General features: G+C 62.9%; 157 protein-coding genes, 2 pseudogenes and 1 riboswitch. Of the genes and pseudogenes, 74 read left to right on the top strand and 85 right to left on the bottom strand.

Annotation, left to right across the window (positions count from 1 at the left end; all coding sequences use genetic code 11):
- The first annotated feature begins 1,045 nt into the window (after positions 1 to 1,045).
- A complete protein-coding gene (locus J1M87_RS03620) occupies positions 1,046 to 1,498 on the top strand; it encodes a hypothetical protein (RefSeq protein ID WP_206487895.1) in 453 nt (150 codons plus the stop codon).
- Positions 1,499 to 1,723: 225 nt separating this feature from the next.
- A complete protein-coding gene (locus J1M87_RS03615) occupies positions 1,724 to 2,638 on the top strand; it encodes a hypothetical protein (RefSeq protein ID WP_206487893.1) in 915 nt (304 codons plus the stop codon).
- 718 nt (positions 2,639 to 3,356) lie between these two features.
- Here the strand turns inward: J1M87_RS03615 and J1M87_RS03610 are convergent.
- From J1M87_RS03610 to J1M87_RS29230, 9 genes are all read right to left on the bottom strand, one after another.
- A complete protein-coding gene (locus tag J1M87_RS03610) occupies positions 3,357 to 9,170 on the bottom strand; it encodes a S1 RNA-binding domain-containing protein (RefSeq protein ID WP_206487892.1) in 5,814 nt (1,937 codons plus the stop codon).
- Positions 9,171 to 9,211: 41 nt separating this feature from the next.
- Positions 9,212 to 10,390: a hypothetical protein gene (locus J1M87_RS03605; RefSeq protein ID WP_206487890.1), complete on the bottom strand. Its 1,179-nt coding sequence runs from the start codon at positions 10,388 to 10,390 to the stop codon at positions 9,212 to 9,214.
- A complete protein-coding gene (locus tag J1M87_RS03600; protein ID WP_206487888.1) occupies positions 10,387 to 11,856 on the bottom strand; it encodes a hypothetical protein in 1,470 nt (489 codons plus the stop codon). The genes J1M87_RS03605 and J1M87_RS03600 overlap by 4 nt, the downstream gene beginning before the upstream one ends.
- A 6-nt stretch (positions 11,857 to 11,862) precedes the next feature.
- Positions 11,863 to 12,135 carry a hypothetical protein gene (locus J1M87_RS03595; RefSeq protein WP_206487886.1) on the bottom strand — a complete coding sequence of 91 codons (273 nt, stop codon included), beginning with the start codon at positions 12,133 to 12,135 and terminating at the stop codon, positions 11,863 to 11,865.
- Positions 12,136 to 12,480: 345 nt separating this feature from the next.
- A complete protein-coding gene (locus J1M87_RS29385; RefSeq protein ID WP_206487884.1) occupies positions 12,481 to 13,080 on the bottom strand; it encodes a deaminase in 600 nt (199 codons plus the stop codon).
- Positions 13,081 to 13,105: 25 nt separating this feature from the next.
- Entirely contained in the window at positions 13,106 to 14,206 is a 1,101-nt protein-coding gene (locus tag J1M87_RS03585; RefSeq protein ID WP_206487882.1) for an LLM class flavin-dependent oxidoreductase, read from the bottom strand.
- Complete coding sequence (locus J1M87_RS03580; protein WP_206487880.1) at positions 14,203 to 15,360, bottom strand: hypothetical protein; 1,158 nt, start codon at positions 15,358 to 15,360, stop codon at positions 14,203 to 14,205. Before J1M87_RS03580 ends, J1M87_RS03585 begins: the two co-directional genes overlap by 4 nt.
- A complete protein-coding gene (locus J1M87_RS03575) occupies positions 15,357 to 16,391 on the bottom strand; it encodes a DegT/DnrJ/EryC1/StrS aminotransferase family protein (RefSeq protein WP_206487879.1) in 1,035 nt (344 codons plus the stop codon). Before J1M87_RS03575 ends, J1M87_RS03580 begins: the two co-directional genes overlap by 4 nt.
- Positions 16,392 to 16,420: 29 nt before the next feature.
- Entirely contained in the window at positions 16,421 to 17,419 is a 999-nt protein-coding gene (locus J1M87_RS29230; RefSeq protein WP_206487877.1) for a zinc-binding alcohol dehydrogenase, read from the bottom strand.
- Positions 17,420 to 17,752: 333 nt separating this feature from the next.
- On the opposite strand from J1M87_RS29230, the gene J1M87_RS28485 reads away from it, so the two are divergent.
- The 4 genes from J1M87_RS28485 to J1M87_RS03555 all read left to right on the top strand — a co-directional run bounded on the left by J1M87_RS28485 (position 17,753) and on the right by J1M87_RS03555 (position 20,986).
- Positions 17,753 to 17,887 (top strand): type I restriction-modification system subunit M N-terminal domain-containing protein, encoded by a 135-nt coding sequence (locus J1M87_RS28485; protein WP_241256307.1) that lies wholly within the window; start codon positions 17,753 to 17,755, stop codon positions 17,885 to 17,887.
- Positions 17,884 to 18,723, top strand: a complete 840-nt coding sequence (locus tag J1M87_RS03565; protein WP_206487875.1) for a hypothetical protein — start codon at positions 17,884 to 17,886, stop codon at positions 18,721 to 18,723. Before J1M87_RS28485 ends, J1M87_RS03565 begins: the two co-directional genes overlap by 4 nt.
- Before the next feature lie 535 nt (positions 18,724 to 19,258).
- Positions 19,259 to 20,514, top strand: a protein-coding gene (locus J1M87_RS03560) for an IS3 family transposase (RefSeq protein ID WP_206487873.1) whose coding sequence is annotated in 2 segments (ribosomal slippage) — positions 19,259 to 19,532 and positions 19,532 to 20,514 — 1,257 coding nt in all. Because the reading frame shifts where the segments join, the coding sequence is not laid out codon by codon here.
- A 61-nt stretch (positions 20,515 to 20,575) separates the two neighbouring features.
- Positions 20,576 to 20,986 (top strand): hypothetical protein, encoded by a 411-nt coding sequence (locus J1M87_RS03555; RefSeq protein ID WP_206487871.1) that lies wholly within the window; start codon positions 20,576 to 20,578, stop codon positions 20,984 to 20,986.
- Between the two features lie 18 nt (positions 20,987 to 21,004).
- Here the strand turns inward: J1M87_RS03555 and J1M87_RS03550 are convergent, their stop codons facing one another.
- The 9 genes from J1M87_RS03550 to J1M87_RS03510 form a co-directional block, all read right to left on the bottom strand.
- Positions 21,005 to 21,961 carry a hypothetical protein gene (locus tag J1M87_RS03550; protein WP_206487869.1) on the bottom strand — a complete coding sequence of 319 codons (957 nt, stop codon included), beginning with the start codon at positions 21,959 to 21,961 and terminating at the stop codon, positions 21,005 to 21,007.
- A gap of 2,044 nt (positions 21,962 to 24,005) precedes the next feature.
- Positions 24,006 to 24,380, bottom strand: a complete 375-nt coding sequence (locus tag J1M87_RS03545) for a hypothetical protein (RefSeq protein ID WP_206488750.1) — start codon at positions 24,378 to 24,380, stop codon at positions 24,006 to 24,008.
- A 31-nt stretch (positions 24,381 to 24,411) separates the two neighbouring features.
- On the bottom strand, positions 24,412 to 25,023 hold the full coding sequence (locus J1M87_RS03540; RefSeq protein ID WP_241256306.1) for an LppA family lipoprotein: 612 nt from the start codon (positions 25,021 to 25,023) through the stop codon (positions 24,412 to 24,414).
- Entirely contained in the window at positions 25,020 to 26,738 is a 1,719-nt protein-coding gene (locus J1M87_RS03535) for an alpha/beta hydrolase (protein WP_206487867.1), read from the bottom strand. Before J1M87_RS03535 ends, J1M87_RS03540 begins: the two co-directional genes overlap by 4 nt.
- Positions 26,735 to 27,031 (bottom strand): hypothetical protein, encoded by a 297-nt coding sequence (locus tag J1M87_RS03530; RefSeq protein ID WP_206487865.1) that lies wholly within the window; start codon positions 27,029 to 27,031, stop codon positions 26,735 to 26,737. Before J1M87_RS03530 ends, J1M87_RS03535 begins: the two co-directional genes overlap by 4 nt.
- Before the next feature lie 369 nt (positions 27,032 to 27,400).
- Positions 27,401 to 27,685 carry a muconolactone Delta-isomerase gene (gene catC, locus J1M87_RS03525; RefSeq protein ID WP_206487863.1) on the bottom strand — a complete coding sequence of 95 codons (285 nt, stop codon included), beginning with the start codon at positions 27,683 to 27,685 and terminating at the stop codon, positions 27,401 to 27,403.
- 5 nt (positions 27,686 to 27,690) lie between these two features.
- Complete coding sequence (catA, locus tag J1M87_RS03520) at positions 27,691 to 28,557, bottom strand: catechol 1,2-dioxygenase (RefSeq protein WP_206487861.1); 867 nt, start codon at positions 28,555 to 28,557, stop codon at positions 27,691 to 27,693.
- 43 nt (positions 28,558 to 28,600) lie between these two features.
- Positions 28,601 to 29,704 carry a mandelate racemase/muconate lactonizing enzyme family protein gene (locus J1M87_RS03515; RefSeq protein WP_206487858.1) on the bottom strand — a complete coding sequence of 368 codons (1,104 nt, stop codon included), beginning with the start codon at positions 29,702 to 29,704 and terminating at the stop codon, positions 28,601 to 28,603.
- Positions 29,701 to 30,630 carry a LysR family transcriptional regulator gene (locus tag J1M87_RS03510; RefSeq protein WP_206487856.1) on the bottom strand — a complete coding sequence of 310 codons (930 nt, stop codon included), beginning with the start codon at positions 30,628 to 30,630 and terminating at the stop codon, positions 29,701 to 29,703. The genes J1M87_RS03515 and J1M87_RS03510 overlap by 4 nt, the downstream gene beginning before the upstream one ends.
- A 308-nt stretch (positions 30,631 to 30,938) precedes the next feature.
- Between J1M87_RS03510 and J1M87_RS03505 the strand changes: the two genes are divergently transcribed.
- From J1M87_RS03505 to J1M87_RS03490, 4 genes are all read left to right on the top strand, one after another.
- Positions 30,939 to 31,493, top strand: a complete 555-nt coding sequence (locus J1M87_RS03505; RefSeq protein ID WP_206487854.1) for a nuclear transport factor 2 family protein — start codon at positions 30,939 to 30,941, stop codon at positions 31,491 to 31,493.
- A 171-nt stretch (positions 31,494 to 31,664) separates the two neighbouring features.
- The gene (locus J1M87_RS03500) at positions 31,665 to 33,032 is read left to right on the top strand and encodes an MFS transporter (RefSeq protein ID WP_206487852.1); all 1,368 of its coding nucleotides are present in this window, start codon (positions 31,665 to 31,667) and stop codon (positions 33,030 to 33,032) included.
- Positions 33,033 to 33,078: 46 nt separating this feature from the next.
- Positions 33,079 to 34,779, top strand: a complete 1,701-nt coding sequence (locus tag J1M87_RS03495; protein WP_206487850.1) for an amidohydrolase — start codon at positions 33,079 to 33,081, stop codon at positions 34,777 to 34,779.
- Positions 34,780 to 34,845: 66 nt separating this feature from the next.
- The gene (locus tag J1M87_RS03490) at positions 34,846 to 35,433 is read left to right on the top strand and encodes a TetR/AcrR family transcriptional regulator (RefSeq protein WP_206487848.1); all 588 of its coding nucleotides are present in this window, start codon (positions 34,846 to 34,848) and stop codon (positions 35,431 to 35,433) included.
- A 69-nt stretch (positions 35,434 to 35,502) separates the two neighbouring features.
- Here the strand turns inward: J1M87_RS03490 and J1M87_RS03485 are convergent, their stop codons facing one another.
- From J1M87_RS03485 to J1M87_RS03435, 11 genes are all read right to left on the bottom strand, one after another.
- Positions 35,503 to 36,900: an NAD(P)/FAD-dependent oxidoreductase gene (locus tag J1M87_RS03485; RefSeq protein WP_206487845.1), complete on the bottom strand. Its 1,398-nt coding sequence runs from the start codon at positions 36,898 to 36,900 to the stop codon at positions 35,503 to 35,505.
- Positions 36,901 to 36,982: 82 nt separating this feature from the next.
- Positions 36,983 to 37,990: an LLM class flavin-dependent oxidoreductase gene (locus J1M87_RS03480; RefSeq protein ID WP_206487843.1), complete on the bottom strand. Its 1,008-nt coding sequence runs from the start codon at positions 37,988 to 37,990 to the stop codon at positions 36,983 to 36,985.
- Entirely contained in the window at positions 37,987 to 39,006 is a 1,020-nt protein-coding gene (locus J1M87_RS03475) for an LLM class flavin-dependent oxidoreductase (protein ID WP_206487841.1), read from the bottom strand. Before J1M87_RS03475 ends, J1M87_RS03480 begins: the two co-directional genes overlap by 4 nt.
- On the bottom strand, positions 39,006 to 39,326 hold the full coding sequence (locus J1M87_RS03470) for a TIGR04076 family protein (protein WP_206487839.1): 321 nt from the start codon (positions 39,324 to 39,326) through the stop codon (positions 39,006 to 39,008). Before J1M87_RS03470 ends, J1M87_RS03475 begins: the two co-directional genes overlap by 1 nt.
- A gap of 13 nt (positions 39,327 to 39,339) precedes the next feature.
- The gene (locus J1M87_RS03465) at positions 39,340 to 40,821 is read right to left on the bottom strand and encodes an APC family permease (RefSeq protein ID WP_206487837.1); all 1,482 of its coding nucleotides are present in this window, start codon (positions 40,819 to 40,821) and stop codon (positions 39,340 to 39,342) included.
- 247 nt (positions 40,822 to 41,068) lie between these two features.
- Positions 41,069 to 42,025 carry a PDR/VanB family oxidoreductase gene (locus tag J1M87_RS03460; RefSeq protein WP_206487835.1) on the bottom strand — a complete coding sequence of 319 codons (957 nt, stop codon included), beginning with the start codon at positions 42,023 to 42,025 and terminating at the stop codon, positions 41,069 to 41,071.
- Positions 42,026 to 42,033: 8 nt separating this feature from the next.
- Entirely contained in the window at positions 42,034 to 42,774 is a 741-nt protein-coding gene (locus J1M87_RS03455) for an SDR family NAD(P)-dependent oxidoreductase (protein WP_206487833.1), read from the bottom strand.
- Positions 42,771 to 43,283, bottom strand: coding sequence for an aromatic-ring-hydroxylating dioxygenase subunit beta (locus tag J1M87_RS03450; protein ID WP_206487831.1), 513 nt, complete (start codon positions 43,281 to 43,283; stop codon positions 42,771 to 42,773). Before J1M87_RS03450 ends, J1M87_RS03455 begins: the two co-directional genes overlap by 4 nt.
- The gene (locus J1M87_RS03445; RefSeq protein ID WP_206487829.1) at positions 43,276 to 44,574 is read right to left on the bottom strand and encodes a Rieske 2Fe-2S domain-containing protein; all 1,299 of its coding nucleotides are present in this window, start codon (positions 44,572 to 44,574) and stop codon (positions 43,276 to 43,278) included. Before J1M87_RS03445 ends, J1M87_RS03450 begins: the two co-directional genes overlap by 8 nt.
- A 102-nt stretch (positions 44,575 to 44,676) precedes the next feature.
- On the bottom strand, positions 44,677 to 45,042 hold the full coding sequence (locus J1M87_RS03440) for a hypothetical protein (RefSeq protein WP_206487827.1): 366 nt from the start codon (positions 45,040 to 45,042) through the stop codon (positions 44,677 to 44,679).
- Positions 45,043 to 45,059: 17 nt separating this feature from the next.
- A complete protein-coding gene (locus J1M87_RS03435) occupies positions 45,060 to 46,214 on the bottom strand; it encodes a flavin-dependent monooxygenase (protein WP_206487825.1) in 1,155 nt (384 codons plus the stop codon).
- Between the two features lie 537 nt (positions 46,215 to 46,751).
- On the opposite strand from J1M87_RS03435, the gene J1M87_RS03430 reads away from it, so the two are divergent.
- The 6 genes from J1M87_RS03430 (at position 46,752) to J1M87_RS03405 (ending at position 53,179) form a co-directional block, all read left to right on the top strand.
- Complete coding sequence (locus J1M87_RS03430; protein WP_241256377.1) at positions 46,752 to 47,921, top strand: sensor histidine kinase; 1,170 nt, start codon at positions 46,752 to 46,754, stop codon at positions 47,919 to 47,921.
- 122 nt (positions 47,922 to 48,043) lie between these two features.
- Positions 48,044 to 48,313, top strand: coding sequence for a hypothetical protein (locus tag J1M87_RS03425; RefSeq protein WP_206487821.1), 270 nt, complete (start codon positions 48,044 to 48,046; stop codon positions 48,311 to 48,313).
- A 44-nt stretch (positions 48,314 to 48,357) separates the two neighbouring features.
- Entirely contained in the window at positions 48,358 to 49,596 is a 1,239-nt protein-coding gene (locus J1M87_RS03420) for an amidase (RefSeq protein ID WP_307830720.1), read from the top strand.
- Positions 49,597 to 49,665: 69 nt separating this feature from the next.
- Positions 49,666 to 51,129 carry an aldehyde dehydrogenase family protein gene (locus tag J1M87_RS03415; RefSeq protein WP_206487817.1) on the top strand — a complete coding sequence of 488 codons (1,464 nt, stop codon included), beginning with the start codon at positions 49,666 to 49,668 and terminating at the stop codon, positions 51,127 to 51,129.
- 80 nt (positions 51,130 to 51,209) lie between these two features.
- Positions 51,210 to 51,830 carry a response regulator transcription factor gene (locus J1M87_RS03410; RefSeq protein ID WP_206487815.1) on the top strand — a complete coding sequence of 207 codons (621 nt, stop codon included), beginning with the start codon at positions 51,210 to 51,212 and terminating at the stop codon, positions 51,828 to 51,830.
- Positions 51,831 to 51,955: 125 nt separating this feature from the next.
- Complete coding sequence (locus J1M87_RS03405; RefSeq protein WP_206487813.1) at positions 51,956 to 53,179, top strand: flavin reductase family protein; 1,224 nt, start codon at positions 51,956 to 51,958, stop codon at positions 53,177 to 53,179.
- Positions 53,180 to 53,498: 319 nt separating this feature from the next.
- On the opposite strand, the gene J1M87_RS03400 is transcribed toward J1M87_RS03405, so the two are convergent.
- The 3 genes from J1M87_RS03400 to J1M87_RS03390 form a co-directional block, all read right to left on the bottom strand.
- The gene (locus J1M87_RS03400) at positions 53,499 to 54,923 is read right to left on the bottom strand and encodes an APC family permease (protein ID WP_206487811.1); all 1,425 of its coding nucleotides are present in this window, start codon (positions 54,921 to 54,923) and stop codon (positions 53,499 to 53,501) included.
- Between the two features lie 225 nt (positions 54,924 to 55,148).
- Positions 55,149 to 55,916 carry a potassium channel family protein gene (locus J1M87_RS03395; protein ID WP_206487809.1) on the bottom strand — a complete coding sequence of 256 codons (768 nt, stop codon included), beginning with the start codon at positions 55,914 to 55,916 and terminating at the stop codon, positions 55,149 to 55,151.
- Between the two features lie 47 nt (positions 55,917 to 55,963).
- The gene (locus tag J1M87_RS03390) at positions 55,964 to 56,944 is read right to left on the bottom strand and encodes an amidohydrolase family protein (protein ID WP_241256304.1); all 981 of its coding nucleotides are present in this window, start codon (positions 56,942 to 56,944) and stop codon (positions 55,964 to 55,966) included.
- Positions 56,945 to 57,038: 94 nt separating this feature from the next.
- On the opposite strand from J1M87_RS03390, the pseudogene J1M87_RS03385 reads away from it, so the two are divergent.
- The 4 genes and pseudogenes from J1M87_RS03385 to J1M87_RS03370 form a co-directional block, all read left to right on the top strand.
- Positions 57,039 to 57,425: pseudogene (locus J1M87_RS03385) on the top strand (amino acid ABC transporter ATP-binding protein); the annotation flags it as partial.
- A 156-nt stretch (positions 57,426 to 57,581) separates the two neighbouring features.
- The gene (locus J1M87_RS03380) at positions 57,582 to 59,576 is read left to right on the top strand and encodes a TerD family protein (RefSeq protein WP_206487808.1); all 1,995 of its coding nucleotides are present in this window, start codon (positions 57,582 to 57,584) and stop codon (positions 59,574 to 59,576) included.
- Between the two features lie 113 nt (positions 59,577 to 59,689).
- Positions 59,690 to 60,328 carry a DUF4232 domain-containing protein gene (locus tag J1M87_RS03375; protein ID WP_206487806.1) on the top strand — a complete coding sequence of 213 codons (639 nt, stop codon included), beginning with the start codon at positions 59,690 to 59,692 and terminating at the stop codon, positions 60,326 to 60,328.
- A gap of 53 nt (positions 60,329 to 60,381) precedes the next feature.
- Positions 60,382 to 60,846 (top strand): SRPBCC family protein, encoded by a 465-nt coding sequence (locus tag J1M87_RS03370; protein WP_206487804.1) that lies wholly within the window; start codon positions 60,382 to 60,384, stop codon positions 60,844 to 60,846.
- A 31-nt stretch (positions 60,847 to 60,877) separates the two neighbouring features.
- On the opposite strand, the gene J1M87_RS03365 is transcribed toward J1M87_RS03370, so the two are convergent.
- The 9 genes from J1M87_RS03365 to J1M87_RS03325 form a co-directional block, all read right to left on the bottom strand.
- Positions 60,878 to 61,099, bottom strand: coding sequence for a hypothetical protein (locus tag J1M87_RS03365; RefSeq protein ID WP_206487802.1), 222 nt, complete (start codon positions 61,097 to 61,099; stop codon positions 60,878 to 60,880).
- 350 nt (positions 61,100 to 61,449) lie between these two features.
- Complete coding sequence (locus J1M87_RS03360) at positions 61,450 to 63,294, bottom strand: DEAD/DEAH box helicase (RefSeq protein ID WP_206487800.1); 1,845 nt, start codon at positions 63,292 to 63,294, stop codon at positions 61,450 to 61,452.
- Between the two features lie 155 nt (positions 63,295 to 63,449).
- Entirely contained in the window at positions 63,450 to 64,268 is an 819-nt protein-coding gene (locus tag J1M87_RS03355; protein WP_206487798.1) for an Fpg/Nei family DNA glycosylase, read from the bottom strand.
- A 196-nt stretch (positions 64,269 to 64,464) separates the two neighbouring features.
- Positions 64,465 to 64,734: a hypothetical protein gene (locus J1M87_RS03350; protein WP_206487796.1), complete on the bottom strand. Its 270-nt coding sequence runs from the start codon at positions 64,732 to 64,734 to the stop codon at positions 64,465 to 64,467.
- A gap of 241 nt (positions 64,735 to 64,975) precedes the next feature.
- Complete coding sequence (locus tag J1M87_RS03345) at positions 64,976 to 67,039, bottom strand: AMP-binding protein (RefSeq protein ID WP_206487794.1); 2,064 nt, start codon at positions 67,037 to 67,039, stop codon at positions 64,976 to 64,978.
- A gap of 191 nt (positions 67,040 to 67,230) precedes the next feature.
- Complete coding sequence (locus tag J1M87_RS03340; RefSeq protein WP_206487792.1) at positions 67,231 to 68,853, bottom strand: DASS family sodium-coupled anion symporter; 1,623 nt, start codon at positions 68,851 to 68,853, stop codon at positions 67,231 to 67,233.
- Positions 68,854 to 69,021: 168 nt separating this feature from the next.
- Complete coding sequence (locus J1M87_RS03335) at positions 69,022 to 70,464, bottom strand: sodium:alanine symporter family protein (protein WP_206487790.1); 1,443 nt, start codon at positions 70,462 to 70,464, stop codon at positions 69,022 to 69,024.
- Positions 70,465 to 70,574: 110 nt separating this feature from the next.
- On the bottom strand, positions 70,575 to 71,909 hold the full coding sequence (locus J1M87_RS03330; protein WP_206487788.1) for an NAD(P)/FAD-dependent oxidoreductase: 1,335 nt from the start codon (positions 71,907 to 71,909) through the stop codon (positions 70,575 to 70,577).
- 26 nt (positions 71,910 to 71,935) lie between these two features.
- Positions 71,936 to 73,372 (bottom strand): serine/threonine-protein kinase, encoded by a 1,437-nt coding sequence (locus J1M87_RS03325; protein WP_241256303.1) that lies wholly within the window; start codon positions 73,370 to 73,372, stop codon positions 71,936 to 71,938.
- A gap of 149 nt (positions 73,373 to 73,521) precedes the next feature.
- Between J1M87_RS03325 and J1M87_RS03320 the strand changes: the two genes are divergently transcribed.
- The 4 genes from J1M87_RS03320 to J1M87_RS03305 all read left to right on the top strand — a co-directional run bounded on the left by J1M87_RS03320 (position 73,522) and on the right by J1M87_RS03305 (position 78,353).
- A complete protein-coding gene (locus J1M87_RS03320; RefSeq protein WP_241256302.1) occupies positions 73,522 to 74,739 on the top strand; it encodes an EAL domain-containing protein in 1,218 nt (405 codons plus the stop codon).
- Positions 74,740 to 74,830: 91 nt separating this feature from the next.
- On the top strand, positions 74,831 to 76,375 hold the full coding sequence (locus tag J1M87_RS03315; RefSeq protein ID WP_241256301.1) for a sodium:alanine symporter family protein: 1,545 nt from the start codon (positions 74,831 to 74,833) through the stop codon (positions 76,373 to 76,375).
- Positions 76,376 to 76,426: 51 nt separating this feature from the next.
- Complete coding sequence (locus J1M87_RS03310; RefSeq protein ID WP_206487784.1) at positions 76,427 to 77,053, top strand: GyrI-like domain-containing protein; 627 nt, start codon at positions 76,427 to 76,429, stop codon at positions 77,051 to 77,053.
- A gap of 28 nt (positions 77,054 to 77,081) precedes the next feature.
- Entirely contained in the window at positions 77,082 to 78,353 is a 1,272-nt protein-coding gene (locus J1M87_RS03305) for an MFS transporter (RefSeq protein ID WP_206487782.1), read from the top strand.
- 18 nt (positions 78,354 to 78,371) lie between these two features.
- Here the strand turns inward: J1M87_RS03305 and J1M87_RS03300 are convergent, their stop codons facing one another.
- From J1M87_RS03300 to J1M87_RS03280, 5 genes are all read right to left on the bottom strand, one after another.
- Positions 78,372 to 78,791, bottom strand: a complete 420-nt coding sequence (locus J1M87_RS03300) for a VOC family protein (RefSeq protein WP_206487780.1) — start codon at positions 78,789 to 78,791, stop codon at positions 78,372 to 78,374.
- A 90-nt stretch (positions 78,792 to 78,881) separates the two neighbouring features.
- Positions 78,882 to 79,178, bottom strand: coding sequence for a transcriptional regulator (locus J1M87_RS03295; RefSeq protein ID WP_206487778.1), 297 nt, complete (start codon positions 79,176 to 79,178; stop codon positions 78,882 to 78,884).
- The gene (locus J1M87_RS03290) at positions 79,175 to 79,594 is read right to left on the bottom strand and encodes a hypothetical protein (RefSeq protein ID WP_206487776.1); all 420 of its coding nucleotides are present in this window, start codon (positions 79,592 to 79,594) and stop codon (positions 79,175 to 79,177) included. The genes J1M87_RS03295 and J1M87_RS03290 overlap by 4 nt, the downstream gene beginning before the upstream one ends.
- A gap of 48 nt (positions 79,595 to 79,642) precedes the next feature.
- Positions 79,643 to 79,942: a hypothetical protein gene (locus J1M87_RS03285; RefSeq protein ID WP_206487774.1), complete on the bottom strand. Its 300-nt coding sequence runs from the start codon at positions 79,940 to 79,942 to the stop codon at positions 79,643 to 79,645.
- Between the two features lie 19 nt (positions 79,943 to 79,961).
- Entirely contained in the window at positions 79,962 to 81,122 is a 1,161-nt protein-coding gene (locus J1M87_RS03280) for an FAD-binding oxidoreductase (RefSeq protein WP_206487772.1), read from the bottom strand.
- 80 nt (positions 81,123 to 81,202) lie between these two features.
- Here J1M87_RS03280 and J1M87_RS03275 point away from each other — a divergent pair, with 80 nt between their 5' ends.
- The gene (locus J1M87_RS03275) at positions 81,203 to 81,766 is read left to right on the top strand and encodes a dihydrofolate reductase family protein (RefSeq protein ID WP_206487770.1); all 564 of its coding nucleotides are present in this window, start codon (positions 81,203 to 81,205) and stop codon (positions 81,764 to 81,766) included.
- A gap of 22 nt (positions 81,767 to 81,788) precedes the next feature.
- Here J1M87_RS03275 and J1M87_RS03270 read toward each other — a convergent pair whose 3' ends face one another.
- The gene (locus J1M87_RS03270; protein ID WP_206487768.1) at positions 81,789 to 82,085 is read right to left on the bottom strand and encodes a DUF503 domain-containing protein; all 297 of its coding nucleotides are present in this window, start codon (positions 82,083 to 82,085) and stop codon (positions 81,789 to 81,791) included.
- A gap of 103 nt (positions 82,086 to 82,188) precedes the next feature.
- On the opposite strand from J1M87_RS03270, the gene J1M87_RS03265 reads away from it, so the two are divergent.
- From J1M87_RS03265 to J1M87_RS03250, 4 genes are read left to right on the top strand one after another with little or no spacing between them, the layout of a single operon-like run.
- Positions 82,189 to 82,863 (top strand): GntR family transcriptional regulator, encoded by a 675-nt coding sequence (locus J1M87_RS03265; protein ID WP_206487766.1) that lies wholly within the window; start codon positions 82,189 to 82,191, stop codon positions 82,861 to 82,863.
- Between the two features lie 57 nt (positions 82,864 to 82,920).
- Positions 82,921 to 84,753 carry an allophanate hydrolase gene (atzF, locus tag J1M87_RS03260; RefSeq protein WP_206487764.1) on the top strand — a complete coding sequence of 611 codons (1,833 nt, stop codon included), beginning with the start codon at positions 82,921 to 82,923 and terminating at the stop codon, positions 84,751 to 84,753.
- Complete coding sequence (locus J1M87_RS03255; protein ID WP_206487762.1) at positions 84,750 to 85,463, top strand: cysteine hydrolase family protein; 714 nt, start codon at positions 84,750 to 84,752, stop codon at positions 85,461 to 85,463. Before atzF ends, J1M87_RS03255 begins: the two co-directional genes overlap by 4 nt.
- Before the next feature lie 9 nt (positions 85,464 to 85,472).
- Positions 85,473 to 87,056: a regulator gene (locus J1M87_RS03250; RefSeq protein ID WP_206487760.1), complete on the top strand. Its 1,584-nt coding sequence runs from the start codon at positions 85,473 to 85,475 to the stop codon at positions 87,054 to 87,056.
- Between the two features lie 58 nt (positions 87,057 to 87,114).
- On the opposite strand, the pseudogene car reads toward J1M87_RS03250, so the two are convergent.
- Positions 87,115 to 90,642: pseudogene (car, locus tag J1M87_RS03245) on the bottom strand (carboxylic acid reductase).
- A 276-nt stretch (positions 90,643 to 90,918) separates the two neighbouring features.
- Here car and J1M87_RS03240 point away from each other — a divergent pair.
- The gene (locus J1M87_RS03240; protein WP_206487758.1) at positions 90,919 to 92,715 is read left to right on the top strand and encodes an acyl-CoA dehydrogenase; all 1,797 of its coding nucleotides are present in this window, start codon (positions 90,919 to 90,921) and stop codon (positions 92,713 to 92,715) included.
- A 27-nt stretch (positions 92,716 to 92,742) separates the two neighbouring features.
- Positions 92,743 to 93,504 carry an SDR family NAD(P)-dependent oxidoreductase gene (locus J1M87_RS03235; RefSeq protein ID WP_206487756.1) on the top strand — a complete coding sequence of 254 codons (762 nt, stop codon included), beginning with the start codon at positions 92,743 to 92,745 and terminating at the stop codon, positions 93,502 to 93,504.
- A 6-nt stretch (positions 93,505 to 93,510) separates the two neighbouring features.
- Here the strand turns inward: J1M87_RS03235 and J1M87_RS03230 are convergent, their stop codons facing one another.
- Positions 93,511 to 94,773: a cupin domain-containing protein gene (locus J1M87_RS03230; protein ID WP_206487754.1), complete on the bottom strand. Its 1,263-nt coding sequence runs from the start codon at positions 94,771 to 94,773 to the stop codon at positions 93,511 to 93,513.
- Positions 94,770 to 95,027, bottom strand: a complete 258-nt coding sequence (locus tag J1M87_RS03225; protein WP_206487752.1) for a BatC protein — start codon at positions 95,025 to 95,027, stop codon at positions 94,770 to 94,772. The genes J1M87_RS03230 and J1M87_RS03225 overlap by 4 nt, the downstream gene beginning before the upstream one ends.
- Positions 95,028 to 95,209: 182 nt before the next feature.
- Between J1M87_RS03225 and idi the strand changes: the two genes are divergently transcribed.
- From idi to gcvP, 12 genes are all read left to right on the top strand, one after another.
- Positions 95,210 to 95,818 (top strand): isopentenyl-diphosphate Delta-isomerase, encoded by a 609-nt coding sequence (idi, locus tag J1M87_RS03220; RefSeq protein WP_206487750.1) that lies wholly within the window; start codon positions 95,210 to 95,212, stop codon positions 95,816 to 95,818.
- A 27-nt stretch (positions 95,819 to 95,845) separates the two neighbouring features.
- Entirely contained in the window at positions 95,846 to 96,481 is a 636-nt protein-coding gene (locus J1M87_RS03215; protein ID WP_206487749.1) for a CoA pyrophosphatase, read from the top strand.
- 70 nt (positions 96,482 to 96,551) lie between these two features.
- Positions 96,552 to 97,154 (top strand): CDP-alcohol phosphatidyltransferase family protein, encoded by a 603-nt coding sequence (locus J1M87_RS03210; RefSeq protein WP_206487747.1) that lies wholly within the window; start codon positions 96,552 to 96,554, stop codon positions 97,152 to 97,154.
- A gap of 56 nt (positions 97,155 to 97,210) precedes the next feature.
- The gene (locus J1M87_RS03205; protein WP_241256300.1) at positions 97,211 to 98,014 is read left to right on the top strand and encodes a DUF881 domain-containing protein; all 804 of its coding nucleotides are present in this window, start codon (positions 97,211 to 97,213) and stop codon (positions 98,012 to 98,014) included.
- Positions 98,011 to 98,439: a small basic family protein gene (locus tag J1M87_RS03200; protein ID WP_206487743.1), complete on the top strand. Its 429-nt coding sequence runs from the start codon at positions 98,011 to 98,013 to the stop codon at positions 98,437 to 98,439. Before J1M87_RS03205 ends, J1M87_RS03200 begins: the two co-directional genes overlap by 4 nt.
- 3 nt (positions 98,440 to 98,442) lie before the next feature.
- On the top strand, positions 98,443 to 99,195 hold the full coding sequence (locus J1M87_RS03195; protein ID WP_206487741.1) for a DUF881 domain-containing protein: 753 nt from the start codon (positions 98,443 to 98,445) through the stop codon (positions 99,193 to 99,195).
- A 40-nt stretch (positions 99,196 to 99,235) separates the two neighbouring features.
- A complete protein-coding gene (gcvH, locus tag J1M87_RS03190; RefSeq protein WP_206487739.1) occupies positions 99,236 to 99,640 on the top strand; it encodes a glycine cleavage system protein GcvH in 405 nt (134 codons plus the stop codon).
- A 207-nt stretch (positions 99,641 to 99,847) separates the two neighbouring features.
- Complete coding sequence (locus J1M87_RS03185; RefSeq protein ID WP_206487737.1) at positions 99,848 to 100,345, top strand: FHA domain-containing protein; 498 nt, start codon at positions 99,848 to 99,850, stop codon at positions 100,343 to 100,345.
- Positions 100,342 to 101,079, top strand: a complete 738-nt coding sequence (locus J1M87_RS03180; protein WP_206487735.1) for a MerR family transcriptional regulator — start codon at positions 100,342 to 100,344, stop codon at positions 101,077 to 101,079. Before J1M87_RS03185 ends, J1M87_RS03180 begins: the two co-directional genes overlap by 4 nt.
- Before the next feature lie 97 nt (positions 101,080 to 101,176).
- Positions 101,177 to 101,650 (top strand): bifunctional nuclease family protein, encoded by a 474-nt coding sequence (locus J1M87_RS03175; RefSeq protein ID WP_008716091.1) that lies wholly within the window; start codon positions 101,177 to 101,179, stop codon positions 101,648 to 101,650.
- A 273-nt stretch (positions 101,651 to 101,923) separates the two neighbouring features.
- Entirely contained in the window at positions 101,924 to 102,604 is a 681-nt protein-coding gene (locus J1M87_RS03170) for a MerR family transcriptional regulator (protein ID WP_206487733.1), read from the top strand.
- Positions 102,605 to 102,616: 12 nt separating this feature from the next.
- Positions 102,617 to 102,714, top strand: a riboswitch (glycine riboswitch).
- A 194-nt stretch (positions 102,715 to 102,908) separates the two neighbouring features.
- Positions 102,909 to 105,761: an aminomethyl-transferring glycine dehydrogenase gene (gene gcvP, locus J1M87_RS03165; RefSeq protein WP_206487731.1), complete on the top strand. Its 2,853-nt coding sequence runs from the start codon at positions 102,909 to 102,911 to the stop codon at positions 105,759 to 105,761.
- Positions 105,762 to 105,824: 63 nt separating this feature from the next.
- Here gcvP and J1M87_RS03160 read toward each other — a convergent pair whose 3' ends face one another.
- The 6 genes from J1M87_RS03160 to J1M87_RS03135 form a co-directional block, all read right to left on the bottom strand.
- Positions 105,825 to 106,964: a metallophosphoesterase gene (locus J1M87_RS03160; RefSeq protein ID WP_206487729.1), complete on the bottom strand. Its 1,140-nt coding sequence runs from the start codon at positions 106,962 to 106,964 to the stop codon at positions 105,825 to 105,827.
- A gap of 3 nt (positions 106,965 to 106,967) precedes the next feature.
- The gene (locus J1M87_RS03155; protein ID WP_206487727.1) at positions 106,968 to 108,686 is read right to left on the bottom strand and encodes a substrate-binding and VWA domain-containing protein; all 1,719 of its coding nucleotides are present in this window, start codon (positions 108,684 to 108,686) and stop codon (positions 106,968 to 106,970) included.
- Between the two features lie 16 nt (positions 108,687 to 108,702).
- A complete protein-coding gene (locus tag J1M87_RS03150; RefSeq protein WP_206487725.1) occupies positions 108,703 to 110,877 on the bottom strand; it encodes a malate synthase G in 2,175 nt (724 codons plus the stop codon).
- 64 nt (positions 110,878 to 110,941) lie between these two features.
- Entirely contained in the window at positions 110,942 to 111,856 is a 915-nt protein-coding gene (locus J1M87_RS03145; protein ID WP_206487723.1) for a 3-methyladenine DNA glycosylase, read from the bottom strand.
- Positions 111,857 to 112,999, bottom strand: coding sequence for a hemolysin family protein (locus J1M87_RS03140; protein WP_206487721.1), 1,143 nt, complete (start codon positions 112,997 to 112,999; stop codon positions 111,857 to 111,859). It abuts the gene before it with no gap.
- The gene (locus J1M87_RS03135; protein ID WP_206487719.1) at positions 112,992 to 114,371 is read right to left on the bottom strand and encodes a hemolysin family protein; all 1,380 of its coding nucleotides are present in this window, start codon (positions 114,369 to 114,371) and stop codon (positions 112,992 to 112,994) included. Before J1M87_RS03135 ends, J1M87_RS03140 begins: the two co-directional genes overlap by 8 nt.
- Here J1M87_RS03135 and J1M87_RS03130 point away from each other — a divergent pair.
- Positions 114,364 to 114,570 carry a hypothetical protein gene (locus J1M87_RS03130; RefSeq protein ID WP_206487717.1) on the top strand — a complete coding sequence of 69 codons (207 nt, stop codon included), beginning with the start codon at positions 114,364 to 114,366 and terminating at the stop codon, positions 114,568 to 114,570. The two genes, J1M87_RS03135 and J1M87_RS03130, sit on opposite strands and share 8 nt — an antisense overlap.
- A 137-nt stretch (positions 114,571 to 114,707) precedes the next feature.
- On the opposite strand, the gene J1M87_RS03125 is transcribed toward J1M87_RS03130, so the two are convergent.
- The 3 genes from J1M87_RS03125 to J1M87_RS03115 are packed head-to-tail and all read right to left on the bottom strand — an operon-like array spanning position 114,708 to position 118,371.
- Positions 114,708 to 116,144 (bottom strand): GuaB1 family IMP dehydrogenase-related protein, encoded by a 1,437-nt coding sequence (locus J1M87_RS03125; RefSeq protein WP_206487715.1) that lies wholly within the window; start codon positions 116,142 to 116,144, stop codon positions 114,708 to 114,710.
- Positions 116,145 to 116,155: 11 nt separating this feature from the next.
- The gene (locus tag J1M87_RS03120; RefSeq protein ID WP_206487713.1) at positions 116,156 to 117,055 is read right to left on the bottom strand and encodes a DMT family transporter; all 900 of its coding nucleotides are present in this window, start codon (positions 117,053 to 117,055) and stop codon (positions 116,156 to 116,158) included.
- Positions 117,052 to 118,371, bottom strand: coding sequence for a DEAD/DEAH box helicase (locus J1M87_RS03115; RefSeq protein ID WP_241256298.1), 1,320 nt, complete (start codon positions 118,369 to 118,371; stop codon positions 117,052 to 117,054). Before J1M87_RS03115 ends, J1M87_RS03120 begins: the two co-directional genes overlap by 4 nt.
- Before the next feature lie 153 nt (positions 118,372 to 118,524).
- Between J1M87_RS03115 and J1M87_RS03110 the strand changes: the two genes are divergently transcribed.
- Positions 118,525 to 118,986: a DUF4262 domain-containing protein gene (locus J1M87_RS03110; RefSeq protein WP_241256297.1), complete on the top strand. Its 462-nt coding sequence runs from the start codon at positions 118,525 to 118,527 to the stop codon at positions 118,984 to 118,986.
- A 70-nt stretch (positions 118,987 to 119,056) separates the two neighbouring features.
- Here J1M87_RS03110 and gndA read toward each other — a convergent pair whose 3' ends face one another.
- The 4 genes from gndA to J1M87_RS03090 form a co-directional block, all read right to left on the bottom strand.
- The gene (gndA, locus tag J1M87_RS03105) at positions 119,057 to 120,508 is read right to left on the bottom strand and encodes an NADP-dependent phosphogluconate dehydrogenase (RefSeq protein WP_206487709.1); all 1,452 of its coding nucleotides are present in this window, start codon (positions 120,506 to 120,508) and stop codon (positions 119,057 to 119,059) included.
- Positions 120,509 to 120,693: 185 nt separating this feature from the next.
- Complete coding sequence (locus J1M87_RS03100) at positions 120,694 to 122,391, bottom strand: DEAD/DEAH box helicase (RefSeq protein ID WP_374222346.1); 1,698 nt, start codon at positions 122,389 to 122,391, stop codon at positions 120,694 to 120,696.
- A 274-nt stretch (positions 122,392 to 122,665) separates the two neighbouring features.
- Positions 122,666 to 123,622, bottom strand: coding sequence for a M56 family metallopeptidase (locus tag J1M87_RS03095; RefSeq protein WP_206487707.1), 957 nt, complete (start codon positions 123,620 to 123,622; stop codon positions 122,666 to 122,668).
- 11 nt (positions 123,623 to 123,633) lie between these two features.
- Positions 123,634 to 124,062: a BlaI/MecI/CopY family transcriptional regulator gene (locus J1M87_RS03090; RefSeq protein WP_206487705.1), complete on the bottom strand. Its 429-nt coding sequence runs from the start codon at positions 124,060 to 124,062 to the stop codon at positions 123,634 to 123,636.
- Positions 124,063 to 124,262: 200 nt separating this feature from the next.
- Between J1M87_RS03090 and J1M87_RS03085 the strand changes: the two genes are divergently transcribed.
- Positions 124,263 to 125,564 (top strand): esterase family protein, encoded by a 1,302-nt coding sequence (locus tag J1M87_RS03085; protein WP_206487703.1) that lies wholly within the window; start codon positions 124,263 to 124,265, stop codon positions 125,562 to 125,564.
- A gap of 119 nt (positions 125,565 to 125,683) precedes the next feature.
- Positions 125,684 to 128,206, top strand: coding sequence for a bifunctional lysylphosphatidylglycerol flippase/synthetase MprF (locus tag J1M87_RS03080; RefSeq protein ID WP_241256367.1), 2,523 nt, complete (start codon positions 125,684 to 125,686; stop codon positions 128,204 to 128,206).
- 9 nt (positions 128,207 to 128,215) lie between these two features.
- Here J1M87_RS03080 and J1M87_RS03075 read toward each other — a convergent pair whose 3' ends face one another.
- From J1M87_RS03075 to J1M87_RS03065, 3 genes are read right to left on the bottom strand one after another with little or no spacing between them, the layout of a single operon-like run.
- Positions 128,216 to 129,085, bottom strand: coding sequence for an ABC transporter ATP-binding protein (locus J1M87_RS03075; protein ID WP_206487699.1), 870 nt, complete (start codon positions 129,083 to 129,085; stop codon positions 128,216 to 128,218).
- Positions 129,082 to 130,179, bottom strand: coding sequence for a FecCD family ABC transporter permease (locus J1M87_RS03070; protein WP_374222345.1), 1,098 nt, complete (start codon positions 130,177 to 130,179; stop codon positions 129,082 to 129,084). The genes J1M87_RS03075 and J1M87_RS03070 overlap by 4 nt, the downstream gene beginning before the upstream one ends.
- The gene (locus J1M87_RS03065; protein ID WP_307830719.1) at positions 130,176 to 131,651 is read right to left on the bottom strand and encodes an iron chelate uptake ABC transporter family permease subunit; all 1,476 of its coding nucleotides are present in this window, start codon (positions 131,649 to 131,651) and stop codon (positions 130,176 to 130,178) included. Before J1M87_RS03065 ends, J1M87_RS03070 begins: the two co-directional genes overlap by 4 nt.
- A 274-nt stretch (positions 131,652 to 131,925) precedes the next feature.
- Here J1M87_RS03065 and J1M87_RS03060 point away from each other — a divergent pair, with 274 nt between their 5' ends.
- The 8 genes from J1M87_RS03060 (at position 131,926) to J1M87_RS03025 (ending at position 139,121) form a co-directional block, all read left to right on the top strand.
- A complete protein-coding gene (locus J1M87_RS03060; RefSeq protein WP_241256366.1) occupies positions 131,926 to 132,624 on the top strand; it encodes a hypothetical protein in 699 nt (232 codons plus the stop codon).
- A gap of 191 nt (positions 132,625 to 132,815) precedes the next feature.
- A complete protein-coding gene (locus J1M87_RS03055; RefSeq protein ID WP_206487695.1) occupies positions 132,816 to 133,277 on the top strand; it encodes a PaaI family thioesterase in 462 nt (153 codons plus the stop codon).
- Between the two features lie 5 nt (positions 133,278 to 133,282).
- Positions 133,283 to 134,563, top strand: coding sequence for an aldolase/citrate lyase family protein (locus J1M87_RS03050; RefSeq protein WP_206487693.1), 1,281 nt, complete (start codon positions 133,283 to 133,285; stop codon positions 134,561 to 134,563).
- A gap of 85 nt (positions 134,564 to 134,648) precedes the next feature.
- Positions 134,649 to 135,281, top strand: coding sequence for an urease subunit gamma (locus J1M87_RS03045; protein WP_206487691.1), 633 nt, complete (start codon positions 134,649 to 134,651; stop codon positions 135,279 to 135,281).
- Positions 135,281 to 137,002, top strand: a complete 1,722-nt coding sequence (locus J1M87_RS03040; protein ID WP_206487689.1) for an urease subunit alpha — start codon at positions 135,281 to 135,283, stop codon at positions 137,000 to 137,002. Before J1M87_RS03045 ends, J1M87_RS03040 begins: the two co-directional genes overlap by 1 nt.
- Entirely contained in the window at positions 137,002 to 137,688 is a 687-nt protein-coding gene (locus J1M87_RS03035; RefSeq protein WP_206487688.1) for an urease accessory protein UreF, read from the top strand. The genes J1M87_RS03040 and J1M87_RS03035 overlap by 1 nt, the downstream gene beginning before the upstream one ends.
- Positions 137,689 to 137,741: 53 nt before the next feature.
- Positions 137,742 to 138,446 carry an urease accessory protein UreG gene (ureG, locus tag J1M87_RS03030; RefSeq protein WP_206487686.1) on the top strand — a complete coding sequence of 235 codons (705 nt, stop codon included), beginning with the start codon at positions 137,742 to 137,744 and terminating at the stop codon, positions 138,444 to 138,446.
- Positions 138,447 to 138,452: 6 nt separating this feature from the next.
- Positions 138,453 to 139,121 (top strand): urease accessory protein UreD, encoded by a 669-nt coding sequence (locus tag J1M87_RS03025; RefSeq protein ID WP_206487684.1) that lies wholly within the window; start codon positions 138,453 to 138,455, stop codon positions 139,119 to 139,121.
- 88 nt (positions 139,122 to 139,209) lie between these two features.
- Here the strand turns inward: J1M87_RS03025 and J1M87_RS03020 are convergent, their stop codons facing one another.
- The 6 genes from J1M87_RS03020 to dapA all read right to left on the bottom strand — a co-directional run bounded on the left by J1M87_RS03020 (position 139,210) and on the right by dapA (position 146,228).
- Positions 139,210 to 140,613 carry an NAD(P)/FAD-dependent oxidoreductase gene (locus tag J1M87_RS03020; RefSeq protein ID WP_206487682.1) on the bottom strand — a complete coding sequence of 468 codons (1,404 nt, stop codon included), beginning with the start codon at positions 140,611 to 140,613 and terminating at the stop codon, positions 139,210 to 139,212.
- 107 nt (positions 140,614 to 140,720) lie between these two features.
- Positions 140,721 to 141,521 (bottom strand): HugZ family protein, encoded by an 801-nt coding sequence (locus tag J1M87_RS03015; protein WP_206487680.1) that lies wholly within the window; start codon positions 141,519 to 141,521, stop codon positions 140,721 to 140,723.
- A 23-nt stretch (positions 141,522 to 141,544) separates the two neighbouring features.
- The gene (locus J1M87_RS03010) at positions 141,545 to 142,222 is read right to left on the bottom strand and encodes a GAP family protein (protein ID WP_206487678.1); all 678 of its coding nucleotides are present in this window, start codon (positions 142,220 to 142,222) and stop codon (positions 141,545 to 141,547) included.
- Between the two features lie 7 nt (positions 142,223 to 142,229).
- The gene (locus tag J1M87_RS03005; RefSeq protein WP_206487676.1) at positions 142,230 to 142,796 is read right to left on the bottom strand and encodes an isochorismatase family protein; all 567 of its coding nucleotides are present in this window, start codon (positions 142,794 to 142,796) and stop codon (positions 142,230 to 142,232) included.
- Positions 142,797 to 142,828: 32 nt separating this feature from the next.
- Positions 142,829 to 145,213 (bottom strand): excinuclease ABC subunit UvrA, encoded by a 2,385-nt coding sequence (locus J1M87_RS03000; RefSeq protein WP_206487674.1) that lies wholly within the window; start codon positions 145,211 to 145,213, stop codon positions 142,829 to 142,831.
- 73 nt (positions 145,214 to 145,286) lie between these two features.
- Positions 145,287 to 146,228: a 4-hydroxy-tetrahydrodipicolinate synthase gene (gene dapA / locus J1M87_RS02995; RefSeq protein ID WP_307830718.1), complete on the bottom strand. Its 942-nt coding sequence runs from the start codon at positions 146,226 to 146,228 to the stop codon at positions 145,287 to 145,289.
- Between the two features lie 74 nt (positions 146,229 to 146,302).
- Here dapA and J1M87_RS02990 point away from each other — a divergent pair, with 74 nt between their 5' ends.
- The gene (locus tag J1M87_RS02990) at positions 146,303 to 147,202 is read left to right on the top strand and encodes a LysR family transcriptional regulator (protein ID WP_206487672.1); all 900 of its coding nucleotides are present in this window, start codon (positions 146,303 to 146,305) and stop codon (positions 147,200 to 147,202) included.
- On the opposite strand, the gene helR is transcribed toward J1M87_RS02990, so the two are convergent.
- The 9 genes from helR to J1M87_RS02945 all read right to left on the bottom strand — a co-directional run bounded on the left by helR (position 147,163) and on the right by J1M87_RS02945 (position 161,405).
- On the bottom strand, positions 147,163 to 149,343 hold the full coding sequence (helR, locus tag J1M87_RS02985; RefSeq protein ID WP_206487670.1) for an RNA polymerase recycling motor ATPase HelR: 2,181 nt from the start codon (positions 149,341 to 149,343) through the stop codon (positions 147,163 to 147,165). The genes J1M87_RS02990 and helR overlap by 40 nt on opposite strands.
- A 151-nt stretch (positions 149,344 to 149,494) precedes the next feature.
- Complete coding sequence (locus J1M87_RS02980) at positions 149,495 to 149,911, bottom strand: hypothetical protein (protein ID WP_206487668.1); 417 nt, start codon at positions 149,909 to 149,911, stop codon at positions 149,495 to 149,497.
- 220 nt (positions 149,912 to 150,131) lie between these two features.
- Positions 150,132 to 151,322: a sodium:proton antiporter gene (locus J1M87_RS02975; RefSeq protein WP_206487666.1), complete on the bottom strand. Its 1,191-nt coding sequence runs from the start codon at positions 151,320 to 151,322 to the stop codon at positions 150,132 to 150,134.
- A 92-nt stretch (positions 151,323 to 151,414) separates the two neighbouring features.
- On the bottom strand, positions 151,415 to 152,002 hold the full coding sequence (locus J1M87_RS02970; RefSeq protein WP_206487664.1) for a NifU family protein: 588 nt from the start codon (positions 152,000 to 152,002) through the stop codon (positions 151,415 to 151,417).
- A 30-nt stretch (positions 152,003 to 152,032) separates the two neighbouring features.
- Positions 152,033 to 153,985: a ferrous iron transporter B gene (locus J1M87_RS02965; RefSeq protein WP_307830717.1), complete on the bottom strand. Its 1,953-nt coding sequence runs from the start codon at positions 153,983 to 153,985 to the stop codon at positions 152,033 to 152,035.
- Positions 153,982 to 154,305, bottom strand: coding sequence for a FeoA family protein (locus J1M87_RS02960; protein WP_206487662.1), 324 nt, complete (start codon positions 154,303 to 154,305; stop codon positions 153,982 to 153,984). The genes J1M87_RS02965 and J1M87_RS02960 overlap by 4 nt, the downstream gene beginning before the upstream one ends.
- A gap of 155 nt (positions 154,306 to 154,460) precedes the next feature.
- Positions 154,461 to 155,615: a polysaccharide pyruvyl transferase family protein gene (locus tag J1M87_RS02955; RefSeq protein WP_206487660.1), complete on the bottom strand. Its 1,155-nt coding sequence runs from the start codon at positions 155,613 to 155,615 to the stop codon at positions 154,461 to 154,463.
- Positions 155,612 to 158,893: a hypothetical protein gene (locus J1M87_RS02950; RefSeq protein WP_206487659.1), complete on the bottom strand. Its 3,282-nt coding sequence runs from the start codon at positions 158,891 to 158,893 to the stop codon at positions 155,612 to 155,614. Before J1M87_RS02950 ends, J1M87_RS02955 begins: the two co-directional genes overlap by 4 nt.
- A complete protein-coding gene (locus tag J1M87_RS02945; RefSeq protein ID WP_206487657.1) occupies positions 158,874 to 161,405 on the bottom strand; it encodes an ATP-binding protein in 2,532 nt (843 codons plus the stop codon). The genes J1M87_RS02950 and J1M87_RS02945 overlap by 20 nt, the downstream gene beginning before the upstream one ends.
- A 261-nt stretch (positions 161,406 to 161,666) precedes the next feature.
- Between J1M87_RS02945 and J1M87_RS02940 the strand changes: the two genes are divergently transcribed.
- The 8 genes from J1M87_RS02940 to J1M87_RS02905 are packed head-to-tail and all read left to right on the top strand — an operon-like array spanning position 161,667 to position 167,854.
- Positions 161,667 to 162,881, top strand: a complete 1,215-nt coding sequence (locus tag J1M87_RS02940) for a glycosyltransferase (protein ID WP_206487655.1) — start codon at positions 161,667 to 161,669, stop codon at positions 162,879 to 162,881.
- Entirely contained in the window at positions 162,878 to 164,161 is a 1,284-nt protein-coding gene (locus J1M87_RS02935) for an oligosaccharide flippase family protein (RefSeq protein WP_206487653.1), read from the top strand. Before J1M87_RS02940 ends, J1M87_RS02935 begins: the two co-directional genes overlap by 4 nt.
- Positions 164,158 to 164,997, top strand: coding sequence for a dolichyl-phosphate beta-glucosyltransferase (locus J1M87_RS02930; protein WP_206487652.1), 840 nt, complete (start codon positions 164,158 to 164,160; stop codon positions 164,995 to 164,997). The genes J1M87_RS02935 and J1M87_RS02930 overlap by 4 nt, the downstream gene beginning before the upstream one ends.
- Positions 164,994 to 165,317 (top strand): STAS domain-containing protein, encoded by a 324-nt coding sequence (locus J1M87_RS02925; protein ID WP_206487650.1) that lies wholly within the window; start codon positions 164,994 to 164,996, stop codon positions 165,315 to 165,317. Before J1M87_RS02930 ends, J1M87_RS02925 begins: the two co-directional genes overlap by 4 nt.
- Positions 165,314 to 166,699 (top strand): PP2C family protein-serine/threonine phosphatase, encoded by a 1,386-nt coding sequence (locus J1M87_RS29225; protein ID WP_206487648.1) that lies wholly within the window; start codon positions 165,314 to 165,316, stop codon positions 166,697 to 166,699. Before J1M87_RS02925 ends, J1M87_RS29225 begins: the two co-directional genes overlap by 4 nt.
- On the top strand, positions 166,696 to 167,121 hold the full coding sequence (locus J1M87_RS02915) for an ATP-binding protein (RefSeq protein ID WP_206487646.1): 426 nt from the start codon (positions 166,696 to 166,698) through the stop codon (positions 167,119 to 167,121). Before J1M87_RS29225 ends, J1M87_RS02915 begins: the two co-directional genes overlap by 4 nt.
- Complete coding sequence (locus J1M87_RS02910; RefSeq protein WP_206487644.1) at positions 167,118 to 167,483, top strand: STAS domain-containing protein; 366 nt, start codon at positions 167,118 to 167,120, stop codon at positions 167,481 to 167,483. The genes J1M87_RS02915 and J1M87_RS02910 overlap by 4 nt, the downstream gene beginning before the upstream one ends.
- Positions 167,483 to 167,854: a response regulator gene (locus tag J1M87_RS02905; RefSeq protein ID WP_206487642.1), complete on the top strand. Its 372-nt coding sequence runs from the start codon at positions 167,483 to 167,485 to the stop codon at positions 167,852 to 167,854. The genes J1M87_RS02910 and J1M87_RS02905 overlap by 1 nt, the downstream gene beginning before the upstream one ends.
- A 74-nt stretch (positions 167,855 to 167,928) precedes the next feature.
- Here J1M87_RS02905 and J1M87_RS02900 read toward each other — a convergent pair whose 3' ends face one another.
- A complete protein-coding gene (locus J1M87_RS02900; RefSeq protein WP_241256296.1) occupies positions 167,929 to 168,927 on the bottom strand; it encodes an NAD(P)-dependent alcohol dehydrogenase in 999 nt (332 codons plus the stop codon).
- A 66-nt stretch (positions 168,928 to 168,993) separates the two neighbouring features.
- On the opposite strand from J1M87_RS02900, the gene J1M87_RS02895 reads away from it, so the two are divergent.
- The gene (locus tag J1M87_RS02895) at positions 168,994 to 169,662 is read left to right on the top strand and encodes a TetR/AcrR family transcriptional regulator (RefSeq protein ID WP_206487640.1); all 669 of its coding nucleotides are present in this window, start codon (positions 168,994 to 168,996) and stop codon (positions 169,660 to 169,662) included.
- 74 nt (positions 169,663 to 169,736) lie between these two features.
- On the opposite strand, the gene J1M87_RS02890 is transcribed toward J1M87_RS02895, so the two are convergent.
- Positions 169,737 to 170,036 carry a hypothetical protein gene (locus J1M87_RS02890; RefSeq protein ID WP_206487638.1) on the bottom strand — a complete coding sequence of 100 codons (300 nt, stop codon included), beginning with the start codon at positions 170,034 to 170,036 and terminating at the stop codon, positions 169,737 to 169,739.
- A 296-nt stretch (positions 170,037 to 170,332) separates the two neighbouring features.
- Between J1M87_RS02890 and J1M87_RS02885 the strand changes: the two genes are divergently transcribed.
- Positions 170,333 to 171,418: a GNAT family N-acetyltransferase gene (locus J1M87_RS02885; RefSeq protein WP_307830716.1), complete on the top strand. Its 1,086-nt coding sequence runs from the start codon at positions 170,333 to 170,335 to the stop codon at positions 171,416 to 171,418.
- A gap of 55 nt (positions 171,419 to 171,473) precedes the next feature.
- Here the strand turns inward: J1M87_RS02885 and J1M87_RS02880 are convergent, their stop codons facing one another.
- Together J1M87_RS02880 and J1M87_RS02875 are read right to left on the bottom strand one after the other, a co-directional pair.
- A complete protein-coding gene (locus tag J1M87_RS02880; protein WP_206487634.1) occupies positions 171,474 to 171,935 on the bottom strand; it encodes a hypothetical protein in 462 nt (153 codons plus the stop codon).
- A gap of 120 nt (positions 171,936 to 172,055) precedes the next feature.
- Complete coding sequence (locus tag J1M87_RS02875) at positions 172,056 to 172,469, bottom strand: MarR family winged helix-turn-helix transcriptional regulator (RefSeq protein ID WP_206487632.1); 414 nt, start codon at positions 172,467 to 172,469, stop codon at positions 172,056 to 172,058.
- Between the two features lie 111 nt (positions 172,470 to 172,580).
- Between J1M87_RS02875 and J1M87_RS02870 the strand changes: the two genes are divergently transcribed.
- From J1M87_RS02870 to urtA, 8 genes are all read left to right on the top strand, one after another.
- On the top strand, positions 172,581 to 173,657 hold the full coding sequence (locus tag J1M87_RS02870) for a substrate-binding domain-containing protein (RefSeq protein ID WP_241256295.1): 1,077 nt from the start codon (positions 172,581 to 172,583) through the stop codon (positions 173,655 to 173,657).
- A 138-nt stretch (positions 173,658 to 173,795) separates the two neighbouring features.
- Positions 173,796 to 174,500, top strand: coding sequence for an urease subunit beta (locus J1M87_RS02865; protein WP_206487630.1), 705 nt, complete (start codon positions 173,796 to 173,798; stop codon positions 174,498 to 174,500).
- 30 nt (positions 174,501 to 174,530) lie between these two features.
- Positions 174,531 to 176,246, top strand: a complete 1,716-nt coding sequence (gene ureC, locus J1M87_RS02860; protein ID WP_206487625.1) for an urease subunit alpha — start codon at positions 174,531 to 174,533, stop codon at positions 176,244 to 176,246.
- A gap of 13 nt (positions 176,247 to 176,259) precedes the next feature.
- Entirely contained in the window at positions 176,260 to 176,883 is a 624-nt protein-coding gene (ureG, locus tag J1M87_RS02855; RefSeq protein ID WP_206487623.1) for an urease accessory protein UreG, read from the top strand.
- On the top strand, positions 176,880 to 177,719 hold the full coding sequence (locus J1M87_RS02850) for an urease accessory protein UreD (RefSeq protein ID WP_206487621.1): 840 nt from the start codon (positions 176,880 to 176,882) through the stop codon (positions 177,717 to 177,719). Before ureG (J1M87_RS02855) ends, J1M87_RS02850 begins: the two co-directional genes overlap by 4 nt.
- Position 177,720: 1 nt before the next feature.
- Complete coding sequence (locus J1M87_RS02845) at positions 177,721 to 178,215, top strand: urease accessory protein UreE (protein ID WP_206487619.1); 495 nt, start codon at positions 177,721 to 177,723, stop codon at positions 178,213 to 178,215.
- Positions 178,208 to 178,897, top strand: a complete 690-nt coding sequence (locus tag J1M87_RS02840) for an urease accessory protein UreF (protein ID WP_206487617.1) — start codon at positions 178,208 to 178,210, stop codon at positions 178,895 to 178,897. The genes J1M87_RS02845 and J1M87_RS02840 overlap by 8 nt, the downstream gene beginning before the upstream one ends.
- Positions 178,898 to 178,914: 17 nt before the next feature.
- Entirely contained in the window at positions 178,915 to 180,171 is a 1,257-nt protein-coding gene (gene urtA / locus J1M87_RS02835) for an urea ABC transporter substrate-binding protein (RefSeq protein WP_206487614.1), read from the top strand.
- The last annotated feature ends 112 nt before the right edge of the window (positions 180,172 to 180,283 follow it).

The raw sequence follows: 180,283 nt of genomic DNA, 5'->3' as shown, positions 1-180,283 counted from the left end.
TGCCGGACTTTGGCGATGACCTGCTCGGGGGTGTGTCTGCGTGCCATGATTCGTGAATTTCCTCCTGTGTCCATTCTCGGACACGAAACTCACACAGACACTGGACTTCTACCTGGGGACCCAACCACGTTCACTCACGGGTGCCGGTCCATAAGTCACGCCATCGACCACAAAGGCGACGTCGTGGGCGTAAGGAGCAGTATCCCAGTCGAACCCTTTCGTCTGGGCGGTGCCGTAGACGCGGACCTCAAGACCGGCAGTGATTCAAAAGCGCAAGCGGGGGACATCGGTTGGTTCGATCACGTGCCGGTTGATCAGTGGGGTCGGCGCGACGTCATCGAAGCACGTGGATGTGCGGCTTGTCGGCGGCCGAGCGAGGTGCATGAGAAGTTGGTCGCCGAGTTGCGCTGTGGCGCTGGCGGTACCTCGCGGCGTCGCGGTCTTTGACGTCGTTGTGGGTGCGGGCGCTTCTTGGTGCGTTTCCGCATGGCGCTTCGGATGCGCGGCAGCGTCGTCGGGAGGTCGAGCGGCGGCTTCAGAGGTTGGTGTTCGTGCGAAACAGGGCGGGTCATCACGAGCCGATCCATCAGCGTCTGCTGGTTTCATAGGTGCCGGCCGCTGTCGCGCTCTCTGGGAAACGCATGATAGTGCGGCGTAGGTTCGTGTGACGGCGCTTGTTCGAGCGCATCAGACGCTAGGAGACGCCATGACTTCGCCACACCCTCGAATCGCTACATCAGCCACATTGTTCTGCGCCGCACTTCTGGCTTTGGCGGGGTGCGCGTCAGACAACCCAGCGGATAAAGCGTTGCCTACCAGTGCATCTAGCAGTCAACTTTCGACTAGAACCGCTGCTGCTACGACGTCCAATAGTCAATCCGCGACGACGACTCCTTCCACAGCTCCGCGGGGTGCCGATCGCAGCACACCCATATCAGCGGAGGTCGTCGAGAGTGGGTGGACTCTTTCCGAGAGCGGCACCCAAGTTTCTTACGGTGTCCGTGTCCGCAACACCGGGCCAGCAGCCTCGCAACCGTCGGTGACTGTGACGGCGATCGACGCGAACGGTTCTCCCCTTGAGACAAGCCAGAGCGGGCTCGGCAGCTACGTTGCGGCCGGTGCCGATTCCTACATCGGAGGTACCTTCATAGATTCAGCTGACATCGCTGAACTCGAGATCACCACCGACCCAGGGCAGACTCCCAATCGCTCGCAGCAACCCGTTGTGGTGACAGGCGAAGCAACAATCGGTGGCTATGGCTACTCACCTCGTATAGCTTTGACGGCCCAGTCGAATAGCTCGGAACCGGTCGACTCACCAGCAAGAATCTATATGGTCTTCCGGGACGACAGCGGAACGATCGTCGGCGGCACTTTCGCGTACACGCAGAGCGCGATTCCCGCTGACGGTACCTTGAGGGAAGCGCCATTCATCACTGGATTTGCGCCCGCCGATTCAACCTCAGTCGAGGTCACCATCGCTGCCAGCACCATGTAGACAAAGTGTCACCGTCCGAGGCCAAACTGCACGTCTACCAAGTTACGGCCCGTTAGAGGGAGCCCATGCGGTGCGACGATTCGACTCGCTCCCCTTAATCTCGGACGTAGTCGTTGTATTCGGGACAATAGACGAGCACTGCAAGTCCGACGGAGTCGTTGACCGCCGTTCGTGTGTGGACGCCGAGTGAAAGGAATCTTGAGTAGCAGTCCGTACGCTTGCCCCATGATCGATGAAAACTTTCCCAATTCGCTTCAGGGTGTCCGGGAATTCGCTGCTTTTGCTACGGAAGTCGGACGAGTCGTAGCTTACTTCGGTTTGGCCGCAGCGCATTTCACTCCGATCTACCGCGAACCCGATGTTCAGTCGATCGACGCTATCGATGCAGATGTAGGCAGCGAGTCGGACGTGGAGGGCCCCTTGCTGACTGCTCATCGGCTTGCGAAGTTCTATGTCATCTCCTGCGGTGACGCGCTTCTGTCATGTTGCGAGTTGATCCGCAAGGACCACCCGATGCATATCGGGTCGGCAGCGCTTGCGCGCTCGGCGGCAGAGCATGCATCGAAGGCAATGTTCCTCGCCGATCCTGAGATCGGGTGGAAAGTGCGGGTCCTCCGGACGCACGATTTATTCAAGTCCAGCCTCCAGGAGTACAGATCGTCGAACGACGCCGGGGCGACGAAACTCATCGGCGACTGGAAAAAATGGCGCGCGAGGACCGCATCGGCGTTCAGCGGAGTCGCACGGCAGCCATCGGTTGGAAACAATCGCGCACTGATCGAAAGGTACTTCGCCCACCAACTCGCTTACGACGAGCTCAGCCGACCTACTCATGGGAACGCTACCTGGATGACTCTGGCGGTGATTCAGGAGCAGAAGGGCACGAACTACACATGGTGCGCAACGCTGAGGAACTTCTGCTTTGGCATGGACGTATGCATCGCAGCAAGTGACCGACTTTGCGCGTTCTGGGGTCTGGATCGAGACGAAGTGCTCCGCGTGATGTGTGAAAAACTGTCCATTGAACTGATTACGTGGGACACGCTGAATGTGAAGTGTGAGGCCGTGCGTGTCGGCGTCGATCATCTGTCTGCCAATGTCAGCATAGACACATCGGAGGACCCGCAGCCTGAACGTTGAGTCGGGACCTGCCAAACCAACTGCGTTTTGCTTCTTGCTTGGACACCGCGTAACCCTTTCCCAATGACGTGTCACCGCTGGTGTGCATGTCGAGGTCTTCGGCGATGTCGCGGGAATTGCCCGGCCCACGGCCGCAGCCCTGCCACCAGTCATTTTCTACGACCAGGTCGGCGGTCCGTTTTACGACACCAGCGGCCACGCACATTGGTCGGGGAAGGGCAGGCCAGCCGTCGCCAAGGTTGTATGGCAACCTAGCCCACAGTCGGAACTTGGTGACCGCTCCGCAGCCGACTGGATCGCCGACGGCCGCCCCTCGACGCAGCTAAAACTGGCGCGGGCCGGCGCCCACGGGTGGGGAGCGTGAGTCTGGGGGCACTCTTTGCTCCGTGGTTGTCAACTGGGACAGGCGCCAATTCCCGGTTCGTAAACGCTCGCCGCGGCTTCGCCGCTCTTCGCGGCCAGCGCAGCGCGAACTATTCGTGGTAGTCGTTGCGTTCCGGCCGCAGCCGCTTTGACCTGCACCTGCCGCCAGGCACCAGCTACGCCACGTCCGACGAGTTCACCGCGCTTGGCGAGACCGTTGGTGCCACTTGGGCGGTCATGACAACTGGGTCGGATCGCCTTTACAAGCGCTAGCCGCAAAATAACTACACAATCCGGATATAGCGACCAGTAACTCGGTGAACCTACATCCGCAGGTGGGCGGTCCATTCAGTGTTTATGGTGTCTGCCGAAGCGACAGCTGCACGTGCTTTCGTTGATCGTCGAAGCCGACCACGACGCCAGTGAGTCGCTGCCCTTTGCTGAGAACGTCCGACGGCTTTCCCACCCGCGTAGTTGAGATCTGCGAGACGTGGATGCTTGCGTCGACTCCGCCAGGAAGTCTCGCGTAGGCAAAGTGCTCATTTAAGCTAAAGATCTCGGCGGCAACCGCTGAGCCGATCGGGGTGGTGGCCTTGAATGCTGGGTACGGCTCAGGCAGCAGCGCCTTTATCGACAGCTCGACCCGCCGGCGCTCGTCGTCGAACTTGAGGACCTTGGCTCTGAGGCTGTCGCCCTCACCAAACCTCGACGATGCGTCGTCAACGTGCGAATGTTCAAGCTGGCTGACGTGTAGGACACCGGAACTTCCGTGCGCGTGAACCACGTTCACGTGCGTCTTCGACGCGCGAGTGACAGTAAAGTCTGCGTCGACCCCCACTCGGTACTGACGCTTAAAAACTTCGTATGGCTCTGGAAGGAGGGCTTTCACAGACAGTTCCAGTTGCCGTTTCGCGTCGTTGAACCTAATCAGCCGAGCCGTGAGGACTGAACCTACAGCGTAGATAGTGGTGGCGTCATCAGTTCGCTGCCAGCGCAAATTACTGACGTGGACGACCGCGTCGATCGCTCCGACTTTAAAGTTCACGTGTGACGCCGTAACTCGGTCGACATCGCCGGTCAACGTTTCGCCCAGGTTGTGCTGACCCTTGAACTCGTCGTAGGGGTGGGGGAGTGTTCGCTTCCGCGATAGGTTCACCCTGCGAGCGCGTTTGTCGAAGCTGAGGACTTCCACCTCGATGGCGGCGCCGGTATCCAAGAAGTCTGCAGCGCTCCCTAACCTTTTGTGGTCGAGTTCAGAGATATGGATCGATCCATCCAAGTTGTCGCCAAGATCTATGAAGACGACGCCATCAATGCTGCCGCTGACGGTGCCTGTTACCCGCGCTCCTGGCGGGTAGCGCCGCTCGAAGGCCTCGAAAGGATCAGGAAGTAGTGCTTTGGCTGATAGCCGCGGTCGTCCCGGTGAATTAGGAATATCGACAACGAGGCCACGCAGCGTGTCTCCAAGAGCGACAACCTGATCGGGGTGTCTGATCCGGTTGGCCCACGATAACTCGCCCAGCGGTATGAACCCCTCGACGCCGCCGTCGAGGTCTACAACAACGCCACTAGTGCCAATGGATTTGACCTCGCACTCGACCATGCTGTTAACCGGGTGCGCCATCGAAAATTCGGCGCGTTGCGCTTTTAGCTGCTCCGCTGGGGTTGACTCCTCAATATGTACTGTCGCGCGCAGTTCAAACGGTTCCGTGAGCGTGCCTGCAATGAAAGGGGTGCGGTCATCGACGCGGAGATGATGGGTGCGCGCCCAGAATGACCACACCTCATTGGGCCAGTCTGGGTCGTCGCTGAGTCCGACAAGCGCTGCAGCAGCGGATCGGGAAAGCGGCCTCTCGGTTTTAGCAAGCACCGCTGTACCGGGAGGTGCGAGTTCGTCGTCCCAAGTTAGGTCTTTGTTGGCTTTAACGGGTCCAGCGTTCGATGTGGGTGTATCGCCGACGTGGCTCCTGCGCGGTCGCTTTGAATCATTCCGTCCCTTCGTGCGGTTCTCGTCTGGAACCCCGTTGATCGTCAGCTGGCCAGCTTGCTGGGCCCTGATTGCAAGTAGGCCTTCGACACTGAGGCCACTGACGTCCAGACTCGCGCGATCGCTTTGCAGTTTGACCATGACTGGGTCGCCTTCGGCGGGTTGGTAGTCTGCGCTGGAGTCTTCGGCTCCGCAGGTCCCGTCGAGACTTTCATCGCCATCAGGCCGGGGTTTCACGTAGAAGTCGAATCTGTGAGTGATCCCGAGTTCGCTATCTTGATGAAGTAGACGAGCGGTTATGTAACCGTTGGCATTCACGGGTGTATCGAAGACCGCGCTGTAGACTCTTTCCCTTCGTTGATTGCGTCCGCGCTGTTGCAGGACTTCGTTGCTTGCACCGCGGCCAAGCTGCGCCTTTGCCCAGTGCTGGTGTAGAAGCTCTAAGAGGGTGATAGTCAACGTTCCCTCGGCGCGCGCGGGGACGACCGTTGCCTTGACGACGCTGTCGAGGGTCAGATTCTCCAAGAGGCCAGAGTTACCTCGATCGAGACTGACCGCAATCTCGCGCCGTCGAATCTGCTCGTTGGCGTATCGACTGCGGGCCTCGGCGAGAATGAAACGTCCTCGGTCGTCTACTCGATCGAAAGCGCGCAAGAAACCGCCGTGGTGTCTGAGGACTTGTCCAACTCGGACGTCCACCGGGTCGCCCGCATCCAGGTCTGGGTGCTGACCGGCGTTGCTGTTCTCGCCCCGACGCCAATCAGGCCGAATCGTCACGAGGAACCCGTTGTCGTCGCGTGCATACCCGGTCACCTCGTACCAACCGGCGGACTCAATTGATGCCTCTTCAAGCTGGACCCGCGGTGTCGAAGCGTCAAACCCACGGGTGGCGTGTTTTCTCCACCGGGCGAGGAGATCTTCGCGCCTGCCGGGCAGAGTTGGACTGCTCTGCCGCTCGCAGTCCTCTGGTCGGTCGTCGCGGCACGGGAAGCACTGGGCGCAGGCTTGTAACATCCCAGTGTTTAGTTCGGCCCGGAGGAGCTCGGCCTGTTCGCTGCGTTCGTCGTCGTAGCCACGCCGCTGGTCGAGGTGGATCTCGGTGGCGATGTCGTCCCTAGAGCTCTCCTCGACCATCGACAACGGCCGCGAAGGTCTGCCGCGCCCTACATCGTTGCCCCGTTCTTCCCTTGACTTTGGCCTCGGGAACGGCGTGAAAGGCGCAGCAACTATTCTAGCCGTCGTCGTCCCCTCACCGGCGTCCAGTTCAAGTTGGACACGCTGACCAACCGGCCAGGCTTGGATGTAGTGGAGCGCCTCGTTCTTGGTTGGATCGGCGGGCGCGTACTTAGACGCTGCGATCACCATCTGCATAGCGTCAACGATGCTCGATGGCTGCTCTTCGTCCGGCTTAGTCATAGCCCATTCCTGGGCTATGACTAGCGATGAGATCCTGTTGTCTAGCCGAGACTCACGCCGCCGCAAAGCGACGATGTGCTCTGAGCGCGGCTTGAAGAGCGAGTCCTCTTCGAGTACGAATGCACGAGACGCGTGCGTAGGTGTGGATGGCGTACTCGAGGCGTCGCTAGTGGGCGAGTCAGAGTTGGGTAATCCGATAGAGGCATCAGCTGCCTGTTTGACGACTAAAGAGGGTGCGCTCGCCGCCACGTAGACGTTTTCAGACCGTCGGACGAAGGCGTAGGCAGCCATCGCTCGGGTCAGTGCTCCACGGGCTCGGTTGATTAGGGCCGGTTCGATGAACCGCTTGACTTCCTCCTTCATAGCGGGCGAGAGAGCGGCGAGAACGTCCCTGCGCTTCTGGGCGGCGTCTAAGAGCACCGCGTGATTGACCCACCACTGACGTGCCCAGTCCTGACGCGCGATCGAGTCCTCCCAAGGTGCCCGGCCTGGATCGGACCACTCCCACGCTGCGCTGATGAGCAGCACAAGTTCTGCTTCGTCTTCGCAGAGGGTGGCGAGCCCGCGATGACGCTCGGCGGCCTCTAGACGCCAATCGTCGGGCCAGTCAGAGTCGTCTGATAGGAGGCCGCTTTGACCGATAAGCCGTGTGTCTTCTAACAACGCGATAGCGGTCGCGACTTCCGGCACACAGGCCAGTCGATCGGCGTACATGATTGCTAATGCGCTTGAGGTTGACCCCAGTCCATGGAATCGAGCCAGTTCTTTCCCGAAGGATGTGGGGTGGCCTGCTTTGTCAACGGCACCACTGGCACGCAGCGCGTGGTCTGCGCGGTGCAGTTCCCTTACAAAGACATCGCTTGCCTGCCTTGCCTCTTCATCGAGCTCAACCGCGGTTGGCTGGAACGCGGCAGGCCAATCGAACCCGAGTACATCGTCGATCCCGCCAGTCTTGGCTGTCATGACGAGCGCTTCGAGGTTGTCCCGAGTAGATCCGGGCGAAGTGTCTTCGGCGAGGTCGAGAAACTGAGCTTTTGTGTATAACGGGAACACCCAGCCGGGCTCTTTGCGCCCGACTCGGCCCCACCTCTGCATGATTCCCGCCTGACTGTGCGGCTTGGTCGGAATACTCCCCTGCGCGAGTTCTGGGTTCCACTCGGATTGGGCGATGATTCCGCTGTCAACGACGAATCGGACACCTTCAACGGTTAGCGACGTTTCAGCGAGGTTCGTTGAGATGACGATCTTGCGAGGATCTCCCATCTTTCGTTTGGCGAGGGCGCGCCTCTGTTGATTCTTCGGCAGGCTGGAAATTAATGGGAAGACCTGGTCCTTGTAAGCTCGGCCAAGCGAGCGTTCGATCTCCTCGCACACAGTTTCAATTGTTCGTTTCGTAGGGAGAAACCCGAGGACGTCTCCATAGATACCGGCTTCGTCCAGGCCGCGAGCAAGCTTGATGACGAACTTAGCCATCTCGCCCGGCATCCTGTCCCTCCACTCGTCGATGGGGATTTTTCCGCTGAACCGCAGTTCTGAGATCAGCCGCGTCGTCTCCCAGACGTCTTCGACAAATCCATCGTCTGCCTTGTCGGCGACATCGTCCGGGTACCGTAACGGCTCAGCGAACTGCGACTTCCAGTGAGTTCTAACGAAGTCGACCTCGTCCCGCGGAGCCCCAGCGGTAAGTGGAAGTGCGGTATTGCTCCATCGAGCAAGCACATGATCTTCTCCTTCCTCCGGCGCGTCGAGGTTGGGGAAGAACGGCATTCCGTAGCCAAACGTCTTCTCTGGTGGAATGTCCATGACGTTGGTATTCGCCGGACCTCCGAAGTACTCAAGGTAGAAGTCTGTGTTGAACGTCGCAGAGGTCACGATTACGCGTAGATGTGGGTATCTCGGAAGCTCGCGCTTCAAGTAGCCCATGATGAAATCGATATTGGTACTACGTTCGTGGGCTTCGTCGATGATCACTGTTCCGATTCGGCTCAGGCGACCTTCGCGGAGCCAGTTGATCATTGTTCCGTCGGTGACATAGATCAGCTCGCAGGCTTCGTCGTGGTTCCTGTCCCCGGACACCTGGTAGCCCACGGGGTAGCCAGGGCCAACGCCGCCAGCGCCCGACATTACGCCTCCAACGAAGGAGGCCACTCCCATCGCTGCCTGCACGCGCGGCTCGGTGACGATGATCGGACCCAGTTCGGTCAGTTTGGCGAACGCCGCGCCGGCAGGGACGTTTCTCAGCGTGTCAGGCGGTGGATCCATCAGCCGGTAGGGCGCGAACGTCGACTTTCCGGTTCCAGTACCGGCTTTGAGGATAAGAACCTGCTTCTCGCGAAGCTTTGTGACCATCTCCAGAACATGTTCATCGGTCATTCCAACTCGGACGGTTTCGAGATCGTAGCTCGTTCCCTCGACCTCTTCGTGCGTGGCGGGAAGAGGACCAAGGCCGCCGAGAGGTCCTGTCGGATTCGCGCGGTCCGCGACTTCGCAGACCGTCGTCAGATCAATATAGGCAACCGCCAATCCTTGGATGTCGACACGATGCCTTGCCCGATGGTCCTTGCAGCGGTCCGACCGCGACCCACCTCGTTCAACAAGGTTGCGTGCCCAGTTCTCGTTGTAAGTCGCCTTTTCCAGGCGTGTTCGTAGCTTCGCGCGTAGCTTCTTGAGTTCGGTTTTGCTCGCCCCGCGACTTTGACAAAGCGCAAGCTCCTTTTGGAGCCCGTCGACCTCTCGCTCGCAGTCCTTGCAGGCAAAGGACCTCATGTGCGAGGCCGACATACCGCGTTTCGGCTTTTCGTTACTATTTACGCCATCCACATGGTCCCCTTCCGGAAGGTGCTGGTCTCGATGACGGGGCTCTGGCCTTGGGCTGAGTCAACGTCCCGACCACCCGCGCAGTCCACGTCGCCGTTGGGGCTGCGTGGATTTCGGTCGCCACGTCCCGAGCCCGCGCTTACCCCGGGCTTGTTACCCCCCTCCGTAGAGGTCTTCTTCGGGTTCGGCGCTGCCACGTAGTACATCGGTTGTACGGATACCGAGCCCGGAAACATCATTAGGTGGGTCGTTAAGGCGCGGTAGAAGCCGACGACTGCTGTCTCAAGGCCTGTTTGGTACATGCGCAATCGCACGTGAGTCTCGTTCCGACAGAGTTCGCCAAGCTGCCGAAGGCTAATGTCGTACACGAGGTCATCTGTCAGTGCAGCAGGTCGAGGTCGGGAGATCTCTGCATTGCGGAGCCAAGCGCCGTTCACTACCGCATCCATTTCGGTGTGCCTGATCGACAAGAGCGCGAACCGCAGATCCAACGACGCCGGCGGCAGGTTGTCGAGAATCGGCAACGCACGCAATGGGAACGGATGGGCAGACTTGGAGCCGTCACGGTACTCAACGGGCGCGTTGGTTTTGGATGAGCCGGGCTGGGAGGCGACGAACTCCCTCAGAATTTCAGTGACGATTGCGTGGTTGATGCCGCTCGGTGAGATGGGCACACGTCGGTCTGTACCGGGGTTGAGAGCTTCTACGATCTGAGCACGGAATCTTGCTTCGACTGCTCGCCCGCCGAAAACTCCACTATCCGCAGCCCACGTCTCGGCGGGAGCATCTGCTCCGCCGAGAAATGCCGCAGCGGTATCCCCCGGTGCGTAGGAGGCAGCGAGAAGGACTGGGACGAGTCCCTCTGAGACAAGGCCGCTAGCGGCGTCGACGATGTCGGCGGAGAGTCCGGATGACCAGTTTCCAGAATCTTGGCCGAAGAGCATCGTCGGCCCGCAGTGGGGGAGAGCAACTGAGATCCGTCTGCCATCGAGGTGGCTCATCGCCGCCAGTTCAAGACGTGTGGCAAGTGCTTCGAAGCGTGCTATGTCGACCCGGTCACCGGGCTCAGCCTTGCGAGCACGATCTGAGGCGGAGCGAATGTCATTGACCAGGCTATTGGTCCACGGATCGTTGGGTAGCCCGATCACCCACGCGCGCTCGGTGCTCATCCCCGGGAAATCCTTGACTTCAGAAGCCGGTCCTCTACGGACTTATCGATGTCGGCGAGGCGATCGGGGCACCTCAACACACGAATCTGCGACGGCACCTCACCCTTAAGTTCAGTATCCGCAGGGGTCAGGATCGCCGAATCGCCAGGCACGTCGGCTTCGACGATCTCGCGAACTATCTCAGCGCTGATTGCGCTACGGGGGAAAACAGTGAGTGTCTGGACGCCCGCAGCAAGGAATGTCCACGGGACGGGCTCGGACGGGTCGAGACCGGTTAGCGTAACCGCGCCCACCTCGGGCCTGAGCTCCCAGCTAATTCCCTTCGTGCGGTCCTCGACCACGCGCACGACTCCGCATCCGCCAGTTGCATTGTCAGTGGCGTTCAGCCGACGAAACAGCATGCCAGTGGTCACCGCACCTCGGCAGATCTCAGCCTCGGCTTGCCGCGCGAACCGGTCGGTCCACTGGGCACCGCCGCTCAGGATAGAGGTAGTGCGTCCGGTAGTGGCAAGTATGTAATCCATCTCGATCTCGCGCCAGACTTGGGAGAGGAGTAGGAAGCAGATCCGCTCCGGAGCGATTCCGCGATTGTGTACAGCATCACTCACGCGTCCTCGCAATCCGTCGGGCATAGGAGTAATCGCTAGGAAGAGGTCGCGGGCTTCTCGGGGGCTGATCGTGGCCGGATCGTCAGAGCCAAGTGATACGCCGACGGCCCGACCGAATCGCCGCAGGCTTGCCGGCACCGCCTTCTCCGGGTGCCCATCTAGGTCGAGCGGACGACCCTTGTGGACGATTCGAGCCTTTCGGTCGAATCGAATCTCCATCGTGCCCCCACTTTGAAAGGCATCGCAGAGTGTAAGAGCTGCGAGGGCACGGTTCCCCTCGTGGGTTGCGACGTGTGGGAGCTCGCATGTTTGCCAAGCAGGGACAGTGAGCCCGTCGAAGCTGGAGTCGTGGGCTATCGCCCCCAGTGCAACAATGACGTTTTGACACGCGATTCGCACTGGACGAACGACGAAGTCGCGCGGACGCTTCTCCTTTCTCAGATGACTTAACTCGTATGCGGGTCCTATCTGATCGAGGACACGCCGGAGTCCGACTGGCCTCGCAGCGAGTTCCTCATCGAGAGAAGCGACGTAAATTAGTGGATCGATGTCGAGCAACCGAAGTTGTAGTCTCGGCGGCACCTTTGACAGATGCAGACGGTAGACGTGCCCTTCGCGAGTTCCAGGGATGGCTGCGTCAACGGCTACGACAGCGATGCTGTCCTCGTCGATTAGGCAGAGTGGTAGAAGCGAACCGCGCCAATCCGAAGGGATCAGATGGAGGGCTTCGGCAAGAACGTGCGAGGTCCCAAATCCTTCAGGCGCAAGGAGTAGTTCCCGCACAGGTTGCTTCCACTTGGTCGCGTACACGAACGGGAGCTGATCGGTCGCCCGATTCAGAGGCAATGCGTCGCTCATTGATGACTACTGCAACGAGCGTAGAATTTCGGCCAAGGCAAGCTCGGCGTCGCGAACTTGATTTCCATCCGGGGATTCAAGTTCGATCTGCGAAGACCGCGTCTTGTCACGCCGATTAGTAATCTCCAAAGTGACTTTACCCTCGGCCTTGTGAATGACGTGAACGTGCAGTTCCGGGTTGTGGGTCTGGTGTCCGTCCGGACCGACGAAATAGTCGACTTGCCCCTCTGCTGACCGCGACTGAAACGCCTGACGCGATCTGCTGCCGTCGATGCTCACGGCAGGGAGGCGATGAGCGGCGACGGTTGCCTCGACCTGAGCCTTAGCAAGTGCAGACGCGGCGGTCTTAACAGACGAGGGTTGCGACGAAAGGTAGTCGCGACTGACGTGGTTGTTGCCGCAAGCCATATTTTTCCCCCGATACTGAACCCGCCCCTCAGGCCCTGTTGGGTTTAATCATGCCAGTTGATTCTCAATCGTGTGCGCTATGCACGGGACTTGTTGAGTTGTCCAGGATGTGACAGGTCAGTTACATCCTGCGCACCTGTTCAAGCTCTTTCGGGAACACAAGCGGAGACTTCGCAGGAGAGTCCCTAGGCTGTCTGCGTCCCAGTGGTCACAGTTCTAGAAGTGACCGGTTGGATTCGTTGGTTTAAGTGCAGAAAGTGCCTTGACTGCCAGCTGCGGCGATCCGCCTAGAGAGGAAAGCACATCTCCAGACTCCGCAAGGCAACGGGCTGCGGAGAGCAGCTCCGGGTTGCGGAGCGCGTATGCCGCGGCTGTCTTGCTCGCCTGACTGGGCCGCCTCAACAGGGAGCGGGTCAAGGGGAGGATTTCCGCGAGCGTGGCCCACTCGATGCCGACCGGGCTCACCGCGGCGAGGATCCTATCGTCGCCGTACCCGACCGATTGGAGCAAAGAGTCGCAAGCTGGGTCATGGCCCAGATACTCGACTCTGCCGGTCCGAACGATCTCCGCGGCTCCGATGCACATCTCGCATGGACTGAGCGTCGTATAGAGCACGCCGCCATTTGCCGAGCCCCCGGCCCTGAGCAACGCATTAATCTCGGCGTGAGCTAATGGGCTATCGAACAAGATGTCACTCTGGGATGCTCGTTGGCCGACCGAGTTAGTGCCAACAAGCGGCATAAGTTCAGTGTTCGAGACGACAGCCGCAGCGACTCCGTACCCGCCGGTCTCGAATGACTTCCACGCAAAACCCATGAGGTGGGCCCAGAGTGGACCGGCGTCAACTGAATTTCTCAACACTCGCCCTCACTTGCGCCCCGAACAAAGCGATACTTTGTCGAATTTCGTTGACGTCCAGGTCTCCGAACTGCATTTGGAGGCCCATTACGCCGACGCCATAGGCGTCAACTGTTCGTCGAACTTGCTCGATGGCCGTTGAGGGGCTACCGCAGATTATACCGCCGTACCCAAGCCTTGCAGCCAAGCCGTCGTACCCGGAAGTACCCACCTGCTTGCCACCGAAGTAGGTGTTGGTGAGGGCTTGCTTCTCCTTTTCGTAGGTGCCGGTCAACATTGTGCGCTGGTAAGCCAAGCCTCGGTCTGCGACCTCATACGCTTCCTGGTCGGTAGGAGCGATTACGCAGGGCAAGCTGAGGCAGAACGACGACGCCGCCGGTTCCCATCCGCTCATTTCCGCGAGATCAATGTAGGTGCGCTTTGCGCTGCGGAAGTTCTCTAACACATCTTGGTTCTTGACATAAATCTCGGCCATTACGGCGCGGTGGGCCACTGCCAGCGCGATTGACTCGTGAGACTTGCACGACATAACGAGCTCTGGCTGGTGCAGTGGCTGGGGCCAGATAGAAATGGATGGATAGCTGAAGTGGTGCCCCTCCCAAGTGAACGGGCCTTCGTGCGTCCAGGCCTTTCGCACTAGGGCTATGCCCTCAGCGAGTTTGCTGCGTGAGCCTTCGCTGTCGAGCCCGTATGCTGCGAAGTTTTGGGGAACGCCACGCGGGAAACCTGCGACAAGTCGCCCGCCCGAAAAGACGTCCAGCCATGCGTATTCCTCGGCCACGCGGATTGGGTTGAGCAACGGGATGGGATTGCCGAGCACGGCAAGCGACGCTACGGATGTGCGAGCAGCAACGGCGCTGAGTAGCAAAGTTGGGTTGGGCACGACCCCATACGCATTCATGTGCTCCTCGCCGACTCCAAGCCACGAGAATCCTGCCGCCTCGGCTTCTACGAGGAGATCCACGGATTCTTGGAGAAGGTGACGCATTTGCTCGGCCGTTAGCCCCCTGTTGCTGTGTGGGAACGACCCGAACTGACGTTCCAGGTGCGGCCACGGGACCGAGGTGTAATAGAGATACTTCATCGCGCCCACTTCCGTAGGAGAGACTCGGTAGGCGGTGTTGCGCGCCGATGCCGCACCATCTTCAAGGCTCTCAGGTCCACTTCATCGCGCCTTCGAGCGTGGATCGCCGATCGAAGAACCGAATGGAGGCGGAAATAGTAACCGGCAATGGCCCGTGTGACGTCATCGTTGCTCGGCCGCTCTGTCGCAAATTCCATGTACGACTCAAACAGCTCATCAGAGCCGCCAATCCAGGGCCCGAGAAGCTGCTCCGACCAGATTAGGTCGATCCATCGCGCTCCCCAGCATGCATCGCCCGCGTCAATGATGCGAACCGCGCCAACATCGTCAATGCAGAGATTAAATGCGTCACAAGCACACGAAATCAGGCACGTCCCATCCGCGCGTGCCGTTGCCTCGTGCAGTGTGACCAACCATCGTGCAACCTGCCGCGACACATCCCAATCGGTGCACGGCCGTCTCGAGGCAACAGATTGTCCCGGAACGTACTCAGTAAGGTGGATGCCAGTCGGTGAGCTGGCCTGTTCGGGGCGGAGCATCTCCGAAAGGTGACGGTCGCTTGCTGCTACTGCGTGGATTTGCCGGAGATTTTGCGACTGAATTGCGTCTTCAACGACCCGCAGCTTTAGCGAAGTGGTCAGTGTCTCAACCCGATACACCGGTGTGGAGCTGTGCGAGGGAAGCTCCTCCAACCGACGAACCGGCTTGCCCGCCACACGCAGGTCAGGAACGCGCGAAAGGATGTAGCACGCTTCCCGTAGGAGTTCCTTAGTGGTCTGGTGCCCCCATATGATGCACGTCGGCCCGTCGGACACTCTCGCTCTCTCATCGTTATCGACGTGCAAGGCGATGCCTTCGGAGTAAAGGAAGTCGGGCTTGAGTTCCATAGCGCAGGAGTGGACGGGTGAATCAGCAATCTCAGGGATGCATTCGCGCAGCCAAGCGGTGATGTCCGGGGCTTGAGACGACGGGCGAGCTGTGAGCACTTCGACTGTGGCGAAGGTGCTAAGGAATCCCACCAGACTGCGGATACCGGGTCTTGGGCGGGCCGACGCAACTGAGAGCGCGGAGATGAGCAGGATGTGGCCGTCCAGGCCGTCGAGCTCGGGGGATGTCCATGGCTCCGTCAGTACGCCGTCGAAGTCGACAGTCACTCGCATAGTGAGTTCCATGCCTGTGCAACGGAATTGGCTATTTGCACAGGATCGTCAGTAGGACCGACTGGTAGCTGAATGGCACAAGCCACGAGCCGCCGTGCATTGGGACAATCTCGGGCCCACTGGCCAGTAATTTGATGTTCGGTGCCGGGCCGGTAGCGGAAGCGAACGGGGTCGGTCTCGATTCCGGCCACTCGGAGTGCGAGGTGCAGGCGACTAGCCTTGACCTGGTCGTCAACGAGGACCACGAGGTTGTAGTAATTGGGGGCACCGATGTGACCGACCTCCCGCTTAAGTGGTGCCGGCAGTAGTTGGTACAACAATGCGGCCTTGGCCCGTCGGGTCGAGACCTCTGCGGCGAATGCGCTTAAACGCGTCAGTCCGACGGCAGCGGTGAACGCGGACGGTTTGAAGTTTCGCGCGGAATGAATTCCGTCGAGATTAGATAGTCTTGAGTAGCGGCGGATGCTGTCGGCCAGCTCAACAGAATGAGTGAGGATAAACCCCCCCTCCCCGGTCGATAGCAGCTTCATTCGGTGGGTTGAAAAGCAACCGATAGCTCCAAGCGTGCCCACTGACTTTCCTGCAACGGTCGACCCATGTGCGTGGGCGGCGTCCTCAATTAGCGGCACTCGCGCCGCAGCTAAAAGGGACGCCACCTCCTCCTGATGTGAAAGCGGGTACCCCCAGAGTGCAACCTCGACCGCAGCTGCGCAATCGGGGTTCTTGTCAAGTTGGACCGCGAGGTCTGCTGGATCCATGCCAGGACTGTCGACGACGGAATCTACGAACGCGATCCGCGCACCTGAGGCAATGATCGGCATAAGGGTAGGCAGTGGGGCTGCCGCCGAAACCAAAACAGACCGCCCTGGCGTGACGCCGACAGCGTAGAGAGCGGTCTCGATTGCCGCGCTGCCTGAGTTGACCGCCACCGCCTGAGGCGCATCGAAGGTAATGGCCAGTGCTTCTTCATATTCTCGGACGAGCTGTGAGCGCCCAGACGAGTCAGGGTCGTTCAGTGCCCTCACTAGGTACTGGAGGTCTACCGAATGGGTCGTCAACCTCGACCGCCCCGGAACACGAATCGTACAGACACAGGAGCCGAGGCAGGGTTGCGAAGGCGGTCATAGGCGGTCAGAGCCTCGTCGAAATGCACAACTTCAACGCCCATGGCACCGAACGGGAACGCGCCGGTTTCGATCAGCCGGAGAGACTCGAGTATCAGACGTTCGAGATCCCACCGGGGGGCCTCTCGATGGACACACCCGTTGACTGTCATGGACGACAGCAGCGTGATTCTGTTGCGGTGGAACTCATGTCCGAGTACGAGTTCCGAGTCCTGATTGCCATAGGACGACACGCATACGACTGAACCGTGTGACCGGACTGTCCGGACTGCCTGGTTCAATGCTGCATAGGACCCAGTCGCTTCGATGACAACGTCAGGACGCCGGCCGGAATCTTCCAGCAAAACACTTGCCGAAGAGATGTTCGGGTCGACGGTCTGAAAACCCAAAGTCTCGGCCACCAAGCGTCTCGCTGCGCCGGGTTCGATGAGCGTTACGGAGGCGGCACCAGCGCGCTCAAGCAAGAGTGCGCTGAGCAAGCCAATCATCCCCCCGCCGAACACTGCGGCATGGTCGCCGAGCAGAGGACGTGCGTCATGGACTGCCCCCAAAGCGATGCGCACGAGGGGTAGATACGCGGCGTGCCAGATCGGGTCGACGTTAACCTTCCGAATTGGCGGGGGATCTGACAGGTCGATGACCAGCGAGTCCTGGTGTGCCGCATCAATCCAACAATGCTCACCAACCGTGAACCTGTCGTCGGCACCCGGTCCCACTTCGGTAACCCGCCCAACGAACTGGTAGCCAAGACTGACCGGGTACAGACCGCCGTTATCGGCTCGTGGTGCCAGCAGTCGGCGCGCAGCGTCCCAGCTAAAGCTTGATCGAGGAGCCCGGCCGTCGACGAGCATCAATTCAGTCCCACCGCTGACCGCTGTAGCCACTGCTTCGAAGCGGACTTGGCCCTCGCGAATGTCGTGTTCGCCCACTTCGTCGAACCCCAGCTGGCCTGGTCCCCGCACGACTAACCGCTTCGACAACCGTCCCCCAGTGTCCTCGTTCACACGTGTCGTGAACACCATAGTAGTTTTTTCCGCGCGTGGCTGGCCAACCTTGTGGGGACAACTTGGTGAGAATTCACGGGCGACAATTTCGTGAGAAAGTCCAGGTCGCGCATGACGGCGAAGATGAGAACCTACAAGTGATGTCGTGATGCGCGATGATTGGTGACGGTCGGGCTGGTGCGGCCGTGCGTCACGTGCTGAAACGCGCACTGCGAGCGTCCAACAGTGATCGGTTGAGTGAGCCTAATAAGGAGCGTTGTGAGCACCCTTGGTAGCTTCATCTGTTTGATTACCGACGAACGGCGGCACCCCTACCGGCCGAACCACTACTGCGACGTGATCCTCCCGCTCACGATCCTGCGCCGCCTCGACTGCATCCTCGATGAAGCATGAGCGATCGAAAAGCCACAGTGCCGGATGAAGTAGTTAAACGGTTGGATCCAACCAAAGACACCCTGGCAACGGTGTACCTCTACTCCGGGAACCAATGTGCGTTTCCGGACTGCGGCACCGCGATGTTCCAAGATGGCCAGTACGTCGGCGAACTCTGCCATATAGAGGCAGCTATGACGGATGGTGAACGGTTTAACCCAAACTCGACGAATGAGGAACGTCGGCACGAGTCAAATTTGATGCTGATGTGTGGAATCCACCACCGAATTTCGGACAATGTCGAAAAGTATCCGGTCGAGCGCATGCGCGAGCTAAAGAGCGATCACGAGCGGCCGTTTCGCATGGGCTTTAACAACATGCTCCTGGAGGAAATCCTCGACCGCTCCGCGGCGGACATTCTGGTTCCAGCGAAGACTACGGCCGCGCTGTGCGACTTCTTTTTATTAGGATTGAATGTCGAAGAGGCACAGGACAGTGTGCGGTACTGGCGCGAGTTCGGCGAGGTCCTAGCTGGTGTGACTAAAAATGCCCGGATGCTGCTAGCTGTAGCGATCAAGTACGCACACCGGAATCGGGATTGGGGGTTGACCGTTCCAGAATTGAGTCGACGTACTCAGGAGTCGGAAGCGCGGATAGGTGAGTTGGCTGTAGAACTGGAACAGAGTGGAATCGCTCATACGGCCTTTGATCCTGAATGGTACGAACATTCTGTTTCAGTGTTCGTAATTAGTTCAAAGTTCGACGAACAGCTGCGGACCTTAGTCGACTACGCGGTCGGTGTCGCAATTGACCCGACGGAGATTGTCGGCAAACTTCGATTTGATCTGCTCGATTGAAGCGACCTCTATCCGTTGCCGTGATCGTGCACGAGTTCGTACAGCTGAGAAATGTTGTGCAGAAACCATTTACATGATCTGTGATGGTAGTCCGGCACGGTTTGAGATCCGTCTTGGTCGTCCTCAGAATCCTCGGCGGTGCGCCTCCGACCAGCAGATCCCCAACGTGCCGAAGCGGTGCGGATCCTTCGAAGAGATGCCCTCAGCAGTGTCTGCGACCCGCTCGCCCGGACGTCCTGCGTTCGAGCGGTGGCCGGGTGGATGATCAGGTGATAGCGACCGTCCTCGAAGGTGGCGCGCGAGGACCGCATCGGCGTTCAGCGGAGTCGCACGGCAGCCATCGGTTGGGAACAATCGCGCGCTGATCGAAAGGTATTTCGCCCACGAGCTTGCGTACGACGAGCTCAGCCGACCCACTCATGGGAACGCTACTTGGATGACTTTGGCGGTGATCCAGGAGCAGAAGGGCACGAACTACACCTGGTGAACCGTCCCGGGTTTGATGCCGCTTCGTTCTTTGTGAAGGATGAAGCGTATGTCGAAGCGTTACCCGGCTGAGCAACGTGAGCGTGCGGTGAAGATGGTCCTCGACCATCTCCACGAGTACAACTCCGTGTACGGCGCGTGCAAGGCGATCGGACCGAAACTGGGCGTCGGCGCGGAGTCACTGCGGCTCTGGACACGCCAGGCTCAGATTGATGCCAATCGAGCTCCCGGTGCGACGACCGAAGAGCAGCAACGTATCATGGTGCTCGAGCGTGAGAACCGAGATCTCAAGGAAGCCAATGAGATTCTGAAGTCGGCTTCGATTTTCTTCGCGAGGGAGCTCGACCCTCGCCGCCGCAGATAGTCCAGTTCATCGATCAGATGCGTGCACAGAACTACCGGGTCGAGTCGATCTGCCGCGTGCTCACCGAGCACGGAGTACAGGTCGCCCCACGCCCGTACCGCAACTGGAAGACCGCACCACCGTCGGCTCGCACTGTCTCCGACGCCTACCTCACCGCCGCTCTCCGTGACACGGTCGGCGAACCGGAAGAGCTCTACGGTCGCCGCAAGATGTACCGCCACCTACGCAGGAAGGGCCATCACGCGGCCGCCTGCACGATCGACCGCCTGATGGGCGACGAGGGTATGTCCGGCGTCGTTCGAGGCAAACGGCACCGCACCACGATCCACGGCGGCAAGAACTCCACCCGGGCCCCTGACCTGCTCGACCGTGACTTTACGTCCGAGTCCCCGAATCGGAAGTGGGTCACCGACTTCACCTACACCAGAACGTGGGCGGGGTTCGTCTATGTCGCGTTCGTCATCGACTGCTTCTCGCGAGCGATCGTCGGTTGGCACGCCTCGACGGTCAAAGACACGGCGATGGTCACCACGGCGCTGAAGATGGCCCTGTGGCGACGCGATCACGGTGGGCACCGCGTCGGCTCGGGGCTCATTCATCACAGCGACGCCGGCAGCCAGTACACGTCGATTTCGTTCGCGGAAACGCTTGTGCTGGAGGGTATTGCGGCATCGATCGGCAGTGTCGGGGATGCGTACGACAATGCGTTGGCGGAGAGCACGATTGGGTTGTTCAAGACCGAGGCGGTATCGAAGCGGAGTCCGTTCCTTACCGGGCCGATGAAGACCATCGACGATGTCGAGTTCGCCACGATGGGATGGGTCGACTGGTTCAACCAACGCCGCCTCCACAGCACTCTCGACTACCTCACACCGGACGAATTCGAGGAGGTCTACTACAGTCAAGAATCGGCACTCCGCCCGGAGATGTTGCAAGCGTAGGAGCGGCACGAAACCCGGGACGGTTCACAACGACGGTGAGACGGCCAGCTGGCAAAAGGCTTTGAGTGTCATCAACAGAGCGGCGAACGCGGCGGGCCTTGATCCAGACGATCTGGCTGCGGTGAGGGCCACACTGAAGCAGTGGCGCAAGGCTCGTGCTCGTCTCAACGAGAAAGCCGCTCCAACAATGATCGCCGAGCGGCTGAATAAGAACCTCAAGCCCGAACATCCGTTGCCGCTCAAAGGTGTGGTGCCAGAGGACTTGATCCGCAAGTTCAACTACGGCGACACACTCCACTGGGGAGACCAGCGCGAGAAGCTAGCAGACCTGACCAACGGTGACCCGTTCAACGAGCGGTACCACAAGTACTGCTGCCAGCTGACTATGAGTTCCCTGAGCCACTACTACTTTGGGTTCGCCGTGTTGGTGGCGGCAGCACTAGGCGTACCGGAATTGGGGCAGGAAGAGTAAGGCTCCGCGTGGGGCGGCCTACTCTGTAGCGGGCTTCTGAGGCTTCGTGCTCTTTATCATCACGTGAACCCCATACACGCCGTACACCAGAGCGAGCACCGTCCCAAACGCCAGCGCGTCGTCCTGGCGATCTTCAGGAAGGTTGCTGCCCGCGACCGTTATTACCGTCGCGAGTGAAAACAAGAGCAGCACGATCGCGGCCTGCTTGGCGATCCTCAACGATTTGAAGCGTGCGCCTACCTTTGCGAACGTCCCCTCGCTGATGAGTCCGTGTTCGACCATGGACTGCTCGATCGACTCATAGGTCTCTTCGAGTTCGGGGTGCTCGTCGAGGAAGCCCTCGAACGCCTCTTCGTCGACGTCGTCCAGCGCTGAGAAGTCGAAGTCGTCGAAGATCTTGGTTCCCTGAAATCCGACGCGAAAGCTCTCCATCACAGGGGCCATCGTCTTCGCGTACGTCTCCGCAAAGCTGTTCACCTGTAGGTTCACCGCTTCGATGCTCTTGATGGCGTTGGTGATACCGGGAGACATCAACAAGTTCTGCGCGAACTGCCTGGTGTCGACGCTCTTGTTGATCACGTCGGCCATCGCGTTGACGATCTCGGGGGAGATCACCGAGTCGACGGCGTATTGAGTTTGTGCCGAGTTGAACATCGCCTGCACGGCGGGCGACGAGGCGAACTGCTCGGTCACCGAATTGACCTGGTCCATGGACGCGATGATGCGCCCGAGTCCTGGTGCAAGTACGTCTGTCTTGTATCGGCTGACCTCGGCCAACGAGGCCATTGCAGGAGCCATCTGCTTGAACATCTCATCGCGATGACTGCCGAACGCGTTGGCGGTCTGCGCCAGGCTGGACATCGCACTGACCATGTGGGGGTCGAGATAGTGCTGGGGCATCTGAACTGCTGCTGAGGCTGCGGTTTCGCGCATCTTTCGGATGCTCTCAGCGTCGTACTTGTCCGACGGACTCATGTCGGCCCCCTTCGCTAGCCGTTGAGTGCCAGTCTACGGAGGAGGTACGACAGATGGTGGGCGCGGATCATTGTGTCGAGCGGGGGTTAGTCGTCCTCGTGACCGTTGTAGACGAACTGGAACTGCTGCCGTGGGTCGACGGTGCAGTCGCTTTTTGCGGCGGTGGATCGTCGTGGTGTGTTGGGGCGCGTGGTGGACACACCTGGAGTGATCGGTATTCGAGCGTGCCGCGAGCGTGTCACTATTCGGTGCAATCGGGGGTGGATCGACATGTACTGCCGTGCACGTAACTCGCTGGTCAGGGGCGGTGCAGTATGTGCAGGTGGGTCCATCGAAGTATGACCAATCTAGCTGGGGGTCAAGTGGTCGCAGGTTCAAATCCTGTCAGCCCGACACATAGCAGTGCACAAGGCGGCTCCGAAAAATTCGGGGCCGCCTTTTTTCGTCCTCAACAGAGCTCGGTTCCGCTCGGATCCTGCGAATCGGGACTTCCAGATCGATCCTTGTCGGCACCGATCGAGCCCTGGCACCGATCGAGCCCTGGCGGCGTCGATCGGCTGCGCTGCTGTTCAACGATTCCGACCGAGCGGGTCCTGTCGGATGCTGTAGAAGTAGGTGTCGTCGTCGAGAGTCTGCGCCGGGTGGGCCGGTTCAGCCTGTGTGCGGGCGGCGTGCTGTCGACGAACGAGGTTATTGCCTGGGAATCGGGGTCGCTGAGAACATCCCGCATCGCTTCGTCCAATCGCGGTTGCTTGTCGAGTAGCGCTGCTCGACAGGCAGCCATGATGATGTCGGCATCCGGTAATGCAGTGCGACGAGTCGACCTCGACGGTGATACCACCGGCCCGGCCGACACCACGAATCTCGCGCACAACGGCTTGTGCGCGTTGCACTTTGACGTCCAACTCGTCGAATGCATTGTTCGACATCGTCACCTGAAGTCCTTCGGTGCGCAGACGATCACGGGTTCGGTGTGACAGCGCATACAGACAGAACGGTCGTCTCGAAGAATCCGTCTTAGCCCTGCTCCAGTGGTAGAAGCAGGGCCATCTCGATCAGTGACGGTCTCTAAGCCTTCCCAGTGTCATGGGCCGCCAGGTATTTTCGCGCGATCGAGGCGGCGATGACACTGGTTTTGAGGTCCCATCCGGTCGCTTCGCGGAACTTCTGGGCCGTGATGTCCTATGAGTCATCGGGTATGCCCGCAAGCGCACGCGCGAACTCGGGACGCTCGAAGAACGTGCGTACCGATTCGTCACACAAGTACGTGACTGCGAAGTCCGCAGCGTCACGCGCTGCCTGCGGCGGACGGAAGAACCGTGCCAGTATCAACTTGCGAACGGTGTAGCGCACCACGCCCCGGCGCCGACAAGTGCTGCGGCTGCTCCCGCTACGCCACCCTCGAGCGAGTTCACGCCCGCCAACCTAGCCAGGACCCAGGCAACCTCTTTGAAATTCTTCGTTGCGATGAGGTGCATACACACGGTCCTCTCAATGTTGTCACTGCTAACTAATGATTTGAACAAACCACACGGTATTGCCAAGTGCCTGGGGGATGCAACACCTGGAGTTCACCTTCCGCGAGTGCAGAGAACGACCGCATGGCTGCGCTGATCCGCAGACCACGGCGTTCATAAGTCGTTGCAAGACAACGCGTAAACGAACGTTCAGCAGTGAAACGACTCGGACCTCTGCGCGAGGACGTCGCGCAGCAGCTCGCTACTCGGTGCGCACAGGGTGGTCGCGGCACACAGATGCGCGCGGCAACACTGCGGAGCAGTAGATGAAACCGGTTCCGTCCTCGAACGGTAGCGAGGTGAACGAACAAGTCCAGGATGTGCTCCGCGAGTAAACCCAGTTCAGCGAGGTGATCAGCTGATCGATGCTGGCCTCGAGGATCTTGGGAGGGTGTGCCGGCCGCATCGCATGTGGCCGCCGATCTTCTGGTCTTCGGTTCGGAGTTGGCCAGGATGCAGTGCGCCACTGCGAGTTATCCGAGCGTTGGGGTACGGACGTCGGCGGCGTCGATCGGCTGCGCTGCTGTTCAACGATTCCGACCGAGCGGGTCCTGTCGGATGCTGTGGAAGTAGGTGTCGTCGTCGAGAGTCTGCGCCGGGTGGGCCGGTTCAGCCTGTGTGGGGGCGGCGTTGCTGTCGACGAACGAGGTTATTGCCTGGGTATCGGGGTCGCTGAGGACATCCCGCATCGCCTCGTCCAACTGTGGCTGCTTGTCGCGTAGCGCTGCTCGATAGGCAGCCATGATGATGTCGGCATCTGGATGATGCAGTGCGACGAGTCGGTTCTCGGCGTCGACCTCGACGGAGATGCCACCGACCCTCCCGACGCCACGAATCTCACGCACAACCGATTGTGCGCGTTGCACTTTCGCGCCCAGCTCGTCGAATGCACCGTTGGACATCGTCACCTGGACTCCTTCGATGCGCAGATGATCACGGGGTCAGCGTCACCGGAGGCTGCGTAGCCTGTGCCCCCGGCATTTTCGCCTGGGGCAAACGACATCCCGTGTTCGCGGAGATGACGGCACCCGTGCTGCCGATGAAGATGGCCGTTCGTTCCGGGCTGTAGAAGCGAACCTGGTGTCGGCCGGGATCGTCATGGAAGATTTGATACTCGGTCGCACCCACTGCGGCAGCGAGTGCCTTGGCGTGTTCGAACACCTGCGGCCATACCGCATCCGGGATCGGCCCCTCCGACACATAGTTCTTCAGTTGGACATCGTCACCGTCGGTCCCATCGAACGGCCGACCGCAGCCGCCGACACTTCGCTCGCGAATCCAGGTCCACTTCATACCGGGCACCAGGGTGTCCACGAAGGCACCGATCTGCATGACAGTGCTCTCGAGCTGCACTTCGGTGTCCTCGAGCGACGGAAGCGATTCCAGGATCGCAGCTGAGTCCGCCGTCACGGTCGGGCTGGACTTTTCGTACGGATCATCGAGCACGTCGGATCCACATCCTGTCAGCGTGAGGACTGCGGCGACGGTCAGTGCCGTCATCCACCGTCGTGATCGGGCATCGGTCGTTCGTCTCTTGCGCATCATCGGGTCAGATCCATCAGGCCATCGAGAAGGTCCATTCCTCCGGTTTTCACTGCAGAGTCACCGATGACGAGTTGGCCTGGCACATCGGCCAGCCCGGCGACGACAACGGCCGTGTTGTACCCCGACGTACGTAGTTCGCCGTTGTCTCCCGATCTCGAGTACTCGCTGTGTCCGGTCGCTCCTTGGCGCGCCACACCATCGGCGGTCGTCGTCGCATCGGTATCGAGGTGGGTGAACTCGGACATGTAACCGGGACTCCAGCCGAAGCGGTTCATGTGCGCGACGGGATCGTCGTGCGCGGTCATCTCGTACGCGTGCCCCGGTGCGATGTTGAGCTTGTCGAGACTGCTGTCGACGAAGTCGTGGCCGGTACCAAGGCCGGGGGACCCGTAGACCATCACGTCGTCGACAATTCCCTCGGGAGTCTCCTGCAGCGCAAGCCCGGTGGTGAACGACCCGTACGAATGCCCGACCGCCGTCAGGTGCGGGTCACCGTCGTAGTTCGACGCGGCGATGCCCTCGTAGAACTGCGACAGGTCGGGCGCAGCGGCCTGAGCGTTCCACGGCTGCGCCACCTGGATCGCCCCCTTCAGGCTCTCCTCGGAGAAGTAGTCATCTTTGTCGAGTTGCGGTGCGTCGTAACCGATCCACGCAATGGTCGACACCGTCTCACCCACATGGTCGACCGTGTCGTCGAGTTGCTTCTCTGCGGTCAGCTTCATCTGTTCGCCTTCGTCAGTCATGGCGCCGATGGCACCGCCGACGGTGGTGTTCAAACCCGGCGTGGTGATCGACACGTGATCTGCGGTGTCCGGGTTTCCGACCGCTACTGCCGCATGCGTCTGCGCACCCGACTGCGTGTCGAGGAGCATCAGCATCCGGTTGGGGTCCTTGTCGATGGTGTCCCGGACGGCCTGTAGGTCCACGAGCCGATCCGACACCGATGGGTCGCAGGCCTCGGCGCGGGCCAACTCGTCGTCGAGTTTGATGCGGTTGTAGTGATCACGGTCGACGACGGGTAGGCCGTCGCGGTTGCCGATGTAGTTGTCGTGGGCGAACAGTGCGTCCTTGTCGGCCGGGGACAGCGTGGACCACAACTCGTGCAACTGCGCCGGGTCCGACGGCAGCGACGTCGTGCCGCTGATGATGTCCGATACGACCGGGCTGATAGTTGCAGCCCCGGGCGATCCCGTCGAATCGAGCTGCTGTTGCGCTGCTCGAATTGCTTGCGCCGCTTGCATTTCGCCTTCTCCGAACTGAACGAGAAGTGCCTTGATCCGTACCTGGAGTGCGTCGACTTGCGCGTCCAGTCGGTGCTGCAGCAGCATCGAGACAACTATGTCGCCAGCGAGCGGAACACTCGGGGCCGTCACGGTGCCGTCGTCGGACACCGACATGCCGACACCGGGTGCCTCGAGGTCCACGATGGCCAGCAGCGCGGTACGGATGCTGTCGAGTACGGCTCCGTGGGAGGCGTGTGCTTCGGCGACGGCGGTCACGGCCGTGTCGATGTGCGAGGCGACCAGGCTTTCCGACAGACTGCGCGCCGACGCGGCTGCTGCCGCCTCGCCCTGCCACTTGTCCATCGTCGCGTCGACCGCACGATCCATCCGGCGGACCTGGTCTGTGAACGTACTGTTCGACGCACGCAGAGCCGTGGCGTAGTCGAGCATCGTGCTCGGCTGACAACCTCGCACGTGCGAAATGGTGGTCACCGCAGCGCCCCGCCGCCGTAGCGCTGTAACTGAGAACTGAACGCCTCGTCGATGTCCTCGTAACTCGTTGCGTTCCCCTCGCACGCCGCCGACATCTCGGCGACGTTGTCGGCGATGCGTGAGTAGGCCTCGGCCGTGGTCTTGGTGCTCTGCTCGGAGGCTGGGGTTATCGGCGATCCCGGCATGGTGACCGTCGCAGCGACGCTGATTCCGGCGATCGTGTTTGCCGTATCGGCGAGTGTTCCACCGAGTGCTCGAAGCTCCTCGACATCGACTGCCAGCAGTTCGCCCACTTCTCGCCCCCCAGCGATCCATCGACGCGGTCGGACCAGCGCCATATCGCCAGCAGGCTAACACGTCGACGACGAACAACAGTGCCAGAACGGGTTGCAGATCGGGCTGTGACCAAGGTGTCTGACGAGACGAGTCATCCGGTGCAGTTGTAGGCCGGACCGTTGTAGGCAACCGCGCCGAATCTGCGGTCGGGACATGCGCTGGGGTTGAGCCAACACGCTGTTGGAGAATTTCGAGTCGGTGGTACTCGAACGATCAAAGACGAAGGTTCCTGCACCGCCGGGAGTGGTACCCGACGGTGCAGGGGAGTGGTCAACCTTGTGCGCAGAGACGGATCTCGTTGCCATCCGGCACCGGGCACGTGCCTGTCACAGCGCAGAGATGTCCGACGGATGGTGGGCCAATGGGCTCACCTCGATGCTCATGAACGGGAACAACGGCAGGTTCCACAGAATCTCGTGCAGTCGCTCGTTGTCTCGCACGTCGAAGATGCTCAGGTTGGAGTACTGGCCGACGAGCCGCCAGATGCTCACCCACTCGCCGTCGCGCTGCAGCTGCTGCGAGTAGGCTTTCTCCCGGGCGAGAGTATCGGTCCGTACGTCGGCATCGAGATCCTGTGGCAGAGCAACGTCCATCTTCACTGCAAACAGCATGTCGCTCAGGCCTTGTCGAGAACGAAGTCGTACGTCACTTCCTGGCCACCGTCGGTGTCCCGAGGATCGAGGATGAGCTCCGGCTTGACAGCATCGGCCACGTCGTCGTCGTTGTGCGGGTCACCGGGGAAGTAGAGCTGAGTGGTGATCTGCTGGTAACCGTCGGCCGCAACCTTGAGGTGCAGGTGCGCCGGACGCCATGGATGCCAGCCGGCTGCGGAGATGAGATTTCCGCAGGCACCGTCGGTCGGGATCTGATACGGCGCAGGCTTCATCGTGTGAATCCAGAACTGGCCCTGATCATCGGTGGTCACTGTGCCGCGCAGGTTCCACTCGGGGATTCCCGGTGCGAACTGCGAGTAGAAACCGCCGTCATCGGCGTGCCAGATCTCGATGACCGAATGCGGCAGCGGTGTTCCGTCGACGGCTTCGACCCGCCCCTGGAACAGCAGCGGCGTTCCCTTCTCGCCGTCGCGGGTCGGCAGAGTCGCGTTCGAACCCAGTTCGGGTGCACCCGGGACGTAGTACGGACCTTCGATGGTGCCCTTGCTTCCCTCACGGGTTTCGCCGGCCACCTCCTCGACCACATGCTCTACCCATACGTCCAGGAACAGTGGCCACTCTCCGGTCTGGCCGACACTGATCAGCCATGCCTTGAGGGCGTTGTACTCGTCGTACGTCACCTTGTGTTCGCGAATTGTCTCGTGCACAGCCGAGAGCACCTGGCGAGCAAGGAGACTGACACGCTCGGGTGGGGTATCGGCAGCCGCCTGCTTATCGGAGACGAAGCGCTGGGTGGCGTTCGCGCCCGATGCGGCTGCGGTCGCCACCTCGGCGGACAGGTCTGTCGATGCTGCATGGTCGATGCTCATGATGTACTCCTCGTATCAAAGTTGCACTCTTGTGGGCTGAAAATCATTGGTCAAGACGGTATTTCGCGAGTTTGTCCGGGTCGATGCGCACACCGAGTCCTGATCCCGGCGAGACGCTGAGTGTGCCGTCGCGTATCTCGAGACTTTCGGTGAGCAGGTCGTCGGCCATGTCGAGGAAGTTGGAGAGCTCGCCGGCCCGACGTGATGTCAGGTCGAACGCCGCACCGAAGGCAACGGTGCAGGCCGTGCCGAGCTGTCCATCGATCTGGTTGCCCATCACGACATCGACACCGAGGCCCTCGCACAGGTGATGGGTTCGCAGAGATGTCGTGAATCCGGTCCGCGCAGTCTTGATGCTGACCGCGGTGGCGGATCCGCCCAGAATCTCGCGGGTGACCTCGGCCGGTGTGGTCGCGGATTCGTCTGCTACAAAGGGAATATCGAGCTGCTGGACGAGCCAGCGGCGGCCGAGTACGTCGTCGGCCGGGCATAATTCCTCGGCGAGGGTGAGTCCGAGATCGGACATCTCTTTCATCGCGCGTGCCGACTCGGCGGCGGTCCAGCCACGATTGCCGTCGACGTACAGTTCGATTTCGGTACCGAGGCTTTCACGGAGGGCTCGCACTACAGCGATGTCGAGGTCTATCGGCCGCCGTCCGACCTTGACCTTGAACACGCCGATCCCGTAGCGCTCCCGCATCGTGGTGGCCTCGTCGACCATCGCTGCCGGAGAATCGAACCCGAGCATGTGGCTCACTCGCATCCGGTCGGTGTACCCGCCGAGGAGTTCGGTCACGGGCAGGTCGAGAGTCTGCCCCAGCGCGTCCCAGATCGCCATGTCCACCGCGGACTTGGCCGCCGGATTGCCAACTGTACGAGCCAGTTTGGCATGCACGACCTCGCGTTCGACGAGGGTGAGTCCGATGATCGCGGGGGCGAAGAGGGTCTCGATCACCGCTGCGACACCGCGCTGGGTTTCACCGTAGGTGAAAGGTCGAGGTGGTGCGTCGGCAATACCGATCACACCGTCATCGGTGTGGACCCGAACGAGTACGTGCTCGGCAGCGTGGACTTCACCGCTGGCGAATTTCAACGGCTTTCGATACGGAATCGAATAGGGGATCGCGTCGACGGCGACGATCTTCATGGCATGTCCTTCGAATGTGACGACGGAACTGATGATTCGACGGGTGGCAGTACGCCCGCGTCTTCGAGGGCACCGACGAACGCGTCGACGAGTGCGGACGGCCGCTCGCGCTGCCAGGCCAATGCCAGATCGATAGTGCTCGCGCCGGCGATATCGCGGAACACGACGCCGTTCAGTTGCAGCGCGCGTACCGATTCGGGCACCAACGCAACCCCTAGGCCGGCCGCGACGAGCGCAAGCAGGACCGAGGTATCGGGGGCCTCGTGTTCGCGCCTCGGGGTGAAACCTGCAGCGCGACAACTGGTCACCACGGCTTCGTTGACGACCGAGTGGGTATCGGCGTACATGACGAAGTCCTCGTAGGCGAGATCGGCGACGTCGAGTGAACCTTCGGTGGTGAGCCGGTGATCGACGGGCAATGCGAGCACCAATGATTCCGTGGTGATTCTGCGGAGCACCAGATCGTCGCCGGCTACCGGTGGCCGCAGCACTGCGACATCGAGATGCTCCGAGCGTAGACCGTCGACCTGCGCCGGGGTGAGCAGGTCCCCGTGGATCTCCAGAGCGATGCCTGGCAGTCTCTGCTTGATCGCGCGTGCGATAGGGGGCAATTGGTCGAAAGCGGCGGTACCGGTGAAACCGATGCGCACCAACCCGTATCGCCCCTCTGCGATCCGCCGTACTCCTCGTGCGCTCTGCTCGAGGTTGTCCAGGTTTCGAAGGGTCTCCCGATAGAAGAACTCTCCCGCAGGGGTCAAGCTCACCTGACGAGTCGTCCTGGCCAACAGAGTCACACCGAGTTCCGCCTCCAACTGCCGCACCGACTGCGACAGTGCCGGCTGGGCCAGATGTAGGCGGGTGGCGGCCTGCCCGAAGTGTCGAGTCTCGGCAACGGCCACGAAGTGATAGAGGTGCCGTAGTTCCATGACCGAGCCTTCCTGTGTGTTCTGTCGGTGACCCTGACCACACTATGGGCCGAATCCATAGATGACAAAGACCTATTTGTGGGTGATTGATAAGCGATAGCGATAAATGTCGTCGTGGGCTGGCCGCCTGACAGCGTTCGACGAACAACGCTCGGGTGGCGCGCTGTTCATCCGGCACGCCACTCGAGAAATCCAGCTCGGGCAGAGAGCCGATGTCGCTGAAGGATCTTCGTATATCGGCATCGTCGAGCCCGGCATAGCGTCGAGGACAGGAAGCAGATGCCGTGAAACCGCCGAGGAGACCGAATATGACCGACCCCACCATCGCACAGCTGTCCGCCCGTCTCGAAGTTCTGGAGTCCGAGGCCGATATCCGGCGCATTCAAGCGCGCTACATGTTCCTGTGCGATACGCCGTGTCCCGAATTCGGAGTGGACGACGATGCTCGCCGCATCGAGCTGGTGTTGGATCTGTACACCGAGGATGCCGTGTGGGAAGGGGTCGGCGAGTACTACGACGGCCAGTTCGGCCGCGCCGAGGGGAAAGATGCGATCAGGGCGCACTTCAATCGCTTCTGGGGTGAGAAAACCGATCCTGCGTTGTTGCTCAACGCGCATTACCTCACCTCGGAACAGATACACGTGGACGGCGACACAGCCGACGGCCAATGGATCCATATGCAGCCCTGGCTCTTTGCCGACGGCAAGAGTCTGTTGCGATCCAGCCGGCTCAACAACGCCTTCCGTAAGGTCGACGGCAGGTGGCTGATTTCTCGGACTCGCACCGAGAACGTGTTCGTGGCTCCGCTACCGAACAACTTCGCCGATGCGTATCCCCGCGAATCGGTGCTGCTGCGTTCCTGACCCATGGAATCGGAATTGTCAATAGGGATGTGGAATTGCCTGGGTAGGGGAACCTTTATTTCGGTGAACTTGCGCTGAAAATTGCTCGCGAATGGCCGACAGTGTTCTCTACAGCGCCGCGAGAGTAATTCATCCGTACGGCGGTCATCCAACCGAACAGGATCGATACCGATGTCCGAGCAAGTACACAACACCGAGGCCGGGACAGAACCGCAGCGTTCGAGTCTGGGACGAATTGCTTTCGCCAGCGGTGTCGGCACCTCGCTGGAATTCTATGACTTCGCGATTTACGGAACGGCTACTGCACTCGTTTTCACCGATACGTTCTTTCGGACGGGAAATGCGTGGTTCGGCACATTCATGGGTCTGGCCACCTTCGGTATCGGGTTCCTGATGGCCCCGCTCGGAGCAGTGTTCTTCGGCTGGGTCGGCGACACCTATGGTCGTCGCCGCGCGCTGCAGTTGACCTTCCTCGGGATGGGTGCTGCCACCCTGATCATCGGCTTGCTTCCGACGTACGCGCAGGTGGGCGTGGCTGCCCCGGTGTGCCTGGTTCTGCTCAGGCTGGTGCACGGACTGAGCCGTGGTGGTGAGACGGGTGGCGCCGCCGTACTGGCCATCGAGCATGCGCCGGATGACCAGCGAGCTCGGTACGGTGTATTCACCGCCCTCGGATCGCCGATCGGAACGATCCTTGCGAACGTATCGTTCGCATTGGTGCTACTGCTTCCGGCAGACACCGTCCAGGACTGGGCTTGGCGTCTTCCGTTTCTCTTCGGTGGGTTGGTTCTGGTGTTGGGGCTGTGGGTGCGCAGAGGTGTCCACGAAAGCCCGGTGTTCCGGCAGATGGTAGCCGACCGCGGTGAGGAAGCCGTTCGCGCACAAATGCCGTTCAAGGCCGTTGTGAAAAGCAATTGGCGCCGACTTCTGCTTGCTGCGGGCGTCAACGTCGGGCTGAATTCCACCACGTTCGTGCTGGCGATTTTCATGCTTTCCTACGCCACTGCGAAAGCTCCCGAAGGTCTGGGTCTCCCGCGAACCGATATCGTGTACGGCAGCATTGCCGCTTTGATACTGCACGGTGTGGCTGTGGTGATCGCCTCGCTGCTCTCCGATCGGATCGGACGCCGACCGGTGATGATGGGCGGCGCGCTGGCGACCATCGCCGCAGTACTGACCATCTTCCACATGGCTCAGTGGGGTACCGTGACGTCGGTTGTTCTCGGTTTGATGATCGGATTCACCACCACCGGTTTCCTTTTCGGACCCATGTACACCTTCTTCACCGAACTGTTCCCCAAGGAGCAACGCCAAACCGGGATGGGCATCGCGTTCCATGTCGGCGCTGTGTTGGGCGGCGGTATCGCGCCCTTGATCGCGAACCGGATCGTCGCCTTCACCGGAGACGCCTCCAACATCGGTTACTACCTGGCCGGCGTCTGCATCATTTCGCTGAGCTGCCTGTGGGTTCTTCCCGAGACAGCACCGGTTCGATTGCGGCGTAACCGAATCGCGGCAGACGCGGTTACTGCTTCCTGACGACGATCATCTGGTCGGATCAGGCCAACGACACCCGAGGAACCTCATGAACTACGCAGATTCGGTCTACATCAACGGCCGTGTTTTCACCGTGGACGCCAATTTTTCCATCACGTCGTCCGTCGCAGTGACCGGTGACGTGATCACAGTTGTCGGCACCTACGACGACGTTGCCGAACAGATCGGCCCCGATACCGCAGTGATCGACCTCGTAGGCAATACCGTCCTGCCGGGTATCAACGACTCGCATCTGCACGCGATCGCCTTCGGTTTGGATACTCCGCCGTTGTCGCTGGACGTGGCCTACCCCACGGTGAGCTCGATCGCCGACGTCGTCGGAGCCGTGCAAACAGCAGTCGACGCTGCGGCCGACGGGGAGTGGATCATCGGAACAGGCTGGGACGAGGGCTATCTGGACGAATGTCGGGATGAGTCGGGTCGGTCTCCCACCCGATGGGACCTCGATGCGGTGTCTGCGAACAACCCGGTCTTCCTGCAGGACTTCTCCCGGCACACCTCGTGGGTCAACTCGGCGGCGTTGAAGCTCGTCGGTGTCGACGAGAACACCGCTGTTCCCGAGGGCGGCCGCGCAATCAAGAACGCCGACGGAGTGCTCACGGGCATCTTCATGGAGGGCGCGCAGTCGTTGGTACAGTCGGCTCTGCCGATCCTCGACGACGCCAGACGCGAGAAAGCGGCCAGATCGGCCATAGCCTCGCTACAGCGGGAGGGGATCACGAGTTTCACCGATCCAGCACTCGGACCCGGTGGGGAAGCGCTGGCAGGCGGTGCCATGGGCAGTGGCGGTCTTGCCACCTACGCCCGGTTGGCTGCAGCCGACGAACTCGGAATCCGCGTATCGGTACTACTGCTGCCCTGTGGAATGAGCGGTACGGCAGAAGAATTCGCCGACAATTTGGCATCCATCGAGCCGCCGACCGGTCCCGACCCGCGAATGTTCCGCGTTCTCGGCGTGAAGGTGTTCGCCGACGGTATTCCGCTGAGCAAGACGTCGTGGATGCACGAGGAGTACGTCGGAGGGGGCTGCGGATCGCTCTGTGTCGGTGGCGAAACCGACGAGCGGCGCGTCGAGCAGGTCACCGAGATGATTCGCCGGGGCCACGTCGAGGGCTATCAGGTGGGCGTGCACGTGACCGGAGACCGAGCCATCGACACGGTGGCATCGGCGCTGATCGCGGCACAGCGCGATCACCCGAGAGACGACCCGCGGCACTATCTGATCCACGGGGACTTCGTCTCTCGCGAGACATTGGACAGGTTGGCCGAGGCGGGGATCGGCGTCAACATGAACCCGACGATCAAGTGGACCATCGCAGACCTCGAACCGGAATTCGTCGGTCGCGATCGGGCCGCATACGAATTTCCCTATCGGAGTGCTGCGGATGCAGGTGTCCGGCTGATGAGTAGTTCGGACGCACCCGTGACAATGCCGAATTGGCGACAAGGTCTGTCCACGATGATTCTTCGTGAGAGCAAGGCGTCGAGGACGGTGAGCGGTCCCGACCAGACCATCACGTTGGCGCAGGCTCTGCGCACCTACACGATCGATGCGGCATGGCAGGACTTCGCCGAGGACTGGAAGGGATCGATCGAGGTGGGCAAGGTTGCCGATCTCACCATCGTCGAAGGTGACTTGGAAACGATCGATCCGCACGACATACCCGCAATGGCGGTGCTGCGCACCGTCGTCGGCGGCACGGTCGTGTACGAGCGAACCCCGCAGTAGCGCGTCCGGTGGGGCGTCCTGGTCTTGATACGGTTGGTCACCAACCGCACCCGAGACGAGGACGCTATGCCGAAGGTTGTCGATCGCGACGAACGTCGCCACATGATCGTTGCTGCCGCTTGGCGTCTCATCGCAGCCCGCGGGATAGACGGGGTCAACATGCGTGACCTCGCCGCCGAAGCTGGGTACACCAACGGGGCGTTGAGCAGGTATTTCTCCGGCAAGGACGAAATATTGCGCGCTGCCTTCGAATTGGTACTCGAAGAGACCAACGCTCGAATCGAACGGTCGGTGGGAACGCACCGGGGGCTCAAAGCACTCCGCAAGGTCTGTGTCGAGATCATGCCGTTGACGGAGGAAACCCGGCTCGAAGCGCGGATTGCCATCTCGTTGTGGCAGCGCGCGCTGACCGACCGGGACATGGAGAAGTCCAACAACGACATCGTCGGTCAGTGGAGTTCACGGATCGCCGGACACCTCACCGAAGCAGTCGAGGACGCTGCTCTGACCGATATCGACGTCGATGTGTATGCGAGCCTGATCATGACCACGATCATCGGCCTTCAGGTCACCGCAGTGCTCGGGGACACCGGTACCTCACGGAAAGCGCAGCTGACGATGATCGACGCGATTCTCGACGGGCATCGACAGTGACTCGGCGGGCGTGAACTCGGCGGCTCGGGAAGCGTCGTTCGTCGCTTCCCGAGCCGCACCTGCCTGGGGTTACACAGTGACCGAGTTGTCCCCGCCGAGGTCGGCAATCAACGCCCGTGCGGTGGTGATTCCGGTTTCGATGGCTCCGTCGACGACGACTCCGTTCCACCCTCGCGCAATGTCGGCACCGGCGAACCGTAGCCGGGTCTGCCTGCCGTGGAACGACTTCCAGCCCTGAGTGAACTGTCCTGACCGCAACGTCGCCCACGTCTGTCCCGACCATTGGTCTGCGGCCCAATCGTGCCCGCCGCAGTCGAGGACCTGCATGCCGGTGTTCCAGACGTCGACAGCCTTCTGCGCGGATGCCGTGTCGTCGAGATCGATTGTGGTGTGGTCGGATCCGAACCCGACCAGGATCGTGGCATCCTCGTCCTCGAGAAAGTACTCGGCGCGCAGCAGCGAGATGGGGTGCTCACCGGGAGCTCCGGCGATGACGGAGTGGTGACCGGCAACCTTGACCCAGATCTTGAATCCGGTGGAGTTCGATCCGTCACGGATCAGGGTCTGCTGTTCTTTACCCAGCGGCGGTGAGAAGGTGATGTTCTTCAACGCGCCGATCGGGACCGTGACGATCACGGCGTCGGCGGTGACGACGGTTCCGTCGTCCAGCGTCACCGAGGACGATGTCGGGCCGTGCTCGACGCGAGTCACAGCGGTGTTCAGCGTGATGTTGCTTCGAATGTCGGCCGCAAGTGCCTCGTAGAGCCCACGCATGCCGTCGACGAGCTTGAACCGAAGTGTCTGCTCGTCCATGAGCGAGCTGCGGTGATCGCTCAACGATGCCCAATGCTTTGCCATCAGAGGTGACGCCGTCGCCGTCGATCCTTGATACCCCGCAGACCAGTACGAATCAGCGAGATCTATCTGCTCCTGGGTGAATTCGCCGTTGCGGAGACAGTCGAGGACGCTGCCCTGATCGGCCGCGAGGAACCGCGCGCGGAGTTCGTCCGGGGTGTTGGGATCGTCGAGCACTTTCAACGGCTCGTGCGGGAAGGGAAAGAAGTCTCGGGACCCCTCGAATATCTTCTCCTGAATTGCGCTCAGAGCCACGTCGAGATCGTGCTCGGACCCGGAATGCACGGTGCCCTCGCTGACCCAGTACGCATTGTCGATATCGGGACTCGGGTAGATCTTCTGGCTGTAGCGAGTGATCTCGGTCCACACGAACGGCTGCATCCAATGCACCCACGTTGCCCCCATCTCCAGCTGGTGTCCGCCCAGCCGTGAATCGGTCCACGCTCGGCCGCCGATGCGGTCGCGAGCTTCGTAGACGGTGACCTCGTATCCCGCGTTCTCGAGTTCTCGGGTTGCGGTCAGGCCGGCGAATCCGGCTCCGACCACGATGACCTTCTTACCGTCGGAATCGACCGTGCGAGGGTTCTGGGTGGCGGAGGTAGAGGTAGTCATGTCGAGTGAACTTTCTGTGTGATTCGGGGGATCAGCGGAGCGAAACATGTTGTGTCGGAGCTGTTGTGGATATTGCGCCGGGCTAGTTGCGCAAGATTGCGCGGACGGTGGGCAGCACCTGCTCGCACAGCAGTCCGATGCCGGAGCCCGTGGTCAGACCGAACGGGGTGTCGAATTCGACTCGGCGGGCACCGGCTCGGATGATGCTCGCCGCCTGTTCGGCCACCTGCTGCGGTGTGCCTGCAAACGCGAACTTGTCCAGTACGTCGTCGGGGATGAGCATGCCCGCCTCGCGGTGATCGCCGTTGCGGCACAGAACACCGATGCGCGCCATCAAGTCCGGATCCAGATCGACCGTGGGATCGTGCGCTGCCACCACATCGAAGTATGGAGCTGCGGCGGTCCTCGCCGCGGCTCGAGCTGCGATTCCATCCTCGTCGACCACCGCTATCGCGTTGAGACAGATGCCCGGTGTACGTGCTGATCCGCTCGCCTCTGCCATGGACGACAGTCGTTCCACCATTGCAGGATTGGCACTTCCGCCGGCTTGGAGTTCGTCCGCGATACGCCCGGCAATGGCAGCCAGCCGCGGACTCCACGAGCCGATCAACAAGGGGACCTCGGTGCGGAGAACGGGATACATCACCGTGGTGCCCGCGGCGAGCGAGTACACCTTTCCCTCGTAACCGCGTGCATCCCCAGCCAACAGCGCTGTCACTATCGATGCTGTATCGACGATCGCGGCCAGAGCGCGGCTCTGATCTATCTTGAGTTGCTCCATCCACGCGCCTCGGACCAGACCGTAGAAAGCGCGGCCACCGGACGCGGCGTCGAGGAGCGCCACTTGCCCCGCGATTTCGACCGGGTGCTGCGTCCACGGAGTGTAGGCCGCGATTCCGAGCCGCATACGGGAAGTGGAGTAGGCCATGCTGTGCAGAACCAGTGCCGGGGGTTGATACATGAGATCGCCGAAGACCGTGACGGCGTCGAAGCCCGCCACTTCCAGACGTTCGGCGAGGGGCGCATAGTCCCGTGGAGCGAAACTCCCGGCGACACCGACGCCGATCTCGTACTGCTCGACCTCGGTCATGAGCCGTATCCGAGCGATCGCAGAATCGGCAGTACCTTGCTGCCGAGCAGGCCGATACCCGCGGCCTCGGTCAATCCGAAGGGAGTATCGAATTCGACCCGACTCGCACCGGCGTCGTAGGCAGCTGCAGCCTGTTCGGCAACCTCGCCCGGGGTACCACAGAAGGAAAAATGCGTCAGCAGCTCGTCGGGAATCAGCCGTCCCGCATCCTCGTAGCGGTGTTCTCGTAGCAGAGTTCCCATGCGCGCAAGCAGATCCGGGTCGATCGAGACGGTCCGGTCCAGTGCCGCGATTGCGTGCATCGGTAGGGCGGCCTCGGTACGGGCGCGTCGGCGCGCGGCGTCGCCGTCCTCGTCGACGACGGTGACCGCGGTGAGCACGATTCTGGTGGACCCCGGCTCCTTACCGACTGCTGTCTCTCCCGGCTCGGCCCATCCGCGAATCAGCGGCACCATTGCAGCGTTGGCGCAACCGCCGACCTGGATCTCGTCGGCTCGTCGTCCCGCGAACGCGGCCAGTTTGGGGCTCCACGTCCCGATCATGATCGGCAGCGCTGTTCGCAGCACGGGGTAGTAGGGACGTGTACCTGTGCCCACCGAGTATGTCGTGCCGTCGTATCCGCGGCCGGTACCGTCCAATACGGCCTCGACGACCCCCAACGTGTCCTCGATCGCAGTCAACGCCCGGGTGGTGTCGATTCCCAGCTGATCCAACCATGCGCCGCGGACGATGCCGAGAAACGCCCTCCCGTCGGAGAGCTGATCGAGGTACGCCATCTGCCCTGCGATTTCTACCGGATGCAGTGTCCAGGGTGTGAAGCATCCGACCCCCAGACGCAGACGAGACGTGGCCGTGGCCATAGTTGCCAACACCATGGCGGGAGGTTGCATCATGAGATCACCGAACGCAGTGGCAACGTGGAATCCGTGTGCTTCGAGGGAGCAGGCCAGCTCACGGTAATCCCCGGGCGGAAGCGTTCCGCCGAACCCGACGCCGAATTCCGTCTCGCGCTCCATCAGGAAAGATCCTCCGTGCGCATGGTGATCTCGCCGATGCGGTCGATTCGCATCACCAGTCCTTCCTCCGGGTCCGGACAACAGGCCATCGTGTCCTGCTCGAGCCAGTCGGATGCAGGCAGTCGACGCATCTTGGCGGGAAGCATCGGCAACACGGCCTGAATTGCCCAGTAGCAGAACGCTTGTCCGTCGGGAAGTGAGAGCTGGTCACTGTTGCGGACCTCGAAGAAGTCTCCTTCTTTCATTCCACACACCGAGCGGCCCTTGATTTCACACACGGTCACGCGAAGATCGAACAGGGTCATTTCTTCGTCGGTCACAGCGTTGTACCTTTCACAGAATGTGAGCGCGGGGGACATCTGTCGCGGCGAGATCGATCTCGGCCACGGCAAGCTCGGGGAGTGTGTGTCGTTTGACGATGCCGTGAAAGATGCCCCAGCCGAGGCACAGGGCTATCGATGCCAGGGCGGCGAACACGCCGTACCGAGATTCGTCGGCGGGTAGCGGGAAGATCGATCCTGCGATTCCTGCGCCGACCGTCACGAGCGCGGCAGCTACCGCGACCCATCCCACCTTGCTCCATTGATTGCGGACCAACAGTTTCACTGCCGCGACGATCAGAACGAAGTAGGCGCTCATGACCAGGAGCCCACCGAACGTGGCGCCGACGGCGAAGCCCACGTAGGGATCCATGTCCGTGCGCCAACTGATCACTGTCACCAGCGCGATTCCGGCGACGGAGACCGTAGCGAAGACCCCGATGCCGACGACAGGTGTCTGCCAGCGACTCAGGCGAGATGCAGACGGCGGGAGGAGGCTGCCACGCGAGAGGGCGAAGATTCCGCGTGAGGACGCGACCATGAATCCGATTGCTACCGCGACCATGTCGAGTACCAGACCCAGTTGGGCCAGCGGCGCGATCCACTCGCCGACGTAGGTGGTTCCGAGGGTCGACAGTCCGAGCGGATCGGAGGCCCAGTCCTGCGCGACCCTGTCCGCGCCGAATCCGATGGTTCCCGCATACTGCATCAGCAGACAGAAGCCTGCGACGATCAGAATGGTCGCAATGATTGCGCGCGGGACGGACTTTCGTGCGTCCTTCGCTTCCTCACCCAACGAGGCGGACGATTCGACGCCGACGAACAGCAGCGCGCAGAAGATGAACGTGGGCAGGAATTGGCCCGCGGTGGGAGCCGTCGGGTCCAGGACCACGGCGGAGTTGCCCTCGGCACCACCTTTGGCGATCACCGTGATGGCGATGATCAGATACGGCACCACGGACAAGACGAAGATCGTCAGCTGGGCGCGAACCGACAGGTCGACACCACGAATGTTGACCAGTGCGACGAACAGCAGCACGCCGAGCGAGATCAACCAGAACGGGACGTCGATATCGGTGTAGGTCGCCATCAGATCGTGGCCGAGGACACCCGCACCGATCAGCATGGTCGGCCCACCGAGGATGATGTAGGCGAAGTAGTAGAAACCTGCGGTGGAAATTCCGGCCGTGGGCCCAAGTGTGCGTCCGACGTACTCGTACATGACACCTGCGCTGGTGTAACGCCTCGCGAACATGACCAGCACCGCACCGAGGCCGAGGACTCCGAGGAGTACGACCAGCAGGTACAGCGGCCCTGCACTGCCGCCCTTGGCGGCGATGATGCCGCCGAGGAGGGCCGCCGAGGTGATGGGGCCGACGGCCAGCGACTGAGCGACCAGGTCGGTGGTGCCAAGTTTTCCTCGTGCAAGGCTCCCAGCGTGAGATGTGGCGGTCGGTCCGCGCTCGGCGGTGGTCGAAATCTTTTCGGCAGTCATATGAGATCCTCAGTTAAAGCTACAGGTGTTGACTAATAATTGACCTACGCCATTTCCGATTCGATGCCGGAATGTAACGAACTGGAGTCATGCAGCGCCGTACAGTGCTGATTCCGTCTTAAGGCGGAGGTGCTGATGCAATGAACGGGTTCATCCACTGTGCTCCGGATCACCGTGATTTGTCAACGACTGTAGATAAAAAAACTCCCCCGGCGTGAGCGCGGGGGAGTCGATCGCCAGAATCCGATCAGAACAGCTCGATGACCAGCCTGCTCGTCTTTGCGCGTGAGACGCACAGAGCTATCTGATTGCCGGCGGCCTTGTCGGCAGCCGAGAGGCAGTTGTCGCGGTGCTCGGGTTCACCTTCGAGTACACCGGACACACACGACCCGCAGATGCCTTCCTCGCAGGACTTGAACACCTCGATGCCGTTCTCCTCCAGCACGGAGAGAATGCTCCGATCGGACGGTATCTCGAACGTCTCTCCGGTATCCATTTCGACGGTGAACGCGGTGTCCCCGGAGGTGTCGATGTCGGAGGCGACGAAGTGTTCGATATGAACGTTGTTCGGCCCGACCAGCGGTGTGAAGACCGAGGCGACCGTATCCATGAAACCTTCCGGCCCGCAGGTGTATACGGCGGACGTCGAGGGTGCCGAACCGGCCAGCTCGTCCAGAACTGTCTGCTGTTGGCCACGGGTGATTCCGATGTGCAGGTGGACGCGGTCCCGAAATTCGGCCCGCGTCTCGAGCAACTCGAGAAATGCAGTGTGCTCGCGGCTGTGCGAGAAGTAGACGAGCTCGAAGTTCGCCCCACTGTCGTGGAGGTGATATGCCATGCTGAGCAGCGGAGTCACACCGATGCCGGCCGCGATCAGCAGATGGGTGTCGGCATCCTGCGCCACCCCCAGGATATTTCGCGGTTCACTGATTTCGAGGATGTCGCCTTCCCGAACGCGGTGCAGCGCTTCGGATCCGCCGCGCGAGTCCACTTCGCGTTTGACCGCGATCAACAGCGAATCCGGCTCCGTCGGTGGCCCGCACAGCGAGTACTGCCGCAGCACACCGGTCGGGCCTTTCACGTCGATGTGGGCTCCGGCTTCGTACGGTCCGAGGGTGCCCCCGCCATCGCGCACCAGACGAAGCGACCGAACACTCGGCGTCTCGTCCACGATCTGCGAGACAACAACTTTGACACTGGACACGGCGTTTCCTAACGCATGTAGAGTCCGCCGTTGGCGTCCCAACAAGCACCGGTGACCGACGCGGCCGCCGGGGATGCCAGCAGAGAGACCATCTCGGCGATGAATGCCGGGTCGCCCAGACGACCGACAGGGATAGTGTGGGCAAAGGACTCGAGGTTGGCTTCGCCGACGATCTCCCGCACGATGGGGGAGTCCTGAGGGCCTGGCGAGACCGCGTTCACGGTGACCCCAGACGGTGCCAGTTCTCGGGCGAAGACTTTCGTCAAGGACATCACTGCGCCCTTGGCTGACGCGTAGTGTCCACCGGTCGCTGTGCCACCGTTCTGCCCGGCCAAGGAGGCCATGTTCACGATACGGCCGTAGCCGTTACCGGCCATGTAGCTACCGAAGACCTGGCAGGCACTGAACGTGCCCTTGAATCCGACGGCCATCACCGAGTCCAACTCCTCGGCGGTGATGTCCATCAACGACCGTGCCTGGGTCTTTGCTGCATTGTTGACCAGAACCTCCACCGATCCGAAGTCGCCGACGACCCCGGACAGCAGGCTCTCGAGCGCAGACTTGTCGCTGACGTCGACCTGGTAGCCGCGGGCCGAGTCTCCGGAGCCGAGTTCGGCTGCCAACGCGTCTGCGGAATCCCGATCGATATCTGCGATGGCGACTCGGTGGCCGGTGGAGTGAAGCTTGCGGACGATGAGCGCGCCGAGCCCGCTCCCGCCACCGGTGACGACGGCAACCGGGGCGTTCACAGCAAGAACCCGGCTGCGGGAACTGCATCCTCGCTGTCGACGAGTCGAATCACTTTGAGGGCTATTCGGTCGGCGCTCCCGTCGACGCCCAACCGGATCCGGTACTCCACATCCCCTGCCCACAGATCGTGCTTGCCGCGTTTGAACGCGACGACGATCTGTGATGCGCGAAGGTGAATCTCGTTGTCGGTACACGATTGGACAACGAAGCGAGACACGGTCCGGGTGGTGACCGCGGCATCGACGGCGGCGATCGCGTAGCCCTCGGTCATCCGCACCACCCGCATGTCACGCATCCGGGCGTCGTCGTAGATCATGTTGAGTCGATTGTCGAAGTCGTCCCCGGTGGAATCGATCGGGACGACGTACAGACCGTCCTCGGAGTACATGCCCTTCCACGTCTCGTACTGCTTGCGATCGAGCAGATCGGCTTCGCGCCAGATCAATTCGATTGCCCGTACCACGCGGGTGTCTGCGATGGACAGCGTGTCGACGGCGGTGTCAGTCATTGCTCATCATCTCTTTCCACTGTGCGTAGGCTGCGCGCATGCCGGTCTCGTCGGTGACGTGCGAGGTGGGCCATCCTTCGGCACTCGGCTTCTCCCGCGCAGCACCCCGATTGACGAGAATGGGCATCTCGGGTGCGCCCTGAGCGCCGCGTTGAACCCGGTCCCACCCTTCGGCGTCATCGGGTGTACCGAAACCGAATGGACCCTGGAAATGCTCGTGTACTCGCAACCGGGCCCGGTTCACCGGATCCACCACCTCGGACGGCCCGTCCGGACCGATCGCCAGATGCTCGATCGTCGTCGCATCGACCGCGGTGGGCTCGAGGACACGGAAGAAGGCGGCCGACATCGACACGTTGGGGAAGAGATTGAGGTTGAAACCTGTGCCGTGCATGGCGCGGACGATCTTACGAATCGCGGGCTCATCGAGGCCTGCAGCGGACAGTTCGGCAACGAGGTCGTCGAAGCGTGCCTGCAGGGGCTCGGATCCGTCGTCGGCATCGAGGTCGGAATGTTCGGGGACCATCTGCATGACACTGTGGCCGTTACCGAGATCGTGGGTGACGGCATCCGGGTTGGTCATGAACGACATCATGTCTGCCGTTTCGGCATCGACCGATGCCATCCACGACCGGTGCACGATGGGGAAATGATAGCCGTCCGTCGTGTTCTCGAGCTGAATCTTCCAATTGCCGTTGAAGCGGAATCGGTGTGTGCCCAGAACCTTGATGGGATAACCGCCGCCTTGCTTCATGAACCGGTCGATCCAGAGCTTGGCGTCGCCGAGGAAGTCCTCGAGAGATTCGATGTCCTGGGCGAACGTCGCGAAGACCATCCCGCCGTACGATTCGGTACGCAGTTTCTTGAGTGAGAGTTCGCCCTTTTCGATGACGCCCTCGTATCCCTCGGGGTACGGAATGCCGCGCAACTGACCGTCGAGACTGTAGGACCAGGCGTGGTACGGACACGTGAAACCGTTTGCGACGCCGGTCTTCTGCTCACAGATGCTGGCACCGCGGTGGCGGCAACGGTTGAGCAGGGTGTTGATCTGTCCCTTGCGGTTCTTGGTCACGATGACCGGCTGGAGGCCGACGTGGGTGGATTTGAAGCTGCCCGGTTTCGGTAGCTCGGATTCGTGAGCGACCCAGATCCAGGTGCTTTCGAAGATCTTGGTGATCTCCTCGACGAACACGTCCGGGTCGGTGTAGATCCGACCCGCGACACGATCGCCCATCACCAGATCGGACGCGGGGGACTTCGGTGTTGCCTCGTCGGTGTCGTGCACGGTCATTGATGTCTCCAAGGCTCGTACGTTGTCGAGATTGCAAGTGGTAGCCACCGGATGACGCAGTTGAACAACGTCATCCGGTGGAGAATGGGTGGTGCGCGGCCTTCAGTAGGTGCGGGGTGTGAGAGCCCGGCCGATGCGAGCTTCGATCTTGACGAACTTCCACAGCTTCCAGTCGCTCGTCCCGACCTCGATCGTCCGCAGGAAGTTGCACGCCTGTTTGACGGTGTCGTGGGAATCGACGTCGGCGAGCAAATAGCAGGTCCACGGCCAGGAATCCGAGGGGCCGACCGTCGTGGCGTCGTCGTCGATATCGCCGATGAAGTCGACACCGTCGAGGCCCTTGATGCCGTCGGACAAGGCGACGAACGCCGTCCAGACGTCGCCGGCCGTGACTCCTCCCTCGGGGAGCTCGAAGAAGTTCTGGTTGATACCGATACAGAACAGAACGCGAAGCGGGGTGGTGGTCATGGGTTCTCCTTCGAGAGTCACTTGAAGCCGGGGACGGTGGGCGGTTGGCCCATCAGCACTGCGCCTGCGGCGTCCAGGATCGCCGGGCCCAGGAAGGCATGCTGCTGAGGAACGAGCGCATCACCCGTCCACTGCTGAAGGGGATGTGAGGTGAAAATTGTTCCAGTGCCCGAGATCTCGACGATCTTCGTCACCGCGGATGCCGATGTCTTGGCCAGATGACTCGATGCCAGCCTCAGGTGGGCATTCTGAGCGTCGGTGGGTTCGTCCCCGCTCAGCACGCTGTTCCACACTTCCTCGGTCACCTCGTAGAAGTACGCGCGCGCAGACCTCAGGGCGGCTTCGGCCTCGGCGACGGCGATGCGGTAGTACGGTCGGTCTGCCAGCTTGGGGGCACCGGTGATGCCGGCCACGCCTGCGCCCACTTTCAGTGCGTAGTCGAGTGCGCTGCGCGCGACGCCTGCACCGACCACCGCGAGAACCTGTGCCGCGTAGGCGATCGTCGGATAGTGGTATAGAGGCTCGTCGACGGTGGGTGCGCCGCCGCGGATGAAGGTCCACTCCCGAGGCACCTCGACCTTGTTCACCACGAGGTCGAACGACCCGGTGCCGCGCATGCCGACCACGTCCCACTCCTGGACTATCTCCACGTCCTTCGGTCGCAGCAATGCCGTTCTCGGCTTGCCGCCGGTCGAGTCGTCTCCGGGAATTCCTACGCCCAGAATGTCGGCGCCCATCGATCCGCTCGCGAACTTCCAGCGGCCGTCGACCAGAAATCCGCGTTCGGTCGGTGCCGCCGGCTGTACCGGGAACAGTCCACCTGCGAACACGACGTCGGGACCGTCGGCGTACAGCTCGGCCTGGGTGTCGACCGGCAGGGCAGCGAGGTAGATCAGGGCGGAGCCGAAGCTCGCCACCCAGCCCGCCGATCCGTCGACGACGGAAATCTTCTCGATGGTGCGTAGAAAGTCCGCCGGTGCCTGGGGATCTCCGCCGAAGCGCCGAGGAGTGGCGGCCCGGTAGATGCCGATCTCCTTGAGGCGGTCGACGAAGTCGGGGGAGACGAAACGCTGATCTCGAAACTCCGTCCGCCGTTGCGCGAGCTCGTCCAACACGTGGTCGAGAGTCACGGTAGTGCCTGCTTGGGGCGGGGCATGCTGAGTGAGTGTCATGAGCGTCTCCTTCTACCTCGTTCGTTGATTCGACCGTAATGCGAGTCACGTTCGGCCCCAATCGGTAAAGAGTGCGGTCGGCAGGGGGTGCGTCCATCAGTCGTATAGGTGAAATCTTCAGTTCACGCTCGAAATAAGGTCCTTCGGCGCACCGAGCCGTCGACCACGCATACGCTTTCGACATGTCCATGGACCCGCGAGCTCCGGAAATGGTGCCGGCCGATTTCGTCGAAATGATGAATGCCGCGCAGGTATGCGTACTCGTCCACGACGGGGCGACCAAGAGCATCCTGTGGGCCAATCCGGCAGCCTGCGCGATGCTGGAATTCGATCTCGACGAAATGCGTCCTCTCAAGGCCAACGACATGAGTAGCTCTGCACAGCAGTACCACCCGAGTAGTCGGACGGGCATGGCTGCACGAGGCAGTCGAGTGCGGCAGCAGTCGGATCGAATGGCACTATCGATCCAAGTCCGGCCGCATCATCCCGACCGATGCCATCGCGACCAGAATCGAGCTGCGTCAAGGCACCGCGGTGATGGTGCAGTTCCGGGACATCGAAAACGAACAGCGCACCGAGCGTGCGTTGAGGCTGACCACCACCTACGTCGATGCACTGTCCAGAAATACCTCCGCGATCGCATTCGTCCTGGACGAAACAGGTGCAATCGGATTCGCGACCGATACCGCCATGGAACATCTCGGCATCGATCCGAGCGTCGAACCGCCTGCAGGCAGATCCCTGGCCTCGTACGCGTCGTTTCACATCGCCGGCCGCCGATCCACCTGGAGCGAACTGGTGCGGGACGCGAGTCCGGTGGCATCGGTCCGGTTGGAGGTCCTTGCGGGCGAGGGTCGGACGCATTGGCTGGACGGAAGTGTCGAGCGACTGCAGGAGAACGAGGTCAACGCCTATCTGATGTTGCTGCACGACGTGTCCGATCGTGTGCGCACCGAAGAGATGCGCGGATTGGAATTGCAGCGCGAGAATTATCTGGCGCGATACAACGCAATGGGCGATATGGCGATGGCGATAGCTCACGAGTTGGGGCAGCCGCTCGCGGCCGCGGGCAATTTTCTGGCGGGAATCGAGACCATCCTGACCACCCGGGGCCCGCTCGACACGCGGGTGGAATACGGCCTCGCTTCGGCGCATCGGCAGATCGAGAGGGCGGCCACGATCGTCGCTACTCTGCGGGCATTCGTGGGGCACCTCGAACAGGTCGATCAGACCGTCGATCTCAACACCGTCGTCACCGAGTGCCTGTATTTCATCCGCTTGCGTGCCGAGCAGAACTCCGTGCGGATCGAATTCGAGCTCGCCGAAGAACCGGTTCATGTGCGCTGCGAGCGGGTACTGACCGGCCAGGTCATCATCAATCTCTGCTTCAATGCGATCGACGAGATGGCCCAGTGCGCGCTACAGGATCGCACGATCACATTGTCCACGGGTAACCGCGACGACGGTGGTGCCTTCTCTGTCAGCGACCGCGGAAGAGGATTGCAGCGCAACCCTTTCGAGGAGTCGTTCACAACCAAGCAGTCCGGTAGTGGGATCGGTCTCGCGCTCAGCTATCGGATCATCACCAGGCAGCACGGTTCCATTTGGTACACCCCTGGGGCAGAAGGTGGTTCGGTGTTCGGTTTCGCGCTCCCGACGGTGAGCCGGGCGGAGGCTCTCGCCGGTGAGGACGGCCCGCCGGTGTAGGGAAATTCTTCAGGCTCGGGAAGGAACTCTTCATTCCCGTTCGGCCCCCCGGCTCGTAGCGTCGACCCATGATCTTCGGTTGCTGAGCACGGCGCAACCGGACCTATCGGGGAGAGCGACGAATGGACGATACACGCGAGCGCATGACACTGATGTGCTACAACGACACTCACGGGTACGGGTGGCGGCACGTAGACCTGTTCATGCACGACCGCGATGGTAACGAGCTGAACTGGGTTCACTGGCAGGTCAAGGCCGACGGTCCCGATGCAGCGGATCAGGCCACCGAGCGGGCCGAGCCCTCGCTCCGCCGCGTCTCGGACTGGCGGCACTCCGTCAGCGCCAGCGGGATGGACTACTGGACCGCCGACGCCGTGTGGGGCGACCGATGAGCGTCCGCTCGTCTCTCCATCGGCCATGGTCATTGGTCGATCTCGTGGCAGACCTACGGTCCGGACGAAGCACCGAGGCGGACGCATGGCAGCGCTCCGGAGCCCGAATCGACGAAACTGAGCCGGAACTGGCGGCATGGGTGATTCACCGACCGCCGGCCGCTCCGGCGCATCCTGCCGGACGGGTGGGGCCCCTCGGCGGAATCCCGTTGGGAGTCAAGGACATCATCGATGTCGCGGGTCTACCGACCAGATGTGGAACCGATCTCTACGCGGCGCGGCCGCCGGCCGAGGCCGATGCTGCCGTGGTGCAGGCCTGGCGCAGGGCCGGTGCCGTACCCGCAGGCAAGACCGTCTCGACCGAGTTCGCCTTCTTCGCTCCAGGGCCGACTCGTAATCCCGCCGATCCGACACACACCCCAGGGGGATCGTCGAGTGGGTCAGCGGCCGCGGTGGCATCGGGCCAGGTGCCACTGGCTCTCGGTTCGCAGACTGCCGGATCTGTCACCCGCCCGGCGTCGTATTGCGGTGTCGCATCGATGGTCATGACTCGGGGTCGGTGCTCGACCGATGGGGTGACCGGCCTGAGCGCGAGCCTGGACAGCCACGGGTTGTACGCAGCGCAGGTACGCGACCTCGCATGCGCGTGGTCTGCGTTCGTCGGGCAGGAGGTCGTCCACGGCGACCCGTCCACGCATCCTCGGGTATTGCTCTGGGACGCAGCAGAACTCGGCGTCGTCGAATCGGACATGGCCGCAGCGGTCACCGAACTGGGTCGCGCGATTCGAGCCAAGGGTGCCGAACTCTCGGCGTTTCCAGCGGCCGCTGCCGTCGCCGAGACCACCGCCGCCCATGCAGTTGTCATGGCCTACGAGGCAGCGCGGGAACGAAGCGCACTCTTCGAGGACATCGACCGACTCAGCGACCCGCTGGCCGACCTGCTGCGGCGTGGCGCGTCGACGACCACCGCGGACTACCATGCTGCCCGCAGGAGCATCGCCGTCTCGCGCGAGCGCATCATCGGTCTGTTCGAGGACGTCGATGTCATCGTGGGACCGGCCGCCCCTGGTGCGGCACCCGAGGGCCTCGATGCAACCGGAGATCCGGTGTTGAGCCGTGCATGGCAAGCCTGGGGCCTACCCGTGGTCACCGTTCCCGGCATAACCGACGGCAAGGGCATGCCCCTGGGCATGCAGGTCATCGGATCGCCGAACTGCGAGTCCGAACTACTGGCCGGCGCATCGTGGATCTCCGAGGTGATCGCCGCCGGGTTCCCACCGTGATTCTGCGGCACCATCGATTTTCTTTCGGCCATCGAGCACAATTCCATTCACCGAGCACAGGAGGCGGCCATGACCGCAGTATCTGATTTCACCACCGATCTTTTCCTCGACGGGGAGTGGAGCGGCGGTGGTGCCGGAACGTTCGAGACGTTCGATCCTTCCACCGGTGACAAGCTCGCCGACATTGCTTCTGCCGACGCCGCCGACGTCGATCGCGCTGTTCGCGCAGCCCGGTGCGCATTGGCCGGAAGTTGGGCAGCGGTACCGCCGTCGCACAAGGGGCAGCTGCTCAACAAGCTGGCCGATCTGGTCGAACGAGACGCCGAAGTTCTCGCCCGCCTCGAGTCGCTCGACATGGGCGGATTGTTCTTCCTCGGCAAGATGATGTTCGTCCCCAATCTTGTTGCCTCGCTTCGCTACTACGCGGGCTGGGCCGACAAGCTCAATGGCGAGACCCTACCGAACGATGGGTACATGGGTCGGCCCACCTTTGCCTATACCCGCCGTGAGCCGGTCGGCGTCATTGCCACGATCATCCCGTGGAACGCACCGCTGATGATTCTCGGGTGGAAACTGGCTCCGGCGCTCGCAACGGGCAACACGGTGATCGTCAAGCCTGCCGAGGACGCGTCGCTGTCGATCCTGCATCTCGCGCGCCTGATCGAGGAGGCCGGGTTCCCGGCCGGCGTCGTGCAGGTACTGCCGGGTATCGGCGCGGTCACCGGTGAGGCGCTCACGACACACCCCGGCGTTGACAAGGTCTCGTTCACCGGATCCACCGCCGTCGGTCGCCGTATCCTGGTCAACTCCGCAGCCGACTTCAAGCGCACCACCTTGGAGCTGGGCGGTAAATCGCCGCAGATCATTTTCGGCGACGCCGATCTCGAGTCCGCGGTCGGCGGCGCAGCCATGGGGTTGTTCACCAACTCGGGTGAGGTGTGTGCGGCGGGAACGCGCATTTTCGCGCATCGGTCCGTCTACGACACGGTGGTGGACGGACTCGCTGCGGCGGCCGGAGCTCAGGTGCTGGGCAACCCGTTCGATACCTCGACCACGATGGGTCCGCTGATCAACGCCAAGCAGAAGGATCGCGTGCTCGGCTACATCGCGCAGGGCAAGTCCGAGGGGGCGCGCCTGGTGGCGGGCGGCACCGACGGCGGCGGAGAGGGCAACGATCGCGGTCACTTCGTGCGTCCGACGGTCTTCGCCGGCACCAACGATCTGACCATCGCCCGTGAGGAGATTTTCGGACCGGTGGGGATTGTCGTCCCCTTCGACGACGACGCCGAGGCGATCGCCCTGGCCAACGACAATCAGTACGGCCTGGCAGCCACGCTCTGGACGACGGATCTGGCGCGCGCCCACAACGTCTCGGCGTCACTGCAAGCAGGAGCTGTGGCTGTCAACGGGTGGTCGCCACTTGCACCCCAATTGCCCTGGGGCGGAGTCAAAGCCAGCGGCCTGGGCCGTGAGCTCGGGTACGAAGGAATCCTGGCAAACACCGAGGCGAAGACCGTCACGATCGTTCTGTGACCCATCGCGTCGAAGCCGCCGGCCACCTGGTCGGCGGCTTCCGCTGTGCCAGGGGCGAGCCACGGCTAGGCTCGGACCTCATGGAGACCGTCAAGCCCGTCGTCGTTCACGTGGTGGACGATGACGAAGACCTCAGGCAATCACTTGCGTTTCTTCTGCAGAGTGTCGGGATCGAGGCGCTGACCTATCCAACCGCTACCGCATTTCTCGAGGAAATGGATTCGGCCGAGGCCGGCGTGGTCATTGTCGACGTGAGAATGCCGGGCATGAGCGGATTCGAGCTTCAGGACGAATTGGTCAGACGCGGTTATCCGGCACCCATCATTTTCTGTTCGGCGCACGGGGACATTCCGATGTCGGTTCGCGCGCTTCGTGCCGGTGCCGTCGATTTTCTCGAGAAACCGTACGAGCCTCAGCGCATGCTGGAAGTAGTTCAGGAGCAACTGCGGCTCGCGTCCGGAGTGTTCTCCGAGCGTGAGGAGCGCGCACGAGTGCACCGGCGACTCGATACCCTGACGCCGCGTGAACGAGAAGTATTACGGCTCGTAGTCGAAGGCATGGCCAGCCAACAGATCGCGCGTCGCCTCGGCACCAGTGTCAAAACCGTCGATGTGCATCGTGCGCGCATCAAAGCCAAGACCGAGGCAGAAAGTCTCGGCACCTTGGTTCGTGATGTGCTGGCGTGGCGGGTGACGGTGTAACCGATTTCGACGTCCAGAGCGTACGGAGTGTCTAAAGGTTTCTCGCCTACCTGTAAGAGCACGCGAGAAATTAATTTTAGGTCACACCGAATTCGGTCGACCGTCGAAATGCTCAGGAGATCGGCATGCCGCACACAGTGACAACAGAGGAAGCGCAGCGAACGTTCCGAGAAGTGACAGGACACTATCCGACTGGAGTTGCGATAGTCACCGGTACCGATCCGACCGGCGAACTGCTGGCGCTTGTCGTGGGCACCTTCAGTTCGGTATCCCTCGACCCTCCGCTGGTCTCGTTCATGCCGATGAAGACCTCGCGTACTTTCGCGCGAATGCAGGAGTGTTCTTCCCTGTGTGTCAACATCGTCGGGGGTGAGCAAGAGCGCGAGGTGATGTCCATCGCCCAGCGTTGGGAGAACAAATTCGACGGAATCGATTGGTATCCATCGCCACATGGAAACCCGGTACTCACCGAAGCGATCGGGTGGATGGACACGACGATCTGGAAGACCGTGGACGCGGGCGATCACTGGATCGTGCTGTGTGAGGTCAAGGACATGGCCATCACGAACCCGGTGTCTCCGTTGATCTTCTTCCAAGGCGGCTACGGCAGCTTCGTGTGCACGTCTCTGCTCGCTCGAATGGACCACGAAATTCTGCCGGCGATCCACGCGGCGCATGCGGCGCGCTCTCAGGTCGAAGCTCTCGCAGCGGCGATCGGGTGCGAGGTGTCGGTACTGACGGCCGTCAGCGCCGACGAAATGGCGACGGTACTGTCCGCCACTGCACCCGGTGTGGACCGCGATGCTGCTCTGGCGCAACGGATACCGATCGTGCCACCAATCGGTGACTCGTACGTCTTCGCGTTGCCGGAGGCCGAACAGGATCGCTGGATCGACAAGCTGAAGGGCGAAGACAGCGGGACTCGGGTGCATCGGGCCCGGCTCGACTTCATTCGTGAACACGGTTACGGGATCTCGTTTCTGCCCGCCGCGGGTTCGGACGCGTACACGGAAATGCGCAGGGCTACCAAGGAGTACGAGTCCGGTCGCCTGACTCCCCGCAAGGAACGCGAGATCCGGGCTCAGATCGGCCGCACCTCGGTGGACTACCGGCCGCAGGTGCTCGACGGCGCCGGCACGTACAACGTGGGATCGATCGTCCTACCGGTCCGCGATCCGTCCGGTCGCCACACGCTGACGCTTCGCCTCGCGCAGGTTCCACAAAACGTGCAGGGGAACCTGGTGGCAGAGTGGATCGAGAGCGCCAGAACCGTTGTGAGCGTGCTCGAGTCGGCCCCGAACGAGACCGTCGGAGGCGTCGCACTCTCCGATGCTGCAGCGGGTCGCTGATCTCGACGTAGAGACGCACGGCAGCAGCCCCGGACCGTTCCTGGTCCGGGGCTGCTGCCGTGTGTCTGCTGCCGTGTGTCTGCTGCCTTGTGTCCGCTGCCTTGTGTCTGCTGCCGTGTGTCTGCTGCCGTGTGTCTGCTGCCGTGTGTCTGTTGTCTGCTTGTCCGTTCGCGCTACGTCATGCGTCTCGATGTCACGCGTCTCGCTGTCACGCGTCTCGATGTCACGTGTCGGTGCGGCACCGGTGGTGCAACGAGCTCGAGTCGGTATCCACAGACGTGGATACCGACTCGAGTGCTGCGAGGTATAGGTGCGAGTGTCAGGGGGTCGCTTTGTCGCGATCGAGTGTCGACGTCCGTACGGGCTTGGCATCGATGAAGTGTCCACCCATGACGCCTGCGGCGAACACGAGGCAGAGCACCACCAAGAACGTGGTGGCGACGGCAAAAGAACCGCCGATGAGGGTGGTGAAGTTGTCCAGGACCAGCACTGTGATCGCGATGAGTCCGATGCTGCCGAGCACAGGGGCGATTCGGGTGTTCCACAGGCGAGTATCGACGTCGGTGCGCCGGAAGAACACCACGATGGCGAAGCTGGTCAACACCATCACGGCAAGGATCGCGACGATCGCAATTCCGGACATCCAAGTGAAGAGCTGGAGCACGGGATCTGCTCCGACCACGGCAAAGATGCCGACGACGATCGCTGCAGAAGCCGTCTGCAGGATGGATCCTCGATGCGGTGAGCCGTGCTTGTGATGGACCGCGGCGAAGCGTGCAGGGGCGTAACCCGACCGCGCCAGAGCAAATACGTAGCGAGAGATGGCCGAGTGGAACGCCAGCACGGCGGCGAACAAGCTCGTGACCAACATAATGGCGATGATGTCCGCAGCCAAGGGGGACAGGTAGACCGCTACCGCGCCGAAGGTCAGGTTGGCGGTGTCTTCGCTTGCTGCAGCAGCGATTTGGTCGCTACCGTATGCGAGCACCAGCGCCCAGCTGCACACGGCGTAGAGGGCACCTATCAGTACGATGGCCACGTAGGTGGCGATCGGAACGGTACGTTTGGGGTTGCGTGCTTCTTCCCCGTAGATGGCAGTCGCCTCGAATCCGACGAAGGACCCGACGGCGAACATCATGGCGATGCCGGGTGAGGCCGAGAAGAACGCATGAGGGGTGAACGATTGGTAGTCGACGCCGTGCGCCCCGCCCTTGATGAACACCGCTGCTGTGAGTGCCACGATCGCAACGATTTCGAGCACCAGCAGGCACCCGAGGACCTTCGTTCCCACTTCGATGTTTCGATAACCCACCAAGGCGACGCAGGCGATGAGCACGAAAGCCCACACCCACCAGGGCAGATCCGGTCCGCCGTACTGGACGACCAGCGAGTCGATCGCATTCGCGGCCAGGCCGTAGATTCCGGCCTGAATGGCCGTGTAGGCGAATATGGCCAATGCCGCTGCTCCCACTCCCAACCGAGCGTTCAAGCCTCGCGTGACGTATGCGTAGAACGCACCGGTGTCGGTGATGTGACCACTCATCGCGGCGTATCCGACGCTGAACACCAGTAGGACCAGTGCAGCGACCACGTACGTCGACGGTGCGCCGGCACCGTTACCGAGAGCGATCATGACCGGCAGTGAACCGGCCACTGTGGTCAGTGGGGAGGCGGCGGCCAGAACAAGGAAGACGATTCCCGCCACCCCGATGGAGCCTCTCAATTGATTGGAGTTCGATGACATTGCGGGTGTCCTTGTCGGTGGTAGGTATCGACGGGATCGAAAATCTACATTTGTTGACTGATCCGACGAAGCTACCGCCACTGTGACGTGGCGTACATAGGGGTTTTCCTTATCGGTGCCGGCTCCACGGCTGTACGCCATTACCGAAAACGGAGAAGTCATGACTGTCGCCGAAAGTCGCAATTCGCGCACGAGCCGTAGTGACGGTCAGGGTGTGGCTCTGGCTCAGCGGATGTGCTTGTCCGATCGAGCATCTGGTGTCGTCGACACCGGCGTCGCTACTGTGGTTCGCTGTGATGCCAATTCGGTGCGCAGTGCAGTGATGTGGGCGGTCAGTTCGGCCACTTGTTGTGCAGTAGCAGCCTGGTTCGCGTCGTCCTGTTCGGCAACCTTCTGCACGAGCCACGATGCCAAGGTCGCGGTCACGACGCCGAGCAGTGCAATCCCTGCCACCATCAGTCCGACGGCGATGAGTCGGCCAGTCGCTGTGGTGGGCGAGTAGTCGCCGTAGCCGACTGTCGTGACCGTCGTCGTTGCCCACCACAAGGCATCGGGGAAGGTTTTGATACTGCCGGCCGGTGCGGCGCGTTCGGCGTCGAACATCGCGAGCGACGCCACGAACACCAATATCGCCGTACCGGCGACAGCGTATGTGACCACCCGCCCACGGAGCGCGCCGCCGATCGAACGTTGCAGCAGGCTGACCAAGGTGAGCAAGCGGAGCAGTCGTAGTGGACGCAGCATCGGCAGTGCCACGATGGCGAGTTCGTGCAGATGTCGCACACACCAGCGCGCGCGTTGCTCGGCAAGGGCCAATCGCACCAGGTAGTCGATCCCGAACAGAGCCCAGATCGCGAGGATTGCGTACTCCGCGACGCGTGCACTCGTGCCGGTCGGTTGGCTCAGCACAGTCCAGGTGTAGATAGCCAGAAACGTCAGCGCCGATCCGGCGAGCGGCCATTCCGTTACGCGCTCCCACTGCCGATAGTTCATGAGCGGGGACTGTACTGCGTGCCGATCGGATCGCTCGAAAACGAGATTCACATGCTGAAAGCTCCACCGAAGTCGAGGGGTGCGGCTTCGAGGTGTCGTCCGCGCGCAGTGGCGTCGACGAGCAAGCCCTCATGGACGACGACCTCGCCCCTCACCAGGACCGTGACGGGCTTGCCTCGGAGGCGCTGACCCTCGTACGGGGTGTAGTCCGTCGCCATGTGCAGTGTCTCGGTAGTCACCGTCCATTCCCGTTTCGGATCCCAGATCGCGATGTCGGCGTCGGAACCCGGCATCAGTGAACCCTTTCGTGGATACAGACCGTTTGTGCGGGCAGGATTCGCCGACGTCAACTCGACGAACCTGCTCGGCGTCAGGCCCAATCCGTCCACGTAGTGCGAGAACATCACCGGAAGGCGGGTCTCGACGCCGGGCAGGCCGTTGGGCATGTGCCGCACGTCGTGGCTGTGTACCTGCTTTTGTGCGGTGTCGTAACAGCAGTGGTCGGAGCCGATGGTAGTGATGGCACCGGTGAACAGATGACGCCCGAGTTCCTCGACCACCTGTGCCGAGCGCAGCGGAGGGCAGCAGACAAATCGTTCCGGTTGCTCACCCTCGTAGGCAGAGTCATCGAGGATCAGATGGTGAGCAACCGATTCGGTGAAGGCAACCAGCCCTCGTTTACGGGCGTCGACGACGAGTTCGACTGCAGCCGGGGTCGATTGGTGCACAAAATACACCGGTGCCTCCTGCGATTCTGCGATCGCGAGAATCGCGGCTACCGAGGCTGTTTCCGCGAGCTCCGGACGGGTCTGCGACATGTGCGCTGCATCGACGCCATCCGAAGCCGCCGCGACGTTCTGCGCGTCGGTGACGATTGCGTCGGATTCGCAATGGATGACCACCATTCCGCCGAGGTCGCGAGTGGCCTGCATCGTATTGAGAATGGTGTGCTCGTTCGCCATAGTCTCGCCCGCATACGTGGTGAACATCTTGACCGTGCGAATGCCGGCTTCCGACAGGGTTTTCAATTGTTCGGCGGTGGTCTCGTCCCAGTCGACGACACAGGCGTGCAAGGCCGAATCGCACAGTCCGCTGGATGCTTTCGCTCGCTGGATTTCGGCGGCATCGAGCGAGGCCGAAGAGTTGCTCGAACGCGTCGGACTTGCGGACAAGGGTGAGAACTACCCTGCGCAGCTGTCCGGTGGCCAGCAGCAGCGCGTCGCAATTGCTCGTGCACTGGCGATGAAACCGGAAGTGATGCTGTTCGACGAGCCTACTTCTGCGCTCGATCCGGAGATGGTCGACGAGGTACTCGACGTCATGCTTCGGCTGCGTGACGAGGGCATGACGATGGTGGTGGTCAGCCACGAGATGGGTTTTGCGAAGGCTGCCGCCGACCGGGTCGTCTTCATGAGCGACGGAAAGATCGTCGAGCAGGCACCGCCCAGCGAATTCTTCGACAATCCCACGAATGTCCGCACGAAACAGTTCTTGAGCCGAATCCTCTGAAACCTCGGGATTCGTACGAGTATTGACGCTCAGCGTGGGACCCGAGATGTTGGTAGATCGAATGAATGATTTGTTGAGGAAGGAGGACTTTCGGCGCTGCGAGTGTGCATAGGCTGCGTGGTCGAGGTCCGTTTTGCCCGACAGGAGCGTGTCAGCTTGAGTTCACCCATTCTCGTCAAGGGCCAGAATATTTCGCTACCGGACGACGTGACGGAGTTGGACGTCATCGTGTCCTGGGTTGACCACGAACGAGATCTCGATGCCTCTGCGTTGCTGGTGACGTCGGCGGGCAGGGTGCGTTCCGACGCAGACTTCGTCTTCTACAACCAGCCGGAGTCCGAGGACGCCACCGTGCGCTATCTCGGTAGTAGCCGGACCGACGAAGGCCGACAGGAGCGGGTCGCCGTCCATCTCGATTCTCTTGCTGCCGAAGTAGACAAGGTCGTCATCGCGGGAAGCTCCGACGAATTGCCTCTGGGAGATTTCGGGAAGCTCTCCCTCCAGGTGCGCGACCAGTCCGGTTCGGTGCTGGGGGAATTCCTCACTGCTGACGCGACCTCCGAACGTGCGTTGGTGTTCGGCGAGGTGTATCGACGAAACGGTGCGTGGAAGCTCCGGGCGGTCGGGCAGGGCTGGGTAACCGGGTTGGGCGGACTGGCGCGGGATTTCGGTGTCGACGTGGACGATGTGGACCCGGATCAGTCACCGGACGAGGTGGTCGTCGTCGAGGTAGCTGATGCGCATGTGCACGCAGTCGATGCCACCGGTGACATCGTCGATGTGTCGATCGTCGATGTCGAACCGCCCAAACGCGGGGTCCGCACCAAGAAGAGGCCCATCTCCAAGCGGGTCGTCCCGCCCCAGTTCACGTTGGCAGGAGGCGACGGCTGGCAGACAGCTCGTCTGTTCTCGGTGTCCGGCGTCGGGGCTGGAGAGGAACAGGAGAAGAGAGCCACCTCTGCCTTGATTGCAACGATGCAGGCGGTACGCCCGTTCGCTCGGGCAATTTGCGCGCATGCGGGAGCCCCTTCCGGACCCTTCGAGGGCTACGCCGAAGTTCAGTTCGCCAAGGGGGAAGGCAAGGTCATTCCCGACGGTGTCTTCCGAGTGTCGCGCGCAGGTCAGGTCTGGACAGCGTTGCTCGAAGTGAAGACGGGGACCGGCAAGCTGTACAAGGAGCAGCTGGAGAACTATTTGGAGGTCGCCAAAAAACACAGGTACGACGTCGTTCTGAGTCTGTCCAACGACATACCTGCCTCCGCAGGCGAACTCCCGGTCCAGGTGAACAAGTCCAAGCTCAACAGAGTCTCATTGCGACACATTTCGTGGTCGGAAGTCATACACGAAGCACGAATGTTGTTGTCGCACGGAGATCTCACGGATCCACTTCAGGTTTGGATTCTCGGTGAACTCGTACGCTATCTCACGCATCCGAAATCCGGTGCCACGGAGTTCGTCGATATGGGTCGGCATTGGGTCGCGGTCCGTGATTCGGTCGCCGCTGGGACTCTCCGCGCCAGTGACGTCAAGGCATTGGCGGTTGCGAACACGTGGGCGTCGCTGTCGAGGCACTTGGCGCTACGGATGACCAGCGATCTCGGGGTGCCGGTCAAACATCATCTCCCGAGAAAGCTGAGTGGTGACCCACAGTTACGAAACGAGTACATCGTCGAAAAACTTGTTGCCTCGGGTTGTCTCTCGGCAACCTTGCGCGTCCCAGATGCGGCCGGTGATATCACTGTGGAAGCGGATATGCGTACCAACAAAATTCAGTGCAGCACCTCGATAGACGCGCCGACAGACGGAACCGCGTTTCGCCGAGCATCGTGGCTCCTCAAACAACTCAAGAACGCCCCAGCAGACATCCTGGTCGAAGCGGTGTTCGCAGACTCGAGTAAGATCTCGTGCGAAAACTTGGCGACGGTACGAGCAGATACGAAGTCTTTGACGGCAGGCCGCATCAGCGAGTTGCACTATTTCACTCTGACCTCGCCGACGAAGATGGGCAGCAAGCGCTCGGGGACCGCAGCGAGCTTCATCGGTAGCGTGACCGACGGACTCGACGCGTTCTACCGGGACGTGCTGCAGCCCCTCAAACCATGGGTACCTTCGGCACCGGAAACGGCTACTACGGGGGATGCGAACGAGTAGAGCCGCGGAACGCTCGGCCGGGGACGGTGCAGGTTGTGGGTCGCATCACTGGTGTTCTGAAGGTCTCGGCGCATTGCGGCAGACGCACGAACAAATCGGTAGCATTGCTTACGATGAACAAGATGCGGATTCTGTCTCCGGTGCTGTTGCTGGCCTCGGCAATGGTCATGACCGCCTGTGCAACCGACGGTGCCCCGGTATCGGAGCCCGGACAAGCGCAAGCGCCTTCGACTGCTGCGCGTTCGACAACGACTACGGGTCCGACAGCCGGCGCAGACGCAACCAGTACTGTTCCGCCCACATCAGCTGACCCCACCGCTGCCGACAATCCGAACTGCGCAGCGGCGGAGCTGTCGGTGTCTCTCGCCACGCCACGAGGAGCTGCCGGCTCGACGGAGTTACCTATCGAATTCACCAATATCGGAGATCGAACATGCAGACTCGTCGGCTATCCCGGCGTCTCGTATGTCTCGAGCCGAGGTGGTGCTCGGGTGGGGCAGGCGGCGGTCCGATCCGAATCGGATCCAGTGCCGGTCGAATTGGTACCTGGCGCGGTGGCGGTAGCAACCGTCAAAGCGGCAGTGGTCGAAAACTACCCGGCGGACGCGTGTGTGCCGACTGCTGTATCCGGAATCGACGTCTACTCGCCCAACACCACCGAGGTCGTGTATCTGGCATATCCCACGACTGGGTGCAGCTCGGTGGACCCGTCGATCACGCAGCTCGCTGTGCAGCCGGTCGAGGCCGAGTGAGTTCGATACACGTTCGATGATTGAGGACACCGAACAGTGGGCACCTTGTAGACATGACAGAGAACTCCAAGGTCACAGTTGAACGCACCATCGAAGCTCCCGTCGACGCGGTTTTCGATGTCCTCTCCAACCCCGAGCGGCATCAAGCACTCGACGGTTCAGGATTCGTGCGCGGCGTGGACCACGCCGACCGGATCCAGAAGGTCGGCGAGAAGTTCACGATGAACATGCAGGGCGACCACATGGGCGGCGAATACCAAACCGACAACATCGTGAGCGGGTATGCCAAGGACAAGCTCCTGGCATGGAAGACCGCACCGGCGGGCAACGAGCCTCCCGGATGGGAGTGGTTGTGGGAGCTGGAGTCCCAGGGCCCCAACGAAACCTTGGTCCGCCACACGTACGACTGGTCGAAGGTGACGGACAAAAAGCTGCTGGAGCAGATCAAGTTTCCGCTGGTCACCGAAGATCAGCTGAATGACACACTTGCACGGCTCGCAGTCGAAGCGACATCCTGACCAGTAGCATATTCCCACGGATGGCTGTTCATCAGCCGAAAAACCCTGCAGCGTCGACACTGTCGATGACTGTCCACCGCGGCGGGTGATTTCTCGACGCCGTCCCGGCCAACACATCGACTCCGCGGACGGCCAGCGCAATTGCGGGTGACTGATCGGTCAGCAGACTGATCGCGTAGGTGGCAGCGGTGACGTGAAGGCAGGGCTGGATTTTTCCTGAGCACGTGCAGGAAGTGTTTACTGTCTCTGGCACCGGTGTCATCTTCCGTGACACGAGTTCGGCATGAACTTCGTCGGGAAGATCGCCGCTCGATGAAGTGCCGGGTATCTGGCGGGCAAGTATGCGAAGTATCGACTTCCTCTCTGCCGCGGTGAATCGGGGGACGGTGATGACCGCTGTCTCGATCTTCTTGGCCGCAGAAACTCTGCACCGGAATCTGCCGATTTCATTGTGCTCCACGTCAACTGCGTCGTTGCGCACCAGGCCCCGCGCCCGCGGGAGCATCGGGTTCGGGCGGGTGGCGGCGAGAGGTTCGACTCGCCGAAGCCAGTCCTTGCCCCAGGGCGTCGACCCGAAGGGGGGAGGCTGCGGTGACGAGACCATCAGCGCATCACCGCTCTCAACGACAACGTTTCTCGCAATGTCGAGTCGTCGAGCGCCGCGAGGGCCATCTCGTTGTTGCTCTCGGTCACGCCGGCGATGGCTTTCTTGCGGGTGTGCAGTGATGCAATGTGCTCTTCGAGCGTTCCTTCAGTGGTCAGTGCCATGACGGTCACCGTCGACGTCTGACCGATGCGGTGAACCCGGTCGGTGGCCTGCGCTTCGACGGCCGGATTCCACCAGCGGTCGTAGTGGATCACGGTGCTTGCGCGGGTGAGGTTGAGCCCGTACCCCGCCGCCTTCAGGCTGAGAATCATGACGGTTGACGCATCGCTGTTCTGGAACTCGTCGACCATGGTCTCTCGCTTGTCCACATCGAGACCGCCGTGAAAGAACGGGACTGTTGTTCCGGTGATGCGTCCGAGATGATCGGCGAGTATCTCGCCGGTTCGGCGGTACTGGGTGAAAACGAGGGCAGCCTGCGATGATTCGGCGAGCTCTTCGACGATTTCCGTGAGCCTGACGAGTTTGCCTGACCGCTCGGCCGATCCGGACAGGTCTCCGTTGACGAGTCCCGGATGGTTGCAGATCAGCTTGAGTGAGGTGAGCAACGCCAGCACAGCGGTGCCTCGGCCGCGACCGGTGCCGAAACCGGCATCGAAGGCTTCGTCTACGGCCGAGTTGTACAGTCTCTCTTGCTCGCTCGTGATGGGGCACAGCACTTCGATGTGGTGCTTCGGTGGAAGGTCGGTCGCGACTTCCGCTTTGGTTCGGCGGAGTACGACGGGCGCGATGGCATGGGAGAGCTGTGCGAGTGCGGTGGCCGAACCCCCGTTCTCGATGGGCGCGGAGAATCGGCGAGTGAAACGCGCGTGGGTGCCCAGGAGACCGGGATTGGTGAGATCGACCAAGGCCCAGAGTTCGTCCATCCGGTTCTCGATCGGCGTGCCGGTGAGCGCTATGCGCGCTGTGGACGTCAACCGACGTGCAGCCCTGGCAATTTTGGTTCGCGAATTCTTCATGACGTGCGCCTCGTCGAAGAACACTGTGTTCCAGGATATTTCGCTCAATCGATCTGCGTCGGTGCGCAATGTGGGATAACCGGTCACGGTCACCGAGCCCTGTTCGGAGCAGTGTTCGAGGGTGCGAGATGCGCCGCGATACACAGTGACGACAAGTTCTTCGGCAGAGAAGGTCTCGATCTCTCGCCGCCAGTTGCTGATCAGAGATGTCGGGCACACCACCAGGTAAGAGCCCTCACCGCGTCGCGCACCGACGATCATGTGCGCGATGGCCTGGAGTGTTTTGCCCAAGCCCATCTCGTCGGCGAGAATTCCTCCACCGCCGATCTCGTGAACAGTCGGTATCCACGACGCACCGTGCAGCTGGTAAGGGCGAGGGGTGAAGGTCGACGCACTCCGAGTGAGTTGATGCTCGATACGCAGACTCGAGCGCAGTGCGTCCACGGCGCCGTGCGCGGTAAGCATGCTCGATCCGCCGGTGTTCGGAACCGCATGCGCTGCAGGCGGAAGCGCGTCGGCCAGTAATACGGGAACCACGCTTGCACCGTGGTCTTGCTCGACATGATCGAGAATCGCCAACCAGCTGCGTGCCGACAAAGAGTCCGCGGTCCCGACGGCGGACCGGAGCTCGTTGCTGGTCGCGTCCACGAGCTGAGCTCCGATGGTGCGCACGCTGACCCTGCCGTGTTCATCGGGCACCGCCAGGTCGATCGAGGTCGTCTCGCCCGAGAGCGGCGCTGTTCTGTTGCTGTGCCAGACGGCGAAACAATGACGATGCGGAACATAGGTGACGTGCGGGGTATCAGTGTCAGCGGTCGAAAGCATGCACCCTCCGGCGAAGTTTGCTGCCTCGGTAGGCCCGAAGCTGACAACACGGTACGTCGTTCGTCGGATCTTCGCCGCATTCGAACGGGGTTGACAATTCCGAAAATTGCTGTCCTACACCACTATCGAGAGCTGTTCATGCATGTGAAGCCGGATCACGTCTGCTCGCGCGAACACCACCACGTGGTTCGGCCGCCCACCGTCCCGCGTGACATGGGTGCCCCACATCGCGGACACGTCGCATCCGTTTGACGGAACGCAATCACCTCACCGGTGTGTACGCCTCCCTTCTTGATCGCAGATCTGATCGCTCGCCGCAGAATCACCCGGAGCTCATCGAGTTCCTCGGTGGTGAGCGTCTTGGCTCGCCTCGACGGCGATTGCTGGCTCTGCCACAGCACCTCGTCGGCAAGAAGGTTCCCCACCCCTGCAATCGCGGCCTGATCCAACAGCCGTGCCTTGAGAGGTGCCCCGCTCGAACCGATTCGGTGGCGAAATTCGTCGCGGGTGATCTCCGCAGCATCCGGGCCCAGTGCGTCGATGTCAGGTTCGAGTCGAACCCGTCCGAGGCGTCGCTTGTCGAACAGTCGAAGCTGCCCGCCGTCGTCGAACGTCATCGAGAACCGCGTCCACTCCGGCTTGTCGGTAGGGCGCTCGCCCACATGAGGATCTCCGCCGCCGTATTGCGACGTCCGCTCGCCGTCCGGCGCGGTGACGATGACGCGTCCGCCCATGCCCAGGTGAATGCCGAGCGTCGGCCCGCTCGACCCGTCGGCGGTGACGGTTTCGCACCACATCGCCTTGCCGCGGCGACACGCCTCGGTCAGCTTCCCGCCGGTCAGCGCCTGGGCGATTTCGCCCGGCATGTGCGGGCGACACTCGAAAGTGTCGGTGTCGTCGATATCGACGATGACGCGGCCGAGCGCCTTCTCGACGACCTGCCGGGCATTTTCGACCTCGGGGAGTTCGGGCATGGATCCGGTGTACCCGATCTTCGCAAAACAAGCTCGCCCTCCAACTGAAACCGGAGAAAACGTCTCCGTCCAGCGTGCAGAGAACCATGTCCTCCGGCCCTGGTTCGGAGTGGTTGCGAGCGCGCATCCGCTGTGGTCGGATCGATGAAAGGGGTGGTGGGGCAAGCGCGATCGCGATTGTCGCTATCGGGCGGAATCACCACTCCGGGTGTGGCAACCGCTTCTGTCTCTCTGGGATGTCCTCCAACGACGACGGCTCGTGCCGACTCGAGTCCGTGGGTAGATCGCGATGGTCAGGCGGGGCGATGCCCGGCCCACGTGTCGCGCCCATGAACGCCGAGCCGCCGACCGAACTGTCGATCCCGTGGAAGCGTCCGCTTCGCATCCGCGCGCGCAGTACACGCGCGATCACGACGAAAACGACAGGAACCGCGACGATGACGACGAGCACCAATACTGTGTCCATGGGCCCCTCCCGTGTTCGTTCGTTCTCCTACCGTCGAACATCGGTACGGCCCTGTCAAACGTCGGTGCTCAAAGTGGACCCGTCGTCGCGAGAGGGCAGGTTGGCGCGGGCCTGTTGCTCCGCGAGGGTCGCCTCCGAGAACAGGTGGAAAAATCTCGAATGTGCTCGGCGTTCCCGCGCGACCGTCACCGGTCGGGTAGTGCCACTCGGGCTGTCGAGTCGAGTGAAGACTATGCCCGTGTCAGGTTCCCGCGGCGGTGGGTGGCTCGATCAACATTCTCTTGATGACCTTGCCGGTCGCAGTGCGAGGGAGCTCGTCGAGGAAAGTGATGTCTCGGGGTACGCAGAAGCGGCTCAAGCGATTTTTGATATACGCGCGCACCATGTCGGCATCGAGGCCGGCTGCACCTCGCCCGACGACGAAAGCCGCCAGACGTTGGCCGTACTCGATATCGGGCACACCGACGACAGCGACCTCGCCGACCTGAGGCAGATTGGCAATTGCATCCTCGACCGGGCCCGGAAATACGTTCTCGCCGCCGGAAATGATCATCTCGTCGTCCCTGCCACTGACGAACAGTCGGCCGTTGCAGTCGAGGTAGCCGAGATCGCCGGTGTCCATCAACGCGGTACCGCGCGCCGAGGTGGTCGGCGGTGGCTCGGAGTTGGTATAGCCGTCGAACAGCATGTCGTTGCCGACGAAGATCCGACCGACGCTTCCCATCGGAACAGCTGTGCCCTCGGCGTCGAGCACAGCGATGGTCGTGCCGAGCGGCGGCCGTCCCGCAGTGCCGGGGGAGGCGCGCAGGTCGTCCGGTGTAGCGATGGTGGCCCACGAAACCTCGGTGGAGCCGTAGAAGTTGTAGAGAATATCGCCGAACACATCCATGAAGTTGCTGACGGTGGATCCGCTCAGCGCCGAACCACTGCAAGCAACGACACGCAAGCTGGAGGTGTCGTAGCGGGAGCGCACTGCCTCGGGCAGGTCGAGGATGCGTTGCAGCATGATCGGGACGGCGATCAGCGAGGTGCATCGATTCTCCTCGATTGCACGCAGGCAGTCTTCGGCATCGAACCGTTCCTGGAGCACCACCGTGGCTCGAAGGGATGTGCTGATCTGGAGTGCCGCCAGTCCCCAGCTGTGGAACATAGGTGCCGCGATGAGCATGCGCTCGCCCGTCCGCAACGGCATCCGAGACAACATAGCGGCGATGGTCCCGAAGCCTCTCGGGGTCGGCCGGAGCGCACCCTTCGGTGACCCGCTGGTCCCTGATGTCAACACCACTACCGCCCCTGGGCGATCAGGGCGCACGAATGTGGCAGACGGCGGCGCGACGAAATGCTCGAGGGTGCGTCGACGCGGAATCGCGGTGTGGGACGAGAGGCTGACGCGGGTGACATCCTCGCCCAAGTAACGCACCATCGAGTCGAATTCGTCGTCGACGAACACCATTCGGAGCTGATGACGAGCGGCGATCGTCTCGATCTGCCGCGAGGCCAGGCCGGTGTTGAGCAGCACCACCTCCACCCCGAGCATGCCGCAGGCGACAGTGCACTCGATCATCGCGGAGTGGTTGCGCGCCAGAATTCCAACCGTGCTTCCCGGGTGGATTCCGGATGCATCGAGACCTGCCGCGATGCGATGTGACCGGTGGTGGATCTCGGCGAATGTTCGGGTTCCCCGGTCGTCGATCACAGCAATCTCGTCCGGAGACTTCGCGGTGGCGGCCGCGAAGCCGCCTCCCAGCGTGAAGCCCCATTTCGCGAGGGAGTTCAACTGCCGGAATGCGCGGTCCGGCCGCGCGGCGCGCACGACGCCACTGGTGATCATCGTCTTGAGGATCGCAAGCTGTATCGATCGCGAGTCTCCGCTGTTGGACACGAGCGATGTGGGAGTCCCCGACAGGGAATCTTGCAATCTGCCGAGACCGGCCAGGACCCAGTCTATGACCGCGCGGTTGCCGGCGGGCTGAGGTGAGTAGGCCCCACCGAGACCCGCTCTGAACACGGTGATGTCGATCTTCGTCTCGGTCGGGGACAGAGCCGTCAGGGTGAATCTGACGAAGCCGCCCGACTCGGTGTGTTCGACGGTGATGATCGGCTGGTTTCGTCGGTTGACCACCAGCGCGAGCTCGTGCTCTCGGCCGCCGACCGCACACAAGTACCTCGATGCCGACTCATGAAGCACGCAGTATTCGAGTCCGGTGAAAAAGCGCGGGAACAGCTCGACTGCGCTCAGTACTGCACAGACCTGCTCGACATCGTGTGCGAACACCACGTTGCAGTCGATGACGTCCGATACCATTGCCCACCCCCTGAACCGCCGAGACGGCACAGACGCCGCTCCAGCACCGACCAGGGGATGGCCGCGCGTACCTGGAACGGGTCATCCGCCTGGATGAAATCGCTATGGTAATCCCCGCGCATGGTTCACGTGTGGAATCGGTCGAACTTCTTCCTTCCCGGCAGATTCCTCGGCCTTGGGGCGACGGGCAATCAGAACTGAATGTCCAGAGACCACGCGAATACCGTGTACGCGGCAATCGTGATCATCACGATGGCAATCAGATTGAGCCAGAAGCCACCCCGCATCATCTGTCCGATCGTGATGTAGCCACTGGCGTAGGACACCGCGTTCGGCGGCGTGGCCACGGGCAACATGAAGGCGCAGGTCGCGGCCAACGCCACTGGAACCGCCAAGATGAGAATGTCGATGTCCATCCCCATAGCGACGCCGCCTGCGACGGGGAGGAAGGTCGCCGCGGTCGCGGTATTGCTGGTGATCTCGGTCAGGTAGACGATCGCCGCGGCCACAACGAAGACAAGCAAGATCACCGGGATCGTATCGAGACCTCCCGCGACGCTGCCGATCCAGTCGGTCAGGCCGCTTGCCTGGAACTGGGCGGACAGCGCGAGGCCGCCGCCGAACAGCAGCAGCACGCCCCACGGCAGCTTGACCGCAGTGTCCCAGTCGATGAGGCGAACACCCTTTTTGCTGCCGCTGGGGAGCAGGAACAGGAGTACGGCCGCCGTCATGGCGATGCCGGTGTCGGAGATGGGCGGGCTGTCGAAGAGCAGCGGCACCCCGACCCACGACGCGGCGGCCGCCACGAAGATCGATCCCACTCTGATCTCGCCCTGCGACATCTTTCCCAGGGAGTCCAGTTCTCCCCGGATCAATTGCTTTCCGCCAGGGATGTCGTCGATTTCAGGCTTGAACATCACGTGTGTGAGTAGGAACCAGGCGACCAACAGGAGAACGACGGCAAGAGGAACCCCCGCCATCATCCACTGTAGGAATCCGATCGTTATTCCTTGCCCTTCGAGGTAACCGACGAGCAAGGTGTTGGGCGGCGTGCCGATGATGGTGCCGAGCGAACCGATCGAGGCGGCGTAGGCGATACCCAACATCAGAGCCGTACCGAAATTGCTCGCTATGACCGCGTCCATGATGGTCTTGTCGTCGGGTGCGGCACCCTCGCGGCCTGAATCCGTTCCCTCGGAAGAAGGCACGGCACCGGATTTCTTGCCGATATCGAGTACCAACACCAGCACCGAGACGCCGATCGGAATCATCATCACTGCGGTTGCGGTGTTGGATACCCACATCGACAGGAAGCCTGTCGCGATCATGAAACCTGCGATGACCATCGTCGGTTTCGTGCCCATGGCGTTGACCGTGAGCAATGCGATGCGTCGATGCAGGTTCCAGCGCTGCATGGCCAAGGCCAGCAGGAATCCGCCCATGAACAAGAAGATGATGCTGTTGCCGTACGAGGCCCCAACGCCGTTGACAGTGACGCTCGAATCGAAGACCGGAAAGACGATCAGAGGCAACAGCGCTGTCGCGGGAATCGGGACTGCCTCGGTCATCCACCAGATCCCCATCAGCACTGCCGTGCCTGCGGTCAGGCGAGCCGAATGTCCCACGTCATCCGGGAGCAGTGCGTAGACGAGCGCTGCGAGAATCAGGCCGACCGCGAGTCCGATCCACTGACGCTTTCGACGACCGGGTGCCACTTCGGCTTCGCGTTCACCAGCTGATCGCTGATCAACTTCGGCGAAATCCTGATCCTCCGATCGGCGACCAGTCTTGTCTTCGCCACCCAGTTGCGTCACACGTACCTCCTCGTTCTCGGCGTCCTGCCAGCCTATAGCCCGAAATGTCCTATCTGTCTCATTATCGGGCTGTTGGGCACGGCGACCTCGAAGGGGGTACGGATTCGCACGAGGACGGATCCCCACCCTCGCGTTCGGGCGAACCGAGTACTCGGGTGGGGATTCGACTCAGCTCAATTTCTCGTCGAGAACTGGGTCCCAGACATCTCCCGGCAGGTCGCCGGGTAGGTGGCTGTTCCCGCGGCCGACGAACTTGTCGTCTCGGCCCTCCCGCCGCATTGCCTCGAAGTCCGCCAATGCGCCGAATGCCCACTTGCCCAGCAGCGCAATCGCTACCAGGTTGACAGTGGCCATTGCCGCCATAGCGACGTCTGCCAATGCCCATACCGTCGTCAACGCAGACAGTGAACCGAAGCCGATAGCCGCAAGAACGATGGTGCGCAGCACATTGAGTAACTTGCCCTCGACTCCGAGGAAGTTGAGATTGATCTCGGCGTACGAGTAATTGCCGAGTATCGACGAGAACGCAAACGTGAAGATCAGCAGGGTCAACGGAATCGTCGTCCATGTTCCGAGCTGGGCAGAGATCGAATCCTGGGTCAGCACCGCACCCGCGACCCCGCTTGGATTCTCGACGTCGTACACACCCGAGACCAGGATGATGAACGCAGTCGCGCTGCAGATGACGATGGTGTCGAAGAAGACTCCGAGCGACTGAATCAGTCCCTGCTTGACCGGATGCGATACCGTCGCCGTCGCCGCTGCGTTCGGTGCGCTTCCCATTCCGGCTTCGTTGGAGAACAGGCCGCGCTTGACGCCGTTGAGCATGGCAGCCAAGATTCCGCCCGTCGTGCCGCCGATCGCCTCGTTCAAGCCGAAGGCGCTGGAGACGACCTGACCGAACACCGTTGGGATTTCACCGATGTTCATCGCCACGATCACCACTGCAAGCAGCACGTAGATCACGGCCATGACGGGCAGGAGATATTCGGCCACCCGAGCAATCCGCCGGACGCCACCGAAGAGAATCGGAGCCGACAGCACCACCAGGAACACGGCGATCCAGCCTGCGTCGATGTTCATCGTGGACGAGAAGGACTCGGTGATCGTATTTGCCTGAACCATGTTGAAGGCGAAGCCGAAAGCGAAGATCAGCAGGCAGGCGAAGACGATTCCCCAGCGCCGTGAGCCGAGGCCGAGTTGAATGTAATAGGCGGGGCCGCCGCGAAAGCTGCCGTCCGGATTTCTGACCTTGTACATCTGTGCCAGCGTGGCCTCGATGAAGGCAGTCGCCATGCCGACCACAGCGACCAACCACATCCAGAAGATGGCACCCGGTCCACCGAGAGTGATCGCGATGGCGACGCCGGCGATGTTTCCCGTACCCACTCGGGACGCCAGTCCGACACAGAATGCTTGGAATGCCGAGATGCCGCCTTCGGCATCCGATCGCGACCCACCGATCGCCTTGAACATCGAGGGGAGTAGCCGGACCTGAACGAACTTGGTGCGGACGGTGAAATACAGTCCGACGCCGATCAGCAAGTAGATGAGGAAAACGCTGTAGAGACGATCTGCCAAGAAGTCGATTACTGAATTGACGGTGTCCACGGTGCCATCCTGAAGTGCTCGGTGTGCGGGTGCGTCGACAGCACGTTACTCGCAGATTGCTCGAGGTTTGCACCGAACATGGTCTGCCGAGTTCGACGTCGGCGACCCTCTCAACGCGCCAGCGAATCCCAGATGAGCCGATACGGCACCGAGCGCTCCAGAATGCGTTGTGCAACACGGTGTCCCGATTTCATCGCACCGGTGACCGTCGCTGGATCATCCGTCCAGGTGGCCTCACCCGCGAGGTGGAGTACACCACCGATCGGCGTGGCTAGATCGTCGTGATCGCCCGTTCGTGAGCCCACCGTCATGTACGAGTACGAACCGTACGAGAACGGATCGTCCTGCCATCGAGTGACGTACACGCTCTCCGGCCGAACGACGCGGTCGCCGTAGATGCCGCGCAGCGCCCGGACGACCGAATCCTCGATGCGGCCGTCCGACCAGTGCCGGGTGTGTCGAGCGGAGGGGCCGGCGGCAAACGTCAGCAATGTGGGCCGCCCGCCCGGCAGGGTCACGTCGTACCACGAGTGCCACCAACGCCCCGCCTCACCCTGCTGCCGTACGGCATAGACGTTCTCGTCCCAGAACGCGATCGGAAATCGAAGAAACACCTTCTCGAATGCATTCATCTCGAGGCGGCCCAGTGCACCCGACACCGGCTCGGGCAGCGGAGGTTCGATGGTGAAGTTCCCCGACTTCAGAACCCCGATCGGGACAGTGACCACAGCACGGTCGGCCGAGAACGACTGCGACCCGCAGTGCACCCGAACTCCGCCTTCGCCCCACTGAACGTGCGTCACCACATGCTCGAGTCGAACATCCAGGCCATCGGTCAGCTGCAGAGCGACTTCGTCGTACCCGTCGGGAAATACGACTTCGTCTCCATCGATGGAATCGTCGTCCAAGCCGTGTGCGTCGAGATGTCCGGGCCCTACTCCCAGCTGTTCCTCGGCTCGGTGACCGACGAACTCGCGCACCCGGTCGAGTCGATCGCGGCCCCAATCCAGTTGTCGAAGAGTCACTTCCACTGCCTCTTCGAACGACGTTCCTGGTGGTACCTCGGCGACTGTCGCGGCAAGGCCTGCATCGAAGTGATGGATGTCGGCGGCGAACTGCGCTGCATCGGCGTCGCTCAACTTGATACCCGCGGGGGAGTAGTACGCAATGGGTCGGCCGTCGGGTTGGTAGCTGCCCACGGTGAACTCGGCTGTCCGAATTCCGAAAGCCCGCACGGCATCGGCGAGGGGGTTGTTGTCGATACCGTGAATCCACGACGCACCGACGTCCAGGATGGTGCCGTCGGTCCGTACCGTCCACACACGACCACCCACGCGGTCACGAGCTTCGAGAACAACGACGCGTTGACCCGCCCTGTGCAGAAGTCGGGCAGCGGTCGAACCGGATATTCCCGCTCCCACCACGATGGTGTCGAATCGCGTCATCTGCCCTCCGATCGCTTGGGCGGTACTCAATTTCCTCGACCCGAGTTTCCGTTACCGGAGTTGCCGTTGCTCGGGTTTCCGTTGCCGGGGTTGCTGTTGCCGGGGTTGCTGTTGCCGGGGTTGATGTTTCGGGGATTCACGGGGTCCGAGTTTCCATTGCCACGCCCGTTGCCGTTGCCGTTGCCATTGCCGTTGTTTCCGTTCCCTTGTCGAGGGGCGGGCGCGACCGAGTCTGTGGGCACCGGATCGGACCCTGGCACCGGCGCGGTCTCGGACGGGTTCGAGAACGCCGGAATCACCGGCTGCGGTACCGGCGCGGGAGTTGTGGTCACGGCCGCCGTCGACTCCGACACCGTCGAGGCATCGGGCGACGCCGGCACTTCGACGGAGCGGTCTTGCGAACCGGTGGCCAACCAGACGATCCCGGCTCCCAGCGCGATGAAGAGGACGGCCGCGGCAGGCGCGATCCATCGCCGGGGCGACGAGGCATCCGCTGTGGAGTGCCGAACTTGCTCGGCGGCAACTGTGTCAACGGGTGGAACGGGCAGTGCGGTAGTCGCCGGAAGAGAATCGGAACCTCGCGCGAGCCGACGCAGTCGGTGCGCAACTGCAGCAGCGTCCGGGCGATCCTCCGGCTGCCGCGCAGTCATTGCCGTCAGCAGCGAGTGCCAGTGCGGCCCGAGAGTCTCGGGAACTTCAGGATCACGGTGCAGGCGCGCAACGGCCGACGCGACGGCGCTGCCCGCGAATACCATTGTGCCGGTGAGGCACTCGATGAGGACCAGGCCCAAGGTATAGATGTCGGTCGGCGGTCCCGCAGACGTTCCCGTGGCCTGCTCGGGGCTGAGGTAGTGCGCGGTACCGACCGTGGTTCCGTGTGCGGTGAGTCGTTCGGCGTCGACGATGCGGGCGATACCGAAATCGGCGAGCTTCGCGCACTGCCCGACGCGGACGTCCGGTGGCTGCGCAACGAGTATGTTGGCCGGTTTGATGTCCCGGTGCACCACCCCTCGGTCGTGAATGTAGGCGAGTGCTTCTGCGATCTCGACACCGATCCGTGCGACATCGGCACCTGGCATCGATCGGCCTGCGCGATAGGACTCGAGCGTCGCACCGTCGATCAGTTCCATGACCAGGTACGGCACCGGCACCCCGGTGGTATCCGGTGCCGCTCCTGCATCGTGCAATGTCACCAGGCCGGGATGAGACAGCGACGCAAGTGTCCGAATTTCGGCGTCGATGCGTCCCGCCATGTCCTCCGGCTCGCCGTGGCGGAAGATTTTCACTGCCACGGACCTGCCGAGCACTCGATCATCGGCCGCTCGGACGTCCGCCATCGCGCCGCGTCCCAGAACGGCACCGAGTCGATAGCGACCCGCGAAAAGGTGATCGTCGGTGCCATGGGCACGCGGATCTGCTCCCGCCATGATCAACCGCCGTTCGTCGACTACTTCGAGCACCATATATCCACAGAATCGGCCTACAACGAGCAGTCGGACGTCCCGTCCACGGTCCCATCGGGCATGATGATCGGTTGGGTGGGGACAGAGCGAACAGCGTCGAGGAAGGCCCCACCATGCGTCCCCATTCGACTGGTGTGCCGATCTCGCCGATGTCTGTTCCGATCACGTCCGCGTACCAGCCGATCGTCGCCCTGGACGACCGATCCGTAGTGGGGTACGAGGCACTCGTCCGGACCTGCGGCGAGGGGCCACCGACGACGCCGACGGACCTACTGCGCGCAGCACGAGAGCAGTCGCTCACGGCCGAGTTCGACTGGCGGTGCAGGGCAACTGCCCTCCAAGGTGCCGTCGAAGCTCGCTATCCCGACCGGTTGGCGCTGTTCGTCAACGCCGAACCCACTGCGCTGGATGTGCCGCCTCCACCGGATTGCTTGCCGATGTTCGCCGAAGCCTCGGCACTGTCGATCGTCGTCGAGATCACCGAGCGCGACCTGATGGGCGATCCGGCCGGGCTGCTGAGGGCGGCCGAGCACGCCCGAAACCTGGGTTGGCGAGTCGCCATCGACGATGTAGGTGCGGATTCGACCAGCCTGGCGCTGATCCCGCTGTTGCGACCCGACGTGATCAAGCTCGACATGACACTCGTGCAAGGACGCTCGACCGACGAGACTGCAGCCATCGTTGCTGCCGTCGCCGCCGAGGCCGAATGCACCGGTGCCCTGGTACTGGCCGAGGGAATCGAAACCGATCGACACGAGGGTTACGCCCGAGACATGGGGGCAGTCCTGGGGCAGGGGTACCTGTACGGGCAACCGGGATCATTGCCGGACTTCGGTGTGGCGTCCCAGCCGGTTCGCTCGCTCGAGCTGAATGCGACAGTGACCGTGCGTGCACCGTTAGCGGTCACGCCCTATGGCGTGACCCAGCCCCTCAGTGCTCCCCGACACGCCGATTCGACCTTGCTCGACGCCATCGAGAACAGCCTGCTTCGCAGTGCTTGCGGCACCGGCAGCTCCACCGTCGTGTTGGCGACGCTCGACACGTCGACTGGACTCACCCCCGCCCGCGCGGCGATCTACGACGAATTGGCGGCCTGCACCGCTCTCACTGCTGTGTTCGACACGCATCCAGCGCCGATGGAGCACAGCTTCAGAGCAGTGCTCGTGGGCGCAGACGAACCTTTGGCGATAGAACGCTGTGTCGTGGTCGTGGCTCCGATGTCGAGCGCGGCGCTGATAGCGGTCGAACGTGGTGTGGGCGATGACGGCAGACCGAACTACGATTACCGACTCACCTACGACCGCCACGTGGTACTCGACGCGGCCACCGTGTTGCTCCGACGAGTACCCGATCGAACCGTGATATGAGTCGACGCCTGCCAGTCAAGATCACGTAAATTCTCGCTCGAAATGCAGTAAATTGCATCGCCCGTCGTCCATCTGCTGTTCACTCGAAGTCATGAGCTCTCATCCTCTCGCAACAGATCTTCTGGCCGCGGACGGAGGCACACTCAAATCGATCGAAACAGCGATCAACAACGCGTTCGATCCGATTTCTGCCGCAGTGTCGAACGTCGTCTTCTTCACCGTCGACATCGGCGGTGCCGCTGTGCCGCTGATCGTGCTGTGGTTGATCCTCGGTGCCATCGTCTTCACGCTCACGTTCAAGTTCATCCAGTTTCGCGGAGTCAAGAGATCCCTGATTCTGGTCAGTGGCAAGGAAGACGAGGCCGATGCTCCGGGGGAGGTGAGTCACTTCAGGGCACTCACGGCCGCGGTGTCGGGAACCGTCGGACTCGGCAACATTGCCGGCGTCGCGGTCGCGGTAACGCTCGGCGGACCCGGTGCCACCCTCTGGATGATTCTCGCCGGCTTACTGGGTATGGCGTCGAAATTCGTCGAGTGCACCCTCGGTGTGAAGTACCGAGACATCAACGAGGACGGCACCGTCTCCGGCGGTCCGATGAAGTACCTCACCAAGGGGCTCGCGGAGCGAGGGCTTGCACAGCTGGGCAAGGTCATGGCCGTCTTCTACGCCATCATCATCACCTTTTTCGCCGTCAGCGGCGGAAACATGTTCCAGGCCAACCAGACCTACGCCCAGGTTCGCTCCGTTACCGGCGGCGCGGACGGGTTCCTTGGTTCCGACGGGGCAAAGGCAGCCTTCGGACTGTTCATCGCCACGATCATCGGTCTGGTGATCATCGGCGGCATGAAGTCGATCTCGTCGGTGACTGCCAAGCTCGTTCCGTCCATGGCGCTGGTCTACATCGTCGCCTGTGCTGTCGTCATCGGCGTCAACTTTCGTTCGGTCCCTAGCGCATTCAGCGCGATATTCGAGGGCGCATTCTCGCCCGAGGGCGTTGCAGGAGGTGTGCTCGGGGTCATGATCATCGGTTTCCAGCGAGCCGCATTCTCCAACGAAGCGGGCTTGGGATCGGCCTCCATCGCTCACTCGGCGGTCAAGACCCGACACCCGGTCACCGAGGGCTTCGTGGCCATGCTCGAGCCGTTCATCGATACAGTCGTCATCTGTACCGCAACGGCTTTGACTATCGTCATCGCAAACACCGTCACCTGGCAGGACCAGCGCGCGATCGTCGCCGAGACCGGCGAACTACCGGCGGGCGGAGTGACGCTGACCTCGGACGCCTTCGAGACCGTGCTGCCGTGGTTCCCGTACGTGCTGACGATCGCGGTGGCGTTGTTCGCTCTGTCGACAGCGATCACCTGGGCGTACTACGGACTGCAGGCATGGACGTCACTGTTCGGTCGCAGCCGACTCTCGCGCACCTTCTTCAACGTCATGTTCTGCGTGTTCACCGTCATCGGAACTGTGCTCTCGCTCGGCTCGGTGTTGGACTTCGCCGACGCCACCCTGTTCCTGCTGGCATTCATCAACATCACCGGCCTGTACCTGCTGTTGCCTGTGGTCAAGCGTGAACTGTCCGAATACATGGCGATGCGACGGGGTGAGCCCGACAAGGTAGATGTCGATGGCTGAGCGTGTATGCCCTCGACGCTCCGGAGTGAAGCGGATCGTCCGAAGGTAGTCATGGCGTCGTCGAAGATCGATTTCAAGAAGACTCTCGACGCATACTCGGCGCGGCACAACGTCTTTCGCACCGTCGTTGTGCCGCCGCTGAGCTACCTGATGATCGACGGCAGCGGCGATCCGAACACAGCGCCGGAGTATGCGCAGGCACTCGCCGCCCTCTATCCAGTGGCCTATGCACTGAAGTTCGCCAGCAAGAAGCAGCTCGAGCGGGACTACGTCGTCATGCCGCTCGAGGCGCTGTGGTGGGCCGAGGACATGGCCTCGTTCACCACGGCGCGAAACAAGGCACGCTGGAGATGGACCGCCATGATCATGGTGCCGGACTGGATCGATAGACAGATGTTCGAGGAGGCGATCGCGACGACGCGCGTCAAGCGCGATGTCGCCGCGGTGAGCAGGATCCGGTTCGAGATCCTCGACGAGGGGCTGTGCGTGCAAACGTTGCATATCGGTTCCTACGACGACGAGGCGGGTGTGCTTGCCGTCATGCACGACGAAGCCATTTCGAAGGCGGGGCTGACGATGACCGGCAGACATCACGAGATCTACCTCGGTGATCCGCGCCGAGTCGAACCGGCGAAATTGCGGACCATCCTGCGCCAGCCGGTGACGCAGTGCGCGTAGTCCACGATGCTCTGACACGATGACCGTCATGACCAACGCGGTGCGTCCGGCGTCGTTCACGGCCGGCACCCTGACCTTGCTCGGTGCGCTCTACTTTGCTCAGGGACTGCCCTTCGGATTCTTCACCCAGGCACTGCCGGTGGTGCTACGAGAGTCGGGATTTTCGCTCGTCGAGATCAGTGCCACCGGTGTGCTGTTCGCTCCGTGGGCACTGAAGTTTCTGTGGGCACCGTACGTCGATCGCTACGGATCCAGGCGACGGTGGCTGCTGTCACTGCAGTGCGCGGCTGCCCTGGTGGCACTGGCGTTGTCGTTCCTCGATCTGTCGTCGACCTTGCGCTGGCTGTTCGTCGGTATTTTCGTCATGAACGCGATCTCGGCTACGCAGGATATAGCGACAGACGGTATCGCCGTACGTACGCTCACCGCGGCGCAGCGGGGACTCGGAAACGGTCTCCAAGTCGGTGCTTATCGAATCGGAATGGTGTGCGGCGGAGGGCTGCTGCTGTGGCTGTTCACTTTTTCCGGGTGGCGGGTGCTGTTCGTCGCAATGGCATTGCTCATCGTGCTGACAACGATCCCGGTGTGGTGGATGCGCACGCAGTTGAACGCAGCAGATGGCGATTTCGGTCGACATGTCGAGTCGGAGACTCCGGCACGGCTTGCCGGCGCGTGGTGGTCCCGGCTACGCAGGCCCGGCATGGTGGCGTTCATCCTGCTCATCATCGGCTTCAAATTCGGAAACTCGATGGGTTCGGCGCTCGTCGGCCCGTTTCTGTCCGACAGTGGACTGTCGCTTCGCCAGATCGCGTTGGTCGAGGGCGGTGTGTCCTCGGTCGCCGCGCTGGCCGGCGCAGCATTGGGGGCATGGATGTCGTTTCGGTACGGGCGACGCCACGCACTACTGATCGGAGGAGTGAGCCAAACCCTGAGCCTCGCGTTGTATGTCGTCGCGTCCTTCGGCGTCGGCGGATTTCCGCTGTTGGTCACGGCCAACATCACCGAGCACGTGCTCGGTGGGGCAGCCACTGTCGCGGTGTTCGCACTGATGATGGATGCATCCGAGAAGCGGTTCGCGGGGAGCGATTACACACTGATGGCGTGCGCGATCGTCCTCGCACAGGGTGTGGCCGGGTTGGCAGCAGGTGTGGTGGGTGACCTTCTGGGCTACACGGCGATGTTCGGATCTGCTTTCGTACTGTCCGGATTCGGCTGCGCGCTACTGATCTTCGCGCTGGACAGAGGCTGGGGCCCCGAGGGTCTGCGACAGGTCGTTCCGCCGAAGACCCTCGCCCGCTGACCGATCCGGCGGCGTGGCTCAGTTACCGTCGGGCGAACCGATGATGTTCACCATCCACTGCACACCGAACTTGTCGGTCAACATGCCGAACGTATCGCCCCACGGGGCTTTGTCCAGGCCCATCGTGAACTGTGCATCGACGGTCAAGCCGTTCCAGTAGCCGGTCAGTTCATCCGCTTCGACGCCGCTGAGCGAGACGCTCATGTTGTTTCCGGTGGTGTGCTCCATCGACGACGGGGTGTCCGAACCCATCAGCGTGAATCCGCTGGGTGTGGTCAGCTGACCGTGCATGATCTTGTTCTGGTCGGCGGGATCCTCGCTGGCGTTGGCCTCGCCGAGCGTGGTGAAGGTGAGTTCGCCACCGAACACCGACCGGTAGAACTCCATCGCCTCGCGGGCGTTGTCGCGGAACGACAGATAGGGATTGAGAACAGGCATGGTGGCTCCTCTATTCGCTGAACGATGCTCGCCGGATCGGCATCCGTCGAAAGAATAGACAACGGTCACGTTGTGAACTCACCGATCGAGTCAGATCGAGGCCTCGGAGTCCGCGAGAAGTGCGCGCAAAGCGTGCACATGACGGCGATAGGCGGTCTTGCCCTCGTGGGTCAGCGACAGCCATATCCGACGCGAGTCCGTGCGAGATCGCTGCTGGTCGACGTATCCCGCATCGACCAGAGCACTGACCTGTTTGCTCAGAGCCGACGCGCTGAGCCCACAGTGTTCTTTGACGATTGCGAGTTCGACGGTGGTGCCGGCCGCGAGGAGTGCGCAGATCCGGAGTCGGTGCGCAGGGTGAATGATCGGATCGAGATCGTCGGTCATCGGCTCGTGCTGCGGTAGTGAGCGAACGCGCCGATCGAATATGTGATGGATGCGGCGATCGCGAGTAGCACCGTTGGCCAGGTCGGGGGAGTGAACGCCACCGACGCCACGACGAAGACCGCGCACAGGATCACAGAGAACTGGAATGTCCTGTTGGTGGGCAATGCCCACGGGGTGCCCATGCGGTATCCGGTGATCGTGTTGACCCCCACGATTGCCGCTGCCAGGGCAACCAGTGCCACGAAGCGGGCGGGGTCGGACAGCAGAGGTGCGAGTGCCATCGCCCCGATGAGGAGTGCGTTGACCGGATAGAGCCATACCGGCCACGGGGTATCGCGTACTGCGCGCTGGACTCGGTCGATGTCATCGAGAGCGGATCGTGCTTCGGACGGGGTGGGCTTGCCGATGTTTTCCATAGTGGAAACTGTATTGGATAGTTTCCACTATGGCAACCATTGGTGTGGTCAGCTCTTGCGTTCGCCGCCCGGTCGCGGGAGCTCTGTTTCCCAGCGCCTTCGGCGTTCGTCGTCGGACTGTTCCCACCACGGTGTTCCGCGCTCACCCAATGCAACTTTGGTGGCCTGTACACCGGCGCGAGCCTCAGGAGCACCCGATGTGCGTTTCACCTCCCTGCGCCAGTCCATGAGGATCGATCGCAGCTCTGCATCGCGCTGCTCTGGAATCTTGGGATCCGTTGCGCGCCAGCGCCGCCCCTTGATGACGACGTAGCGACCGTCTTCGGTCGACTCGGGCTCTGCGGTCATGACCCCACCCTGCCATGTGTCAGCTACCGAGGTACTGCGGCACTTCGATCCCATCGATGCCCAATGCCACGGCAGCACGTGCGGTGACCGGCCCCACCAGATTGCCGGTTCCGTTGTAGCCGCCGAATGCGATCATCCCGTCGTCGACATGGGTGCACAGGGGGCGTCCGTCCGTGGTGAACCCGACCGACGCCGCCCACCGCGCGTTCACCGAAACCGACTGCCCAGCAAATGATGCGGCGACCGAATCGAGATATTTCTGTACCTGAGCAGTCGGTTCGCCCGACTGCGTCCATTCGTCTTCGGCGAACCGATCGCGGCCACCGCCGACGAACAGTCGACCGGACGCGTCCTGCTGCGCATAGTCGTACCCCCATCGGCCGTAGACAGGGCACGGCAGCCGATCCGCCGAGACAGGCGCGGTAGCGAGCATCTGCAAACGTGCCGTCCGAACTCGGCCGTCGAGTTGAGGCAGTATCCGTTCGAGTCGACCGTCCACGGCGACCAGAATCAGACCGCACCGAACAACCCCGCGGGGCGTCGTCACCACGCCCGGCTCGAGTGCAACCGCCGGGGTGTGCTCGAACAGCCGAGCGCGACCGGCCAACATCGATGCCATCGCCAGCGCTCGACGCGCAGGATTCACCACTGCGTCGTCGGGTAGGAATATCCCGTCGCCGAGCGCGCCTGCGTAGGTTTCCACCGCAATGTCGTGCTCGCCCAAGCAGTGCGCCAATGCCTGGCAATCCTGTTCATCGGCTGCATCGGCGGGAGCACCCGGAATCCCCGCGAGCCGAATTGACCCGGTGCGGCGCACCACCTCGGAGCCGAGACGTGCTTCGAGCGAATCGATCTCGGCGAGGGTAGCCCGATACAGATCGAGAGCGCACGGCCCCCATTCCGCGAGCGCGGTGTGCAAGAACGTTGCAGGACCGCCGAGCAGAAAGCCACCGTTTCGACCTGCGGCACCGGCGGCCACCCGACCGGCGTCGATTCCCACGACGTCGAGGCCACGATCCTGGAGTTCAGCGACAGCGGCGAGACCGGAACCCCCGAGGCCGACGACGCAGACCTCGGCGGTGCAATGGCCGTCCATCGAAGGCAGACCGGTCCAGCCGGACACGACAGGGTCGTCGTCCCATGCAGGCCTGGACTTTCCGCTCGCGTCGATGCCGATCATCGTGTCGATAGTATCTGCGGAACGCCGGGTGCATGATCTACGATTCCGAGAGCCATCCCGAGAACCCGTGAGGACCTCCCATGCGCACTCTGATCGTGACCGCCTTCGTCTCTCTCGACGGCGTGATGGAAGCCCCAGGAGGCGAAGCGGGCTACCGTAACTCCGGGTGGACGTTCACCGGCATCGAGTTCGATCCGGCGGCCTACGAGATCAAGGGCCGCGAACAGGATGAGGCGACGGCGCTGCTGCTCGGGCGCACCTCGTACGAGGCCTTCGCGCCGATCTGGCCCACCATGGACGATTTCGCCGGGTACAACGCGATGCCACGGTACGTGGTGTCGACGACGCTCGAGCAGGACGACTCGCGCTGGCCTGCAACCGTTCTGCGTTCTATCGATGATGTCGCCGAGCTCAGGGACTCCGATGGCGGGCCCATTTCGGTACACGGCAGTGCCACCCTCGGCCGATCACTGGCCGATGCGGGCCTCGTCGATCGATACCACCTACTCGTCTTTCCGCTCCTGCTCGGCGCGGGAAAGCGGCTGTTCAGTTCAGCCGACAAGGACACCACACATCTCGAACTGATCGAACATCAGGTGTACGGCAACGGAATTCAGAAGCAGGTATTCGACGTTCGCCACTGACGCACAACACGGTGACATCAGGTCAGACGTCGTCGCTTCGAATGGTGCGCCGCCGGACCGACACCAGTTGAAGTTCGGGCCGCGAGGCCGCGACGCGTTCGAGTCGGTCGAGAACATCGACGACGTGTTCGAGGTCTCCCGCTACGACCGATGCGCCCACGCCTGCTCGGCGGTGAAGTTCGCGATGATCGGTCTCTGCGACCGAGACAGCGAACTTTCGGTGCATTTCCGAAATCACCGGCCGGATCACCGAACGCTTCTCTTTGAGTGAGTGCACGTCGCCGAGGAGAAAGTCGAATTCGATCCATCCAATCCACATATGCCCGTCAGCGTACCGCTGAGGGGCGACCGACGCTGCACACTCGACTCGGCGATGCGGGTGGATACACGCCATCAGGCGCGTGGGTTCGTACACTGGCGACATGACCGCACCGGTAGGACAGGGCCCCCTACCGCCGAGCCTTGTCGAAATGGCGACCCGACAGGTGCGTTCCGAGGTGCTCAGTGGGGCACTCGAGCCCGGCTCTCGGGTGGTGGAGGAAACGCTCTGCGCACGCCTCGGCATCAGCAGAGCGCCGGTGCGCGAGGCGCTGCGGCTGCTTGCTCAGCAGGGCCTCGTAGAACATCTCCCGCGGCGGGGATTTCGGGTGACGGTCTGGTCCGCAGAGGATATTCTCGAACTGTTCGAGCTGCGCCAAGTGCTCGAACAGCACGCGATCACGCGTGCGCTCCCACTCGAATCGCCGCCCGAGAGAGCATTCGGGTCGGTGCGGGCAGCACTCGACGAGATGCGTGAGGCCGATGCTCGAGGGGACACCCTGGAGAAGGACGACGCGCACCGCCGATTCCATGAAGCCATCGTGGCGTTGGCCGGCAGTCGACAGTTGGATGTGGCGTATGCGCCCATCCTGCTGAAGTTGCAGCTTCCGATGGCGCGCAACCTCAGGGAGGAAGCGAGGGTCGCGAATCCGGTCGACGGGATCCGGCGCCATGAATGCTTGCTGGATGCGATCGAATCGAACGACGTCTCGGTTGCGCTCGCCGCACTGCGGCAACACGGTGAACTGACGTACCTGCACCTCGAGAGCATTTCCTAACAGACTCGAAACACGGCATCAACCTGCGGTAACAGAAAACTGTCGACAATCGACGGTATGAATTCAGATCAGGTTCCGGGGCCAAGGCCGACCATCGCCGCGATGCTCGACGCGTACCGCCGCGGCGAGGTCACTCTCGTCGACGTTGTCGACGAGTTCTCGGAAGCCGTCGCCACACGCGGTGACGACGGAACGTGGATCACCGTCGTATCTCGTACGGATCTGCTCGCTGCGGCAGCAGCGATAGATGCTCGACCCGATGCGCGTTCTCTGCCCCTGTACGGAATTCCATTCGGCGTGAAAGACAGCATCGATGTAGCCGGGTACCCGACCACGCTGGCCTGCCCCGACTATGCCCACACACCCGATTCGACGGCGCCGGCAGTTCAAGCACTGCTCGACGCGGGAGCGATATTCGTCGGCAAGACGAGCCTCGATCAGTTCGCCACCGGCCTGAACGGCACCCGCACGCCGCACACCATCCCGCGCAGTGTCTACGGCAACGACATGATCTCGGGCGGCTCGAGTTCCGGATCGGCACTGGCGGTCGCTCTGGGGCAGGTGCCGTTCTGCGTCGCCACCGACACCGCCGGGTCCGGTCGAGTGCCTGCTGCGCTCAACGGAATCGTGGGCTGGAAGCCCTCGCGTGGCCTGATCAGTACCACCGGACTCGTACCCGCATGCAAGTCGCTCGATTGCATCACCCTGATGGCGTCCACCGTCGAGGATCTGGATCTCGTCTTCGACGTCGTATGTGGTGAGGATCCGGCTGATGGTTGGTCACGTCCGCGAGGTAGCCGATACGACGGCCACGACATCACCGTCGGACTGCCGGACCCAGGACAGCTGGAGTTCTTCGGTGACACGACCATGGCCGACGCGCACTCGGCCGCGCGCAGTTCGCTACCCGAGCACGGATTCCGAACCACAGCAGTCGATCTCACTCCCTTCCTCGACGCCGGATCGCTGCTGTATCAGGGACCGTGGGTGGCCGAGCGCCTGGTCGAGTTCGATGATTTCCTCACCGAGCACTCGGACTCGATCGTGCCCGTCGTCCGCGACATCTTCCTGGGCGGACGGGCCTACACCGCCGTCGATGCTTTTCGGGCATTGCAGACGCTTCAGCAGCTCCGTGCACGGGTGGAGCAATTGTGGACCACGATGGATGTGATGGTCGTGCCGACCATCGGAACCACCTTCACCGTCACGGAGGTATTGGCGGATCCCATCGCCTGCAATACAGCGCTCGGTCACTACACCCACTTCGGAAACCTGCTCGACCTGACGGCGGTGGCCGTTCCCGTCGGACTGACCGAGGACGGTCGACCGGTCAGCCTCATGGTGATCGGGCCTGCGCTGGCCGACGACACCGTTCTCGCGGTTGCGGCCGAATTGCTCGGAGAGCGACGAGTCGTCTCGACACCGAGTGCGGCCGCAGAATCGGCAGTCGAGACCCTCGACATCGTCGTTGCCGGGCACCACCTGTCGGGTGAGCGGGCCAATCCTCAGCTGCTCGATCTGGGCGGATCTCTGGTGGAGGCGACGACCACCGCACCGACGTACACCCTGCTCCGGATCGGAACCTCCGATCCGACGCCCGGCCTGCTGCGAGTTCCATTCGGCGGCAGCGCAATAGACGTGGAGAGGTGGCGTCTGCCCGTCGCCTCTCTTGCTGTACTCGCGGGCAGACTGCCGGCGGTGCTCGCTCTGGGACGAGTGCAGCTGGCCGACGGGTCCGACGTTCTCGGCTACGTCTGCGACGCGACTGTGCAGACCGGGGCGGACCGTCACACCGTCGACGACATCAGCGAGTTCGGTGGCTGGCGGGCATATTCCCGGGCGATCAAATCCATACCCGATATTTCCACTGCAGCACAGGAGATCTCATGACCTCAACACAAGTTCGGGAGGCGAGGATTCCGTCGGCATCGCCGTCGGAATTCACTTTCGATCCCGAAACGACCGCACTACTCGTCATCGACATGCAGCGTGACTTCTTGCTGCCCGGAGGGTTCGGTGAGAGTCTCGGCAACGACGTCGGCCTGCTTCGATGCGTGATCGAACCCCTCGCAGCACTCGTGTCGGTCGCACGGGAGGCTGGGATTCCCGTGATCCATACTCGAGAGGGCCACCTTCCGGACCTGTCGGACTGTCCACCGGCCAAGTTGCGACGCGGGACCCCATCGCAACGAATAGGAGATCCGGGAGCGTTCGGCCGCATCCTCGTTCGCGGCGAGTTCGGTCACGACATCATCGACGAGTTGAAACCGATCGAAGGCGAGACGGTCATCGACAAACCCGGAAAGGGGGCGTTCTATGCAACCGAACTCTCCGACATTCTTGCGAGCGCAGGAATCACCACGCTGCTCGTCACCGGTGTGACGACCGAGGTGTGTGTGCACACCACCGTTCGGGAAGCCAACGATCGCGGATACGAGTGCCTGGTGGTGACGGACTGTGTCGGTTCGTATTTCCCGGAATTCCACCGTGTCGGCCTCGAGATGATCTCGGCTCAGGGCGGCATCTTCGGGTGGACCGCCCCCTCGGACGACGTCGTGAGCGCGTTGTCAGCCACCGTCCCCACTTCGGCCACTCGATAGGACCCAGCGATGACCACGGACGTCAAGAATTCGACTACGGCCGGCCCGCCGTCTTCCTTCAGCCTCTCGTGGTGGACCAAGGGAGACACCAACGCGTTCTTCGGACTCGGCTTCAACATACTCGTCAATGTGCTCACACTGACGACCCTGAGTATCGCGGTGGTCGCGATTCCGGGGAGCGATGTTCTCGGCACGTTGCTGCCTGCCCTCGGCATCGCCTTGATTCTCGGAAACCTGTACTACATGGTTCTCGCCCGTCGATTGGCCAAGCGCGAGAATCGAACCGACGTGACGGCCCTGCCCTACGGGCCGAGTGTTCCGCACATGTTCATCGTGGTCTTCGTGGTGATGCTGCCGGTCTACCTGTCGACGGGTGACCCGCTGCAGGCGTGGGCGGCGGGGCTGGCCTGGGCATTCATGATCGGCATCATCGTCATGATCGGGGCGTTCGTCGGACCCTACATTCGCAGGATCACTCCGCGGGCAGCGATGCTGGGCACGCTCGCCGGCATCTCCATCACCTTCATCGCCATGCGACCTGCGGCTCAGATGTGGGAGGCGGCCTGGATCGGATTGCCCGTTCTCGCAATCATTCTGATCGGCTTCTTCACCGATGTGAAGCTACCGGGCAATATTCCGGTCGGTCTCGCTGCGCTCCTGGTGGGTACCGCGATCGGCTGGATCGGCGGATACATGTCCGTTCCGGACGTGACCGAGGCCGCCGGCAACATTGCACTCGGCCTGCCCGATCTGCGGCTCGATCTACTCCTCGATGGTCTCGGCAATCTTGCGCCACTGCTGGCCACCGCAATTCCGTTGGGGGTCTACAACTTCACCGAAGCGATGAGCAACGTCGAAAGCGCGTCTGCTGCGGGGGACAACTACAACCTGCGCAGCGTGCTGCTCGCGGACGGACTCGGTGCGATCATCGGCTCTGCCTTCGGATCGCCCTTCCCGCCCGCGGTCTACATCGGCCATCCGGGCTGGAAGGACGCCGGAGGCCGAACCGGGTACTCACTGGTGTCGGGCATTGCGATCGGGCTGATGTGCTTCCTCGGGCTGTTCGGGCTGCTGGCAACACTTCTGCCCATTCCGGCGATCGTCCCGATTCTGCTCTACATCGGCCTGCTGATCGGTGCCCAAGCATTCCAAACGGTACCGAGGCTGCACGCCATCGCGGTGGTGGTGGCGCTGCTGCCCAACCTGGCAGAGTGGGCAGTCGGATTGATAGACAATGCGCTCAGTGCGGCGGGTACGTCGGCTTCCGAGGTCGGCAGTGAGGCGCTCGGCCAGGCGGGTGTCGTATACGAGGGTCTGAAGATGTTCGGATCCGGTGCGGTGCTTGCCGGGCTCATGCTCGGCACTATCGTCACGTTCGTTCTGGACAAACGTTTTCTCGCCGCCGCAGTGGCGGGTGGGGTAGCCGCAGCATTGGCGTGGGTCGGCTTGATCCACTCGCACGAAGTGGGATGGGCAGCCAACCCCCAAGTTGCCCTTGGATATCTGTTGTTCGGGTTGGTGTGTCTGGCGTACTCGAGGCTGATTCCGGCTCCACGGTCCACGGACGAACCGGAACCCGAGCCGGTGCACTAGCGAGCCTGCGGCGCAGATGTACCCGATGCGGGTCGCACGACCCGCATCGGGAACCGCTCTAGCGTTCGCTCACCAGATCGAGTGCGACGAGATCGGCCAGGTACTTCTCGATGAGTTCGCGCCCGAGATGCGGAATATCACCGACAGCAGCCGCGAACTCGTCCGCAGGCAGCATCGCCCCGGAGGAAGGCGGTTGCGGCCGCGCGTACGAGTCGATCAGGGGGAGCAGTGAGTGGGAGCGCTGCTTGTCCGGAAGATCCTCGACCGCGTCGCTGAAACGGCGGAACCACTCGTCGTAGTTCTCGACGATCTCGATATCGCGACCGGCTTCACGAAGCCAGTCGACGAACGTGTCCAGTGAGATGTCGTCGTCGTGTGGGTTGAGAATGTCGAAGGTTCGGTAGCCGGACAGATCTTCACCGGCAATGGACGTGATGGCAGTTGCACTGAAATCTGCAGGGAGTCCGTCGTAATGGGCACATGGTCGGCCCTGCTCGTCGGTCGGTGCCCCGGTGCCGAGGGCGTAGAACGTCCGCGGAGCCAAGCCGGTGGCCACCACCGACAGGATCAGGCGGGTGAACACATCCGGAACGTTGAGCTGACCCGACCACGTGCTGTGCGCCAGGATCATATCGGAGCGGAAAACCGACACAGGCAGGCCGAACTCGTCGAAGGCATTGCGCAACAACACTTCACCGGCCCACTTGGAATTGCCGTATCCGTTGGCGTACGAATCGTCGACTGCGCGCGACGGGCTGTCGATGCGGATGTCGCCGTTCTCCCGGAAATTGTCGACGCCCACGGCAACGGCGACCGTCGACAGATAGGTGACAGGCTTGAGATGGTGGGTGAGCGCCAGCCGGATCACCTCGGCGGTTCCGACCACGTTGGGGCCGAACAGGTGCTCGTAGGGGAGTGCATGGTTGACCAGCGCTGCGGGGTGGACGATGCGATCGACTCGATCGGCCAGCGCCGCGAAGGCATCCTCGTCCATGCCGAAGCGAGGCGTGCCGAGATCACCGGCAACTACTTCGAGAACGGCCTTCGCCAAAGTCCGGTAGCGATCGATCAGCTCGGCGTCGCCACTGTCGAACGCGGCATCGAGTCGAGCGCGTGCATCGGCATCGGAGCGTCCACGTACCAGACAGATCACCGTGCCGCCGACCTCTGCCATTCGCTCGAGCCATTCCAGGCACAGGAACCGGCCCAGATATCCGTTGGCACCGGTCAACAGAACGGTATCGGTTCTGTTTCTCGGGCCAGGAACACCGAGGGCGGCATCGAGTAGTCCATCGTCGAGAAAAGCAGACAGGCGCAGGTCGGATGCATGGGCGACGGCGGCGTCGCGACCATGAACCGATGCGAATGTTGCGGTGTCGCACTCGCTGTCCCGAGCGGACGAGATGTACTCGGCCAGTGCCGACAGGTCCATCGCAGGACCGGTGATCACGCCCACGGGGACGTCGACACCGTAGATGTCACGCAGCAGGGTCGAGAACGTCAACGCCGACAACGAATCTCCGCCGAGATCGCTGAAGTGGGCGTCGGGACGGATCTCGGAGCCCTCGCATCCGAGCACTGCTCGAGCTGCGTCACCGACCGTGGTGGAGACGGGGGCGTCGGCACCGCTGCGTCGAAGCTCGCGCAAACGTTCGTTCTGACCCGACTCCATTTCGGCGTAGCGGCGCTCGAGGTCGGCACCGTATCGCTCGACGAGCTTGGGGCGCAATTGCTTGCCTGCACCGGACAGCAGCCCGTTCTCCTGAGTGAACGCACGGCTCTCGATCACTACCTCGCGGGGAATCTCGTACGAATTCAGCGATTCGGTACGTGCGATGTCCTGCAGTGATTCGACGATCGCAGCCGCGGTGGTATCCGGCCGGGACGGAACGACGACAGCCAGAAGGTAGGAGCGTTGGCTGTTTCCGTACACGAAGATCTGATCGACCAGCTCGCTGGTACCGAAGAGCGCTTCGAGGCGTGCCAGCGCCACGAATTCGCCCTGCGCAAGCTTGAGAACGTTCTTGCGCCGGTCGACGTATGCGAGCCGGTCCGGCCCGATCTCGGCGACGACGTCACCGGTGCGGTAGAAGCCCTCGGCGTCGAAGACCTAGGCAGTGACGTCCGGACGCTTGTAGTACCCGGGGATGATCGATGCAGTCTTGAGCAGTAGCTCGCCGCGTGGATGTGGTGTGTCGGTGGAGAAATATCCGAGCTCCGGTACATCGCACAGCTTGTATTCCAGCACCGGGGGGCGTGCGACGACGCCGTCGAGCGATACCGTTCCGGCTTCGGTCGAGCCGTAGTTGTCCGCGACATGCACATCGAGCAGTTCTGTGACGAAGTCCTTGACCTCGGGGGCGATCGGTGCGGTGCCGACCATCGCCGCCAGAACCCGCCCGCCGAACTGCTCGACTCTGTTGCGCTCCAACACTGCCCGACGCGTCTGCTCCTCGTCCTTTTCCGTGGAACGTTGGAGTTCCCGGTCGATCTCGGCGAGCACGGTGTGTCGAATCATCTCGCACACACGGGGAATCAGCAGTGCCAACGTCGGTCGAGCAAGTGCGAAATCCTCGAACAGGGTCGACAGATCGCTGGCTGCGGTGAAGTGCACGGTCCCACCCGCGGCGAGCGTCGTGAAGACGAGTCCGCGGCCGGCCAGGTGACTCATCGGAAGGTAGTCGAGGGTGATGACCGGAAAGGCCTGCCGGTCGGCGGCTTCGCTCGATGTCCCTGTGCGGTGCAGGGCACCGGTCCATGCCCCGCACACGATCTGTTCGGTGTGCATCGCTCCCTTGGGGGTACCGGTGCTACCCGAGGTGTAGATCAGCGTCGCGAGCCGGGTGGGATCCTCACCGTCGGGCAGCGGAACCTCGGGAAGCTGTACGCCGTCGTCGACCATCTCGTTCAGTGGACGCACGACCAGTCTCACCTCGCGAGCGTCTTCGCGGGCAGCGGTCAGGGCTCGCGCGTGTGCATCGATCGCGCCGTCGTAGTCGAGCACGATGATCCTGCGGATGGATCGGCAGTGCGTGGCAACCTGAACTGCTACGGGCAAATTGTCGACATCCGCAGCCAGTACGACGGGTTCGACCTCGTCCGCGATGGCAGACAGCTGACCGGCGGTGGCTCCGGCCTGCAGTGGAACGGCGATTGCACCGAGCCTGATCGTGGCCAACTCCGCGATCACGTAATCGACACCGGCGAATCCCAGTGTTGCGAAGAAGTCTCCTGGCGCGATACCGACATCGTCGTGTGTCAGTGCCGACGCGAGCGCACCCGCGTCGTTCCAGGCCTCGCCGTAGGTGATGGTCTCGAACCGCGGGAGCAGCCGGCGAGTGCGTTCACCACCACTGGATACGATTTCTCGTGCGCGGCGGGCGAGCGCAGGCCGCTGTGCGTAGCGTTCCATGATCTCGGCGATCACGCGGGCGAGGCTCGGAGCCAGTTCCTGCGCCGCGTCGGCTACCGCGCTGTCGGGCTCGGCGGCTCGAAACGCGTGATCGTTGTCGTGGAGCTCCTGAAATCGGCTGTGTAGTCTGCTGATTCGCTCATGTTCGCTGTCGATGGTCAGTGTGTGCGTCATGCTCGACTCCCTCCGACGATGCGCGCCGAACCTGTTTTCGGCATCGCGATCATCCGATCATATCGTTACCCAAGGTAAGTATATGCACGGTTGTGCAGTTTCAATCGTGACGCTCCTCATAGGCGATGCGGTCTCCGATGCGTCGTCCGTGGACTGGCAGGACCGGGGTCGAGGCTCGGGACGTGCTCGAATCCCGACTTGTATGGTGATGGCGTAGTCACCTGCGTCACAGCGAACACCGATGTGCTGGCGCGCCCTCGCGATCGGAGAATGAAGATGTCGGAAGGTCTTTCGCGCCGCGACCTGGACTTCATGCTGTACGAATGGCTGGACGTGGCGGGTCTGACCAACCGTCCACGCTTCGCGGAACACTCGCGCGAGACCTTCGATGCCGTGCTCGACCTCAGTGCGGACATCGCGCGCAAGCACTTCGCACCGCACAACAAGAAAGCAGACGCGCAGGAGCCGACCATGAAGTCGGACGGCACTGTCGAGTTGATACCCGAGGTCAAGGAGGCTCTCGACGTCTATGCATCGGCAGGTCTGATTGCCGGACAGTTCGACGAGTCGATCGGCGGTATGCAATTGCCTGCGACCGTAGCTCGGGCGGCGATGGCGTTCTTCCAGGCCGCGAACGCCGGGACATCGTCCTATCCGTTCCTCACCATGGCGAATGCCAATCTGATCGCGACCTACGGCACACCCGATCAAATACGTGACTACGTCCGGCCGATGCTCGACGGACGCTGGTTCGGAACCATGTGTCTGTCGGAGCCGCAGGCGGGATCGTCGTTGGCCGACATCACCACGAAAGCAGTACCGCAGGACGACGGCAGTTTCCGTATCACCGGTACCAAAATGTGGATCTCCGGTGGCGATCACGAACTCACCGAGAACATCGTCCATCTGGTTCTCGCCAAAACCCCCGGTGGACCGCCAGGGGTCAAGGGAATCTCGCTGTTCATCGTGCCGAAGTTCCTCCCCGACGGTGACGGCGGTGTGGGCGAGCGCAACGACATCGTGCTGACCGGCCTCAATCACAAGATGGGCAACCGTGGTACCACCAACACACTGTTGGCGTTCGGTGACGGAACTCATGGTCCCGCTGGTCGACCCGGGGCCGTCGGATTCCTGGTCGCCGACGAGAACCGCGGACTGTCGTACATGTTCCACATGATGAACGAAGCCCGCATCGGAGTCGGGTTCCTGGCCATTTCGCTCGGCTACGTCGGCTACCTGAAATCGGTCGAATATGCGAAGACACGCACTCAGGGACGGCCGCTCGGCGCGAAAGACCCTGCAGCGCCCCCGGTTGCGTTGATCGAGCATGCCGATGTGCGCCGAATGTTGTTGGCACAGAAGGCTTATGTGGAGGGTGCGCTGGCGCTCGGACTCTACTGCTCGCGTCTGGTGGACTATCAGGCCACGGCCGCCGACGACGCAGATGCAGCGCGTTGGACACTGCTGCTCGACGTTCTGACGCCGATCGCCAAGAGCTGGCCCTCGCAGTGGTGCCTCGAAGCAAACAGTCTGGCTGTTCAGGTGCACGGCGGGTACGGCTACACCCGCGACTACGACGTCGAACAGCATTACCGCGACAACCGTCTCAATCCGATTCACGAAGGTACGCACGGTATTCAGGGGTTGGACCTGCTCGGCCGCAAAGTCGTCATGCAGAACGGCGCGGGATTGGCGCTGCTCGGCGAGAAGATCGCGGAGACGGTGGGCCGCGCGCACACCGCCGGTGGCGACGCAGCCCGATACGGCCTCGAGTTGCAGGCCCAGTTCAACAGAATCGTCGAGGTCACCGCGGCCGTGTGGGGGACCGGCGATGCGGCTGTGGCCCTGGCGAATTCGACGGCCTATCTCGAAGCGATGGGGCACATCGTCGTCGCCTGGATGTGGCTGGAGCAGTTGCTGGCCGTCAGCGACGAAACCGGAGACTTCTACGACGGAAAGCGTTCCGCGGCCAGGTACTTCTACGTGTACGAGCTGCCGAAGGTAGCGGTTCAGCTCGACCTGCTGGCGGCATTGGACCGGACCACCCTGGATATGTCACCCGCCTGGTTCTGAGAACATCCGACAAGGAGATCGATGCAGATGTCTGTTCTGGACAAGTTTCGCCTGGACGGCCGAGTCGTCATCGTCACCGGAGCGTCCTCAGGACTCGGTGTGGCGTTCGCGAAAGCAGCAGCCGAGGCCGGTGCCGATGTGGTGCTTGCCGCGCGGCGAGTGGACAAACTGGCGCAGACCGCACAGTTGATCGACAGCGTCGGCGGTCGGTCGATCTCCGTGGCGACCGACGTGGTCGATCCGAACCAGTGCACCGCGATGGTCGACGCGGCCATGGCAGAGTTCGGCAAGGTCGACGTGCTGATCAACAACGCCGGAGTGGGCACCGCGTACCCCGCCACTCGGGAGACGCCCGAGCAGTTTCGCTCGGTCATCGACATCAACGTGAACGGATCGTACTGGGCGGCGCAGGCGTGCGGCCGGGTGATGGAACCGGGCAGCTCGATCATCAACATCTCGAGCGTGCTCGGGCTGACCACCGCGGGCCTACCGCAAGCGGCCTACAGTGCCAGCAAGGCCGCGATCATCGGTCTCACCCGCGACCTCGCTCAGCAATGGGGAGCGCGAAAGGGAATCAGGGTCAATGCTATTGCGCCCGGCTTCTTCCAGAGCGAGATGACGGACTCCTATCGACCCGGGTACCTCGATTCACTGTCCCCGCGAATGATCCTCGGGCGCACCGGCGACCCCGAGGAACTGGCAGCCTCGGCGATCTGGCTCGCCTCCCCAGCCGGGGGATACGTGACCGGTCAAACGATCGTCGTCGACGGCGGTGTCACCATCACCTGACGGTCGTCAGTGGGTTACCGACACGGCGATGCCCTCGCGTATCAGCCTGCGTGCGACCACCACCGCGTCGTCGGTGTCCAGCCCGGGCAACAGGTCGAGTCGGCACGGCGAACCGGCCAGTAGGTGCTCGAGGGCGTCGGCGCACTGAAGTGGCATCGTCACGGTCTTGTTCCGAAGTACGAGCGAAACCCCTTCGGCTCCGCGCGTGATGCGCGCGAGGATGCCGGGTCGCAGGCGGATGGAGTCCTCGCCACTGAGTGCTTCCATTGCGGTGACACTGCGTAGTGGACGCACCGGTTCCGGGCGAACGAGAGCGTCGTAGCGATCGGCGAGTCGGTTCGCGAGACGGCGCACCGACTCCGGATCTCGGGCCATATCGTCGAGGGCGGTGCGCATCGCATCGAGCACTCGACGGACGTGGGGACCGACGGACTCGAGATCGGTCGGGTCCAGCCCGGCCGGAAGCGGCGCGCGCAGAGCTTCCACATCGGCGAGTGCTTCGAGGGTGCGCTGTGCGATGTCGTAGTCGTTGAACGACGCGACGCCGATCGTGAGATGAACGGTCGTGGTACCGAGCGCCTGCGCGGAGTGAATCCAACCGCGGGGCAGATAGAGCACGTCGCCGGGTTCGAGGACGACGTCCAGTGCGGAGGTCTGCGATGCTCGCTCCTCGACGGCCGAACGCCGGTCCGACCAGGGTTGGTCGTCGAGCGGATGCATGTGTACCGGCGAGTGAACGGTCCACCGCTTGGTGCCTGCGATCTGGACGACGAATACGTCGTGCACGTCGTAATGCGGTGAGAATCCCTGCGAGGCAGCGGGTGTGACGTAGGAATTGACCTGGACGGGGTGGCCGAGTTCTCGAACGAGATCACCGACGAAATGGATCAGCGGCGGCCACAGCCGGTGCAGCCCCTGCAGCACGAGAGTATTTCCGGCCGCGAACGATTCCAGTACGGCACCGGAGTCCACCTGATCGGTGATCTCGGCCCCGAACCCACCCGAGGCGGTGAACTTCGCTCGGTCCACCAGGCGGCCGTCCTTGGCCATGCGTACGAACGGGGTGCGAACGCCGCGTTCGGCAATGAGCTCGTCGACCGCGTCGACCGTCATCAAGTCCTCGAACGATCCGGGCAGATCCGCGGACCTGGTGAGCTTGGGGGCGACGCCCCAGAACCGATCGGCAAAAGTGTCGAGATCGACGCCGGTGAGACGGCGAAGCGCGGACCGGTGATCCGATCCGCGCTCGCCGCCCGCCCCAGTGATCAAGCGGTACCGTCCGCACCGCCGTCGTGTCCGTTGGGGTTGGATCCGCCGTCGGCGGGGCCTTCGCCTGCTCCGGGCGAGCCGTCTGCTCCGCCGTCGTGTCCGTTGGGGTTGGATCCGCCGTCGGCGGGGCCTTCGCCCGCTCCGGGCGAGCCGTCTGCTCCGCCGTCGTGACCGCCTGGGTTCGATCCGCCGTCGGCCGGGCCTTCGCCTGCGGCTCCGCCCGAAGTGGTGATGTCGTCGTCGTTGATGCTCATCGAGGTCCTTCCAGTCGTGGAGGTTCGTGTGCCCGCGCAGTGCGAGAACATCGGGGGTATTGACGCAAACTCTGTTTTTCAAACAGCCGCGGGATCGAGATTTTCCGACGCATCCTCCGCGTCCCCTTCGGCTCCGACGGTTCGACCGTGGACCCGCGGGTCTGCCGTGCGACGATGGAACGATGGAGCGATCCCGGGCGCAGCACGTAGTGCTGCTCGACGACGACGGCCGCGCAGTGGGTACACAGGCCAAGAGTGAGGTCCATACGCTCTCGACGCCACTACATCTGGCATTTTCCAGCTACGTCGTCAGATCCGACGGTGCTGTGCTCCTCACGCGCAGAGCGTCGAGCAAGAAGACGTGGCCAGGGGTGCTGACCAACAGCTGCTGTGGCCACCCGGCACCGGGTGAGAATCTCGCGGATGCGGTGCTGCGCAGGCTCGGTGAAGAGCTCGGTCTGCGCGCTGATTCGGCCGAACTGGTACTCCCACATTTTCGGTACCGAGCCGTCATGGACAACGGCATCGTGGAGAACGAGATCTGTCCGGTGTACCGCGTGCGCGTGGGCGAGAACGCGACGCTCGATCCCGATCCCGACGAAGTCGACGAGACGCGATGGGTCTCGTGGCCGGAGTTCTCTGCCGGGGTGCTCGACGGCAGCATCGAGGTATCGCCGTGGTGTCGAACACAAGTGGAGCAGTTGTCCGCTTCGGCCGACGAGCCGCTCTGCTGGCCGACCGAAGACGACGATCTGCTGCCTCCCGCGGCCCGCCGTGTCGTCACCGGCTGATCACGTCGAGGCCATGGTGATCGCGCAGTGAGTGTCGATACGTCGGGTGAGCCCGGCCAGGACCGTCTCGATCGAGTGTCGATCGCGCGCGAGCTCGCGCGCTTCACCCATCGCACGGCCGCCGTCGACGGGCTCCGCGCCGCGTCGGTCGCCGTTGCCGTCGGCGGGGCACCGGGGGACAGGCGAATGCTCCTGACGAAGAGACCGAGCCGACTTCGCGCGCATCCCGGCCAGTACGCCCTCCCCGGCGGCGGAGTGGATCCCGGCGAGTCGAGTGTGCAGGCGTGCTTGCGCGAACTGCACGAGGAGTTGGGTATCGGTGCCGGAACGGGCGACGTGCTCGGCAGGTTGGACGACTACGTCACTCGATCCGGCTACGTCATCACGCCGTTCGTCGTGTGGGTGGGGGACTACTCGTCCTCGATGCGGCCCAGTGCAGACGAGGTAGCCGAGGTGTTCGAGGTGACGGTCGACGAGCTGGACGTGGACGCCCAATTCGTGGCCATCGAGGAGTCGCCCCGACCGGTCATCAGGTGGCCGTACCGAACCGGGGCCATCCATGCTCCGACCGGCGCAATCGTTCACCAGTTCCGCGAGGTTGCGTTGCACGGTCGCCACACCCGAGTCGCGGACTTCGAGCAGCCCGTGTTCGCATGGCGCTAACGTAGCCGCAGACACGGGTGCGGACGGCGCCCGTGCGCACGACGAGCACAACGTCAGGAGGTGATCATCGATGACGGGCAGCAGCGAACTCGAGGTCTCCGATCGCATCGCCACCGTTCCCAACCTCCTCAGCGCCATCCGACTCGCAGGCGTTCCCCTGTTCCTGTACTTGCTGCTCGGCCCCGAAGCCGACGGGTGGGCTCTGGTGATCCTGCTCGTCAGCGGCGGAACCGACTGGCTCGACGGCAAACTCGCGCGACTACTGGGTCAGGCGTCGAAGCTCGGTGCGGTTCTCGATCCCTTGGTCGACCGGCTCTACGTCGTCAGCACCCTGGTTGCCTTCGTGCTGCGCGGGATCATCCCGTGGTGGGTTGCCGCGATCCTCATCGGACGCGACATCGTGCTCGGGTTGACCATGTTCGTCTACCGACGTCGTTCGCTCCCGCCGCCGGACGTCATCTACCTCGGAAAGGCCGCGACGTTCGTCGTCATGATCGCGCTGCCGGTGCTGCTGGTGTCGACCGGCACCGGTTCGGTGGCCGACGCCGCGGGCCCACTCGGCTACGCACTGCTGATCTGGGGCACCGTGCTGTACACCTGGACCGGCGTGTTGTACCTGGGCAAGGCCATCGCCGTCGCCAGGGCAGTCGATCCGACCGAGGCCGGCATGTGACGGCGGAGCCCGCGCAGCGACCACCGAAAGGTCCACGGAGAAATCCTGTCCCGTCGTTGTTGACCTCGTTGCTGACCGATCATCTCGATCCGGGATACCGCGCTGCGGCCGACGAACAGACCGCACGACACACCCGCGAGCCGCGAATACCGGCGGCGCTTTGGTTGCTGACCGGGGCCGTCGTCATCGGGGTGATATTCGGCATCGCGTTTTCCCAATTGGTTTCCGGGGCCGCCGTCGAACGCGCCGGTGCCGATGCCTCGGCCGCTGTCCGGTCCGCACAGGACCGCGGCGCGGAACTCGAAACGACACGAGACGACCTCGCCGAGAGGGTATCGATCGAGCGCGATCGTGCTCTGCATGCGGACGCCTCCGGTAATGCCCTCCTGGACCGTTTGAGCGCCGTCGAATCTGCCGCAGGAATCGACACGGTCGTCGGTCCTGGCCTGTCGGTCACCGTCACCGAGCCATCGGGCCAGAGGGGTTCGTCGGCCCGCACGGGTTCCGGTGCCGCTGTGCTCGATCGAGACATCGCATCGATCGTCAACTCGTTGTGGGTCAGCGGTGCCGAGGCGGTGTCCGTCAACGACATCCGAGTCGGCCCGAACGTGACGATCAGGCAGGCCGGTGGCGCCATGCTCGTCGACAATCGCCCGATCGGCTCGCCGTACGACATCGACGCGATAGGACCGCCACAGCGTATGCAGGTTCAGTTCGTCGTCAGCGACGCCTACCTGCGGATGAGTACGGTGGCTCAGCTGTACGGGGTCGGGTTCTCGGTGCGCCCGGCCGCCGATCTCGAACTCGGTCCAGCCGTTGTGAGAGAGTCGTTCGAGGCAGAGGAGGCCGGTCCACCATGACGGAGCACGATCCGACGACTGCCGTACCGGTCGAAGTCGACGCGGAGTCGCCTGCGGAGAAGCAGATCACCACCACTCACGGTGCCTACGCCCTCGCCGCGCTCATTGCCTTGATCGCCGGAGTTGTCATCGGCACGGTCGCAGGCCCGCAGGTTCCCACTGTCGTCGCGCCGTATCTTCCCATTGCCGTCGTCGCCGCGATCGATGCGGTCTTCGGTGGTCTACGGGCATTTCTCGACGGCATCTTCGATGCCAAGGTCTTCGTCGTCTCGTTCGTCTTCAACGTCCTCGTCGCCGCACTGATCGTGTGGCTGGGTGATCAGCTCGGGGTGGGAACCCAGTTGTCCACGGCCATCGTCGTGGTTCTCGGCATTCGGATCTTCGGTAATGCTGCCGCTCTGCGTCGCCGACTGTTCGGTGCGTAGACGATGGCCGAACGCAGCAACCGGCACGGCTGGCGTGCCCGCCGCCCCGACTCGAATCGACGCAGGCTCGGAACGACATTCGGCCTCCTCGCGCTCGCACTGCTGTGCGTTCTCGGAATCGGTATCGCCACGCAGGTTCGTGAGACGAGTACCGCCGACAACCTGGAGAGCTCCCGGCCCGAGGACCTGCTGATCCTGCTGGATTCGCTGACCCGCCGTGAGGCATCGATCCGTGATGAGATCAGCACACTTCAGAGCACGTTGGCGACCCTGAATCAGTCCGGGTCCGGCTCGGAGGCGGCAGTTGCACAAGCTCAGGAACGCTTGTCGGCGTTGTCGATTCAAGTGGGGACCGTCGCTGCTCAGGGCCCGGGGGTGGCCTTGGTGATCGAGGACCCGAACTCGGGTGTGGGATCGGCCGTGCTGCTCGACGCGATGCAGGAGTTGCGGGCCGCCGGTGCCGAAGCAATCCAGATCGAGGGCGGCGGCGGCGACACCGTCCGGATCGGTGTCGACTCCTGGATCGCCGGCCCCGCGGGGCGGATCGTGGTCGACGGTCGAGAACTGCAGGCCCCATACACTTTCACAGCCATCGGGGACCCTCCCACGTTGGCATCGGCACTGAACATCCCAGGCGGAGTTGTCGATACGGTCACTCGCAACGGGGCGACGTCGAGCATCACTCAGTCGGACCAGGTCACGGTCTCCGCCTTGCGGGATCCGCGCCCGCGTCAATACGCTCAGCCCGGAAACTGACAGCCCGATCGCCCGGGCCACGATCGAAGGGAATGCCGCGTTGAGCGACATCGAAGCACCAGCTGATCTGTACTACACCCCCGAGCACGAGTGGGTGCAGCGCACCGGGCCCGCGACGGTGCGAATCGGAATCACCGATTTCGCGCAGGGCCAACTCGGTGACGTGGTGTTCGTGCAGCTACCTGCGGTGGGCGACGCCGTCACCGCAGGCGAATCTCTGGGCGAAGTCGAATCGACCAAGAGCGTCTCCGACGTGTTCAGCCCACTGACTGCGAAAGTGACTGGCGTGAACCAGGATCTGGACGGAGAGCCGGACAAGGTGAACTCTGCCCCGTACTCCGGCGGCTGGTTGATCGACCTCGAGGTTTCCTCGTCGGAGGAGTTGGAAGCGGCACTGGCGCAGATGCTCGACGCCGCCGGATATGCTCTCATCACAGCCGAGTGATCGGTCAGTTGTCGACACCGGCCAACCGGCCACACGGCCCCTGTCGCGCAGGGTACGGTCGACACCGAGCGAATACCCTGTCGGGGCGCAGGTCCAGCAAGCTGTACTACGCAACACCGAACGCCAAGTAACACCAGATGTGAAGACCATGTACTGCGTTACCCGCGGCGCTCTCTGCCCGGGTGAACGGACTGAGAAGGAGTAACGGTGAGCCAGAACGACAACGACAGCAACTACGGGGAGTCGCCGGCCGAGACCACCTCGGTCTTCCGCGCTGATTTCCTCCAGGAGCTGGACAACTCCGCGGCCGCCCAGAGCACCGAAGCTCCGGTATCGGGTGTCGAGGGATTGCCTGTCGGTGCTGCTCTGCTCGTCGTCAAACGCGGCCCCAATGCCGGATCGCGATTTCTGCTCGACCAGCCGACCACCTCCGCCGGACGGCACCCCGATAGCGACATCTTCCTCGACGATGTCACCGTCAGCCGCCGTCACGCCGAGTTTCGGCAGGACGAGGACGAGTTCCAGGTCGTCGACGTCGGCAGCCTGAACGGCACCTACGTCAATCGGGAGCCGGTCGATTCCGCTGTGCTCGCCAACGGCGACGAGGTGCAGATCGGCAAGTTCCGGTTGGTGTTCCTGACCGGGCCCAGAGGCGGCAACGGATCTCAGGTCGGCGATGCGTCTGCGGGTGCAGGAAGCCAGTGACCGCCGTCGGGCAGCAGTCCAACGGGGGGATGTCGATTGGCTCCGTCCTGGATCGACTTCGGCCCGACTTTCCCGATGTGACCATCTCGAAGATCAGATTCCTCGAAGCCGAGGGTCTGATCTCTCCGGAGCGCACTCCGTCCGGGTACCGGCGGTTCTCGATCGCGGACTGTGAGCGGCTTCGGTTCGTCCTGACCGCCCAGCGTGATCAGTACCTCCCGCTGAAGGTGATCAAGGAACAGCTCGAAGCCATCGATCACGGCGTCGCCACAGTCGAGCGAGCGGACTCGTCGGTCAAGCGGCCCAGGTCGCTGACCGTCGCCGTGGGCGAGGTGTCCCCGGAGGAGTTCCTGCCGGATCGAGAGGTCCGTATCAGCAAGGCCGATCTGCTGTCGCAGGCCGGTATCGACGATGCATTCCTGACCGAGCTGTTGCGCAGCGGGTTGATCACTCCGGGACAGGCCGGTTTCTACGACGACGGAGCCGTGACACTGGCACGAACAGCACATGCAATGTTGCAGTTCGGTCTCGAAGTGCGTCACCTGAGAGCGTTCAAACTCGCGGCCGACCGAGAAGCTGGCCTGGTCGCACAGATCGCCGGGCCGGTTGCCAAGGGGCGAGATGCCGGAGCACGTGATCGAGCGGAAGAAATGATTCGGGAGTTGGCGGCGCTGTCGCTGACCTTGCACACCTGCCTGGTCAAGGCCGCGGTGCGCGGTGCACTCGACCGCTGACCCGTGCTCGTGTCGGTACGAATTCAAATAGACTCGGCTGCGACGAGCTGAAACAGTGAAGCGCAGCTCGGATTTCTCGAAGTGAGAGGTAGACACGATGAGTGAAATGCGTGTAGTCGGTATTCGTGTCGAACAGCCGCAGAATCAGCCCGTGTTGTTGTTGCGTGAAGCGGACGGCGACAGGTACCTCCCTATCTGGATCGGTCAAACCGAGGCTGCGGCAATTGCTTTGGAGCAGCAAGGGGTGCAACCTGCTCGTCCCCTCACTCATGATCTCGTCAAGAATCTGATTTCGGCTCTGGGCCACGAGCTCAAAGAAGTTCGCATCGTGGACCTGCAGGAGGGCACCTTCTACGCCGATCTCGTATTCGACAAGGATGTTCGTGTCTCTGCTCGGCCGTCGGACTCCGTGGCGATTGCGCTGCGGGCCGGGGTGCCGATCTTCGCCGAGGAACCTGTGCTGGCCGAGGCCGGATTGATCATGCCGGACGAGCGCGAGGACGAGGTCGAGAAGTTCAAGGAGTTCCTCGATTCGGTATCGCCGGACGACTTCAAGGCCACCGACGGATAACGGAATAGTCTCAACCTCAACTTTAGGTTCAGGTTTACGGCGCGTTGCATTGAATCTGCGCGATCGTCCCCATAACGTCTGTGTCAGTGAAGCTCATCGCCGCCGCTGGTTGGATCTGTTGCAGTTCACGCCTCTTCGATACCCGTCGAGGCGTAGTCTGGCCTGGTACACGGCATGAATTCACGCGAGTACACCGGGGCCGTAGTCACGTCCCGGGGCGGATCGCAGTACCGACGATCCGAACGCAGTGAGACATCCGAGAGGGAGCAGTCAGTGGGAGATCAGCCGCAGCAGCATCACGGCAGCCGAGAGTCCGACGCCGCAGGCCGGACCGAGGACACGCCCGTCGGTGCCGATGCTCGGAGCGACACCGCCGACCAGGCGTCGAACGGCCGGTTCGATGCACCGCAGGACATTCAGCCAGGTTTGTTCCCCGACGACTCCGTTCCCGACGAACTCGTCGGATACCGCGTACCGAGCGCCTGCCAGATCGCCGGTATCACCTACCGGCAGCTCGACTACTGGGCCCGCACCGGGCTCGTCGTACCGTCAATTCGCGGTGCCGCAGGCTCGGGGAGTCAACGGCTGTACTCCTTCAAGGACATGCTCGTTCTCAAGATCGTCAAGCGGCTGCTCGATACCGGTATCTCGCTGCAGAACATCCGCGTCGCCGTCGACCATCTACGCCAGCGCGGCGTGGGTGACCTCGCCAACATCACCCTGTTCTCCGATGGCACAACCGTCTACGAGTGCACGTCCGCCGAAGAAGTGGTGGACCTGCTCCAGGGCGGTCAGGGCGTATTCGGAATCGCCGTGAACGGTGCGATGCGCGAGCTCACCGGCACTATCGCGGACTTCCCGGCAGAACGAGCGGACGGCGGCGAAAGCCAGCCGAGCCCCGAAGACGAGCTGGCGTCGCGGCGCAAGAATCGCGCGAGCCGCAAGACCGGCTAGACTTTCCTCCGTCGCGCCCGCGCGGGAGAGTTCCGAGGCATCCAGTCTCGGACGCCGAAGGAGCAATACCTCCCCGTCAATCTCTCAGGCACACGGACCGTGTGGGCTTCGGCAACTCTGGAAAGTGGTGGGAGCACCCACCCGCCCAAGGGGAAAGGTACCGGCGCGCCCGTATCGGCGTGGCGTGTTCGACCGAATCTCTCAGGCGCTCGGGTCAACGGGCACACGACAGAGGGGGAGGAGCGGCCGACGCGTATGCCTCGGTCGTCCGAAGCCTCGTCTTTCCGGCACCTGGGAGAAGATCGTGACCGACCGAAACGCCTCGTCCGTACGCACTTTCGTGGACCGCCACATCGGACCCGACTCCGCGGAACTGGTCCGCATACTCGACTCGATCGGCGTCGACAGTCTCGACGAGCTTGCGCGCAAGGCAGTGCCCTCGTCGATTCTCGATACCGTGGCGGACGGCGTACCCACCGGACTGGCGACGTTGCCGCCTGCGCTCGGTGAGCACGAAGCGCTCGCAGCGCTCGCCGAACTCGCGGGCCAGAACACCGTGTCGACGTCCATGATCGGCCTCGGCTACTACGACACCTTGACGCCGCCGGTGCTGACCCGCGGAATTCTGGAGAACCCGGCCTGGTACACCGCATACACGCCGTATCAGCCCGAAATCAGCCAGGGCAGGCTCGAGGCGTTGCTGAACTTCCAGACCATGGTCGCGGACCTCACCGGCATGGACGTCGCCAATGCATCGATGCTCGACGAGTCCACTGCGGCGGCAGAATCCATGACGCTGATGCGACGCGCGAACAAGGCATCGAAATCGCCTCGGCTGCTGGTGGACGCCGATGTCTTTCCGCAGACCGCCGCTCTTCTGGCTACTCGCGCCGAGCCGCTGGGTATCGAACTGGTGTATGCCGACCTGGCCGACGGCCTGCCGGACGGCGAGTTCTTCGGCGTGTTGATGCAGCTGCCCGGCGCATCCGGACGCCTGTTCGATCACTCGGCCACCGTCGAGGCGGCGCACGGGCGCGGCGCGTTGGTTGCTGTCGGGCTCGACCTGCTGGCCGCCACCGTCGTGACTCCGCCCGGCGAGATCGGCGCAGATGTCTGTTTCGGCACCACCCAGAGATTCGGTGTTCCGATGGGCTACGGCGGACCCCACGCCGGGTACCTCGCGGTGCGGTCGGGTCACTCTCGTCAGCTTCCCGGACGACTGGTCGGGGTCTCGCTCGACGCGGACGGCCACCGCGCCTACCGATTGGCCTTGCAGACCCGTGAGCAGCACATTCGTCGGGAGAAGGCGACCTCCAATATCTGTACGGCTCAGGTTCTGCTGGCCATCGTGGCTGCGATGTACGCCAGCTACCACGGCGCAGACGGGTTGCGTGCCATAGCGGTTCGCGTCAATACGCACGCTCGAACCATTGCGGAGGGACTGCGCAAGGCCGGGATCGAGGTGGTGCACGCCGAGTTCTTCGATACCGTCCTCGCGAAGGTGCCCGGACGGGCGCAGGCAATCGTCGACAGTGCCGAACAACGTGGGATCAATCTCCGGCTGGTGGACGCCGATCACGTGGCCATCTCGTGCGACGAGGCGACCACGCCCGAGACGATATCGAGCGTGCTCGCAGCATTCGGTACCGAGGTCGACGGATGCGGGGCCGAGTCGCTGCCGACGACCATGACTCGCACCTCGGAGTACCTCACGCACCCGGCCTTCACCCGGTACCGCACCGAGACTGCCATGCTGCGCTACCTGCGTGCATTGTCCGACAAGGACATTGCCCTCGACCGCAGCATGATTCCGCTGGGTTCGTGCACGATGAAGCTGAACGCAACCGCGGAGATGGAGTCCATCACCTGGCCGCAGTTCGCCCGTCAACACCCCTTCGCGCCGGCGTCGCAGGTGCCTGGGCTGCTGCGCGTGATCGACGACCTCGAACGGTGGCTCGTCGACATCACCGGCTACGACGCGGTGAGCCTGCAGCCGAATGCAGGAAGCCAGGGCGAGTACGCGGGGCTGCTCGCCATCCGCCGCTATCACCACGACAACGGCGATGCCCAACGGGTCGTCTGCCTGATCCCGTCGAGCGCCCACGGCACCAACGCGGCCTCGGCCGTGATGGCGGGCATGCGCGTGGTCGTCGTCGCGTGCCGCACCAATGGCGACGTCGATGTCGATGATCTACGCGCCAAGATCGCCGAGCACGGCGAGACGCTCGCCGCGATCATGATCACGTACCCCTCGACGCACGGCGTCTACGAGCACGAGATCTCCGAAATATGTGCGGCAGTCCACGATGCCGGCGGTCAGGTCTACGTCGATGGTGCCAACCTCAATGCTCTCGTCGGGCTCGCGCGACCCGGCCGCTTCGGCGGCGACGTCAGCCACTTGAACCTGCACAAGACGTTCTGCATCCCGCACGGCGGCGGCGGGCCGGGCGTGGGACCGATCGGAGTTCGCTCGCACCTGCAGCCCTACCTACCCGGCCACCCGCTGGCTCCTCAGCTCGGATCGGGCCCGACGGTCTCCGGTGCCCCGTACGGTAGTGCCTCGATTCTGACCATCACCTGGGCCTACATCGCGATGATGGGCGCGACGGGTCTGCGGAAAGCGACGTTGACGGCGATCGCGTCGGCCAACTACATCGCCAGACGCCTCGACGAGTACTTCCCTGTTCTGTACACCGGTGACAACGGAATGGTTGCCCACGAGTGCATTCTCGATCTACGGGGCCTGACCAAGGACACCGGCGTCACAGTCGACGATGTTGCGAAACGATTGGCCGACTACGGATTCCACGCGCCGACGATGAGCTTTCCGGTTGCGGGAACACTGATGGTTGAGCCCACCGAGAGCGAGAACCTGGAGGAGATCGACGCATTCTGTGATGCGATGATCGCCATCCGGGGCGAGATCGATCGCGTCGGATCGGGCGAGTGGACCGTCGAGGACAATCCGCTTCGAGGTGCGCCCCACACCGCTCAGTGTCTTGTCGCGGAGTGGGATCACCCGTACTCACGGGAGCTGGCGGCCTACCCTGCAGGGTACGACCGTCCGAAGGTGTGGCCGGCGGTGCGACGGATCGACGGCGCGCACGGCGACCGCAACCTGGTGTGCTCGTGCCCGCCGATCGAGGCCTTCGCCTGATCCGAGGCGCTTGGCCTTCTTCGTCCGTTTCGTCTCGCACCGTTCTCCGGGTGAGCCGAGTGGTCAGCCCCGCGTGAGCTCGAGCATCGAAATCTCGGGCGGGGCGGCCACCCGCACCGGCGGACCCCACGCGCCTGCTCCGCGGGTGGTGTACAGCGTCGTGTTGTCGATCGTGTCCAGACCTTCGACACTCGGCTGCTGCAGCGGCACCAGGTAGCGCAGGGGCCAGATCTGGCCCGCATGCGTGTGGCCCGACACCTGCAGGTCGACACCGAGGTCCGATGCCTCCAGAGCCTGCTTGGGCTGATGTGCCATCAGCAGTACGAATCGATCGGTCTCGATCCCGTTCAGTGCTTCGATGAGGTCCGGTTCGTACGGGGCGGGCGCAGTGGCGTCGTTGATGCCGGCGATGTCGATTGCGCCATCGCCACGGGTGATCGTCGTTCGTTCGTTGCGCAGCACGTCGATACCGAGGGTCGACCAGAAATCGAGCCATTCTCCGCCGTCGCCTGCGTAGAACTCGTGATTGCCACTGACGGCGAACACTCCCGAGGGCGCGCGAAGTTCGCGCAGCGGATCGAGGTCGGCACCGACCAGGTCGACGGTGCCGTCGATCAGATCGCCGTCGAGCAACACCACGTCCGGATTCTGGGCGTTGACCGAATCGACGACCGTGCGTACGAAGCCCGCACCGCGAGTCGGCCCGGCATGAATATCGGACACCAACGCCACTCGCAGGCCCTCGAACTCCGGTGGTAGCCCGCCCAGCGACACGGCCGTGTTCGTCACGCGCGGGGTCGACGCCTCGACGAGTCCGTACGCGACAGCGCTGACGCTGACCACTGCGACCATCGCGGAGCCGACCCTCGACACGCGTAACCGGAGCGCAGCCGAATCGCGGCCCATGGCCCTCGAGGCCACTCGAAGAACCGTGCAGACCAACCCGACGAGCACTGTTCCCAAGAACAGGTACAGCACCACCGCCAACCACGTGAGACCCACGAACGCCGGAACGCGGGCCCACGACGGGTCGAGCACCACACCGCTGCCGAATCCGATCGTGGCGCACAACCACAGCACTACCAACAGCGCATCTGCCGTTCGCGTGAATCTGGCCGGTGCCCTGGTGACAGACAGAAACCGCCAATGTAGAAACAGTGAGATCAGGAGGAGGAAAAAGCCGACAAAAAGTACACGAGACATGTTCTAGTACAACAACTTTCCGAGTCGATCGGTGAGGTCCGGTGAATCCGAGCTCGACACCGCTTCCACGGTTCCGCCGGTGCGGGCGGCGATCTCGTCGAACGCGGAGGAACCGGAGTCGTCTCCGATGCGCAGGATGTTCACCGCGACCGGGCGCGCCGGATCGGACGCGGAGGTCAGGTCGGTGAGTAGCTTTTCTGTGGGCACAGACGGGTCGTCGTCGGGTCCGTCGGTGATCAACACGACGGAATTGGCGCGTCCCGGCACGTACCCGGATACCGCATCACGGTAGGCCGCCAGCAGCGATACGTAGGAATACGACGCACTCGCCGGAGTCGATCTTGCCGCGGCGGAATCGAGGGCGGAGAGTCGGGAGGTCGTGCCTACCGGAACTGTCATCGGGCCTGTCGGTACATCGATCCGATAGGCCCGCCCGCCGTCGAGGTTCTCGCTGAAGCTCCACAGGCCGAGCTCGGTGGAGTCGGGGACCCGCTGAAACTGTGCACTCAGTGCGCGCACGGTGTTCTCGAGCCTTGTCGCACCGCCTTCGGTGGTACCCATCGACTCGGAGACATCCAGTAGAACCGTCGCTCGACGCGGCAGCACCGGATTGCGCAGCACCGTCAGGAGTGCGTCGGATACCGGGCCGGATGGAGCGGCGACGGTACCGCCGTCGCCATCGTCACCGACGTCGAACCCTGCCTCGCGCAGTGTCTGTGCACCGTCCGGCTGGCGAATGAACTCGACGAACCTGGCCGCCGCGCGGGTGGACGTCTCATCGCCGGACAGTACGACTGCGGGGTGATCCGCGATAGGCGTCGGACCCAGTGGTCGAACGGCGGTCAGCGTGGACGAATCGGTCGACGCCAGTTGCTGTTCGGTGACCGGAACCGCGTGGATGGCATCGCCGGGACCCGCGGCGTTGTCGAGCGTCGCCAGTGCGTCGTAAGTAGTGGTGGGTGAGACAGCGGCGGCCTGGGTGTCGGTGACCGCCAGCTCCGATATCGCCGACACCAGTTGGCTCGACGAGACCTGATCGACGGTCAGTGCGGAGCTCGGGTCTCCGCGTACGCCTGCTGCGATCGCCGCAACGGCGAGAGTAGTTGCTCCGGTGTCGGAGCCGGTGGGCAACGCGAGGCGAAGTCCACCCCATTCCGGCAGACCGAGGGCTTGCGGGTCTCGTTGCAACCGAACGAGATCCGCCCAGCTCGCGCCGGCCGCGACCACGGCATCGGCCACAGTGGGCGGCGCGGCGAGGACAACCGGACTGGACGCGACAGCCCGGGGTGTTCCGTCGATGGCTCCGCGATCGGTGACGGACTCGACATCGGCAGAGGACTGCGGTATCCACAGCCCCGGCCGATTGCCGAGCACCGCGGTGTCCCAGTTGTCGATACCGGAGTTCACGGCCGCCCGAATCGTGTCCGAGGCGGTGGCCCGAACCTGCACCGTCACACAGTGATCCCGCACCACAGGGGCCGATTCGTTGAAACGAGCGGCCAACTGTTCGACCGGTCCGGAGATGTCGGGATCGGCGGCCACGGTGAGTACCGCCGATCCCTCCACACATTGATTGGCAGCGTCGACCCCTTGATCGGAAATTCGATCACGCAGAGCGAACCACCCGAACACCGCCGCGACGACCACCGCGATCGTGATCACGACGATCACCGGTCCGGCGGCTACCGAGCGCCCGCGCCCTGTGTTCCGATGTTCACCCACGTGGTCGACAAGTCCGTCAGGCGTTGACGGCCTTGTACTCCCGTCGGCGGCGATGCAGGATCGGCTCGGTGTAGCCGTTGGGCTGGCTGGTGCCCTGGAAGATCAGATCACTGGCAGCCTGGAATGCGATGTTGGTGTCGAAGTCGGGAGCGAGCGGCTTGTACGTCGGATCCGATTCGTTCTGTCGGTCGACCACCGGAGCCATTCTCTTCAACGACTCACGGACCTGCTCTTCGGTGACGATGCCGTGACGCAGCCAATTCGCGATGAACTGGCTCGAAATACGAAGCGTCGCACGGTCTTCCATGAGAGCAATATCGTTGATGTCGGGAACCTTCGAGCATCCGACGCCATGGTCGATCCACCGCACCACGTAGCCGAGGATCGACTGCGAGTTGTTGTCGAGCTCGTTCTGCTTCTCCTCGTCGGTCCAGTCCGTGGACGGCGCGAGAGGAATTTCGAGAATGTCGTCGACCGTGGCGCGCTTGGCTTTCGCGATCTCGTGCTGACGGGCGAAGACATCGACCTTGTGATAGTGCAGGGCATGCAGGGTCGCCGCGGTGGGGGAGGGAACCCACGCGGTATTGGCCCCGGCCTTGGGGTGGCCGATCTTCTGCTCGAGCATGTCGTGCATCAGATCCGGCATCGCCCACATGCCCTTACCGATCTGTGCCTTGCCTTCGAGGCCGGCAGCCAAGCCGGTGTCGACGTTGAAGTCCTCGTACGCGGCGATCCACTTCTCGCCCTTCATCGCGCCCTTGCGAACGACTGGACCTGCTGCCATCGAGGTGTGGATCTCGTCGCCGGTGCGGTCGAGGAAGCCCGTGTTGATGAACACGACCCGTTCGGAGGCGGCCTGAATGCACGCCTTCAGGTTGACGGTCGTGCGGCGTTCCTCGTCCATGATTCCGACTTTGAGCGTGTTGGTCGGCAGTCCTAGAACCTGCTCGACACGGCCGAACAACTCGGCGGTGAACGCGACCTCGTCCGGTCCGTGCATCTTCGGCTTGACGATGTACAGCGAACCCGTGCGCGAGTTGGAGAGCACATGGTCCGGGGTCAGCGAGTGCATCCCGGCGAGGGAGGTGAACAGTGCATCGAGAATGCCCTCCGGCACCTCGTTGCCCTCGGCATCGAGAATTGCGTCGGATGTCATCAGGTGTCCGACGTTGCGGACGAACAGCAGTGAGCGACCGTGCAGCGTGAGCTCCGAACCTTCGACAGAGGTGTAGGTGCGGTCCTTGTTGAGCTCGCGAGTGAACGTCTTGCCGCCCTTGGAGACCTCCTCGGTGAGATCGCCCTTCATCAGCCCGAGCCAGTTGCGATATCCCAGAACCTTGTCCTCGGCATCGACGGCAGCGACGGAGTCCTCGAAGTCCATGATCGTCGTGACGGCGGATTCGAGCAGCACGTCCTTGACTCCGGCACCGTCGGTCTTGCCGATCGGGCTCTCGGGATCGATCTGGATCTCGAAGTGCAAGCCGTTGTGCACGAACAGTATCGCCGACGGTGCGTCCGGGGTGCCCTGGTAGCCGAGCAACTGCGACGGGTCTTGGAGACCGACGGTGCTTCCGTCTGCCAGCGTCACGGTCAGCGATGCCGCGTCGACGACGTATCCGGTGGTGCCGACGTGCGAGCCGGAGCTCAGTGGCAGTGCCTCGTCCAGGAAGTCACGTGCGAACGCGATGACCTTGTCGCCGCGGACCTTGTTGTAGCTCGACCCCTTCTCGGCACCGTCGGTCTCGGGGATGGCGTCGGTTCCGTACAGGGCGTCGTACAGCGAGCCCCATCGTGCATTGGAGGCGTTGATCGCGAATCGGGCATTGAGCACCGGCACCACCAACTGAGGTCCCGCAGTGGTGGTGATCTCGGTATCGACCCCGGAGGTGGTGATCTGGAAATCGGCAGGCTCGTCGAGTAGATAGCCGATTTCCTTCAAGAATGCCTTGTACGCGGCGCGATCGTAGTCGGGGCCCGCATGTTCGCCGTGCCAGGCATCGACCTTGCCTTGGATCTCGTCGCGGACGGCCAGCAGTGACTTGTTCTTCGGAGCAAGATCGGCGATCACCGATGCGGCACCGGTCCAGAAGGCCTCGGAATCTACATCGGTACCCGGCAGCGCCTCCTTTTCGACGAAATCGAATAGGACCTTGGCGACTTGAAGTCCACCAGCCTGCACACGATCGGTCATGAAATCCTCACTCTTTTCGGTCACGGACACCCGTGACGGTGTCCCCACGACAACGAGGCCAATGTTACTCGGCGGTAATTCCGACACCGTACTCGCCGCCGATCAGTAGATTCTGGCATCGAGCGATGAGCGCCGAGCGCAATGGTGCCGCTTCGGCCGACAGTTCACCCTGCGCGCGCACATATTCTGCTCGACCGACCGGGGTCTCGATACGAATGGGTTCGAGATCGTAGTCGCTGAGGTCGTACGGGCTCGCACGCATATCGATCGTTCGCGCGTGCAGAGCCAACTCGAAGCAGTCGGTCAGAAACTCGGAATCGATCAGAGGTCCCAGCTTGTAGCACCACTTGTACAGGTCCATCGATGCGTGGATGCAGCCGGGCTGCTCGGATGTCAGACGCGATTGCGGCGACAGTGGCACTGCGTTGCGCGGCGCGGCGTCGGGGGTGAAGAACCGGAAGGCGTCGTAGTGGGTACACCGCAACGTCATCGAGTCGACCACAGCGTCCGTGCCCTCGCGGCCGAGCCGAAGCGGCACCTGCTCGTGCCGTTGCGCGGAACTACCCCCGCGGTAGACCATGGCCCACTCGTGCAGCCCGAAGCAGCCGAGCAACGGTGCTCTTTCGGTGGTGGCGGTCAGCAGTCCGAGAGTGAACTCGATACTCGATCGCCGACGCTCCACGAGATCCGATCGAACCCGGTAACCCGGGCCCTCGGGCGTGTCCACCCGCTCGTAGGACGCGAAGTCCGCGTAGTCACCGGCACCAGGGCCGGTGAGAACGACGCCGTGGCCCGGATTCCACCGCCGCAACTGGCCCGGCCGATGACTGTAATAGGTGAACAGAAAATCCAGGACCGGATGGACCTCGCCATGTCCTCGGTCGGTCAAATAGTCACCGACTAGGTTCTCGATCCGCACGGCATGGGCGGTGCGCCTGCCGGTCCACTCTGCCTCGCTCAGCGATGTCGAGCCGAGCATTCACAGGTTCCGTGGGGGAGCGGTCGACGTGGCGGGCCCGGTACCGGGTGCGGACTGACCCGGTCGCGGGCCGGCGACCCGGTGCGTTCCGTCTCGGACGGTACCGACGAATTCCTCGACCAGGTCCTCGAGAGCGACGATGCCCACCGTGGCACCCGTCGCGTCGTGAACAGCCCCGAGGTGGCTGCTGGCACGCCGTAATTTGGTCAGGGCGTCGTCGAGCACCGTGTCGATCGAGACGACGGGCAGTGACCGAACGTCGCTGCGGGGAATGACGGTGTCCGGTCCGGCCGACTCGTCGGCCATGTCGTCGAGCACGTCCTTCAGGTGTAGGTACCCGACCAGCGCACCTGCCGAATCCCGTACGGGGTAGCGAGAGAAGCCCGTCTCGATGACAGCACGTTCGACCGAGCCGAGCGTCGGTCCGAGAAGGTGATCGGGGCCGGACAACTCGATGGTACGAACCTGATGGTTGGGAATGAGCACCTCGCCGACAGTCCGACCGGACGTGTCGAGAGCCTGCCGCAGTCTGCGATGCTCTTCGGCGTCGATCAAGCCCTCGGATCGTGATTCGCCGATCATCTGCGACAACTCCACTGCCGAGACCGAGGAGCTCAACTCGTCCTTGGGCTCGATTCGCAGCAACCGAAGGGTCAGATTGGCGCACAGGTTGTAGAACGAGATCAGCGGCAACGCCACTTTGATGAACAGCAGATGGATCGGCACCAGAATCATGGCGGTGCTCTCGGGGCCCGCGATCGCGATGTTCTTCGGAACCATCTCACCGACCAGGATGTGCAGCACGACAACGAGGGTCAATGCGATGGCGAAGGCGATCGGGTGCAGGAACGAATCGGGAATGCCGATCGCCTCGAGTGGAACCTCGATGAGGTGCGCCACCGCGGGCTCGGCCACACGGCCGAGAAGGATCGAACAGATCGTGATACCGAGCTGCGCAGCTGCCAGCATCTGCGAGAGATTCTGACCGGCCTCGATCACGCTCTGTGCACGCTTCTTGCCTTGCGCGAGCAGTGCTTCGAGTCGGTCGCGTCGGGCGGAGATCAGCGCGAACTCGGCTCCGACGAAGAATGCGTTGCCCGCCAGCAGCAGTACTGCCAGGCCCACACCGAGGAAGTCACCCATCGACCTCTCCCTCCGAACGTAGTCGAGCAACCGCTGCGGCGTCGACAGGCAAGATCAGCACCCGGTCGATCCGGCGACCGTCCATCCGAACCACCCGCGCGATCCAACCGCCGTTGCTCTCGTGCGGGTCCTCGCTCGACGTGGGCGGTAGCAGAACTGCGTCCCCTTCGGTCGGGATACGACCCAGCTCGGTCAACACCAGTCCGCCGATCGTTTCGTACTCGCCTTCGGGTGCCGAATATCCCGTGGCCGAAGCCACTTCGTCGATTCGCAGCAGACCGGCGCAGTCCCACCCGTCACCCGATCGAGCGACGTCGAGCTCCGGCTCGTCGTGCTCGTCACGAACGTCGCCGACGATCTCCTCGATGAGATCTTCCATCGTGACCATGCCTGCGGTACCGCCGTACTCGTCGACGACGAGGGCCACCTGCATACCGTCCGCACGCACCCGCTCCATCACCGCATCGCCGTCCAGGCTCGACGGGACCACCGGAACATCACGGGCCAAGGACTCGACCGTCGTCGAGCGGCGTTGCGCTGCTGCGACGGTGAATGCGTGCTTGATGTGGACGACACCCACGGTGTCGTCCAGATCGCCGTCGACCACAGGAAACCGGGAGAAGCCAGTGCGAGCAGCGGTTTCGATCAGATCGGCCACGGTGGCGTCGGTGTCGAGCGTTTCGATCTTCACCCGCGGCGTCATCAGTTCCTCTGCTGTGCGGTCGCCGAACTGCAACGATCGATCGACCAATCTTGCAGTGTTCTCGTCGATCGATCCCTGTTGGGCCGATGTGCGAACCAGTGAGCCCAGTTCCTGTGGTGACCGTGCCGATCTGAGCTCCTCGGCCGGCTCTATCCCGAGCCGGCGGACGAGCAAGTTGGCCGAGCCGTTGAGTCCGTTGATCGCCCACTTGAAGATCAGCGAGAAACCGGCCATGGCACCGGCGGTGACACGAGCGGTCGACATCGGCTTGGCGATCGCGATGTTCTTCGGGACCAATTCACCGAAGATCATCGAGAACGAGGTGGCCAGAATCAGCGCCACCGCAAGCGAGATGCCCGACGCCAGTGTTTGCGAGGCGCCGAGCGCACCTGCCACCGGCCGAATGAAGCCCGCCAGGACAGGTTCGGCAAGATAACCGGTGATCAGGGTGGTGATCGTGATGCCGAGCTGCGCGCCGGACAGCTGGAAAGACAGCGTCTTGTGAGCGTGCAGAACCTGACGAGAACGTAGATCGCCGTTCTCGGCTCGCGACTCGACGGCGCTGCGTTCGAGCGCCGTGAGTGAGAATTCGGCCGCGACGAACAAGGCGGTGCCTGCAGTCAGAGCGACGAATCCGAGCAGGCTGACGATGGTGAGGAACGTGGCCACGTGTCAACGCCGCCTGGGCTGGGGCCGTCGTAGTTGGGACAACAAAGTCGCGCCACCGGAGTGGGCGGAGTTGCTCGAAGTGGTGTCGCCGGGTTTCTCTCCCGGCTCGATAGAGGAGCCCTCCGACGTGGAACCGTCGTCGTGCTGCTCGGCAGTTGCCGGAGCGGCAACCGAAATAGTGGGTGCCTCGGGCACCTGATTCCCTTCTGTCTGGTTCGCGCTGTGGACCCGCCCTACGGGAAGCCGACAAAATCGGCCACCCGTCCGAACGAAGTTCGGACGAGCGGCGCGCGAACGTGTGCGTGTGCTGTGAGTGAGTCTAACCGTGCCTGCCCGTCACCACCCGGAGGGCAGTGGCCGGCCCTCGGCGAACCCGGCGGCGGACTGAACACCCAGTACCGCGCGCTGCGCCAATTCCGGCAGAGTGCGAGCGCCGGCGTACGTGCAGGTGCTGCGAACTCCGGCGCAGATGTGATCGATCAGATCCTCGACGCCGGGACGGTCTGGATCCAGTCGCATCCGGGAACTGGAAATGCCTTCCTCGAACAATGCCTTGCGGGCCCGGTCGAAGGCGCCGTCGGTGGCGGTACGGGCGGCGACCGCCCGCTTGGACGCCATCCCGAAGCTCTCCTTGTAGCGGTTGCCCGAGGCATCGACTCGCAGGTCGCCCGGTGACTCGTAGGTGCCGGCGAACCAGGACCCGATCATCACGTTCGCGGCGCCTGCAGCCAATGCGAGTGCAACGTCACGGGGATGACGCACGCCCCCGTCGGCCCAGACCGAAGCCCCGAGTTCGGCCGCTGCAGCGGAACACTCGGCCACAGCCGAGAATTGTGGTCGACCGACCCCGGTCATCATTCGTGTCGTGCACATCGCGCCGGGACCGACACCGACCTTGACGATGTCTGCGCCCGCCTGCACCAGATCGCGGGTGCCCTGTGCAGACACGACGTTGCCGGCGGCAAGGGGAACCCCGAGATCGAGGGCGCGCACCGCGGAGAGGGCTTCGAGCATCTTCTGCTGATGTCCGTGTGCGGTGTCCATGACGAGCACATCGGCTCCGGCCTCGACCAGGGCTGTGGCCTTGTCGGCGACGTTGCCGTTGATGCCGACGGCCGCTGCAATCCGCAACCGTCCCGACGCATCGACCGCAGGCGCGTATATACCCGTGCGTACCGCTCCGGTCTTGGTCACCACGCCTGCGAGGGTGCCGTCGTCCTCGATGACGACCGCGAGGTGCGCATGCGCCGCCTCCATCAACTCGAAGACTTCCTTCGGCGATGCGTGCCGAGGCGCTCGCACGAAGTCGGTGGACGCCACCGAACTCACGCGCGCGAACCGGTCGACATCGGCGCAGGCATCCTCGGTCACGACCCCGACGGGTTTACCGTGCTCGACGATCACGACGGCTTCGTGCGCCCGCTTGTGCACCAGTGCCAATGCGTCGGACACCGATGCGTTGGGGTCCAGCACCACGGGGGTGTCCGCGACCAGGTCCCGGCTCTTGACGAATGCGACTGTGTCGGCGACGACTTCGGTCGGCAAGTCCTGTGGGATGACGGCAATGGCTCCGCGCCGCGCGACGGTCTCCGCCATCCGGCGGCCTGACACAGCTGTCATGTTCGACACGACTATCGGGATGGTCGTTCCTGACCCGTCGACGGTACTGAGATCGACATCGAAGCGCGATGTGACGTCGGTTCGATTGGGGACGAGGAAGACGTCGTCGTAGGTGAGATCGTAGGGCGGTCGGTGACCATCGAGAAACTGCACGTTGATCGAGACTACCGGTCGGGTCGGCGCAGTGGGGTCGACGCCCCGCGAGCGGCCTCGGGTTCGAGAACGACCGAAGCCTGCTCCCGCGACAATCGAACCGTCGTGACGATCATGACCGCAACCGCCACGGCGATGGTCGCCAGTGCGCCGCCGTCGGTTCGGATTCGTTCGTCCAGCACCGTGACACCGATGAATGCAGCGCCGAGAGGTTCGCTGATAGTGATGGCAGGCATCGATGCCGACAGTGGGCCGACCTGGAATGCGCGTTGCTGCAGATAGAACCCCAGAACCCCGCAGCCGACCAATGCGTAGGTCTGCCAGGCTGTCAGCGCGCCGAACAACTCGGTCTCGACGAGGTCGGTGACGAACTTCGTCAGAGCTGCAGCCAGGCCGAACAGCAATCCTCCTGCCGCCCCGAGAAGTAGCGCCCTGGCTCCGGGGGCCCTGGCCAGCAGTCCGCCCGCCACCGCGCCGCCGATCACGACGGCCGCGATGATCAGCGGAACGATCCAGTCGGACAGGGGTGCGTCGGTGTTCCCCTCGCTGGGATCGCCGACCACTATGAACACGGCCAGCGCCGCCGCCAACAGGAACGCAAGTGCCCACGTGGAGCCGGGAAGGGCTCGGCCCGTCAACTTCGCCGACATCGGGAGTGCGAACAGTAGTGCGGTGACCAGCAACGGCTGAACGACCAGCACCGAACCGACCCAGAGCGCAGCGATCTGCACTGCGTAGCCGCCTCCGTCTCCGATCACCCCCACCCACCATCTGGGGTTACGGATGAGGGCCGATACCAGGGACGTGCCTTCCGGCACGGAGGCCGCGGCGCTCTGCTGCGCTACCGACGCACACGCGAACAGAAACGCCGAGACCAGCGCGAGCGTGATCGACAACCAGAGCGAGTTCACCTGCGCCGTCCTCGGCGCTCGCCCCGCCTGCCCCCGGTGCGCCCGCTTCGCTCGTGCCGGGAGGGCACGGAGCCGCGTGACCCGCGCGATCGGCGATTGCCGCCGTCGACCCCGGAGGTTCGTGAGGGCGCGAGCGTCGGCCGACCGGAGGGCGTTCGCGCACCGGTTGCCTGACGCCACGAGGTCGAATCGGTGTCGGTGTCGACCACAATGGGAAGGACACCGGCCTCCTCCGCCATAGCGCACACGAGATCCAGTTGCTCTGCAGTGGCCAACGTCACGACTGTCCCGCTCGCTCCGGCCCGGGCAGTGCGGCCTGCTCGATGCTGGTAATCCTTGGAATCGAGAGGCGGATCGACGTGCACGACCAGCGTGACGTCATCGACGTGAACGCCACGCGCAGCGACGTCTGTCGCGATCAGGGCGAGCGAGCTACCGTCAGCGAATTCGGCCAGTGCACGCGTGCGGTGTGCCTGAGTTTTGTTGCCGTGCAACGACGATATCGGAACGCCCAGCCGGCGGCATTCGTCGGCGAGTCGATCGACCGCGTGAGTCGTGCGGACGAACAGCAGCGTGCGACCGTCTCTGTTGGCAACGGCGGCAGCTATTTCGGTCTTGCGGGCAGCGTCGACGCGAAACACGTAGTGCACGATGTCGGGTTCACTCACCGATTCGGCAAGTGAATGTTCGGCGGGGTCGGTCAGGAACTTCTCGACCAGTCGGTCGGTGTCTTGATCGAGGGTGGCCGAGAACAGCAACCGCTGGCCGTCGGCGGGTGTCGCGGCGAGCAGGGCTTCGACCTGGGGCAGAAATCCCATGTCCACCATCCGATCCGCTTCGTCGATCACGGTCATCTCGACCTGGCGCAACGTGATCGACCGCCGCTCGAGCAGATCTCGGAGTCGGCCGGGGGTGGCGACCACGATGTCGATACCGCGCTGAATGTCGCGGACGTTGCGCTCGAGTGGCACTCCTCCCACGACCGCGACCGTGCGCAGACCGAAGACGGCACCGTGTAGGTCCAGTACCTCGTGGATCTGAAGCGCGAGTTCCCGAGTCGGAGCCAGCACGAGCCCGCGCGGTGCGCCCGGTTCGCTTCGGCGCCCGGCCAGCCGCACGAGCAGAGGCAGTCCGAATGCGAGCGTCTTGCCCGAGCCGGTCGGTGCGCGCCCGAGGATGTCGCGGCCGGCGAGCGCATCCGGCAAGGCAGCGATCTGGATCGGAAACGGTGTCCGTACACCCGCCTTGTCCAGTGCGTGCACGAGAACTACCGGCAGGCCGAGGTCTGCGAACGATGGAGCGGAATGACCCGGCATGGCTGTGACCTTACCGCTGCGTCGAAGACGCCCGGACCCTTCTTGTCGGTACCCGCCGCAATACTGCCGTTGGAACGCATGTTCGAAGTGAGTTCCACGACCGTGATCGCCGAGGGGGCGGTTGCATGCCGAGTTGGGGGAGCTATGTGCAAAATGTGTCAGGGGCGCAGTGCCGACGAGTACGTCCAGGATCTGAAGCGCTCGATCGACGAATTCGGGTGGGCACTGCAGTATGTCGAATCGGAGGTCGACCGGTATGGAATTCACCCGGCCTTCTGCTACACGGTAGGACTCACCGATCTGGGTAGTCCGGAGATCGTTGTGACGGGCCGCGGGCCGCAGGAGTCCTCGCGGATCCTGAATTCGCTCGGTAGCTTCGTGGCCTCCGGAATGCTCGACATCGAGGCCGGGATGGGTTGCTCGGCAGCAGGGTTCGAGTTGTTCACCATCGATGTACCGGACTGCGCCGACATCCTCCATGCCGCCTCCGACGTGTACGGAAACGGTCGATTCGGTGCCGTGCAGACGGTCTGGCGAGACCTCGACGGGTCGTTGCCATGGGAGGGCATCCCCTCGATCGTGGTGCAGCCGATCTTCGGCCCGATTCCACACTGACAGAGCATCGCCATGCACTGCGGTGGCGCTGGACGACGAGGTCAGCGCCACCGCGTGAGTGCGAGCCTTGTCAGGCCTGGACCTCGGAGCGATCGCCACTCCACAGAGTGTGGAATTTGCCGTCGGAATCAGTGCGCTCGTACGTGTGCGCTCCGAAGAAGTCACGCTGGCCCTGCGTCAACGCAGCGGGCAACCGCTCGGCCCGCAGCGCGTCGTAGTACGACAGCGAGGAGGCGAACGCCGGTACCGGAATGCCCAGTGAGGCCGCGGTGATCACGACCCGACGCCAGCTGTCGATGGCGTCCTCGATCGCGTCGCGGAAGTACGGTGCCAGGATCAAGCTGGGGAGTTCGGCGTCGTCGTCGTAGGCGTCCTTGATCCGGTTGAGGAACCGCGCCCGGATGATGCAACCACCGCGCCAGATCGTGGCGAGGTCGCCGGGATGCAGATTCCAGTCGTACTCGGCGCTGCCCGCAGCGATCTGATCGAAACCCTGTGCATAAGCGACGATCTTGGACGCGTACAGGGCCCGGCTGATGTCGTGTGTGAACTGCTCTGCGTCGGTGGGCTTGTCGGCCAGAGTTCCGGAGGCAAGGCCTACGGCGGCCTTACGCTGGGACCGCGAGCCCGACAGAGCCCGAGCAAAAACAGCCTCGGCGATACCCGTGACGGGAACTCCGAGGTCGAGAGCAGCCTTGACCGTCCAGCGTCCGGTGCCCTTCTGCTCGGCGGCGTCGACGATCACGTCCACCAGAGGCTGACCCGTCTTGGCGTCGACCTGGCGAAGCACCTCGGCGGTGATCTCGACCAGATAGCTCTCCAGATCGCCGTTGTTCCACTCGCTGAACACGTCGGCAATCTGCGCCGGGTTGTAGCCGAGTGCGTCGCGGAAGAGGTTGTACGCCTCACCGATGAGCTGCATATCGGCGTATTCGATGCCGTTGTGCACCATCTTGACGAAGTGACCGGAGCCGTCCGGTCCGATGTGAGTACAGCAGGGGGTGCCGTCCACCTGCGCTGCAATGGATTCCAGCAGCGGGCCGAGCGCCTTGTAGGACTCGGCCGGACCTCCGGGCATGATGGAAGGGCCGTTGAGCGCGCCTTCCTCGCCGCCCGAGATACCGGCCCCGACGAAGAGCAGACCGCGCTCCTTCATCGCAGCCTCTCGGCGGATGGTGTCGGTGTAGAGCGCATTACCACCGTCGATGATGATATCGCCCTCTTCCATCGCGTCGGCGAGCTCCTCGATGACGGCGTCGGTCGGATCTCCTGCCTTGACCATGATGAGAACCCGGCGCGGCTTCGCGAGCGCTGCCACGAATTCCTCGATGGTTTCGGTGCGGATGAACGTGCCTTCGGTGCCGTGCTCGTCGATCAGCGCATCGGTCTTCGCGATGCTGCGGTTGTGCAATGCGACGGTGTGTCCGTGATGGGCGAAGTTACGTGCGATGTTGGAGCCCATGACGGCGAGTCCGGTGACTCCGATCTGAGCCAGTTCTGTCGGTTCTGCTGCTGAGGTCATACAGACAGCTTTCCTTGCCGAGCGATCGAGCGCGAGCCAACCCCCGAGCAGATGTGAAACCTGCCCGCGCACAAAGACACGAGGTGTCGCATTCGCGAAGAATGCGACACCTCGTGTCGTGGATGTACGCAGATCGGTTCACGATCGCTCGATGGTGAACCGATCAGTGGCCGCCGAGGGACCGATCAGTGGCTGCGAGCCGGACCGTCGAATCCGTCGTAGGAGCGACGCTCGGTGCGGCTGCGGAAGCCTCCCGACCGGTGTTCGTCCTGGCGGGACGTAGATGCCGGGCGGCGGTTGTCGGAACCCCGGCTGTCCGAGCCGCGGTATGCACTCGAGTCGCTGCGACGTGGGCGATCGCCCTGGTATCCGCCTTCGCTACGGGGGTTGGATCCCTGGTATCCGCCGCTGCTGCGCGGGTTGGATCCTTGGTAGCCGGTACGCGGGCGGTCACCCTGGTACCCGCCGCTGCTGCGCGGGTTGGATCCCTGGTAGCCGCCGCTGCTGCGCGGGTTGGATCCCTGGTATCCGCCGCTGCTGCGCGGGTTGGATCCCTGGTATCCGCCGCTGCGGGGACGGCTGTTTCGGTCACGGGGCGCGGACTCGGCGCGCAGCGGCTCACCGGTCGGCTTCTTCGCGCCGGTGATGCTGTTGAGCTCGGTCGAACCCGGCGAGACGTTGACGGCCGTGGCCTTGACGCCTGCCATTCCGGTCAGGCGTAGCACCTGGCGGCGCTGGTTGGGGAGCACGATCGCGACGACTGTGCCCTTCTCGCCCGCCCGTGCGGTGCGTCCTGCACGGTGCAGGTAATCCTTGTGATCGGCTGGCGGATCGACGTGCACGACCAGATCGATACCGTCGACGTGGATGCCGCGCGCGGCGACGTCGGTGGCGACGAGGACGGGCGTGCGCCCGTTCTTGAAGCGCTCGAGCACGCGGGTGCGCTGGTTCTGGGCCTTTCCACCGTGCAAAGACTCCGCGGCGATGCCGAGCGCCCGCAGGCGATCGGTGATGCCGTCGCAGCCCAGCTTCGTCCGAGCGAACATGATGGTGCGGCCGCCCTCGCGTGCACCGATCTCGGAGAGAACCAGGTCCTTCTGACCCCGATCGACCATCAGAACGTAGTGGTCCATCGTTCGGACGCTGGCCTTGCCGTCCTGGGTGGAGTGCTCGACGTGATCGGGCAGGAACTGGCGTACCAGCGACTGAACCTCACGGTCGAGGGTGGCCGAGAACAGCATGCGCTGACCGTCCGCCGGAGTATCGGCGAGAACGGCCCGAACCTCGGGAAGGAAGCCCATGTCTGCCATCTGGTCGGCCTCGTCGAGTGCGGTGATCTCGATAGCGTCGAGGATGCATGTGCCCTGGCGCAGATGATCGGCGAGGCGGCCCGGTGTGGCGACGAGGACATCGACGCCGCGACGTAGCTGTTCGACCTGCTTGTTGAACGGGGTGCCGCCGACAGCAGGCATGACTCGTAGACCCTGCGCGTTGGCGTAGGGCGCGAGAGATTCGACGACCTGAAAAGCGAGCTCGCGCGTCGGAACCAGTACGAGCGAACGAGGGCGCTTGGCCGCCGGTCGATCGGTGTGCAGCGACAGACGCTGCAGAATCGGCAGGCCGAACGCGAGGGTCTTGCCCGAACCTGTCTGCGCACGACCGAGAACGTTCTTGCCCGCAATGGCGTCGGGCAGCGCTTTCTCCTGAATGGGGGAGGGCACGGTGATCGAGTTGCGTGCCAGGGCGGCGACAACGGCCTCGGGCAGTCCGAGATCGGCGAAGGTGAACGCCGGTGCCGAGACGGGTGCCGCGGTGACCGCGGCGTCGGACGCGGTGGAGATCGGTGTGTTGGAAACGGGTGTGTTGGAAACAGCGTGGGTCACGCAGTAAAGCCTCTCCGGATTACGGGCACGCCAATAAGCCCGAAGCTGAGAGCACCCGAAAATCGGGAAACACGGAAAAACAGCCAGAACACATTGATACGAGCCAGGGCACTGTCACCTGGCCATCGATACGCAGGGAACTGCATAAAGTGGGGCTGTTTGTGCCATTTCGATTGCTAAGTCGCGATGGCGACCGAGATCCACTGTACGGGACTCGCCGCACATTGTTCACACTCATTCGGTGTGACCTGCGCGACCCCTCTCGAACACCGACTCACCCGACGAGTTTGCTCAGTTCTTCCAGCCAGGGCATTGCCACATAGATCGTCGGCAGAACCAGAATCACCACGGCGGTCCCGTAGGCAACCGCAGCAATCCGGATATCGCTGCCGGGCCCGCTCAATCGCTGCACCCGAATCAACGTGTGCGGACCGCCTGCCGCCATCGCACCCCTCGGTGCGGTCGACCCCGCGCACGTGACCAATGCTCTGGCCAGTGGAGTGGGTCCGGTGACCTTCACGGCCGAGTCGTCGGCGAGGAGTTCGACGAGCAGTTGCACGCTGCCGAGTGCCGATTTGCTTCGCACGATTCTGGGGAAGGCTTCGTTGACCGCGGTGAATGCCTCGAGAACCAGGTCGTGACGGGCACGCAGGTGCGAACGTTCGTGGCTGAGTATTGCCGTGACCTCTGCCTCGGACAGCTCCGCGAGCGTTCCTCGGCTCAGCACCACTCTCTGGCGCAGGCCAGGGAGGCAGTAGGCGATCGGCTCGGCCGCGTCGAGCACCCGGATGTCTGCATCGCGAAGACCGCGAAAGGCATTCTCGATCGAACTGTTTCGGTCGAGCAGATCGACCAGCATGCGGTGACGGGAACGTCGGCGTCGGGTTCTCACGGCTACCTGGACGACGGAGAACATCAGCTTGGCGCCGATCCCCAGCGTGATCGCCAAGACGGCGACGTAGAAGATCCAGAGGGGAAGACCGAGTGCGTCGATCTCGTCGGTGGGTGCCGTTGTCGGGCGACCGTCTGCACCGGGAACAAGGAGCAGGCCGCCGATCGCGAGGCCGGAACTGAACGCCGACAGCACAGCGGCGAGTGCGATTGCCTGCCACAGCACGAGCGCTGCACGCGGAGACCGGTAAGGCCAGCGGGCGCGAGCGAGCACCGCTGGGATCGGCCCCGCCAAAACAAGCGCGAGCACCGCGAAGGCCAGCGCAGTCGTCGAGTTCATGTCCTCACTTACTACGGCGAGCGTCGATTCGTTGGACGGCCTTCTTCGGCCGAAGGCGATTCTCCGCTCGATTGTGCCACTTCGAGAGCGGCAAGTGCCTCACGCAGTGCGGCGGCTTCGTCTGCCCCCACCTGCCCGACGAAATGGACCAGGGCCGCCGCCCGCCCGCCCGATGCCGGAGCCTGTGACAACGCGTCGACCATGAGGCTGGCGACCAACTCGTCGCGTCCATGCAGCGGAGCGTAGCGGTGCGCTCGATCATCACGCTGCTGAACGACCAACTTCTTCTTCGCCAATCGCTGCAGCACCGTCATCACCGTCGTGTAGGCGAGTTCGCGATGTTTCGCCAGCGCCTCGTGGACCTGCCGAACGGTCTGCGGATCCGAGGATTCCCACAGATGGTCCATCACTGCGCGCTCTAGTTCACCAAGACCAGCCATTTCACCGAGTCTACGGCTAGTCCGACGCACATGCGTACTACTGGCAGTAGTACCCGGAGTTCGGGCGGTGTGTGTTCCGTCATAGCTCCCATCGGCTCGAATAGGCGGGTCGCGACCGCAGAAGGCTCGAGGCGAATATCCTTCACTCGTGATCGTGCCGCCCCGCGGCCCGACTTTCGAGAAGTGAGTGGAGTCATCGCGTGGACTGGTTCGATTCTTTGTCGTTGATCGACGGCCCGGTTCCGGTGATCGTCTCCGTGCTCGGCGCTCTCGGCGGTGTGTGGCTGCTCGTGTCGAGATCGAGAAGCTACACCGCACGGGCATTGCCGATCGCGGTGACGACCGCGATAGTCGTCACCGGAATCGGCTACGTCGTCGTCGAAAAGGTATGGCGACCGTTTCCTGATCCGATCGCTACTTCCATCTACGTATGGATCGGGGTAGGTCTGGCATCGCTGTTCGCGCTGGTCCCCCGTCTGCTCGCGGCACGGAGGGTGCTGGGCAAGCTCGTATCGGTGCTCGCTGCGCTCGCGGTGGTGGCTGCGGCCGCCCTGCACGTGAACCTCGAATTCGACGCGTATCCCACTGTGGGAAATGCACTGGGCGTGGAGTCGGCTGCTCGGATTCCGTTCTCGGATGTGCCGGCCGCTGTCGCGCAGACCGTCACGGGAACACCGCTCGACTCGGTCTGGACCGCACCTGCCGATCTGCCGGCGGCAGGGAAGATCACCTCGGCGGCGATTCCGGGTACCGTGTCCGGTTTCTCCGCCCGAGACGCAGAGATCTATCTGCCGCCCGCCTACTTCGCAGATCCTCGCCCACTGCTGCCGGTTCTGGTGTTGCTCGCTGGTCAGCCGGGTGCGCCCGAGGACTGGCTCAACGGCGGAAGGCTGGCGCTGACCATGGATAATTTCGCACGTGAGCACGCCGGTCTGGCACCGGTGGTGGTCGTTGCCGACGGCACGGGATCGTCGATAGCCAATCCGCTCTGTGTCGATTCGCCCCTCGGCAACGTCGACACCTATCTGTCCCGCGACGTTCCCGACTGGATCGACAGTGCACTGCAAATCGATGAAAATCGTGCGCACTGGGCCATCGGCGGATTGTCCTACGGCGGAACCTGCTCGATTCAGATGGCGACCAATCATCCCGACGTGTACCCCACGTTCCTCGACCTGTCCGGCCAGCGCGAGCCGACCCTCGGCGATCGAAATCGCACTGTGCAGCAGGCTTTCGGCGGAGACGCTGCAGCGTTCACTGCTGTCAACCCGCTCGACCTGCTGAAATCGCGTCGGTACCCGGACTCGGCCGGTATTTTCGTCGTGGGTACCGATGACAAGGACTTCAAACCGGGACAGCAAGAGATGTACGACGCGGCGAAGGCCGCCGGAATGGATGTGCAGTACGTGGAGGTACCGGGCGGCCACAGCTTCGAGGTCTGGGCGGAAGGCTTACGACGTGAACTTCCTTGGCTGGCAACGAGAACAGGGTTGATTTCGTGAGCGCGACCGATCCCGAGCAGTCGACGGCAGCGACGTCTGGCGCCGAGACACACGATTCGGTGGGGCCGACGTGGATGTCGAAGCGGAGGACGTCCCTCGCGGCGCTTGCATCTGCAGTGATGCGGCAGTTGCGGCGCGTCTGGTCACTCGTTCTCTTCGGAGCCGTCGGAGCCCCGGTCGGTTTCGTCTTGCTCGCCGTCGTGTGGGCCACCGGCATCGCCGCTGCCGTCATCGATGACCGCGGCCAGCTGGACAGGTACTTCGCGGTCGGGATCATGCCATTCGAGCGCTGGCACCTGTGGACCCCACTGACCTCGGGATTGGTGGCCCCGAACATCGCCGGGTGTGTCGTGGCGACGATTGCGGTTCTCCTCGCCGCCGCGCCCATCGAACGTCGGATCGGGTCGGCTCGTTTCGCCGTCGCTGCGTTCGTCACTCAGGTGGCCGGTTCGCTGCTCGGTCTCGGTCTGGCGGCCCTGGCCAAGACGTTCGACGCCGACTGGGGCTTCCGGTTGCACGTCGGGACGGCTGTCGGTCCGACGACCTGGATCTTCGGCGTGGTGTTGGTGGCCACTTCGCGCATGGATACGTTGTGGCGCAGGCGGCTTCGCGTCGGAATTCTGGCCCTGCTCGTGACGTTGGCCCTCTTCGGTGGCCACTTGCAGGATGTGATCCGGCTTGCTGCCGCCGTCATCGGTCTGGTGGCGGGCCCGTGGATCGTCGGCCGTTCGGCCCGCGGACCGCGACTGGCGGGCACCCAACGAGAAGGACGCGTCTTGGTTGCGTTGATCGTCGCCGCGAGTGCCCTCGGGCCGGTACTGGCGGCATTGAGCCCCAATGCAGTCGGTCCGTTCGCGGTACTTCGAGATGTGGTGCGTGGAGTTCCGTACACGGCCGCGGAGGTGCGTGAAATCTGTGCCGATGCGACGACCGATCCGGCGGAATGTCGCCGCGGCCTGCTCGATCTGAGGCTGGGGGGAGTGGGCCCCACCATCTTGAGCATCATGCCGTCCCTGTTCTTGCTGGTGGTCAGCGACGGACTGCGCCGGGGGAGACGGTTTGCGTGGGCGATGGCGGTCGTCTCTCAGGTGGTTCTGCTCGGACTCTCGTTGGCCAACTTCGGGATTCGGTTCTTGGAGTCCGGTGACGACGAGTCGATGTTCTACGGACTGGAATCACCGACCGCATATCGCACCATCGCGCCGTTTCTACTGCCCCTGATCGTCTTGGTGGTCCTGATCGTCACCCGTCGATTCTTCGATGTGTCGGCTCCGGCCGGTACTTACAGGCGGTGGGCGGCCTCGGTGGTCGGCGTCGGCGCTGCACTGGCGCTGGTTTACTCGATCGGTGGGTACCTGGCGCGAGGCGGTTTCGCCGATTCACCCTCGTTCGGCGGACTACTGACCGACTTTCCGCAGCGCTTGGTGCCGCCGGTCTATCTGCAGTGGCTCGAGCCCGCCCTGCTGCCGCAGAGCGTCCCCACCACCTTGTTGTTCGAGTGGACCGGAGTGGCTTTCTGGGTGTTGGTCTGCGTGCTCGCCGCAGGCACCTTCCTCACCCCGGTGTACGGAACCGAGACAGATGCCACCGAACGGGCACGAGGGCTGTTGATGGCGAGCAGTGGATCGGCTCTGTCGTGGATGACGACATGGCGCGGAAACAAGTACTGGTTCGGTCCGGACGGGCGAAGTTACGTCGCCTACCGTGTCATCTCCGGCGTTGCGCTCACCACCGGAGATCCGGTCGGTCCGCGAGAGTCGCTGCGAGACAACGTCGTCGATTTTGCGGAGTTCGCATCGAAAAACGGCTGGGTCCCGTGCTTCTACTCCGTCACCCCCGATGTTCGCCGGATCACCGACTCGCTCGGCTGGGGCGGCATTCAGGTCGGCGAGGAGACGGTCCTGGACTTGGAACAAATTGCCTTCACCGGCAAGCGATTCCAGGATGTCCGAACGGCACTCAACCGTGCCAAGAAGGCGGGCGTCGTGGCCGAGTGGATTCGGTTCCCGACAGCTCCTCTCGCTATCACCGATCAGATAACGGCGATCTCCGAGGAGTGGGTTGCCGACAAGGGAATGCCGGAGATGGGCTTCACTCTCGGCGGGCTCGAAGAGGTGGACGACGAGAACGTGCGGTGTCTGATCGCCGTCGACGAGCATCGAACCGTGCACGGTGTGACCTCGTGGATGCCCGTCTACGAGGAGGGTGTGATCGTCGGGTGGACGCTCGACTTCATGCGTCGGCGCTCGGAGGGCTTCCGACCGACCATGGAATTCCTGATCGCCTCGGCCGCCCTGCTTCTCGAGCAGGAGGGTGCCCGGTTCCTCAGTCTCTCGGGCGCGCCCTTGGCCAAAGTCGACGAGAAGCAGCCCGAGCATGTGTCCAGTGCCGAGCAGTCGACGTTGTCCGGTCTACTCGACCGCTTGCTCGACGTGCTCGGACGCACTCTGGAACCGGTCTACGGGTTCCGTTCGCTGCTGGCGTTCAAATCCAAGTTCCAGCCTCGATACGAATCGATGCACATGACCTTCGCGGACCCGGCCGCATTACCCAGTATCGGAAACGCGATCGGTAGGGCCTACCTGCCCGATGTCTCCATCGGCCAGGGGTTCAAACTTGTCCGCACCATGATCGAGAGGTGAAGGATCGGGTCACACAGCCCGAGAATCCGGTGCCGCGCCATGCTTTTCGGACTTCACCGGACCGCCCACCGATCCGTAGACGTGCCGGGTACCGATCGGGACGACGAGGGGACGATCCGACATCGGATCCTCGATCACGGCGGCTTCGAGGCCGAAGACGTCGAGCAGCAGTTCCTGGGAAATGACGTCCTGAGGGCGACCGGACGTGACGATGCGTCCGTCCTTCATGACGATCAACTGGTCGCTGTACCGCAGTGCGAGGTTGAGATCGTGCAGCACCATGACGATCGTGCGGCCCAGTTCGGCATGCAGTCGATCGACGAGATCGAGCACTTCCACGGAATGGGCCAGGTCGAGGTAGGTGGTCGGCTCGTCCAGAAGCAGGATATCGGTGCCCTGCGCCAACGCCATCGAGATCCACGCGCGTTGCCTTTGGCCACCGGAGAGCTCGTCGACGGGGCGGTCGGCGAGGTCACCCACGCCGGTGAGTTCGAGTGCGTTTGCCACCTCCGACTCGTCGTCCGAGCTCCACTGTCGGATCCACGACTGATGCGGATGACGACCACGAGAGACCAGGTCCGCGACGGTCAATCCCTCCGGAGCCGTCGGTGCCTGCGGCAGCATGCCGAGGGTTTTGGCAACCTCTTTCGTCTTCATCGACGAAATCGCACGGCCGTCGAGCAGCACGCCTCCGGCTTTCGGCTTGAGCAAGCGTCCGAGAGAACGCAGCAGGGTGGACTTCCCGCAGCCGTTCGGGCCGATGACGGTGGTGATCAACCCGGTGTGAATCGCCAGATCGAGGTTTTCGACGATCGTTCGATCGCCGTACCCGAGGGTGAGATCGTCTGCGACCAAGCGAGAGGCATGGCTGATTGTCATACGGAGGCCTTTCGATTACTGCGCACGAGAAGGTACAGAAGGAACGGTCCACCGAGCGCCGAGGTGACGATGCCCACCGGTAGCTCCACCGGCAGAATCGTGCGAGCGATCAGATCGCTCGACACCACCAACACACCGCCGATCAGCGCCGACCCGATGATCGGCGGACCGGGTGTTCGCAGGATTCGAAGTGCGATCTGTGGCGCTGCGAGCGCAACGAATCCGATGGGACCTGCAGCGGCGGTGGCGATGGCGGCGAGGCCGACGGCAGCCAAGAGCATCATTGCCTGGCTGTGTTGGAGGCGTACGCCGAGTGATCGTGCGTTGTCGTCACCCAGGCGTAGCGCGCCCAGCGTGAACGTCGCGACGACGGTGCCGCCGCCGACGAGAACGACGGCGATCGCGACTGGCCAGACCGTGGACCAGTTGGCGCCGTTGAGTGAGCCGTTGAGCCAGACCTGCGCCCGCGAGACATCGTTGATGTCGGCACTGACCAGCAACCAGCCGATCACTGCGGTGAGCATGGCGTTGACAGCGATGCCCACCAGAATGAGGCGGAACCCGTCCACGCCTTTGCGCCACGCCAAGGTGTAGATCGCGATCGCGGTGAGGACGCCGCCGATCAGCGCCGCAATGGGAAGCCCCACGGTGGCGAGCATTCCGCCGATGCCGCCGCCGAGTACGATCAACGCGACAGCTGCTGCACTGGAACCGGCGGTGATGCCCAGGATGTCAGGGCTGGCCAGCGAGTTGCGCGAGATCGACTGTGTGATCGCACCGGAGATGCCGAGCGCCGCACCCACGAGCAGACCGGTCAGCGATCGCGGGAGGCGTAGGTCCATCACGATGAACCGCTCGATCCTCGAGCCGCCGCCGAGAAGTACGTCGAGCACCTGCGCGATAGAGAGCGGAAAATCGCCGCGGCCGATGTTCACGCACATGATGAGAACCAGTGCGGCGGCCAACAACACGGTGGTGACGACCATGAGTGGACGCCGGACGAGGGACACGCGGCCCACGCGCACTGCCGGCCGTGCGGGGACGGCACCGGGTCTCGATGTCGACGGTGTGGGGGATCCGAGGCCGGCGGTCACAGGCTCGCCAGCTTTCTCCGGCGTACGAGCGCAATGAAGAACGGCGCACCGACGAGGGCGAGAACAATGCCGACCTGCAACTCGCCAGGGCGCACGACGACGCGGCCGATGACGTCGGCGACCATCAGCATCACACCACCCATGAGGCCTGCATAGGGGACGAGCCAGCGGTAGTCGGGCCCGGTCACCGCGCGGGCGATATGCGGAACGACGAGGCCGACGAAGGCAATGGGCCCGCACGCGGCGGTCGCGGCACCGGTCAGCAGCGTGATCGCGAGAATGCCGACGGTGCGGGTGAGTGCGATATTGGTCCCGAGCGAGCGGGCGACGTCCTCGCCCAGGCTCATGACGTTCAATCCGGGGGTACTCGCGAGCGCGATGAGGACCCCGATCACCAGGAAGGGAAGTACCTGCCACAGCACGTCGAGTCCACGACCAGCGACGGATCCGACCACCCAGAAGCGGTAGCCGTCGAGGCTCGTCTGATCGAGGAGCACGACAGCGTTGGTCATCGCCGACAGGAAGAATGCGACGCCCGCGCCCGCCAACGCCAGATTGATCGGGCTGGATCTGCCTGAGCCGATCGACGACAGGCCGAACACGACGATGCTCGCTGCCGCCGAACCGGCGAACGCGAACCACAGGTATTGGCTCGGTGAGGTGAATCGGAACAGGTAGATAGCCATCACGACGAAGAACGCTGCTCCGGAGTTGAGCCCGAGCAAACTGGCGTCGGCCAGCGGGTTTCGAGTGTGTCCCTGGATCAGGGCACCTGCGATGCCCAGTGCGATACCGACGACGAGCGCGAGGACCGTACGAGGTACACGCAAGGTGCGGACGATGATGTCGGTGTCGGTGCCCGTCGAGTCGATGAGGGCGTGGGCGATCTCGGCGAAGGTCATCGGTCGCGCGCCGATGGCGACGCTGGCGAGGACGCCGGCCACGAGTGCGACGACCAACACGGCCAGGCCGAGCAACCTTCGCCGTCGAATGGCTGCGACCGAGCCGTCTTGGGGGATCGGCTCGAATCCCTCAGCGGCAGCCCGCTTTACCCGAACTACCTCGGCTGATGCAGTGCCGATCCCGACATGACGGCACAGGGCGCGGCGCGCGCCGACGGGTCCACGGGTGTGACTGTCTCGCAGTGTCAGCCCGAGCCAGCGTCGACCGGTGCTCTGCCCCTCGTTGCCGTCGCGGTATCCCCGATTCCAGACGAACAGTGCCGACGAGACGAGCACGGCAATCGTTCCGAACACGAATCGGTCTGCCTGGCCGCCGCCGTTGTCGTCACCGAGAGCGTCGACGATCGACCAACCGATGAAGAGCGGAATCAGAACGATCAGGGCGTCGATGGCCGCAGCGGCCATACGCGAACTCCGCTGCGGCGGCGCAACGGGAACGTTCTCGACCCCGCACCGTTCTCCGTCGGGTCGGCGTGCGTCGTGGCGGCCGAGTAGCGGACGTGTGGTCACTGTGGTGGTGACTCCTCGCTGTATCGAAGGGCGGGTCTTAGGTTACGGAACCCTTTCCTCGGATGTGCGGCGAGGTAAGGGTAGCGGTACCTGAGTGACTGATACTCTGGTTAGGCTAACCTACTATCGACGGACAGCACGACTGGTTCGCCCGGTCTCTGAAAGAAGGAGCGTTCAGGTGTCAGCGGTAACTTCGAGATCCACAGGTTGGCCGGATGTGTATCGATTCTCGGGCCGAGTCGGCGGAACGGCAGTGCTCGACGACTCGTGCGCCATGCTGAGAGCGCTCAATCCCGAATACCCGCGGATGTACGCCGTGGCCGCCATGGCCAACGAGAGCAAACGGCGTTGGTGGCAGTTGGGTTCCGGACCGACATCGGGACGCTTCGAGCAGATGTACCGCCGGTCGCTCGAGGATCTCCGTGTGCCGGAGGCTGCAGCAGTTCAGGTGGCGACTGCCCTGATTCACGCCGTCGTCGGGCGAGTTACCGCGCTGCTCGCCGTGCAAGCCCGTGCCTGGGATCCGGGTGTCGAGAATCTGTGGATACATATGGACAGCGACGGCGGAATCGACTGGGCCGGCGTCGCATCGCCGATTCTGAGAGTGTTACCGCAGGATCCCGCCTCGGGTGCGTCAGGTTCCGTCACCCTGCCATGTGAAGAGGCGCTGCTGGTATGGACGGCGCACCGGTGCATCACGTCCTTGGAGCTGGTGTTGACGGCGATGTCGGAGCACGCTCCGCTCGATGATCGACTGTTCTGGGCGCTGGTCGGCGATGCGATTCTCGGTGCCTCCACGTATGTACCGATCCTTGCGGGTGCGAACGCGTCCGACAGCGCTCGTCGGGGTCAGTTGTTGCTCGACGCCATGGTTGCTGTCGGGTTGCCGGTGCGGTCGCGTGTCGGGTCGGACCGGCAGCGGCTGCGAGTTTCTCGAGCACCATTCCTTGGCAGTAAGGCATGCCTATGCTAAGTTTCTGACAACCGGACCGAGCCGGAGTCCTGAGGGCTGCAGTGACTCCCGGTCCTTGCCGCGGTGGGCCTGTCGTTCGTCTCGAACGACAGGCCCACCGATTTTCTCGGGTCGACAGTCGTGTATTCCTGGTGATGAGTCGACGACGGTCGACGAGAATCCTCGACACACGCGACCCGGAAGCGGAGCACATGACCGATTCGAGCGGAACCACCGAAGCGACTTCCTTCGAGACCCTCACCCCGGAGCAACTGACCGAACTCTGCGGCCGTGGCTTCGATGGTGTGGTCGGACTGACGTACAAGGAAGTGACCGCAGACGTCGTTCGCGCCGAGTGGGACGTGACCCCGCAACTGCATCAACCGGCCGGAATCATGCACGGCGGCGTGCTGTGTGCAGTGGTGGAATCGGTGGCCAGCATCGCCGGATCGGCCTGGTTCGGATCTCGTGGTCACGTCGTCGGAGTCAACAACAGCACCGATTTTCTCCGCGCCACGCGCTCGGGAACCCTGACCGCACTGGGACATCCGATTCACCGTGGACGCACGCAGCAGCTGTGGCAGGTCGATATCACCGACGACAGCGGACGCCTGGTTGCCCAGGGGAAGGTCCGGCTGGCAAATATCGAAAACACCGCTCATCTGGGACAGTGATGCCTATGACCGGACACAGCGACAGCGCCGAATCTGCTTTCGGATCCAGGGGCACGGCGCTGACCCCCGACGCACTCGATCGACTCGAGTCGCTCTTCGCTCCGATCGACGAAGATCTCGCGCGGCACTACCCGGGTGACCGGATCGGCGGTCAGCCCTCGCACACCGTCTACGTCTCGGCCTCGGAGGCATCATCGGATGTGCCGGCCGAATGGGGCGCTGCCGCGACGGCGATTCTGGATGCACACCCCGAAGCATTCGCCGAACTCGACACCTCGAACGTTCTTCCGCTGGTGCGTGAGCGACTGATCAGTGCTCCCGTCCAGGACCTTCGGTTCGATTTCGAGGACGGCTACGGGTGGCGTTCGGACGCAGTAGAGGACCGCCACGCGATCGCAGCGGGAGAAGCGCTGTCGGCGTTGGCGCGGGACTCCGCCGGCCCGACCTGGCTCGGCATTCGCGCCAAGGGGTTGGCAGCACACGAGCGTCGACGCGGTATTCGAACGCTCGAGCTCGTTCTGGACGGTGCAGGGGGAGTGCCCGACGGTTTCGTCTTCACCGTCCCCAAGCTGCGCGCCGCCTCGCAGGTGGCCGCGGTGGTCGCCCTGTGCGAGGAACTCGAGCGGGCCCACGGCCTCGCCGACCATGCACTGCGATTCGAGTTGCAGATCGAAAGCCCCCAAGCCGTGATCGGGGCCGACGGGACGACGACGCTCGCGCGGGCGATCACCGAAGCCGACGGCCGCTGCACGTCCCTGCATTACGGAACCTACGACTACAGCGCTGCATGCGGGATCACCTCGGCGCAGCAGTCGCTGGCTCATCCCGTGGCGGACCACGCCAAGAACGTCATGCTGGTCGCCGCTGCGCAGACCGGAGTATGGGTGTGCGACGGCTCTACCCAGGTGGTGCCGACCGGCGACGCCGAGCAGGTGGCGGCTTCTGCGCGGCGGCATGCAGATCTGGTGACGAGGTCGCTCGAACGCGGCTTCTATCAGGGCTGGGACATGCACCCCGGACACCTGGTGACGCGATGGTTGGCCACCTTCGGATTCTTCCGCCGCGCGATGCCCGTCGCGGCGGCTCGGCTGGGTAGCTACCTCGAGCGGCAGGGCGGTGCGGTGATGGACGAGCCCGCCACGGCTCAGGCGCTGGCAGGTGTTCTGGTTCGAGGACTGGACTCGGGCGCATTCGGCATCGCTGAGCTGCAAGAGGTGGCCTCCGCTGTCGATCGAACTGTTCTGCGCGGATTGCTCGATCGATCGGTCACGGTGCCTCTCGGATGAGGCGCGGCGGCGCGCTCCGCTGCCACGCTGTCGTCGCCGTGTCAGAATTGCCGAGCACCATCACCGATCGGGACGGAGTCCTCCAATGCGGTTGTCTCCCCACGAGCAGGATCGACTGCTCGTCAGCTATGCCGCCGAACTCGCGCGGCGTCGCCAGGCTCGCGGCCTCCGGCTCAATCATCCCGAGGCGATCGCCGTCATCACCGACCACCTCCTCGAGGGAGCCCGCGACGGGAGATCTGTTGCTGACCTGATGGCCTCCGGTCGCGAGGTCTTGAGCGCCGATGACGTCCTCGACGGCGTTGCCGAGCTACTTCCCGAGGTGATGGTCGAAGCGACTTTTCCCGACGGCACCAAGCTGATCACCGTGCACGAGCCGATTTCACCGAAGCGGGATGACGGCCACCTGATTCCGGGGGAGATCATCACCGTCGCAGGCGATATCGAGATCAACGAGGGTTCGGAATCGATCAGCGTCACCGTCGTGAACGCCGGGGACAGGCCGGTCCAGGTGGGATCTCACGTGCATTTTCCGCAGTCCAACGATGCCCTGCAATTCGATCGCGAGCGCGCGCACGGCCATCGCCTCGATATTCCGGCGGGAACGGCCGTGCGATTCGAGCCCGGCATAGAACAGGTGGTTCGGCTCGTGCCTCTCGGCGGCACGCGCGAGGTCCACGGATTGAGCATGACGCCTCCCGGAAAGTTGGACAGCTGATGGCACGGATGAGTCGCAGTCGATACGCCCAGTTGTTCGGACCCACTACCGGTGATCGAATTCGCCTGGCAGACACCGATCTTCTGATCGAGGTCACCGAGGACCGTAGTGGTGGACCGGGAAACGCAGGCGAAGAAGCGGTGTTCGGCGGCGGCAAGGTGATTCGTGAATCGATGGGGCAATCGCGGGCGTCCCGAGCGGACGGTGCTCCGGACACGGTGATCACCGGGGTCGTCGTCGTCGACTACTGGGGGATCATCAAGGCCGATATCGGAATTCGCGACGGCCGAATCGTTGCGCTGGGCAAGGCAGGCAACCCGGACACCATGACCGGCGTGCACCCGGATCTGGTCATCGGCCCGTCGACCGAGATCATCGCGGGCAACGGGAAGATCGTCACCGCTGGTGGCATCGACTGTCACGTCCACTTGATCTGTCCGCAGATCAAGGAGGAAGCGCTCGGTGGCGGCATCACCACCGTGATCGCAGGCGGCACCGGCCCCGCCGAAGGCAGTAAGGCCACCACCGTCACCCCGGGTGCATGGCACCTGTCCAGGATGCTCGAGTCTCTCGACGACTGGCCGATGAACATCGTGCTGCTCGGAAAGGGCAACACGGTCAATCCCGCAGCAATGTGGGAGCAACTGCGAGCGGGCGCATCGGGTTTCAAGCTGCACGAGGACTGGGGTTCCACCCCTGCCGCCATCGATGCGTGTCTGCGAGTGTGCGAGGACGCCGGGGTGCAAGCCGCGTTGCATTCGGACACCCTGAACGAGGCCGGATTCGTCGAGACCACCCTCGGTGCCATCAAGGGCCGCGGAATTCACGCCTATCACACCGAGGGGGCAGGCGGCGGGCACGCACCCGACATCATCACCGTCGCGGCCCAGGGGCACGTGCTGCCCAGTTCGACCAACCCGACGCGTCCGCACACCGTCAACACTCTGGACGAGCATCTCGACATGCTCATGGTGTGCCATCACCTCAGTCCTTCGATCCCGGAGGATCTGGCCTTCGCCGAGAGTCGCATCCGGCCGTCGACGATCGCAGCCGAGGATCTCTTGCACGATATGGGCGCGATCTCGATGATCGGCAGCGATTCGCAGGCAATGGGGCGTATCGGCGAGGTCGTACTGCGCACCTGGCAGACGGCGCACGTGATGAAGGCTCGTCGTGGCTTCCTGGCCGGAGACGATGGCGCAGACAACAACCGCGTCATGCGCTACGTCGCCAAGTACACGATCTGCCCCGCGGTTGCTCACGGTTTGGATGACGAGATCGGCTCGATCGAGCCGGGCAAGCTTGCCGATCTGGTGTTGTGGGACCCGGCCTTCTTCGGCGTCCGACCCCACATGGTCATCAAGGGAGGCATGATCGCGTGGGCAGCGATGGGCGATGCCAACGCCTCCATTCCGACTCCGCAACCGGAACTTCCGCGCCCGATGTTCGGCGCCTCACCCAAAGCGGCGGCAGCGACATCGCTGCACTTCGTGGCCCCTCAGGCCATCGAGGACGGGCTTGCGGGGCGTTTGAACTGCGATCGACGGTTGGTTCCGGTCAAGAACGTGCGCGGAATCAGGAAGGCCGATATGGCCCTCAACGACGCTCTGCCCAGCATAGAAGTGGATCCGGATACGTTCACCGTGCGCATCGACGGCGACGTGTGGAAAGAGCAGCCGGCGACCGAATTGCCGATGGCGCAGCGATACTTTCTCTTCTGATGGCGGCTGTTCCACTTCCGGCCGCGGACACCTCGTCTGCCCGTCTCCAGGTGACAACGGTTCTCTCACTTGCCGATTCACGTCTTCCTACCGGCGGGCACGTGCATTCCGGCGGGGTGGAGGAAGCGATCGCTTCGGGTTTCGTTCGCGATATCGCGACCCTCGAGTCGTTCCTGCGACGCCGTATTCGGACCTCCGGAGCCATGACGGCGTCGGTGGCAGCAGCGCTCGTCGGCGGTTCGCTCTGCGCGGCCGAGGCCAACGCCGAATGCGACGCACGAACTCCGTCCCCGGCTGCCAGAGCCGCCTCCCGTTCGCAGGGCCGCGGGCTGCTCCGTCTGGCCAAATCGACGTGGCCTGGGCATGATTGGACGTCGATCGGCCGGAAGCCGCACTTGGCTGTCGCTGCCGGGCACGTCGGGCTGGCCGCTGGCCTGTCGGTCGAAGACATCGCGGCCGTTCAGGTCTACATCACCATGACGGGCTCGGCGATCGCGGCGCAACGTCTGTTGGCGCTCGACCCGGCCGAGGTCGCTGCATGCACCATCCGCTTGGGTGGTCTCTGCGATGACGTCACCGCCGCCGTGTGTCGCTCTCTGCCCGAGTTGATGGAATTGTCGGACCCGCTGCTGGACATGTTCGCCGAAGCCCACTCCGTTCGTGAGCGTCCGCTGTTCGTATCCTGAAATACCGATCCTCTGTTCTGTGATCGACTGTTCTCGACCGACTAGGAGATGTCATGCCCCCGCACCTGATCGACGGTGAGCCCCACGACCACGGGCTGGATCGGCCCAAGCGCGCGCGGGTGCCAGGCGAGGCGCTGCGGGTGGGAATCGGCGGGCCCGTTGGTTCCGGTAAGACCGCTCTGGTGGCAGCACTGTGTCGCCAGTTGCGAGACGAGCTGTCGCTGGCGGTTCTCACCAACGACATCTACACCACCGAGGATGCGGACTTCCTGCGGCGACACGCTGTGCTGCCGGACGAGCGCATCACTGCGGTGCAGACCGGCGGATGTCCGCACACCGCGATTCGCGACGACATCACAGCCAACTTGGATGCCATCGACGACCTGATCGAGAACAACCCACCGTTGGATCTGATTCTCGTCGAGTCGGGCGGAGACAACCTCACCGCCACGTTCTCGTCCGGTCTGATCGATGTGCAGATATTCGTCGTCGATGTCGCAGGCGGAGACAAAGTTCCGCGCAAGGGTGGCCCCGGCGTCACGTTCTCCGATCTGCTCGTCGTCAACAAGACGGACCTGGCACCGTATGTGGGTGCCGATCTCGGCGTCATGGAACGCGATGCTGCACAGGTGCGTGAGGACCGGCCGACTGCGCTGATCTCGCTCACCGACGATCCGACGGCGAGTACGGTTCTCGCGTGGGTGCGCAAGCAGCTCGCGCTCGTTGCCGACGCCGACGCGCATACCCATACGCACTGAGCGTCGATGCACACCGAGCTCTGCATCGATGCGAGCCGCGATCGCAGCCCACGCATCACCTCGGTGGGCGGGCTCGCCGGCCGACAGACGGGACCAGACACCGTCCACCTGATCGGCACCGCCGCAACTCCACTGGGCGGTGACACCATCGTGGTCAGAATTTCCGTGGCCGCAGGAGCGCGTCTGGAGGTGCGCAGCGTGGCGGCATCGTTGGCGATGCCCGGCGCGCTGAATCGTCATTCGTCGGCGCAATGGTATTTCGAGGTCGGGGAAGGCGCGTCGCTGGTCTTCGACCCCGAGCCGATGGTCGTCGTTTCCGACGCCTCGCATTCGGTGGTCAATACAGTGGTAGTGCACGAGGATTCGGCACTGTGGTTGCGTGAGAGGACCCAGATCGGACGGTTCGAGGAGGCGTCGGGAAGCTGGAGCAGTTCGATGCGATGTGACGTGGGAGGCAGCCCGTTACTGCGCCATCGAGTGGAACTGGGTGAGGGATCGGTTGCTCACGACATGTTGTCGGCACCGCTGTCGATGTCGAGCACGTTGCAGTATCCCGATAGTCGGCCGTCCGCGGTGGATCTATCCGACGGGTCGATGCGATTGGCCCTGCCCGGAGGCGGGTCGCTGAGTACATCGGTGGGACGTCGTCTGGTGCCCGCCGGATCAGGTGGGTGAGAACGCCAGTCGACTCGCTGCGCTTCGTCGTGCGCCTTTTGCGTACCTATGAGTACGCAAAAGGCGCACGACGAGAGTGGGCAGCCTGTCAGCCTGCAGCTTTCTCGCGTTCCTGAGCTTCCTCGACCTTGTCCTCGTCGATCGCGTTCGCGCGTTCGAGAGAGTTGAGTTGCTCGATGGCCAGGCGAGCGAACACCTGCTGCTCGGTCGACGCCATCTGAGCTCGGCCTCTACCGAGGAACGTCACGAACCACGAGATGACGGTCGTGATTCGGCTGCGGTAGCCCACGAGGTAATACAGGTGCAGTGCCAGCCACATGAGCCATGCGATGAAGCCGCCGAACTCGAGCTTGCCGACCTTGGCGACCGCGTTGAACCGAGACACCGTTGCCATCGAGCCCTTGTCGAAGTACTTGAACGGGGCCCGCTGGGTGGGATCGTCCTCGCCTTTGACCGACGCCTTGATCAGCTTGGCTGCATACGTGGCTCCCTGGATCGCTCCCTGCGCCATGCCGGGTACGTCCTTGACCGCCATGAGGTCGCCGATCACGAACACGTTCGGGTGGCCCTTGACCGTCAGGTCCGGTTCGACCAGCACACGACCGGCGCGGTCGGTTTCCGAGCCGGACTGATCAGCGAGCTGCTTGCCCAGGGGGCTGCCCTGGACACCCGCGGACCACACCTTGCACTGCGCCTCGATGCGACGAGTCGTGCCGTCCTTCTCCTTGACGGTCAGGCCGTCGTTGTCGACGTCGGTGACCATCGCGTTGAGCTGGATCTCGACACCGAGCTTCTCGAGCCGCTCGGCGGCCTTGCGTCCGAGCTTCTCGCCCATGGGCGGGAGCACGGCAGGTGCAGCGTCGAGCAGAATGACGCGGGCGTCGCGCGGGTCGATGTTGCGGAAGGCCCCGTCGAGGGTGCGGTCGGCGAGCTCGGCGATCTGGCCCGCGAGCTCGACCCCGGTCGGGCCCGCGCCGACGACGACGAACGTCATCAGACGGTCCTTCTCCTCCTGATCGTCGGACAGCTCTGCCTGTTCGAAAGCACCGAGGATGCGTCCGCGCAGTTCGAGTGCGTCGTCGATGGTCTTCATTCCCGGCGCGAACTCGGCGAAGTGATCGTTGCCGAAGTAGGACTGCTGTGCGCCGGCCGCGACGATCAAGCTGTCGAAGGGGGTGACGGTGACGCGTTCGAGCAGTTTGGAGGTGACCGTCTTCGAGTCGAGATCGATGTTCAACACGTCGCCCAACAGAACCTCGGCGTTCTTCTGCTTACGCAGGATGACGCGCGTGGTCGGAGCGATTTCGCCGACGGACAGGATGCCGGTCGCGACCTGGTACAGGAGGGGCTGGAAGAGATGATGTGTCGTCTTGGCGACGAGGGTGATGTCGACGTCGGCTCTCTTGAGTGCCTTGACGCCGAAAAGTCCTCCGAACCCGGAACCGATGACGACGACACGGTGACGCTTCGATTCGAGCGGTTGGATGCTCATTACCTGCTCCCTAACGATTGCTGTGTGGGGACAACGGTAGTCGCCATCCACTGTGGCGTCTCGGCAAGGTGTCTGTACCGGTCCAGACGGAAGTTCGCAGTGAAACCCTACCGCCCGCCTACGGCCCGCTTCGCCAGTTCCACGGTTGCAGCACGCAGTTCGGCAGCCGAGTCGATCGGTGTCGCATAACCGACTCTTGTGTAGGCGACACCGCGGGGTGTGAGCACCTTCAGATCCAGTCCGTACCGATCGGCCGCCTCGCACTCGGCGGAGGTCGCGTCCGGGTAGCCGCCCAGCTCGCGGGCCATCGCAGCCAGAGACGCCGAGTGATCTGCGTTGAGATGGTCGATTGCGTACGCGGAGGTCGGCGACACCGGATCCGGTTCGGCCACGGCATACGCCTCGGCGGTTGCAGAATCCATGCGACCGTAACCGCCGACCCATCGGACTCGCTGCACGCGCATGACCCACACGGTGAAATCGCTGTACTCGAGGTAGTACCGCGCAGCCGGTACCCCCGCCAGATGCGCCTCCCGCGCCGCTGACAACTCGTCTCCTTGGGGTCGCTCGACCACACCCGCCAATGTGATGCGGCCCGACGCCAGCGGGTCGGTCTGCGATCGCGGTGCCACGATCGACAGACTCGCCCGCTGGTCACCGTCGAGATTGCGGCCGTGCTCGGCCATCCGCGAGACACAGAGAACCGGAGCGCCTTCGAGCAAGCCATAGGTGACGAACGAGGCCCAGGGATCGCCGTCCGCCGTCAGACTGCCAAGTGTCGCCATGTTGGTGGACGCAGCGATCGTGCGCGCCTCCTCGGCAGCGGAGGGACGCCGATCGTCGACCACCGGAGACAGGGGAGGAGGAATGGACGGTGCGTCACCGGGATCGCCGTGATCGAGTGCCATGTGCACGAGCTTACGACGGTTATCTACACGAGAGCTCGGGCATGAACGAGCGCATCGCCGACGAACACGACACCGAGCACGATGAAGACGACGCGCACCGTCGGCGGGCCGTAGCGGGTGAGCGCCCGGACGGTCGCGGTGAACGCCCGCCTGGCGCGTCGGCCCTTCCTGGACGCCAGAATCAGCACGAGGATGGGCGGTAGCAACCCGATCAGGCAGTAGGCGACGACAATGGCGGGCCACCACGTCGGACGGGGATCGTACGTCGAGAGCATCGTCAGCCCAGCGAGATACGGTACGGCCGTGGGACCTTGCACCAGACCGATCGTCAGCCCGGTGAGGGCGAGGACGGGAATACTCGAGCCGACTCGAGCTGCCCACTCGGGTGGGCGGCGTTCGGTGGTCCGGACGCCGCCGAGAGTGATCAGGACAAGACCGACCACGAGTTCTGTCCGATACCGAACCGTGGGTGTGATGGTGAAGTCGAACAGCTCGGTGAACAAGTCGATGCCGAGAACGGTCAAGATGCCGAATGTGGTCGTCGCCGTGAACACTCCGCCGACGAAGGCCAGCCCGGAGGGAAACGGAGACCGGCGGGCGGTTCTCGAGTGCACCGCGAGGGCAGCAGTCACGCCGATCAGCAACACGTCGAGAGAATCGAGTAGCGCGAAGCCGACTAGGGCAAGCAACAAGGTGACCATGGAGAGTTCAGCGTATCGGTGCGCTGAAGGCGACCCTCTCGGTGACGACGGCCGCGGCAGTCCGGCCAGGAGCGGTCTGATTGTCCCAGTACATGTTGGTGTGCGCGATGACCTGCGCAGGTGGCGGCGCACCCCACTCGGTCATGTCCTCCGCGGTATGGGCATCGCTCACCAGCGTCACGTCGTATCCGCGGACCAGGGCTCCGTGCAGCGTGGACCTGATGCAGAAGTCCGTGTGTGCGCCGGCGATGACGACGTGGCCCACACCGAACGCAGCGAGGTCGGCTTCGAGACCGGTGCCCTCGAAGGCATCGCCGTGCTTCTTGTGAACAATCGGATCGCTCGGCGCCACGGGCAATTCGTCGAGGAGCTGCCAACCGTCGGTTCCGAAGAACAGCTCCTTGTCCGATGAATGCTGCACCCAGATCACCGGCGTCTTGGTGTCCCGTGCCCTGGACACCAAGACCAGGATGTTGTCGATGACGCGCTGTCTGTCGTGGACGCTTGCCATCACGTCGTTCTGCACGTCGACGACCACCAGTGCGGTTGCAGTCCGGTGCGGCAGGATGGTCACGGCATCGTCCTTCCCGTCATGTTCGTAGGTTGTCAGCTCCCGACGTACGCGGCCAGGTGTTGTCCTGTCAGCGTGGAACCGTCTGCGACCAGGTCGGACGGTTTTCCTTCGAACACCACGAGGCCGCCGTCGTGCCCGGCGCCTGGACCGAGATCGATTATCCAGTCGGCGTGGGCCATGACGGCTTGATGATGCTCGATCACGATCACCGACTTGCCCGAGTCGACCAGCCGGTCGAGCAGAGCGAGCAGCTTGTCCACATCGGCGAGATGCAGTCCGGTGGTGGGTTCGTCGAGCACGTAGATCCCGCCTTTGTCGGCCATGTGTGTGGCCAGTTTGAGGCGTTGCCGTTCTCCACCGGACAGTGTGGTCAATGGCTGTCCGATCTTCAGGTAGCCGAGTCCCACATCGTTCAAACGCTGCAGAATCTTGTGTGCCGGTAGCAGTTTCGCTGGGCCGCCGGAGAAGAACTCCTCGGCGTCGGCGACCGACATGGACAAGACCTCGTCGATGTTGCGACCGCCGAAGTGGTACTCGAGTACCGAGGCTTGGAATCGCTTGCCCTCGCACTCTTCGCACACCGTGGCGACTCCGGCCATCATCGCGAGATCGCTGTAGATGACGCCGGCGCCGTTGCACGTCGGGCATGCACCCTCCGAATTGGAGCTGAACAGCGCGGGTTTGACGCCGTTCTCCTTGGCGAAAGCCTTGCGAATCGGATCGAGCAACCCGGTGTACGTCGCTGGGTTGCTTCGCCTCGACCCCCGTATCGCCCCCTGATCGACCGAGACCACATCGTCTGTTGCCGAGAGCGATCCGTGAATGAGTGAGCTCTTGCCGGAGCCTGCGACGCCGGTGACCACAACCAACACACCGAGCGGAACGTCGACGTCGACGTCGCGCAGGTTGTGGGAGTCCGCGCCGCGAATTTCGAGTACCTCGGAGAATTCGCGCACCGATTCTTTCAATGCCGCCCGATCGTCGAAATGGCGGCCGGTGACGGTATCGCTGCGCCGCAACCCGTCGACGGTGCCCTCGAAACAGACATGCCCGCCGGAACTTCCGGCACCGGGGCCGAGATCGACGACGTGGTCTGCAATGGAAATCGTCTCCGGCTTGTGTTCGACCACCAGAACCGTGTTGCCCTTGTCTCGCAACTGCAGCAGCAGGTTGTTCATTCGCTCGATGTCGTGCGGGTGCAGGCCGGTGGTCGGCTCGTCGAACACATAGGTCACATCCGTCAACGACGACCCGAGATGACGAATCATCTTGATGCGCTGAGCTTCTCCACCGGACAAGGTTCCCGAGGGACGATCCAGGCTCAAGTAGCCGAGTCCGATCTCCACGAACGAGTCGAGAGTTTCGCCGAGTGTGGTCAGCAGCGGTGCAACCGACGGTTCCTTCACGCCGCCCACCCAATCCGCCAGATCGGTGATTTGCATCGAACATGCGTCGGCGATGTTGACGCCCTTGATCTTCGACGACCGAGCCCCCTCGTTGAGCCTGGTTCCGTCGCAGTCCGGGCAGGTGGTGAAGGTGATCGCGCGATCGACGAAAGCTCGAATGTGAGGCTGCATGGCGTCGACGTCCTTGGACAGGAACGACTTCTGAATCTGAGGCACCAGCCCCGAATAGGTCAGATTGATGCCTTCGACCTTGATCTTCGTCGGCTCGCGGTACAGCAGATCGTCGAGTTCCTTCTTGGTGTACTTCGAGATCGGCTTGTCGGGATCGAAATATCCACAGCCACGAAATATTCGGCCGTACCAGCCTTCCATGCTGTAACCGGGAATCGTGATCGCGCTCTCGTTGAGCGACTTACTCGCGTCGTACAGGGCGGTCAGATCGAAATCGCTGACCGAGCCTCGTCCCTCGCAGCGCGGACACATGCCGCCGGTCACGGAGAAGGACTTCTTCTCCGTGGTCTGACGGCCGCCCTTGTCCACCTTGTATGCCCCGGCACCCGACACCGACGCCACGTTGAACGAAAATGCCTGTGCTGAACCGATATACGGCTTTCCGACACGGCTGAACAGAATGCGGAGCATGGCATTGGCGTCGGTGGCAGTGCCGACTGTGGAATGGGGATTGGCTCCCATGCGCTGCTGATCGACGATGATGGCCGTGGTGAGTCCGTCCATGACGTCGACGTCGGGGCGAGCCAGAGTCGGCATGAAGCCCTGGACGAAGGCACTGTAGGTCTCGTTGATCATCCGTTGCGACTCGGCGGCGATGGTACTGAAGACCAACGAGCTCTTGCCCGAGCCGGACACGCCGGTGAAGACGGTCAGTCGCCGCTTGGGCAAGTCGACGCTGATGTCCTGAAGGTTGTTCTGCCGTGCACCCTGCACACGAATCAGATCGTGACTGTCGGCGGCGTGCAGAGCCGAGTCCTGCGTGACCTTCTTCGTAGCCATGCTCGCGGTGTCTCCCTGATCGTTCGCGGCAATCGAGATTCACATCGTCGATTGCACCGAGTTGTGTATGCGCTCACGCTAGTCGTATCGATACGCGAGCGCTTATCGATTCCTGATCGATTCCGGTCGCGCACAGCGCCTCATGGAGTCGCTCGAGATCGGCGGCGGAGGATTCCAGGAGTGGTCGGCGGACGGTGGCGTCCGAGAGAACGCCGATCCCGACCAACGCCGCCTTCGCCATGATGGCGCCCTGCGTCGTGCGCATGACAGAGGCGGTCAACGGCAACAGCGACCGCTGTACCGCGTTCGCCCTCGCCAGATCTCCGGCGCGGACGGCAGCGATCAGCTCGGCGTTCCGGTCGGACACGAGATTGCCGGTGACGCTGATCAATCCTGTTGCCCCGCAGGTGAGATAGGGCAATGCAAGCTCGTCGATTCCGCAGTAGTAGGCGAGGTCCGACGACGCCATGACAGTCATCGCCTCGTACAGGTCGCCCTTCGCGTCCTTGACGGCCATGATCGATGGATGCTGTGACAGCTCGATCAACGTCGACCCCTCGATGGCGACGCCGGTGCGCACCGGAACGTCGTACACCATGACCGGTAGCCCGCCGGCATCGGCGATGTCGAGAATGTGCGCTGTGATGCCGGCCTGAGTTGGACGGGAGTAATAGGGGGCGGTGATGAGCAGGGCGTCGGCACCGGCGGCCGCAGCGGAGCGTGCCATGTCGATTCCCGCCGAGGTGTCATTGGTTCCAACTCCTGCGATCACCCTCAACGCGTGGTTCGAGCGATCTCGGACCTGCGCCAGTAGTTCCGAGATCTCGTGGGTGGTCAGGGTCGGCGCTTCGCCGGTGGTGCCGGCAACGACCACGCCATCGCACCCGGTCGCCAGCAGGTGGTCGACAAGTGCATCGACGCCTGCTCGACTCACCCTCCCGTCCCGGTGCATGGGGGTCACCATGGCGACGAGGTTGGTACCGAAGATCGACGAGGCCGAATGAATGCTGGTCACAAAGGGAGAGTGTGAACCGTGAAATCAATCCGGTCCAGCAATGCATTTTCGTCATTATTGCGTAGATTTGCTTCATGATCGACGTGAGCGCACTGCATGCCCTCCGCGCGGTGGCAGCCCTCGGCACGCTGGCCAGTGCGGCCGACGAGCTCGGCTACACGGCTTCGGCGATCTCTCAACAGATCAAGAGGCTCGAACGGCAGATCGGCACGCCGGTGCTCGCTCAGGCGGGACGGGGCGTCGTACTCACCCCGGCCGGTCGGGCGGTGGTCGAGGCGGCGGACGAGGTGTTCCACGCCCTAGAGCGATGCGTCGAGGCGGCGAGGTCGGTGGACGGAGGCGTCCCACGTGGAGTGGTCCGCCTCGTCGGTTTCTCGACGGCCCTTCGCGGCATCGTTGCCCCTGCACTGCGTCGTCTGAGCATGCAGTATCCCGATCTGACTGTGATCACCCGCGAAGAAGATCCCGATCGGGCGCTGCACAGTGTGCACGCCGGGACTGCCGATCTGGCATTGATACACGACGCCGACGGAGTTCCTGCGGCGTCACCACCCTCGATCGTTCGGCAGACGATCCTCACCGACCACGGCGACGTGATCATGAAGCGAACCCATCCGCTCGCCCGACGCCGGTCTGCGCTGAACCACGAGGATCTGGCCCGCTACCCGTGGGTGACCAGCCCCGCGGGAACGGTGTGCCACCAGTGGTTTCGGCGTTTGTTCGCCGACACGCCCACCGAGATCGATGTGCGCCATCTCGTCGACGATTTCTCCACGCAGCTCGCACTGGTCGAGGGTGACGATGTTCTCGCGCTCGTTCCCCGGCTCGCCAGGCCGACCCTGAGCGACGGTCTGATCGCAGTTGCGCCGGTACGCACGCCCACGCGTGAGGTGCAGGCGGCCTGGAGACGCAGCGCCGACGCGAGCCCCGCTGTTCATGCGGTGCTGGACTCACTGAGCTCGGCATCGGGATGAGAGGTCAGAACTATCAGCCGACCCGTCGCTCGGGTCATTGCGACATACCGGTCGACGGCACCTGCGATTCCCGACCCGAACGAGTGCGGATCGATGACGACGACCAGGTCGAATTCGAGTCCCTTCGCCAACTGCGGCACCAACGACCGAATGCGGGCGGATTCGGGAAAGGCCGGATCGCCTATCACGCAGCCGATTCCGTTGGCGTTCGTGCTGAGCCAACTGTCGATCAGCGATGACAGATCGGCCGCATCGCCGTATTCGACGGGTATCCCGCTGCTTCGGATCGAGACCGGAACGTTGGCGTCGGGCAGGACCGTCCGGATCATCGGCTCGGCGGCCGCCATCACCTCCCGGGGTGTGCGGTAATTGACACCGAGAGTGGCGATGTCGACCCGGTCGATTCCCACCCGATCGAGGCGTTCGCGCCAGGATTCGGAGAAGCCTCGACGCGATTGCGCGCGGTCTCCGACGACGGTGATGCTGCCCGACGGACACCGTCGCCGAATCATCTGCCACTGGGCGTCGGTCAACTCCTGCGCTTCGTCGACCACGATGTGCGCGAACGGCCCTGCCAGTCGATCTCCGGGGATCTCCTCGAATCCGGATTCATCGACGAGGGCATCACGAATTCCCTCCTGGCGCAGCTGGGCTGCCATCATCTCGTCGTCGTCGGCAGCGATGAGTTCTGCGATGACGCGATCCATCCGCGCGCGCTCGGCGGCCGCCGCCAGCTCTCGACGCCGAGTACGCCGGGCGTGCTCTGGATCGCCGAGCCGCATCCGGGCGGCGTCGAGCAACGGCAGATCTGCCGTCGTCCATCGCGTCGGATCCGGTCGTTGTAGTGCGCGAACGTCCTCCGCGCTGAGCCAGGGCGCACACCGGCGGAGGTAGGCAGGCACGCTCCAGAGATCGGCGACGAGGTCGGCAGCGCCGACGATCGTCCAGGACCGTTCGAGTTCGTTGCGAAGGTCCTCGTGACGCTGCAACGATCTTCGCACCTCCTCGGTGGTGGCGTCGTCGCCCGAATATCGGTCGGTCAGAATGGTCACCAGCAGGTCCCAGATCTGCTCACGAGCTTCGTTGTGCGGGGTGCCGGGCTCAGGTGCGCGGAACGCCTCGATCCAATCGTCCGGTGTGAGGTTCAGGTCCGCCCACTGCGTTTCCACAGTCATGTTCTGCGTGGGTGGCTGCTCGTAGAATGCGATCGCCGCCTCGATCGTCGCGTTCATGTCGACGGAGGCCTTGAGCTGTGCGACCGCATGATCGGCCTCCTCGACGGCCTGCTCTCCTTCGACGACGAGGTCACGAAGGGTGCATGTCTGTACGCCGTCTTCGCCGAGGCTCGGCAGTACATCGCAGACATACGCCAGGTAGGGCTCGTGGGGGCCGACGAACAGCACGCCGCCTTGGTTGTGACCGAGGCGCGAGTCCGCGTAGAGCAGGTAGGCGGTGCGGTGAAGAGCGACAACCGTTTTGCCTGTCCCGGGCCCTCCGTCTACCACGAGTGCTCCGTGCGCATCTGCTCGGATGATCGCGTCCTGATCAGCTTGGACTGTGCCGAGCACGTCTCGCATCCGCGGTGATCGCGCGGTGCCCAAACTGGCGATGAAGGCAGACTGATCGTCGAGGGCGGCATCGGTGCCCAGTCCCGTCGAGTCGAACACCTCGTCCCAGTAGTCGGTGATTCGGCCGTTGGTCCATCGATACCGACGCCGACTTCTCAGCCCCATGGGGTTCGCGTGGGTGGCGCCGAAGAACGGCTCTGCGGCGGGGGAGCGCCAGTCCACGAGGAGCTGTTCGCCAGAGGGTCCCAACATTGCGAGGCGGCCGATGTACACGGGTGCGTCGGAGTCGAGGGTGTCAGCACGACCCAGGCACAGATCTGCCCCGTAGCGGCGGAGGGAGCGCAAGCGCGCGCTCAGACGATGAATCTCGAAATCCCGCTCCATCACCTCTTGCCCCATCCGGCCCGTCGATTTACGAACGGCCGCCAACCGCGCCTCGGTATCGGATCGAGACTGCTCGATACTCGAAAGGAGTGCTGAAAAATGTTCCTGGTCATGCCCGATCAACGTCCGATCGCGCTCGAGCGCCAGATTATCCGGTAAATCGAAGACGCTTGGGGCGGTGGGTTTCACAGAACTCCGATCAGCTGTTCATTGGCAACAGCGAGTCATTCTGAGCCCTGCACGGGGTCTTGCCGCAAGCCCCGGGGTGCGCTATATGTTGAAGGTGGAAAGAGACGATGTCTCGCGTTCCAAGATTCTTGCCAATGGTTCCGTGCGTATCTCACGCGACGAGGCCCCGGCCTCGATGTAGATCCAGTCTGTAGATGACGCTGCCGAACAGGAGCCGTTGCACTGCCTCGTCGGCGAAATAGCTGTCGATGTCGTTCGGCTGCAGTGTGGGGTTGTCGGCCAGGTGCTCGCAGAGTACGAGCAGGACGCTGTCGACGGTAAGTACGAACCTCTCGCCGCCGAGGTCGGTGACCGTCGCCCGACCGACGCCATCCCATTCCTCCACCGATGCCCAATGGCGGATACCGCATCCCTCGACCGCCTCGATCAAGAGGCGTTGCGCGAAGGGTGACAGCGACGTGCGGTCGGCGCGGGCCGCTCGAACTTTCGTCAGAGCCTGACGATAGGAAAGCGCGTGGGCCTGCGCATACGATCGTGCGGCACGCTTGTCGGAATGGTTCTTGGTCACTGGAGTTCCAATCCTGTGTGCAGCACTCCCGCGCATTGCTGCACCGGTCGGAAGTCAGGGACACGGCGTACAACACAGTGTGACAAGGTCTTATCGCAGATCCATCGGACCTTGCCCGTCGAGCGCTGACCCAGGCGACGCGGGCACCTGCTGCAGCTGGGGTGGCTATGCGAGTAGCTCTGGACGGGACGATATCACGAACCAGCGGGCCGCTTCCGGCTCATCGGGCACCCGTCACCGGTGGTTCGGCCGGTTCCTCGTGCAGCAGAATTGCCACGGGCGTGTCGGTTGCGCTGTGCAGAGCGATCGAGACGATGACGGTTCCCGCGATGATGGCGAACACTTTCTCCGCAGAATCGATTCCGGACGACAGCACCAACAACCCGTACACGACGCTCGCAAATCCTTTGGGCCCGAACCACGCTGCCGACAATCGCTCGTTGCGCGCGAGCCGATGACTGCCGATCAACGACAGCAACACCGGTATCGGTCGGCCGACCACGAGGACGAGTACCGCGAAAATCCATCCGGTGACGCCGACCTGACCGAGCAGAGCCGGGGTGATGAGCGCGCCGAACGCCAGCAAGGCGGCATTCTTCGCCAGCTCACTGGTCAACTCACCCACGGGCGCGAACGATTCCGATGCGTGCGGGGCGACGCTCGCCAGTGTGATTCCTGCGGTGAACGCCGCGATGTAGGGATTGGCACCGATCGTGTCGGTGAGGACGAACAACAGAATCGCGATGGCCAGGGGCCCGGCCGACTGCGCGCGGGGTGTCACACCGAGTACTGGAAGCCGAACCAGGAGGGAACCGACAACCGGTGCCACGATGCCGAGAACGACGCCGAGCACGACTTCGAACAACACGGGGCCCAGTGACGTGGTCTCGTCGATCTGGCCGCCCAGCGTGCCGATCAGAATGAGCACCACCGGAAGCGCGAGACCGTCGTTGAGCCCGCTCTCGATGTTGAGCAGACTTCGAAGACGGGACGGTAAGTCGTCGCGGCCGACCAGCGCGGCAGCGAACACCGGATCCGTCGGAGCCAGAATGGCACCGATGAGCAACGAGGTCGTCCAATCGAAACCGATCAACAGATGTGCCAGCACAGCGACGACGGCAAAGGTCAGTGGCATCCCGATGAACAGCGCTCGGGTCGGATCCATCCACTGGTGGCGCAACTTGGAGATCGGCGCGCGCTGACCGTCGGCGAACAATACTGCGAACAGTGTCACCGAGGCGATCTCACGAACGGTGTCGCTGCCGAGCCGTTCGGCATCGAAGACCAACGGGCCGGCAATCAGGCCCGCGAACAGGAATATGCCCGAGGTCGACAGAGGGCTGCGCGCGGACAAGCTGGACAACAGCACCGCGGCCAGCAGAGCCACACCGAAAGTCGTGACGAATGCCACCGGACCACACCCTCGAAGTTCTACGCTCGTGTCGGTCGACTGGACCACACCGGACGATGAAGTAGACCACAGCTTCGGTCCCCGCCGATCGGTTACCGCGCGCGTCTGGTCGGGATGATTCCGAGGAGCCGTCGACCGCCTGCGAGGCCTTTGTCGCTCTCCGCGGTCACCTCCCGTACGGCGGGAAACCGGGTACGCACCGCGCGTTCGACTCGTTCGGTCAGTGTCACGTCGGACGCGGGGCAGTGAGCGCAGGAACCGTTCAGCGACAATCGGACTCGTCCGTCGGAAACACCGACGAGTTCGATGATCCCACCGTGAGATCGAATGTAGTCGCCGACGTCACCGTCGATGACCTCGAGCACTGCCATTCGAAGGATCGCGTCAGGAGAGGCGTCGACCTGCGGCATCCATGCGTCGGGCACCGCGAGAGCGCCTTGCAGAGCCATCCGAATTCGATCACCCTCGGTCCGCCATGATCGACCGGCGTTCAGCCTGATCCGTATCGCCGTCGGTTCGACGTCGATCCGAGCGATCGTGCCGTCGTCGATCGAACTCTGAAGTGCGACAGGAGCGATGGTAACGGGGCCGACGAACGGCAGTAGGCCCGCCGGAATGATCCAGCGGAGCACCGACGGTTCACCGACCACCGACTCGGGGTGCGTCGGCACCATGGTCATTGCAGCACCATGGTCATTGTCGCACCGCACTCATACGAAAGCCCCGACGACGGTTTTGGCGGCGAACGCCATCACCCAGGCAACGACGAACATGTACCCGAAGGCTATCGCGGGCCATTTCCACGTGCCCGACTCCCGGCGCATGACGCCTATCGTCGACATGCACTGCAACGCATAGAGAAAGAAGGCGAGAAGCGCGGCGATGACCGGGGGAGTGAAGAGCTTCTCACCGGCCCTCGGACCGGACTGAGCTGTCATGTTCTCGAGTGCAGTCCCTGGATTGTCCGGATCCTGCGCGGACGCGACCTGGCCGATCGTCGCGACGAAGACTTCGCGAGCAGACAGCGAGGCGAGGACGGCCACGTTGATCTGCCAGTCGAAGCCGAGCGGCTCGAAGACGGGTTCGACGAACCGGCCGACAGCGGCACCTGCGCTGTGGTCGATGACATAACTCGAGGCAGCCGCTTGGTCGGTCGGATCGACACCCGCAGCCTGGAGGTCGGCGTCGCTGCGGAACGGAACAGTGAGCAACACCCACAGGATGATTGTGGTGACGAGGATGATCTTGCCGACCTTACGGAGGAATCCCTTGCAGGCATCCCACACCGACAACGCCACCGATCGCAATGACGGCAGCCGATAGGGAGGCATCTCCATGTAGAACGGCAACAGTGGCCCCGACCCACGTCCGATCCGGGAGAACAACCAGGCCGTGGCCATCGCCGACAGAGCGCCCACGAGGTAGAGGCCGAACATCACCACGCCCTGGGCTCCGAACGGGCCGACGCGTTTGTCGGGAGTGACCAGCAGGCCGATGAGCAGCACATACACGGGAAGACGCGCAGAACACGTCATCAACGGGGCGCCCATCATGGTGGCGATTCTGTCGCGCGTCGATGGCAGTGTTCGGGTGGCCATGATGCCGGGGATGGCGCATGCGAGCGAGGACAGGAGGGCGACGAAAGCACGCCCTTCCAGACCTGCCTTGGACATGACGCGATCCATCAGAAACGCCGCCCGCGCCATGTATCCGACTCCTTCGAGGAAGGAGACGAGGATGAACAGCAGGGCGATCTGGGGGAGGAACACCAGAACCCCGCCCACCCCGCTCAGGATGGCGTCGGACAAGAAACTGGACAGCCACCCGATGGTGACCAAGCGGTCCACTCGATCTCCGAGGTAGGCGAAGAAGTCCTCGATGTAGCCCTGCAAGGGAGCCGCGACGGAGAAGATGATCTGAAAGAAGGCGAACATCGTCACGAAGAACACGACGGTGCCGAGGACCGGATGCAACAGAATCGAGTCGATGCGCCGGGTGCGGGCATCGACCTCGGGTAACCGATACCCCGCAGTGTCCAGGATCGATTCGATCCAGCTCGTCACCTCCCGTGGAGCGGTAGGAGGCAGAACCGGAGGGCGCTGCCAAGCGCCGGGGGACGGCAGTAAGCGGCGTAGTTGATCGAGTTGCTGACGTCTGCCGCCGATGACTGCCACCACGGGAACGGTCAGAGCCCGAGAGAACGCCTCGATATCGAGCGAGCCCTGTCTGCGAGCCAACTCATCGGTGAACGTGACAACCACACACACTGGTAGGTCGGTGTTCAAGACCTGCGCGAGCATGCCGAGCGATCGACGAAGGGTCGTCGCATCGAGGGTGACGATCAATCCGTTCGGGGTGCTGGTGACGAGATCGTCCTGATCGAGAACATCCGCGACGATCTGCTCGTCAGGGCTGATCGCGTCGAGGCTGTACGTGCCGGGAAGGTCTTCGACGAGAACGTCGCGGTCACCGACTCGCGTCCGGCCCTCGTATCTGGCGACCGTGATTCCGGGGTAGTTTCCGGTCTTCGCGCGCAGTCCGGTAAGCGCGTTGAACAGCGTTGTCTTGCCGGAGTTCGGGCTTCCGACCAGCGCGATACGAGTGTCGGTTCCGATCGATCCCGCGTCTGACGGTTCGCTGGCCCCGTGAGGCCCGCAGGTCACGTCGTGATCGCCACGTGGATGCAGCGAGCTTGAACCCGTCGGAGCGCGATGTCGTAGCCGGCAATGCGAAACACGACCGGGTCGGCCATCGGCGCTTTGCGCAGCATCTCGACCTCTGCTCCGGGCGCGAATCCCAGATCGAACATCCGGCGCGCCGATGCAGGATCGAGCTCATCGCAGACATCGACCACGTGTGCGGTCTGCCCTTTTCGCATATCGGCCAATGTGGTGACAGCGGAGTCCGCCGACTCGGACGACCCAGCCCCGGGCCGTTCGGTCGAGATACGCCGCGCCTCGAGTTGCGTTGTCATGACGGACATCGGCGGGCCCTCCTCGAAACGGCTGTCATGCACCGCCAGAGCAGCACAGGCTCACCTTGGTGAACATAGGCAACCATATCCTCGTACTTCCGATATCGCCAGTACGAGGTTGCATCGTGCGGCGTTCGAGTTGCCCTCGCCGCGGCCCGGTTCGCTCATCGGGCGGCTGCAACCCACTGTCTGGCTGACTCGAAGTTGCGCCTGGCCCTCTGCCCCAGTTCTGCGCTATGTCGATGCACCTCGGCCGCGACGGACTCGCGTTGCTCGATGAGGTCGAGGATTCGGTCACCGACGTCGTCGGCGTCGAAGGGCTCGTTGATGTCGACGCTCCAGGGAACCAGCCCCAGCATCGACGCCAGCTCGCGCACCTTGACGTCGTAGGCGAGCACGAAGGACGGAACTCCGAGGATCGATGCCATGACGATGGCGTGCAGCCGTTCGCTCACCAGGACGTCGCAACTGTGGATCAGTCGGGCGGCGTCGGCGGGCGAGGTCAACTCGTGCTCGACGAATCGGATGGACGGAACGCGGGTGGAGAACTCCTGCAAGACCTCGGCGTCGTCGTGCTCTTTGAACCCGGCCTGCATGGGCAGTGCGTGCAGCTCGATCGGACGCTGCTCGTGGACCCGCACCAGGGCGGTGGCGAGCCGGTCGAGGAACAACTCCCAGTTGTCCGGGTTCTCGATATCGAAGTTGAGGTTCAGCGCTACCCGAACCGGATCGGAACCATCTGCCACAGGGTCGGCTTCGGTTCCACCGAGAAGTGATCCGGCGTCTACTGAGAAGACCGCGTCGGTGGCCAGAACCGGGGTGATACCGATCGACGCGCACAGTGCGCGGGACTTTTCGTCGCGCACCGTGAGCTCGTCGACCTGAGACAGGATCATTCGAGCGAGTCGCCGTCCGCGGGGAGTGCGCACCGGCCCGACCCCGACGTTGAGCATGGTGATGGGCTTGCGAGCGATGCGGTGGGTGAAGGTGACGATCGCGAGAATCATCAGCAGAGTCGAGTAGCGATTGCGACCGGTCGACGCGTAGAGCTCCTTGACGATCGATCCACCTCCGAAACACAGTACGTCACAACGCATCAGCTCACGCAGTAACCTTCGGCGGTCACCTGCGGTGTCGATGACCTCGACGTCGAAGCGCCCCGCCAGCTGGGCCCTGGTGAACTCGGGGTCGTAGCTGTTCACCACGTAGTGGTGCTGCGACCCGAGCTGGGTGAGGAAGGTGTCCAGGAGCAGCTCGTCGCCGATGTTGTACTGGCCGTGGGTTCCGAGGAAGACGATTCTGCGTGCGGGCTCGGTCATGGCGAGTTCTCCTTTTCTGTTGGGGGGTCGTCGAACTCGTCGGGTCGAAGTCGCGCGCGCCACCGAACGAGGAGTCCGCTGACGAAGAGCAGTACGGCGGTCAGTGCGACACCCAGCCAGCTCGATCCCACCACGCCGCCCTCCGGCGGTGCGAGGTCCTGAACGTCGGCGGCCGCGAGATTCAGTAGCTCGTCCTGGGTCAGATTCGCGTTGGCCGGGTTGGCGGCCGGGTCGACGTACCCGTCGGTCGCGCCCGCGCTCCTGGTGCGTTCGGAGCATCCGAGTGTGTTCGGATCGAGCACGGGTTTCACGTTCGAGGGCAGCGTGACCTTCTGGTAGACGTCTTCGGGAATGAGCATCATCCCCTCGAACAGCATCGGGTTGGTGTCGGTCTTGTCGATGGCGAACGTGTGCGCACCGACGTCGGCGTCCACCGTCCCCAGGTCTTGATAGCTGAAGCCCGAGTTCACGGGCACCAGCTGATCGGGTATCGCCTTCTCCAAGTCCTGGACGGACATGCCGCTGGTGTCGGCAGCCACACGATTGCTGGTGTAGACGTCGTCGGTGGGAAAAAGCTTCACGTTCGATGCGGGCGATCGAAGCTCGATCGTCCGGTCGTAGGCCAGCGACGGTGACGTGATGTGCAGGGTGTTCGCGGTGTTGGCCGAGCGCATCAGCACTCGGTACTTTCCGGCGGTGGTGACGTCGACGGGCACGCCGATCTCGGTGGCGCGGGGGAGGCCGATGAACGATCCGCGCAGCGAACCGAACACCCCCGGGGTGATCATGCCCGTGCGATTCCACTTGGTGTTCGAGAACAGCAGAAACGACCGAAACATCGGTGACAGATAGTAATTCGACGCCACGACGTCGGGATTGAACGCGAACATCCGGGTGTCGGGGCTCGAGATCGCATCGGGGTTGTTCAGCAGGTACAGGTTCAGCGCCGACGTACGTTCGTCGTCGGTGATGAGCTGTATCGGTGCATCGGCGGGAACGCTGGCCGGGTCGAAATACGGTGTGAACTCGAACTTGTAGCAGCGACTGAGGTTTCGACGGTTGAACACCAGATCGAGGTAGGTCTGCCAACTCGAGTCCACCAGCAGCGTCTCGCGCTCGGGCCGAGGCTGATCGGTGATCTCGTACAGTGCGTAGCTGTCGTTCTCGAATCGCAGAGCCACGTCGTCGCCGAGTCTGGCCAATCCTGGCTCGACGTAGCTTTCGACGTCGGGGAGGTATTCGGCACCGATTCCTCCGTTGTCGTGGATCTTTCGGTTGACGACGATGTACTTGACCTCGATGTCGCGCGCCTCGTTGATCCACCAGTCCTGCTGGTAGTAGAGACCGCGGAGGATGAGAAAGAACTCGAACTTGTTCTTCACGTCGCCGGTGAGCCCGTAGTAGTAGCTCGGTTTGTCGAGGTAGTAGATGAAGAACTTGTCGATGAACTTGTGGTCGATGCCGTTGGAGTCTTCGACCAACTTTGCGGTCTCGGTGGGCGGAATCACGACGGTCTTGCCCTCGGGAAGCTCGTTGAGCGCCTGTTTCAACTCCTTGAGATCCTGAAGGGGAAAGGGCGACATGAATCCGGACATGTTGCCGGATGCGAACACCATTCGGTAGGGATCGTTGGCCCAGAACGGTGTGAAGAACACTTGCCCGATGCAGGCCGTTGCCACCAGCTTGATGAGCAGTGCGCTGCGGGTGTGCGTGGTCGCTGCGCTCGGTCGGGGGCGCCGTCGAAGTCGCGAACCGGCGGTGCTGGTCGAACTGGCAGCGCGGGTCGACCTGGAGGTGCGAGCCGGCATGCGCATCCACCGGCCGCTGACACTGTCGATCAGATAGGCCAACGTCAGCGACATCACCAGCGGTGCGAGCATGAACAGAATCAGCTGGAACCGATGGGGGAAGCGCAGAATCTGCACCACGGTGCCGGCGGCGGTGACCACCAGGTTGCCTATGGCGGAATGGCTTTCGTTGGCGGTGATGGCCAGCGCGGCCAGGGTGCGGTGGAAGGTCGGGAACCACAAGGGCTCGCCGTAACCGATAGTGGCCCACATCGCGAAGACGATGGCCACATAGATCACCGCGAGTAGTTGCCGATGTGACCGGGTGTTGAACAGTCGTCGGCGCACCGGCGGAACGATCAGGGGAACGAAGATCAGAATCGTGTACAGCGCGTTGGGATATCGCGGCACCTTGGCCAGATAGTCACCGAAGAGGATCTTGTCGGTGATGCCGGCCAGATCCCAGGACAACAGGTGCAGCCACGACACCGACGCGTCCTGGATGAAGTAGAAGTCGCCGGGCACCGTGTCGCTCAGATTGGTCACTCCCGCGAGCGCCACGTACTTCACGAACAAGGCGTAGGGCACCAGGGTGATCATCACGTACAGCACACCGGCGACCACCAGGCGTCCGGTCGTGGTGCCGCCGACCACATGGAGCCATGCCCGCAGTCGTTGGACTCGGCCGGATCGGGTGATCAAGGTGCGCACACGTTTCGGCAGATGCCGCGCGCGAGCGGGACCGCCGCGCCGTATCCACCGTCCGACCTCACCGGCGAGGAGGGTGACGCCGGTGATCGCGAAAAACAGCGTGAACAGCACCAGGTAGTGGATCGCGGGGTTGAACAGGGTACTCACGCAGGCGAGCACCATGTAGCGCTTCCACGGGCGTCCGGCGAACAGCAGCGCGTAGAGCATCCACAGCGAGGAGATCAGCAGCAGGACAAGGCCGAGGATCAGGGTGTAGAAGTGGGTGACCTTGGAGTACACCATGATCAGGTAGATCAAGGAGATCGGAAAGAACGTCGCGAGGTAGATCGCCTGCGAGGACAGCGAGGTGAACACCTTGTCCATGAATCGCGTCACCGTGAGGTACGCGATCCAGAACAGGGTGGGGAGAACGAGCAAGATGGCGAACGGCAGAACCTTGTAGAACCGAAACCAGGTGGTGAGGAACGAGTATCGAACCCGGAACTCGTACCCGTTGACCAGCTCGTTGAACTCACCGGCCGCTTGATCGAGCAACTGGCTGTGCCAGTTGAAGAACGGCACCAGTTCGTCGCCCGCGATCACCGCGTCGCCCCGCAGCACCGACGGTATCGCGGTGAGTACGTCCCGGAAGATGACCAGCGATGCCACGTAATAGATCGTGCCGACGGCCAATGTGATCCACTTCGTGGACAGACCGTCGACGCCGACCGGCCGAACGATGGGTGCTATCGCTTCGTCTGCAGTGGCAGGCGTCGAGCGTTCACGGCTGCGGATGCGCATGAATCTCTGTGTCGATGACGCGAGCCAGGTCCTCGAGTGCATGACGCACGTCGACAACCATCGCCGCCGTAGCCGACTCGTCGTCCGGAGCGGACTCGACGCGTAAACACGCCGCCGCGAGGTCGGTGGCACCGAGCGCCAGACTTCCGCCGCGAAGGCGATGCGCGATGAAACGAAGTTCGCCTGGTTCGCGGTCGATGAGTGCACGCTCGAGCGCACTCAGGTCTTCTGCGCTTCGCGCCGAGAAGGCGCTCAAGACCTCGGCCTTGGCCGAGGGCCCGAGTTCGTCCAACTCGTCGAACAGCCGGGGTGGGGCAGCAATCGGGGCCGGATCTGCGGGCCCGTCGGAGGTGATCTCGACTGCAAGGAACGCCCGTCGGAGATCCTGCCCGGTGAATGGTTTGGATACGTACGCGTCCATACCGGCAGCACGGCATTCCTCGCGGTCGCGCTCGGTTGCACCTGCCGTCAGCGCAACTATGTGCGGTTGTGCGATATCGATACCGGCGGCGCGGATCGACCGGGTCGCCTGTAGGCCGTCCATGACCGGCATGTGCACATCCATGAGCACCACGTCGTAAGGTTCCGCAGTCACGGCATCGACAGCGGCGGCACCGTTCGTCACCACCGACACGTCGTGGCCGAGTTTGGCCACCAATCGTGTCGACAGCAATGCAAGTGTGTCGTTGTCTTCTGCAACAAGGACCCGTAGCGAACGTGATGACGAACGGCGCGAGTCCGGTCCCCACGGTCCGAAACCGAGTTCGAGCGCGGCGAACTCGGGCGGGATCGACACGTCGTCCAAATCGATCTCGAACCGAAACGTCGAGCCCACCCCCAGCGTGCTGTCGACTTCGATGTGGCCGCCCATCATGCCCACGAGCGATTGACAGATGGACAAGCCGAGTCCGCTTCCGCCGTGGGTACGGGTGGTCGAGCTATCGGCTTGGGTGAAGGGATCGAACAACGTCACCAACTGTCGAGCATCTATGCCCTGTCCCGTGTCCGATACTTCGAACCGGACCCGGTCGTCGCAGACGCCGCGAGAGACGAACACCCGCACTTCGCCCTGCTCGGTGAACTTCACGGCGTTGCTGATGAGGTTGACGAGGATCTGTCTTAGCCGAGTCGGGTCCCCGATCACCGTCTTCGGACAGTCCGTCGAGTACTCGGCGACGATGGGGAGTTTCTTGCTCTGCGCCGCGAACGAGAGCACTGTGACGCTCGCGTCCACCAACCGCGCAAGCTCGAACTGTCGCTCTTCGAGGTCGATGGCACCGGCTTCGATCTTCGAGAAGTCGAGGATGTCGGTGATGAGTTCGAGCAGCAGCGAGCCGCTCAGCGTCGCGTTCTGAACGTATTCGCGCTGTTCGGGGTTCAGGTCGGTATCGATGAGCAACTCGTTCATGCCCAGCACGGCGTTGAGCGGCGTCCTGATCTCATGGCTCATCGTCGCGAGAAAGGTGCTCTTGGCCAATGCCGCCTGCAATGCTGCGTCTCGCGCAACCCTGATGCTGCGATTGAGCAGCTTCTCTCGCTGACGGAGCTTTTCCGCCTCGGAAACGGCGAAGAGAAGCCGGACGATCCCGACGACGATGGCGGCCATCGCGAAGCGCTTGGTCCATAGCACGCCTGGCCCGATTTCATTGATCCAGAGGACGAACAGCGCGCAGAACGAGAAGGTGGCGGGGACGAAGATCATTCCGCGAAACGTCGAGTCGCTCGGAGGCGGAGGCATGGGGGAGGACCAGGCTGCTGCTGCGATCAGTACGGTCGCGAGGGGCCAGAGGAAGTCGAGCGGCGAGCCGTAGGTATAGCCCCCAGTGGCAATGGAACGAACGAACACGAGATTCGATGCCGCCATCAGTAGTGCGGCTGCCACCTGAAGCCACCAGGCGGGGCTCGGACGTCGGTCGAGACCAGTGAGTGCTCCCAGCAACACGGCGACGAAAACCAGAGGTGCCGCCGGATAGACAATCGGGATGAACGTACCGATCCCGGGTGAATCGCCGGGCGCTGACACCACAAGCGATACCACGAGCGAGACCACCGCCAGCAGGCCGAGCCCCGAGATGAGCCCGTCGAGCCAGACATCGCGTGTTCGGTTGGCGACGCGACTTCGAACGATGAGACCGAGCCCGACGAAGATGCCTACGAAGAACCCCGCATAGAACATCTGGGACAGGATTGTGTTGGCTTGTCCGACAGAGGAACCCATTCCTCCGGTGAGCGTCTCGAAGGTATCGCCGGCAACGAGGCACACCAGTGCCGCGCACGTCGAGCCCCAGGCCATCCGCTCGCGCGGAACCAACACGACGCGAAGAGCGGTCAACACCGCCGCCGCCGCTTCGATCGCCAGGTGGCTCGCTGCAAACCCCCACCGGACAGTGGGAGTCGAGGGCAGCACGACCAACGAGACCAGAAAAGCTGCAAGTGCGAGGAAGACAATCACGAAGCTTGCGGTGATCGCGCGCGACCGTGCCTCGACGATCGCCCATCTGAGCGTGACCATTGCCTCGAGCCCCCTCCCCTCGCTGTTGCAGTCGAAACCCGGACTCGGCATATCGGGCCACGCCGCACGCCGAATCTCCGAAAACGCAACGGATTCAGCGATACGAACTGTGACTGGAAACCAAAATAGCGACTGGGCGTTATGATACTGCCCAAACAGCGTTGAGGCGTTCGAGTCTCACGAGACGGCGGCAAAGAACGAAATGGACTGGGCGGCCGGCAAGGACTTTGCCTGCAGTGTGACGAGGTCGGGACGTGGCGAATGACGAATGGACGGCATGATCAGCCGGAAATGCAGGGTCTGCGACTCGGCGTTGTCTCGGCTTTCCCACCGAGCCGCAACAGCTTGAACGAGTTCGGTTACCACTTGGTCAAACACCTCTCTCGTCTCGAGGAGGTCGACGAGGTCCTCGTGTACGCCGACCACACCGTTGAGGGTGCATCTGAGCACATGGAGAACGTCTCGTTCCGTCCATGCTGGCGTTTCAACGCTCTGACCAACCTCTGGCGTGTCCCACGCGAGATCAAACGATCGAATCCGGACGCGGTGTTGCTCAACCTGCAGTTCGCGACCTTCGGCGACAAGCGGATTGCGGGAGCATTGGGACTGCTGATTCCCGCAGCTCTTCGCCTGTGGCGAGTGCCGACGCTGGTAGTACTGCACAACCTTGCCGACAACGTCGACATGAAGGACGCGGGATTCGCAGGCTCAGCCCTGACTGCCAAGTTGATGACTTCGGCTGGTCGAGCTCTGACGCGCGCTCTGTTGCGCGCTGACCTGGTTGCGCTGACGATCCCGCGATACGTCGAGTTTCTCCGCGAAGAGTATGGGGCGAACAATGCCGTCCTCGCCCCGCACGGGAGCTTCGAGGACGTTGCAATGCCCACTTTCTCGGTCCCTCCGGGGCGTCGGACCATCATGGCGTTCGGTAAATGGGGTACGTACAAAACCGTCGACATGCTGGTGGAGGCCTACCGAGAATTGCTGGCGCGGGGGTACGACGACACTCGGCTCGTGCTCGCAGGCACCGATAGTCCGAACTCGGCCGGATACATGGAATCGGCGGCGCAGCGCTACGCGGACGTGCCGAATCTGGAGTTCCCCGGCTACATCGCCGAGAACGAAGTGGGACCGCTGTTTCTGTCGGCGTCCGTCGTTGCGTTCCCGTACACGTCGACCACGGGAAGTTCCGGTGTACTTCACCAGGCGGGGGAGTACGGGCGGGCTGCGGTCCTACCCCGGATCGGTGATCTCGTCGACATCGTCGAGGAGGAGGGTTTTCTCGGCGTGTACTTCCGCCCGGGTGACCCATCGAGCCTCGCGGACGCGATCGCCGAGGTTCTCGACGATCCGGTCAAACGCGCCGCGCTCGGTCGGCGGAATTTTGCGGCCGCCACCGGAATCCCCATGTCCGAGGTAGTGCAGTGGCACGTCGCGCACATCCAGCGGTTGCTCGCGAAGCGGACGACGAGATGACTGCTCCCGAATTGGCATCGTCGAGGGTCGGTCGCAGGCTCGTGGGCGGTGGATCGATGTTGGCGATCGCGATGCTGGTCGCCAACATCGGAAACTACGGACTCAATCTCTTTCTCGGACGCGTGCTGACACCGGCGGAGTTCTCGGACGCCAACCTCATGGTGACGTTTCTGTTCAGTCTGACCTCCATCGCTTTGTGTCTGCAGTTGGTAGCAGCACGATTCATCTCACGATCCGACGAACTGGGGTTCGAGGGCGACTCGGATCTCCTCGCTCGTCGACTCCGACGCATCGCTCTCGGGTCCGGAGTCGTCACCGCAGTAGTGCTTGCAGGTGCATCCTCGTTCTGGTCGACGATCTTTCAGACGGCATCATCGTGGCCGTTCGTGATACTGGCCGTGGGAATCCCGTTCTGGCTCGTCCAAGCGGTCGGACGCGGCGTCATGCAAGCACGTTTGATGTTCGGACCCCTTGCTCTCTCGTTCGTCGTGGAGATGGTTACTCGCCTCGGATTGGGCGTGCTGCTGGTGACCATGGGTTTCGGCGTCGAAGGAGCGACGGTAGCTCTGACAGCATCATTCGTCGTCACCACTGTGGTGGTGGGTATCGCGAGCAGGTCTCGCAGTCCACGCACCGGGAACGGTATCGATCGAGCCGAGGTGCGGGCGTACGCCGGTCTCGTGTCGGTTCTCCTGATCGGTCAGATCATCGCCAACAACAGCGACATATTCGTCGCGAAAGCTTATTTCACCCCTACCGATGCCGGCATCTACGCTGCCGTCGCGCTGGTGGGCCGTGCTGTGTTCTTCTTGGCATGGTCGGTTGCCACGGTGATTTTCCCGGTCGTTGCCCGGCGTCATGCGGCAGGCCGTGAGTCATCGGAGGTCCTCCGATTCGGCATCCTGGCCGTCATCGGCATCGGCGCCACGTGCGCAGTAGGAGCGCTCTGGCTCGGCGGACCTGCGCTCGGATTCGTCCTCGGCCCCGAGTACTCCGATCTCTCGATTCCATTGGCCGCCTACGCCGGGACGACCACACTGTTCGCGATCGGCAATCTCGTGGCGAGCTACAGACTTTCGCAGTCACTGGTGACCGAATCCTGGTATCTCCTCGGCGCTGCTGTGCTTCAACTCGTCCTGGTCTTGATCTGGCACAGCGACATGACGACGTTGATCGCGATGCAAGGCATTGCCATGGCGTTCCTGATCCTCGCTCTCGGGAGCCGGTCGATGACGCGCACGTGGATTTCCAACCGCAGCCGAAAAGAGGCCCTCCAATGAGCGAGGATTCGTCCGCATACCGTGCCTACCGAAAGTGGGTCACCGAGCCGTTGTGCGCCAAGCCCGTTGTATCCGTGGTCATTCCGGCCTACAACGAAGAATGGCGCATCCTTCCCACCATCGGCGCGATCGCTACGCACATGAGTGCCCGCAGTGAGCCCTGGGAGCTGATCGTCTCCGACGACGGTTCGACCGATACGACCGTCGCACTCGTCGAAGACCTGCGATTCGCCAACTTGACCCTCGTCGTCGCCGAGAAGAACACCGGGAAGGGTGACGCGGTTCGACGAGGAATGCTCGCTGCGCGTGGAGAAGTGGTGTTGTTCGCCGACGCTGACCAGTCGACGCCGATCGAACAGTTCGACCGCCTCTACTCGCTCATCGACGAGGGCTTCGATGTGGTCGTGGGCTCCCGTGCAGCCAAGGGCGCAGCGGTCAGCGGAAAGAGCCTGACGCGGCGAGTGCTGAGCAAGACACTTCGCGTCGTCGTGTCGAGAGGGTTCGGTGTGACGGTGTCCGACACCCAATGTGGATTCAAGCTCTTCACCGCAGATGCGGCATCGACGCTGTTCACGATGCAGATCGTCGATGGCTTCTCGTTCGACCTCGAAATCCTCTATCTCGCGAACAAAGTCGGCTATCGTGCGGCCGAAGTGCCGGTCGAATGGATCGATGCTCCGGGTTCGACCGTAGAGGCCGCCAAGGTCAGCATGCAGTTCCTACGCGACCTGATTCGTATTCGCCGCTACGACCTCAGCGGTCGATATACGCGCCCCGACTCCTCGCTCGCGCGAGCCGCGACGTCCACGCCGAACGACAAGGAGACCTGCCCGTGATCATCAGAACCGAAATCGAGCCGTCACAACGGCTCGTACACCTGGTCGGCCGATTCGACGCTCACGAGACCGATGGATTCCGAACTGCCGTTTTCCCTTTGGTGACAGCCGAGAACAACACTGTGCGCATCGACCTGTCGCAGGTCGCCTTCGTGGATTCTTCCGCGCTCGCCGAACTCGTGCGGCTGCAGAAGGCGGCCGCGGCGCTCGGTGGTGAGGTCATCTTGACCCAGCTCTCCGACCCGGTCCGCGTCATCCTCGAAATCACCGACCTCGCAGAGGTGTTCACCATCGACGACGCGGATACGAGCGCGTCGTGAGTACGACGTCGTCACAGGTTCGTCGTGAGCGTGCGGCCATCGAACCGACGTCGCTCGACGAAGCGGTCGATCTGCTCATCGCGCACGCTTCCGGAAATCGGACGTCGGAGTCGACGCCTGTTGCGGAGGTGGACCGTCTGGCTGGCCGGGTACGTGCAGAGGTCCGAGGCCTCCAGTCGATGCAGGGTGAACTGACCGAGGCCCTCATCGCCAGCCAGGACCGCATCCATGCCATGAAGACCCTGGCCCAGATCAATGTCCAGGGTGCTGCGAGCGACGAAACTATCGGACTGTTGCTCGACGAGGCGCTTGCGTTGACGAGTTCCTTTCTCGTCGTATTGTTCACCGAACGCACGGTCAGAGCTACTGCGGGCGACACGGCGAGGCTCGATGCGTGTACAGAGACTGCTCGGCGCAGCCTCGCTGCGGCACCCGGCCAATTGCTGCGCACCACCGACGGTGACCACGCAGTCATTGCCACGCTCGATCCCGAGGGCGAGGGCGGGAATTTCATCGGGTTCTACAGGCGGACCGGCCAACCGTTTTCGACAGTGGATCTACCGATCGTCGACGCGATCGTGTCAGCGCTCGGCGTGATGATCGCGTTCAACGAGCTGCATCGATACGAACTCGAGAGGGCGGCGGTCGAGCGTGAGCATCAACTCGCTTCGGCGCTCGCGCAGTCGGTCATCATCGAGCAGCCACCTCGGTCGAGCGCGGTCGAGGTGTTCGCCAGCACCACTCCTGCTTCGCTCACCGGTGGAGATTTCTACGTGTTCGGTAAGACACAGAACTCGATCTGGTTCGCGGTCGGAGACGTCGCAGGTAAAGGCCTGCCAGCTGCAATGTTGATGACTCGCGCGGTAGCTGCGTGCAGAGTGGCCTTCCTCGCCCATTCCGAAGCGTCGGTGGTGGATGTCTTCGGTCGTGTCGAAGACGAACTGTACGAACATTTGGACGAGGTGGGTATGTTCATCACCCTCGCCCTCGGTGTGGTCGACGAGCGGAGCCGCTCGATCTCCCTGGTCAATGCCGGGCACTCGCCGATCGTCGCGGTGCGGGCGTCGGGAGTAGAACCTGTTGCGGCGACCGTGCCGCCGCTCGGGGTGATCCGAGGCCGGGTGCCCACCGTTTCGACGGTCGACCTCGACCTCGGCCACTGGTTGATCCTCGGTTCCGACGGCTTGACCGAGCAGGCCGACCCGAACGGGAACCTGTTCGGATACGACCGGTTCGACCAGTTGTGCCACAGGCTGTACCTCGAGCGCTCCTCTGCAGTGGGGGAATCGATCCTCGACGCGGTCCATGCGTTCGCGGCCGGCAGCACGGCCTCCGACGATTGCACGCTCGTGATCTTCAAGAACTCGAGTACACCGGCATGACCACACTCTCGCAATCGCGTCTGGAACTGCAACCGAACGCTTTGGCCGTGCGCGCGGTCGGTGGATGGCTCAAAGCTGCGACGGATCAGCTGGAACCCGATGCGGCAGCGGATGTTTTCCCCCGGGCCGAACTGGCCGTGCACGAGGCCTGCATGAATGTGATCGACCATGCGAATCTTCCCGAGGGGGGAGTGATCGAACTGAGTCTGGTGCTCAGTTCGGACCGACTCATAGTGCGTGTGACTGATCAGGGCGATGTGTTCGAACTGCCGGGACCGACGGTTCGTTCGCCCGGTGAGCTCAGTGACCGTGGCTACGGCCTGCGAATCATCCGCTCGCTCGTCAGCGAGATCGCGTACGAACGGATCGGATCCGGAAATCACCTCGAGTTACGGATCGACATCAGGAGCAGTGGTCAGTGACGAATTTCGATGCGGCCGAATTTCCCGCAATCAGCATGAGTGTCTCCACTGCGGGCAGAGGCGAAGCAACTCTCGTGCTCGGTGGACGATTGGACATGGTCGAAGCTGTGACCGTGCGAGAACGGCTCTCCCAGGACGATCTCGTTTCGGCGCAGTACTTGGTGATCGACCTCGCTGCCGTCACCTTCGTGGACAGTGCGGGTCTTGCGGTTCTCGCGCGTGCCCGTCGGGATCGCGTGCTCGAAGGGGGAACCGTGACGTTGGTTCGCCCTCGGTCCGACGACGCAATGCGGGTGTTCCGGCTCACTCAGTTCGACCAGATCTTCGTGATGTTGGATCCAACCGAGAGCGGGTCCACCTGATGACGCGCGTTGCCCTCGTGGTCGACGACGACGCCGTCAGCCGTCTGGTCTTGTGCCATATGCTGCGTCGACTCGGTTGGGCGGTAGATCAGGCTGCGGACTCCACCGAGGCGATCGATTCCGTCGTCGACTCCCACCACGATTTGGTGATTTCCGACTTCCACCTGCCATCGGGAACGGGAATCGACGTCCTCGAAGAAGTGGAGCGTCGCGACGACCCCCCGGCCTTCGTGCTGGTCACAGGAATCCTCGAATACTCGACTCTGTCGGCAGACATCTCGGCTCGGCTGGCCGGCGAGCTCACGAAACCGGTCAGTTCCGAATCGTTGCGCAGAACACTGCACAACTTGTTTCCGCCTGCCTCCGACTGACTTTCACGTCCTCGATCGATGCCGTGCTGTCCGCTCAGCGCTCGACCGCCCCGGTCGTCGTTCGGTCGGGTGGCTCACAGCCGAACTGCCGTCTTCCCGCGGACCTTGCCTGCGGCCAGGTCTGCCACTGCGTCGGCCGTTCGGTCGAGGGAGTAGACGCGGTCGAGTGCAGGTCGGACTGAGCCGGCCTCGACCAGCGAGGCCAGTTCGGCGAAGTCGGCTGCGCGTTCTTTGCTGATCAGGGCTGTGATCCGGTGCCTGACGAAGGGGGAGAGGGCCGCTGCCCCGATTTGGCGGTGGGCTCCGCCCAGCCATCGGTCTCCGCCCTCGCCGCCTGCGATCACCAGCGTTCCGTTCGCGGTCAGACTGCGTCGAAGTCGAGCGATCGTTCGGAGACCCGCCAGGTCGATGATCACGTCGTAGGGTCCATGGACGTCGATGTCCTCGCGGGTGTAGTCGATGACGCGGTTGGCTCCGAGGGCTCGAACGAGATCGGCTTTTGCCGCGCTCGCTACGCCGATCACCTCCGCGCCGTGCGCCGCAGCGATCTGGACGGCGAACGATCCCACACCGCCGGAGGCGCCGATCACCAGGACTCGGTTGCCGGGCTCGACGCGTCCTGCGTCTCGAACTGCTTGCAGCGCAGTGCTGCCCGAGATCGGTAGGACGGACGCCTCCTCGAAAGACAAGCTCGCGGGCTTGGGGGACAAGCGAGACTCCGGTACCACCGCGAACTGTGCCAGCGACCCGCGGGCAGAGCCGATGATCTCGTCACCGACAGCGACGGAGGTGACCTCGTCCCCGACTGCCTCGACCACACCGGCCAGATCTCGGCCGATCACGGCAGCTTTCGGCCGACGCAGGCCGAATCCGAGTCTGACGGCATACGGCAATCCGGTCATGAGGTGGACGGTTCCGCGGTCGATCCCGACGGCACGGACGCGGACCAAGGCCTCGCGCGGCCCCGGGGTCGGCACCGGTATCTCGTTCACATGCAGTGTGTCGGTGCCGCCGTAGGTGCTTTGAGTGACTGCCCGCATGGTCCCAGCTCGTGGTCTTACACTGTAAGTCATATCCTGACGATAGACTTACGATGTAAGAACGTCAACGGTTGCAGCACACATCGAGGAAGCGAAGAAATGACCGACAGCAGAAAGATCCATCGTGGTAGCGCATTGGGCCGCGACGAGATCGTGCGGTCCGCAATGGATCTCGCCGACAGTCAGGGGTTGCGCGCGGTCTCGATGCGTGGAGTGGCCACTCGACTGGGCGTGGAGGCGATGTCGCTGTACCACCACGTCAAGAACAAGGAAGACATGCTCGACGGCATGGTCGACGAGGTGTTCTCGGAATTTCACGCGCCACGCATCGGAGCTGACTGGCAGTCGGAAATGCGGCTGAGGTCGCAGTCGGCCCGGGGGGTCCTCAAGAAGCACCCATGGGCAGTGGGCCTCATGGACTCACGACGCAACGCCGGATTCGCCACGTTGCAACACCACGATGCGGTGATCGGGTGTCTACGCGAGGGTGGACTGTCACTCGAGTTGACCGGGCACGCGTTCGCCGTTCTCGACGCTCACCTGTACGGGTTCTTGATACAGGAACTGAGTTTGGCTTTCGATGGTGAACGCGACCTCGCCGAGCTCGGCGAGACAATCCTCGCGTCTATTCCCGACGGCGTCCTGCCGTATTTCAAGGAGTTTGCTCTCGGCCGTGCACTGCGCCCCGGCTACGACTTCGGCGACGAGTTCGACGTGGGACTCGACCTGATCATCGCAGGGCTTGCGGCCCGCGCAACCGAGAAGTAGCTCTCTGGCAGTGGAGCATGGTGTACTGCCGACGTTTCGAGAACCTCCGCCTTGCTGACGGTCGCCCGTTTCGGTCACCACACGACGGTGGCGTCTCCGACGCGAACTCGACCGAAGAATCGGTTGGTGATGTCTTGGCCGGAGTGGTTGTAGCTGTTGATGATCGATGCGATCTCGTCAACGAGAGCTCGAAGTGCAGGGGAGTGGAGGTCGAGCCCGCCGTCATCGACCCAGCCCCACGCCGTAGGGACGCCGACAATCGTGACGACGATCTCGCAGTCGTAGCGTACAGCGACATCGAACTGTATGCCGTTGGGAGCGTGCACAATCGGATCGACCGTGGCAACGTCGTCGCCCTGTGTCGGGGTGGGCATCTACTCGGTCGACGCCACAGGTATCGAGGAGCGCCCGGGTTCGTGCCAGGGAGCGCACCACCGTCGACTTCTCCGAAGCATCGGCCGGGCGGGCACCGGTGTAAATTCGATCCGGTGAGTACACCGACCTGGAACCGATATATGTGGCACCGAACCGAGGTTGGGAACCCAGACGGTCGCGGGCCATCGGATCTGGGCCGATCGTGACGAGCGACGATCTGCGGACGAATCCGCGTGTGCCGCGTCCTAGACGACCTGTACCGCGCGAGGCCGCGGTGGAACTGACATCGAGCGGTGTGCCTGTTCCAGAGCGCGACTTCTTCATCGAGGAGTTCCGCGGGGTCACGATCGTTGTCGCGCTTCCCGTGCTGGGATCTGTTGCGTTGGAAACGGTGGCACGCACGGTCGGCGAGTTCGGTGCTCGCGATACGCGCTTCATCTTCGTGGTACCGGTCGACAGCGTTTCGGCCACCGTCGACGCCGTCGGTGGTCTGACAATGGACGCGTCCTCGGTGTGGAGCGACGACAGAGTAGCCGATCTATGGCTCGCTACCGCGGACTCGCAATGCGTTGTTGTCGGTGCCGAGGCTTCCGCTGTCGCGCGCACGGCAGGTTTCGTGTCGGCGAGCGTTCGTGCATCGAAGACGGTGCTGACCGATCCGGGCGGCGGTTGGGGAAACCCACCCCGCAGCTTTGCGGATATCGACGTGCACCGCGAGCGTCTCGGCGCTCATCTGGCCGAACGAGGGCTCGACGATTTCCTACCCGCTGCTCAAGAGGCTCTCGCAGGCGGCGCATACAGCGTAAACCTCTGCTGTGCAGAAGATCTCGAATTCGAACTACTCACTTTCGACGGCCGCGGGACCGTCTTGACCCAGGGTCGGTACCTTCACCTCGCCGCACTCCAAGTGGACGATTTTCCCGCCATCGAATCGTTGGTGGCGCAAGGGGTACACGAAGGGGTACTCAAGCCGCGCAGCCGGATCGAGATTGCGAGAATGGCTGTCGGCGGGCTCGGTGCGCGGGTCCTTCGCACCGGACACCTTGCCGGAATCGTCGGTCTCGAGGTGGACCGTTATGCCGGAACGGGATTCGGAGAGGTCTCCGGATTGATCACAGTGGCCGAGTTCTCGGGGCTGGGCGCGGGCGGACTACTGATGGACGGGCTGGTGAGAATTTGCCGTGAGCGAGGGGTCAGCAACCTGTTTGCGGTGACGGTCAGCGGGGAGGCTGCAGAGTTCTTCGCGAGACGGGGGTTCGTCGAGGTTGCGCACCAGGACGTTCCTGCCTCGAAATGGCAGGACTACGACGCCGATCGACTCGACGCCGCTCGCTGCTTTCTCCGACACATCCGGGCGCTACCCGATTCACGAGATGCGTAGTGTCGAGCTCGAGGTGACACCGCGGGTCGAGTCTGCGCTCAGCCAACGTCAGGGCTCAATCCTGTCCGAGGCAGTCCTGTGATCGGGCGGTGCGGTCTGTCGTAGGAGCGAGCGCATAGGCGAACAGGTAACTCGACGCTGCGATCACTGCCAGTGCGATCCACCAGGGCAGCAATTCGTCCGTTCCGGTGGAGATCTCACCGGCCGCGGCGAACAACCAGCACAGGGCGAGGGCGGTCACCAGCGTGACTGCTGCCGCGGTGCACGCGGCGAATCGGTGTCGCCAAGTCCTGTGTGATCGTGCCGGCCACACGCGATTCGACCACAACGCGTAGCGACCCCCGCCGACCGCGACCACGCCGACCAACAGCCCGGCCACCGCACCGCAGAACGCAGGAAACACCAACAATGCCAACCAGGACATCGATCCCTCGAGAGCCCAGGGGAGCATGACGCCCGCACCCGTGACCGCACCGGTAGCACCGGCGACCCTCAGTTCTTTCTCGACCCAGTCCACAGTGATACACAACACGCCGCCAGGGCCGATCTGCAAGCGCTGCAGGAACTACGTCGGCGGCGATATCGGCACCGGTTCCAACGACCCGGGGCAGGTCGCCGTGCGCTACGGCGTGTCGATTCAGGATCGCGTGTGGTCGAGGGTCGGTGCATGGTTGGAATCGACGGCGAGTTGTGCTTCTTCGTAGTCGACCGAATCGACCGACGAACGGTAGGTGTGTGCTCCGTCGACGGAGACGTGGACCAGTACCCGACGCCGATCGAGCGGGTCGACTTCGCGGTGTGCCAGTGCGTTGGCGATCAGGTGGTCGACCACACGAGTCAATGTGGGTCCGGTCAGGCCGGTCAGTTCGCGCAGTTGGGTCATGGATAATCCGGTCGTTCGGTGATCGACCAGTAATTCGAGTAACAGCCATTGGTCGATCGTCAGTCCGACCTGTGCCGTGACTGCACCGATTGCATCGGCCGCCGAGCGTGATGCCCGCAGAAGCGCCAGCGTAGGCCGTTCGCGTGGCCGGGTTGTCCCTCTGCTCACGTGCTTCCAATCGAAATAGTTTCGTACGGAGGTATGCCGTCACGATACAGATAATTTACGTCGGAGATACACCGTGACCGTAGGCTCTTCGAAGACAAGGAACGGATCACGATGACCACGATAATCGACACGACGCCCATGGGCGATCGCTTCGCTGTCGGTGTCGCGATTCCGATGCAAGGTTCCGGAGGAATTTTCGGGCCTTCGTGCCGTTCGGTGGTCGATCTCGCTGTCCACGAGATCAATTCCCAGGGGGGAGTCCTCGGGCGAGAAGTGTCATCGGTCGTTCTCGATTCCGGCAGAGCGCCTCATCTGGTAGCGCGTGAACTCGACGCCCTGATCGAGCGCGGTCACATCCATGCCGTCACCGGTTGGCATACATCGTTGGTGCGCGATGCAATCGTCGGGGCTGTTGCCGGTCGTATCCCGTATGTCTTCACCGCGTTACACGAGGGCTTGCCTGGTGCCGACGTGGTCAACGTCGGCGAGGTTCCTGCAGTCCAAGTGGCCCCCGCTCTTGCCTGGCTGCGCGAGAATTTTCCAGTGGCCAGCTGGGCAGTCGTCGGCAACGATTACGTATGGCCGCATTTTTCCTCTCGATTCGTGATCGATGCTGCTCCGACACTCGGCATAACCGTGTCTTCGATCGGTTTCGCAGCCTTCGGTGACGAACGGGCATTGACCTCGCTCGTCGACACCATCGAGCGCGACAGGCCTGACGCCGTGGCCATGTTCCTCGTCGGGCAGGACGCAGTGTTGTTCAATCGCGAATTCGCGAGCCGTGGGCTCGATCGAGACATTCTCAGATACAGCCCGTTGATGGACGAAAGCATGTTGATGGGCAGCGGTGTCGATGCAACCGAGAACCTGTATTCCTCTGCCGGCTACTATCGTTCGCTGGTCTCAGCCAATACGATCGACCTGCAAAGTCGCTATGCCGGATTCCACGGCCCGTTCGCGCCGCCTCTGAACAATACCGCCGAGAGTTGCTACGAGGGGATGTTGACGCTCGCGCATCTCGTCGAGCGGGCCGGGTCGACCGACATGACGGCGATCAAAGCCTCGATTGCGGGGCTCGCGTACGACGGACCTCGCGGCGTCGTGGAGTACCAAGGCGCGCAAGGGTTCCACGACGTACATCTCGCCCGGGCCGACGGCTACGACTTCGAAGTTCTTTCTCGCATCTGATATTTCCGGCGTGTAACCGGTATGTGAATACCGGAGACGAAACTTGCAGCACCTTCGCCTGTGCCTTACGTTCATCCAATCTACTTCCATATGAAGATATTCCATATGGGGATCAAGATTCGAAGAAGGAGGTTCCAGGTGCATTTGACGCCCAAGGACGAGGATCGCCTGATGCTCTTCCTCTCGGCCGAACTCGCACGTAGGCACCGAGACCGAGGGCTGAAGCTGAGCTATCCGGAAGCGCGTGCGCTCATCGCCGACGAGGTCGTCGAAGCAGCGCGTGCCGGTGCGACGGTTCCCGAGGCCACCGAAGCGGGTGCAAACCTGCTCACCGAGGACGACCTGCTGCCGGGCGTTGCCGACCTGGTGGGAACTGTGCAGGTCGAAGGGTTCTTCGACGACGGACAGAAGCTCGTCACCATCCACGATCCCATCAGGCCGGGCACCAACACCTCGGAACCCGACGTCCAACCTGGACAACTCTTCGTCGAGGACGGAGAGATCGAGCTCAACTCCGGCCGGGCGACTGCAACGGCCTCGGTCGTCAATACCGGCGACCGGCCCGTGCAGGTCGGTTCGCACTTCCACTTCTTCGAGGTCAACAGGGCGCTCGAGTTTCCGCGAGCCGTCGGATACGGCATGCGCCTCGACATTCCCGCAGGGACGGCAGTTCGATTCGAGCCCGGGGAAGAACGCGTCGTCCAACTCGTCGCCTTCGGCGGAACCCGAGAGGTCTACGGCCTGAACAACATGACCAACACGACCATCGACACGGCGGGCCCCTCCACCGAACAATTGCACGCTCTTCATGCCGCCGGATTCCTCGGCGCCGTGACCGACTGACAACCCACTACGAATCAGGAACGAGTCCCGATGGCACTCCGCATTCCCCGGCGGCAGTACGCCGAGCTCTTCGGCCCCACTGTCGGCGACCGAATCCGCCTGGCAGATACAGATCTCATCGCAAAGGTGGAACGAGACGACACTGTTTACGGCGACGAGGCGGTCTTCGGCGGCGGCAAGACCATGCGCGAAGGCATGGCCGTGCACAACTCGATCACCAACAACGACGGTGCACTGGATTTCGTCATCACGAACGTCCTCGTGATGGACGCAATTCTGGGAATTCGCAAGGCCGACATCGGAATCAAGGACGGCAAGATCGCCGGTGTGGGCAATGCAGGAAATCCGAGACTGATGGACGGCGTCGACCCGGGGTTGATCATCGGAACCGGAACCGACGTCCGTTCCGGCGAAGGAATGATAGCGACGGCAGGCGCGATCGACGTGCACGTGCACTTCGACAGTGCCGGCCTTGTGGAAGAAGCGATCTCCAGCGGTATCACCACGATGATCGGTGGAGGTCTCGGCCCGGTTACCGTCGGCATCACGAGTTCCGGTCCGAACAACCTCGCTCGAATGATGCGCTCGGTCGAAGCTTTCCCGATGAACTTCGGGTTCCTCGGCAACGGCAGTGCAGCCGACCCGGCCCCGATCATCGAGCAGGGTCTCGCAGGCGCAATCGGCTTCAAGATCCACGAAGATTGGGGTGCGACGGCTGCAGCGATCCGCGCGTCCCTGGATGCGGGCGACGAACTGGATCTGCAGATTCAGATTCACAGCGACACCCTCAACGAGGGTGGCTTCTTCGAGGACACGATGCGAGCCATCGACGGTCGCGTCATCCACACCTATCACGCCGAAGGTGCGGGCGGCGGCCACGCACCCGACGTGATGCGTGTCGTCGGTGAGAGCAATTGCCTACCGTCCTCGACCAATCCGACGAATCCCTACACTCGCAACACCTTCGACGAACACCTCGACATGGTCATGGTGTGCCACCACCTCAACCCACGTATTCCCGAGGATGTCGCCTTTGCCGAGTCGCGTATCAGGCGCGAAACTATTGCGGCAGAGGATGTTCTGCACGACATGGGTGCGATCTCCGCGATGGGATCCGACTCCCAGGGCATGGGCAGGATCGGTGAGACAATTGCGCGAACATGGCAGTTGGCGTCACACATGCGCGCGACCCGTGGTCCGCTTGCGGATGACATCGGCACTGGCGCCGATAACGCGAGAATCCTTCGCTATCTTGCGAAAATCACGATAAATCCGGCACGGATGTTCGGTATCGACCACACCGTCGGTTCACTCGAACCCGGGAAGATGGCCGACATCGTGCTGTGGGATCCGAAGTTTTTCGGAATACGCCCCGAAGTGGTGTTCAAAGGCGGATTCCCGGCGTGGTCGGTGATGGGCGAGTCCAACGCGTCGCTCATGACTTGCGAGCCCCTGAAATATCGCCCGCAGTGGGCAGCATTCGGAAAGACTCCGTCGGACGTCTCGGTCAATTTCGTTGCGCAGGCTGCGATTGCGGACGGGCTGGGTGATCGTCTCGGGTTGTCCACGCCTCTGGTGCCCTGCGTCGGTGCCCGTTCTCTGAGTAAAGCGTCTCTGCTGCACAACGACTACCTTCCTTCGATCTCCATCGATCCTGATACCTACCGCGTCGAGGTCGACGGTGAGGTGTGCACCAGCCAGCCCATGATGCGTGTCCCGCTGGGCCGCCGCTACACGATCAAATAGGAGTGGGACTTACATGAACGAAGCAACTCGAATCGGAATCGGCGGACCGGTCGGTTCCGGAAAGACACGACTCGTCGAACGGCTGCTGCCGATGTTCGCCGCGTCCGGAATCGATATTGCAGTCATCACGAACGACCTGGTCACCGACGAGGACGCGCAGCGAGTCCGCCGAAGCGGTCTGATCGACCCCGCACGCGTTACGGGCGTCGAAACCGGAGCGTGCCCACACACCGCAATTCGCGAGGACCCGTCGGCCAATCTGAGTGCGGTGATGACGCTGCAGAAGACGTATCCGGGCCTGTCGGTGGTGTTGATCGAATCGGGCGGAGACAATCTGGCAGCGACCTTCACTTCCGACCTGGTCGACTACTGGATTTTCGTTATCGACACGGCGGCGGGGGACGATATCCCTCGTAAGAAAGGAATCGGTCTGCTTCAGGCAGATCTGTTGGTGGTGAACAAGATCGATCTCGCCCCGATGGTCGGAGCCGATCTCGATCGCATGCGCAGCGACTGTGCGGTAGCACGACCGGACCGTCCAACCGTCTTCACGGATCTGCGCAGCGGTTCCGGTTTGAACGAGGTATTCGACACTGTCGTACGAGGCGCGATGTTGACGCCGAATGTCTCGACGTGACCGCCTCCGCGCCCATTGTCGAGGGCATCCTCGCCGTCGATGTGGTGTGCGGCCGGCGCGATCGAACGCAGATCGCAACGCTCGAACAGCGTTTCCCTCAACGGATCACGGTGCCCATGTACCTCGATCCAGACGATCCCGGCATGGCCTTTCTATGCGTTCAGAATCCGACGGGAGGCGTCTTTCCCGGCGACCGCATCCGCACCGACGTCAATGCTCGGGTCGGCACTCGACTGCATCTGACCACCCAATCGGCGACACAGATCTACGCAGGCGACGGCGAGGCCGTGCACGACTACCGATTCACGTTGTCCGACGGGAGTTTCGTCGAACATGTCCCGAAGGTATCCATACCGCACGCCCGTTCGAGAAGTTCACAGACCGTCACGCTCGACATGACAGGCGATTCGGTGTTCGTCGGGTCCGAAAGCGTTGCGTCCGGTCGAATCGGTCACGGCGAGCGGTTTCTGTACGACATGTATCGATCTCGTACTTCGATTCGGATAGACGGCAGCATCGAGGCTGTCGACAACGTTCGGCTCGAACCAGCAGAGCGTCCTTTCGGTCCGGGCGTTGTGGCGGCGTCGAACTACTACTCCACATTGCTCGTCGTCGCACCGAAGCGAGAGCTCGAGGTATTGAAAACCGGCTTCAATTCAATTCTGCGCGATACCCCCGGCGTCGTGGGCGCGGCCAGTATGTTGCCGAACTCGATCGGGATATCGGCCCGATTTCTCACCGACCGAGCACCGACGATGCAGGCCACCTACGAGGCACTCAGGACCGACGTTCGACGCGTCGTCCTCGGTCGCGGCCCCCTCAGAGCAAGGATGTGACATGGAAGCAACAGAAGTTCTCGGGTCCCGCTCGGACGAGAAGTACAGCGGGCGCATCGTGGACCCGGTCCACATCCCATGGGGTGATTCCAAGAAACACCGGCAGTTCGTTCGGACCGCGGGCGATCGTGAACTGGCGTTGCGGCTACCCCGTGGGACGTTTCTCGAAGTCGACACGGTGTTGTGGGACGACGGAGAGACGATCGTCGCGGTCGAGCGGCCGGAAGAAGACGCGATCGTCGTCCAGTTCGCGGACAACGTCGGTGCCGATGCCGTGCGACGAGCTCTGCTACTCGGTTATCTTCTCGGTAACCAGCATGCACCGCTCGATGTCACGGCAGAGCGCGTCGCAACGCCGTTGATGACGAGTCCGGAAACGGCCGAGGCCACGTTGAAGGCGTTGCACATCACCGGCCAGGTGTCGCAGGTGGAGCTCGCTCGGAACGGATGGTCTAACACCTCCGCCGATCACCACCACGGCCACAGCCATGACTGATACTGGAACCATCGCCTACCTCAGCTGGATGCAGCTGTGCGACAGCGCATTTCCTTCCGGCCGATTCGTACACTCGAACGGTCTCGAAGCGTGGCTCGCCGGCAATTCCGCAGCGCGTGAACGCGACATCGCAGCGCTGGTTCAGTCGTACATCTCCGAGTCCGTGACCACCCTCGACGCCGTCGCTCTCGCATTGGCATGGAGTCACGAGGATATCGACGACTCTCTCGCCCTCGATTCGGCCCTGTCGACGCACAAGCTGTCCGAATCGGCCCGCCTGTCCTCGACGTTGTGCGGGCGACAATTAGCGCTCGTTGCCCAGCGTGTGCTCGCTCCGACCGCGGCATTGGACTACCTGGCCCGTGTACTCGACAACTCGACGCCCGGAAATCAAGCTGTGGTCGAAGGGATAGTGCATCGATGCCTCGGCATCGATCGGCATCTCGCGGTAGTGGGCTACCTGAGGTCGGCGTACTCCGGATTGCTCTCGGCCGCAGTCCGTCTCGGACGTGCCGGCCCGATGTGGGTGCAGCAGCAACTTTTCGACGACCGCTACTTTCTCGATACATGCGCACAGCGCGCGATCCGGACCGAATGGGCCGATGCCATGGCCTTCGTCCCGGAGCTCGAAATCTACGCCATGCAACACGAAACCAACTCGTCCCGCTTGTTTACCACCTGATCCTGAAAGGTTCTGACATGGAACGTCTCTCACATCGCACCGCCGCCACGGCGCTGCTGCTCGGTGCCACCCTCGTACTTTCGTCATGCGGCAGCCGGACAGGCGACGGCACCTCAGCCGACGGCGCCATGGGCGCCCCGAGTTGCGTCGACACATCCGGCGACACCGTCAAGGTCGGCGCGATCAACTCGCTGTCCGGGCCCACGGCCATCAACGAGACCGTCATTCGCGACGCAATTACGATGGCCGTCGATGAGATCAACGCCTCCGGTGGAGTGCTGGGCAAGCAACTCGATCTGCTGGCCGAGGACGGGGCGTCCGAGCCGACCGTGTTCGCGGAGAAGGCCGAGAAGCTGATCAGCAGCGACTGTGTCGCAGCCGTTTTCGGCGGGTACACGTCTGCGAGCCGCAAGGCCATGCTGCCGGTGTTCGAGGACAACAATGCTCTGCTGTACTACGGCCAACAGTACGAGGGCCTCGAGGCCTCGAAGAACGTGTTCTACACGGGCGCGACGACCAACCAGCAGATCATTCCGGCTCTGGACTATCTCAAGGACCAGGGCGTGAAGTCCCTCTACCTGGTCGGTAGCGACTACGTCTTCCCTCGGACATCGAATGCGATCGTCAAGGCCTACGCGGCCGCGAACGGTATCGAGATCCTCGGTGAGGATTACACCCCGCTGGGTTCGACGGACTTCTCCACCATCATCAACAAGGTCCGCACCGCGAATGCCGATGCTGTATTCAACGTCGTAGTCGGCGATTCGCTTGTCGCCTTCTTCCGTGAGTACACCAATGCCGGCCTCAAAGCTGCCGATATGCCGGTGATGTCGATGTGTGTAGGTGAGGAAGAGGTCCGCAGCATCGGTGTTCAGAACGTGGCAGGCCAGTTGGCTGCCTGGAATTACTTCCAGACGCTGGACACACCGACCAACAACACGTTCGTCTCCAGTTTCAAAGACATGTATGGACAGAACCGCGTGACCTCGGATCCTATGGAGTCGGCATATACAGCCGTCTATCTGTGGAAGAACACGGTCGAGAAGGCTGATTCGTTTGCGGTGGCGGATATTCAGGATGCTGCTGGTGGTGTCAGTTTCGCCGCTCCCGAGGGTGAGGTCGTCATCAACGGCGACAATCACCACATTTCCAAGACTGCGCGTATCGGTGAGATTCGTCCGGACGGTTTGATCTACACCGTCTCCGAGTCACCGGAGCCGATCGAGCCCGACCCGTTCCTCGAGACCTACGACTGGGCCTCCGACCTCAACTGACCACCACCCATGTGAGTGGAACTTCGGAGCCTGCTCCGAAGTTCCACTCACATGCTCCGAAGGAGCTTTCCTATGGACGTCGTGATCGGACAGTTGTTCACCGGCCTGTCGA

Origin of the sequence: Rhodococcus sp. KRD162 (assembly GCF_017168335.1) — a bacterium.
Classification (GTDB): domain Bacteria; phylum Actinomycetota; class Actinomycetes; order Mycobacteriales; family Mycobacteriaceae; genus Rhodococcoides.
Note: the sequence above shows the minus strand (reverse complement) of the source record. Positions and strands in the feature narration are given on the sequence as shown.

Bases quoted from the DNA above. Each gene is read 5' to 3' on its own strand.
- J1M87_RS03615 (WP_206487893.1), top strand. From the start codon at position 1,724: ATGATCGATGAAAACTTTCCCAATTCGCTTCAGGGTGTCCGGGAATTC.
- J1M87_RS03610 (WP_206487892.1), bottom strand. From the start codon at position 9,170: ATGAGGTCCTTTGCCTGCAAGGACTGCGAGCGAGAGGTCGACGGGCTC.
- J1M87_RS03605 (WP_206487890.1), bottom strand. From the start codon at position 10,390: ATGAGCACCGAGCGCGCGTGGGTGATCGGGCTACCCAACGATCCGTGG.
- J1M87_RS03600 (WP_206487888.1), bottom strand. From the start codon at position 11,856: ATGAGCGACGCATTGCCTCTGAATCGGGCGACCGATCAGCTCCCGTTC.
- J1M87_RS29385 (WP_206487884.1), bottom strand. From the start codon at position 13,080: ATGGGTTTTGCGTGGAAGTCATTCGAGACCGGCGGGTACGGAGTCGCT.
- J1M87_RS03585 (WP_206487882.1), bottom strand. From the start codon at position 14,206: ATGAAGTATCTCTATTACACCTCGGTCCCGTGGCCGCACCTGGAACGT.
- J1M87_RS03565 (WP_206487875.1), top strand. From the start codon at position 17,884: ATGAGCGATCGAAAAGCCACAGTGCCGGATGAAGTAGTTAAACGGTTG.
- J1M87_RS03550 (WP_206487869.1), bottom strand. From the start codon at position 21,961: ATGAGTCCGTCGGACAAGTACGACGCTGAGAGCATCCGAAAGATGCGC.
- J1M87_RS03545 (WP_206488750.1), bottom strand. From the start codon at position 24,380: ATGTCCAACGGTGCATTCGACGAGCTGGGCGCGAAAGTGCAACGCGCA.
- J1M87_RS03540 (WP_241256306.1), bottom strand. From the start codon at position 25,023: ATGATGCGCAAGAGACGAACGACCGATGCCCGATCACGACGGTGGATG.
- catC (WP_206487863.1), bottom strand. From the start codon at position 27,685: ATGCTGTTTGCAGTGAAGATGGACGTTGCTCTGCCACAGGATCTCGAT.
- catA (WP_206487861.1), bottom strand. From the start codon at position 28,557: ATGAGCATCGACCATGCAGCATCGACAGACCTGTCCGCCGAGGTGGCG.
- J1M87_RS03515 (WP_206487858.1), bottom strand. From the start codon at position 29,704: ATGAAGATCGTCGCCGTCGACGCGATCCCCTATTCGATTCCGTATCGA.
- J1M87_RS03510 (WP_206487856.1), bottom strand. From the start codon at position 30,630: ATGGAACTACGGCACCTCTATCACTTCGTGGCCGTTGCCGAGACTCGA.
- J1M87_RS03505 (WP_206487854.1), top strand. From the start codon at position 30,939: ATGACCGACCCCACCATCGCACAGCTGTCCGCCCGTCTCGAAGTTCTG.
- J1M87_RS03500 (WP_206487852.1), top strand. From the start codon at position 31,665: ATGTCCGAGCAAGTACACAACACCGAGGCCGGGACAGAACCGCAGCGT.
- J1M87_RS03495 (WP_206487850.1), top strand. From the start codon at position 33,079: ATGAACTACGCAGATTCGGTCTACATCAACGGCCGTGTTTTCACCGTG.
- J1M87_RS03490 (WP_206487848.1), top strand. From the start codon at position 34,846: ATGCCGAAGGTTGTCGATCGCGACGAACGTCGCCACATGATCGTTGCT.
- J1M87_RS03485 (WP_206487845.1), bottom strand. From the start codon at position 36,900: ATGACTACCTCTACCTCCGCCACCCAGAACCCTCGCACGGTCGATTCC.
- J1M87_RS03480 (WP_206487843.1), bottom strand. From the start codon at position 37,990: ATGACCGAGGTCGAGCAGTACGAGATCGGCGTCGGTGTCGCCGGGAGT.
- J1M87_RS03475 (WP_206487841.1), bottom strand. From the start codon at position 39,006: ATGGAGCGCGAGACGGAATTCGGCGTCGGGTTCGGCGGAACGCTTCCG.
- J1M87_RS03465 (WP_206487837.1), bottom strand. From the start codon at position 40,821: ATGACTGCCGAAAAGATTTCGACCACCGCCGAGCGCGGACCGACCGCC.
- J1M87_RS03450 (WP_206487831.1), bottom strand. From the start codon at position 43,283: ATGACTGACACCGCCGTCGACACGCTGTCCATCGCAGACACCCGCGTG.
- J1M87_RS03445 (WP_206487829.1), bottom strand. From the start codon at position 44,574: ATGACCGTGCACGACACCGACGAGGCAACACCGAAGTCCCCCGCGTCC.
- J1M87_RS03440 (WP_206487827.1), bottom strand. From the start codon at position 45,042: ATGACCACCACCCCGCTTCGCGTTCTGTTCTGTATCGGTATCAACCAG.
- J1M87_RS03435 (WP_206487825.1), bottom strand. From the start codon at position 46,214: ATGACACTCACTCAGCATGCCCCGCCCCAAGCAGGCACTACCGTGACT.
- J1M87_RS03430 (WP_241256377.1), top strand. From the start codon at position 46,752: ATGGTGCAGTTCCGGGACATCGAAAACGAACAGCGCACCGAGCGTGCG.
- J1M87_RS03425 (WP_206487821.1), top strand. From the start codon at position 48,044: ATGGACGATACACGCGAGCGCATGACACTGATGTGCTACAACGACACT.
- J1M87_RS03415 (WP_206487817.1), top strand. From the start codon at position 49,666: ATGACCGCAGTATCTGATTTCACCACCGATCTTTTCCTCGACGGGGAG.
- J1M87_RS03410 (WP_206487815.1), top strand. From the start codon at position 51,210: ATGGAGACCGTCAAGCCCGTCGTCGTTCACGTGGTGGACGATGACGAA.
- J1M87_RS03405 (WP_206487813.1), top strand. From the start codon at position 51,956: ATGCCGCACACAGTGACAACAGAGGAAGCGCAGCGAACGTTCCGAGAA.
- J1M87_RS03400 (WP_206487811.1), bottom strand. From the start codon at position 54,923: ATGTCATCGAACTCCAATCAATTGAGAGGCTCCATCGGGGTGGCGGGA.
- J1M87_RS03395 (WP_206487809.1), bottom strand. From the start codon at position 55,916: ATGAACTATCGGCAGTGGGAGCGCGTAACGGAATGGCCGCTCGCCGGA.
- J1M87_RS03375 (WP_206487806.1), top strand. From the start codon at position 59,690: ATGAACAAGATGCGGATTCTGTCTCCGGTGCTGTTGCTGGCCTCGGCA.
- J1M87_RS03370 (WP_206487804.1), top strand. From the start codon at position 60,382: ATGACAGAGAACTCCAAGGTCACAGTTGAACGCACCATCGAAGCTCCC.
- J1M87_RS03360 (WP_206487800.1), bottom strand. From the start codon at position 63,294: ATGCTTTCGACCGCTGACACTGATACCCCGCACGTCACCTATGTTCCG.
- J1M87_RS03355 (WP_206487798.1), bottom strand. From the start codon at position 64,268: ATGCCCGAACTCCCCGAGGTCGAAAATGCCCGGCAGGTCGTCGAGAAG.
- J1M87_RS03350 (WP_206487796.1), bottom strand. From the start codon at position 64,734: ATGGACACAGTATTGGTGCTCGTCGTCATCGTCGCGGTTCCTGTCGTT.
- J1M87_RS03345 (WP_206487794.1), bottom strand. From the start codon at position 67,039: ATGGTATCGGACGTCATCGACTGCAACGTGGTGTTCGCACACGATGTC.
- J1M87_RS03330 (WP_206487788.1), bottom strand. From the start codon at position 71,909: ATGACGCGATTCGACACCATCGTGGTGGGAGCGGGAATATCCGGTTCG.
- J1M87_RS03325 (WP_241256303.1), bottom strand. From the start codon at position 73,372: ATGGTGCTCGAAGTAGTCGACGAACGGCGGTTGATCATGGCGGGAGCA.
- J1M87_RS03320 (WP_241256302.1), top strand. From the start codon at position 73,522: ATGTCTGTTCCGATCACGTCCGCGTACCAGCCGATCGTCGCCCTGGAC.
- J1M87_RS03315 (WP_241256301.1), top strand. From the start codon at position 74,831: ATGAGCTCTCATCCTCTCGCAACAGATCTTCTGGCCGCGGACGGAGGC.
- J1M87_RS03310 (WP_206487784.1), top strand. From the start codon at position 76,427: ATGGCGTCGTCGAAGATCGATTTCAAGAAGACTCTCGACGCATACTCG.
- J1M87_RS03305 (WP_206487782.1), top strand. From the start codon at position 77,082: ATGACCAACGCGGTGCGTCCGGCGTCGTTCACGGCCGGCACCCTGACC.
- J1M87_RS03300 (WP_206487780.1), bottom strand. From the start codon at position 78,791: ATGCCTGTTCTCAATCCCTATCTGTCGTTCCGCGACAACGCCCGCGAG.
- J1M87_RS03295 (WP_206487778.1), bottom strand. From the start codon at position 79,178: ATGACCGACGATCTCGATCCGATCATTCACCCTGCGCACCGACTCCGG.
- J1M87_RS03290 (WP_206487776.1), bottom strand. From the start codon at position 79,594: ATGGAAAACATCGGCAAGCCCACCCCGTCCGAAGCACGATCCGCTCTC.
- J1M87_RS03285 (WP_206487774.1), bottom strand. From the start codon at position 79,942: ATGACCGCAGAGCCCGAGTCGACCGAAGACGGTCGCTACGTCGTCATC.
- J1M87_RS03280 (WP_206487772.1), bottom strand. From the start codon at position 81,122: ATGATCGGCATCGACGCGAGCGGAAAGTCCAGGCCTGCATGGGACGAC.
- J1M87_RS03275 (WP_206487770.1), top strand. From the start codon at position 81,203: ATGCGCACTCTGATCGTGACCGCCTTCGTCTCTCTCGACGGCGTGATG.
- J1M87_RS03270 (WP_206487768.1), bottom strand. From the start codon at position 82,085: ATGTGGATTGGATGGATCGAATTCGACTTTCTCCTCGGCGACGTGCAC.
- J1M87_RS03265 (WP_206487766.1), top strand. From the start codon at position 82,189: ATGACCGCACCGGTAGGACAGGGCCCCCTACCGCCGAGCCTTGTCGAA.
- atzF (WP_206487764.1), top strand. From the start codon at position 82,921: ATGAATTCAGATCAGGTTCCGGGGCCAAGGCCGACCATCGCCGCGATG.
- J1M87_RS03255 (WP_206487762.1), top strand. From the start codon at position 84,750: ATGACCTCAACACAAGTTCGGGAGGCGAGGATTCCGTCGGCATCGCCG.
- J1M87_RS03250 (WP_206487760.1), top strand. From the start codon at position 85,473: ATGACCACGGACGTCAAGAATTCGACTACGGCCGGCCCGCCGTCTTCC.
- J1M87_RS03240 (WP_206487758.1), top strand. From the start codon at position 90,919: ATGTCGGAAGGTCTTTCGCGCCGCGACCTGGACTTCATGCTGTACGAA.
- J1M87_RS03235 (WP_206487756.1), top strand. From the start codon at position 92,743: ATGTCTGTTCTGGACAAGTTTCGCCTGGACGGCCGAGTCGTCATCGTC.
- J1M87_RS03225 (WP_206487752.1), bottom strand. From the start codon at position 95,027: ATGAGCATCAACGACGACGACATCACCACTTCGGGCGGAGCCGCAGGC.
- idi (WP_206487750.1), top strand. From the start codon at position 95,210: ATGGAGCGATCCCGGGCGCAGCACGTAGTGCTGCTCGACGACGACGGC.
- J1M87_RS03210 (WP_206487747.1), top strand. From the start codon at position 96,552: ATGACGGGCAGCAGCGAACTCGAGGTCTCCGATCGCATCGCCACCGTT.
- J1M87_RS03200 (WP_206487743.1), top strand. From the start codon at position 98,011: ATGACGGAGCACGATCCGACGACTGCCGTACCGGTCGAAGTCGACGCG.
- J1M87_RS03195 (WP_206487741.1), top strand. From the start codon at position 98,443: ATGGCCGAACGCAGCAACCGGCACGGCTGGCGTGCCCGCCGCCCCGAC.
- J1M87_RS03175 (WP_008716091.1), top strand. From the start codon at position 101,177: ATGAGTGAAATGCGTGTAGTCGGTATTCGTGTCGAACAGCCGCAGAAT.
- J1M87_RS03160 (WP_206487729.1), bottom strand. From the start codon at position 106,964: ATGTCTCGTGTACTTTTTGTCGGCTTTTTCCTCCTCCTGATCTCACTG.
- J1M87_RS03150 (WP_206487725.1), bottom strand. From the start codon at position 110,877: ATGACCGATCGTGTGCAGGCTGGTGGACTTCAAGTCGCCAAGGTCCTA.
- J1M87_RS03145 (WP_206487723.1), bottom strand. From the start codon at position 111,856: ATGCTCGGCTCGACATCGCTGAGCGAGGCAGAGTGGACCGGCAGGCGC.
- J1M87_RS03140 (WP_206487721.1), bottom strand. From the start codon at position 112,999: ATGGGTGACTTCCTCGGTGTGGGCCTGGCAGTACTGCTGCTGGCGGGC.
- J1M87_RS03115 (WP_241256298.1), bottom strand. From the start codon at position 118,371: ATGCCGGGTCATTCCGCTCCATCGTTCGCAGACCTCGGCCTGCCGGTA.
- J1M87_RS03110 (WP_241256297.1), top strand. From the start codon at position 118,525: ATGTGTCAGGGGCGCAGTGCCGACGAGTACGTCCAGGATCTGAAGCGC.
- gndA (WP_206487709.1), bottom strand. From the start codon at position 120,508: ATGACCTCAGCAGCAGAACCGACAGAACTGGCTCAGATCGGAGTCACC.
- J1M87_RS03095 (WP_206487707.1), bottom strand. From the start codon at position 123,622: ATGAACTCGACGACTGCGCTGGCCTTCGCGGTGCTCGCGCTTGTTTTG.
- J1M87_RS03090 (WP_206487705.1), bottom strand. From the start codon at position 124,062: ATGGCTGGTCTTGGTGAACTAGAGCGCGCAGTGATGGACCATCTGTGG.
- J1M87_RS03080 (WP_241256367.1), top strand. From the start codon at position 125,684: ATGCGGCAGTTGCGGCGCGTCTGGTCACTCGTTCTCTTCGGAGCCGTC.
- J1M87_RS03075 (WP_206487699.1), bottom strand. From the start codon at position 129,085: ATGACAATCAGCCATGCCTCTCGCTTGGTCGCAGACGATCTCACCCTC.
- J1M87_RS03060 (WP_241256366.1), top strand. From the start codon at position 131,926: ATGCTGAGAGCGCTCAATCCCGAATACCCGCGGATGTACGCCGTGGCC.
- J1M87_RS03055 (WP_206487695.1), top strand. From the start codon at position 132,816: ATGACCGATTCGAGCGGAACCACCGAAGCGACTTCCTTCGAGACCCTC.
- J1M87_RS03050 (WP_206487693.1), top strand. From the start codon at position 133,283: ATGACCGGACACAGCGACAGCGCCGAATCTGCTTTCGGATCCAGGGGC.
- J1M87_RS03045 (WP_206487691.1), top strand. From the start codon at position 134,649: ATGCGGTTGTCTCCCCACGAGCAGGATCGACTGCTCGTCAGCTATGCC.
- J1M87_RS03040 (WP_206487689.1), top strand. From the start codon at position 135,281: ATGGCACGGATGAGTCGCAGTCGATACGCCCAGTTGTTCGGACCCACT.
- J1M87_RS03035 (WP_206487688.1), top strand. From the start codon at position 137,002: ATGGCGGCTGTTCCACTTCCGGCCGCGGACACCTCGTCTGCCCGTCTC.
- ureG (WP_206487686.1), top strand. From the start codon at position 137,742: ATGCCCCCGCACCTGATCGACGGTGAGCCCCACGACCACGGGCTGGAT.
- J1M87_RS03025 (WP_206487684.1), top strand. From the start codon at position 138,453: ATGCACACCGAGCTCTGCATCGATGCGAGCCGCGATCGCAGCCCACGC.
- J1M87_RS03020 (WP_206487682.1), bottom strand. From the start codon at position 140,613: ATGAGCATCCAACCGCTCGAATCGAAGCGTCACCGTGTCGTCGTCATC.
- J1M87_RS03015 (WP_206487680.1), bottom strand. From the start codon at position 141,521: ATGGCACTCGATCACGGCGATCCCGGTGACGCACCGTCCATTCCTCCT.
- J1M87_RS03010 (WP_206487678.1), bottom strand. From the start codon at position 142,222: ATGGTCACCTTGTTGCTTGCCCTAGTCGGCTTCGCGCTACTCGATTCT.
- J1M87_RS03000 (WP_206487674.1), bottom strand. From the start codon at position 145,213: ATGGCTACGAAGAAGGTCACGCAGGACTCGGCTCTGCACGCCGCCGAC.
- J1M87_RS02990 (WP_206487672.1), top strand. From the start codon at position 146,303: ATGATCGACGTGAGCGCACTGCATGCCCTCCGCGCGGTGGCAGCCCTC.
- J1M87_RS02970 (WP_206487664.1), bottom strand. From the start codon at position 152,002: ATGACCATGGTGCCGACGCACCCCGAGTCGGTGGTCGGTGAACCGTCG.
- J1M87_RS02960 (WP_206487662.1), bottom strand. From the start codon at position 154,305: ATGTCCGTCATGACAACGCAACTCGAGGCGCGGCGTATCTCGACCGAA.
- J1M87_RS02955 (WP_206487660.1), bottom strand. From the start codon at position 155,615: ATGACCGAGCCCGCACGCAGAATCGTCTTCCTCGGAACCCACGGCCAG.
- J1M87_RS02950 (WP_206487659.1), bottom strand. From the start codon at position 158,893: ATGCGCATCCGCAGCCGTGAACGCTCGACGCCTGCCACTGCAGACGAA.
- J1M87_RS02945 (WP_206487657.1), bottom strand. From the start codon at position 161,405: ATGGTCACGCTCAGATGGGCGATCGTCGAGGCACGGTCGCGCGCGATC.
- J1M87_RS02940 (WP_206487655.1), top strand. From the start codon at position 161,667: ATGACGAATGGACGGCATGATCAGCCGGAAATGCAGGGTCTGCGACTC.
- J1M87_RS02935 (WP_206487653.1), top strand. From the start codon at position 162,878: ATGACTGCTCCCGAATTGGCATCGTCGAGGGTCGGTCGCAGGCTCGTG.
- J1M87_RS02930 (WP_206487652.1), top strand. From the start codon at position 164,158: ATGAGCGAGGATTCGTCCGCATACCGTGCCTACCGAAAGTGGGTCACC.
- J1M87_RS02915 (WP_206487646.1), top strand. From the start codon at position 166,696: ATGACCACACTCTCGCAATCGCGTCTGGAACTGCAACCGAACGCTTTG.
- J1M87_RS02905 (WP_206487642.1), top strand. From the start codon at position 167,483: ATGACGCGCGTTGCCCTCGTGGTCGACGACGACGCCGTCAGCCGTCTG.
- J1M87_RS02900 (WP_241256296.1), bottom strand. From the start codon at position 168,927: ATGACTTACAGTGTAAGACCACGAGCTGGGACCATGCGGGCAGTCACT.
- J1M87_RS02895 (WP_206487640.1), top strand. From the start codon at position 168,994: ATGACCGACAGCAGAAAGATCCATCGTGGTAGCGCATTGGGCCGCGAC.
- J1M87_RS02890 (WP_206487638.1), bottom strand. From the start codon at position 170,036: ATGCCCACCCCGACACAGGGCGACGACGTTGCCACGGTCGATCCGATT.
- J1M87_RS02870 (WP_241256295.1), top strand. From the start codon at position 172,581: ATGACCACGATAATCGACACGACGCCCATGGGCGATCGCTTCGCTGTC.
- ureC (WP_206487625.1), top strand. From the start codon at position 174,531: ATGGCACTCCGCATTCCCCGGCGGCAGTACGCCGAGCTCTTCGGCCCC.
- ureG (WP_206487623.1), top strand. From the start codon at position 176,260: ATGAACGAAGCAACTCGAATCGGAATCGGCGGACCGGTCGGTTCCGGA.
- J1M87_RS02845 (WP_206487619.1), top strand. From the start codon at position 177,721: ATGGAAGCAACAGAAGTTCTCGGGTCCCGCTCGGACGAGAAGTACAGC.
- J1M87_RS02840 (WP_206487617.1), top strand. From the start codon at position 178,208: ATGACTGATACTGGAACCATCGCCTACCTCAGCTGGATGCAGCTGTGC.
- urtA (WP_206487614.1), top strand. From the start codon at position 178,915: ATGGAACGTCTCTCACATCGCACCGCCGCCACGGCGCTGCTGCTCGGT.